A 219,136-nucleotide genomic window follows, 5' to 3' on the forward strand; every position below is an offset into this window, starting at 1 on the left:
GGGATGGGGCTGCGAGGTGCATCTGACCCAGGCCGGCGCGCCGCCCTGGGATGTGCCGGCGCATAATCCCTTTGGCGTCTATCTGCGCACGCCGGATGTGGCGGCGATCGCGGCGCGGGTCGATGACCTGGTCATCCGGCCGGGCGGCATTTTGCGCCATCGCGAATGGGGGCTGTATGAGGTCGGGATCAACGGGCCGGATGGACTGCTGGTGCGCATCGGCTGGCCGTCCGAACTGATCGAGGGCGCCTGACGCTATAATAGTCCCTGCGCGCGCAGGCTGCTATGCCCCTGCGCGCCAATGATGATATGGTCATGGACGCCGATGCCCAGCCGCTTGCCGGCCTCGACGATCTGGCGGGTGATCTCGATATCCTGCTTGCTGGGCGATGGATCGCCCGACGGGTGATTATGCACCAGGATCAGGGCTGCCGATCCCAGTTCCATGGCCCGCTTGATAACCTCACGCGTATATATGGCCGCCTGGTCGATCGATCCGTCGCCCATATTCTCGTCGCGGATCAGCATGTTGCGGCTGTTGAGGTGCAGCACCCGCACGCGTTCGACATGGAGATAGGCCATGTCGGCGCGCAGATAGTCGAGCAGCGCCTGCCAACTGCCCAGCACAGGTCGTTCCGCCACATCGTTGCGCAGCATGCGCAGCGCCGTTGCCTGGACGATCTTGATCGCGGCGACGCTGGTGTCGCCCATGCCGGGCACCCGTGCGATCGCCTGCCAGTCGGCCGCCATCAATCCGCCGATCCCGCCAAATTCGCGCAGCAGCAGCCGGGCCAGCGGTTTGGTGTCGCGGCGGGGGATGGCGAGGGCGAGCAGATATTCGATCAGTTCATGGTCGAGCAGCCCGTCGCCGCCTTCGGCCAGGCGCTGGCGCAGGCGGGCGCGATGACCGGCGCCATCCTGGCTCGCGCGTTCGTCCTTTTCGGTCATGCTGGCGATCCCCCATTCCCCGGCAAATGAAGGCTAGGCTTTGCGGATTTCGTGGGCAAGGCTATTTCAGGGGTGGATATTTCCAATGGGTCGGACGTTATGGATGCGTTACGGACCTGAAGTGCGAGCGAAAGTCGGGGTTGGCCAGGCAGATGGAAGACGAGAACGGCGAAGCCGAAATTCGCCGGGGCTGGCTGCGCTGGCTGGGTGTCGGGACGGGTTCGCTCGGCCTGGTGCTGGTTGCGCTGTGGACGCAACGCGCGCCGATCGCGGAGAATTTCGTCAATCGCGAACTGAACCGGCGCGGGGTCCAGGCCAATTATGACCTGACGCAGGTGGGCCTGCGCACCCAGCGGATCGAGAATGTCGTGCTGGGCGATCCGGCGCGGCCGGACCTGACCGCCCGCTGGGTGGAGGTCGACATCGCCTTTTCCGGGGTGACGCCACAGGTGGCAGCGGTTCGCGCCGGTGGCGTGCGGATGCGCGGCGCCTATCGCGAAGGCGTGCTGACGCTAGGCGAGCTGGACAAGTTTCGCGATCCCGATTCGACCGCCCCCTTCGCCATGCCCGACCTGCTGCTTCATCTGCGCGACGCGCAGTTGCGGCTGGATACCGATGCGGGGGCAGTCGGCATGCAGATCGATGGTAACGGCAATCTGAAATCGGGTTTCCGCGGCAAGTTGGCCGCTGCCATGCCCGGGGCACGGATGGCCGGCTGTGGCGTGGCCAAGGCCAGTGCCTGGCTGGATGTGGCGATGGTGGACGGCCGGCCGCACCTGCGCGGGCCGATCAAGGGCGATGCGCTCGCCTGCGCGGATATGGCGATGGCTGCGCCGACGGCCGAGATCGATCTGTGGCTGGGGCAGGGGCTGGACCGCTGGAACGGATCGGCCAAGCTGGCGGGCGAGGCGCTCAAGGCGCAGGGCATGTTGCTGGCCGCCCCCGTCGGTCGGATCGAGTTCGACGGTTCGGCCATGGCCATGGCGGGACGAGCGCGGATCGGCGCGCGCGCCTTTTCCGGTGCCGGGGTGCTGGCGGGGCCAACCGAACTGGCCGGTGACTGGACGCTGCGCGGCGGTGATGCGACCTTCAGTGGCGATCTGACCGCCCGGAACGGGCGGATGGCCGGGCGCGATCCGCTGGCGGCATTGCGGACCTCGACGGCGGGCACGCCGGTGGCGCCTTTGGCCCTGCGGTTGGCGGATGCGGCACGGCGGGCCGGGGAGGATAATCTGCTGCGGGCGCGGGTGGCACTGGCGCAGAAGGGCGATGCCGGCAGTCTGGTGCTGACCGATACCGAATTTGCAGCGCGCAGCGGCGCGCAGGTGGCCGTGGCGCGGGACGGCCGGGTGACGCTGGCCTGGCCGGGCAAGGGCGGCGCGGCGATCGACTGGGCGCTGGACGGTGCGATCACGTCGCAGGGCGGCGGCTTGCCCAAGGCGGCGCTCCGGCTGGCCCGCCGCGCCGGCGGCGGTTTTGGCGGGCAGTTGTTCATCGATCCCTATACGGCCGACGGCGCCCGACTGGCGTTCGAGCCCGTCCGATTCGTTGCCGGGCCGAAGGGCGATACGCGCTTCACGACCGCGTTGCGGCTGGATGGGCCGCTGCCTGATGGGGCTGTTCGCGGTCTTGGCCTACCGATCGATGGCCGGCTGGCGTCTAATGGCGCGATCGCGATCAACGAACATTGCGCGCCACTGACATTGCTGGAAGCGCGCTATGGCAGCTTCGCGCTGGGGCAGACCCGGCAGACGCTCTGCCCCCTGCCCAATTCGGCGCTCTTCGCGATGGGGCCGGGCGGCATGAAGGGCGGTGCGGAGCTTCGCAATGTCGCGCTGAACGGGCGAAGCGGTGACAGCCCGATGCGGCTCAAGGCGGACAATGCCCGGCTGATATTGGGCCAGACCGGCTTCACCCTGGGCAACGCCGATTTCGCCATTGGCCCGGAGGATGCGCCGGTGCGCCTGTCGGCGACGAGCGTCACCGGTGCGGCGACGAAGGATGGCTTTGCCGGCGACATCAAGGGCGCGGGCGGACGGATCGGCACCGTGCCGCTGATCGTTGAGCAGGGGGCGGGCGGCTGGGCCTTTGCCAAGGGGGCACTGTCGCTCAAGGCGGGGATGCAGGTGCGCGATGCGCAGCCTTCGGTGCGCTTCAACCCGCTGACTGTGCCTGACTTCGCCTTGTCGATGAAGGATGGCCGAATCACCGCGACCGGCACGCTGCAGGTGCCGGGCAAGGGGGCCACGGTGGCGCGCGCCGATATTGCGCATGACCTGGGCAGCGGGAAGGGACGTGCCGACCTGACCGTGCCGGACCTTGGCTTCGGGCCTGGATTGCAGCCGGAAGAACTGACGCCGTTGACGCTTGGCGTGATCGCCAATGTCGCTGGCCGCGTGACCGGCGAGGGGCATATCCGCTGGACCGGTTCCGATGTCAGCAGCGATGGCGTCTTCCGGACCGATCGGCTGGATCTGGCGGCGGCCTTCGGCCCGGTCGAGGGACTGTCTGGCGAGATCCGCTTCTCCGACCTGCTCAACATGGTGACGCCGACCGGACAGGAGGCGCGAATCGCGCTGGTCAATCCGGGCGTCGAGGCACGCAATGGTACGGTGCGTTATCGCCTGGGTGCCGGCCAGGAGGTGCATATAGAGGGTGGCGGCTTTCCCTTTTCGGGCGGTGAACTGGTGCTTCTGCCCACGACCATGGACTTTGGTGCCGATGTCGACCGCTATCTGACCTTCCGGGTCATCGGCCTCGACGCTGGTGCCTTCATCCAGGCGATGGACCTCAAGAACGTGTCGGCCACCGGCACGTTTGACGGCATCATGCCGCTAATCTTCAATGCGCAGGGCGGGCGGGTTGCCGGCGGCGTACTGGTCGCGCGACAGCAGGGCATGGCGCCGCTGATCATGCCCGAGGGCGTGCTGCCGAGCATCCCCTGCGATCCCACGCGCCAGTCCGGCGTGCTGTCCTATGTGGGGCCGGTGTCGAACGAACAAGTCGGAGTTATGGGCAAGGTCGCCTTCGATGCGCTGAAGGATCTGCAATATAAATGCCTCACCATCCTGATGGATGGCGCGCTGGATGGAGAGATGGTGACCAATGTGGTGTTCAACGGCGTCAACCGGGGGCAATTGGGCGGTGCGCCGCAGGGGATAGCGAAAAGCTTCGTCGGCCTGCCCTTCATCTTCAACGTGCGGATTTCCGCGCCGTTCCGCGGCCTGATGAAATCCGCCCAATCCTATGTCGACCCGTCGCAGGTGATCCGCGACCAGATTGGCGAGGATGCCCAGCAGAAGATGCGCGCACAAAGCGCGGCCGATCTGCAATCTGGTCTTGCGGTTCAGCCTGCGGCAAGCGAGACTGTGTCAAATACGGAGCCGAAATGAAGATAGCAGCAATCATGATGGCCGGTCTGGCCGCTTCGGCCCTGGGGGGCTGCATCCAGGTCAAGGCCCCGGACAAGCCGATCGAGATCAACCTGAACGTGAAGGTCCAGCAGGAGGTCGTCGTCCGTCTGGAGAAGGACGCCAAGGATCTGATCAACAATAACCCGGAGTTGTTCCCGCAATGACACGCAAGTTCATGCTGGCCGCCGCTGTGCTGGGCGGCCTGGTTCTGGCCGGTGCCGCGCAGGCCCAGGGTGGTGCGGCCGCCGCGATCGCCGCCGGCACGGTGGGCGAGCAGGCCGATGGCTATCTGGGCATCGCCGGCACGGTGGGCGCGGATGTGCGGGCCGAGGTCGAATCGATCAACATCAAGCGTCGGGCCGTCTATACCGATCTGGCCGGCAAGCGCGGCGTGACGGTGCAGGATGTGGCGGCCGCAACCGGCTGCCAGACGCTCAGCAGCCGGGTGAAGCCGGGGCAGGTCTATCGCGTCGGCGGTGGTGCCTGGCAGACCAAGGGCGCCGGGGCGATCTCTTTGCCGGCCTATTGCGCAACCGCAGGCCAGTAAAACGCGCGTGGCTGGCGGACTTTGACCGCCAGTTCGTCTGGGCAGGATAATCTCCTGCCCAAGTATAGTTGACTATCCGTCATCCCCTTTCTAAACGGGCCGCGCCTTGACGGGTGCAGCCGCAAGCGCCATGCCGCCTGCCATTGGGTTTCAGCCTGATGGAAGGATTGGCAATGGTTGCGGGTGAATCCGGGCAGGACCCGGCGGGGGAAGATGCGCGGATCGCTTCACTGGAAGCGAGAATTGCGCAGGCGGAACATGCCGAGCAGGTCAGACAGGGGACGAAGGTGCAGCAGGCGGACGATGGTTCGCGTCTGGGCAACAGGGTTCTCGCAGAGCTGATCGGTGGTCTTGTCGGTGGTGCGTTGATCGGCTGGGTTCTCGACCGGCTGCTTGGCACATCCCCATGGCTCCTGCTTGTCTTCCTCGGTCTCGGGATCGTGGCGGCGTTCAGGAACATCATCAGATTGACGAAGACGAAGCGTTCCGATCAATAGGGGCGCTTTTGTCTTAGTCCGAATATTAGACGGTACAGGGGTCCAAGTGGCAGAATCCGGCAAAATCGATCCGATGCATCAGTTTGCGATCGAACCGCTGTTCGGTACCGATCACCTGTCCATCGGCGGCTTCAACATCGCCTTCACCAACAGTGCGCTCTATATGGTCGCTGCTGCGGTGGTGCTGTGGATCTTCGTGATCGGCGGCATGAAGCGTGAACTGGTGCCCGGTCGTTGGCAGATGGCGGTCGAATATTTCACCGGCTTCATCAAGAACCTGCTGATCTCGAACGTGGGCGAGGGCGGCAAGAAGTACATTCCCTATGTCTTCTCGCTCTTCATGTTCATCCTGATGGCCAACCTTCTGGGTCTGCTGCCGCTGGGTCTGGTCGGGGTCCACCCCTTCACCTTCACCAGCCACTTCACCGCCACCGGCGTGCTGGCGATCATGAGCTTCTCGATCGTGCTGATCGTGGGCTTCTGGAAGCATGGGCTGCACTTCTTCTCCCTGTTCGTGCCGCACGGCACGCCCCTGCCGATGATCCCGGTCATTTTCCCGATCGAGCTGATCTCGTTCATGGTGCGTCCGTTCAGCCTGGGCCTGCGACTGTTCGTGGCGATGACCGCCGGACACGTGCTGCTCAAGGTGCTGGCCGGCTTCGTCATCAACAGCTCGAATGCTGGCCCCGGTTTCGGTCTGACCGTCGGTGCCGCCAGCTTCGTGCTGATGGTCGGTATCAGCGCACTCGAAGTGCTGGTCGCCGTGATCCAGGCCTATGTGTTTGCGCTGCTGACCTCGGTCTACATCAACGACGCCGAAAACCTGCACTGAGTTTTCGTACATTCTTCAACGCTTAATTGGTTTAGAAAAAGGAGTTTAGAACATGGACGCAGAAGCCGCAAAGCTGCTCGGTGCTGGCCTGGCCGCGATCGGTGCGGGCATTGCCGCCCTCGGTGTGGGCAACGTCTTCAGCTCGTTCCTCGAAGGCGCGCTGCGCAATCCGGGTGCCGCTGACGGCCAGCAGGGTCGCCTGTTCATCGGCTTCGCCGCCGCCGAACTTCTGGGTCTGCTGGCGTTCGTTATCGCCATGATCCTGGTCTTCGTGGCCTAAAGATCGACGGGGCGGGCAGCCTGGCTGCCTGCCCCTTGACGACCGCCCCCTTTTCGGACGGAAAAAAATGCCTCAAATCGCGCAAATCGCCGATACCTATGCTTCCCAGATCTTCTGGCTGCTGCTGACGTTCGGCTTCGTCTTCTTCGTCATCGGCCGCGGCATGGTGCCCAAGGTGCAGGCGACGGCCGACGCGCGCGACGCGAAGATTTCGGGTGATCTCGATGCTGCCAAGGCAGCCTTCGCCCGCGCCGATGAAGCGGAAGCGGACTATCGCGTCCGTGATGCCGAAAGCCGTACCGCCGCCCAGGCGACGCTGGCCAAGGCGAAGGCGGATGCCGCCAAGGCTTCGGAAGCGAAGCTGGCCGCCGCCGATGCGGAGATCCAGGACAAGATCGGCGCTGCCGAAGCCCGGATCAAGACCGCCACGGATGCCGCCATGGCACAGATTGAAACCGTCGCCGCCGATGCGGCGCGCGACATGGTCGTCCGGATTTCCGGCGTGGAAGCGTCGGACGAAGCGGCCCGCAACGCAGTAAAGGCGGCACTGGCTCATGGCTGAGGCAGCAGTAGAGCATAGCGAGGCGCAGGCCCCGCACCTCAATCAGGCAATCCACGCCGAAGGCATGGAGCCGGTTGGCACCGTGGCGCATGAAGGCGTCGCGCCGCATACCGATCCCAAGGCGGTCGGCATGGACGCGACTGCCTGGGTCAGCCTGGCGATGGCGGTGTTCATCGTCATTCTGCTGATCAAGAAGGTGCCCAGCCTGATCGGCGGCGTGCTGGATGGCCGGATTGCCCAGATCAAGGAACAGCTGGCCGAAGCATCGAAGCTTCGTGCCGAAGCCGAAGCGCTCAAGGGCGAATATGAAGCCAAGCTGGCCGCTGCGGCCGGCGAAGCCGACGCCATGCGCAAGTCGGCCGAGCATGAAGCCGAAACGCTTCTGTCCGATGCCAAGGTGCAGGCTGCCGATCTGGTCGCCCGTCGCCAGAAGATGGCGGAAGACAAGATCGGTGCGGCTGAGCGCAGCGCACTGGCCGACATTCGTGCCAAGGCGGTGAAGGCCGCTACCGGCGCTGCCGTCGCCCTGATTGCCGAAGGCCATGATGCCAAGGCGGACAAGGCGCTGGTCGATGATGCGATCAAGGGTCTTGGCCCGGTCGCCTGATCGAAACAGGCAGAATTAGCAAAAGGGTCGGCACCGCAAGGCGCCGGCCCTTTTTGTTTGGTTTCAGGCTGGCGTGCCGTCGGTCCATTCGGATCGCAGCATCCGCATGATCGCGGTATCCCATCGCGCATCGCCGACCCGGACGGAGGACAGGCGGATGCCTTCGGTCACGAAGCCCAGCCGCTCATAGCTGCGGATGGCGGGCCGGTTCCAGGCATAGACATTGAGTTCCAGCCGCTCGATCGCATCGAAGGCAAAGGCGCTGGCGAGCGCAAGGCGCAACATCGGCACCGCTAGGCCCCGGCCCCTCGCATCGGGCGCAATCGCGACCCGGCCCAGCGTGGCATTGCCGTTGCGCCAGTCGAAGGCGATCTGGACATGGCCGACCAGTCGATCGCCGTCCTGCGCCATCCAGCACAGGCGCGCGGGCGGATCGCTGCGTCCTTCGTCCAGCATCCCAGCCATCTGTTCGTCGGACAGTGGGAAATGGACATAGGGCCCGCCCCACTGAACGACGTCCGCGTCGCTGCCGAACCAGCCGGACAGGGTGGAGTAATGATCGGGGGTGAAGGGAAGGAGATGGAGCATGGGGCGGTCATAGGCGCGCCAGCCTGGGGAGCGCCACGGCCGGTTGTTTGAAGGTGGCGCGGTCCGCGGATCAGACGAAGATGCTGTTCCAGTCCTGTTTCATGCTGACCAGGGTAAGGCCATAATCCACGGCCTTGTCCAGCGCCTCGGCTAGGGGGCTCAGGAAGAAATCCCGATCATAGGCAAATTCCCGAACGGCATCGTCATGATGCAGCAGCAGAGCCAGTCGTGGCCCCGGTCCGGTCTTCACATAGCGGAGCATGGCCAGGTCGCCGTCCGAATTGCCGAAGGCAAGGATCGGGCGACGGCCGATGTGAAGGGCGATATTCTGCGGTTTGGCCTCGCGGTCGTCGAAACAGTGGAGTTCGGGCAGCTTGACAAGCTGCGCGACGCCATCACCGTCGATTTCGAACCGCGTGCGAAGGCTGGAGCCGATCACCTGTTCGGGCGGAATGCCATAAACCTCTTCGGCGAAGGCGCGCATCAGGTCGAGCCCGCCGCCCGAGACGATATAGGTCTTGAAATCATGGGCGCGTAGAAAATCGAGCAATTCGATCTGCGGGCGATAGACGCATCGGGTGAAGAGGCGGTCGAGCAGGGGGTGATGTGCGGTGGCGAGCCAGTCGCGTGCGATCCTGTCAAATTCGTCTTCGGTCGCACCCGCATGCTCACGGGCGGCAACCTCCAGCAGCCCTAGCTTCCCGAATGCCTTCATCGCCGGCATGTTCTGCTCGACATAGGCCTTGAAAGGCTGTTGCTGCGCCAGTTCCGGTTCCTGTGCGATCAGCTTTGCGCGCAGCATGCGGCTGAACAGGAACTGGGTCTGAAGTGGCTGTTCGGCCCAGAGCGTGCCGTCATTGTCGAAGGTGGCGATGCGCTGCGGGGCGGGGACGTGCTCCGGTCCCGAGCCGGTCACGCGGGCGACGAAATCCAGGATCGCAGCCTTGGCAGGTCCGTCATTCCAGGACGGCAGGGGATCGGGCATGACTGGCTCCTTCGCGCTTGGACGTCCGGTGATTGGACCGGGACGGCAGAGCGGGAGCAATCGGGGTTTCCCCCGGAAAGAGACGGGCATGGCCCGCAGTCGGGGCGAATGGCGGCTGGCCATTCGCCCCTTTGCCTGACGATCAGGCGGCCAGCGTGGCGTTGTCGATCACGAAACGATATTTGACGTCGCTCTTCTGCATGCGAGCGTAGGCGTCTTCGATGTCCTGGATGCGGATCATCTCGATATCGGCGACGATGCCCTTTTCAGCACAGAAGTCGAGCATCTCCTGCGTTTCGGCGATACCACCGATCAGCGAGCCGGCAATGCTGCGGCGCTTGAAGATCAGCGCGCCGACATTGGGCGAGGGGTGGGCATGCTCGGGCACGCCGACCAGCGTCATCGTCCCGTTGCGCTTCAGCAGGGTGGTGAAGGCGTCGAGATTATGGCTTGCCGCGACCGTATTCAGGATGAAGTCGAAGCTGTTGGCATGGGCCTGCATCTCTTCGGCATTGCGCGAGACGACGACTTCGTCGGCGCCCAGGTCCAGCGCATCCTGGCGCTTGGATTCCGAGGTGGTGAAGGCGACCACCTTGGCGCCCATGGCATGGGCCAGCTTGATGCCCATATGGCCCAGGCCGCCAATGCCGACGATGCCGACCTTCTGGCCTGGCCCGACCTTCCAGTGGCGCAGCGGTGAGTAGGTAGTGATGCCGGCGCACAGCAGCGGCGCCACGGCGGCGAGTTGATCGGCGGGGTGGCTGATCTTCAGGACGAACTTGTCCTTCACCACGATATTCTGCGAATAGCCGCCCAGCGTGTGGCCCGGCGCATCATCAGTCTTGCCGTTATAGGTGCCGACAAAGCCGCTCTCGCAATATTGCTCCAGCCCCTCGTCGCAGGAGGCGCAGCCCTGGCAGCTATCGACCATGCAGCCGACGCCGACCGTGTCGCCTACCTTGAAGGCGCTGACATGATCGCCGACCGCAGTCACATGGCCGACGATCTCATGGCCGGGAACGCAGGGATAGAGGGTGCCGTCCCATTCGGAACGGACCTGGTGCAGGTCCGAATGGCAGACGCCGCAATAGGCGATATCGATCGCGACATCATGCGGGCCGACGGCGCGGCGTTCGATGTCGAGGGCTTCGAGCGGCTTGTCGGCGGCGTTGGCGCCATAGGCTTTGGTGGCCATGGGGATGTCCCTTTGCTTGAGGTTCGCGGTGTGCAGGGCAGATATGCCCCTCCGCTGCTATTCTTGGATGGGCGCGAGCCAGGGGATGACCTGCGCCTGTCCCATGTAGGAAGTCGACAGGCTGTTGATTAGGCCGGCTTTCGGTAACACAGCCATGAATGGCAATCATGAATGGCGATGTTGGCCGCCCTTTGTTCCACACCGCCATTGCGATCCGCGCCGGTGCCGCTATCTCTGCGGCCATGTCGCAGCCGCAATCCCCCGACCGTTTCAACGAAGACAAGGCGACCTATACCGTCACCGGTAGCCAGCCCGACATCGATGCGGGCGTGGAGGCGATCCGCACGACGCTGAAGACGCTGCCGACCCGGCCCGGCGTCTATCGGATGCAGGATGCGCGCGGCGATGTTCTTTATGTCGGCAAGGCGCGGGCGCTGAAGAACCGGGTGGCCAACTATACCCAGGTCGACCGGCTGCCGAACCGGCTGCGGCGCATGGTGGCGCAGACGCGCAGCATGACGATCGTCACCACCAACAGCGAGGCCGAAGCGCTGCTGCTGGAGGCGCAGCTCATCAAGCGCTACCGCCCGCCCTATAATGTCCTGCTGCGCGACGACAAAAGCTTCCCCTTCATCCTGTTGCGCGAGGATCATGATTTTCCCCGCGTGCAGAAGCATCGCGGCGCGCGCAAATATAAGGGGCGCTATTATGGCCCCTTCGCCAGCGCCGGATCGGTGACGCGGACGATCAACGCACTCCAGAAGCTGTTCCTGCTGCGGTCCTGTACCGACAGCTTCTTCGCCAATCGTTCGCGGCCCTGCCTGTTGTATCAGATCAAGCGCTGTTCGGCGCCCTGCGTCGATCGCATTGATACGGCCGGCTATGCCGAACTGGTGCAGGACGCGCAGGATTTCCTGGGTGGCAAGTCGACCGCGGTGCAGCAGAAGCTGGGCGCGGCGATGGAGGCCGCCGCCGAGGCGCTGGATTTCGAACAGGCGGCGATGATCCGCGACCGACTGAAGGCGCTGACCTTCATCCAGGGATCGCAGGCGATCAATGCGGAGGGGCTGGGCGATGCCGACATCTTCGCATTGGCGGAGAAGGGCGGATCGATGTGCATCCAGGCCTTCTTCATCCGCGGTGGCCAGAATTGGGGACATCGCAGCTTCTTCCCGGTCCACACCAATGACGTGGCGACCGAAGAGGTGCTGGAAAGCTTCATGGCGCAATTCTACGAGGAAGTGCCGCCGCCCAAGCTGATCCTGACGGACCGTGAACCGGCCGAGTGCGAGCTGATGGCGCTGGCGCTGAGCGAAAGGCTGGGCAGCAAGGTGCGGATCGAGGTGCCCCAGCGCGGCGAGCGCACGCGCCTGATCAAGCAGGCGCAGCGCAATGCCGTGGAGGCGCTCGACCGGCGTCTGGCCGAGACCACGACCCAGGCCAAGATATTGGACGAGATGGTCGAGGCTTTCGGGCTGGACGGCGTGCCCGATCGGATCGAGATTTACGACAACAGCCATATCCAGGGCGCCCATGCACTGGGGGCGATGGTGGTCGCCGGTCCGGAGGGCTTCCGCAAAAACGCCTATCGCAAGTTCAACATGAAGAACCCGGACATCTCGAACGACGATTTCGCGATGATGCGCGAGATGTTCGAGCGGCGCTTCGGCCGGGCGGCGCGTGAAGACCCTGATCGCGACGGCGGAGAATGGCCCGATCTGGTGCTGATCGACGGCGGCAAGGGGCAATTGTCGGCGGCGCGGGCGATGCTGGAGGATATGGGCATCGAGGATGTCTGCATGATCGGCATCGCCAAGGGGCCGCATCATGGCCGCGACGGGCGCGAGGTCTTCCACCTGATGGATGGTCGGGAAGTCAGTTTTCCGATCAACCATCCGCTGCTCTTCTACATGCAGCGCCTGCGCGATGAAGCGCACCGCTTTGCCATCGGCGCGCATCGGGCGAAGCGCAGCAAGGCGATCACCGTTTCGTCGCTGGACGAGGTGCCTGGCATCGGCCCGGCCCGGAAAAAGGCGCTTTTGATGCATTTCGGTACGGCGCGGGCGGTGCGTGACGCCGCGCTGGAGGATTTGCAACGGGCACCGGGCGTGTCGAAAGCGGTCGCCCAACAGGTCTATGATTATTTCCATGGTTAAAAATGTGACGTTTCCGCAATGATTTTTGCTGGCTCATAAGTGTCGCGTTAACAATTGGTGGTGATGTTTCCCCAGCCGATGGGCGGGGGAGACAAAAGTGGGGAACAAGTGGGGGCTTGCGGCTGCGCAACTGGCGACGGTCGCTTTTCTGATGATGGCGGGCGTTCTGGCGCCGCCGGCGCGGGGCGACATGCTCGCCATTCCCCTGACGACGGCTAGTGGCCATGGATTGGCGGCGGGGTTGATTGCGGTCGGCGCGATCCCGGTCGGCAAGGGGCAGTTGGAGGGGGCATTGGTGGTGCGCGGCGATCGCGATCGCCTGGCCTGGCCGATGCTGGCCCGCGGCGTATTGCTGCTGGCGGCGCCCGATTTCCTCTGTGCTGGCAAGGAAGGGCGGGCATGAACGTCGAACGCCCGATGGAAAGCATTCGCCTTGCCGGTGCGCGCATGCTGATGTGGCTATTCTGGCTGAATGTGCCGGCGCTGATGCTGATCGGTTGGCTGCTCAAGTCTCCTGACGCGGAAGTCGGCGCGCTGGCGGCCGCGCTGCTGGCGTTGCTGCCGACCCATATGGTGCGGCGACGCGATATTTCGGCGCCGGCGCGCATGACCCTGGCCGTCACATCGGTGGCGATCCCGGCGCTCTATGTCTTCCTGCTGCGCGGTCATGGCTGGCAGATGGACATGCATATGGGCTTCTTTGCGGCGCTGGCAGCGCAGACCGTGCTGCTCGATCGGCGGGCGTTGCTGGTCGCGGCCGGCGTGACCGCGCTCCATCATCTGATCCTCAACTATAGCTATCCCGCCTGGGTGTTCGCCAGCGAGGGCGATCTGCCGCGGGTGCTGGTGCATGCGCTGATCGTGGTGATCCAGACCTTGATGCTGTGGTGGATCGTGACGCTGCTGACCCAGACTATCCGTCTGCAGACCGAGGAGCGACAGCGGAGCGAAGGTCTGCGCAAGGAAGCCGACGCGGCGAAGGAGCGGGCCGAGGTCGCGCTGGCCGAACTGGAACGGGCGCAGGCGATCGCGACGCGGCAGCGCGGGATCGAGGAAGCGGCGCGACGGGCCGAAGAGGCAAGCGAGCGGCGTCGACTGGTGGCCGATGCGCTGGAGGCGCGGTTGGGTGCGGTGGTCGGCGATCTGGCGCAGCTGGCCGGGCAATTGTCGGCCAGCAAGCAATGGCTGTTCGATCTGCTCGACCGCACGACCCAGCGTTCGGCCGAATTGCGCAAGGCCCATGCCCGCGCCGATGGCGACGTTCGTGCCGTGGCGCAGGATACCGAGAGGCTGGCGACGTCGATCAGTGGGGTGGGCGGCAGCGCCAGCCATACCCGCGACAATGCGCTGCGCGGCGCGATGGCGACCCGCGCACTGACGCCGGAGGTCGACATATTGTCGGCGACGGTCGATTCCGCCAGTTCGATCGTCGCGCTGATTTCCCAGATCGCGGCGCAGAGCCGGACCCTGTCGCTCAATGCCGGGATCGAGGCGGCACGGAGCGGTAACGAGGTGCGCGGCTTTGCCGTCGTGGCATCGGAGATGAAGAGCCTCGCCGCGCAGACGGCCGAGGCGACCCGCCAGATCGATATATATCTGCAGGATATTCGCCGTGCTGCCGACAGCGTGTCGGGCGCGATCGATGTCGCGACCCAATCGGCCGATACGATCGACCGATCGACTGCCGGCATCGTCGATGAAGTGGCGGAACAAATCCGTGCTACCGGCGAGATCGCGGCGGCGACCGAGGAGATGGCCCGCCATATCGCCGAAGCGGCGTCCCAGGCCGAAGCGCTCAGCCTGGCGCTGGCAGAGGCGCAATCGGCCATGGGCGAGACCGACGCGGCGGCCACCGCTTTGTCCAGTCGCTCGCAGGAATTGCAGGAAACGGTGCGTAACGTGCTGGAAGAACTGCGCGCCGCTTAGCGCTGGGGCGGGTCGCCGGGAAAATTCGCCTTCAGGAAATCGAGCACCAGCCTGGCGCGGGCGGGCAGGCGCTTCAGCGCGGGATGCACCGCCAAAATGTCGATCGGGTCGATCTGGCTGGCGGGAAGGACGCGCACGAGGCGCCCCGCCTCCAGATCGTCGGCCACCCGCACGGCGGGCAGCATCGCGATGCCGAGGCCGGCGAGCGCGGCGCGATGCACAGCCTCGCTATTGTCGCTGCGGAACGGGCCGCTGATCAACTGGTCGCGGCCGTCCACGGTCCATTTGGCGGGCAGGTCGCCATAGCCATAGGCGATGCAGCGATGGCTCGGCAGATCGTCCGCGCTGGTTGGCAGGCCATGGCGGGCGACATAGTCGGGATGGGCGACCAGCATGCGGGGCAGGGCACCGAGCCGATGGACGACCAGCATATCGTCCCCGACCGGGCCGACGCGCAGGGCCAGATCGAGCCGGTCCTGGACCAGATCGCGTTGCCAGTCGGTCATCGCCATGTCGATCCGCAGGCCGGGATGCTGATCGCTCAGCAGGCTCAGCAGGCCCAGATAATAGAGGCCCAGCGCGGTCGTGACGCCGATCCGCACCGTGCCACTGACATCGCCCTGGACCGGCCGCAATTCCTGTTCGGCCACTTCCAGTGCATCGACCAGCGTGCGGGCGTGGACCAGCAACTGGTCGGCTTCGGGCGTCGGGACCAGCCGGCGCGTGGTGCGATGAAACAGCACGGTACCAAAATGGGCTTCCACCTGATCGAGCCGTCGCGCTATGGTGGTGTGGCTCGCATGCATCTCGGCAGCGACGCGCGTGAAGCTGGGCTTTTCGCATAGCCGTATGAAGGTGCGGATCGAAAGAAGCAGGTCGCTCATTTGAACATGTCCTGCACAGATATTGTGCCGGGAATCCCTATTGTGCGGAGAACGGAAAAGCCAGACCTAAGCGCCGGCGCAAGGACGTCAGCCAGACATTTAATGGAGACGAGAGGATGGCATCGGATCGTATCGGTCATGCAGGTTTCGCGGCAAAGAGGCGGAGCGCGCAGGACGCGGCTGACCTGATTGCCGACGGCATGACCGTGGGCATGAGTGGCTTTACCGGATCAGGCTATCCCAAGGCGGTCCCGTTGGCGCTGGCCGACCGGATCACCGCCGCCCATTCCGCTGGTGATCCGTTCCGGGTCAAGGTGTGGACCGGCGCGTCGACCGGGCCGGAACTGGACGGTGCCTTGGCCAAGGCCGACGGCATCGAATTTCGCCTGCCCTATAATAGCGATCCGATTGCCCGCGAGCGGATCAACCGCGGTGAGATGCAATATTTCGACATGCATCTGAGTCAGGTCGCGCCGATGGCGTGGCAGGGCTTCCTGGGCGAACTGGATGTCGCCGTGGTCCAAGTGACCGGCATCACACCCGACGGCCTGCTGATCCCGTCCGCCTCGGTCGGCAACAACAAGACCTGGCTCGATCGCGCCAAGGGTGTGATCCTGGAGGTCAATAGCTGGCAGAATGCCGCGCTCGAAGGGATGCACGATATTTATTACGGCACGGCATTGCCGCCCAGCCGCGTGCCGATCCCGCTGACCCGCGCGGACGATCGCATCGGCGAACCCTATTTCCGGGTTGATCCCGACAAGGTCATCGCCGTGGTCGAAACCGACTCGCCGGATCGCAATGCGCCCTTCACCCCGCCCGATGACAGTGCGCGGTCGATTGCCGGCCATCTGCTCGAATTCCTCGGCCATGAAGTGAAGATGGGCCGCATCCCGGCGTCGCTGCTGCCGCTCCAATCGGGCGTCGGCAATATCGCCAATGCCGTGCTGACCGGCCTGATCGACGCGCCGTTCGACAATATGGTCTCCTATACGGAGGTCATTCAGGACGGCATGCTCGACCTGCTGGAATCCGGCAAGCTGCGCATGGCGAGCGCCACCGCCTTTTCGCTCAGCCCCGAGGCAGCGGCGCGGCTCAATGCCGACATGGCCCGCTTCCGCAACAAGATGATCCTGCGCCCGCAGGAAATCAGTAACCATCCCGAACTGGTCCGCCGCCTGGGCTGCATCGCCATGAACGGCCTCATCGAGGCGGATATTTACGGCAATGTGAACTCCACCCATGTCATGGGATCGCGCATCCAGAACGGCATCGGCGGATCGGGTGACTTTGCCCGCAACGCCTATCTGTCGATCTTCATGACGCCCTCGACCGCCAAGCAGGGCAAGATTTCGGCGATCGTGCCGCACGCGAGTCATGTCGACCATATCAATCAGGACGTGCAGGTGATCGTCACCGAACAGGGGTTGGCCGACCTGCGCGGGCTGGCGCCGCGCCAGCGGGCGGAACTGATCATCAACAATTGCGCCCATCCCGATTATCGTCCGATGCTGAAGGATTATTTCAGGCGGGCGATGCAGGGCAGCTATGGCCTGCAGTCGCCGATGCTGCCGGCCGAGGCCTTCGCCTGGCACCAGCGCTTCATCGATACCGGCACGATGATGCCGGGCTGATCATAAATGGCCCGGCGCAGCCTGACCTGCGCCGGGCCATAGATCATTGCTGTTCGATTGCCGCTTTCCGACATATTCCCGCTGAGGGAACCGGGAGCCATGCCGTCCGCTTGACCTGCATCTTTGCAGCACGGACCCATCATGGATTTCCTGACGACCGACTTTCTCGACAAGCCCATCTGGATGTGGGCGCTCTTCCTGACGATCATCATCGCGCTGCTGGCGCTGGATCTGGGCGTGCTGCATCGCAAGCAGCGCGAGATCGGCGTGCGCGAGAGCGTGAAGCTGGCCGGCTTCTACGTCGCCATTGGTCTGGCCTTTGGCGGCTGGATCGCCTGGCAGATGGGGCAGGAGGCGGCGGTCGCCTATCTGACCGGTTTCGTCGTCGAAAAATCGCTGGCGCTCGACAATGTCTTCGTCATCGCGATGATCTTCTCCTTCTTCCATGTGCCGCGCCGCTATCAGCATGAGGTGCTGTTCTGGGGCATCATCGGCGTCATCGTCCTGCGCGCGATCATGATCGGGCTGGGCGCGGCGCTGGTCCAGAATGTCTCCTGGGCGCTCTATGTCTTCGCGGCGATCCTGATCTTCACCGGCATCCGCATGCTGTGGACGGTGGGCAAGGAACAGACGATGGAGGGGAACCGGCTGCTCGGTTTCCTGCGCCGTCACATGCGCGTGACCGAGCGGGTGGAGGGCGATCATTTCTTCGTGCGCCAGCCGGCCGAACCGGGCGGCAAGCCGCTGCTCCATGCGACGCCGCTGTTCCTGGCGCTGGTGATGATCGAGATTGCCGACGTCATCTTCGCGGTGGATTCTGTGCCGGCGATCTTCGCCATCACCACCGATCCCTATCTGGTCTATACCTCCAATATCTTCGCGATCCTGGGCCTGCGCGCGCTCTATTTCGCGCTGGCGGCGGCGGTCCACCGATTCCATTATCTCAAATATGCGCTGTCGGTGGTGCTGATCTTCATCGGCGCCAAGATCTTCCTGGCCGATGCGCTGGGGCTGGAGAAGATCCCGCCGGCCTTTTCCCTGCTGGTGACGGCCGGGGTATTGGGCGCGGGCATCGGCCTGTCGCTGTGGCGCACCCGTGGCGAGGCGCAGCCGCAACATTAGATTTGGCACGAATGCCGGATCGTCGATAGGAAGGCGCCATGCCCGTCCTCATCACATCCGGCATCGTCTGCGCGCTGCGCGCCCATGGCGAACATGGCGCGCTCGCGCGGCTGCTGACGCCCGACCATGGGCTGGTCGCCGGCTATGTGCGCGGCGGGCGGTCGCGGGCGCTGCGTCCGGTGCTGCTGCCGGGCAATGCGGTGAAGGCCGAGTTTCGCGCTCGCACCGAGGATCAACTGGCCAGCCTGACCGTCGAACTGGAGCATAGCCGCGCACCCCTGCTGGGCGAGCCATTGCCGGCGGCAGCGATCGACTGGGCCTGCGCGTTGACGGCGGCTGCTTTGCCGGAGGGCACGCCCTATCCAACGCTCTACGAAGCGCTCGATGGCGTGCTCGGCGCAGTCGAGGCGGCGCCGGCGGCGCGGGGCTGGGCGGCGGCTTTGGTCCGCTACGAATTGCTGTTGCTGGCGGAACTGGGCTTTGGCCTCGACCTCAGCCGTTGCGCCGCGACCGGCACAGCCGACGACCTGGCCTTTGTCAGCCCGCGCAGCGCGGCGGCGGTCAGTCGGGCCGGGGCGGAGGGCTATGAGGCGCGCCTGCTGCCGCTGCCGCCTTTCCTGTTACAGGGTGGGGCCGGAGACTGGCCGCAGATCATGGATGGATTGCGCCTGACCGGCTTCTTCCTGGAGCGGTCCGTGCTGACCGAAAGGCGGGCCGATGTGCTGGCCGCGCGCGAAAGACTGGTCGATCGGCTGAAAAGAGCGGTTGCGTAACGCGCGCAGTTTTTGCAAGGGCGGGCGCGCCGTTTCCGCATTCTCCGTTCGCCCGCCGGGCAGCGGCGGCCATTTTCTTTCGCGGAACCGTGCCGGCAGAGATTTAGAAAGAGGTTTCCCATGTTGATCGCCCTGTTCCCTGGAGATGGTATCGGCCCCGAGATCGTCGCGCAGGCGAAGCGCGTGCTTGATGCGCTGGCGATCGACGGCCTCACCTATGAAGAGGGTCTGGTCGGCGGTTCGGCCTATAAGGCGGTCGGCCATCCGCTGCCGCCCGAGACGCTGGATATCGCCAAGCGCGCCGAGGCCATCCTGTTCGGCGCGGTCGGCGACCCCGACTGCGACTCGCTGGAACGCCATCTGCGCCCGGAACAGGCGATCTTGGGCCTGCGCAAGGAACTGGGTCTCTTCTCCAACCTGCGCCCGGCCAAGGTCTTCCCCGAACTTGCGCATGAAAGCGCGCTGAAGCCCGAAGTGGCCGGCTCGATCGACCTGCTGATCGTGCGCGAAACCAATGGCGACGTCTATTTCGGCGAGAAGGGCATGCGCACCACCGCCGATGGCCTGCGCGAAGGCTATGACATCATGTCCTATAACGAGGCCGAGGTGCGCCGCATCGCCCATACCGGCTTCCAGGCGGCGCGTGCCCGTCGCGGGAAGCTCTGCTCGGTCGACAAGGCCAATGTGCTGGAAACCAGCCAGTTGTGGCGTGACGTGGTGATCGAGGTGTCGGCCGAATATCCCGACGTCGCGTTGACCCACATGTATGTCGATAATGCCGCGATGCAGCTGGTCCGCAACCCCGGTCAGTTCGACGTGATCGTCACCGGCAACATGTTCGGCGATATCCTGTCGGATCAGGCGAGCATGTGCGTGGGCTCGATCGGCATGCTGGCATCGGCGACGCTCAACGGTAGCGGCCAGGGCCTCTATGAACCGATCCATGGTTCGGCGCCCGACATTGCTGGCCAGGGCAAGGCCAATCCGCTGGCGACCATCCTGTCGGCGGCGATGATGCTGCGTTACTCGCTGAACCTGCCCGAACCGGCCGACCGGATCGAGGCGGCGGTGGCCAAGGCTCTCGCCGACGGCGCCCGTTCGCCGGATCTGGGCGGCACGATGAACACGGTGGAGATGGGCGACGCGGTTCTTGCTGCGCTTTAATTCCGCTTCGGTTCGTCGCATTTGCATGACGCGAACGTAAAGTTTCTTCGTTTCCGGTCGATATGATCGGAGAATGGGGACGCAAATGCCGACTGAACTGATTGAAGACCATCATGCCCTGCGGGGCATGATGCGGGATTTTGCCAGCATGATGGACGATGACGTCCGCGACATGGCACTTCTGACCCGCTGGCGCATCCGCTTCGCCCAGTTGTTCCGCGACCATATGGGGCGTGAGGATATGCTGGCGCGGGGCTTGCGCCAGGGGCCGCTGGCGATGGAAGCCGAGCCGATCGTGCATCAGCATGGCCGCACCATGGTGGCCCTGTTCCTGCGCTACAGCGATCATATCAAGCAATGGACCCCGGCCCAGATCATGGCTGACTGGGATGGCTATCGCCGGGGCACCTTGGGGCTGCAGGACATGCTCTACGACCATATGGAGTGGGAAGAGGCGCATCTGCATCCGCTGATCGAGGGCAGGGTGCGCAGGGCCGCCTAGACCTTGATCGCTTCAGGCTGAATCTGCCTGAAGCGTGAATCAAGGTCTAGCATCCAAGAATAGAGCCTGATTCACGCTATCGGTGGAAGCGCAAGGCGCTTCCGCCTCAAACGATCAGGCTCTAGGGGGCCAATTCGCGCATATCGGTCCTGTCGGCTGTTCCACGCGCCGGCTAGGCAGCGGCATGGACGACTTTTCCCTGCCCAGCCTTCGTGCCGCCGCCGCCATGGTTCATGACCAGGTGCCGCCGACCCCGCAATATGCCTGGCCGCTGCTGGCCGGGCGGATCGGCGTTGAAACCTGGGTCAAGCATGAGAACCACACGCCGACCGGCGCTTTCAAGGTGCGCGGCGCCATCACCTATATCGACTGGCTGCGCCGCACCCATCCCGAGGTGACGGGCATCATCACCGCGACCCGCGGCAATCATGGCCAGGCGCAGGTGCGCGCGGCCCGCGCCGCCGGTCTTCAGGCGACGATCGTCGTTCCCCACGGCAATGCGCTGGAAAAGAATGCGGCGATGCGCGCATTCGGCGCGACCCTGATCGAACATGGCCATGATTTCGACAGCGCCAAGGCGGAGGCGGTGCGCCTGGCCGCCGAGCAGGGACTGTTCATGGTCCCGGCCTATCATGAACAACTGGTGCGCGGTGTCGCCAGCTATGGGCTGGAACTGTTCGATGCGGTGCCGGACCTCGACACTGTCTATGTCCCCGTCGGTTGCGGATCGGGCCTGTGCGCCACGATCGCGGCAAGGGATGCGCTGGGCCTCAAGACCAAGGTCGTCGGCGTCGTGTCCGCCCATGTCGATGCCGCCAAGCGCTCGTTCGAGGCAGGGCAATTGCTGACCAGCCCGACCGCCTATACCTTTGCCGATGGCGTTGCCGTCTGCACCCCGGTCCAGGCCGCGCTCGACTATTTCGGGCCGCGCGCCGATCGCTTCGTCGGCGTCACCGATGACGAGGTGGCCGACGCCATCCGCATCTATTGGCAGGACACCCATAATCTGGCCGAGGGCGCCGGTGCGGTGGCGCTGGCCGCGCTGATCCAGGAAAAGGAGCAGATGCGCGGCAAGAAGGTTGCGGTTATCCTCTCGGGCGGTAATGGCGACATGAGCCAGATGGCACAGATATTGGGCGGCGAAACGCCGCGCGTCACGACGGATATGCGGAAGGCGATATGAAGCGGAAGAGCGGGCAGAACCCTGAGATCACCAAGAACTGGAAGCCGGCGACACTGGCCATCCGGGGCGGCACCGCGCGCACCGAATATGGCGAGACGTCCGAGGCCCTGTTCCTGTCCAGCGGCTATTGCTATGACCGGGCCGAGGATGCCGCCGCGCGCTTCGCCGGTGAACAGCAGGGCATGACCTATAGCCGGCTGCAGAACCCGACTGTCGAGATGCTGGAGCAGCGGATCGCCCTGCTGGAAGGCGCCGAAGCCTGTCGCGCGACTGCGACCGGCATGGCGGCGATGACCGCCGCCCTGCTGTGCCAGCTGTCGGCCGGCGACCATGTCGTCGCGGCCAAGGCGGCCTTTGGCTCGTGCCGCTGGCTGGTCGACACGCTGCTGCCCAAGTTCGGCATCGCGACGACGACGATCGACGGCAGCGACGTTGCGGCCTGGGAAGCGGCGGCACAGGCCAATACCAAGGTCTTCTTCTTCGAGACGCCGGCCAACCCGACCATGGACGTGGTCGACATCGCCGCCGTCTGCGCGATCGCCAAGGCCCGCGGCATCACCACCGTCGTCGACAACGCCTTCGCCTCGCCCGCGCTGCAGCGGCCGATGGAGTTCGGCGCCGATGTCGTCGCCTATAGCGCGACCAAGATGATGGACGGGCAGGGCCGCGTGCTGGCCGGCGCCATCTGTGGCAGCCGCGACTGGATCGACAATGTGCTGCTGCCCTTCCACCGCAACACCGGCCCGACGCTCAGCGCGTTCAACGCCTGGGTGGTGCTGAAGGGGCTGGAGACGCTGGACCTGCGCATCCGCCGCCAGAGCGAGAATGCGCTCAAGGTCGCCCAGTTCCTGGAAACCCGCCTGCCCAAGGTCAATTATCCGGGGCTGGAGAGCCACCCGCAGCACGCGCTGGCGATGCAGCAGATGGATGCGGCCGGGCCGATCTTCTCGCTCTATGTCGGTGGCGGCCGGGCGGAGGCGCATGGCCTGCTCAATGCGCTGGAACTGGTCGATATCAGCAACAATATCGGCGATTCACGCTCGCTGATGACCCACCCGGCATCGACCACCCATTTCGGCATGGCCGAAGAGGCGCGGCTGGAAGTCGGCATCACCGAGGATATGCTGCGCCTGAACGTCGGCCTGGAAGATCCGGACGATGTGATCGCGGACTTCGACCAGGCGCTCAAGACGATAGGGCGTTGACGGAACCGGGCAGGGAGGCGCATGCGGGAGATATGAACGCATTGTTCCCCCTGCACGCGACGACACGGGACATCATTGTCCATGTCGCCGTGACCTTTCTGCCCGAACAGTCGGAGCCGGACCGGGGGCGCTGGTTCTGGGCCTATCATATCCGGATTGAAAATCAGGGCGAACAGCCGGTGCAACTGCTGAGCCGCCACTGGATCATCACCGATGGGCGGGGCATTCAGCAGGAATTGGAGGGTGAAGGCGTGATCGGGGAGCAACCGGTGGTGCAACCGGGCAAAAGCTATGACTATGTGTCGGGCTGCCCGCTCAACACGGCGACGGGGTCGATGCGCGGCGCCTATACGATGATCGGTTCCAATGGCGAGACGTTTGAAGTGACCATCCCCCATTTCGCGCTGATCGCGCCGGCGGTGGCCGAATGAAGCGGACCCATTTGCCGCTCAACGGCCTGCGCGTGCTGGATGCAGCGGCACGCCACCTGTCCTTCACCCGTGCGGCCGACGAACTGGCGGTGACGCCGGCGGCGGTCGGCCAGCAGATCCGCGCGCTGGAGGATATGTTGGGCGTGGTGCTGTTTCGCCGCACGCCCAAGGGGCTGGAACTGACGCCCGAGACCGAGGCGGGGCTGGAAGCGCTACGGGCTGGTTTCCTGGAGTTCGAGGAAGCGGTGCGGGCGATGCAGGCTGGCCAGTCCAGTTCGTCGCTGACGATCGCCGCGCCGCGCGATATCACCGCCAAATGGCTGCAATCGCGTCTGGCCGCCTATGCTGCGGGCCAGCCCGGCCTGACCTTCTCGCTGGTTGCTGCCGACGAGGCGCTGGACTTTACCGAGGCCAATCTGGATCTGGCGCTGCGCCTGACCGATGGCGCGGGCGAGCATGAGGGGATCAAGATCGGCGAAACCGCCTTCGTCACCGTGGAAGCGGCGGCGGGCGGGCCGGAACAGCGGATCGAATGGCCGGGCTGCCCCTCGGGCGACCTGCCCGCCGCGATCCGGGTGGCGGATGCGGGCCTTGCGATCGAGGCGGCGGCGAACGGCTTTGGCCGGGCGAGCGTGCCGCTGCTGCTGGCGCAGGCGGATATCGAGAATGGACGGGTGCGCAAGGTGGGCGATGCCCTGCCGACGATGCTCAGCTACTGGCTGATCGCGCCGCTGCCGCAATGGCGCCAGAAGAAGGTCAAGGCGCTGGTCGAGGCGCTCACAGCCTGATCCGGCGGGGCCGGGAAAATAGGATTTCGGCCGCTTAACTGCGCATATTTCCCGCACATTTCGACATTAAATGTCCAACTGGTGATGGATTGTTACGCGCTCCGTTCATGTCCCTTCGGGCATGTATAGAGGATCGGCGGCGTGTAGGACAGGCACCGGACCGGGCGATCAGTCGGCCAGCAGGTTGAGCGCGCGCGTCATCAGCATGACGAAGCGGCCTTCGTCGACGCGGGCGACCGGATCGTTCCAGGCGCCGCTGACCGCGTAATATTGGCCGTCCTGCGCCTGCACCAGGAAGTTCATGGCAATGACGCCGGGTTCGCTGCCGCCCTTATAGCCGAAATAGCGCCAGCGTTTCGCGTTGGCGGGGGCGATGCCCGGATTGACCGCCATGATCGACAGGGCGTCGCCGCCGTTGCGGCGCAGCCAGTCAAGCTGGGCGATTTCCTCCAGCGGGCTGGCGAACCATTCGAGCGTGTCGATCGCCACCGGATTTTCCGACACGGTGCCGACATCCACATGGGTCGCGGTCAGCCGGGCGGCGGCCTCCCGCAACAGGGCGCGGCGATCGGCGATGGTTCCGCCCTCATAACGGCGGCGCAATTCGGCATTGGCCGGCATCTTGAGGGCAAAGGCCTCGGCCGTGGTCAGCATAGGCAGGCTGCGGGGATCGGCGATGCCGAAGCGCTGGCGCATGGCATCGACCTTGTCGCGGCCCAGGCCCAGCAGCAACGTGTCCGACGCGCTATTGTCGCTTTCGGCGATCATCGCGGTCGCCAGGCTGTGCAGCGTCATCGGCGCGTGATCGGGCCATGCCATCAGCCGGCCGGAAAAGCTTTTCGGACCGAGCGGCATGACGTCGCTCCAGCGCCGCTCGCCGGCCTGCACCGCACGCGCCAGTTCGGCCAGCACGGTCAGCTTGAAGGAGGAGCCGGTCGCCATCGGCTGGTCGGGATGGTGCGACTGGAGCAGGACGGGACCGGCATCGGTCAGCCGGGCGATGGCGAAGCTGCTGCGGCCGGGCAGGGCGGCGATGTCGCGCAGCACCGCAGCCATGCTGTCATCGGCCTGGCGGCTGCCGATGATGCGTAGGCCGACGACGCGATTGGGCGGATCGGGGGCGATCACCAGCGTGATCGCGACGATCGCCCGTTCGTAGCGGACCTCCATCTGCCCGGCGGTTGCGCTCTGCTGGGTGACGGCGCCAAGCGCGACCGGGCGGCCATGCTGGCGGCGCAGGTCGGCGGCGAGTGTACGCCAGCGGTCGACCGGGATCGCGTCGATGAAAACGGGGGAGAAGAAGTCGGCTTCGTTACCGGGGCCGGCGAGGATGGTCACCAGTTGCGTGGCGCGCGCGCGAAAGGCGGGGCTGGGGTCAGCCATGGCGCGGGCGGGCAGCAGCGCCATCCCGATGAGGACAAGCGCGGCCGCCAGCAGCCTCATGCGTCAATCGCTTCCTCATCGACCGCTGCTGCATTTTCCTGGATGAAGGCGAAACGATGGGCCGGGTTGGTGCCCATCAGCCGCTCGACCAGATCGCGCACCTGCTGCCGATCCTCGATATCGTCGGGCAGGGTGATGCGGATGAGGCTGCGGGTCTTGGGGTCCATGGTGGTCTCGCGCAGCTGCATCGGGTTCATTTCGCCCAGCCCCTTGAAGCGGCTGATCTCGACCTTCTTGCCCTTGAACTCCTTGGCCAGCATCGCCTCGCGCTGGGCATCGTCCATCGCATAGAGGCTCTTGCCGCCGGCGGTCAGGCGATAGAGCGGCGGCTGGGCAAGGAAGAGATGGCCGCGGCGCACCAGTTCGGGCATTTCCTGAAAGAAGAAGGTCATCAGCAGGGTGGCGATATGGGCGCCATCGACATCGGCGTCGGTCATGATGACGATGCGTTCGTAGCGCAGATTGTCGGGGTTGCAATCCTTGCGTGTGCCGCAGCCCAGCGCCAGGATCATGTCGGCAATTTCCTGGTTTGCCAATATCTTGGCGGTGTTTGCTGAGGCGACGTTGAGGATCTTGCCGCGCAGGGGCAGGATCGCCTGCGTCTTGCGGTCGCGGGCCTGCTTGGCCGATCCGCCGGCCGAGTCGCCTTCGACCAGAAAGATTTCAGCGCCTTCCGGGTCATCATTCGAACAATCTGTGAGCTTGCCGGGCAGGCGCAGCTTGCGCGCGCTGGTGGCGGTCTTGCGCTTGACCTCCTTTTCCTGCTTGCGCTTCAGGCGCTCGTCCATGCGGTCGATGACATAGGCGAGCAGCGCCTTGCCCCGGTCCATATGGTCGGTCAGGAAATGGTCGAAATGGTCGCGCACGGCATTTTCGACCAGGCGCGCGGCGTCCGGGCTGGTCAGGCGATCCTTGGTCTGGCTCTGGAACTGGGGATCGCGAATGAAGACCGACAGCATGATTTCCGATGACGTCATGATGTCGTCGGCGGTGATGTCCTTCGCCTTCTTCTGCCCCACCAGTTCGCCAAAGGCGCGGATGCCCTTCACCAGCGCGGCGCGCAGGCCGTTTTCATGGGTGCCGCCATCGGGCGTGGGAATGGTGTTGCAATACCAGCTATAGCTGCCGTCGGACCAGAGCGGCCAGGCGACCGCCCATTCGACCCGGCCGGCTTCGCCCGGAAAATCCTGATTGCCCGAGAAGAATTGGGTGGTGGCGCATTCGCGGTCGCCCAGTTGCTCCTTCAGATGGTCGGCCAGGCCGCCGGGGAACTGGAACACCGCTTCGGGCGGGGTGTCGTCACCGATCAGTTCGGGCGCGCATTTCCAGCGTATCTCGACCCCGGCGAACAGATAGGCCTTGGACCGGGCGAGACGATAGAGCTTGGCCGGCTTGAATTTCTGCTCGCCGAAAATTTCGCTGTCAGGGATGAAACTAACCGCGGTGCCGCGCCGGTTGGGGGCGGCGCCGACCTTTTCCAGCCCGCTGGTGGGCAGGCCCTGGCTGAAGCTCTGGCGGAACAGCTCCTTGTTGCGTGCTACCTCGACCACCGTCTTGATCGACAGGGCGTTGACGACGCTGATGCCCACGCCATGCAGGCCGCCCGAGGTGGCATAGGCCTTGCCCTCGAACTTGCCGCCCGAATGGAGCGTGGTGAGGATGACTTCCAGCGCCGACTTGCCGGGGAATTTCGGGTGGTCGTCCACCGGAATGCCGCGACCATTGTCGGTGATGGTCAGCTTGTTGCCCGGTTCCAGGCTGATCTCGATCCGGGTGGCATGGCCGGCGACGGCTTCGTCCATGCTGTTGTCGAGCACTTCGGAGGCGAGATGGTGAAAGGCGCGCTCGTCAATGCCGCCAATATACATGCCCGGACGGCGCCGGACCGGCTCCAGCCCTTCGAGCACTTCGATGGTGGAGGCGTCATAGCCCGGCGAGGTGGTGGACTGGGCGGAGGCGAACAGGTCTTCGGACATTCCGCCAAGCTATAGGCAGCCGGGCGTCGGGCGCAAGCGCTGCGCGCACGTGATCGTCAGCAATCAATTGTTACAAGCCGTGGTGCAACAAATCGGCCGTCCGGTCGGTTACCTCCATCAGGGTATATTCCCAAGGTCAGGCTGGAGAAATTCATGACATTCAAGCATTTTGCGCCGATCGGCGCCACGCTGGCGCTCGCCCTGGCGACGCCGGCAATGGCGCAGCAGGATAGCGGCAAGGTCGACTGGACCGGCCCCTATGTCGGCGGCTCCTTTGGCTATAACTGGTCGAAAGGTGATGGTGGCGAACATCTGCGCTTCGACACGGACGGGGACGGCAATTATGATAATGTCGTCACCACGGCGGCCGGGGCCAATGCCTTTTCGCCCGGCACCTGCGGCGGTTCGGCACGGGGCGCGACGCCGGCCAGCGGCTGCAATGGCGACAAGGATGCGATCGGCTGGATGGGCCATGTCGGCTATGACCGGCAGTTCGGCAATATCGTCGCGGGCATCGTCGGCGAAGCGGGCAAGGCCTATGTCAGCGACAGCGTGACCGAATATTCGACCACGCCGGCCAGCTATACCATGACCCGGCGGATCGGCTGGAACGCCAATCTGCGCGCGCGGCTGGGCTATACCACCGATGGCGGCGTCATGCCCTACATCACCGGCGGCCTGGCCTATGCCAAGGTGAAGAATCATTTCGACACCAGCAACACCGCCAACAGCTTCACCGAATATGATCGCAAGGAAGATGCCTGGGGCTACACGATGGGCGGCGGTGTCGAGGCCAAGGTCGCGCAGAATTTCTCGATCGGCGCGCGCTATCTTTGGACCCGTTACAATACCGGCGACTATCGCGTCGATGTGGGGCAGGGCGGCGCGCCCGCGACCAACCCCTTCATCATTACGCCATCCGGCGGCACCAGCATCAACCGTGGCGACAAGTTCGACAATCAGAGCCTGATGGCGACCGCCAGCTTCCGCTTCTGATCCGCCGCAATGAAGGGGCCGGGGCGATGTTCCGGCCCTTTCCTGTTGTGATCTTTACCTGATCCCGCGCCCGACATAGCTTCCCGCCGACAGGATATGGCGGGAGGTCGAGAATATGGCGGCAGGTTTCAACCCCGATGCGGCGACCGCCGCCTATCTGGCGACGCTGTCGCCGGCCCAGCATGAACGGGCGATCGCCTATACCCAGGGCGGCCACTGGCTGTTGCTGTGGGGCATGGTGGTGACACTGGTCGCCATGGCGCTGATCTGGCGCAGCGGCCTGCTGGTGCGGCTCGGTCGGCGGGTGCATGTGCGGCGCCCCAATCTGGCGGTGTTTCTGTCCGCCTTGCTCTTCTTCCTGCTCGACTGGTTGATCGAACTGCCCTGGTCCATCTACGCCAATTGGGGACGCGAGCGCAGCTATGGGCTGACCAGCCAGGGTTTTGACGGCTGGCTGGGTGAGGACATATTGTCGACTGCAATCAGCCTGCCGTTGCTGGCGCTGCTGGCGGTCGCCATCTGTGCGCTGATGCGGCGGACGCCGCGCTGGTGGTGGGCCTGGTCGGGGCTGGTGGTGGTGCTGGGCATCATCCTGATGGTGGTGATTGCGCCGGTGGCGATCGAGCCGCTGTTCAATACATATACGCCAGCGCCCGCCGGGCCGACCCGCGATGCGGTGGTCGAACTGGCCCATCGTGCCGGCGTGCCGGGCGACAAAATCTATATCTATGACGGGTCGAAGCAGTCGGAACGCTATACCGCCAATGTCTCCGGCCTGCTCGGCACGGCGCGGGTGGCGATGAGTGATGTCATGTTCAAGCGCGGCGCCGACCTGGCCGAGGTGCGCGGTGTGGTGGGCCATGAAATGGGCCATTATGCCGAACATCATGTGCTGTGGCTGGCGGGCGGCATGAGCCTGCTGGCGATGCTGCTTTTCTTCCTGGTCGACCGGCTCTATCCGGTGGCGGCGCGCTGGTTCGGCGCCGGTAGCGCGATCAGCGATCCGGCACATATGCCGGTGGCCTGGGCGGTGGCGGCGGTGGTCGGGATAGTCCTGGTGCCGCTGATGAACAGCATTAGCCGCTATGACGAGAATGCCGCCGACCGTTTCTCGCTCAAGGTCGCGCATGAACCCGATGGCTTGGCCAAGGCGCTGGTCAAGACGATCGAATACCGCGCCTCATCCCCCTCGCGACTGGAGGAAATCCTGTTCTACGATCATCCCAGCGTCGAGCGGCGCGTCCATGCCGCGATGGTCTGGAAGGCGGAAAATCCGCAACTGGTCGGCAAATAGGGACAAAAGAAAAGGCCGCCCGGTGGGGCGGCCTTCCTTGTCTCGTTGCGCTCAGCGCACCCGCGGGCCGCCAAAAGGCAGCGGCGGGGGCGGGCGGCGCGTGCCGCGCGGCAGCTGCGCCTGATAGGCGCGGCCGCAATGCTCGACGCAATAGGGGAAGCCGGGGTTCACCGCTTCACCGCAGAAATGGAAGTCCGGCTCGCCCGGATGGCCCATCGGCCACTTGCAGATCCGTTCGGTCAGGTCGAGCAGGCTCGTCTTGCCGGCAATTTCGGCGCTCGGCTTGGCCGGCACCAGACGGCGCGGCGGCGCCGGCGGGATCGGTGCCTGCTGGTCACCGGGGCCCTGACGCAGGAAGCCGCCCGGGCCGACCGATACGATGCGCGGCTGGGGCGGCGCGGCGGGCGCGTCGCTGGGCGCAGCGGCGGCAGCCGGCGCGGCAGGCGCAGCCGGTGCGGCGACCGGGGCCGGACGCGGCGGCGGCGGCGGGGCGGCCACGGGCGCGGCGGCGCGGGGCGCTTCGGCTTCCGGGGCAAGGGCTGCCGGCTTGCGGGCGGGCGCGGCCTTCTTGGGCGCCTCGTTGGCCTTCACCGGGGACGGGCGCGACTGCAGGCCAAGGCGATGCGCCTTACCGATTACCGCGTTACGGCTGACGCCGCCCAGTTCGTCCGCGATCTGGCTCGCGGTCAGGCCCTTTTCCCACATCGCCTTGAGCTGGTCGATACGTTCGTCGGTCCAGGACAATGAAAACTCCTCACAATCTGTGCTATGCGCCCTATATGGGGCATGCAGGCGCGACTTCCAACCGCGCAGAACGCCCTTGCGGCATAACGGACCAGCCGATAGTCGATCCCATCATGAACGACCAGCCCAAAATTGCAGCCGCCCATCCCGCACCCGTTCCCTTCCATGAACCGGGGGAGTTGGTGATCCGCAACGTCAACTGGGCCGGCATGCGCGCGCTCTACCGCAAGGAGGTGCGGCGCTTCATGAAGGTGCAGCTCCAGACGATCTGGGCGCCGGCCGTTACCACGCTAATGTTCCTGGTGATTTTTGCCATCGCGCTGGGCGGTGCGAACCGTCAGGTGCTGGGCGTGCCCTTTGCCGATTTCATCGCGCCGGGCCTGATGATGATGGGCATGATGAACAATGCCTTCGCCAACAGCAGCTTCTCGCTGCTGGCGGGCAAGATGCAGGGGACGCTGATCGACTATCTGATGCCGCCGCTGTCGGTGGGCGAATTGCTGCTGGCGCTGGTCGGCGCGGCGGTGACGCGTGCGGTCGCGGTCGGTCTGGCGCTGTGGGGGGCAATGGCGCTGTGGCCGGGCGTGCATGTGACGCCGACGCATCTGTGGGCGGTGATCTGGTTCGGCCTGATGGGCGCCAGCCTGACCGCGTTCATCGGCGTGATGACGTCGATCTGGGCGGAAAAATTCGATCATGCCGCCGCCATCACCAATTTCGTGATCGGGCCGATGACCCTGTTGTCGGGCACCTTCTATTCGATCGACCGCCTGTCGCCGCTCTTCCGGGCGATCAGCCACGCCAACCCCTTCTTCTACGCCATTTCCGGTTTCCGCTATGGCTTCGTCGCGGCGGCGGACGGCAATGTGCTGGTCGGCAGCGTCGTGCTGCTGGCGCTCAATGCCGGGCTGGCGCTGCTCTGCTATGTGCTGCTGCGCAAGGGCTGGAAGCTCAAGGCCTGACGGCGTCAGGTGAGCGCGGCGAAGATCGGCACGGCCAGCATCGCGCCGAGGATCAGTATGGCCGCCAGCAGCCAGTGGCGCAGCGGAGGAAGGTGCTCAGGCCCTTCCTCTTGCCAGGGCCACATCATGGCGCGTTCCATTTGATGGCTGTCATGCTGGCGATCCATAGCGTCGGGTAGGGGAGGCCCTGCCGATAGCATCAACGGCGCGGGCAGGAAAAGCGCTGCGCGTTCAGGCGATGGTTACGAATTTCTGCGATGGGGCGGAAACCGCAGCAGGATGGGGCGAAGATGAAGGTAGCGCTGGTATTTGGGACAAGGCCGGAAGCGATCAAGCTGTTCCCGGTGATCCATGCGCTCAAGGCGCGTGCCGATATCGACACCCGCGTGATCGTGACGGCGCAGCATCGCGGCCTGCTGGACCAGGTGCTGGAGATTGCCGGCATCGTGCCCGACATCGATCTGGACGTCATGACGCCCAACCAGACGCTGGACGGGCTGACCGCCAAGTTGATCGTCGCACTGGGCGAGGCGTTCGACGAGGAGAAGCCCGACCGGGTGGTGGTGCACGGCGACACGCTGACGACGATGGTGGCGAGCCTGGCGGCCTATTATCGCAAGATCCCGGTCGCCCATGTCGAGGCCGGCCTGCGCAGCGGCGACATCCATCATCCCTGGCCCGAGGAGGTCAATCGCCGCGTCGTCGCCTGTATCGCCGACATGAATTTTGCGCCAACCCACGCCGCCGCAGATGCGCTGCTGCGGGAAAATCGCGACGCGGCCGGCATTCATATCACGGGAAATACCGTGATCGACGCGCTGCTGGCGACGGTCGATCGGGTCCATGGCGAACCGGCGCTGGCCAGCGGCCTTGATGATCTGGCGGCGCGTTTCGCCGGCAAGCGGATCGTGGCCGTCACCAGCCACCGGCGCGAGAATTTCGGCGACGGGATGGAGGCGATCGCGCGTTCCATCGCCGATATCGCTGCGCGGCCCGATGTCGCGGTGATCTTCCCCGTCCATCCCAATCCCAATGTCCGTCCGGTGATGGATGCGGTGCTGGGCGACCTGCCCAATGTCGCGATGATCAAACCGCTCGACTATCCCCATTTCGTCCGTCTGCTCGACCTGTGCCATCTGGTGCTGACCGACAGCGGCGGCGTGCAGGAAGAGGCGCCCTCGCTCGGCAAGCCGGTGCTGGTGATGCGCGAGACCACCGAACGGCCCGAAGGGGTGCAGGCCGGCACGGCGAAGCTGGTCGGCGCGGACCGGGACCGGATCGTGCGCGAGGTACTGGCGCTGCTCGACGATGATGCCGCCTATCAGGCGATGGCCCGGGCCCATAACCCGTTCGGCGACGGGAAGGCGGCTGAGCGGATCGCGGAGATTATTGCAGGAACGGCCGGCGCGGCGCATCTTGCCGCCTGACATTACCCAAATCTTCAACATTTCCGGGCAATGTCGCTCCGAATTTTGGTGAATGAAGGATTATCTCCCCCATGCCCGTCGACAGCAAGCAGAAGGTTTCCGTCATTGGCCTGGGCTATATCGGCCTGCCGACTGCGGCGCTGATCGCGCGCGGCGGGGCGCAGGTCGTCGGTGTCGATGTCAGCGCCCATGTGGTCGAGACGGTCAATTCGGGTCGGGTTCATATCGAGGAAGTCGATCTGGACGGCCTGGTGCAGGGCGTGGTGGCACGCGGCAATCTGCGCGCCTCGCTTAGCGTCGAGGCCAGCGACGTCTTCATCATCGCGGTGCCGACCCCGGTGGCCGAGGACCGCGCGCCCGACATCTCCTATGTGCTGCAGGCGGCGCGGACCGTCGCGCCGGTGCTGAAGGCCGGCGATACGGTGATCCTGGAATCCACCTCGCCGGTCGGCACGACCGAGGCGATGCGCGACCTGATTGCCGAACTGCGCCCCGACCTCAAGATGCCGGCGCCCGGCGTCGCGGGCGACATCGCCATCGCCTATTGCCCCGAGCGGGTGCTGCCCGGCCGCATCCTGGTCGAGCTGATCGACAATGATCGCTGCATCGGCGGCATCACGCCGCGCTGTGCGCGCAAGGCGCTGGGCTTCTATCGCCAGTTCGTGCGTGGCGCCTGCATCACCACCACGGCGCGGGCGGCCGAGATGGTGAAGCTGGTGGAAAACAGCTTCCGTGACGTCAACATCGCCTTCGCCAATGAATTGTCGGTGATCGCCGACCGCATGGACATCGACGTGTGGGAGGTGATCCGCCTCGCCAACCGCCATCCGCGCGTCAACATATTGCAGCCGGGGCCGGGCGTTGGCGGCCATTGCATCGCCGTCGATCCCTGGTTCATCGTCCATGGCGACCCGGAAAATGCCCGCATCATCCGCACCGCGCGCGAGGTGAACGACGGCAAGACCGATTATGTCGTGGCCAAGTCGTCCGACATGATCGACGCCTTTGCCGGCGAGGATGTCGCCTGCCTCGGCCTCGCCTTCAAGCCGAACATCGACGATTTCCGCGAAAGCCCGGCGGTCAAGGTCGCCAGCCGCCTCGCCCGCCGCTACGGCAAGCGGGTCAAGCTGGTCGAACCCTATGCCCAGGATCTACCGATGGAGTTCGCCGGCACCGGCGCCGAACTGATCGATCTCGATACGGCTCTGGAACAATGCGGTGTGTTCATCATTCTTGTCGATCATGACATGTTCAAATCCGTTCCCGTCGACGAACGTGCCGGCAAGGCCGTCTATGATACGCGCGGCATCTGGCCCGACCAGCCGCGTCGTCAGCCCGAGCCTGCCGCGCAGCGCATCGCGGTCTGATCGTCGGCCGGGCGGTTCGTCCTGCCCCCCGCGCGGTTGCCATGACGGTGCCGCGTCGCTAACCCCCGAGCCGAGCGGCCCTTTTGCGGGCCGCACCCGGTTCGCAATGGGGTGTTGATGCGCATGAAGCGCCAGATTTTGGGGCACTATGGCAAGGGCATGAAGGGCAGCGCCGTCGCGGCAGCGGCGATGCTGCTGGCCGGCTGCTCGACTGTGGAGGATGCCCCGCGCGGCGAGGCCGCCTATGCGTTGATGCCCGCGCCCGCCGCGGTGGGCCGCGACTATGTCATCAGTTCCGACGATGTGCTGCGCATCCAGGTCTATCATGAGCCCGACCTGTCGCTGGAGGATGCGCGGGTCAGCGCGGCCGGCATGGTCCGCATGCCGCTGGTCGGCGATGTGTCGATCGGCGGACTGACTGCCGGCGAGGCGTCGGACGTGATCGCCGGACGGCTGGGCGAGCGTTATCTGGTGTCGCCGCAGGTCACGGTGTTCGTGAAGCAGGCGGTCGGCCGCCGCATCACCGTCGATGGCGAGGTGCGCGAGCCCGGCCTGTTCCCGATCGAGGGACGGATCGGCCTCATCCAGGCGGTGGCGCTGGCCCATGGCCCGACCCGGCTGGCGAGCCTGGGGCAGGTAGTGGTGGTCCGCACCGTCGAGGGGCAGCGCCAGGCGGCGACCTTCGACCTGGGCGCCATCCGCAAGGGCGAGGCGCCCGATCCTGAAATTCTTCCCGGCGATCTGGTGATCGTCGGCCTGTCGCGCGCCAAGGCTCTCCTTGGCGGCGCGCTGATCGCCATTCCCGCCGTCGCGACCGGCTTCATCGCCATAGACGGAGGCAATTGATGGTGTCCCGGATCATCGAACTGGAACAGCGTCAGGCCGGGGAGGAGGATCGCACCACCCGCTTTGTCGAGAGCGCGCGCGGCACATGGACCGTGGTGCGGCGGCACAGGGTGATCCTGTTCGTCACCATGGCGCTCTGCGTGCTGGCGGGCGTCATCTATATCCTGCTGTCGACGCCGGACTATCGCGCGACCGCCTCGGTCGAGGTGGAGGATGTGCCGGCGGGGGCCGCCGGCGCCGGCGCGATGCAGAAGCCGGTCAGCGCGGCCGATACCGAAAGCATGATGCAGACCGAGCTGGAAGTGCTGCGCAGTCGGGCATTGGCCGAGGATGTCGCGCGCGATCTGGCGCTGGTCGGCAGCCCGGTCTTCTTCCAGGGCATGGATGCGCGCCGGCCGGCACAGGGGCAGGGCAGCCTGACCCAGCGCCAGGTTGAGCATGAGCAGGTCATCAAGCTGCTGCGCGACAATCTGCAGGTCGAACTGCCGGGCAAGTCGCGGGTATTGCGCATCAGCTTCGTCAGCGCCGATCCGGCCTTGTCGGCGCGGGTGGCGAACAGCTATGCCGACAGCCTGATCCGGGCGGACCTGAAGCGCGGCTTTGAGTCTGGCGTGCAGGCGCGTCGTTTCCTGCTGGGCGAGCTGGATGGCGCGCGTAAGGATCTGGAACGGGCCGAGCGCGATCTGGCGGTCTACGCCTCGCGCACCGGCGCGGTGCCGGTCGAGGCGGCCACGGACGAGGACAAGAAGAGCGACGGCAAGGATGCAAAGCCCGACGCCGCGCCGGTGCCGGAAGGGTCGACCGCAGCGCGCTTGGCGCAGCTCAACGCCTTCCGTGCGCAGGCGGTCGCCGACCGTATCGCCGCGCAGAAGCGCTGGGAAAGCGCCAAGGCCGCGAGCGCGGAGACGCTGCCCGAGGTGCTGGGCAACGGCGCCATGCAGCAGTTGATGGCGGAACGGGCGCAGGCGCGCGCGGCGCTGGTCGAGGAACGGCAGTTCCGCAAGGATGCCCACCCCGAAATGCGCGAGGCGCGGGCGCGGCTGGCGGCGCTTGACGATCAGGCCGAGGCCATGGCCAACACCATCCGCGCGTCGCTGCGTCAGGAATATGAGGTGGCGGCGCATGGCGAGAAGCAGATCGCTTCGGAAATCGCCGCGCTGGAAGGCGATGCACGGGTCGAGCGCGGCCGCGACATGCAGATGAGCATGATGAGCCGGTCGGTCGAAACCTATCGCCTGCTGCATGACAGCCTGTTGCAGCGTTATCGCGACATGGCGTCGCAGGCGGGCTTCCAGGCCGGCCGCATCCAGCCGCTCGACCGGGCGGCGGTGCCGACCACGCCCTTTGCCCCCCATGCCGGCCAGATCATGCTGGTCGCGCTGCTCGGCGGCATGCTGCTGGGCCTGCTGCTGATCGCGGCGCGGCACATGTTCGACGATGCGGTGACCTCGGCCGATACGCTGGCGGAGCGGGTCGACCTGCCGTTGCTGGGCGCAGTGCCGACCACCGGCGACCAGCCGAGCGCGCCCGACATCTTCGCGCCGATCGCGGCGTCGCTGCAATTGGCATCGGTTGCCGGCCTGCCGCGCTCCATCCTGGTCACCAGCGCGCAGGAGGAGGAAGGCAAGTCGCTGACCGTCAACGCGCTGGCCCGCGCGCTGGCGCGGCTGGACAAGAAGGTGCTGGTGATCGACGCCGACATGCGCCGGCCGGTGCAGCACAGCCTGTTCCGGGTGACCGCGACGCGCGGCATCAGTGAGGTGCTGACCGGCCAGGGCAAGGTCGAGGATCTGATCCTCGACAGCGGTGTCGCCGGCGTATCACTGCTGCCCTGTGGCGCGGTGCCGCCCAATCCGGCTGAATTGCTCTCCACTCCGGCGCTCGATGCGCTGCTGGGCGCGGTGCGCGACCGCTATGACACGGTGCTGATCGACGCGCCGCCGATCCTGGGCATGTCCGACGCACAACTGCTCGCCGCCAAGGTGCAGGTCACGCTGCTGGTGGTCGAATGGGGTCGCAACCATCATGGCGGTCTGCGGGTGGCGGTGGAACGGCTGCGCCGGGCCGGCGGCTCGATTGTCGGCGCCGTGCTGACCAAGGCGCATGGCCGGGCCTATGATTATGACTATCACCGGGGCGGTTAGAGCCTGATTGTTTAGCGCGCCTTGACGGGCGCGCATGCAACCTTGCGGAGGCTGTAGCTGGCGAGGGGCTTTTCGGCATTTGCCTCGTCCCGCGCGACGATGCTCCATGTCAGTTGCGCGCCTTTGATGCGCCAACGGTTGACGAAGGTCGCGTCGGGATAGGCATAGTCGATGTCGAAGCCATCGGGCTGGCTTTCGCCTTCGCCAAGGGCAGTGAAGGCGCCGCCGAAACTGTCGGCCCAGAAACCGATGATCGGATGGGATTTTCCGGTGCCGCCGAAGATCAGATGCGCGGCATAGCGATCCTTGGGATCGGCCAAGGCGCTGCTTTCCACATCGAGCGCGAGCATCGCGTCGAGCGTTATGGGCTGGCTGCGGATGGACACGCTGACCGGCTTGCCCATCACGCTGCCTTCGCCTTCCCAGCAGCCATTTAGCGCAAGGACCGCTGTGGGAACGGCGATCGTGCCGGGTTCGGCGGCTTGAGCGGCCATCGGCAACAGCAGTAAGGCCATCAGGTGCGCGCGCGATTTGCTGATCATTGATCCCCCTTAACCATTGTCCATCTCGTGAAGAACAAAGGGGAGTGATGCAAGTCAGGACCGATGCCGGCATCGCCGCAGCCGGACATAAAAAAAGCCCGCCGCGCTGATGCGTGGCGGGCTTTTTTGTGATTACGATCCGGTGGATCAGGCGCGGGCGAGCAGGCCTTCCACCAGGCCGGCGAACAGGCGCTGGCCATCGGTGCTGCCATGAGCCGGCTCAATCACGCGCTCGGGGTGGGGCATCATGCCCAGCACATTGCCCGCTTCGTTGAGGACGCCGGCGATGTTGCGGGCCGAGCCGTTGACGCTTTCGGCGTAGCGCAGGGCGACGCGGCCTTCGCCTTCGAGGCGATCGAGAGTGGCGTCGTCAGCGAAATAATTGCCGTCATGATGGGCCACGGGGAAGCTGATCGCTTCGCCAGCGGCATAGCGGCTGGTGAAGGCACTCTGGGCGTTCTCGACGGTCAGGGCTACATCGCGGCAGACGAAATGACCGCCGGCGTTGCGCAGCAGTGCGCCGGGCAGCAGACCGCTTTCGGTCAGCACCTGGAAGCCGTTGCAGATGCCCAGGACAAAGGCGCCCCGGTCGGCGGCACGGGCGACGGCCTGCATCACCGGCGAGCGGGCGGCCATCGCGCCGGAACGCAGATAGTCGCCATAGGAGAAGCCGCCGGGCACGCCGATCAGGTCGATGTCGTCGGGCAGTTCGGTATCGCGATGCCACACCATGGCGGGCTTGGAACCGGTCGCAGCCTCGAACGCCACCGCCAGGTCGCGATCGCAATTGCTGCCCGGAAAGACGATGACGGCGCTCTTCATGGCTCAGGCCACCTTTTCGATGCGATAATTTTCGATGACCGTGTTGGCCAGCAGCTTGCGGCACATGGCGTCGATATCCTCGTCGCTGGTGCCATCAGCCAGATCCAGTTCAATGAGCTTGCCGGCGCGCACGTCGTTGACGCCGCCAAAGCCCAGACCTTCGAGCGCGTGATGGATCGCGCGGCCCTGCGGATCGAGGACGCCGCCCTTGAGAGTGACGAAGATGCGGGCTTTCATGAGGTGCAAACTCCTTGGCATGCCGCCCGCCGATGCGGGGGGATGAACTTTGCCGCTCCCCCTAGGCGCGGCGCGGCGCGCAGGCAAGAGATTATGACTTTCTTAGGAAGCTGAGGATAATCTGATCGCCGGGTTTTTTGCGGGGATATGGGGCATGTCCGGTCTGGCACTGGCGATGTTTGTGGGACTTTTTGCCTGGGGGCAGCAAATTGTCGGCTATGACGACCCGCATGGACGAGTTCAGCTGGCGCTGCTGGCGACGTTCTGCTTCGGCTTGCTGATCGGTTATCGGGCCAAGTCCGCTTGATCCTTCAGGGGCAGTAGCGGCTGGGCGAGACTCCCAGCGCGCGCTTGAACATGGTCGAAAAATTGGCCGGCCCGTCATAGCCCAGGTCCAGCGCGATAGTCGTGATCGGTTCGCCCGCCGCCAGCCGGGGCAGGGCGGCCGACAGGCAGGCCTGTTGCCGCCATTGCGCGAAGCTCATCCCCGTTTCCTGCCGGAACAGCCGGGTAAAGCGGCGCCGGTTCATCGCCAGCGCGTCGGCCCATTGGTCGATCGTCACATGGGCATCGGGCCGTTCGACAAAGGCGTGGCAGCGGGCGGCAAGCGCGGCATGGCGCGGGAAGGGGACGGCGAGCGGGATCAGCGGCGCCCGCTGTATCTCCGCTACCAGCAGCCGCATGACGAGGCCGTCGCGCGCCGCTTCCTCATATTCCACTGGCACATGGGCGGCCTCCACCAGCAACTGGCGCAACAGCGGCGACACGCCGAGCACCCGACAGGACCGGGCCAGGCCGGGATAGACGGCATGGTCGACCAGCACGCTGCGCGTCTGCACTGCGCCGACCATCCGCACCGCATGGGGCGTGCCGCCGGGAATCCAGACGGCCCGTTCGGGCGGCGCGACCCAGGCGCCCTGCGGGGTGCTGACCGCGACCACGCCGGACGCCGCATAGAGCAACTGCCCGCGCCGATGCTGATGCTCGGCCAGTTCGAAGGAGGGCGGATAATCATTGCCGATGCCGACCACCGGCCGGGGCACATGCTCATGATCGTCCGGGTGCCGCTGGTCCATGATTGTCCTGATCGCAAAAGAGATTGGCCCATATGCGGAAGCGGGACGAGAAGGGAAGCGCTAATCGGTCCGGCCTCAGAAAGGAACCGACAATGAAAGAGATAAGGATAGAAAAGGCAGGCGCACAATTGGCAGCGGGCGGCACGGCATTTGGCGTGATCGTGGCGATCAGCTTCTGCCATCTGCTCAACGACATGATGCAGTCGCTGCTTCCCGCCATCTATCCGGGCCTCAAGAGCGAGCTACATCTGAGCTTCGGCCAGATCGGCATGGTGACCCTGGTCTATCAGATCACGGCATCGATCCTGCAGCCAATGATCGGCCTCTATGCCGACAAGCGGCCGACGCCGATGGCGCTGCCGGGCGGCACGTTCTTCTCGCTGGCGGGGCTGACCGTGCTGTCGATCGCGCACAGCTACGGCCTCGTGCTGGTCGGCGCGGCGCTGCTGGGCGTCGGTTCCTCGGTCTTCCATCCCGAATCCTCGCGGGTGGCGCGGATGGCGGCCGGCGGTCGCCATGGGCTGGCCCAGTCACTGTTCCAGGTCGGCGGCAATGCCGGGCAGGCGCTGGGGCCGCTGGCGGCGGCGCTGGTCGTGGTGCGCTGGGGCCAGTCGAGCCTGGCCTTCTTCGCGCTGCTGGCGCTGCTGTCGGGCGCGGTGCTGTGGAATGTCGCCAACTGGTATCGCCATCATGGCCTCAGCCGTCTGCAGGTCGGTGGCGCCGGCGCGCTGCACATCGAACTGCCGCGCGGTCATGCGGCGCGGGGCATTGCCATCCTGCTGGCGCTGATCTTCTCCAAATATGTCTATCTCGCCAGTCTGACCAGCTATTACACCTTCTACCTGATCCAGCGGTTCGACCTGTCGGTGCAGAATGCGCAGCTCCATCTGTTCGCCTTCCTGGCAGCGGTGGCGGTCGGCACGGTCGCGGGCGGGCCACTGGGCGACCGTTTCGGGCGCAAATATGTGATCTGGTTCTCGATCCTGGGGGCGCTGCCCTTCACCCTGGCGCTGCCCTATGCCGGGCTGTTCTGGAGCGGGCCGCTGACCGTCATCATCGGCCTGATCCTCGCCTCCGCCTTTCCCGCGATCGTCGTCTTCGCGCAGGAACTGGTGCCCGGCAAGGTCGGCATGATCTCGGGCCTGTTCTTCGGCTTCTCCTTCGGCATGGGTGGGCTGGGCGCGGCCGGGCTGGGCTGGCTGGCGGACCATAGCAGCATCGAGATGGTGTTCCGGGTCTGTGCCTTCCTGCCGGCGATCGGCCTGCTCACCGCCTTCCTGCCCAATCTGGGACGCGAGCGGAACTGAATGTCACGGGCGGGGTGGCCCAGGTCGCCCCGCTTATTCTCTTTGCAGGCAACTGCTTATAAGGCAGGGGCATGAGTCCCGACCTTCTCTATTTCGCCTGTGCCATCATCGCCGTCATCATATCGGGGCTCGCCAAGGGCGGCTTTGCCGGTGTCGGGGCGCTGGCCATGCCGATCATGGCGCTGGGCGTCGACCCGGTGCGCGGCGCGGCGATCCTGTTGCCGATCCTGATCCTGCAGGATGCGGTCAGCGTCTGGGCCTTCCGCCGCAGCTGGGACGGGCATATCCTGGCGGTGATGCTGCCCGGCATGGCGATCGGCGTCGGACTGGGCTACTGGTTCGCGGCGCAAGTCTCCGAAACGGCGGTGTTGGGTGCGCTCGGCGCCATTTCCACCTTGTTCGGGTTACAGCGGCTCTGGGTCGAGCGGGGCGGGGCGATCGTCCTGCCCTCGACCTCGCCGGGCTGGGTCGGCACGCTGTTCGGCGTCGCCAGCGGCTTCACCAGCCAGATCGCGCATGCCGGATCGCCGCCCTTCCAGATGTGGGTGCTGCCCAAGAAGCTGCCGCGCGACATGCTGGTCGGCACCACGGCTGTCGCCTTCGCTGTCATGAACTGGATGAAGGTGCCGGCCTATGCCGCGCTGGGCCAGTTCACCCATGCCAATCTGATGGCGACGGCGCTGCTGGTGCCGGTGGCGGTGGTCTCGACCTTCGCCGGCGTCTGGCTAGTCCGGCGGGTCGACGCCGCGCGCTTCTACACGCTCATCTATGCGCTGATGGTGCTGCTGGGGCTCAAGCTGATGGCGGATGCCATCCTCGCCTAAGAGCTGAAAGAAAAAGGCCGGCGCTGCGGCCAGCCTTTTCGTAGATCAGTCCTTCTCGCGCTTCTTGCGATGCGTGTCGAGGTCGAGGACGGTGGTGTCCAGCCCTTCGGGCAGCAGGCCCAGGCGGCGCGCCACTTCCTGATAGGCTTCGACTTCACCGCCGAGGTCGCGACGGAAGCGATCCTTGTCCAGCTTCTCGTTGGTCGCCATGTCCCACAGGCGGCAGCCATCGGGGCTGATCTCGTCGGCCAGGATGATGCGGCTGTAATCGCCGTCATAGAGGCGGCCGAATTCCAGCTTGAAGTCGATCAGGCGGATGCCGATGCCGGCGAACAGGCCGCACATGAAGTCGTTGATGCGGATCGCCATGTCGGCGATGTCGTGCATCTCTTCCTGCGTGGCCCAGCCGAAGCAGGCGATATGCTCTTCGGAGATCAGCGGGTCGCCCAGCGCATCATCCTTGTAGCAATATTCGATCAGCGTGCGCGGCAGCTGGGTGCCTTCCTCGATGCCGAGCTTCTTCGACAGCGAACCGGCGGCGACGTTGCGCACCACGACCTCGATCGGCACGATCTCGACCTGGCGGACGAGCTGTTCGCGCATGTTGAGGCGGCGGATGAAGTGGGTTGGCACGCCGATCTGGCCGAGCAGGGTGAAGATGTGCTCGGAAATCCGGTTGTTGAGCACGCCCTTGCCCGAAATCGTGCCCTTCTTCTGGGCATTGAAGGCGGTCGCATCATCCTTGAAATATTGGATGATCGTGCCGGGCTCGGGGCCTTCGTAAAGGATCTTTGCCTTGCCTTCGTAGATCTGGCGGCGACGGGCCATGCGCGTTCCTGTCTTTTTCTTACAAAAGATTTTGCCCCGGCAAACGCGAATCGGAAAGGATCAGCGGGTGCCGGGGCTGCTTGGGCAGGCCCATAGAGCAATATAGGCGGGGGTGCAATTGTGGCAGCTATGCCCCCTTCATCTTCCGATATTCGTCGAACAGGCCGAGGAAGCGGTCAATGTCCGCCCTGCTCAGGAAATAGGGGGTGGCAAGGCGCAGCTTGCTGGGGTTGCCGCCGCGAATGCGCACCTTGTGATTTTCCCAGAGCCAGTCCTGCAATTCCATCCGCTGCACCGATGGAACGTTGACGGTCGCGATCGCGCAGCGCAGCGCCGGATCGGGCGAGGTCCAGTCCTGCGCGCCGCGCTTCACCATCTCGGCATGGATATAGTCGGCGAGCATGCGGTTGCGCGCCTCGATCCGCTCCATGCCGATGCTGTCGGCGAAGCTGATCGCGGCGTTGAGGCCCATCAAGGTCGGGATGCAGGAGGAGCCGATCTGCATGTAACGGTCCGCCATGCGGGTCGGGTCGTCATAGCCGCCGGTCGCGATCGTGTTCCAGACCCGGTCCATCACGCTCTTGTCGCGCAGATAGAGGAAGCCGGTGCCCTTGGTCGCGAACAGCCATTTGTGCATCGACCCGGTATAGAGGTCGCAGCCGATATCGTTGAGGTCGACCTTCATCATGCCCGGCGCATGGGCGCCGTCGAAGGCGGAGATGATCCCCTTCGACCGGGCGAGCGCGGCAATCTCCTTGGCCGGCAGCACTACGCCGGTCGAGGTGCTGATATGGCTGACAAAGATGATCCGCGTCTTCGGCGTGATTGCGTCGTTGATGCGGTCGAGGATTTCGGCGGCGTTCTTCGGCGGCTTGGGCATGGCGAATTTCTTGACCACCACGCCATAGCGGCGCGACCGCAGCATCCAGGGCATTTCGCCCGATCCATGTTCCTCGTCGGATATCAGCACTTCGTCGCCCGGCTTCATGTCGAAGCCATTGGCGATATAGCTGTTGGCCTCCGTGCAGTTGCGCAGGATCGCCATCTGCTCGACCTTCGCGCCCATGAAGTCGGCGAAGGGCTTGCGATACTGGTCCCAGGCGCCATAGCCCCAGATCGGATAATCCTCCGACCCTTTTTGGGTCATCTGCTTAGTCGTCTCGAACCCGTCGAAGATCGCCTTCAATACCGGGCGCGGCGAGGAACCGACCGTGCCGACATTGAGATTCACGACATCGGCCGGGATCAGGAACTGTTTGCGCAGCGCCGCCCAATAGGCATCTTCATTCTTCGCATGGAGATCGGCGGCCGGTAGCGGCACGCTGGTCAATGCTTGCGCCCCGATCGGCGCGGCGAGCGAGGCGGCAGCGGCGCTGCCCAGGAAGGAACGGCGATCGAGCATGGACATCCCCTATTTGGCGCTCCCGAAGCCGGAGCGGCATCATGTCTGCCGCTGGTTCAACGAGGCGCAAGGGGAAATCCGCAGGGGCACGCTACAGCACGTCGCCGAACATGAACCAGATCAGCGCCAGCCAGGCGATCAGGCCGATGCTGCCAATGATCAGGCCGGATTTGGCGCTGATGGCGGCCCACAGGCCGCGCGGTTCGTCATCATCTTCGCTATGCATGGCACCGGCCTAGCGGGACCGGTGCCTGATCTCAATCATTCGGTGGCCGGTTCCGGTTCGGCCTCCGGCTCTTCCTGCCGGGTCGCTGCCAGTCGATCGGTGAAGGCCCTGCGCCACCAGCTGATGTCCTGCTGCTCGACGCTGTCCATCATTGCCCGCCAGCGCCGCTTGCGCTCGTCGAGCGGCATGGCCAGCGCCCGGTCGATCGCGTCGGACATCTCTTCGGGGCTATAGGGGTTGATGAGCAGAGCGTCCTTGAGTTGCATCGCCGCACCGGCAAAGCGGGACAGGATCAGGACACCGGGATCGTCCGGGTTCTGGGCCGCGACATATTCCTTGGCAACTAGGTTCATGCCGTCGCGCAGCGGCGTCACCAGCCCGATCCGGGCGGAGCGATAGATGCCGGCCAGCTTGTCGCGCGGATAGCCCTGGTTGACATAGCGGATCGGCGTCCAGTCGACATCGCTATATTCGCCGTTGATCCGCCCGGCGAGCGAATCCAGCGTGGCGCGGATCTGCTGATAGCTTTCCACCTCGCCACGCGAGGGCGGGGCGATCTGGGCCAGCACGACGCGGCGATGATGTTCAGGATGATCCTTCAGGAAGCGGGCATAGCCGTTGAACCGCTCTTCGAGGCCCTTGCTATAGTCGAGCCGGTCGACGCCGACGATCAGCGAGCGATCCTGCAGCGAGGCGCGGACCTGACGGTGCATTTCGACCGCTGCGTCGCTGGTCGCAGCCTGCTTGAACTCCTCGGCATTGATGCCGATCGGGCAGGCGACGGCCTGGATGGTGCGATCGCCGACGGTGACGAAATCGCCGTCGACGGTGCCGCCCATCTCGCGCTCGACATAATGGCGGAAGGATTCCAGCCATTCCTCGGTATGGAAGCCGATGACGTCGTAGGCGAAGAGGGTGCTGACCAGCTTGGTATGATGGGGCAGGGATACCAGCAGGCGGGTCGGCGGCCAGGGAATGTGCAGGAAGAAGCCCATGCGGTTCTTCAGTCCCTTGTCGCGCAGCATCTGGCCGAGCGGGATCATGTGATAATCCTGTACCCAGATGACGTCCTCGGGCTCGATCAGAGGCGTGGCGGTGTCGGCGAAGCGCTGGTTGACGCGGTTGTATCCGCCCTCGAAATCACGGGCATATTCGGCCAGGTCGATGCGATAATGGAACAGCGGCCACAGCGTCTTGTTGGCATAGCCATTATAATATTCGTCGACGTCCTGTTCTTCCAGGTCGATCGTCGCGGTCTTGACCCCCTCATCCTCGGCAAAGCCGATATGACCGGTGAAATTGTCGGTCGTGCCGCCTGACCAGCCGACCCATATGCCCCGGCTTTCGCGCAGCGCCTGGGCCAGTGCGACGGCCAGCCCACCCTGGTTGGCGGCGCCATTGGGGCGACTGACCCGGTTGGAAATGACTATCAGACGGCTCATCGCATCACGCTCCACGGTTTGCTTAGCAAGACGGCGCAGTTGATGATGCCGACCAACGAATAGGTTTGCGGGTAATTTCCCCAGAGTTCCCCATTTTGGGGATCGATATCTTCGGACAGCAGGCCGGCGGCGGTGCGGCGGGACAACATCTCCTCGAACAGTTCGCGTGCCTCCTCGGTCCGGCCGGTGCGGTGTAGCGCCTCGATCAGCCAGAAGGTGCAGACATTGAAGGCGGTGACCGGCTCGCCGAAATCATCGGGTGCGCTGTAGCGCAGCATGTCGTTGCCGCGACGCAGATCCTTTTCCAGCGCTTCGAGCGTGCCGACGAACATCGGATCGTCGGCGGTCAGGAAGCGCAGGTCGAGCAGTTGCAGCAGCGACGCGTCGCGCGCGTCATCCTCGAAATTGGCGGAGATCGCCTTGCTGTCGGCGCGCCAGGCGGATTCTATGATGCGGGCGCGCATGGTTTCGGCGCGGTTTTCCCAATGGGCGGCGCGCAGCGGAAGGTCGAGCGCGGTGGCGGCATGGGCCAGACGATCGCAGGCGGCCCAGCACATCACCGCGCTATAGCTGTGGACATGGGCGCGGGTGCGCAATTCCCACAGGCCTGCGTCCGGCTGGTCATAAACCTGCCAGGCGCGCTCGCCCACTGCCTCCAGCGCCTCGAAATCGGCATGGCCGGCCATGCGCAGCAGGCGCCGGTCGATGAAGCCCTGGACCGAGGACAGGACGATCTGGCCATAGGCGTCATGCTGGATCTGTTCATAGGCGGCATTGCCGACCCGCACCGGCCCCATGCCGCGATAGCCGGGCAGATGCGCGGCCTCCCATTCATGCAGCGTGGCATTGCCGCGCACGTCGTAGAGCGGCTGGATATGGCCGCCCTTGGCGCCGTCGACGATGTTGCGCAGATAGACGAGATAGGTTTCCAGCACGTCGAGGGCGCCGAGCCGGTTCAATGCCTCGACCGTATAATAGGCGTCGCGCACCCAGCAGTAGCGATAGTCCCAGTTGCGGCCGCTGTCGGCATGTTCGGGGATGGAGGTGGTGAGCGCGGCGACGATCGCGCCGGTTTCCTCATGCTGGCAGAGCTTGAGTGTGATGGCGGAGCGGATCACCGCCTCCTGCCATTCGGGCGGGATGGCGAGGCCGCGCACCCAGAGCTGCCATTCCAGGATGGTGTCGTCCAGCATCCGCTCGATCGCCGGGCGCAGCGCGTCGGAAAAACCTTCATCCGGCCCCATGAAGAAATGCATGTCGGATTCCAGCCGGAACCAGCTTTCCTGGGAAATGAGGCCGATCGGCGCATTGGTCGATATCCGCATCGCCATGTAAGACAGGACCATGCGGATATGGTTGGAGCCGTAGGTGACCGGGACATTTTCCTTGCCCCAACTGGTCGTGGGGCGCAGGCGGACGCGGATGCGCGGGCTGCCGGCGACGGGGCGCACGATGCGCGCGAAGGCGACCGGGCGATACATGCGGCCCTTATGCTTGTGGCGCGGGCAGAAATCGAAAATCTCGATCGCATTGCCCTGGCCGTCGCTCTGGCGGGTGACCAGGATCGGTGTATTGCGGATATAATGCTGTTCGACCGCGACGCAATTTTCCAGCTCGATCGCCCAGAAGCCGCGGGCTTCCTTGCTGTCCCAATGCTTGTTGTCGAGCAGGGCTGAGAAGACAGGGTCGCCGTCGACCCGCGGCACGCAGGCCCAGATCATGCGCCCGGCGCGGTCGATCAGGGCGGAAGCCTGGCAGTTTCCGATTGGCCAGAGGTCGAGATCACGCTCGTTTCCGGCCAGGATATGGTCGCTGGTATCGATGATGTTCGGCCCCCTTCGTTCATGCGAATGGTGGCCGCCGGTCAGATGATCGCGGCGACCCCCTGCGCCAGATAATGCCTGACGGCGGCAACCTGTTCCAAGCCGAAGGCCGCGTGCGTGTGCCGCACCGGCCCGACCAATATGCCATGGCCGCCCAATTGCGCGGCGGCGGCGAAACCTTCCTCGTCCGTGACATCGTCGCCGATGAAGATCGGCGTGCCGCCGGCCATCGGTGCCTGCTGCATCAGGCGGGTGAGCGCGCTGCCCTTGTCGGCGCCACCGGGGCGCAGTTCGAACAGCATCTTGCCCGCCTGCACGGCCAGGCCATGTTCCTCGGCAAGCTGATGGGCGAGCAGGCCGGCGGCCTCGCCACAGTCGGGCGCGCCGCGGAAATGGAGGCCGACGCTGATCGACTTGCGTTCGACCAGCACGCCGGGACGGGTGTCGGCAAAGATATGGAAGGCTTGTTCGACCATATCGATGGCGGGCAGGCGGGGCGGCGCATCCGGCGCTTCGCCGGGCGCGGCAAATTCAAGGCCGTGGGTGCCGGCGAGCAGGAAATCCTCAAAGCCGAAATCGCGCAGCGTGGCGATCGACCGGCCGCTGACGATGGCGAGCCGCCCGCCCAGCTTTCGTCGTAGCGCCGCCAGCAGGGCTAGCAGGTCATCATCGACATGCACCCCGTCGGGCGTGTCCGCGATCGGCGCCAATGTCCCGTCGAAATCGAGGAACAGGGCGGCGCCAGTCAGCAGCGCGGGCGGGGGAGCGGGAAGATCGGGCAGAGGGGGAAGAGCGGTTTCGGGCACGGCCTAAAGGTGGCGCCTGTACCGGAAACCGCAACCCCTGTTTTGCCCCTTGCCGGCATTTTCACGATTGGCAGGGGCGCTTGCATTGGCGCTCCTCAGCCCAGGGTGCGCTCCATTCGATGCGGTGAAGCACGCGAAATGCCTGCATCACGCGATGCAGGAAATGATCGGCACTCTTGCTGATTTCTTCATGGCTGTCGTTCCACAGCCGGGCGTCATATTGATCGCGCATCACGGTTCCTTCCGTCCATGATCATCGCCGTGCGCGGAGGGCCGCCGGCGCCGCTGTCTCTGCCCGAACGGCCCCTCTGGCGCCAACAAAAGCATGGACAGCATAGATAAGCCTGGCTTATCGAATGGCGGATGTACCCGCTGCCACCCCTGTCCGCCATTCGCGTGTTCGAGGCCGCTGCGCGGCTGGAGAATTTCACGGCCGCCGCGCAGGAACTGGGGATGACCCAGGCAGCGGTCAGCTATCAGGTGAAATTGCTGGAGGAGCGGCTGGGCATCAGCCTGTTCCAGCGAACCGGGCGCAAGGTGGCGCTGACCGGGAAGGGGCGGGAGATCGCGCCGATCCTGACCCGCGCCTTCGACCAGATGCGGCAGGGCTTTGCCGCACTGACCCAGGATCATTCGGCGGTACTGAGCATAAGCTGTACCAACAGTTTCGCGCATCTCTGGTTGGCGCCGCGCATCGGCGCCTTCCAGATGCGCCACCCGAACCTCGCCGTGCGGATCATGGCGGATGACGCGGTGGTCGATCTGGCGCGCGACGGCATCGATCTGGCGGTGCGCGGCGGCAAGGGGGAATGGCCGGGGCTGGAGGCGAAGCTGCTGACCCATAACCGGCTGGTGCCGATGTGCAGTCCGGCCTGGCGCGACCGGCACGGGCCGATCGCCGATGCGCAGGCGCTCCATGCCCTGCCGCGCCTGTCGCCCGACGATATGTGGTGGCATGAATGGTTCGCGGCGATGGGCGTGGAGGCCGACCCGGCCGATGGCCCGCCCGGCATCGCGCTCGACAGCCAGGTGATGGAAGGCCGCGCCGCGATCGCCGGGCAGGGGGTCGCCATCCTCAACCATTTCCTCTGGAAGGCGGAGGTGGAGGCCGGGCAACTGGTGGAGGCGGTGCCCTCCTATGTCCGCGAGATTGCCAGCTACTGGCTGGTCTATCCGCCCCACGCCCGCAACACGCCCAAGATCAAGGCCTTCCGCGACTGGATCGGCGCCGAGTTCGCCACCGCCATCGCCGCCGATACGGAGGCGCGTTTCTTGCCGCGTTGAAAAGCATGGAATTTCGCTTGATACATGTCGGACTTTCTGATCGAGCTGAACTGGCGATCAATGGGCATAATTCTCGTTTCCGTTCACGTTCCGTCCTGCTAAGCCACTCCCGATGACCGATTTTCGCGACCCGTTCGACGCTATCAAGGACCATCCTTTCGATGCGGCGCTCTCGCAGCGCTATCTGGTCTATGCGCTCTCCACCATCACCGCGCGTTCGCTGCCGGACCTGCGCGACGGGCTGAAGCCGGTGCATCGGCGCCTGCTCTGGGCAATGCGGCTGCTGCGGATGGAGCCGGGCGGTGCGAACCCGGACGTGCTGGTCGCCAATCCGGCGCGCAACACCACCAGCTACAAGAAATGCGCCCGCGTCGTCGGCGACGTCATCGGTAAATATCATCCGCATGGCGACGCGTCGGTCTATGATGCGATGGTCCGCCTGGCTCAGGATTTCTCGCTGCGCACGCCGCTGGTCGATGGCCAGGGCAATTTCGGCAATATCGACGGCGATAATGCGGCGGCCATGCGCTATACAGAGGCGCGGCTGACCCAGGCGGCCGCCGACCTGATGGCGGGGCTCGACGAGGGCACGGTCGATTTTCGCCCGACCTATAATGGCGAGGATGAGGAGCCGGAGGTTTTTCCCGGCCTCTTCCCCAATCTGCTGGCCAATGGCGCGAGCGGCATTGCGGTCGGCATGGCAACCAGCATCCCGCCGCACAATGTTGGCGAATTGCTGGATGCCGCCACGCTGCTGATCGACAGCCCGGAGGCGGACGACGCCGCGTTGATGGAGATCGTCAAGGGACCGGACTTCCCGACCGGCGGCGTGCTGGTGGATAATCAGGCGATCATTTCCGAAGCCTATCGCACCGGGCGCGGCTCCTTCCGCACCCGTGCCCGCTTCTCGACCGGCCGCAACGAGGATGGCAGCTGGGAAGCGGAAGGGATCGAGAAACTGGCCGGTGGTACCTGGCAGCTGGTGATTTCCGAAATACCCTATCAGGTGCAGAAGTCGAAGCTGATCGAGCAGATCGCGGCGCTGATCAACGACAAGAAGCTGCCGATCCTGGAAGATGTGCGCGATGAGAGCGATGAGGCGATCCGCATCGTCATCGTCCCTAAGAGCCGCAACGTCCCGGTCGATGTGCTGAAAGACAGCCTGTTCCGGCTGACCGACCTGGAAAATCGTTTTCCGCTCAACCTCAACGTACTCGACGCCAGCCATACGCCGCGCGTGCTGGGGCTGCGCGCGGTGCTGGTCGAATGGCTCAAGCACCAGATCGAGGTGCTGGTCCGCCGGGCGCAGCACCGGCTGGAGAAGATCGCCGCACGGCTGGAACTGCTCGACGGCTATATCATCGCCTATCTCAACCTCGACCGGGTGATCGAGATCATCCGCACCGAGGATGAACCCAAGCAGGTGATGATGGCCGAATTCAGTCTGACCGATCGGCAGGCCGAGGCGATCCTCAACATGCGGCTGCGCAGCTTGCGCAAGCTGGAGGAAATGGAGCTGCGGCGCGAGCATGCCGAGCTGGTCAAGGAACAGGCGGAGCTGGAAAAGCTGGTCGAGAGCCCGGCCCGGCAGCGCACCCGGCTGAAGCGCGACATCGCTGACCTGCGCAAGCGCTATGGCCCAGACACGGTGATCGGCCGGCGTCGCACGCTGGTCGAGGAAGCCGGTCCGGCGCGTGAGATCCCGCTGGAGGTGATGATCGAGCGCGAGCCGGTGACGGTGATCCTGTCCGAACGCGGCTGGATCCGCGCGATGAGCGGGCATCGCGACCTGGCCGCAGCCGATACGCTGAAGTTCAAGGAAGGCGACGGGCCGCAATTCGCCTTCCATGCCTATACGACCGACAAGCTGCTGATGGCGACGTCGAGCGGGCGCATCTATACGCTGGGGGCGGACAAGCTGCCGGGCGGGCGCGGCTTTGGTGATCCGGTGCGGATGATGGTCGACATGGATGACCAGGGCGGCATCGTCGCGTTGATGCCGGCCAGGACGGGCGGGCAGCTGCTGCTGGCTTCGTCCGACGGACGCGGATTCCTTGCCGATGTGGCGGATATCCTGGCGGAAACGCGCAAGGGCAAGCAGGTGGTCAATGTCCGCACGGGCGCGAAGCTTGCCGTGGTGCATGCAGTCGATCCGGAGGCGGACAGCATTGCCGTCATCGGCGAGAACCGGAAGCTGCTGGTCTATTCGATCATCGAAATGCCCAAGATGGCGCGCGGGCAGGGTGTGCAGATGCAGCGCTATCGCGACGGGGGGCTGTCCGATGCGATCGCCTTCCGCCTGAGCGACGGGATTAGCTGGGCAATGGGTGGCGAGACTGGTCGGACCCGGACGGAGGCCGACATGACGCCATGGCGGGTAGCCCGCGGTGCCGCAGGTCGCATGCCACCGACAGGCTTCCCGCGCGACAACAAGTTCTGACGCAAATTCAGCACCATCGGCAGATGTTCGTTTCCCGAATATTTACCCTTGGCGGATAAGGCAGAGGCATGAAAGCCATGTCGGTGCGTAGCTGGCCCCCTGAACAGACCAGTGGCCTCCCCTTGCCCGGGGGCGATGACACGCATCTGCCGCACATGATCGGCGCTAGCGAATGGCTCTCCGCCCTGTCGCAAGCTGCGGCAATTTTATCATGTGAAAACAATGTAATAGACATTGTTGAGGCGAATGAGCCGTTCCTGAAGGCCTTCCGGGAACATCGGGAACGGACGGCTGCGACCGCCCAGGCATCGGCCGAATGGCGCGCGCGCGTCACCGGTTTTGCCCAGTCGGATCGCGATTCGGAAAGTTTCGAAATTCGCCGCGACGGCAAGCTTGGTCCGGAATATTTTCTCTGCACGCTCGGACGGCTGCGGGCCGCCGGTGCGCGCGCCGAACAATTTCTCTTCACCGCGATCGATCGCACCAGCGAGCGGACGATGGAGAAGAATTTGCGGCGCGAACTGCTCTCCGACGGCCTGACCGCGCTGCCCAACCGCACCGGCTTCGGCGAGGAGATTGACGATCGTCTCGCCAATGGCAGCTGGCCGGACAATGCCCAGTTCGGCATCATCGCGATCGACCTCAGCCGATTTAGCCGGGTGAATGAATCACTGGGTCCGATGGCTGGTGACGAACTGTTGATCACGGTTGCCAAGCGGCTCAAATCCTGTCTGCGTCAGGGCGATGTGCTGGCCCGCATCGGCGGCAATGACTTTGCCATTTTTGCGCGCTTGAACAATGGCTTGTCCGATTCTCTTCAGATCGTTCAGAGGATCAGGGAGGCGCTGAGTTCGCCGATCCGCCTGTCCGACCTGCAGATCCGCGTCGATTGCGCCATCGGCTGCGCCCTGTCGACGCATCTGGAGGACGACCCGGACGATGTCGTCCGCAAGGCGCAGGCGGCGGTCAAGATCGCCAAGCGCACCGGCAAGGTCGAGATTTACCGCAATGGCGTGCTCAAGGAAGCGCAGCGCCGCTTCTCGATCGAGAGCCGGCTGCGTGATGCGCTCGCCCATGGTGGCCTGACCCTGGCCTATCAGCCGCTGATCCATCTTCAGACCGGCGAAATTACCGGTTTCGAGGCGCTGGCGCGTTGGGATGACCCGGAACTGGGCCATGTCTCGCCGGTGGAGTTCGTGCCGGTCGCGGAAGAGAGCGGTCTCATCACCCCGCTCGGCCGCTGGGCCGCCTATGAAGCGGCGCAGGCGCTGAGCCGCTGGGATGCGAAATTCGGCCAGGCCCTGCCGGTCGGCGTCAACGTCAACCTGTCGCCGATCCAGATGGCGCGCGACGATGTCGCGTCGATGTTCGAGGAAGCGCTGCGCTATTCGGGCATTGGCGGCCATCGCCTGACCGCCGAACTGACCGAAAGTGCGATCATCGCCGATCCGGACAAGGCGCGCAAATTGCTGTTCGCGCTCAAGGATCTGCAGATGCCGATCGCGATGGACGATTTCGGCACCGGCTTCTCCAACTTGGCGAGCCTGCACAGCCTGCCGATCGATATCCTCAAAATCGATCGAAGTTTCGTTTCTAACATGCTGGAAGACCACGATAAAGCTGTGATCGTCCGGACCATATTGTCACTGGCGGAATCGCTCAACCTGCGGGTCACTGCCGAGGGTATCGAAACCCAGGAACTGGCCGACATGCTGCAGAAGATGGGCTGCTGGCAGGGGCAGGGCTATTATTTCGCCCGCCCGATGAGCGAAGCCGATGCCTTCGACTATTGGCGCGTGCGCTGGAATTTCGAGACGATCTGATCTGCGATTTCGCCGACCCGGTCGGCGTCGGGGAAATCCTCCGCCACCCATGATTTCTGGACTTCCTGCAAGGCACGGGCGACGTCCGGGCCGGGCTGAAGGCCGCGCGCGATCAGCGCGCCGCCGCCGATCGGCAGGCTGGGCGGCGTCCAGCCGTCGAGCGGGACCAGTGCCGACAGGGGTACTGCGGGATCGAGCAGGATGCGGTCGATCGCGCCTTCCACGCCGACCCGGTGCGCCAGCGCGCGCGGCCCTTCGGGTGCGGAGGCGGTTTCGAGCGCGGTGATCAGCCGCTTGCGCGCCTTGTTGGACAGTTTGAGCCGTGCGCCGATCTGGTCCGCCAGCGCCGCGTCGGCCGGCACCAGCGCGGCCAATCGGCGCAGCGCCGATGGCGCCATGTTCGCCTCATTCTCCCGTGCGATCAGCTTCGTCAGCCGGTCGATGCCTTCGTGTGTGATTTCGGGCAGCACCGGCAGCCAGATCCCGCCGTCCACCATCAGCCGCAGCGCCGGCACGGGATCGCGCACCACCAGCAATTTGAGCAGTTCGTCGGCGATCCGCTCGCGCGACAGGGCCATCAGGCTGTTGGCTGCGGCGACGCACGCATCATAGGCGGATGCGTCAACTTCGTTGTCACCATAGCGGGCCAGGAAACGGAAATAGCGCAGGATGCGCAGATGATCCTCGGCGATCCGGGCGCTGGCATCGCCGATGAAACGCAGGTGCCGGGCGTCGAGATCGGCCACGCCGCCGAAATAGTCGCTGATCGCGCCGGTCAGGGGATCGGCATAGAGGGCGTTGAAGGTGAAATCGCGCCGGGCGGCATCCTGCTGCCAGTCGTCGGTATAGGCGATGGTGGCGCGGCGGCCGTCGGTGCTGACATCGCGGCGCAGCGTGGTGATCTCGACTGGCCCGTCGGGCAGCACGGCGGTGATCGTGCCATGCTCGATCCCGGTCGGCACCGCCTTGATCCCGGCTCCCTTCAGCCGAGCGACCACATCCTGCGGCATCAGGCTGGTGGCGATGTCGAGATCATTGACCGGCAGGCCAAGCAGCCCGTCGCGCACCGCGCCACCGACATAGCGGGCACGGCCCTGGTCGGCGTCGAGTGCGGCGAGAAGGCCGGAAAGGCCGGAACGGTGGCGCCACGGGGCGTCAGGAAGAATGCGGGTCATGACCGAGCCTGCGGGAAAGATTGGCGAGGATGGCAGCGGTCACGCCCCAGATGCGGCGGCCCTGCCAGTCGATTTCATAATATTGCCGCTCGACGCCTTCGAACATCAGGCTGCGGCGCACCCGATTGGCCGGATCGAGCGCATAGTCAAGCGGCAGTTCGAACCAATCGGCCACTTCCCCCGGCTGGGGGCGCAGCGGCAGGTCGGGCGGGATCACGCCCAGCACCGGCACGATGTCGAAGCCGGTGAAGGTATGGTAGCGATCGGAGGTACCGATGATGTCGACGCTGTCGGAAGGGAGATCGATCTCCTCCCGCGCCTCGCGCAGGGCGCCCGCAATCTCGTCGGCATCGTCGGGGTCGACCCGGCCGCCGGGGAAGGCGATCTGGCCGGCATGCTTGCGCAGCGTCTCGGAACGCTGGGTCAGGATCAGGCCGGGATTGGCCCGGTCGGTGATCGCGACCAGCACGGCGGCGGGGGCCAGCGCCATGTCGCCGACGATGCGGGGATCGCGGGTTTCGGACGGAAGTAACTGGATGTCGCGGCTATGCCCGTCGATCAGCGCGGCGCGCAGCCGCTCGGCCAGCGTCATGCCGCGCCGTCCAGCGGAAAGAAACGGCCTTCGCTCCACAGGCCGACCCGCTCGCCTTCTTCATCCAGGGCCAGGTTCATCAGTTCATAATAGACGCTGCGCACGATCAGCGCGTCGAGCCCGGCACGGACGTGGAGATAGGGATGGGGGCCATCCTCCTTCTCGCACAGGGTCAGTGCATGGTCGGGGCCGGCCGGCACCAGTTCGCCGGTGTTGAGCCGGAAGGCGAGGTTCCGGCTGGCGCCTTCGCCCTCGCTCTTGAGTTCGACCGCAACGAAGGGGGCATCCTCGACCGCGATGCTCAGCTTCTCGACTGGCGTGACCAGTACATAGGCGCCGTCGCCCTCACGCCGCAATATGGTGGAAAAGAGCCGCACCATCGCTTCGCGCCCGATCGGCGATCCCTGATGGAACCAGGTGCCGTCGCGCGCGATCCGCATCTCGCTGTCGCCGCAATGGTCGGGATTCCATTTCTCGACCGGCGGCAGGCGCTTTTCGGCGGCAAGGCGGGCGATGTCGGCGAGCGACAGGTCGGCGAGGTCGGGTAGGGGCTCCATCGGCATGGAAAGCAGATAGGAGCGGCCGGCCCGCTTGGCAAAGGTCTTTAGGCTGTGGTCAGGCCGTAACGGTGATTCGCGGCGACAGCATGCCGGTTCCGCCGACCGGGCGGCCATCGACCGACAAGGCGAGCAGGCGCCGGGGCTCGAACGGGCCGGGGCAATCCCAGCCGGCGGTGCCGTCGGCGGTGAAGCCCCAGAAGCGGCCATAATATTCCGGATCGCCGATCATCATCAGCGGTTCGCAGGCCTGGGCGCGGGCAGCGGCGACCACTGCGTCCATCATCGCGCGGCCGTGGCCGCCCTTCTGATGCGCGGGCGCAACCGCGACCGGGCCGACCATGATCAGCGGCAATTGGCTGCCATCCTGGTGGGTTAGCGCCACCGGCCAGCTTTGCAGCGATCCGATCAGGTCGCCCTTTTCGTCCAGCACCGCAAAGGAGAGGGCAGGCAGCCAGGGCATGCCATTGCGGATCAGATAGGCGGTGCGGCCGTGCCGGTCGGGACCGAAGGCGGCGTCCAGCAGGCCCTCGATCGCGTCGGCGGGCTGGCTGTCGAGGGGAAGAATTGCTGACATGTCTTGCCGATCCGCCATCAATGGCGCATGGACCGCGCCGGAAGCGGCGGGCCTATAGCGCCCATGCCGCAAAAGGAAAGATTAAACTGGAACCGCGCCTTTCAGGCGTGGCCGGACTTGGCGAGCTATGGACAGCATTTTTGACGATTATCTGACGCTGGAGGTCAACGATCTGCACGTCGACGTATTGACCGGCATCTATTCGGAAGAGACGCACCTGCCCCAGCCGTTGCGGATCTCGATTCGGGCCAAGTTGCGGATCGCGGATCATTATGATCCCGACACGCCGCTCAGCCAGTCGAAAAATTATATGGACTTGAAGCATGCCGCGTCGACCGCGCTGCCCGAGGGGCTGCACTTCACCTTGATCGAGGGTGTGGCCGACCATATCATTCAGACCATCTTCCTGCAGGACGACAAGGTCCGGCATGTAGAGGTGAAGATCGTCAAGCTGGCGCTGAGCGAGCGGGGCGAGGAGATCGGCATCACCCTGGGCCGCGGCCGGAAATAAGCGCCGCTTGCGCTGAGAATGAAAGGCCCGCCGCTGCTGGATGCAGGGGCGGGCCTTTTCTTATGCCTTTTTGATGAGGCCGATCTCGATCAGCCGCTCGGTCAGATAGTCATGCGCGCTGATCGGTTCCTGGCGGCGCGGATTGTCCGGCGTCACGCACTGCGGCAGCGCGTCGATCATGAAGTCCGGGCGCAGATGCAGGAAGAAGGGCATGGAATAGCGCGAATGGCCGCGCCGTTCCGGCGGCGGATTGACGACGCGGTGGCTGGTCGAGGGCAGCACATGGTTGGTCAGCCGCTGCAACATGTCGCCGACATTGATGGCGAGTGCGCCCGGCGGGGGCACTACCGGCAGCCAGTTGCCGTCGCGGTCTTTCAACTCCAGCCCGCCTTCCTCGGCACCCAGCAGCAGGGTGATGAGGTTGATATCCTCATGCGCGCCGGCGCGGATGCCCGGCGCCTCGGGCGAGACCGGGGGATAATGGAGCAGGCGCAGGATCGAGTTGCCGTCCTTGATCGGGCCGTCGAACCAGCGTTCGGGCAGGCCCAGATAGATGGCAATGGCCGACAGCAGTTCGGCGCCGACCCGGTCGAATTCGGCATAGAGCGGCGCGAATATGTCGCGAAACGCCGGCATCTCGGTCGGCCAGACATTGGGCGGCATGGTTTCGGCGAGTGGATCGCCCGGCGCCAGGTCGCGGCCGACATGCCAGAATTCCTTGAGGTCATTCTCGCTCGCGCCCTTGGCGATCTCAACGCCGAAAGCGGTGTAGCCGCGCTGGCCGCCATTGAACTTGGCATCATAGGTGCGCTTCATCTCGATCGGCTGGGCGAAGAATTCGCGCGCCAGCGCCCATCCCTTGTCGACCAGCGCCTGGTCCATGCCATGGTCCTTGACCATGGCGAAGCCGAAGCGTTGGAAGGAGCCGCCGAAGGCGGCGGCGAAATCGTCCTTGCTCATTTCTGCCATGGACAGGACAGGCACCTGTTCCAGCACGGATTGCGACACGTATATTCTCCAGATCGGTAAGGCGTACGGACAATATAGCGATCGCCCGTGATCTTCCCATCCTTGATCGTCCTTGGCGCCTGATGCAAGGAGGCGGCATGAACTACTGGCTGATGAAATCGGAACCCGATGTCTTTTCCTATGACGACCTGGTCGAAAAGGGGAAGGCGGAATGGGACGGCGTGCGCAACCATGCGGCGCAGGGGCACATGAAGGCGATGCGCAAGGGCGACCTGTCGATCTTCTATCACAGCAATATCGGCGTCGAAGCGGTCGGCATCATGGAGATTGTCGAGGAGGCGGCGCCCGACAGCACCGACGATACCGGTAAGTGGATCGCGGTGCATGTTGCGCCGCACAAGAAGCTTGATCGTTCGGTGACGCTGAAGGTGATGAAGGCAGACTCGGCGCTGGCCGATATGGTGATGTTGCGCCAATCGCGCCTTTCCGTGTCGCCGCTGACCCAGCAGCAGTTCGAGCATATCGTCGCCTTGTCAAAGGCTTAGAAAAACGAGAGTGCCTCGATTGCGTTTCGCGCAACTGGAACGCCCTTTTTTGCGATTGTATGAGTTTTTGCGCTGCAACATATGGGTGTCAACAGAACAGAATGTCCAAGAGGTGTTTGAGGGCATTCACAAGGAGCACACCCATGCGAATGCTGTCCAAGTTTGTTGTCGCCGGCGCCCTGAGCGCCATCGTTGCCGTCGCTGCCCCCGCCAATGCGCAGGACGCCGCCAAGCAGCGCTTCACCCACGAAGGTTACACCTACGTCTATGACGTCAAGGATACCAAGACCGGCAAGGTGATCTCGGGCCGTCGTTATCCCGACGCCGTCGCCTTCAACCTGCAGGTCAAGGGTGACAAGGTCTCGGGCGTTTCGGGCGGCCAGTCGGTGTCGTTCAAGGTCGATGATGCACGTGGCGCGGCTTCGGGCGCAGCCAACTAAGCAGTCTGGCCTCGGCCATTAAAAAGGGCGGCTTCCCATCGGGAGGCCGCCCTTTTTCGTTGTCTTTGACGACGGGATCAGCGGCAGCGGCGCTTGCTGTCGATTTCCTTGCCGAGCAACGCACCACCGGCGGCGCCCAGGATCGTGCCGGTCGCACGGTCGCCACGGGTGTCGATCGCGCGGCCTACCAGGGCGCCGCCGACGCCGCCGACGATCAGGCCGGTCGTACCATTGGACTTGCGGCAATAGGTGCGGCCATCGCGACCGCGCCACTCCTTATAGCGATAATGTTTGCGGGCCTGGGCGCCGTCCGTGGGAACGGCCATCGAAACCGGAATGGCCAGCGACAGGGCGGCCATGGCCATAAGGGCGTTACGCATAATATCTCCTCCGAATTGCGTTGTCAGCCGATTGAACCCCTGCCTATTGACCTGGGTTGCATGAACCTTGGACAACGGCATAAGTTTTTGTTTCCGTGGGAATTAAATTTGAGGTGAAGCGATGAATGCAGGCGACGGGCAGGATCCGGTTGCGCTGATCCAGGCACTTAATCTGGCGCCGCATCCCGAAGGCGGATGGTATCGCGAGACCTGGCGGGCGCCAGCGGCTGCGGGCCAGAGGGCGGCAGGCACGGCGATCTTGTTCCTGCTGGAGGCGCATCAGCGTTCGCACTGGCATCGGGTCGATGCCGACGAGATGTGGTTCTGGCATGCGGGGGCGCCGATCATCCTGGGCCTCGCTCCGCCGCAGGGATCGTCAATCGACCATCATCTGGGGCCGAATGTTGCCGCGGGCCAGATGCCGCAGCTTCTGGTGCCGGCGCATCACTGGCAGGCTGCACGGCCAGTTGGCGGATGGGCGCTGGTCAGTTGCGCAGTCACGCCTGGATTTGATTTTGCCGGCTTTACGCTGGCGCCACCCGATTGGTCGCCCGCCTGAAGCGCGCAGATTTCTGCCGTTTTTCAGACTTATCCAAAGTTATCCACAGATTTGTGGTTTGGCCTGTCGTCAAATTGTCGAAATCCGCTTTGTGCGACTCGCAGATCGTGACAGCATCCTATTATCGGGACAGTCGACAAGGAGCGATCCAAAGCCGAAAAATCCAAGAGAAATCAAGGATTTTTGTTCTGATGGTTCGATGGGAGCTGCCATGCGCGAGGATGGCAGGGAAGATCGGATCCAAGCCTTTCAGGATGATGCCGGGTACGCGCGAAAGTGAACGTCGGGCTTCAAACGGAAGGTAAGCAAAGGTGAACAGACCTCCGGGCTCGTTCTCCCGCGCGAAGATGTGGCAACACATCACATCGCCGGACCGGAAGGCGCAACCCGCAAGGGCATGTGGCCGAAAGGAACCGACGTTAGTGGGGACCGACAGCAATGTCGGCCCCCATTTTGTTTCGGGCGAACGAATTTGCGGTGCCATCCCGATAGCGTTGTGACGCTTGTCACCCTTCCGATCGGCTGGCAGGATCGCCTCGGGCCGATCGAGGAGGCATGCAAATATGGCCGAACCCTTCATTGTCGAACCATGCCAGGCGAAATGGGCGCAATTTGTCGAGAGCGACCGCATCAGCATCGCGCCCGAGCCATTTCTGAGCCCGAACGATCGTATCTTTGCGATTGGTAGCTGTTTTGCGGAGGAAATTCGCAAGGCGTTGGCACAATTGAACATGGCGATGCTGCCTGATTATGCGTCCGTGGCGATCGACCGGAAACATAATCTGGTCGATACGCTGCCAGAGCGCCCCCATCTGAATTATTATAACAGCTTCACCATCCGTCAGGAATTTGAACGGATTGTCGGTGAATGGGAACAGGCGCCCGATGATCATTGGCGCGTTCGACACAAGCGCTGGACAGAGCGCAAGGCATTCCAAGACCCCTATCGGCGACTGGTGTTCGCGCGCACTGCTTCGGACCTGAATGCGACGATCGCCAATCTCAACGCCGTGATGCGGGCAGGGTTTGAACAGGCCAATGTTTTTCTGATGACCTTTGGCATGATCGAGGTCTTCGTCAACAGGCGCAACGGCCGCGTTGTTGGGCAAAAACCGCTCTATGGTGGTGGCGGTGGCGCGGAGGAGAGCGATTTTCTACAGAGCGGGTTCGAGGATAATCTGTCCAACGTCCGGCGGATTTGCGATATTATCTTGTCTCGCAAGCCCGAAGCCAGGATCATCATGACGGTTTCGCCGGTGGGCCTTGAACGCACCTTTTCGGGCAAGGATATCTATGTCGCGAATATGGAGGGCAAGTCGGTCCTGCGCGCCGTTTTGGGGCAGGTTGAGCGGGAATATTCGCAGGTCCGCTATTTCCCTGCCTATGAACTGGTCATGTCGAACGGCATGGCCGGCTTCAAGGAGGATGGCCGGCACGTTCGCGATGATGTGGTGCGGGCCATCATGCAGGCCTTCGTCCGCGCCCATGTACAAGAGGGGGCAGCGGCTGTCGAAAATCTTGAGAGAAATATCTGAAATGGCAACAATGCTACGGAGGTAAGCATCGCTTTTTCCATGGCCCGTCGGTGCCGGCTGAGGGGATCGAACCCCCGACCTTCGGTTTACAAAACCGCTGCACTACCGCTGTGCTAAGCCGGCGCACCCGACGGGTCGGACGCCCTTACTATCAGATCACGCCGAACGTCCAGCCCTCAGTGCGTGCAATTTCGTCGGACATGGCTGCTGGTGCCCAAAGTGCCGGATTTCCGGTCGTCTCGCGCATCCAGGTTGCGGTCAGCAGGGCGTCGGCCTGATGGTCGGCGATGATCGGGCCGGCATAGGGGGCGGTCGCGAACGCTGGCAGCGCGTCGTTCAGGGCGGCAAGATCGCGCATCTTCGTGCGCCCCCTGGGGCGGCCGGCGGCACGCGCGGCGATGCTGGTGTAGATTTCGACGATCAATGATCCGGTTTCGGGCAGCGGATCAAAGGGCCAGATTGGCACAAAGGGGCGGGTGTGATGGAGCAGGCGCATGCCGGCAAAGCTGGCCTTGGCCACCTGCGCGGCGCCGATTGCGTCATAGATGGTCGAGGGCTTGCCGCCGCCCAAGGCTTTATAATGGGATTCGCAGGCGCGGTTGTGCAGGAAGTCGGCCTTTATTCCATCGGCCTTGCCGAAATAGAAATGGCGGCGATGCGTGCTTTCCAGCAGGCTGGCGGCCCCCAGGTCCGGATCGTCGCAGACCGTATCGACATAGGCCCAGAAAGCGGGGCCATCCGTAGGTGTTGGATCGCCGGGCAGATAGGCGCCGCGCGCCACGAAGGGTGGGGCGAAGCTGAAGTCGAAACCGAACAGGGTCGGTGCCTCGTGCGCCGTTGCGATCAGCCAGTCGGCGACCGCCTGGCGCGACCAGATGCCGCCGGGCGGCTCGACCAGTTCCGGCGCATCCTGACCGATACCGCAGATGGCGACCGCTATCCCCTTGTGCCGCGTGCCCTTGGCGCCCGACCAGTCGATCGCCGCGAAGCGTGCGAAACGCGGCGTCACGCCGCGCCGCGCTCGGCGCGCAGCTTGTTCCAATAGGCGATGCGTTCGGCGATCCTGGCCTCGAACCCACGCTCGGTCGGCGTGTAGAAGGTCTGCGGGCGCATCTCCTCCGGCCAGTAATTGGCGCCGGAAAAACCGCCCTCGGCATCATGGTCATATTGATAATTCTTGCCATAACCAACCTGCTTCATCAGCTTGGTGGGGGCATTGACGATGTTCATCGGCGGCATCAGAGACCCGGTTTCGCGCGCGGTGCGGAAGGCCGTCTTCATCGCCATATAGCCGGCGTTCGACTTGGGCGCGGTAGCGCAATAGATGCAGGCCTGAACGATCGCGAGTTCGCCTTCGGGCGAACCGAGAAATTCATAGGCATCCTTGGCTGCGAGGCACTGAACCACTGCCTGCGGGTCGGCCAGGCCGATATCCTCAGTCGCGAAGCGGACGAGTCGGCGCAGGACGTAGAGGGGTTCTTCGCCAGCGGTCAGCATCCGCGCCATATAATAAAGCGCCGCCTGTGGATCGGAGCCGCGCAGTGATTTGTGCAGCGCGGATATGAGATTGTAATGGCCCTCGCGATCCTTGTCATAGACCGCTACGCGGCGGTGGAGCAGGGCGGAGAGCGCCGCCGGGTCGAGCGGTGCAGGGATGTCGATCGAATAGAGCGTTTCGACCTGATTGAGCAGGAAGCGGCCGTCGCCGTCCGCGCTGGCCAGCAGGGCCTCGCGGGCGGCAATGTCGAGCGGCAACGGGCGCCCCATCAGCGCTTCGGCCCGGTCCAGCAATTGTTCGAGCGCAGCGGCATCGAGCCGGCGCAGGATCAGCACCTGCGCGCGGGACAGGAGCGCAGCGTTCAGTTCGAAGCTGGGATTTTCCGTTGTCGCGCCGACCAGCGTGACCGTGCCATCCTCGACGAAGGGCAGGAAACTGTCCTGTTGGGCGCGGTTGAAGCGGTGGATTTCATCCACGAACAGCAGGGTCTTCTCGCCGCGCCGACCATGTTCCTTTGCGGCGGCGAAGACCTTCTTGAGGTCGGCGACACCGGAGAAAACGGCGGAGATCGGTTCGAAACGCATGCCGACGGCGTCGGCGAGCAGGCGCGATATCGTCGTCTTGCCCGTGCCTGGCGGCCCCCAGAAGAGGATGGACGACAGGCGGCCAGCCGCCACCATTCGGCCGATCGCCCCGTCAGGCCCGGTCAGATGTTCCTGGCCGACGACATCGGCCAGGACCGCCGGGCGCAATCGATCGGCGAGGGGAGCGTGAACCGAGCCATTTGCAGGGAGGTCGTCGGAAGCGAAAAGATCAGCCATCATTGCCAATATAGGGGCGCTTTGGCGATCAGGGAACCGGGCTGGACCGGATCGTTGCCCCTTGGGCGCGCTGGCGGAGAATGCGCAGATAGGTGTCGACCAGTGCCTGGTTCACCCGATCCCAGCCGAAATGCTCGGCCTGGGCCTCGGCCGCTGCCCCGGCGCTTTCGCGCGCAGCATGGTCGGTACAGTAGATTTGCAGCGCATCGGCGAACTTGCCGATTGCGCCGGGGCGGATCAGCCGCCCCGTTATGCCCTCGCGCACCAGGCTTTCGCTGCCGGTGGCGCGTGCCGCGACGGTCGGTAGGCGGCAGGCCATAGCCTCCAGCGTGACATTGCCAAAGGTTTCCGTGACCGACGGATTGAACAGCATATCCATGCTGGCGACCGCGCGGCCCAGATCGGCCCCGCCTTGGAAGCCGGTGAAGACGGCGGCGGGCAGGCGGTTCTGGAACCATTCACGCGCCGGCCCTTCGCCAACCACCAGTACCCTATGTGGCACCTTGCGCGCGGTCAGTTGATCAATCGTGTCGGAAAAGACGTCCAGCCCCTTTTCCATCACCTGGCGGCCGACAAAGCCGATCACCGGGACATCGTCGGCAAAGCCGAGCGACCGACGCCAGTCGAGGTCACGTCGCTCCGGATTGAAGATTTCGCGATCAATGCCACGGGTCCAGATGCCCACGTCATAGCTCATCCGCTGTTCGCGCAGCAATTGCGCCATCGATTCTGACGGCGCGACGATGGCGTCGCAACGGCGATAGAAACGGCGCAAAATCCCTTCGATCGCCGGTTCCAGGAAGGCGAGGCCATAATAGCGCGGGTAGGTTTCGAAGCGGGTATGGACAGATGCCACGGCTGGCAGCTTGCGGTCGCGCGCCCAGGTGAGTGCGCGGTGCCCGAGCGGATCGGGGCTCGACAGGTGGATCATGTTGGGCGCGAAAATTTTCAGGTCGCGTCGGGCAGAGCGCGACAGGCGGGTCGGGATCCGATATTCCGGGCGGCCGGGCACAGGGATGGATGGCGTGCTGACCAGGTCGCCGGTCGGCGGAAAGGCCGGGGTGTCGGTGGTCGGGGCATAGACGCGCACCGCCGCGCCCTGGCGCAACAGATAGCCGACGAAACGGTTGAGCGCCTGGTTCGCGCCATCGCGCACATAATTATAATTGCCGCTGAACAGCGCGACACGAAGTCCGGTAACATCCATCGCGGCCCCTTAACCCAGACCGGCGAAAAACCCAAGGAACCAGAGCATGTCTCGGGAATTTTGCTGAGGCTGACCGGGAAAGCCGGCCGGCATGATTGCCCCCGAAGGAGAGGATGTCTGCTGATGGCCGAGAGATTCCGCAAGGGAACACGGGTCAGGTGGAATTGGGGGCAGGGTGTCGGCCGGGGACGTATAGCTGAGCGGTTCGAGCGGCAAGTGGAGCGGATGATCGCCGGCTCCCTGATCCGTCGCAACGGGTCCACCCGCGATCCCGCCTATCTGGTCCATACCGACAAGGGTGACATGGTGCTCAAGCTTGGGTCCGAACTGAGCGTCGCCTGATCTAAGGCGGGCGGACGGGGCAAGCAGACCGCAACTGGCCATCGTCATTGCGCTGCAACCATGGCATGGAGCGGCATGACCCAGCCTTTCATGACCATCGATGCGCTGCTGATCGGTATGCCCCGGCCCTTTCGCGATGACGAGCATAGTGCCATTGGCAAGCTGCCGGTCGCTGGCCCGATCCGCATCAACTGGCTGGGGTTCGCGGGCGACGGGGTGGCCGATACGGTCCATCACGGCGGCTGGGACAAGGCGATCCATCTCTATCCGCAGGACCATTATGACTGGTGGCGGGATCGCAAGCCGGATCATCCACTGCTCGAAGCGCCCGGCGCCTTTGGCGAGAATATCGCCAGCCGCGGCATGACAGAAAGCGAGATCTGTCTGGGTGACCGGTTCAGTCTGGGCAGCGCGGTGGTGGAGGTGAGCCATGGCCGCCAGCCTTGCTGGAAGCTTGACCATCGTTTCGGCGCCCGCGACGTGATGGCGACGATCGTCAAGACCGCGCGCTGCGGCATCTATTTCCGGGTGATCCGCGAAGGCGAGGCGGAGGCCGGCACACAGATGGGGTTGCTGGAGCGGCCCTTGCCCGACTGGAGCATCGAGCGGGTCTTTCGCCTGCTGATCGGCGGCGGGCACAAGGCCGATCCTGATGCGGTGCGCGCGCTGGCGGAGATGCCGCAACTGGCCGAAGCCTGGCGCGAACGGGCGCGCAAGCTGGCGGCCTGATCGGCAGAGCCCGGATCAGGGCACAGATCATTTTGTCTACATGTCAAAGAGCGGGAAGGCTAGGCCGGCAGAGGCGTTGTAGGACAGCGAAAAATGCGGTCGGGCATCGTCGCGCTGACGCTCGGCCGACACGACAATGGATTTCCTACGAAGTTCACAGTGTCGTCGGGCGATTAGGCCTCTGATGCGCTCGTGACGCATCGATAACGCGCCACTCACGCGTCCATGACGCGACAGTCAGGCAGAAATTCGGGTCACCGCCGCGCGCCATCGACGCGACAGCCGGGCGACACCGAAGCGACTGTATGGAGAGCGAGAGACAGCGTGCGGGGAAGCTTTCCATCATCGGAGTAGATCATGCCTGGCCCGAATAGGAAAGGTCGGCTCTTTATGACCAGAAGCTGACGTTCCGAGTTCCTCCCCAAGCTTGCTTGGGGAGTTCAATGGAGACACGTGTCTCCATTGGACAGCGCGAAGCGCTGACGGAGGGGCAATGGCGCGACCTCATCTACTTGCCCCTCCACCGCCTTCGGCGGCCCTCCCTCTCCAAGCAAGCTTGGGAAGGATCTCGGACGTTCCGCAAACCACCCAATATCGCCATCGAAGCAAAAGGTTGCGCGCATAAGAGGAAGCGCTGGCATGCTCAAGGCACCCGCCTTCAGGCTGTCGACAACAACGTAGGAAAAGGAAGAGACCCTCAGGCCTCTTCCGCTTCCAGCTCCTGTTCGACCGGCGGGTGGAGCCGCAGGCGGGTGACGCGGCGGCCGTCGCTGGCCAGGATTTCCAGTTTCCAGCCGCTTTGTTCGTGCGGGATGATCTCGCCCGGTTCGGGGACGCGGCCGGCGAGCACGAAGGCGAGGCCGCCCAGCGTGTCGACATCTTCCTCGATCTCGCCCAGACGCGGGTCGATTTCCTCGGCCACATCGTCCAGTTCGGCGCGGGCATCGGCATCCCACATGCCGCCTTCCAACGGCACCAACATCGCTTCGGGCGCGTCGTCATGCTCGTCCTCGACCTCGCCGACGATTTCCTCGACCAGATCCTCGAAGGTCAGAAGCCCTTCGGTGCCCGAATATTCGTCCAGCACGATGGCCAGATGGGTGCGCTTTGCGCGCATTTCGGCGAGCAGGTCGAGCGCGCCCATGCTTTCGGGCACATAGAGCGGCTGGCGGATCAGCGGCGCCAGCGTGTCGGGCACGGGCGCCTTGCCGGCGAGGATCGCGAAGGCATCGCGGATATGGACCATGCCGACAATCGTATCGAGCGTCTCGCGATAGACCGGGATGCGGCTGTGACCGGCCTCGGCGAACAGTTCGGCCAGTTCGGCAAAGCTCGCCTGTTCCTCGATCGCGACGATGTCGGCGCGGGGCAGAGCGACGTCGTCGACCGTATGTTCGGAAAAATGCAGCAGGTTGCGGACCATCTGCCGCTCGATCGCGGACAGATCGCCCTTGGCAGGCGGGGCCGCGCCCTCTTCCTGCTCTTCCTCATCATATTCGTCGAGCGCCTCTTCCAGTTCCTTGCGGAGGCTGGGGGCTTCATTCTCGCCGAACAGGAGCGACTTCAGGCCGCTCCATAAACCGCCCTCGTTACTACTGTCCGCTTCCTTCGAACCGGCGCTATCCTTCGGGCTGCCTTCAGCCATCTTTCTTCCTATTCCCCTGTTTCAGAACATTGTCGAAGCCGGTGACAGACCGGATCCGAATAAGCATGATCAACCATTGTCCCGATCCCCATAAGGATCGGCCAGACCAAGGCTGAGGAGCGCGCGGATTTCCAGCGCTTCCATCGCCTCGGCTTCATTGTCGTCCATATGGTCATATCCAAGCAAATGAAAAGTCCCGTGGACGATCAGATGCGTGGCATGATCGGCGACCGATATGCCCTTTTCCGCGGCTTCGGCGGCACAGACCCCCTCGGCCAGCACGATATCGCCCAGCAGAACCTCGCCATCGTCGGTGTTCGCCGTCACTTCCAGCAGGTCTTCCTGCACCATCGGGAAGGACAGGACGTTGGTCGGCTTGTCCTTCTCGCGATAGGCGCGGTTGAGCTGATGGACCTCATTATCGTCGGTCAGCTTGACCGCAACTTCATAGAGGGTGGATTCGGTCGCGAAGGCGGCATAGGGACTGTGCGCAATGGCGGCCGAAACCGCCTGTTGCGCGAGAAATTCCCAGTCCGTACCGGGCCAGCCTTCTTCATGAAGGACAGCGACTTCGATCATAATGTTGAGATCCATTGTGAAGATTTAGGCATCCGGCCCCTCATAGGCCTGGACGATGCGGCCGACCACCGGATGGCGCACGACGTCGCCAATGCCGAAGGGGACCATGGCGATGCCCTCGACCCCGTCCAGCCGCGCGACCGCGTCGGCCAGGCCGGAAATGCCGGGTTGCGGCAGGTCGACCTGCTTGGGATCGCCGCAGATGACCATGCGGCTACCTTCGCCAAAGCGGGTCAGGAACATCTTCATCTGGGCGATGGTGGTATTCTGCGCCTCGTCCAGCACGATGAAGGCATTGGCCAGCGTTCGGCCGCGCATGAAGGCGAGCGGCGCGATCTCGATCTCACCGCTGGCGATCCGCCGTTCAACCTGTTCGGCCGGCAGCGTATCGTGCAACGCGTCGTAGATCGGCCGCAGATAGGGATCGACCTTTTCCTTCATGTCGCCGGGCAGGAAGCCGAGTTTCTCGCCAGCCTCGACAGCCGGGCGGGAGAGGATAAGGCGGTCGACGCTGCCGGTGATGAGCTGGCTGACCGCCTGGGCGACCGCCAGATAGGTCTTGCCGGTGCCCGCCGGGCCAAGTGCGAAGATGATGTCGTTCCGGGTCAGCGCCTCCATATAGGCGACCTGTGTGGCGGAACGGGGGACGATCGTCTTCTTGCGGGTGCGGATCATCACCTTGGGCGGTTCGGCGACGTCATGGCGGATGATGCCATCCAGCGTCGGTTCGGCCGACATGGCGATCACGGCTTCCACCGCGCCATTGTCGATTTCCTGCCCGGCGACGATGCGGTTGTAGAGGCCGGTCATCACGTCGCGGGCGCGGGCGGCGGCTTCGGCCTCGCCCTCGATCTGCAGCTTGTTGCCGCGCGCGGCGATATAGACGCCGAGCCGGTTCTCGATCGCGACCAGATTCTGGTCATATTGGCCGAACAGCGCACCCAGAAGATGCGGCTTTTCGAACGTCACTTCCAGGCGCGCACGCTCGGCAATGTCGGTGCGGGGATGGTGCGGTTTCTTGCCCATTCAAAAGCCTCCCTGGCTCGTCATGCATCTCGTAAGGACCGGCAGGCGCCGTGGGTCGGGGAGATGGCTTCCCGGCTGTGCGGGAATGACGAGGCTTTGGTTCAAGCGGCTTTCCTCCTGCTGATTTCGCCGGCCAGGCTGTTTGGGCCGGCGCTGATGATATCGACATCGACCATGTCGCCAATGCCATATTCGGGCGCGGTGACATGGACGGATTGCAGCCAGGGCGTCTTGCCGATCAGCTGGCCGGGATAGCGGCCCTTGCGTTCGAGCAGGATGCTGGTGGTGCGGCCCACCGTGGCGCTGTTGAAATCGACCTGATGGCGGTTGATCGCGGCCTGCAGCCGGGCCAGCCGTTCGTCCATCACCGCCGCCGGAATCTGATGATCCATGTCCGCCGCCGGGGTGCCGGGGCGGGGGCTGTATTTGAAGGAATAGCATTGCGCATAGCGCACTTGCTCGACGATCTTCAGAGTGTCCTCGAACTCCGCGTCGGTTTCACCGGGGAAGCCGACGATGAAATCGCCCGACAGGGCGATGTCCGGTCGGGCCTCGCGCACGCGCTCGATGATGCGCAGATAGCTGTCGACCGTGTGGCTGCGGTTCATGGCCTTCAAAATGCGGTCATTGCCCGACTGCACCGGCAGGTGGAGGAAGGGCATCAGCTTGGGCTCGTCGCCATGGGCGGCAATCAGGCCGTCGCTCATGTCATTGGGGTGGCTGGTGGTGTAGCGGATACGCTCCAGCGCGCCCAGCTTCGCCAGCTCGCGGGCCAGGCCATCCATGCCCTGCATCCGACCCCGATCATCTTCGCCGGTCCAGGCATTGACGTTCTGACCCAGCAGGGTGATCTCGCGCACGCCGCCATCGACCAGTGCCCTGGCCTCGTCCAGGATCGCGGACCAGCTGCGGCTGATCTCCGCGCCGCGGGTATAGGGCACAACGCAATAGGTGCAGAATTTGTCGCAGCCTTCCATGATTGTCAGGAAGGCGGTCGGCCGGGCCTGCTTGGTGCGGCCGGGCAGGGCGGCGAACTTGGAATTGGCCGGCATGTCGGTGTCGACCGCCTCCTCGCCGCGCTGCGCCTTGCCAATGAGGTCGGGCAGGCGGTGATAGGCCTGCGGGCCGACGACGATGTCGACATTGCGGGCGCGGCGCTGGATTTCTCCGCCTTCGGCCTGGGCAACGCAGCCGGCGACGGCGATCATCGGGCGCGTACCATCCTCGCGGGTCAGGCGGCCAATGTCGGAATAGACCTTGTCCACCGCCTTTTCGCGGATGTGGCAGGTGTTGAGGATGACGAGGTCGGCTTCGGCGCCATCGGCAGCAGCGGTCATGCCGCGCTCGCCCAGCATTTCGGCCATGCGCTCGCCATCATAGACGTTCATCTGGCAGCCGAAGGATTTGACCTGGAAGGTGGCCGGGCCCTTGCCGGCTTTATGTTCGGGGGCGTCGTTACGATTCATGCCGTCCAGCTATACAGGCGCTTGGCCCGAAGAGGAAGGTGGCAGCTGCGCGGCAATGCTTGCGGCGATCCGCTGGTGCGCGGTGGCGGCCAATATCTTGCGATCGGCGCAACTGGCCGGGTCGAACGGCTCCAGGAAACGGATGGTGACGGGCAGGCGGCCCTTGCGCTCCAGCAGCCGTTTGGCGTTGGCGCCGGCCGGCTCGTCACCATGCCAGGCGATCTCGGCGGTGGCGGCGCCATAATCGATATGGACCGGCTGGATCATCACCGCGCGCGGCGGCGGCATTAGCACGGCGAGCAGCGAGGGCTTGAAGGGCAGCAGGCCACCGCCGTCGCTGGTCGTGCCTTCCGGAAAAAGCGCGACCGGCTGGTGGCCGGCGAGCGCGGCACGCAGCGCATCGAGCTGGCCCGACAGGCTGCCGCGCTTCTCGCGCGAGACGAACAACGTGTTGTTCTGGGCCGCGAGCCAGCCGATCACCGGCCAGCTGGCAATGCCGTCATGCGCGACGAAAGCGGCTCCGGTGGCGTCAGCCAGGGCAAGGATATCGACCCAGCTGACATGATTGGCGACCAGGAACATGTCGCTGTCGACCGGGCGACCTTCCACCCGGACGCGCGCGCCGACCGAGCGGGCCGCCATCCCCAGGAAGCGGCGCGGCCAGGGAGATGGACGGCGAAACAGGCGCCACAAGAGGTGCGGGGGCAGGCAGAGCAGCAGGCTGCCCAGCAGGGCGCCGATGCGGCCTGCCCGACGCAGTGGCGCCAAGGCGTCAGTCCTTGCGGTCGAGGGCGACGCCGTACAGTTCCATGCGGTGGTCGACCAGGCGGAAGCCGAGCTTTTCGGCGATCTGCTTCTGCAGCAGTTCCAGTTCGGGATCGACGAATTCGATGACGTTGCCGGTTTCGACGTCGATCAGATGGTCATGATGCGATTCCGGGGCCGCTTCGTAGCGGGCACGGCCGTCGCCAAAATCGTGGCGCTCCAGAATGCCGGCTTCCTCGAACAGGCGCACGGTGCGGTAGACGGTGGCGATCGAGATGCCCGGATCGATGGTGGACGCGCGCTTGTGCAGTTCCTCGACATCGGGATGATCGGTCGCGTCGCTCAGCACCTGGGCGATGACCCGGCGCTGTTCGGTGATGCGCAGGCCCTTTTCGTGGCAAAGGGCTTCGACGTCGATCTTGCGGTTCATGCGGGGGGCTGGCTCGCTTCAAAAATGGAAAAGTCGGACATTGCCTAGCCGCTTTTGTTCCAACGGAAAAGGGGCGCATCGTCGATGCGCCCCTTTCGCAATAGGTAAATACCGAAGTTGTGGGGCTTATTTGCCGCCACGGGTCCGGCGGCGCTTGGTGCCGAGGCCGATCTTCTTGGCCAGCGAGCGGCGCTGTTCGGCATAATTGGGGGCGACCATCGGGTAATCGGCCGGCAGGCCCCACTTGGCGCGATAATCTTCGGGGGTCATCTGATAATGGGTCATCAGGTGACGCTTGAGCATCTTCAGCTTCTTACCGTCTTCCAGACAGATGATGTAATCCGGCTTGATCGATGCGCGCACCGAAACAGCCGGTTCCGGCTTGACTTCGGGGGCGGGCGCCGGGGTCGAAAGACCGGTCAGCGCGGCATGAACATTCTGGATCAGGGTTGCGACGTCGGAAACAGCAACACTGTTGTTCGAAACGTGCGCAGCGACAATGTCGGAGGTCAGAGTGACGAGCAGTTCGCTCTGTGCCGATTCGTTTTCCATTTTTCTTGTTTCCTGCAAAGGCTTCTATTGTGCGACCCGCCTGAGGAAATGGATTCAGAGCGGTATATCTTGGCTAGACCCTGTGGCCTGCCTTCGCAAGAGAAGATTGCCTTAAACAAGCATGTCTATGCGAAAGCTCAATGCATCATGAAGCTTTCCGTCATTGCCGCGATAGTAACCGGGGCGACGATGTACATATTCGAAACCAATAGTCTCATAAAGTTTGACCGCCATGTTCGATGCGCGAACTTCCAGGTTCATCGACGTGATGCCACGGCGACGCGCCAGCGTCAGGCTGTGGCCCAGCAGGGACCGGCCAATGCCACGGCCACGCCATAGCGGATCGACCGCCAGCAGCAGTAGTTCGCATTCGTCCAGCACCGAACGGACCAGGGCGAAGCCGAGCGGGGCCGCATCGACATGGGCGATGGTCAGCCAGGTGCCGGGCATGGTCATGACGCCCGACAATTGGGGCAGGGTCCAGGCCTCGCCGAACAGCGGGTCGAAGGCGCGGGTCATCACTTCCATGGCGTCGGCGAGCGCATTGCGCTCGCCCTCATCATAGGTGTCGAGCGTCAGGCCGGCGGGGATCATGAAGCGGCGCGCTCCGCGATCGTCTTGGCGTCGGCCTCGCGGCCATAGAGCGGGGAGGGGGCAAGCGGCGGCAGCTCTGCAATCAGGCTGTAGCGCGCAGCTTCGGGATAAAGGGCTATCGCGGTGCCGTCGCCGCGTGCGGTGACCAGCGCCTCGGCCCCGGTGCCGTAAAATTGCGTCATGTCCAGTTGGGTCGCGAGCGTGGCGATCGGCGTGGAGGCGGGCTGGGTCGTGGCGGTGCGGCCATCGGCCTCGAACAATTGCCAGAAGAGTTCGCCATGGCCGCCGGTGATGGTGACGGCGATCGGACCTTCCTGATGGTCGGCGGCCGCCATCGCGGCGATCAGGCAAAAGGCGCTATAGCCATGGAGCGGCACCGACCAGGCGAGCGCCAAGGCGCGGGCGGCGGCGATGCCGATGCGCACGCCGGTAAAGCTGCCCGGCCCGACATCGACCGCGATCGCATCGGCGCGCCCGCCATCGGGCAGCGCGGCGATCGCGGGCAGCAGCGCTTCGGCATGGCCGCGGCCGACGATTTCATGAAAATGGCCGATTGGCTGGCCGTCTTCCAGCAGCGCAACGGACAGCGCCTGCGTGGCGGTGTCGATGACCAATATGCGCAAATTCACTCCCCCGAAGCCGCGGTGCCGATATGGATATGGCTGCGGTTAATCGATCCGGCGCGATTTGCCAAATCCGGTCATCGCAGCGTCAGACCGCGCGGACTTCCGTCACTTCCGGCACATAATGTTTGAGCAACTGCTCGATGCCGTTCTTGAGCGTGGCGGAGGAGGAGGGGCAGCCGGCACAGGCGCCCTGCATGCGCAGATAGACGGTGCCCTTGTCGAAGCCGCGATAGATGATGTCGCCGCCGTCATTGGCTACGGCCGGGCGCACGCGGGTTTCGATCAGATCCTTGATCTGGTCGACGATCTCGGCATCTTCTGGATCGTCGGTAAAAGCCTCTTCCTCGGCCGGGACGCTGAAGCCCGCAGCGGTGCCGGCGGCGAACAGCGGCATGTTGGCCGAGAAATGGTCAAGCAGGATCGAGAGGATTTCCGGCTTCACGTCGCTCCATTCGGCGCCTGGCGCGATCGTCACCGAAATGAAGTCGGCGCCGAAGAAGACGCCGGTCACGTCACCCAGGCCGAACAGCGCATCGGCCAACGGCGAGGCTTCCGCCTCTTCAGGGCTGGCGAAGTCGCGGGTTCCTGCAGCGCCCATGACGGCCTGGCCGGGGAGGAATTTGACGGTCGCCGGATTGGGCGTGAGTTCAGTCTCGATCAGCATGGCCGCTATGTGGCGACGTGCGCGCGCGAGATCAAGCGGTCAAACGGAACTTCGGCGGCGTCGGGCCATTTCCTTTGGTGAAGCCCCAGATAAGGAGATGGAAAGATGAGCGACGACAAGGATATTCGCGAACGTTTCTGGACGGACCTGTCGAGCAGCCCGTTCCTGATGGTGGGGTTGCAGGGTGCCCATGCGCACAGCGTGCCGATGACCGCGCAATTGGACAAAGATGCCGATCATTGCTTCTGGTTCTATACCAGTCGCGACAATCGGCTGGCGACGGGCGGCCCGGCGATGGCGCAGTTCGCGGCGAAGGATCATTATCTGTTCGCCTGCATCAACGGCACGCTGGTCCCCGAGACCGACGAGGCGGTGATCGACCGTTATTGGTCGAAGCAGGTCGAGGCCTGGTATCCGGGCGGACGGCAGGATCCCAACCTGCTGATGCTGCGCTTTGACCTTGGCACGGCGGAGATCTGGCGCGCTGATCTGTCGATCGGCGGGGTGTTCAAGATGATGTTCGGCGGCGATGTCCGGGCGGAGTTGCGCGACAAGCATGCCGAGGTCAGCCTCTAAAGGACTGACATGATGTTGGGCGGCCGCGGGCGAAATCCCGTGGCCGCTTGCTTTTCGGCGGCATTTACCCCATATGTGCGGCAGCGCAGCATGGCCCTTGGGGCCCGATAGCGATTGGCAGCGTGATCGTTCCCGGCTCTGACAGGCCCTGGGGACCGGCCAATGACAGTCTGCGCCAAGCTTGAGGCTTCCCTATTCACGCGGGTCGTTTCCTAACCCGCCTTGCGCCCTTGCTGCGTCCGCAGACAGGTTGGCGCCCGGCCGACTTGTGAGTTTCTCATGCATTTCAATGAACTTGGTCTTTCCGAGCCGATCATCAAGGCGCTTACCGCCAAGAAATATGCCGAGCCGACGCCGATCCAGCAAAAGGCCATTCCGGTCCTGCTGGAAGGCCGCGACCTGTGCGGCATCGCCCAGACCGGCACCGGCAAGACCGCAGCCTTCGCGCTGCCCAGCCTCGACTATTTCGCGCGCAATCCCAAGCCGACGCCGATCAAGGGCTGTCGCATGCTGGTGCTGTCGCCGACCCGCGAGCTGGCCGCCCAGATCGCCCAGAGTTTCCGCGACTATGGCCGTTTCCTGCGCCTGTCGGTGGAAACCGTGTTCGGCGGCGTGCCGGTCAACAAGCAGATCCGTGCCCTGTCGGCCGGCGTCGACATCGTCGTCGCCACCCCCGGCCGCCTGCTCGACCTGATCGACCAGCGCGCCTTCACCATCAAGGATACGGAAATCTTCGTCCTCGACGAAGCCGATCAGATGATGGACATGGGCTTCATCCACCCCCTGAAGCGTATTGCCAAGCTGTTGCCGCGCGATCGCCAGAACCTGTTCTTCTCGGCCACGATGCCCAAGGAGATCGAGGCGCTGGCCGGCCAGTTCCTCAATGATCCGGTCAAGGTCAGCGTCGCGCCGCAGTCGACCACGGCCGAGCGTGTCCGCCAGCAGCTGACCTTCGTCAACCAGGCGGAGAAGCAGGCGCTGCTGCATATCGTGCTGAAGACCGAGGAGATCGACCGCGCGCTGATCTTTACCCGTACCAAGCATGGCGCCGACCGCGTCGTGCGTTTCCTGGAGGGCGCGGGCATCCAGGCCTTCGCGATCCATGGCAACAAGAGCCAGGCGCAGCGCACCACCGCGTTGCAGGCGTTCCGCCATGGCCATTGCAAGCTGCTGGTCGCGACCGACATTGCCGCGCGCGGCATCGACGTGTCGGGCGTGTCCCACGTCATCAACTTCGAGATCCCGAACGTGCCGGAACAATATGTCCACCGGATCGGGCGCACGGCGCGTGCCGGCGCGGACGGCATCGCCATCAGCTTCGTGGCGGATGATGAACGGCCTTATCTGAAGGCGATCGAGCGGGCGACCAAGGTGAAGCCCGAGATCGTGCCCCTGCCGGAGAATTTCCTGGAGGCCGTGCGCAACCTTCCCAAGCCCGCTCCGCAGCGCAAGGGGCCGAGCCAGAGCCCTGCCCAGCAGGCCAAGCGCGCCGAAGGCCAGCGTCGTTATCAGGATGGACAGAAGGCCCAGCGCGGCGCGCCCGACAAGGCTCGCCGGGGTGAAGGGGCCCATCGTGGCGAGGGTGCGCATCGTGGCGAAGGCGATGGTGCCGGCGCCAAGAAGAATTTCCGTCGTCGTCGTGGTGGCGGCGGTGGCGCCGTCGGCACGCACAAGGGCGCGGTCCAGCGCACCGGCGCACCGCGCGGCTAATAGCTGAGGCGTTCCGGGCGCTCCCCATGGGGCGTCCGGGACGAACCGGTCTGGCGCACGCCATTTTGCTTCCGCGCCATATCTTCATTGTCGCATCGCGTGGGGCGCAAGAGCGGTTCCCCCTTCTGTGCGCGATGCTCCGAAGCCTCGGCGTGACCATCTTTGTCAGTGGTCATTCAGGAAAATGCCGTTAGGCTCCCATGCCTATGCGTTTGACCTCTCGCCGTTCGGCCGCTTCGCTCACCATTCTTGCCCTGCTTCTGTCGGGCTCTCCCCTGCCGCTGGCGGCCAGAACCGATCCTTCGGTTGCCGGAGCAAAGGCTGCGCCGGGCGGTAGCCAGGCGGATATCCGCCCCTGGCTCTACGAAAATAGCGATGTGCCGATCGACACGGCGTGGCGGTTCGGTACGCTGTCCAACGGGCTGCGCTATGCCATCCGCCGCAACGGTGTGCCGCCGGGGCAGGTGTCGATCCGCCTGCGTATCGATGCCGGATCGCTGATGGAGCGTCCCGATGAACAGGGCTATGCCCATTTCATGGAACATCTGTCCATGCGCGGGTCGCGCCATGTGCCCGATGGCGAATCGAAGCGCATCTGGCAGCGGCTGGGCGTAACCTTCGGCAGCGACAGCAATGCCGCGACCACGCCGACCGGCACCACCTATGCGCTCGACCTGCCCCAGGCCAATCAGACGAGCCTTGGCGAAAGCCTGAAAATTCTGGCCGGCATGATGACCGACCCCAATATCGTCGACAGCGCGGTCGATGCCGAGCGGGCGGTGGTGCTGGCCGAACGGCGCGAGAGCGACGGTCCGCAGATGCGCATTTCCGACGCAAGTCGCCAGCATTTCTTCGCCGGCCAGCCCTTGGCCGACCATGCACCGATCGGCACGGTCGCGACGCTCAACGCGGCGACCGCGGCCAAGGCCGAAGCCTTCCACCAGCGCTGGTATCGCCCGGAAAACACGGTGATCGCGATTGCCGGCGATATCGACCCGGCGCTGGCCGAACAGTTGCTCAAGGATAATTTCGCCAGTTGGCAGGATAGCGGCAAGGGCGCCGAGCAGCCCGATTTCGGAGAACCGGACGCCAAGGCGCCGGCTACCCGCGTCGTGGTGGAACCGGGCTCGCCGACGGGCCTCACCATGGCCTGGCTGCGTCCGTGGAAGCCCCATGCCGACACGATCGTCTATAATCAGGACAAGCTGACCGACATGCTGGCGCTGCAGATCGTCAGTCGGCGGCTGGAGCAGGCGGCACGGGCAGGGGGCAGCTTCCTGGCGGCGGGCGTCGATCAGCAGGATATCAGCCGGTCGGCCGACGGCACCTTCATCACCATCACGCCCACCGGCGAGAATTGGGAGAAGGCGCTGGCCGATGTGCGCGCGATCATCGAGGATGCCAAGGCCGCGCCGCCGACCCAGCAGGAAATCGACCGCGAATATGCGCAGCTCGACACGGCGCTGGCGATCCAGGTCGAAAATGCCGACACGGAAGCCGGGGCCAAGCAGGCGAGCGATCTGGTGAGCGCGGTGGATATTCGCGAAACCACGGTCAGCCCGCAGGCGGCGCTCGACATCTTCCGCTCCGGCAAGCCGGCGATGACGCCGCAGAAGATACTGGATTGCACCCGCCGGCTCTTTTCCGCCGGGGTGTTCCGGGCGATGCTGATCACTGGCAAGGTCGAGGCGGGGCAGGACCAGAAGCTGGCCGCTGCGCTCGCCACGCCGGTCAAGGCGGCGACCAATGCCCGGCTGGCCGACAAGGCGGTGACGATGGACGACCTGCCCAAATTCGGTGCGCCCGCGACCGTCGTGTCGCGCACGCCGGTCGGGTTGCAGGGGATGGAGAGCATCACCTTTTCCAACGGCGTCAAGCTGACGCTATTCGCCAATGATGCGGAGACCGAGAAGGTACGCATCAATGTCCGCTTCGGTCATGGCCAGCAGGCCTTCTCACCCACCAAGCCGGTGGCAAGCTGGGCCGGCGATTATGCGCTGGTGGCGAGCGGCATCGGCAAGCTTGGCCAGCGGGAACTGGACGACCTGACCAATGGCCGGCGCATGGGCATGCAGTTTTCGACCGACGATGACGCGTTCGAATTGCAGGCAGTTACCCGTCCGGCCGATTACAAGGACCAGCTGCGCCTGTTCGCCGCCAAGCTGTATCAGCCGGGCTGGGATCCGGCGCCGATCGCGCGGGTGAAGACCGGCGCCTCGGTCGCCTATGACGCGATGTCGCGCGCGCCCGATGGCGTGCTGGGGCGCGACCTCAACTGGCTGCTGCATGACAAGGATGTGCGGTTCCGCACCCCGTCCAAGGCGGAAATCAACGCGCTGACGCCTGAAAGCTTCCGCCAGACCTGGGAGCCGATCCTGGCTTCGGGACCGATCGAGATCCAGATTTTCGGCCAGGTAAAGGCCGAAGAAGCGATCCAGGCCGTGGCGGCGACCTTTGGCGCGATGCCGGCTCGCCCGGACGTGCCGGTGCCGGCCGCGAACAAGGTGCAGCGTTTCCCCGCCCATGTCGAACAGCCGGTCATCCTGCGCCATGACGGCGACAAGGAGCAGGCGGCCGCCGTCATGGCCTGGCCGACGTCCGGCGGTTTTACAATGACCAAGGAGGCGCGCCAGCTCGAAATCCTGACCCAGATCTTCAATGACCGGTTGTTCGACAAGCTGCGCTCGACCGAGGGCGCTGCCTATTCGCCCAGCGTGCAGAATAGCTGGCCCTTCTCCTATGATAGTGGCGGCTATATCTTGGTGACGAGCCAGGTGCGGCCGGACCGGGTCAATTATTTCTACAGCGTCGTGAAGGAAACGGCCGCCGATCTGGCGAAGACGCCGATCAGCGCCGACGAACTGCAACGGGCCGTGGCGCCGATGCGGCAATTGCTGATGCGCGCCAGCACCGGCAATGCCTTCTGGATGAGCCAGATGGAAGGGGCGACCCACGACCCGCGCTATGTGCAGGCGATGCAGACCATGAGCCAGGATCTGCTCAACGTCACGCCGGCCGACATCCAGGCGCTGGCCACCAAATATCTGGTGCCGGGCAAGAGCTGGTCGGCAGTGGTGCTGCCACAGGGCGTCGCCGCCAAATAGACGGCTGGATCAGGCGGAGGCTGCTTGCGCGTCCTCTGCCTGCAGCAATTGCTCGTAGAGCCGCGCATATTCCAGATGCATGTTGCGGAGCGCCGGTGTGGCCGATCGCGCGGCCAACTGGCGATTGCGGTCCCGTCGCTGCTCGAAATAGGCGCGGCCGAAATTTGCTTCCAGATCCATGAAATACCTCCCTCGATTGATCCTCCAATGGGCGAGGCGCCAACAGGTTGCGGGCAGGGCAGGGGCTTGCGGTGGACGGGGACGAAACAGGGGCGGGCGGCACGATGCGACCATCCATCTTTGCCCTTGATGCTGGCCGGCTTTGGTCGCTAGGTCAGGGGCGTGGGGCAATGATGATCCGGCCATACGCGGCCCGGACATCGATCGCCCAGGGGGATTTGCATCGCATGTTGAAGACTGTCCGGGCATCGGCCATGGCCACCACCATCCTGTTGTCGCTGGCTGCCGCGCCGGCGCTTGCCGAGCAGGTGGTCGTCACCGCGGATCATATGGTCGATGTGCTGGCCGGCAAGACGGTCGATCATCCGGCTATCTTCATCACCGATGGTCGCATTACCGGCATCGCCGACGCGCGCACCGTGCGCTGGGGCAGCGACGTCAAGCATATCGATCTGTCGGGCAAGACCATCCTGCCGGGCCTCATCGACATGCACGTCCACCTGACCAGCCTGGCGGAAGTCGGCGGCTATCAGGGGCTGCGCTACACCGACAGTTTCTGGACCGCTGTGGGCGTCAAGAATGCGCGGATCACGCTGAAGGCCGGTTTTACCACCGTGCGCAATGTCGGGTCGGCGGATTTCGCCGATGTGGGCCTCAAGCAGGCGATCGAGGAGGGGCAGATTGTCGGGCCGCGGATCATCCCGGCCGGCTATGCAATCGGCGCGACCGGCGGCCATTGCGATGGCGGTGGCCTGCCGCCCTCAATGGACCGCAAGGAGCCTTCGGTGGTCGACAGCCCGCAGGAGGGCCGCGCCAAGGTGCGCTGGCTGCACAAATATGGCGCCCGCGTGATCAAGATCTGTGCGACCGGTGGTGTCTTCTCGCTGGGCGACGCGGTCGGCGCGCAGCAGCTGAGCTTTGACGAGATGAAGGCGATCGTCGACGAGGCGCATATGCTGGGACTCAAGGTCGCGGCCCATGCCCATGGCAATGACGGTATCCGCACCGCGATCGAGGCGGGGATCGACACGATCGAACATTGCAGCCTGGCCGATGACGAGACGATCAAGCTGGCGGCCAGCAAGAAGACCTGGTTCGACATGGATATCTATAATGACGATTATATCCTGGCGACCGGCACGGCCAATGGCACCGAGCAGGAAAGCCTGGACAAGGAAAAGCTGATCGGGCGGTTGCAGCGCGAAACCTTCCGCAAGGCGGTGAAGGCGGGCGTGCCGATGCTGTTCGGGACCGATGCCGGCGTCTATCCCCATGGCGACAATGGCAAGCAGTTCGCCAAGATGGTCGAATGGGGCATGACGCCGATGCAGGCGATCCAGGCGGCGACCGTCAGCGGCGCCAAGGCGCTGGGTTGGGAAGCCGATGTCGGTGCGATCGCGGTCGGCCGCTATGGGGACATCGTTGCGGTGCAGGGCGATCCGCTCAAGGACGTCACCTTGCTGCAGCATGTCAGCGACGTGGTGAAGGGCGGCGAACTGGTCGAATGAGCGTGAAGGTCATATTGTCGGTGGAGGCGCTGGAGCCGCGTCTCTCGGGTATTGGTCGCTATAGTTGGGAACTGGCGCAACGCATTGGTGCAGCGCCCGAGGTGGATGGCGTTCGTTTCTATCGCAATGGCGAGTGGATCGCGGATCCGGCGAAGCTGCTGGATGAGCCTGTGACGCCTAAGCAGCGTCACAAGGTTCATCGCTGGCTGCGCAAGCGCACCACCGGATTGCGCAAGTGGGGCAGGGACGTGCGCGATGCTGCGGTCATGCGGTCGCACCTGTTCCATGGTCCCAATTATTTCCTGCCGGCAGCGACTGAGGGCGGGGTCATCACCGTTCACGACCTGTCGGTATTCCGCTATCCCGAAACCCATCCCGAGGCGCGGTTGCGCCAGTTCGAGCGGAATTTTGAAGCGTCGGTTGCCCGCGCCGCCCATATCATCACCGACAGTGCGACCACGCGGAGCGAGGTGATCGATTTTCTTTCGCTTTCGCCCGAGCAGGTTACGGCAGTGCCATTGGCGGCCAGCCCGGCTTTCATGCCACGGGATCGCGATCAATTGCGCCCCGCATTGTCGCGCTATGATCTGGCGCCGCGGGGCTATGCGCTGTGCGTGTCGACGGTGGAGCCGCGCAAGCGCATCCCGCAACTGCTGCAGGCATGGGAAATGCTGCCGCCGGCTGTGCGAAGCCGCTGGCCGTTGATGGTGACAGGCGGGGCCGGCTGGCTGAGTGATGACATCCAGGCATTGATGGATCGCGGCGCACGAGAGGGCTGGGTGCGCTATCTGGGGTTCGTGCCGGAGGAAGATCTGCCGCTGCTCTATGCCGGTGCAGCGCTGTTCGTCTATCCGTCGGTTTATGAGGGCTTTGGCCTGCCGCCGGTCGAGGCGATGGCGAGCGGCGTGCCGACCGTCGTCGCCAATGCCTCCTGCCTCCCGGAAGTTACAGGCGGCGCGGCCATGCTGGTCGAACCCGAAGATATCGACGATTTTGCGCATCGACTGGAGCAGGCGCTGGTGGATGGTGAATGGCGGGAGACAGCGCGCGCTGCCGGACTGGCCATCGCCGGTGGCTATAGCTGGGACCGGTGCGCGCGCGAAACTGTGGCGCTTTATGACCAGGTGGCAGGCCGTTAACGCACGGCCTTCAGGCCTGCCACGATCATCTGGGCGGCGCGTCGGGCCGACGCCTCCGGGCTGAGATTGGGGCGCGACAGGCTGCGATGGCCCAGGCCGAACATGCAGGCCAGGATCATCTCCTCCGCGCCGTCCAGCGCTTCGCCTGAAAGCTCCGGATTGGCGGCGCAGGCAAAGTCGCGAATATCGTCGCGGAAACGGCCGCACATGGTCCCGATCATCTCGCCGACCGTCGGATTGCGGAAGCTTTCGGCCAAGATGTCGAACGACAGCGCCTCATCCTTTTCGTCAATGACGTGCAGCATCAGTTGCTCGAACGTATCGTCGATGCTCAACTCGCCACTGTCGAGTCGTTTGCGCAGGATATCGACGTCCTCCGCCCACTGATCGGCGTCGGCATGGACGATAGCCTCGATGATATCTTCCTTTCCTTTGAAAAGCCGATATATTTGCCCCACTGATACCTGTGCGGCGGAAGCGAGTTCGGCCATGGACGTCTGGTGGAAACCATGGCTGTTGAACAGGTCTCGCGCCGCTGCAAGAACACGGTCGCGACTGCTTTTTTCATGCTGCGCTGCAACCATTTTACCCTCGGAAAATTGTTTTTCTCTTGAATTCCCTCTGACAGCTTCTTAGGTGCGCGGCAAGCGGAATGAACGTTCATTCCGGTCCTGCGATATTTATCGGATTGGGAAAATTGATGCAAAAGGGGAACTTCTTCGGATTGCTGGCCTGTGTTTCGGCCCTTGCGCTGAGCGCTTGCGGTCAGGAAGCGCCGCCCGCACCGCCGCCGCCGAGCGTGGGCGTGGTGACGCTCAAGACCGAGTCGGCACCGTTGCTGAACGAACTGCCGGGCCGCATTTCAGCCTTTGAAACGGCCGAAGTCCGGCCGCAGATCAGCGGCATCATTCGTCGCCGTCTGTTTACCGAGGGCGGTAACGTCCAGGCCGGACAAGTGCTGTACGAGATCGATGACGCGCCCTACCGGGCCGCGCTCGCCCAGGCGCAGGGTTCGCTCGCCAACGCGCAAGCGGCGATCCGCTCGACCGGGCTTCAGGCTCAGCGCTACAAGGATCTGGTCGGCATCAATGCGGTGTCGAAGCAGGAATATGACGATGCCGATGCAGCGGCCCAGCAGGCGCGCGCCAATGTTGCGGCGCAGCAGGGCGCAGTGCAGGCGGCACAGGTGAACCAGAATTTCACCCGTATTCGTGCGCCCATCTCGGGCCGTATCAGCCGTTCGCTGCTGACCCCGGGTGCGCTGGTCCAGACCGGTCAGGCCGATCCGCTGACCACCATCCAGCGCACCGACCGCGTCTATGTCGACGTGACCCAGTCCGCCGCGCAGATCATCGACCTCAAGCAGGCGATGAAGGCCGGCGGCATCAGCGAGGCGCAGGGCGCCCGCATCCAGCTGATCCTGCCCAATGGCAGTGTCTATCCGGGTGAAGGCCGCTTGCAATTTGCCGATGTGACGGTGGATTCCAGCTCGGGCGCGGTCACGCTACGCGCAATCTTCCCCAACGCTGACGGGCTGTTGCTGCCGGGCATGTATGTCCGCGCCAAGCTGATCGAGGGTGAGCGCACCCAGGCGATCCTGGCCCCGCAACAGGGCATTTCGCGCGACGCGCGCGGCCGGGCGACGGCGATGGTCGTGGGCAAAGACAACAAGGTCGAGGTCCGCCAAGTCGAGGTCGATCGCGCGATCGGCGACAAGTGGATCGTCACCAGCGGCCTGAAGCCGGGCGACAAGCTGATCGTCGAGGGGCTGGTCAATCTGCGTCCCGGCACGGTGGTCAAGCCCGGCGCGCCGCAGCAGGTGACCGCCCCCGAAGCTGGTGTGGCAGCCCAGGGCGGGGCGCACTAAGCCATGGCCCGCTATTTTATCGACAGGCCCATCTTCGCATGGGTCATCGCCATCGTCATCATGCTGGCAGGCCTGCTCGCGATCCGGTCGCTGCCGGTCGCGCAGTTCCCGGAAATCGCCCCGCCGGCGGTGACGATCCAGACCACCTATCCCGGTGCCAACGCCCAGACGCTGGAAAGCACGACGACGCAGATCATCGAGCAGCAGCTCAAGGGTATCGACAATCTGCGTTATTTTGCTTCCACCAGCGACGGTTCGGGCAATCTGAGCATCACCCTGACCTTTGAGCAGGGCACCGATCCTGACATCGCGCAGGTGCAGGTGCAGAACAAGCTGTCGCAGGCGACCCCGCTGCTGCCGCAGGAAGTGCAGCAGCAGGGCCTGCGCGTGGGCAAGTCCACGTCCAGCTTCCTGCTGATCATGGCGGCCTATTCGGACGATGGCATTCATGACCAGGAGGACGCGGCGGACTTCATCGCGTCCAGCCTGCAGGATCCGCTGAGCCGTGTGACCGGCGTCGGCGATACCCAGCTGTTCGGTTCGCAATATGCGATGCGCATCTGGCTCGATCCGTACAAGATGGCCAATCTGGGTGTGACCACCGGCGACGTGAAGTCGGCGATCACCGCGCAGAATGCCCAGGTGTCGGCCGGCCAGATCGGTGGTTCGCCCTCGCCCAAGGGGCAAGCGCTCAACGCCACCGTCACCGCCCAGTCGCGCCTGCGCACGCCGGAGGAATTCGAGAATATCCGTCTGCGCAGCAACAGCGACGGTTCGGTCGTGCTGATGAAGGATGTCGCCAAAGTCGAGCTGGGCGCGGAAACCTATGGTTTTGGCGTGAAGTTCAACGGCCATCCGGCGTCGGGCTTCGGCATCAAGCTGGCACCGGGCGCCAACGCGCTCGACACTGTGGAAGCCGTCAAGGCGCGCGTCGACCAGCTGTCGAAGAATTTTCCGAGCTGGGTCAAATATGACTTCCCGGTCGACAACTCGACCTTCGTCAAGCTGTCGGTGGAGCAGGTGGTCCATACCCTGTTCGAAGCCGTGCTGCTGGTGTTCGTCGTCATGTTCCTGTTCCTGCAGAACTGGCGCGCCACGCTGATCCCGACGATCGCGGTGCCGGTGGTTCTGCTGGGCGCGCTGGCGATCCTCAGCGCAGCCGGCTTCACCATCAACACCCTGACCCTGTTCGGCATGGTGCTGGCGATCGGCCTGCTGGTCGATGACGCGATCGTCGTCGTCGAGAATGTCGAACGTCTGATCCAGGATGAAGGGCTCAGCCCCAAGGAAGCAGCCAAGAAGTCGATGGACGAGATCAGCGGCGCGCTGATCGGCATCGGCCTGGTGCTGTCTGCGGTTTTCCTGCCGATGGCCTTCTTCGGCGGGTCCACCGGCGTCATCTTCCGGCAATTCTCGATCACCATCGTGTCGTCGATGATCCTGTCGGTGCTGGTCGCGTTGATCTTGACCCCGGCGCTGTGCGCCACCATCCTCAAGCCTGCATCGCACGGGCATAGCTGGAACGGGCCGATCGGCTCGATCCTTGGCCGGTTCTTCGACTGGTTCAACCGGACCTTCGACAAGGGCGTGGTGCGCTATGGCGCGGGCGTCGAGAAGGTCGAGCGCAGCTGGGTGCGGACCATGCTGGTCTATGGCCTGGTCGTGGTCGGCATGGCGTTCATATTCCTGCGCCTGCCGAGCGGCTTCCTGCCGGATGAGGACCAGGGCATCATCATCAACCAGGTGTCGCTGCCCGCGGGCACGACGCTGGAAGAAACCGAACGTGCGCTGGCGCGGATGCGCGACCATTATCTGGTCGACGAGAAGAAGAATGTCTCGGCAGTGTTCACGGTCGCCGGCTTCGGCTTCGTGGGCCAGGGCCAAAATGTCGGCATCGTCTTTGCCCGCATGAAGGATTGGCATGAACGCAAGGGCGCCGACAGCCGCGTCCCCGCGATCGCTCTGCGCGCCAATATGGCGTTCCAGAAGATCTCGTCGGGCATGGCCTTCGCCTTCGTGCCGCCGGCCGTGCAGGAACTGGGTAACGCCTCCGGTTTCGACTTCCAACTGCTCGATCAGGCCAATCTGGGCCATGACAAGCTGCTGGCGGCGCGCAACCAGTTGCTGGGCATGGCGATGGGCGACAAGCGCCTGGCGCAGGTCCGTCCCAATGGCCTGGAAGATACGCCGCAATTGAAGCTGAACGTCGATCAGGCTGCGGCCGGTGCGCTGGGTATCGCCCAGGCGGACGTCAACGACACGATCAGCACCAATCTGGGCGGTACCTATGTCAACGACTTCATCGACCGTGACCGCGTGAAGCGCGTGTTCGTCCAGGCCGATGCACCGTTCCGGACTTCGCCCGATGCAATCAATGCCTTCCATGTCCGTGGCAGCACGGGCGTGATGGCACCGCTCTCGGCCTTCTCCACCACGGAATGGGTCCAGGGTCCGGCCCGTCTGGAACGCTATAATGGCGTGCCGTCGATGAACATTCAGGGTGCCCCGGCACCTGGCGTGTCCAGCGGCACCGCGATGCAGGCGATGGAGGAGTTTGCCGCCAAGCTGCCGGCCGGCATCGGCTTTGCCTGGAACGGCATTTCCTATGAGGAACAGACCTCCGGTGGTCAGGCGCCCTATGTCTATGCGCTCTCGATGCTGATCGTCTTCCTCTGCCTGGCTGCGCTCTATGAGAGCTGGTCGGTGCCGATCGCGGTCATGCTGGTCGTGCCGCTGGGCGTGCTCGGTGCGGTGATCGCGGCGACGCTGGCGGGCCTCAACAACGACATCTATCTGCAGGTGGGGCTGATCACGACCATCGGCGTGTCGGCGAAGAACGCGATCCTGATCGTGGAATTTGCCGAAGAGAAGATGCGTGAGGGGCTGCCGCCCGCCAAGGCGGCGCTGGAAGCGGGCAAGCTGCGTCTGCGGCCGATCCTGATGACCAGCTTCGCCTTCATCTTCGGCGTGCTGCCGCTGGCCGTGTCCAAGGGCGCGGGTGCGGGTGGCCAGAACGCCATCGGCTGGGCCGTGGTCGGCGGCATGCTGTCCGCCACCGTCCTCGCCATCTTCTTCGTGCCGGTCTTCTTCACCGTGGTGAAGCGGTTGTTCCGCGAACATCATGAAGGGGAAGAACAGCGTAACGCCGACGGCGAAACGCCGAACGCACCGCAGGAGGCATAAGAATGTTGCGTAATATCAAAGCAATGTCGGTCGCCTCTCTGGCGCTGACGCTGGCCGCCTGTGACATGGCGCCCAAATATGCCCGCCCCGAACTGCCGGTGCCGCAGGCCAGCCCCCAGGGGCCGGCCTATGCGACCGCGGCGGACGGTGGCGCGGCGATCGTGCCGGCCGATACCGCCTGGCGCGATTTCTTCACCGACCCGCGCCTCGTGCGGGTGATCGAGACGAGCCTCGCCAACAATCGCGATCTGCGCATTGCGGTCGCCAATGTCGAACAGGCGCGGGCACAATATAAGGTGCAGCGGGCCGATCTGTTGCCGACCGTCGGTGCCACCGGCACGGCGACCTATTCGGAACAGCCGCTGGTCCAGTTCGGCCAGAGCCAGCGCCTCAACACCGACGTCTATCAGGCACAGGTCGGCATCTCGTCCTGGGAAATCGACCTGTTCGGCCGGGTGCGCAACCTGACCAAGGCGGCGCAGGAGCAATATTTCGCCTCGGTCGAAAACCGCAATGCGGCGCAGACCGCACTGGTGGCGGAAGTGGCGACAGCCTGGGTGAACATGGCCGCCGATCAGGAATTGCTGTCGATCTCGCGCACGCTGGCGACCGCGTTCAAGGAGACGCTGGACCTCAATAAGGCCCGCTTCGACAAGGGGATCGCGTCCGAACTGGAAGTGCGCGAGGCACAGACCAGCTATGATCAGGCGCGCGCCGCCATCGCCAGCGCCACCACGCTGGTCGCGCAGGACCAGAATGCGTTGAACCTGCTGGCGGGCACGACGCTCGGCAGCGAGGATCTGCCCTCGGCCCTGCCGGAAGGCCATGTCACGCTCGACAATCTGCCGGCGGAACTGCCCTCGACCCTGTTGCTGCGCCGGCCCGACATCGCGTCGGCCGAGCATCAGCTGATCGCGGCCAACGCCAATATCGGTGCGGCGCGGGCGGCCTTCTTCCCGCAGCTGTCGCTGACGGCGGCGCTGGGTACGGTCAGTCTCGGCCTGTCCGGCCTGTTCGCGTCGGGCAGCGATAGCTGGTCGGTGGCGCCCAGCGCGACCCTGCCGATTTTCGACTTCGGCAGGAATAAGGGTAATCTGCGTTACGCCAGGGCGACCTATGACGCGATGCTCGCCACCTATGAAAAGAGCGTGCAGACCGGCTTCCGCGAAGTCGCCGATGCGCTCGCCCGACGCGGCACGATGACCGATCAGGTCGAGGCGCAGACCTCGCAGCGCGATGCAGCGCGCAAGGCCTATGACCTGACGCAGGCCCGCTTCCGCGCGGGTGTCGACGGCTTCCTGCCGACCCTGGTGTCGCAGCGGACCCTGTCGAGTGCGGAGCAGAGCCTGGTGACGACGCGCCTGGCGCGGCTCACCAACATGATCGAGCTGTATCGCGCCATGGGCGGTGGCCTGAAATGAAGCGGCCTGCCGCTTGCGGATTTTGACCGCAAGCGGCAGGAAGCGGGGGCGGGGATCATCGCCTATCTCCAGCGATGACGCATGGAGGATGACGATGACCCTGGCCTGTATGACGATGACGTCGCCGGTGGGCGACCTGACGCTGGTCGCAAGCGACGAAGGGTTGAGGGCAGTACTGTGGCCCGACGATGATCCCGCCCGCGTCCACCTGGGCGCCCGGTCCGAAGCGACCGACCATCCGGTCCTGCGCGACGCGGCCTCCCAGCTATCAGAATATTTCGCCGGCCAGCGGCAGCATTTCTCCGTCCTGCTGCATTTTCAGGGCACGGATTTCCAGCGCCAGGTCTGGGCCGCGCTGCTCGACATCCCGTTCGGTGAGACGCGCAGCTACGCCGACATCGCGCGCGCTATCGGTCGCCCGACCGCGACCCGTGCCGTCGGCGCCGCCAATGGCCGCAACCCGATCTCGATCATTGCGCCCTGCCACCGGGTAGTGGGCAGCAACGGCGCGCTCACCGGCTTTGCCGGCGGGGTGGAAACCAAGAAATATCTGCTCGATCTGGAGCGGGGTGGGGATGACCTTTTTTCGTTCGCACCAGCGCCGCTTGTCGATGCCGGAGCGGGGTAGCGCCAGACTAGGCCGTGAACTCATAAATGGCGGGATGGCTAACGTTCGCCTATAGCTCATGCTCGTTCGTGATTTGGGCGTGGAATGGGCTTTCACATAACGCATCGGCTGGGGAATATGGAGAAGGCGTCGCATTCGGCGTTTCCCGACCTGCTGCATGAGCTTGATGCCGACCCCGAAGACGAAGAGCACACGTCGGTCAGTGTGACCCACGAGAGCGAATGGTGCCTTGGCGCCTACCGAGGCGGGTACGTCGTCTTTGAGAATCTGGAAGAGGGTGATCCTCGACATATGACCGACGTACCGCCTGAGAGGATCGTAGCGCTATGGCGGCTTTTGGCTGATGGCGATCTTGTTTCGCTCGAAAACGAGCCGTGGAAGCCGGGATATTGATCGAACGCCGCAGATCTGATTCAGCGTTGGCATGAGCCGATATGACCTGACCGACTTCGAGTGGCGCGTGATTGAACCGCTGCTGCCCAACAACCCCAGAGGCGTGCCGCGGGTCGATGACCGGCGCGTGCTGAACGGTATCTTCTGGGTACTGCGCTCCGGTGCACCATGGCGCGATCTGCCGGAGCGCTATGGGCCGCGCACCACCTGCTACAACCGCTTCGTGCGATGGCGGAAGGCGGGCGTCTGGGATCGAATGATGGATGCCATCACCGCCACGTATGACGGTAACATACAGATGATCGACAGCACTTCCGTTCGCGCTCATCAGCAAGCTGCGACGGCAAAAAGGGGGATCGAGATCATTGTCTCGGTCGCTCCCGAGGCGGGCTCACGACAAAAATCCACGCGGTAGTTGACGCGCATGGGCTCCCCATCCGGCTCGGGCTGACGGCAGGACAGGCGCACGACGGCCGGGTCGCAGACACGCTACTCGACCATCTCGGCCCGCACACCATCGTGCTTGCCGACAAAGCCTACGACGCTGACCGCATCCGTGAACTGATCGAGCAGCAAGGAGCCACACCGAACATCCCCGCCAAATCCAATCGGAAGTGGAAACCCTGCTTCGGCAAACGGCTCTACCGCGAGCGCAATCTGATCGAGCGCTTCTTCTCCAAATTGAAGCACTTCCGCCGTGTCGCCATGCGTTACGACAAGCTGGCCGAAAACTTCCTCGCTATGGTCCAACTCGCCTCAATGCGGCTGTGGCTTCGCGCTTATGAGTCTACGGCCTAGCCTCATGTCATTGCTCATCACCCCCCCCATTGATGCTCGGCGTCAGTGCATCATGCCGAAGCTAGCCTTCAAAAAGAGGCCGAGAATCAGATCATCCTTGTCGGACGCATAGCCGATCTTGAAACCGGGCAGCACGGGTGATTTGGCAGATGGCAGGAAGTAGACAGGCAGTTCCGCACCGAAATCATCGTTCAGACTGTCATAGGTGAATTTGGGCGACGTCGCGATATTCGCTCCAAAAATATTGAGGCCCGTCGCATAGCGATACTCCAAGGACAGGTTCAGTGAATCGTCGCGATCGGGGCCTTTCGGAGCCGCCTTAGCGCAATCCTTGTCCGGATCGGTCGCTACGGGTTTGCACAGGATCTGCTCTTCTGCCGCTTCATAGCTGGACTGATAGTCGATGCCGAAACTCATCATGGTCCTGCGATCGCCGGGGTAGAAGGCGAGGAAGCCGCCAATGCCCAGTTGCGGCTTCCAATCGCTATGCTTCGCCAAGCTGACGGGATCGCGATAATTAAATTGGTTCATGCCGATCGAAACTTCGCCGCCGAATTGCCATGCGTGGCTTTGGAGGCCCGTCGGCGCATCGCGCTTGGTTGCGCTGTAGCGGGAGAGGCTGAAAGACAAGGAGGGTCCGTCCGACAGCCCGTCGAGCAATTGCGGATCGATGAGGTCGGTGTCGTTGGCCAGCGGGACCGACAATGTCAGGCCATAGCTGGTCTGACGGAAGCGGACGGCGCCATCGGCGTCCGATGGACAAATGCGGGGCGGCAGCTTGCCGCCATAACTGAGGCTGGTTCGGGCCTCGCCATTATTGACTTCCATCTCGCCGCCCAGACCCTGCAGCAGCGACGCGGTTCGGGCGGTAGGCGCTGCCATCTGTTGCAAGGACGGCGCCAGCCTTTGAGCTGTTGCCTTTTCATCCAGTGTCATTCCCGGCGCGCCTGGGCAGGAGGGCAAATCGGTTTGCGCGGCCGCGATGGCGGGAAAGGTCACTAGAGAAAGGCCTAGCAGGAGGTGGGCGCTCCGTTTCATACGGAGAACTTGGCGACGAGATGTTGGCCGGTCCGGTTGCCGGGAACTTCCAGCGTCAGCGGCCAGGTCGAGCCTTCGGGTAGCAACGTGGCCCCATCGATGGTGACAGTCACCGTCGCCCCGCTGCCATCGGCGTCGATCACCAGGCGGTGCTCGCCTTCTGCCAGCGTTACCAGCGATTCGAAGTCGCGATTGAAGTTGGTGATCGGCCGGCGGTCGATGAAAATTGCCCATGCCAAGACATCGTCGCTGGGTTCGACATGCAACAAATTCGCCATGCGTGCCTCCAAAACAGCAAATGTTTCGGATGGCGAACGTACAGGGGGAGGGGATATGCGCCAGTCGAACTGGATCGGAAATGGACCAATCAGTTCCAGCGTTACGCAACACTAAAATAGGGGGCATGCTGCGCGCCAGCCGATCTATGCGGCGTTTTGGTGCACCCAAGTGGAGCGTAAGATTGGGGCCAGCCATAGGGTTGGTTTGTCTAACGCGCGCGAAATCGCGATGTAAAACCCCAGAAAACCCGACCTTCATGGCTAACCGAAATCGGGCCGAAATGCTGCGCCAACAGCACTCCGGCCCTGACCAAGGCGCATGGAGGTGCGACATGGCTGCCACTGCCACTATTCGGATTTTGCCACAGATCCAAAGCCCGCGTGGTGCGGGTATTATCGAACGCTTCCACAGCCATGTGGATCGGCGCGGGCCGGATGAGTGCTGGCCTTGGACAGCCTCCTGCAAAGAGGGGTATGGCCGGTTCAAGATTTGCTCATACGAAGCGGTAGTGGCGAGCCGGTTTGCGCTCGTCCTGGCTGAGCGCGTCGAGCATATGGACCTCCATGTCCTGCATAGCTGCGACAATCCGCCATGTTGCAACCCGGCTCATCTGCGGTGGGGCACGCCTGCCGACAATGCCGCTGACAAGGTGGAGCGCGACCGCTGGCGGGGAGGCGATCAGGCCGGCGCGTCGAATGGCGCTGCCAAGCTGGATCAGGACGGGCTGGCAAAGGTTATCGCCGGCCTAAAGCGCGGGCTGAATAACAAGCAGATCGCGCGCGACCTACCGATCGGTCACGCCATGGTCAGCAAGATTCGCCTTGGCCACATGTGGAAGCAGGAGGCCGCTGCGCTCGGATGGGTTCCGGCTCAGCGCTATAGCAGTATCCGCGCCACCCGCCCCGCCGATCTGATGGGGAGGGGGATGTGAGCGAAGAGAACAGCCCAGGGATGCGCGCGCGTGCGTTGTTTCCTAACCAAGGGATGCACCGCAATGCCGAGTTCATCGCAAATCTTCACCCATTGGCGATCGACTATCTAGAGCAGGCGCCAGTGCTAGCCGCTTCGTTTGGCGTGAAGGTCAATAGTCGTGCGGATCGCTTATACATCGCAAGCCGGATCGGCGGCCCTATCGAGCGTGGCGAAAAGATCAAGACGGTCATGGCCGCTGTTGGCATAGCGACGCCGCTCCGAAAGCTGAAAGCGTATGCGATCCAGCCATATATGTCGGATTTCGTCCGTGAGTTGAACGACCTTTCGCCATCAACCCTATCGCAGGTGATACCAGATCGGCCTCATGCGCAGCGAAAGTGGCTTGGCGCGCTGAAGACGTATCGTCGGCGAATGCGGCTTAACCACTCTTCGCCAAAGGCTGGATTTGCCTGGATCGCGCAGCACGCCCACCGGTGCGCTGAAGGAGAGGCTAGCGACTTCGCGGATTTCGTGTCGCGGAACAAATCTGTCGATATCTCGCGGTGGTCATTTGAGCGCATGGCGAACGAGGTCCAGCTTTGGCACGACCGGCTCGCTGCCGACAATTCGCTGGGCAAGATAGGGATTGGCATTACTCCAACGACAGTCATCGACCTGAGCGACTGGCCGGATCACATAGAGCATGGCGGCTTTGAGTTCTTCAAGCTGTCCACCCCTTCGATGTTGATCGAAGAAGGGCGTCGAATGCGGCACTGCGTCGCCAGCTACATTCCCCGCGTCATGAATGGTGGATGCCATATCTACTCGATCCGGGTGGATATGCGGCGAATGGCTACCCTCGAAATCGTTGGCCAGCGCGCCGCCCAGATCAAAGCGTTTGCCAACAAGTGGCCAGCGAAGGGCGTGATCGATGCCGCCGACACCTTTGTCAGGATCCATCAGCCTGGAGCCGCCGCATGACCCACCCCCAAGAAAAAGCGCTGGCGGGCGGGGAGGGGAGGCGGTGCCTTCGCTGCGACAACTCAGTCGGATCGGGGAGGCTTTGCGACGGCTGCCTAGCTGATGAACTGGCCGACCGGGATTGCGACGAAGAGTATGCCGAGCCTGAGTTTGAGTGCGCCGGCTACAACGATGGGACGGGCTTTTACTGTCCGCTCTGGGGCAGCGAGGAATGTGACTGGGAATGTCCGAGAGGAGGTATGGGATGACCCCCGCCCACCAGATAGCCGAGAAGCTAACAGAGGCGCAGCGCGTGATTCCGGCTCGGCAATACACCCCAGACGGTCGCGGCTTTTTCTGCGCCAACTGCGGCAGGACTTCGATCAGGCACATCCCTTGGCACGGCAAGCGGCTGTGCGACCTTCCGAAAGGCCAAGAACATGACCACTGACGGCGTTCTTATTTCCCGCGATATGCTGGCGTTCCTGTGCGGCGATGGCCCGCTGGAAGGCTATTATTTCGGGGAGAAGCCCGAGCATGAGCGCGGCAATTTCTGGTGGCGCAAGCATCTGCGCGAAGCCGAGAAGGTCGCCCTTGAGCAGGCCGGGGAGCCGTCAACTGTCAAGGAATGCTTGACGACTGCGGCCTATGCTGGCGTGACGCAGGGGGATATCGACCATCTGGACGGCCTGTTGGATTGCGCTGGCGACTGCGAGAAGATGCTGGCAGCCATTTCCGCCCACCGCCTCCAGTCCGTCGCCGCTGCAACCGCCGCGAAGGATGCGGAGGTTGCGCGGCTGCGGGAGGCGCTGGCGGCGGTCCAGCCGGTCGCTTGTGGCGATTGGTGCCGGGACGACAAGCATATTCCAGAATGCGAGAAGGCACGCGCCGCCCTCTCCGAATCGCGGGAGGCGGGGCCAGACGAGCTAACATGTATCCTTACACTTGGTCCGTCGCTCAGTATCGGCTCCGACCTATCCGAAGCGCGGGAGGCGGGGGATTCCCTTGCCGCCGGGGATCGGGTATAAGGGATTGCCGCTTTGGACTGGGGGTTCCCGGTCGGCGGCACGGGTGACGGAGGTTCCGGGTTCAAGTCCCGGCTTCGGGGTGTAAGAGACTCCGGGTTAGCTCAACTGGATAGAGCGCCGTCACCTAACTATTCGGAATTCCCGAAAGGTTCGCGTCGGTCGCTGGGGTTGCGATGGGGATCGCTGGCCTCGTCTCCAGATGACCGCCGCCTGACCACATCGGCGAGGATATCGGGGCCATATTCCTCGGCCGCCGGCTTGACGATCTTCTTCAGCGCAAACTTGGCGATCGAGAGGATGGCTTTGCCGAGGCTCATCCGCGGATGTCCTTCAAGATCGCCACAGCCGCGACGGTCAGCAGCGTGAAGGGCACCAGCGCGCCGATGAACAGACAGGCCCCGATGAGCGCACCGAGTTCGCCGTAGGTCATGGTCATTGAGGCTCCACGGGAACGGGCTTCTCGGGCGGCTGATCGATCGTCACCGGCTGCGGCCCGGAGACCGATGCCTTGCCACCGCTGGACGAACCCAGCCAGAAGCCGAAAGCGAGGACGGCGAAGCTCTTCCACGTCCCTATGACATCGCCCTTGAGCGCGACATCGTTCGACCAGAGAACGACCCAGACGGAGAAGCCGAGATAGCCGAGAACCGCGGCGACGCAGGCCGCGACCACTATGCGGAGGTGGGGGACGGTGGGGTTCATCGCGCCCACTCCCCGGTCTTCTTCTGCAACCACGCGAGGAACTCACCCACCGTCTTGTTCTGCAGGATCGACGGGTTGGCCTTGGTCGCTGCCTCGCCGGCAATCAGATCGGCCCGCGCCTTGGTATCCGCGCCGATCACCGCCGCAGCCGTCACCGGGCCGAAGAAGTGGGCCGCATAGAGCGAGGCCTTGTTGATCGGGATGCCCTTGCCGCGCAGATAGGCCGCGTTCTTGGCGGTGAACGTCTTGGCGCGGGCAAGCTGCTCATCGGCCGATGGCATCAGGCCGCCGAAGGCCTTGGACATGTCGGCGCCCCATTTGCCACCTTCGCCGATCCAGGTCGACTTGATGAACTGGTAGAGACCCGAAGCACTGGAGGTGCTGGCCTTGATGTAAGGCCGGTCACCGCTCTCTATCTTGGACAGCATCGGCCAATAGTCATCGGGCAAGCCGGTTGCTGGCGCGGGCTTGGGCGGTGCCAGCTTGTCCAGCATCGCAATCGTGTCGCGCCCCGCCCATCCGTCGATCGGCGAAAGGCCGGTGCGTTCCTGAAACAGCCGCACGAATTCGTCATCGGAAATGGTGGTCATCAATGCCCCCTCTCAAATAGCAGCTTCACCAAGAACAGGATGATTGTGACCGAGATCGTGAACACCGCAGCGACGCCGCCATAAAAGCCGACGCTCTTCTCCTGCTTGAGGTTGACGGCGTTCAGGCTGTCCTTGAGCGCGTCCACCTTGTCACTGATGACCTTGTGGTTCTCCTCGATTTTGCCGGCCAGCTTCTCTTCCAGCTTCTCGATGCGCTCATCGAACTTGTCCTGCTTCTTTTCCATGCGCTCCAGGTGTCGTTCGAAGTTGATCTGGGCTTGCCGGTCGTTGTTGAGGTCATGCTTGACGACGCGGATCAGCTCGTGCGCCTTCGCAACTTCCATGCGCAGTTCGGCGATTTCGTCAGGCATGGAGATGGGCCGCCTCACCCCATGGCGTCATCGCCGCTGCTCCTTGGTTTGTTGTTATAGACATCACGCAATTTCCACCGTCACCATCCCTGCCGCCGACTGTATGCCTGCGATATGCTCGTCTGCGGTCATGGGATGGTCCTTGTCAGGTTACGGGGTCGGGATGGAGTAGCGCGCCCGGATCACGCCCTCGACCAGATCGCGCAGCGCGGTGTCGAAGTGCAGGGCGATGTCGAAGATCATGACGAGGCTGAGGTCGCCGCCAATCAGCGCGCCGCTTGCCGCCGAGCCAAATGGGTTGACTGCGCCGACATGGAATTCGCGGTGGACGTTCGGGAGCGCGCCGTTCGCGGTGTCGCCCTGCGTCTCACTGATGACGCCGGTGTCGACCCGCATCGTGCGGATGCACATGTTGTTGCCTAGCGCGCCGACTTCCTGCGGCTTGTTGGCGATCCACTGCATTGCCGGGCCGTCTGCATATTTCAGAACGGCGGTGTCGGTCAGCGATCCGCCCAGCGTCACGCCGTCATTGACGCGAAGGCCCTGGCTGCCTGGCCCAGCGTCCTGATCATTATTCTGGATATAGGTTCTGTCCGTGCGGCCGACCGTTGCGGCGCCCGCGATGAATGTGTTCTGGTTCGGGCCGCTGCGTCCGACCACCAGCAGCGTGAACTCGCCCGCGGGAAACAGGTTCTGGCCATTGTCCCAGAGCTGGTTATTAGCGCTTGCGAAGAATAGCGACGGGATGCTGCGATAGGCGGCGATATTCTGGAGGGTCGGCAGAGCGGTGCGCTCCTTGACCAGCATTTTGCGGTCCTTGCGGCAGCGCCAGCCATCCTTGTCGAAGCCATGGCCCGCGTCCCACCAGTGCAGCAGGCGCGGATGACGAACCAGCAGACGTTCGTCGGCGGTCGGGGAAATGATCGGCGTGCCGGCGCTGGCCGGATTTGCGTAGGCGGTCTTGGTTTCGCGACTGGTCATGCGCTGATCCTTCAGGAAAGCACGGGGAGGATGACGACCTGCTTGCAGGCCCAATGATAGAGGACAGCGCTATCCTGCGGGTCTGTCCCATAGCTGGCGGCCGAGCGGATACCGCTACGGCCACCAGCAAGGCGACCAACGCCGGTCGCCGTTCCACGATTGGCGATCAGGAGGCGCTGGCGCAGGCCGGTCGGCGCCGCGGCAAGGGTGATCTCGATCGTGTCGGTGGTGCCAGCGACCAGCGCAATCCCGGTGATGGCCGGCGGCGATCCCGAACCGTCATCGAAGTTGACCCCCTTGGCCGCGCCCAGGCTGGTGATCTCGACCAGCGTGTCGGTCGTCTCGATCGCGATCGGCATGGTGAATTGGGCGCGGACTTTGGTGGTGCTGAACCACCATGCATCCTTGACCTTGAGCGGGATAAAGCCGCGTCCGAACTGGTCTTCGCAGATTGCATGACCGAACATCTGGCCGATGCGGCGATAGGCGCGGCATGACGGATGCACGTTGTCGCCGCTGTCATCGGTCCAGTAGATCGGCCCGACCGTGCGGACATACTGGTTGTCGTCGGGCACCAGCTGGCCCATGGCGATGGGGATCTCGGTGGTGATCGTGCCCACATCCTTGGGTCGATCGGTCTGGCTCAGGAAGAAGAGAGGCGTGCGAGCCTGATCCGGGTTGAGGCGGCGCACGATGTCCACGAATGCGGTGTGCCACTGCGACATATCGCGGCGGTAAACCTCGGCTGATGTCCCGTAGGTCGTGTCCTGCTCACCCAGCAGGATCGGCGCGCAAAGCACTTCCAGACGCGCGCCAGCCTTGGCCACGGTCAGGCGCGAGTTGACGATGAGATTTTGCAGATAGCGCCAGGGGATGCCGCCTTCCTTCAGGCCCGTCCCGCCCGGATTGCCTGCATAGGAGGTGCCGCCCCACGCGCAATTGGCGAAGATGATCTTCGGCTTGAAGCCAAGGTCCGCCTGCATCCGGCGCATGATGGCGTCGGCCATGCCAGAACAGATCGATTCCTTGTTGTGATCGTCGTCCTTCTTCACCTCGATCAGGTCGGAGAAGGACGTGAAAACGGTGTCTTCGGGCCATGGCGTGGTGCCCGGCATCAGCGCATAGCCGGCATGCTCGGCAACCGTCGTGACCGGGTTGTCCGCCGCGTTGGAGTTGAACCCGCCGGCGAGGCTCTGGCCCATGACGACGACGAGATAGATGACATTGGCTTCGTTCGGGAAGGTCAACGCGGTGGTGGCGTTATAGCCATAGGTCAGCGCAGCCTTGGCCGTGATGGAGCCTCCGACTGTGACGATCGCGCCATCCGCCGCCGCCTTGGTCGCGCCGGTGATTTCCTTGCCTTCGATCAGGCGCCCGGTGCTGTCGCAGGAGTAGCGATCCAACATGCCGACGAGCGGGACGATTTCCTCTGTCGGCGCCTTCAGCTTCTCGACCAATATCCCGCTCTGATATTCATATTCCTTGTCGCCTATCCAGCCGGAGACAAGTCGCCCATCTGGATCGGAGGTGAAACTGTCGAACAGCCCGGTGAGGGGTACGATATCCTCAACCACGACCGGCTCTTCGGCTTCCGCAGCCAGGCGCTCCAGCTCAGCATCGACATCCTCAAGGGCAGCTTCTTCGTAAAGCCCTGGCTTGGTATAGCTCATCGTCATCCCCCTCAGATGGCCAGGCCGATGGTGGCGAAATGCGCCTTGAGACGCGCGTAGAGGTCATCGACATCTGCGTTACCGAGGAAGCCGGAGATCATCCCGGCGCCTGCGATTGCCAGATTGGCAGGCGTGCTCACCGTGTGGTCGTTGTTGTTGCCGATCGTGAGCGGCACGGAGCCGTAGACACCCGAGGCAGTGAACGAGGCTGTGACATCGGCCGAGGTGGTTAGGCTGCGCCGATGCAGCGCGCAGCCATTGGGCTGGACGCAGCCGACCAGAAGATCCCAGCCGACGCCAGTGCCAGCGGTCAGCGGCAGTGCAGGCGAAGCGATGAAGCCGGAGCCAGCGCCATTGCTGAGTAGCATCTTGTAATAGCCCGGCGCAGTCGGATCGATGAGCAGGTCAACAAAGCGCTGGTTGGTCCCGCCGGACGAACCGAGGAAGGTTTCAGCGACCGGCGAACCGGAGGTGCTATGCGTCTTCACCAGCGCCCAGACGGTAAAGGCGTCGCCCAGATCGCGCGGCGCAACCGGCGTGTCGATCCAGCCGCCGTTGAACCAGCCCGAGCCGAAGGTGACTCCCTCGGGGGAAGTGTCGCGGCCATTCAGGCTATAGTCCCATCCCGGTGCATTTGGCTGGTCGATGCCAGGCAGATAGGTAGCATATTCGCCGTCCCAATCGACCGGGCGGCCATACCAGCCAAGTCCCAGCCCGGAGGCGTCTGCGCTATCGGATAGGATGATTTGCGGGACGGTCATGTCAGGCCCTCAGACTTTGATCGGAATGCGGAAGTGGAGGCAGTAATTGCGCAGCCGGCGGTTGATCCCGGCGGGGTCAAAGACATGATCCTCGCTGTCTGCCAGGTTGCCTCGGGCGCCCTTGATGCGACCGGTTTCCCAATTCTCGCCCACGACCTGACTATCGCGCAGGCCGTAGCAAAGCATGTCGCCGGCCTTCAGATCGAAGCTTGAATTGATGCGAACGCGGTTGCGCGCGTGGATGACGGGAGCGCCGGATAGTGCGATATCGCCGGCACCTGGACGCTCGATGTAGAAGCCGTAATTCGTCGCCGCAGCAATCCATGACGTGTCCCAGACCAGCGGCGGCTTAGGCACGTGGAACAGCACATCAACGACGCGCGGCCCCTGGCGCTTGGCCCTGATTGGCTGGAGCGGCCGGAACTTGCGATCGGGGTCGAAGGCCAGCGTCCCATCCGCATTCTCGTAGACGGACTGGAGATAGGCCCGGCTGATATATGCTCCCAGCACCTTGGAAGAAGTGGCGGTCAGATGCAGGCCTGAAACCGTCACCCCATCGCCGGGGATATAGTCCAGCATGTACATCGGGCAGGCCATGACGAACCACGGACTTTGCTCGCACAGCTCAGCCTGCGCGAACGTGATCCCGGTGGGATCGGGCAGGCCGTATCCCGCCAGGTTGAAGCTGGAGGTCTGCGTGTGGACGCAGATGACGGGGCGCTGCTCGCCAACCGCGCCAGCGACATCACGCTCGTAGTCGCGGCGCTCCTTCGCCACGATACCGCGCCATGTCGCGCCCGGCGTCTGGAGCGAGATATCCGCCTCGCCCTGCACCCGTGCATAATAGGGCACGCTGACGGTCTGGCTCAGCGAGCGCGCATATTGGACGCCGAAGCGCATCTGACTGGTCAGGCGGTTGTAATAGCCGCTGCCCCGCGCCAGCCGGATTGCTTCGGTTCCCGCCTCGCCCGCCGAGTGGAAGAGTTGAACCGAACCCATATCATCCAGCGTGACGCCAAAGCGATCAGGCATCGTTTCCAGCGTGGCAAGGCCGGCGCCAGAGGCAGGCGTTTCGCCGCGGATGCCTGATGCCGTTTCGTGGAGCGGAACGACGCTGGCATAGTCCGCGCCGGTGGTGCCATCGTCCTGAGGCCTCACGCCGCCGACGAACATCACCAGCCGGGGCGAGAACGCAACCGGGGTGATGATGGGCAGGCTTTCATAGCCCTCGCTCAGCGATTGTCCGTAGAAGGAGACGATCCCTACTTCGGTGTCGAGCGCGTTGATCGGGGATACGACATGCTCGATGCCGTTCGCATCGGTGCGGCGCGGCGCGGTGAGCGCATAGCCGTTGCGGTCAGTCTCGACATGCGAATAGATGCCGCGCGTGTGGCGGGCCGGTTCGCGAACCATCGACCGCCTGGCGTGGCCGTCCGCCTCGATGACGAGCGCAGCATATCTATCCTTGTCGGTGATGACGGCGAGAGGGGCAACGCTGCGCTTGCCGATCGTGCTGGCGACTTCGGCCACGGTGTCAGCCGCCTCTTCGGCGCTATCCGCTGCGGCATCCGCCGCCGCTTCAGCAGCATCCACCAAAGGCTGGAGAATGGCGACCGCCTCCTCAAGGTCGCCCATGCCAGCCGCCGCGATGTCGATGGCGAGAGCATCCAGACCGTCCCGGATTTCCTGCTTTACCGGCTCGTTTTCGCCGGTTCCAGGAACGCCATTGGTGACATAATCACGCCAGGCCAGCTTGAGTGCGTCAGTGCCGAGGGTCATTCGTAGCTCCCGGTCATATCTTCCACCAGCGTGAGGGAACCAGTGGCAAAGCGCGGGCCGTTGAGCGGCGCCGACATGTCACCGGACAACCGCATCACACAGCGAGGATCGGAGAAATTGAGATTGGTCCCAGCCGGGACTGCTTCACGAAGCGGCGGCCGAAACGTGATTTCGTTGCCAATGACGGTCGCGATCTCATAGAGACGATGGCGCCATGTCGGATGATCGATGCTGAACCGCTCGCCGCCGATCAGGGGTTTGCCGAGCGTCACGATGGTCAGGGTCATCGAAGTGGCGCGCAGCGGGGCATCGGCGGCGGCCTCAACCTCGCAATCGCCAGCGGTGTAAAGCGTCCCATCACTGAACGGCGTGCCATCGCTATGCGGGACATGCTGGCGCGATGCGACGGGCTGGTGGCGTGCATCGCAAATTGGGAAGATGATTGCCCGAGTGCCGCTGTTCAGCAGCGCCCGCAGCGCGCGCCAGGACAAGACCTTCTCACGGCGGTTGAGTGGCGCGTTCTGGTAATCGGCAACCCAACGGCCGCCGCCATCGGTGACGATCGCGCTTTCATCGCCGTTGATCGCAACCCCGCCCGAAATCACGTTGGCGCGCACCATCATTTCGCGCGAAGCGAAGCTGAACTGGCACGTCGGAAAGGTCGCGAGCATGTGCGCAAGCGTGGCCATAGCCAGGGTGCCAAGCTACGGACGGGACAGTTAAGCGACCGTCACCGCGCCTGTCCCGACTGCACCAGATTGTGCGCCAGATGCGCTAAACGCGCGAACGAAATAATAATATGTCCCGGCAGCGATCGTATCGACATAGCTTTGTGTGGCACCAGGCGCTGACGGTAGATCCCCGCTCGCAAGAGACGCGCCGACGATGGTGTTCGTGCTGTTGCGATAGACCCGGCTATAGGACAGGTTGGCCGAGCTGGAGTTTGTCCATTGGATCGTCGCTTGGCCGGTTCCGGCACTGGCGGAAACAGACGCCGGCGGCGATGGTGCGAGGGCTGCGGTGGAGGTGCTGACCGATTCAATGGCGGACCATTCCGAGCGCCGGCCATCGCCAACGCCATAGGCGACCGCCACATCTATGCTGACATCGATCGGCACCAGACTGGAGAGCAGGACCGCCGCCGGGCCGGGATCGATGTCGGTATATTCCTGTTCGTTCCATGTCGTGTCGGTAGTGATCCGCCAGCGCGCATACCAAGTCACATCATCCCGGTCGAAGCCATCAACGGTGATCCGCACCCGCGCATCGGCACCGCCTTCGCCAAGTTCCGCTTCGGCGTCGGTGATCGTCGGAGTGGGTAGGGGCACAACCGCAGGCCGCGCGCCGACTGGGGCCGGCTCGCCTTCCTCGGTTGCTGCGTTCCATGCGTCCACGTTCGGGTTGGCGCGCACCCAATCGAACTGGACACCGGTCTGTGTCCGCCGGATGCGCACGATCTCGGCCGGGCCGGAATAGAAAACGGTCCCCGCTTCCTCGATATGGAGCGGAATGAAGCGCTTGCCCCTGATCTTGCGGCCCTTGGGATTGGTCGCGATCGTGCCGCGCTTCGGCGCCATCGTCTTGTCGAGCAGGCGCTTTGCCAGCCGCGCCGCCTGCGCATGGCTTGGCACCGCGTTCTCCAGCGAAGTCGGCTTCTCGCCAACCTCATCAATGCTGTCCTCGTCGCGCCAATCGCTGGTCGGCACAGTCGTGAAATCGTGATCGGCAGACAGATAGGTCAGCGCGACGACGTTGGCCTGATCCTCATCAACGATCCCGTCGTCCATCGACCAAGTGACGATCTCGCCGGGGCCAATCAGGTCATCAGGATCAGGATCGACATAGCGGCCAGACCACGGGACCAGCGCGCCGTCAGCGCGCGTCGTCACCATGCCATCGCAAGCCGCCAGCAGGTTGCCCAGCGTCACCTTATGCGCATCGGTGTGCTTGTGTGCGAGGGCGACGCGATAGCGCGGTTCAGTCCCGCCGCCGATCCAGCGAAGGACCGTGCCGGCCTTGTAATCGTCGCCCAGCGATGTCGTCAGCGTGACGGTGTTGCCCACCACGCTACCCACCACCTTGTCGATGCCATAGGCCGCCAAGGTGACGGTCTTGCCCGGCGCCAGCCCTTCAACACTGGTCAGTTCAAAGCTGGTGTCGCCGGAATCCGCATCATCCACGAACACACCAGCGCCGTGATAGACCTCCATGGGCGCATCGCAGTCATCGGCGAAGGCGGTCCAGTAGGAGATGGTGGGCGCGAAATGCGTGTCCCAATCCTTGTTGTTTCGGATGAGGTAATAGTGAGCGATGGCAAGGGCCGCGTTGTCCGACCATTTCCATGTCGTCGGATCATTGATGTCCTGCGCCGGATCGCGCCAGTCGAAGACCATCTGAGCACGTGCGACGATCGACATGACGTTCGCATCCGGCCCGCCGGTCGGATAGACCTCGTTATAGTTCTTGGCCTTCACCGGCTTGGAGATCATGCATCCGGTCGCCACGCCATCGCCTCGGTGGTTGCTGGTCCAGATGCCGGGCAGACGCGCGATGACCTCTGCAAATGCGGTTTCTGTCGGCAGGCCGAGCCGCGTCCCGATCTTGATGGTGTCGCCGTCGCCGAACTCGCCATCATTCTGCTTGATGACGAAGCCGCCGCCGTTCAGCTTGACCTGCTTGTCGCCCAGATAGATGCGCTCAATGAAGTCGAGCTGGCCGTCATGGAAAGCCCAGACATCGACCGCATAGCCGTCATCGTTCGTGACATAGAGGATATAGGCGCCGAACAACCGGACACGGCCATAGGCCGACACGCGAGGCGGAACTGCCGTCTTGATAGACCGCTCCTGCTGCTCAGGCTTTGGCCCCTTCGGCCTGTAGAGGACGGCAAGGGCCAGCGCTGCTGCTGCGGCGAATGGCTGTCCTCCAGGGATGAAATTGCCAGCAACTGCCACGATCTGGAGGGAGAGACGGCCCAGACCCTTATCAATGATGCTGAGCGGCGAGACGATCGCCCTTGCAACACCGCCCATCAGACCCTCCAGATCATCAAAGGATCGCCCGGCGCGCAGATAAGGCCGTGACGATGGACGCTGGCCCAGCGCTGCCCGGTCCAGATTCCGGTTGTTCGGTTGTGGCCGTCGTCGGTTGGCGCGCTTAGGATCGCAGCGTCCCCCATCTGCGGCTCATCGACCACGGCCAGCCCGATCGCCTCCATGCCGCGCTGCCAGAGCGAGAGAAGTCCGCCTCCGCGCACAATGACGCGCGCCGCCGAACGCTCGCTATCATAGGCAATGCCGGTCGCCTCCATGGCGCTGGCGTGGCCACGAAGGACCAGCCACCGGTCGAGCCAGCGGGAGCAGTCATGCGTCTGCCAGTCCCATGCCGGCCGCCGGGCGCGGAGATATTCGCCAAGCTCCATCATTTCGGCCCGAACCGGCGCAGCACGCCCTGGTAGATTTGGGCGACATGGCTGAATATCGCGTCGGCGGGCGACTTGCGCCGCTGGTCAGCATCGGTCCAATATGCCTGCGGCGAGCGATTGCGATCCGTGTCTTCGGTGGCGATCGAGAGGGTCAGCACCCGCGACCGGCCTTCGTCAGTTTCCTCGCTGCTGAAGGTCAGCTTGTCGGCGATGAAGGCGTTGTCATATTCGACATCTTCAAGCTGCCAGTCCTCATTGAAGTAGAAGCGTACGAAGTGGACCTTGGCGCCCTTCACGGAGGCCGCTTCGCCGATCGCGATGGCCAGCACTTCGGCGCTGACACCGGACAGGCGGATATCGATGCGCTCGGCCTGGCCGTTGATCGGGATTTCGAAGTCGGGCGCGTTGAGCAGTTCGCCGCCGCCGAGGTAGACAGCCGGTTCGCTCTCCACGATGTCCGCAGGGATTTCGAGGTCGCCGAAGCCGCCCCAGAGCCGGGCCGGGGGATCGGAGGCTATGCGGATGCCGAAGGACTCGTTCATCAGCCGCCCTTCAACTGCGTGAACTTGTTGAGGGTGCCGGGCATCGACTGCTGACTTTGCGCATATGCCGCACCTGCCGCCCTCGCGGAACTGTCGCGGGAAATGCGCTCCATGTCGGCATAGAGTTCGGCGGTGACGACCGCGCCGGCCAGGTTGAACTGCGGCGCATAGACGGTGGGCTGGCTGCCGCCGCCGGCGCGGATCGCCTTGCTGCCCACGCTCAAGGTCTCGCCGCGCGTCACGTTCGCGATCGGCCGCCCGTTCAGCGACAGGGTGTTGCGATCGGTGCCGCCGCGACCGCCGAGCGTCGCCGTGCCGCCGGATGCGAAGCCGACGCCGGTGCCGGTTTCGCCGCCGCCTGCGGAGCCTTGGAAGAAGGTGCTGATGGAGGTCAGGATATTGCCGAACGTGCCGCCCGATTCACCCGTGCGGCGCATGGAGTTCAGGAACGGCTCGATGATATTCTTGTTGATGAAGATATCGATCAGCCCAGCCAGGAACGGGTCTTTCACCCCGAGCCGCTTGGTGATGCTGTCCCGGATTCCGTCACGCACATAGTCCAGTTCCTGCGTGATCAGCTCCTCGACCTGATCCTGCGTGCTGGTTTCGTCCATGCGGCGGCGATAGCGGGCCAGGGGGCCTTCATTGTCGCGCTCGATCGACGCACGGTCGTTGGCCATCTGCCCGCCGAGCGCGTCAATGCGCGCCTGGAAGGCGTCGCGTTCAGCCTGAGACGTGGCGTTCTTCTGCTGAAATTCGAGCTGGCGGCGGCGCTCTTCATACTCAAGGTTGAGCAGTTCAAGCTGGACCTTCTGGCGCTCCTCGCGGGTGCCGGCCATGCGTTCCTGCCATGCCAAGGCGTCGTGGGCGATATCATACTGCGCCTCCGCCTGCATGTTGGCGGCATCCTCAAGGCGCTTCTGGAGGTCGCGCATGACGGCGCGTGGCAGCAGGCCGCCGCCGTCGACAATGATCTCGTCGCCCTGGCCGGCTGAGCCGTAGAGCTTGTTGATCGCCGCCATGCGGGCCTTGCGCTGCTCGGCAGACAATTCCTTATTCTGCGCCAACTCCGCGATGCGCTGCTGGCGTTCAATCTCCAGCATTTCTCGCTCGAATTGGGCCTTCGCTTCGATGTTGTCGGTGAGATCAGACTGAGCGCGCAGCACCTCGATTTGGATTTGCCGATCTTCTTGGGCGTTTTGATATGCCTCGCGAGCGCGCTGCTCCGCCTCGCGCGCCGCCTTCTTCTCGGCTGCTAGACGCTTCTTTTTGTCTGCATCGGATTCGCCTGTTGAACCGGACGCTGTTGCGGGCGAACTCGCCAAGGGCTTGCCATTGTTGGCAGACGCCCCGAACGATTCGAGCCTTTGACGAAATGCGGCTACGCTGGGATTGTTGGCTAGCTCCAGTTCTCGCTCAAGTGCCTGCCTGTTCCGTTGGGCTTGGGCCTTGTCGGCGGACGAAGTGAGAAACCCATTCTCCACGCTCTGTTGCTGACGAATGCCAACCTCAAGCCGCCATTTGCGCCACGCCAGCGCGAGATCGCCAATCACACTGGCCGCACCAGCGCCGAGGCGGATAACGGTCCCGAGGAACGAGCCGACAGCCTCAAGGGCGCCGCTCGCCTGCATGTCTTTCAGCACCTTGGTCAGGTCGTCAGTGGCGTCACCCAACTGGCGCATGAACCCATCGGCCGTGCTATTCGCGATGTCATCGAGAGCTGTCTGGAAACGCTGGAACGATGCGTCTGCTGTCTGCAGGGCGTTGGGCAATTCTTTCCCCAACTGCGCCGCGAACTTGGGTAGAAAGACATCGGCCGCGACATCGCCCTTTTCGAGCATTTTATCCAGTTCGGCGGTTGTGACGCCCATCGCGCGCGCTGCGATCTGGAATGCGCCTGGCAGTCGCTCTCCGAGTTGTCCGCGCAACTCCTCTGCCTGGACATTGCCCTTCGACACCATCTGCTGGACAGCAAGTAGGGCGCCGTTCAACTGCTCGGTCGATCCGCCGGTAGCAACGATCGCTTTCGTGATCGCCTCGAAAATGTCGCGGGCCTTTTCGCCCTCAAGATTGGTGCCGCGCGCCGCCGCAGCGAAACCAGTGAAGTTTTCGGCCAGATCAACAAAGCGGAGGCCGAGGCTATCCGCGAGATCGCGAAGAAAGCGGATTTCCTCGCCGGCTTTTTCGGTCGATCCGACTGCGATAGCCAGACCCTGCTCAAAGCGCCGGAAGCGCAAGGCGGTATCAACGGCGGCCTTGCCCAGCGCGATGAAGCCGATAGACCCGATGGCGGTCGCCATACCGAGCGCTGCGCGTGACACGACTTGCTCTGTGACCTTGGCGCTGCGCTGGATGCCACTCATCGCTTTGTCGAAACGGGTTTCCGCGCGCGCGACATTGGCCTCGTATCGATCAAGCCGGGCCTCAAGCTCGACAACGACGCGATCGGCAGTAATCCCGGACATCAGTGGATCTTCCCGATACCAGCGCGCTCCATACGCAGGAACATGCTGCTCACGTCATCGGCCGAAGGCGGCGCTTCCTCGCCGTCCTCATTGGCCAGTTCATGATGATGGATCAGCGCGGCATATTCCGGCATGGTGATGGCCTCCGCATCGCTCAGGCTAAGCCCGAGGGTTCGGCAGTTGTGGAGGACGAGGCCCCAGTCGATTTTCGACGGCTCGGCCGCTTCACCGGGGCTTTTTTTTTTAGCCTCCTGCGCGGGCGCATAGCCGACATAGAGCGCGGCAATGACGGCCTTGGCAGTCAGGTGGTGTTCGGCCAGGGCGTGGCCGTCGACATAGTTCTCGATCAGGCTGTTCGCGCGAAGGGAGGTTACGTCGATCGCCTTGCCGTTCACTTCACCCTTGGCGCCGCCGATCAGGCCCTGCCGCAGCGTCTCGACCACATCATGGATCGACCAGCCACCATGCATCAGCCGATGCTTCACAAGGTCGATCGGGCCGGCCTTTTCCTCGATTTCGATGATGCGCTTGATGGGCAACCGGAACAGATAAGTCCCGTCAGCGAAGGGCAGGGCGATCTCGGTTTGCATGGGGGAACGCTATGTGCGAGGCATGGCGCGGTGCTACGGACGGGAGAGGTGCCAAGTGAAGAGGGCTTTTGTAGCTTTGGCCATGGTAGCATCGAGCTGCCAAGCGCCACCCGATATCGCTGATAACTCAGCGAGCAATATTTCGGCGCAGCGGGTAGGCGCTGCCCCGATAGATCCAGGCGTCTATTCGCCGTATGTTCGTGAAAACGGTTGGCAGAAGACATTCGCAAAGTGGGGCGACGCAGGCGTTAGGCGCATCCAGAAGCTGCGAGAGGCGGCTGCAGAAACGGTTGCTCAAAATCCCAAATGTGACGCGGTCGAACTGTCAGAAATCTCCGATCAGCGTTCCGCTCCGCCGGACAGCCCGGTTGTCTATGTCGACTGCCGAAACTCTGAGCGCTTCTATTTAAGCGAAGCGGATGTGGGCGGCCAACTTTCGTCGGAGAAAGAAAAGGGATCTCGCTTCTCAAGCGCAGAATTAATCAGCCGCTGCACAAGCGAGGTTAAATCGAGGCTGAACCTCCCATCAACGTTTGATAGGGATTTTTTCAGTGTTTCCGATAGGCAGGGGACATCAGGGAATAGAGTTGTCGAATTTACGTTTGAGGCGAAGAACGCCCTTGGCCTGACTTTGCCAGCCTCGGCTCGCTGCGTAATGACCACGCAAGGCCAGTTTGAGGTGGAGATCAATGAAAGGTAGGCGGCCCGAAGGCCGCCCCATTAGGCCGCGAGCCGTCGAGCGTCACGCCAGAGGCCAATCATGATCTTATCACCCGTAAGATCGCGGTCGTCGCAGAGGACAAGGAACTTCTGCATGAATTGCTCTGGGGTTTGCGGCTTCCATGCTATTACGGAGTCGAGAGCGGCGAGGTATTCAGTCTCCTCCACCGTTCCCCCATTAAGGCCGTGGTGAGCGCTCCAATAGGCGGAGATGGGGCTGGACGATGCTACCGCAGGCGCCGAGATAGCGACGGGCGCCACCAGCGCGGCGGTGAGGAATGCGCGACGATCGGTCATCAGTGCGCTCCGTTCTGGCTGGGTTGGGCGCGATAGGTGAGGCCGGCGTGGCGCATGGTGTCTCCTGCCTCCAGAAGCTCACGTTTGACCTTGGCCTCTTCCAGCATTTCCTGCCACATTTCGATCATAGGCGGCGCAACGGCGGCCCTGATCTGCATGTCGACATTCGACGGGAAGCGGCCGGCATCCTCGATATGGCCTAGAAGCTTGGCAATCATCCGTTCGGCTTCGCGGACTTTCTGGTCAGCAACCACTTGGGGCGGGAACGCAATGATGTTATTGGGGCGGGTAGCCATGGCGCATGGTCCTTTCATGCGTTCAGGGGTTAGGAGCGGCGCTGGGAGGGCAATCCCGGCGCCGTTCTGTTATTCAGCTCGGAATGAACAGGTCAGATTGCGTCGGGCCAGCCAACATTGCCGGGACGATCGGCAGGCCCATACGAACCCACATCTGCTTGGCGGCGGGCTTTCCCCATGTGAACCGGGTTTCCCGAACGGCGCTCAAGCCGTCCGCCAGTGAAGGCTGGTCGGAAATCTGGTTGTACGGCGAATACTGACCGGTCTTGCGGATTGACGGGATCACCTCGCCGGTAACCCAGCGCGTGAACCGGTAGGCAGTTGTCCCCGGCTTGATCGCGTCATCGCTGCGCAGGACGATCAGATACAGACCAGATTCGCTGACGATGATCGCGTCCGATCCCGACCCTAAGTTAAACTTAGCCTTCTGGTCGCCCGCCAGAACCTTGGACGCTTCGGAAGGGTTTTTCAGGGTCAGCGTTTTGCAGACATCAGCCAGCACGAACCATGGTTCGCCATCCTGATCGATCACGCGGATGGATTGGCTTTCAAACGTAAATGGGATAAGATGTTTCATAGCTCATTCCTTTTGGGTGAGGCGTCGAACCGGGTTTCTCAGGCCGGATGGTTCGACGCCGCTTTCTCTGCGGCGAGGCCGCGTTCGATCAGCATCGCTGCTTCATTGCTGATAGAGCGATAATTCTCTTTGGCCCGCGCCCTAAGCAAGTTACCCACAGCTGCGGGGACGCTAACCAGCACGCGGCCAGCTTCTTTGGCTGGCATAATTACCTCCTTTTCAGAGCAACATCATTGTTGCGTCCGAAACAACGGTTGCCACTGTTTACGGGCGATGGCAAGAGAAAAATAAATTTGCGCTGGAAAGGTGAAAAGTGGATTTTAGCCTGCCTCGATCCGGAATGATCGACCTCCTAGCTGAATCGATGGAGGTGCCTGAGAATCGGCGATCAGCCATGCTCGGACGCTTTCAACACCTTCAGCGCCTTTCTTTGATTGATGGTATCAATCCCGGCCGTGGCCGTGCGGCTGAGTATCGCGCTCATCAGGTACTCGTTGTCGCCGTGGCGTTTGAAATGCTTCAATTGGGCCTGTCGCCCGAGCGCGTCGTCCAAACAATCAAAGCTAACCAAGACGCCATTCGTTTGGCTATCGGCCTTGCCGTTGGAAAGAAAGGTGAGATCCAACCTTCTGTGATCTGGTTCGATCCAGCCATCGTAAATGGGGCAGCAGATGGGTTTGATCCAGCAGAAGCGACGTTTGATTATGGCGGAGAGGGATCCGCTGTCGATCGCTTTAAATGGTTCGTATCAAATTCGTGGGTGGAGCGTATGGCTGTCATCAGCATCAGTGGCACGCTGTGGCACATTATCGCCGCGGCCGAGGGCCATAGCGGTTCAAGCCGCCCGCCAATCGGCCCGACCAGTTTGGCATTCCTTGACGCTCTGCATGACTGGTATAGGGGATCAGCGCCGGATAGCTTAACCTAAAGTCCTGCGGGCTTTTCATTGAGGCTGTAACCACGCAGCTTAAGGAGGCGCAAATAAGGGCGGCCTTTCGACCGCCCCTCAAGGTTCGCTGGCAGATGGAGAGGGTTAGGGGTTGGCGACGAACGCGACCGGGCCTGCGCCGCTGATCGTGATGCTGATGTTGACATATTCGCCATTCGTGCCGGTGATGTTGAAGTCGGTGACGATGCCTGGCCCCTGATAATAGCCGTCGATCACCTCGTTTCCGGTGGCTTCATCGAACACGAAGCGGAAATTGGTCGGGTTGCCGCTGTCGAACGCGGCCTGGAGATCGGCCAGAAGCGAACGGTGCAGCAGGCCCGAGCCGGTGATGGTCCAGTCTTTCGCGCCGATATCGCGAACCGTGATCGGCGAAGCATCGGGATCGGCGCAATCCCAATCAACGGTGTCGTTCGTCGCGCGGGTCTGCTGGAAGCCTTTGGTGTTGATTCCGCACATCGGCGCGAAGACTTCGGTCGGGGTCGCGCCATCGCCCATCGCGATATAGACGCGCGTCGATTTCAGCTTGTCGGTATAGGCCATTCCGCAACTCCAGCGAGGATTTGCGGGCAGGCTATGGGGGAGGGGGCTGGCGCTCTACGGACGCTAGGTGGCAGTAGCGCGAACTGTGACCATGCCGTGATATGCATCAGCCTCGGCGCCGTCCTCGATCACCTGCGTCTGGGTGGTATGAACTCCCAGAGATTCCCCGTCGCCAAGGTCCACATCATCGATGCCGCTGACGATGCGGACGATGTGGCGGTTGATGGTCGCGGCCTGCGCTTCGGGATCTTTGATGTCTTCAGGGGCAGGAGGCTTGCTCAACTTTAGCTTGGTGAAGCAATGGATCACGCCCGACTGCTCCGACCCGCTGCCTCCGTCCAACTCAGCCACTGTGCCGATCAGCATGGGCACGCGAATGAAGGGGAAGACGGGAGAGGCGGGTGGCTTGCCAGGATAGATCCGCGCCGCCGGCACGATCGCGGTCAGTTGCCCGTCAGCCTTGAGGCTCGCTATGATCTTGCCCCTGACCGATAGGGATGGGTCCAACGTCGTCATCGTTATCCGGCCCCATCCACCTGCGGATCGAGAACGACGGCCCCCACATCAGGAGCATCGTTTGATCCAGCCACTCGTCCACCTCGTCGGCTGTCGGAAATCGCGGGGGTTTCGCCATTGGCCGCAGCCTTACCACGGCGCTTGACCTCTGTCGCCCTGCCTTTCGCGATGGCGCGTTCTCCGACCTCGCGGCGCACTGTGCCCTCGTAGCCGGCGGGGAAGAACGTCATGGCGCGCGACGGCCACTTGTGGTCGTAGTCGGCGGTGAACTTTACCCTCATAGCGTGCCTCCTTTGACCACCCGCTTGACCGCTTCTTGGACGAGGCGCTGGGCTTTGGGTCGGGTCTTGTTGGCCGCTGGCTGCATGAATGGGCGAGCGGCTGTCTTCGAATCGCCGAACTCCATCTTAACCGGCCCCTGCTTCGCCCGGCTTGGCCCGTAATCAGTGATATTGGAGGCGAATGAACGGGCCGCCTTGCCCGCCTTGCGTTCGGACCCTTGCTCCAGTGCTGCGGCATATGGGGCGTCCGCGACGGATAGCGCCATCAACTGGCTTTCGCGCTGAGTGTGGATGGAGCGATCGAGCATGTGCGTGTCAGCGTTGGGCGGGTCACCTGGGTCACTGGCGACATGGTTCTTGCCGCTAACGGCGCCGTTCGTGATCGACAGGGCGGCTTCGGTGCTGAGATAGTCGGCCGCAACGTAGATCGCCTTGCCGACCTCCGCGCGCATCGCTGCGCCACGGATGCGCTTGAGGCGGGCCTTGTGGGCTTTCTGGCCGGTGATGGCGACCATCAGCCTGCCGCCCGCCCCCGGCAAACCCAATGCGAGCTGGCCGCGTCCAGATCGGCGCTCCCGACCATCCACCGCTTGCCGCTGACGGTGATCTGGCAGTCAGTCGTCACCTCAGCGCCAAGCCCGGCGGTCAGGATGATGATCCGCACATCGCCTTCGGAATAGCCCTCGCTCTGGCGCATGGCATAGGTCGCGGCGTCCATCTGCGCGCGGCACGGGACGTCGGTTCCGGGGCCATAGGAGATATTGCCCTCTTCGTCGTCGGTGCGCGTGCCTGGCACATGCAGGGTGGCCGGCAGGTATAGCCCGCCCAGCGCCGCGCCGAAGATGCTGGCGATGCCGCCATCCAACAAACCCATCACCACCCCCCATAAGGCAGCGGCCCGGCGAACCCGTTGAAGCCGCAGCCACCGATGACGGGACCAGTGCCGGTTACGCGCGGGCCAGCCAAGCAAGCCTTGAGCATCGGATAGGCCTGCTGGCCATAGCTGGTCGTGCCATATTCGCCCATGTCGGCACCACTGGACGCCGCGTCGCCGCGCTCCAGTTCGATCGTGCCCGACTTGATGCGCTTGAACCCGCTGGCGCCCTGTGCGGCCATTTCCGCCTCTGTGCCGGTGCCGATGCCCTGGAGCGTCAGATAGTGCGCCGTGAGCAGCATGGCGGCCAGATCGGCGTCCTCGCCAAGGCACGCCTGCATTGGGTCCACGATCCGCCCGGCGCGCGCAGACCAGAACGCATAGCCCTCGTCCGTCACTGCGGCGAAGGCGGGGAAGATCGCAATGAACGTCGCCTTGTTGGGCGGGGTGTAGGCCATGGGTCAGTCCTTACGAATAGGGCCGCCGCCCGGTTGAGCAGCGGCCCCGTTTGCCCCCGGAGGTGGCGGTTACTTCTTCGTGTCGGCGGGCTTGGTCAGGGCCTCGACCTGCTTGGTGAGGTCTTCCTTGTCCTTCGCCAGGCCGTCACGCTCGGTGGTCAGGGCCTCGACCTGCTTGGTGAGGTCAGCGACCTGCGCGGCGAGGGCTTCGACAGCGCCATCATCGGCATTTGCCGAAGCGTCGGCAGCCTTGCCCAGATCGGGCACCTTGCCGTCGATCGTCTTCGGGTCGATCTCGACCGTCTGGCCGGGATCTATCCATACTGTCGCCCCGCCGGTGATGTTGATGCCCTTGGGGCCTGCGGTGTGGTTGGTGAACGACTTCATGGCTTAGATCCCATCCCGGTAGCTGATGCCCTTTGGGCGATAGATTTCGGTCTGGCCGACGTTCATGATCCCGTCGACGCGCCAGGACATGGACGACAGCGGATGCAGCGGCAGGAAGGTGAAGGCGCCGGGCAGGAAGAATTCGAGGATGCCCGGATTGCGCGCATAGGCGACCATGCGCTTGGTGCCGCCCGCGCCCGCGGTTTCCAGCTCGCGCGCCGGCATGATGTTCAGCGGCAGGCCGGTGATCGCGGTATAGGCGTTGTTCTGCTGCAGGAACGCCAGAACCGTCATGCCCGTGTCACCCATGCGGGTGGTCGAGGCATCGAGGAAGCTGGAGGTCGGCAGGAGCAGGGTGTCCGCGAGTTCCGTTTCCTTGGTCGCGGTGTACACGTCAGTCAGCGCAAGATTGATGTCTCGCGCCTTCTGGTCCGCATTTTTCGCCGACCAACTGGTGACGGAACCCGTGCCGTCCGCAGGAACGTTGGCTACCGGGACGGTGGCGTTGTTCAGCAGGCCGGTGAAGCCCTTTTCGGTCGAGCCGGTCATGGCACGATCATAGATGAACTTTTCGGCGATCTTGCGTGCGTCCGAAGCGTCGCGGGTGTTAATGTCGACACCCATCTTGGAGGCGCGATTGACCTCCTGCAGCGACAGTTCGTAGCCGCAGCCCGCCAGGTAGAAGTTGCTGACGCCCTGCGACATCTGGGCCGACACGTTGGGAATGTCGAAACCCTTGCCCGAGAGATATTCGGCGCGGCCAGCGGGACCGTTCAGCGAGGTCACGACGGTGCCGACATCCCACATGTCGCCGTCTTCGTTGGTGGGGATGTACTTGGCATATTGGAATGCCGGGTACTTTTCCTCCATGACGGTGGAGTGAGTGCGATAGAGCGCGGGGCGGGCGAAGCCGATTGCCTGCTGCGCGTCGGTGAAGATCAGGCCAGTCATTTGGGTCATTCCCCCCTTAGCGGCGCACGATACGGCAGATGCCGTTCGTCACGGTTTCGTCCGCGACCCACCCGGTCGCGATGTGGGTTGCGTCGGCAGCAGTTCCGCCAATGCCATCGGCGGCGCCCGCACCGGTGCCGACCGTGATCGCCGCGCCATCCGCCACCGAACCGGTGATGGTGACGTAGATTGCGCCATCGGTGAGGATGCCGGCGGTCGAATATTGCGGGTAGGTGTCCACCGCGCCGGTCACCACAGTCGGGACGATGCCGCGATCGGCAATGGCCCAGCCCAGGAAGGTGGCCAGCGTTCCAACGGTGGTGACACAGCCGTGATCGCCTGCGCCACGATAGAGCGGCGCACCGAACGCAGCGCCCGCAGCGGTTTCGACCGTGCGGCTGATGCGGTTGGAGGTTTCGCCATTGGCGACCATGCCGGGGTAACCCTTGGCATAGTCCTCGGCGTAAGTGGTCTGGATGGTGATTGCCATGTCGCGGTTTCCTTACGCTGCGGCCGAGGTGGCGGGGGTCTTCCAGGCGTTGCGGCGCTCTTCGCTGGCCTTGCGCTGGGCGTCGGCGAAGGCGGCTTCAGCATCGCCGAAACTCTGCACGCCATCCGAAATCACCTGCCGCAGCGGGTCTGCCGGCTTGGCGTCCTTGGTCAGCACGGCGAACGAGGCGGCGATCGATTCATCCGACCAGTCCTTGGCCTTCTCGCCCATGTGCTTGTCGACGGTGGCGCGCATGATCTGCGCTTCGTCCATCGCGTCGGTGACGGCGATGCCGAGGGTCTTGGCCTTGTCGGCGGTCTGCATCAGCGACTTGCCGGCTTCACGAAGCTGCGCGGGCGTCGGCTTGGCGTCCTTCACCTGCTGTTCGAGCGTGCTGATCTGCGCGTCCTTGGTCTGGCCGGCAGCGGTCAGGGTCGCCACCTGCGTTTCGAGGCCGGCAACCTTCGCTCCGGCCGCATCACGCGAGGCGATGAGGGTCTTGATCGTGGCCTCGGCCGTATCGGCGTTGGACACGTCGACGGTCAGCCCGTCGATCAACATGGTCTTCACAGGCTTCTCCTGTTCAAGGATGTGGAAGGGGTAAACGTCCATCTTCATGCCGGTCTCGCCGGACTTGGCGTCGCCGCCCCCAAGTTCGGCCAGCGCGTTCTTCATCTGCTCCATCATGAGCATCTGACTCTTCTCGCCCTCTTTGCCGGTAGTCGGGGCAGAGCCGTTCATGTGTTTCTCGTGGAGCGCTATGGCCTTCTTGAGCCATGCGGCGGCCTCTTTCGCTCCATCCTGCAACGCGATAGGCAACGCGTCGCAGATCGCGGCATCGCCGATGCGGCACGACGGACCGGCCCTGCCACGGTCCACGATTGCGACATGGTTTCCGACGATTGCGGCCTGCCGCGCTTGGCACTTCTCGCCAGCGGGGCCAGCGAAGTCGCCGAACTCAAGTGTGGCGGCATAGCCATTGGAGAGCTCGGCCTTGCCCGCCTCAACCTTTGAGATCGTGCCCGCATCCATCAGAACGAGGTCAAATGCGAGGTAGTCGCCGTCCCGTACGGCGCCCATGACGATGCCACGGCCATGATCGCGCCAGTTGCTCGCGTTCACCGCCTCGCGGGGATGGTCGTCGGTGATCGGCTTGGCGATGAAGCTGCGAACCGCGCGCTCGTCGAACACAGCGGCCTCGTCACGCAGCACGTTAACGATGGCTTGGTCGCGCAGCCCGTGCTCGTTGTTCGGGTCTACTTCGCGACCGGTATACTGGTAGACGCCGGTGCGAGCCGCCTTCGCCCGCACGGCCATGTAGCCGTCACTGGTCCGGCGGGGCGCGTCAAGGGTCAGGGCGTCGGAGAATAGCACCATGGGGCTTGTCTGCCGCATGGTCTTGGCTAGGCTCTACGGACGGGAGTTATTCAATATCTGACAGGATCGGTATCCACGCTTGGGCGCGGCAACCACAAAATGGTTTCATGCCGGGCCTATCATCTGCAGCAACCTGTCCAGACCCGTCGCGTTCTTTGCCCGTCCGCAGGTTATAAATCTTTCCGTCTCTGGCAAGGTGATCCTGCCTCGGGAAGCGCTTGGCTGAATGGCGCCACTTAAAGAAATCCAATCCAGCTTCTGCTTGCCGTTCCGTGTCCAGCGCCGCTGACAGGGATGAATTTTGATGGCTGGCGATGCGGATCGCCCGGGCCCGACTGCCGCCGACGCTCTCCCTGATCTCCTTCGCCACATCCCTGACAGGCGTTCGGTTCTGGTATCCACGGAACACCGCGTCTGCGATTTTACTTTGCGTTACGTCCGACACGTTGCGCACGAGTGCAGCGTTTCGCCCGATCCAGGAACCCAGCGTCTCCTCCACCGGCTGCGCGGAAAGGATCAGGTCGAGATCGACGCCCACGCCTGCCTTGATCGCCGCCGACCATTTCGACCGGTGCGTCCTCTCTGCTTTTACCACCCATTGCCGCAACCCCGGCGCGATCCGTGCGGTGAGGATTGTCAGGAACTCCTGCGCCACGCTGCTGATGGCGGCCTGAACCTGATCCACGGTGTCGATCGTCAGCGTGTCGGCGGTGGAAAGCGGCTGCGGATCATACCCGGCGAGGATGCGGTCGATGTTGTCGGCCCATATCTGCCAGGCGGGCGCGTAGATCGCGGCGAGGTCCGTTGCGGCAGCTTGGGTCGGGATGATGGGGCGCAGGGTGATGTCGCGCCGCTTGCCTGCTTGGCGGGCCATGCGGGGGAGGGAATAGGGCACCGTCAGGCCTCCGCTATCTTCGACTTCCAATCCAGATCGAGCGCCTCGAAAATCTCAGGCCCGAACCGCAGCGCACCGTTGAACGGCTTGAGCGAGTCAAGGTCGATACCCTCGGGCGCGGTGTAGCTGATCGTCACATGCGGCGCATATTCCGGCCAGTCATGCGACCCGCCGGCTTCGATCATGTCCTTGTGCCGCCAGTCGAGATCGGGACAAGCGAAGCGCAGCACAACGGCATTCTCGCCCAGCTTCTCGATGGCCCGCGGGCCACCGGGGCGAACGATGATCTGGCCCTTCTCGTCCTCACGCCAGTCTCGGCCCATCTTCATGGGATCGACCGGACTGCGGGAGTAGAGAACTGTGACGTGCATGTCGCTGGCGGGCAGGGTGGTGGCAAAGCCGTTATCCTTGGCCCACGCGATCAGGTCGGCGGCGTTCAGCAGCTTGCGCTGGACATAGAGCGGGCGCGGCGTGGCGTCTGACAGCCAGGTCGCAGCATCATTCACAGCACGGCGGGCGGGATTGGGGTCAGCATTCCCGCCGCTACCGGCAGATCCCTGACCACCTCCTTTCTCTCCGAGGGGCACGATCCCCAGTTCGGATTCGTCAACCTTTTTGGGAAGCTCTTTGCCAGCGGCCTCCGCGTCCTCGATCGCCTTCTTCAGGCCCGGCCAGCGTCCGCTCTCGATCAGGCGGTTCTGGACGGTCTTGGCCATCGCGGTTTCGGGCACCAAGGCGAGGCTCACGATCTTTTCGAGGGCTTGGGCTTCCTTCAGTTCGATGTCGGCCGCCTGCTGCTCCGTCAGCACCATGAGCGTCGAGAAGGTCCACGGCAGATCGGCGGGCACGCCGGCGGACGGGAGCATGACCGCATCGATCTGCTGCATGGGCGGGCGAAGCTGCATGTCCTGCTTGGCGCCGACGCCCTGGAAATAGTTGGCAAGGTCGCTTTCGCCGGTGGCGTTCATACCATCGGGGGATTTGCCGAACAGGCGCACCGCCGGCATGTCAGCGGCGCCGGCACATCGGCCGTCGTAGGTGGTGATGACATCGCGCACACCAGCCAGCGAAAGCTGGCGCTGCTCCCACTCGTCTTCCTTGTCGAGAATGACCGCGCGATGGACGCTCTTGCCCGTATTGGTCAGCTTCACGCGCTTCATCAGCTTCTCTTCGCCATCGGGCTGGCTGAGCTGGTCGACCGTTCCGTTGAACCGGAACACGTCGATCTTGGCCTCATCGATCAGCGCGGAGAAGCCGGCGCAGGCGGTGGTGGCCTGCTGAACAGCTTCGTCGCAGGCTTCCACGACGGACATGCCCCAGAAGTTATCCTCCCACAATGTCATGCGGATCGCGGGGATGGGCAACCCCTTGAATACGGCGACGCGCGAGGGGTGGATATCGACTTGGCGCCCTGTGCCCGACAGGCGGAAATGGCGCCCTGTGCTCGACAGGCGGAAATAGCGGGGCTGGCCGAAGTTGTTGCTCTCCGGGTCCGTCTCCATTTCGCCAAGCGACAACTGCCAGCGCGAGAGGACGGACAGGTAGCGGATCTGGCCAGGCCGGATCGAGGCAGGCAGGGGCTTGGTCGGATCGTCGCCAAGGCCGATCAGGATAGCGCCGCCGCCGAGGCGTCCGAGGGTCAGCGCCTCATACAGCTTGGGCCAGTAGCCTAGGCGCTTTTCCTCTTTCTCGATGGCGCTGATCTGGTCGTCCGACGCGTCCCAATCGCGGCCGGCGCGGGTCATGTCCTGCGCGGGGATGTCCACGATCTTGCGATGCAGCCAGGAGCCGAGATAGGCGCTCTCGATCTGCTCGGGGGTGGTGAACCGGCGCATCCAGAAGTTGTGCGCTGAGCGGTCGACTGTCGTGCCGCGCCCGGTCAAAACGTTGGCCAGGCCATCCCAGAGGCGCGTCACGGTTCCCATGCTTGCGACGGTGCGGGGAGGGGCCGCTTATCGCTACGGACGTTAAAGCACGTCGAATGCGCTGCCCTTGCCGTTCAGCATCAGCTCAGTGAGCGCCCACACCATAGCATCAGCCCGGTCAGGCGATCCCTCTCCGACGAACCCCGACGCGGTGAAGTTGCACATCTGGTCCTCAAGGTCTGGGAAATCGCCAACATGGCTGACCTTCCCCTGCTCGTAGAGCGCTGATATCGGCTCTGCGCGGACGACCTTGCCGCGCGTCGCGTTCGCCTCCTTGTAAGGGACCGAATTGTCGGCCGTCTTCACCACAAACTCGACCATGGCGCCGCCAAAGTTGCGTTCGCCAACGACGCGATCGGCACCCCACCGACGATACATCTCGACCGAGCGCCGGCCCCACCCATCAGGCGATAGCTGGCAGGTCGCATCCTGCAGCACATAGCCGCGGCCATCAATACCCTTTGCCGCGACCACGATGCCAATATCGTCGCCGCCGCCGTCTCCTTTTGTGCCGCTCGGATCGACCGCGACCACGATGCGCTGGAGGTCGATCACTGCCCCGGCATATCGAACCTGAGGCCTGCCGTCGTCTGGGCTGCGCTCCAGCGTCGCCCGGTGTACGTCAATGCCAGGTATCGTTCCGCCCTCGGTCTGGCGGTCCTCCAACGCCCACAGCGCCCCGTTGACCTCGCTCGCCCATTCGCCAGCCTCGAAACGGAGCCGTTTGGCCGCCGACATGGACGCCAGCACCTCGAAATATTCCGCCGGCAGATTGTCCGCATTGTCGGACGGGTTGACCTTCATTTCGGCATAGTCGTCAGGGTTCGGCAGCGGCTCCTTTGTGCCCGGCTTCACCTTGGCGCGGAACATCTGGAACGACCAGTGCAGCTTACTCGGCGGGTTGCAGTTATGGCTGACAAACCCATTGGCGAGATAATGCCGAGAAAAAGGCACATCCACTGTGTAAAATGCAACGGTGGTTGGTTGACTAATATCAACCACTGTTTCATATTCATGCCCTGCGACGACAGGGGTATCAGATGCCAGCGAGAGACTTTTCCGCCCTTCACGACCGGGGCCATTCGGATCAAGAGATAGCCGCGCTAGAAGGTTGCAGCGTAGCCACTGTCTGCCGATGGCGGCAGCGTCACGGGCTGTCCGCCAATACCAAGCGAGAGTTAGTCGAGGGCGAGCAATGGCAGGAGGTTCGCCGCCTGATTGAGCAAGGCGAACCGCTGTCAGAGGTGTCGCGTCAGACCGGGATTTTCGTTGAGACGATCCGCAAATTTGCTGCGCGGCGTGGGCTGGAATACGCCCGCGCTGATCGCCGGACGCCTGCGAAAGAGGTTCACGGGACGATTGGCTATGGAGGCTATGTCGAGCTTCGGGTTGATCGAGACGGCCCATACGGGAACCTGATCCGTCATGGAGGCAAGCACACCGGCTATGCTGCCCTGCATCGGATGCGGATGCAGGACAAACTTGGTCGCCATCTACTGCCGGGCGAAGTTGTCCATCACATTGATGGAGACATCTACAACAATTCTCCGGCCAATCTGGCGGTGTTTGCGTCTGAGCGGGATCACCTTGACCATCATGCGGAAACTGGGATTGAGCGCTGCAAAGAAGCTCGTGACCGATGGCGATAGCATCTAGCCGCTTCCACCCGTCTCGCGTCCAGAACCGATGCGAGGCGGTGGCGCGAATTGTGCGGCCTGCCGAGGTCGTGACAGTGAACACTTCACCGTAGCCGTTCAGCCACGGCGCAGACGAAAGGCGCGGGCCGTGCGTGGTCATCACCGTGATTGGCTCACCAGTCTCCGCAAGCTCCGCAATGGTCTTTGTGTGGCCGTCCAGCACCGTTTCGCCTGCAACGCAGTCGTAGTAGGCCTTGAGCGGCAGATGGGTTCGCCCGGTGGCCGCCGCGATCTTGGGTGCCAGCTCGCACTTCTGCGCGAGACGAGACATGGCGATTTCCACCGATCCCCAAGGAATCTGGCTGCTCTCGTTGAAGTAGAGCGTGCAATATTCCGCGCCAAGGATCTTCTCGACCCGCTCCTTGTCGTCCAGGCCAGCGATCCAGATTTGCGACCCGTTGGGCAGTTCGACATAGAAATCCGTCTTGTCGAACCGGACGCGAAGGGCAGGGAAGCATAGCTTCAGCACCTTGGGGAGCGTGTCGGCCCAGATGCTTGTTTTCGCGTGATTGAAGCGGAAGCGGAATATCGCGTGCCGGCTGCCTGGGGCGTTGATGGCGCGCTGGACGATCGCGCGGCACAGCAGGAAGGTCTTTCCCGAGCGCGAGCCGCCGCGGAGCATGATGTTGCGAGCAGGGGAGGCAAGGAGGTCGCGCGCCTCTTCCTGCCTCGGGGTCAGCTTGGCGATCGGCGGGCCGCCGTTATGGCCTATGCCAACCGGCCGCTCGGCAGTGATTTCATCAGCAAATCCAGTTTCTGGACTCAAAGCGCAGCGTCCTTAGGATCAATCACCAGCGTCATCGCCGCAGCGACCTCCAGCTTCTCCTTGAAGGCCTGCACGTCGACATGCTTGCCGATCAGTTCGACCCGCTTGATCCGCTCGCTAATCTTGACCTTCGTGACCTGGCCAGCGCCTGCGCCGATCGTCTCGACCTCGATGCCCGCGACAAGGCCTTGGCGCCAAACCAATGGCCAATCCTTCACCGGTTTCACCCGGCCATGTTCATCATACAGATCAGCAAGGTCAGCGAAGGCTTCGGCGGCGAGCCGGCTCAATACCCATGCGGCATCAATTCCCGTTTCCTTCGACCGCTTGGCCTTGGCCTCTGAGACGGCATTACGGACGCTAACATTCGCTAACAGTCGCGCCCCTTGCTCGTTTGCCGTCTTCGCGCTGTAGCCTGCCCGAATGGCCGCCTGAGTGGCATTCAGGTCGATCAGGTATTCATCCACGAAGCGCTGTTGCTTCGGAGTCATCCCTTCCGCCTCCCAGCCATATACTCGCGCCGCAGCCGCTTAAGCTCGCGCTCCCCGCCGGCCATGGCGATCCACTTGCGCACCAAATCGTTCCGCGCCCCATAGACCCGCTCGATGCGCCGCCATCCGCCTTCCACGAACTGCTGCGCGAACTCGGGCGGCAGGGGCGGGATCAGCTTGGATGATGGGCGACGATGGGCACCCCGTGATCCGTGATTAAGCATCGATGCACCTCATGTGGCTTTGGGATACGAGTTCAGCGATGTCTTCCCGAGCGGCTACGCTGGCGCGGTTCCAGACATGCAGGAATTGCATCCGGGAAAGGTCGTCCCATTCCTCCTGGCTCAACATCGCCGCGCGCCCCGTCTCCACCTTGCGCGTGATTGTCTGCTTGCGCAGGTCGTCCGCGTTCCAGTGCTGATCCTTGGCCATGCCGAGCAGTTCAAACTGTTCGTCGCGTGGGAGGTCAGCGACCTGAATGTGATGCTCGACCGTCAGCGCGGAATCGCGAAGGTGCGGCGGGAATGCCTTGGAGGCACGGTGAACCTCGCGGATGCGCTTCGGGGAAAGGCCCAACTCTCCCCCCAGAAGCTCGAACTTGCCCTGATCGCACCAACCCTCCTGCTCGCCTCTATTTGCCCAATCGCCAAGTTCCCATGTGGCGGCGGTGATGCGGCCAGCGATCGCGCGGCCTTCATTCACCCAAGCGTTCAGCGGCGTCACCGCCGCCTCAATCACAGCAACAGCGTTCATCCCATCACCTCCCTCAAATCGACCCCACAAGTGGTAAGCACGCGCTCCATGCGCTCGACGCGGTGCTGCGTTGGGGCGCGGGCGTATCGGCTGCTCGGCTGCTCCCATCTCTTGGTCGTCAGCACGGACACCCCCATGGCCCTTGCCCATTCGTTGCGGGTCATGCCGCTGGCCTGGCGGGCGGCGCGGGGGTTCATGATTCAAACCCCTTGCGCCAGGCGCCGCATTCTCTCGCGCATGTTTCTATCGGTGGCAGCCTCCGGCGTTTCGGCAGATAGGGATGGGGAACGTGCCAACGATGCAGCCCAATGAGGCAAAGCAACCTCCCCATCACTTCCTCCCCTCAACCTTGGCGATCTCATCCCGAACGAGGGAGCCGGCGTCCCACTGGCCGGAGAGGATCGCGCGCTGGTGATACGGCTGCGCATACCGGGCCGCGACGTTCTCGCGGGCTTGCTGGAGGGTGTCCTTGCTCATCGGTCAAACCTCCCCCGCTGGCCAAACCAGCTCGTAGTCCTTGCCCTCGGCGGGCTGCCACGAAACGATGTCCATGCTGTCGTCGCGACCGGGCCAGCGAACCCAGCGGCGCTTGTTCGGATCGACAGCGCGAGCGACGAGGCCACAGCGGTATCGGATATCGACAAGCGGCGGGCTGTCGTTGCCCTCGAAGGGGTTGCGGCCGGGATTTGCGGGCATGGCATCAGATCCGCCCCTCGGCCGCGACCTTGGCCTGCATTTCCTTGACCAGATCGCCCATGCCCTTGACGACGCCGCGTCGATCCTCAGGGTTCTCTTCCGCTTCGGCCAAGCGCGGAGCGCCAATGTTCGCCAGCTTGGCGCGCTCGATGCGGAGGCGATTGCTCAGGAATCCCTCGGAAATATAATGACCGGGCTGATAGCGCAGGATGGCCGGAACGATCTTCGACGGATGATCGCAGGTCCGGCGAGCCTCGGCGCAAGCCTCATCGAAAATGCACGACGGCACGGCCAGCAATTCCATCGCGGCAACGGTCAGCCATTCAACGCGATCGTCCTGGGACATGCCGGAGGGCGCCGTCAGGGTCAGGCAGCGCGAGAGTTCCGCCATGATCTCTTCCATGGAGCGCGGCGCCAGCATGCCCTCCAGCCTGTCGATTTCCGCCGACAGCGATGCGAGCAAGAGCTGCGCGGCCCGCTGCTTCTGTTCGTCCCATGCTGCGTCCGTCCGGGGTTGCCTGAACTGGTCGTGGTGCTGATCCATGCTTCGCGATCCTTTCGTCGGCTGAGATCAGCCAGTTGGTCCATGTGCGCTGCCATTCTGTTTTCACAGCGTCCTTGCCTGGCTTGGCGAGCCAGTAGTTTCGGAACTTGGCGAGTTCCCGCTCAACAGCGCCCGGCGGCCATATCGCCACCATTTCGGCGGCCTTCCCGGACAGTGGCTGCGGCTCCCAATCCTCATCCAAGCGGGTTCCCTTACGCGCGGGCGTGGTGTTCGCGGGGGTGTGGGTGGGGGCGGGGGGTTGTTGGGGGTCTGGGGGGAAGAAGGGGGGAGGGGGCGGGAGAGGGGGTATTGTCACGCTCAGTCACGCTACATCCCGTGATGTCACGTGACGTCACGTTATCCCGCTGACGTTTTGCAGCCTGACGCTCCCTATCTTTCGCCCGGCGCTCGGTGATTGCCTCCTGCGCCGCCTGCGAGCGAGCAAGCTCCAGCGCGACCTCTGCAACGAGATCAGCGGGAGTGCCGGCGGCGATCAGGCGGGCCAGGAGGTTGCTCACAGCGGAAGCACCTCCACCTCAACCCGCCCCGGCGCCTCGGGCGCGGCGAACTCATAGGCCGGCACGAACCGGCTATCGTTCACGCCCAGCGCATCAGCGATGCCGTCGAAATACGGCTTCATCCGATTGGGATAGTTCACCCGATCGCCGCGCCGGTTCGCGGGCACAAAGCGGACGCGCACGGTGATATCGCCCGTGGCCGGCATGGCGGCGCGAACGGCAAGCGCGGCATTGCGCGCCCACTCGCGGTGCTTCTTGGTGTCCTCGATCTTCTTCCACTGGCCGTTGCCCTTGGCGTGGCCAGCGAGAGAGGATGCGGGAAAGGGCAGGTCGAATTTCATATCGCGTCCACTGGTTTCATCCTCGCCCCGGATTTCCATCTATATTCTCCGTGGCGTAGAAAAGGGCCGTGTCTCGCTTTCCTCGGGGCGCGGCCCATCCCGCCCCGGCGAATGGTCAGCCGCTCGGGCGAACTCCTGTTTCAATGATGGTGCGGATGCGGGCCTGACGTTCGGCCGGAAGCTGGGCGCGGCGCTTGGCGGCCCATGGGGCGTTGGCGGCGCGGGTGGTGGCGACCAGAGCGTCCAGCGACAGGGCCGGGCGACGGCGCGCGAAGATGCGGCGCCAGTTCATGCCGCCCTCCGATGCACGCCGCGCAGCAGCAGAGCCTTGATCGACCAGCAGTGGCGGCAAAGACCCGTCTTGGGAGCGCGACGGCGTATGGGGAATGCCTTGCCGCATTGCTCGCAGCAGGGGCCGGCTTCCTGGGGGCCGGTCATGCTGCGGCCTCCGTGAAGAAGTCGCCTTGGCGCTGGGCATCCTCGATGCGGCGGCAGGCGATGTCGAAATACTTCGGGTCGCGCTCGATTCCGATGAACTGGCGGCCCATCTGGACGGCGGCGACGCCGGTTGTGCCTGAACCCATGAAGGGATCGCAGATGCTGGCACCGGTCACATTGCCGATGATCTTGAGCATCACCTTGAGGGGCTTCACCGTAGGGTGGTCGATATCGCCGTCTTGCCCGTTCGGCGCGAGGATGAAGCGTTGCTTCTGCGGCAACTCCCCCGCCGGGTGATAGCCGGGCTTCCAGGCATGGACGTAGATCTCGGTGTCGGGCTGATAATGCTTGTTCGCCACCGGCATCGGGTTCGTCTTGTGCCACTGGCAAATGGCATAGCGCGGAAACTCGGCGGCGAGGTGGGGCAGCAGGCCAGCCCACTGGTCGTTATGCGCGAACACGACCGCGCAGCCGAATTGCGCGGCCGACAGCAGCGAATAGTCGAAGCCCTTGTCCAGCCCAGCGGCTGCGATCTGGTCCATGTTCTCCCGGCCCCGGCGGAAGATGCCGCCGCCGCTCGTTTCGAACTCATAGGGTGGGTCGGTAACCACCGCGTCGACATTGCCGAGCGTCGGCAGGATGTCCCGGCAGTCGCCCAGATACAGCGTGGCGCGCCCGATGGTTTCGACGCGGCTCATGCCGCCACCGCCCGAAGGCGCGCAGCCCTCGCATCCAGAGCGTCATCTTCACACGAACTAATCTCGCGCCCATCAGGGCTATCGGGATGGTGTGCCTTGCCCTTGGCCGCCAGATAGTCGCGGCAGGCGGCTTCCATCTCGTCGTGGTCGATTTCCTCGGGGGCGCGGACGATCTGGAACCCAGCAGGCAGCAGCATCGACAGGAGGTCAGCAGGCAGCGCTCCCGTCTCCAGCAGACGGAACAGCGAGGCGACCGACATGGTGGCCGGCTGCTTGCCTTCGTCGGCGGGGAAATAGGACAGGACGGTAGAGGGGGATTCCCACTGGCCGTCATACTGCACCTGCTTGATGGAAATCCGGCGCACGTCCATCTGGCGGCGAATGGTCGCCTGCCGATCCCGCACGATCTTGTCGTAGTCAGCCATGATCCTGTTGCGCCTTTCCGTTAGCGGTTGCAGCATGATCGAGAGTGGAAACATTGGCGCCGAGAGCCGGAGAGAGGGAACGACCCTCGGCGCCGTCCTGGGTGCGACCCTCAGGAACAGAATTGGTGGCGGACGAACGATCGCAGGGAGACGCGGGTACGACCGGACGCCCGCCGACGCCGCCGTTAGTCACGGTGGCGATGGCAAAGAACACCGCCCCGAAGCCGAAGCTATGGCCGCCGATGCGAACCGCGCAGGGGGCATGGATCGGCGTGGGGGACAGGTGATCGGTGAGGTGGTGGGGCATGTGCTGTCAGGCCTCATTCGGGAAATTGAGGATGGCGGCAGATCCGTGGAACTGGACAGCGAGGGCATCGTATGCCCTGGCGGCATCCTCCGCGGAGGAGAAGCCATGCAGCTGGCGCCTTTCACCCTTCATGGTGATCGCGACAGAAAAGCTGGATTGATGATTCCGTCGCACGCCTCGATAGCCGCAGCTATTGGCGTATCTGCGGTTGATGTTGTTGAGCGACAGGTCACCCGCGCGAAGGTTCGATTTACGGCAGTCAAGGCCATTGCCGTTGATATGATCGACAATTTGCCCCGGCTGTGCGCCGATGACAAAACGGTGCAGGTATATGCGTCCACCGGGGGTCGGGTTGCTTCCGCCGCGGCCATGCACCGCATATCGGTGCGCACGATACCACCGCAAAGCAAGGACGCGATCGGCATCTTCATCGTCGATGATAGCTGCGTATCCGCCCGCAAGTTCGATCTGCGCCATTACGCCGCCGCGCTCGCGGGCTTGGTGGGGCGCCAGAACGGATGTTCGTATGCGGCTTCAATCTGCTTGAGGAAGCTATGACCGCGAACCAATTTCAGGAAACGGCTGCTCCAAAAACCTTCCACACCAAGCGGGTGGCGAACCTCTTGAAGGGTAAGGCCGCAGTTCAACATATGCGCCAGCACCTTCACCGTCTCGACGGTGTATATCCGACCAGCAACGAGCATGGCGGCGCTCCCTCCCGCGTTGACGCAGTATGCGAGGTCGCCAGGATGCCAGCCATCAGCAGGTTCAACGGGGCGGAAGCGGATCATGCGGCCACCTGCTTGGTGGGGCGGGTCGAAGCCTTGAGCCACACTTCAGTCGGCACCTTCCCGCCGGTCGCGTCTTCGATCCTGTGAGCGAGATCCAGCGCGGGGCGCAGGGTGCCGGCGACGAGGCGCGAAACGGTGGCGGGCGTGGTCTTCGCCTTCTCAGCAAATTCGGCTTGCCGAACGTTCGCGGTTTCGAGATAGGTTTTAAGGTCCATGGCCGCTGATATTACGCAATACGAAAGTTTGCGCAAGGCGGAATTTTCGTATCACGGCATGGTTCGGCGTTGCGCGCTGCGTAATATCGCAACGATGGAACCCAATGGACTGAAAGCCGCCCGTAAGCGATTGAAGGTAGGGCAGGCTGTTATCGCCGAACGTTTGGGCGTTTCGGTGCCTCAGGTGTCGCGATGGGAAAATGGTATCGACAATGTGCCGAGCGCGCGGCTCACCGCATTCGCTGATGCTTATGAGGCGGGGCTAGGCGAGCTGTTTGGCGGCGACCAGCCTGAAGAGCCGTCCGACATCCCCGAAGGCGCGATCCCGGTAATGCCGATCCCGATGCTGGGCGATGTACCCGCCGGCCCGTGGCAAGAAGCGGTGCGCCGCTCGCATCACTACATCCCGGCGCCGCAGCCGGGCATGCCGTCATCAGCCTATGCGCTCAAGGTGTCGGGCAATTCGATGGACCGCGTTGTGCGGGATGGAGCCACGATCATCATCGATCCAGAGGACCGCGACCTGTTCGACCGCTGGTTCTATGTCGTGCGCAACGACGAATACGAGGTGACGTTCAAGCAGTATCGCGAGAACCCGGCGCGCCTGGTGCCATGTTCGACCGACCCGTCGCACACCACGATCCCTATCACCGATCGGGATTTCGAGATCGTCGGCCGCGTCATCAAGATCATCCTAGATCCAAGTCAGGCCGCCCTAGACTGATGGGCCACATATTCCCATTCCATGTCGCCCGGCACGACGATGTAGAATCGGCCCCATTCGTCATAGGCGCCAAGGTCAAGAGCAATCAGATCGCGGCGCGCCAGATCGCGGCTTGTGCGCCAAGGGCCAACCGGACGCCGAAGGCAAATGGCCCTGTATCTGTATTGCATACCGCCTCCCGAATCGATGGCGGCAGGATGGAACAAAAAAAGAACATTGATCAAGTGGGCGCGCGAATTTAGCTGTGGATAAGTGGGGGCGAATTTTGACCGATAACCAAAACGTAGCACCTGAGACGGCATATGACGGCGAACTGCATGTCGTCGGCCGCGTCGTGGCTATCGTGCGGAAGATGTGAGGGGCGGATGAGCGATTTAGTGGGGGCGGCGCAGCTCGGCAATAGCATCGTCATTAGATACGACGGATTGGATGCCGACCGTCATGTCGTTGAGATTGGAGACCTGTCTGTTTCCCTTCGCGGGCTGGGGCGCATCATCACTGTGGCGGGCACGTTTGCGGCGCAACAGCGGCTCATGGAGAGGTCGTCCGCACGCCCAGTGCGTGTGCTGGTCGGTCCACCTAGGGATGGCAGTTTAACCGTTGAGGCAGCCATGATGTGGCTGGATCAACATGCTTTCGCGGCAAGTACTGTTAGCGGCCTGACTGTTCTTCTGATAGGATACGTGTTCAAAAGCGCTGCTGGACAACGGGAAGAAATGAAGCATCTCCGGGCCTCACTAGAGACTGCAATTAAGGAGTTGGGGCACCGCGATCAGCCAGTGGTCGAGCGGCTGTTGGACACCATTGATCGAATGGCAGACATTTTGAAGCCTGCCGCGAGGCAGGCGGTTGCGCCGATCGGGCGTAGCGCCGGGACGTTGGAAATCGGCGAACAGGGTGCCCATGGCGGTGGCATTACATTGGGCAAAGTTGAGCGCGATGCCATAGATGCGTCTGAGCCGATCGAGATAGGGGCCGAGGTTTCTATAGGCGTCAGATTCAGTGAAATGAATTGGGATGCCCGCACTTGCAAGGTTGAGTTGGTTTCCGAGCCAGAGCTTCGATACCCTGCCGAAATAACTGATCCTGAAGTGCTGGTGCCCAACAATGCCTATGCGGATGCTTTTGCCGGCCAAACCGTCTTGGAGGTTCGCGCCAAGCCAACAATGCGGAATGGAGTGATTGAGCGCTGGTACATCAGCAATCATAGTTGAAGGTGCCAGACCTACCCCGGCCTTCACCGGATCAGACTGGCTTATGCACAATGCATCACAATGCGATTCGTTGCAACCTGAGGTTAGTTCCTGGCGCCCGACCAGCTCACGGCGGGGTTTTTCGTGCGCGCGATTCCCGGCGAACCAAAATAAATTGCGCATCACGTAATTTTTCCTCTTGCGCTTAAATTGCGCAATGCGTAATTATCACTCCATCGCCGGTCGCACCACCGCAGACCCGGCACCAGCGGGAAACCGCGAGATGGAGGAAGCCTTGTCGAAGATCACGAAACTCACGCCAGAGCAGGAGGTCGAGCTTCCGGCGTTCCGTCAGAAGTATCTGGACATCGCTTGCGGCGGGTCGCGCATCAATCGCGACATCCTCCAGAGTCATCTGAATGACGCATATGCGCTGATCGGAAAGCCGGCCCCGGCGCTGTTTATCTTCGATAGCCCGGCAGCTTGCATGCTGGCGATCAAGATCTTCAAGATGGGCGGCGATAAGCTGAGCCAGCTCGACAGCCAGCTCTACAGCCAGCTCGACAGCCAGCTCGACAGCCAGCTCTACAGCCAGCTCCGCAGCCAGCTCTACAGCCAGCTCTACAGCCAGCTCGAAAGCCAGCTCCGCAGCCAGCTCTACAGCCAGCTCCGCAGCCAGCTCTACAGCCAGCTCTACAGCCAGCTCTACAGCCAGCTCCGCAGCCAGCTCGACAGCCAGCTCGACAGCCAGCTCTACAGCCAGCTCTACAGCCAGCTCCGCAGCCAGCTCGAAAGCCAGCTCTACAGCCAGCTCTACAGCCAGCTCTACAGCCAGCTCTACAGCCAGCTCTACAGCCAGCTCCGCAGCCAGCTCGAAAGCCAGAACCTCTATGAAAGCGGGTTCCTGTGGGGTTCGATGGATCTCTACTGGCTCGCCTTTTGCCGCTTCGGACAGAAGATCGGCGTCAAATACGATGCGGAGAGTGCGCGTCGCTTCGACATCATGGAAGGTATCTCGCAGCAGTGCGGATACTGGTGGCCTTTCGATGGTATTGTCATCGCATCCGAGAAGCCGCGCCATGTTCGCTGGGACGACAACCGGCTGTTGCATGGCGAGACCGGCCCGTCTGTCGAGTTCTCGGACGGATATTCTCTGCATACGTGGCACGGTCAGTCGATCCCAGCAGAATGGGTCACCGGTAATCCGCCGTCGCCCGCCGAATGCCTGACCTGGCGCAATCTCGACCAGCGCGCGGCTGCCTGTGAAATTGTTGGCTGGCATCGCATCCTCGATGAGGTCGGCGCCCGCACGATCGATGACAGTGGTGATCCCGTCTGGGGCAAGCTGGTCGAGGTCGATCTGCCCGACAACGGGCCTCAGCGGATGCTTGACGCTATGTGCGGCACCGGCCGCCGGTTCGCGCTTCTCACCACCATGAACGTCAACACTGTCGATGAGGCTCAGAGCGAGCTTCACGGCGGCATCCCCGCGCACATCCTGCGCAATTCTGTCGAAAGGACGTAATGTCATGAAGTTCGAATTTGATGCGTCGCGCAAAGCCATCCCGCAGGGCGATGTCTACCTTGTGCCGATCATCGCCGTGCCGGCGGAAGCCATGGACAAGGCTGTGGCAGCGGAAAACGGCAAGTTCATCGTCACCCACTCGGAAACGGGCCACCACCATGTCGTGCTGGAACGGCCGAACGTGAAGATGTTCAGCGCCATGGATACCTTCCGCGACTTTCTGCTGATCGAGGGCGAACCGGCTACTCTGGAGCATTTGCGCGACCATCACACCCATGCCCCGCAGGAAATCCCTGCCGGCGCCTGGCTGATCCAGCGCCAACGCCAACCGTCCCCCGAAGGCTGGCAGCGCGCCGCCGACTGACGTGACCGGACCCCGGCTTCGCGCCGGGGCGAGGATGACATCAGTTCACCGATGGAGCGTCCCATGAGACACGAAATCATCACGAAGGCAGCGGAACGGGGCGAACCCACTGATCCCGCCTCGTATCGCAACATGCTCAACGACCTTAACGCGAAGGGCGCTGCGAAGGCTGCCCGCGCGATCGAGGCTGCCATGCAGTCCCAGATGAAGGGGCGCCGGGCATGATCGGCGCCACCCTCATCGACGCAACGTCGCACACCGCCCTTGAAGCCGCTGCCGAGAAGGCTGGCAACTGGCTGGTGACCGCCAAGCCCGTGATCCGCGCCATGATCGCGCTGTTCGACATGGATGCGAACGAGCTGTCTGGCTGCGATCCGCGCACCTTCGACGCCGCCTGGCCGCATATCGAGAAGGCCGCCAACCGCCTGCACCAGCAGATCGAGGATATCCGCGAGGAAGCCATCTGCGACCACAGCGTGAGCGGCACCAGTGAAATGACCGAAGCCGAATGGGATGCGGTCGAGGAGTTCAACGATGCGCTGCGCCGGGACGTGGTTTCCGTGGCGATGGCCATCCGGATTGTGAGGATCGAAGCGTGACCCACTACCTCAACGGCTTCGTGCCCGAAGTCGAATGCACCACCTGCAACGGAAATGGCGAAGTGTGCGGGGTCAACCCCAACCGCCGTTCGCGCTTCGTCGGCATGGACGATCTTTCGCCTGACGATTTCACGGTCGAGTGCGCCGACTGCGCTGGCCATGGATGGCGCCCGATGACGCAGGACGAAATGGACGACGCCGCGGCCGATGCCTTTTCCGACATGTGCGAGGGTGAACCGCCGGTCAGCATGGATGAAATGCACCAGCGCGCCCACCGCGAGAAGATGGAGAGCAGGTCATGATCAGCAAAATCCGCGCCGCCCTGACCAACCGCGACGCCCGCATCGGCCTCCACCCTCCCTATGCCGAGCTGATCGGGGCGGGGGCTGTGGTGTTCATGATGGGGTTGTTGATGGGGAGTCACATATGAACGCCGTGACCAACATCATGGCCGGGGATGGCGACGACGCTTTCCGCGCATCGGTGGTCGGAGCTTCCGAGGTCGCCGCTCTGTTCGGCCAGCATCCCTGGCTGACCGAGTTCGAGCTTTGGCACCGGAAGGCCGGCAATGTCGCCACGCCAGACTTCACTGGCAATGAGCGCGCGGAATGGGGCGTTCGCCTTGAGCCGGTCATTATCGAAGGCGCCTGCGATCGCTTTGGCTACCAGAAGATGGAAACGCCCAAGCGGCTGACGAACGAAGCCGGCCTGGGCGGCCACCCTGACCAGATGGTGATGTGCCCGCAGAGCGGGCGCGGCATCCTTGAGGTGAAGACGGCAGACTGGATCGTGGCCAAGGGCTGGGGCGATGAGCCGCCGCTGAATTATTTGCTGCAGGTCATGTCCTACATGGGGCTGGCCGGATGCGATTGGGGCGATGTCATCGTGCTGGTCGGCGGCAATGAACTGCGCCGGTTCCAGTATCAGTTCCGCCCGGTCATCTGGGCCGACATAGAGGCGCGGGTTGCAGCGTTCTGGCGCTCCATCGCTGCGGGCGATCCGCCGGCTGCAGACTATACCCGCGACCTGCCGACGATCAGCGCGCTCTATCCCGAGGACAACGGCGACCTGATCGACCTGCGGACGGACAATCTGGCTGTGGACGCTGCAGACCGCTGGCTGACCGGCAAGGCGCTGGAGAAGCAGGGCAAGGCGCAGGCCGATGCGGCGCAGGCTGAACTGCTCGACAAGCTGGGCACCGCTGGCGTGGCGCTGCTCGATGGGATGACCGTCAAATGCCCGACCACGAAGGCCCAGCCGGATCGCGAAATCACTGCCGACGACATCGGCACAATTATCAAGGGGCGCAAATCTTACCGGCGCTTCAGCATCGTGGAGAAGCGCGGATGAGGCTCGCAGACACCTTTTATCTCGTCTGGAATCCAGAAGGGATGAACCCCCGTGTCCGTCACGACACTTTCGGACGAGCAGCGGAAGAGGCCAAGCGTCTAGCTGTGGCTAACCCCGGCAAAGAGTTCTTCGTCATGCAGGCTCACCGTCGCGTGACCATCCACAATCCGCTGGTGATCGAGGACTTCGATACCAGCCTAGAAGTTCCGTTCTAAGGAGAAATTGATTGGCAACCCAGCTTCAGGAGCGCCGGGCCGACCCGGCAGTAGCGTTGCGGCAAAGCCTGGCGCAGATGAGCGACCAGCTCAAGATGGCGCTGCCGGCGCATATTGCGGTCGACAAGTTCCAGCGCGTCACCATGACGGCGATCCAGAGCAACCCAGATCTGCTCAACGCTGATCGCCGCTCGCTGTTCGGCGCCGTGGTCAAGGCGGCCCAGGACGGCCTTCTTCCGGACGGTCGCGAAGGTGCGCTGGTGATCTTCAACACGAAGAATCGGCAATCGGGCGGGTGGGACAAGAAGGTCCAGTGGATGCCCATGATTGCCGGCGTCCTCAAGAAGATCCGGCAGTCGGGCGAGATTGCCAGCGTCGATGTCCATGTCGTTCATGAGCATGACAAATTCACCTATCGGCCCGGCCTCGATGCTGTCCCGGTGTTCGAGCCTGACTGGTTCGCCGATCGCGGCAATCCCATCGGCGCCTATGCGATCGCCACCCTCAAGAGCGGCGAGGTCGTCCCGCCCGAAATCATGAACGTCGCCCAGATCGAGGCGGTGCGGAAGGTTTCGCGCGCTTCCGACAAGGGGCCGTGGGTGGACTGGTGGGGAGAAATGGCGCGCAAGACCGTCATGCGGCGCTTCGCCAAGCGGCTGCCGAGTTCCACCGACATCGAAGCCGAGTTCGAGCGCGATGACACGATGGTCGCCAAGTCGGCGGCGCTTGCCATGGCCGCCGAGGGCGAGATTGCGCAGATCGAAACCGAGCAGCCCGCCGGCCGCCTCGATGCCCTGGAGCATCAGATCCAGTCGGAGCAGGCCGCGGATGGCGGCGAAGGCCCGGACGACAACGAGCGCGGCGAACGCCTGACGCTGGATCAGGCCATGGCGGAAATCGACCAGTGCGGCACGGTGATCGATGTGGACACCAAGCTGGAATCGCTGCTCCCCGATCTGTCGGAGGCTGATGGCGATGACCTGTTCGTCCATGCCGGCGTGCGCAAGACCGAGCTGGGGCCGGCAAGTGACCGAATGCACCCACCCGCGCAGCAAGGGCGCCAAGCGGTGCAAGCCCTGTTCGGCGAAGCACATGGCAACCGACCCGGAAATCCAGCGCCGGCGGCGTGAGGGAATCCAGCGCTATCATCAGAAGCCCGGCGTGAAGCTCGAATATCGCGAGCGGATGCGCAAGGCTTTGGCGGCGAGCATGGCTGATCCCGAGCAGTTGGAGCGGCGGCGCGAACATGGCCGCTGGCTCCGCGCCAACGTGCTGACCCGGCCCGATGTGGTGGCCAAGACCGTTTCGCCCGAAGTGAACGCCAAGCGCGCCGCGTCCCTGTCTGCCACCCGGATGCGAGACATCCCGGCAGCCATGCGCGACGAATACCGGCGCCTGGTGGTGACCAAGAAGGTGCCTGCCGCCGAAGCGAAGGCGATCATTCTCGACCAGTGGAAGAAGCAAATCGCCGCACGCGCGGCCTAGAGGAGAACAAGCATGTTCGGACTTATGAGCGTGAAGAAGCACAAGGCGGTGGTGGACGATATCACGGCTGACCGCGATGCGATCCACAAGAGCTATGGCGCCAAGCATGATGCTTTGCTGGAGGCGCGTGACGAACTCCGCTTTCAGAAAGGGCAGGTGGCAACGCTTTCCCGCCGGAAAGATGAGGAAACCGTTCGCGCTGACCTGGCCGAACAGCGCGTCAATTCGCTGCTGGACGAACTGGCCAACTGGCGCGCCAACGGCCAGCTTCGCGACCCCAAGACCGGTCGGCTGATCCCGCGCGCGAAGACCGCCGATCCGGCCGCCGCCTAACCATTTCCAAGGGACTGGCCGGTGCCCAACAAGCCCGGCCAGAGTTTTCGATGAGCATCGAACTGACATGCTACGGAACCGAGGACTGCGAGCCGTGGGGCGTGTTCGCTCATGGCCACGTAGATCCGGCGCTGATCACGGTCGAAGCGATCAACGTCGCTCTCGATGCCGGCGGATTTGAGACGATCGACCATGCCGATATCGAGCATCTTTGGATGGCGCGCGACGAAGAAGATGCTGGCGAAGACGGCATGTTTCCGTGGCACTGGTGCCAGGCCGACACCGAAGGCGCAGTGGCCATCACCGGTATCAAGTTCTGATGACCCCGCGCCCCCGCCACCCTCAACCCCGCCCGCGCCCAATCCAGCGCACCACGAAGAAGCCCGGCGAGTGGGTTCAGACCCGCGACGGCTTTGTGAGGATCGAAGCATGACCCAGGAAAACACCGCGCTGCTGGAGGCGCTGGATACTCGCCTATGGTGCCTGCATCATATCGGACCAGATGAAGTCCACCCTGCGCCAGACTTCGACACGGCGTGGAAGTGGGCCGAATGGGGCAACAAGACGTTCGCTCAACATGCAGACATCAGCCGGTTTGTCGTTGCAGTGTGGCCGCATGCTCCAGAAGCGCACGCTGCCGATCTTCCCAAGAGCGTCGCGGAGTGGACCCTGCCGGCGACCAGCCCCACGGATAGCTTGACGGCTGATGCGGCGGCGGTGCGGGAGGCGGATTTCATTGCGGCCGATCCGGTGATGAGCGCAGATGATTGCAACGAGGACGGTGACCCTCTGTGGTATGCCGAAGTGCAAGACATCGGCGGGTGGAGCGTCATAGCCACAGTCTGGGGCGCATCAGCGGAACAAGCTACATCGCGAGCAAATGCGATCGTCGCCGCCCTCGCCGGATCGGAGGGCGGGCGATGAGAGACCGTCTGGAAACCCTGAAGGCCGCGATCAAAGCGCATGGCGAAGCGGTTGTGTCCATCATTCCGAACCATAACCCTTGCGGCGTGGTCCATGCTGACGCCGATCAGTGGGATATGCTGGTATCTGCTGGCGACGCTGAGAAGCGGGCACGCGCCGATCTGATGCCGACTGAGCAGGATGCCATTGATCTGATGCATCAAGCGCACCTCCGGCTTCGTGAGCTTGGTTGGCGGGAGGCGATCTATTGCCCGAAGGACGGCACCGAGTTCGACGCTATTGAGGCTGGCAGCACCGGCATTCAACGCGCGCACTATCTCGGGACTTGGCCGACTGGTGGCTGGATGGTCGCCAGCGATGGTGATCTGTGGCCTTCGCATCCGTGCCTGTATCGCCCGACTGCGGCTGAACTAGCGGCCAAGGAAGAGCGCGCCAAGCGGTTCCAGCAGCTCGCCAACGACAACCGCCCCCGGACCATCTTCTCCGATGATGTCGATCCGGCTGCGAGGGAGGAGGCGGGGCATGACGCTCTACGTTGAGGATTACGAGATCGGCCAGCGTTGCCCGCTAACTGCGGCCGACAACGAGGCGGATCAATGCGGTGGCGTCCTTATGCTGAGCGCGGCCGTCGATTGTTCCTGTCATATCGCCGCCCCTTGCGCGGGCTGCACGGAAGCGCCGCTGGTCTGCACGGTCTGTGGCTGGGAAGCAGAGGATTTGGACCATGACTGATCGCGATACCCTGCTGGCTTTGGCGGAGCGGGTGGAGGGGCTTCCTGCTGAATGGTGCGTGGACTACCGATCAGCTGGCAAGGAAATTCACCGCTCCATCTTTGGCGCGCCAGAAGTGGCCGAGCATTCCGGTTATGGATGGCGTGAGGATGACAGCGGATGGTGGATGCTGACCGGCGAGGATGGACGCATCCCCCCGCAGCGCATCGACCCCGCCAAGTGGCTGACCTCGATCGACACGGCCATGACGCTGCTTCCAGAAAAATGGAAGCTGCGTGGGATGCAGTTCTCTGCCCCGTGCGCCGACGACCGCAAGTGGCATCTGAACTTGCACGGAGGCCGGGAAGGGCAGGACAGGTTTGTCGGCCGTGGCGCCACGCCTGCGTTGGCCATGACCGCCGCAGCCCTGCGCGCGCGGGCGGGAGGTTTGTGATGGCGATCGATCTGCACCGGACGGCCAAGATCGAGGCGGTTGAACGCCAACGCTGCATTCCGTGGCAGCATTTCAGCATGACCCGCGCCGGCCGCATGTCGTGGGCAAATTGGTTTCGGAAAGGACGCCGCACATGACTGACATCATCCAGGAACTGCGCGGGCTGATCGCGAAGGCGACGCCGGGGCCGTATCTGATACGCACGCTCGAAAACTTCGGCTTCAATGTTGTCCATTATCAAGATGGAGACAAGTTCAACATCGTGCGGGTCGGGAAGTGCGCTGACGAAGCAAACGCCGACCTCATCGTTGCCGCCATCAACCACCTCCCGGCCCTGCTGGATCGGTTGGAGGCGGCTGAGGCCGACAACGCGAAAATCCGCAAGATGCTGGTGCCGCAATGGTTCTATGCCGACGGCTATAGCAGCGAGGACTGCTGCGACAGCCCGGCCGAGGCGCTGTGCGAATTTGATCTGGAGCCTGGGAAACATATCAGGCAGGTGGATTGCGCTGGCCCAATGCCGTCAATCTGGTGCGTTGTTCACGTCCTGACCGATGAGGAGAAGGACGCGCTAGACACCGATGACGACGAAATCATCACCGAATTTGCCAGCAAGGAGGAGGCAGAGGCCGCCATCCGGGAGGTGAAGCCGTGAGCGAGATGATCGAACGTGTGGCCAAAGCCATCTACGAGGAGGACGACCCGTGGCATAAGGCGTGGCCTTGGCCTGACCTGAACGAAAAGCAGGGAACGGCAGATGCGTATCGACGGATCGCCGCCGCAGCCATCAAGGCTATGCGCGAGCCGACTTTTCCTATGGTCAAGGCCATGTTCAACACCAAGGACGACGGCGGCGGCAGTCTGCATGAGCGCAAGTGGCAGTCCGCCATCGACGCCGCTCTTGTGGGGGAGGTGGGGTAGAATGGGGAAGGTTGCGCGCTTCACCAAAGCCGACATAAAGCGCGCCGCGTCGGGCATGGCGGCGGCGGGCTTCCGTAATATGCGGGTCGAGATAGACCCCAATGGCAAAATCGTCATCCTGACCGAGCAGCCGAATCAGCGCAGGGATGGCGAAGGATGGGAAGACCTAGAGTGACGAAGGGGCTTCCCCCATATGTGACCGAGTTTCGCGACCGGCATGGCAAGATGCGCCTCCGATTCCGCCGCACTGGCTTCCCATCCAAATACATCAACCACCCGGTTGGCAGCGATGATTTCTGGAAGGAATATCTGGCGCTCAAGAATGGCGAGAAGCTGGCCGTTGGCACCGATCGGCTGGAGCCTGGCACATTCAACGATCTGATCGCCCAATATTACCGCAGCACCACATGGGCTAACATCCCGAAGGAAAGCACCAAGCGCGTCTACCGCGGCACCTATGAGAGGTTCCGCGCGCAGTATGGCGATCGCCAGGTTGCCACGATGTCGGCCAAGAACGTCGCGCGGCTCATGGAGAAGATGCACGAAACGCCCACCGCCGGCGCTATCCTGCTCAAGCGCCTGCGCCAGTTGTTCGACTATGCGATCCTGATGGGGATGCGGAAGGACAACCCGGCCAAGGCGGTCAAGCCGCCGAAGTCGAAGGGGACCGGCTTCCACACATGGGATGAGGAAGAGATCGACGCGTTCGTGGCCCGGCATCCGGTTGGCACGAAGGCGCATCTGGCCCTTTGCCTCCTGCTCTACACCGCGCAACGCCGGTCTGATGTCGTCACGATGGGGCCGCAGCATGTGAAGAACGGTCGCATCCGCGTGAAGCAGATGAAGACAGGGAAGGAGCTTTTTATCCCGATCCATCCGCGCCTGGCATCCGCGATCGCTGCGTGCCCATCGGGCCAGCTCGCATATCTGGTGACGGAGTTTGGCAAGCCATTCACAGCGAATGGCTTCGGCAACTGGTTCCGCAAGCGCTGCGACGAAGCCGGGCTGGAGAAATGCGCCGCGCATGGCCTGCGCAAGGCCGCGTCTCGCCGCATGGCGGAGATCGGCATGTCGAACCAGTCGATCAAATCCATCACCGGCCACACGACCGATTCGGAGATTTCGCGATACACGCGCGATGCCGATCAGATGCTGATGGCTGACCAGACCATGGCGGCGATGATCCGCGCTGATTTGTCTACCTCAGAAACCGGGTTAGACAAAAACGCCTCGAAAACGCCGGAAAATAAGGGCTAAAAATGGCTTGTGGTGCACCCAAGTGGATTCGAACCACTGGCCTTTGCCTTCGGAGGGCAACGCTCTATCCAGCTGAGCTATGGGTGCATGACGCTGGTCAGAAGGGGCGCTTAGCAAAGGGCTTCGAACCGCGCCAGCCACAAAATCACCTGTTCCCGAAACTTATTTCGGGGCCTTCACCATTGGCTGGAATTTGCCCAGGCCACAGCTGGCACCCGGTTGCAGGCCCGGCCCGGCGTTGAACAGCACGGTGATGATGTCGACCGAACAGAGTTGGGACATGCTGGTGCGATAGGAAAAGCGCCGTTCGAAGCCCAGGCTGGGGCAGCTGTTGGGCAGGGTGTTGCGGTAGATCTTCTTGCCGCTCACCTCGAAATCGATGGTGCGATCGTCACGCACATTGCTCGACCGAATCTGGCTGATCGAAATGCAGTCGACCGGATCGCCGCTGGGCACATAGGGATCCGGCTTGTCCTTGGTCTTGGCGAAAGCAGGCGTCAGGCCACAGGCCAGCAGCAGGCCGGCGGTGAGAATGGGGCGGATGGACATTGTCTCTCTCCTTCGTGCTGACAAGACGATTCGCGGAGCTGATTTCCGTACCGATCCTAGCACCGCCGTCGGGCGCGATCAGGCGGCTTTCGCGACGCTGCCGGGTTCCGGCGTCTTCGGCTTGAAGCGGCACAGATCCGACACGATGCAGCGCCAGCATTCGGGCTTGCGCGCCTTGCAGACATAGCGGCCATGCAGGATCAGCCAATGATGCGCATCGCGGCGGAAGGGCTGGGGCACGCGCCTTTCCAGCTTGTCCTCGACTGCCAGCACCGTCTTGCCCGGCGCAAGGCCGGTGCGGTTGCCGACGCGGAAGATATGGGTGTCGACCGCGAAGGTCTCCTGCCCGAAGGCGGTGTTGAGCACGACATTGGCGGTCTTGCGGCCGACGCCGGGCAGGGTGGTCAGCGCGTCGCGATCCTGCGGCACCTCGCCGCCGAAATCGCGCACCAATATCTCGGACAGGGCGATGACATTCTTCGCCTTGGTGTTGAACAGGCCGATCGTCTTGATGTGCTGCTTCAGCGCATCCTCGCCTAGGTCGACCATCTGCTGCGGCGTTTCGACTTCGCGGAACAGGGCGCGGGTCGCCTTGTTGACGCCGACATCGGTGGCCTGCGCCGACAGGGTGACCGCGACCAGCAGCTGATAGGCATTGCCATATTCCAGCTCCGTCACCGGCGCGGGATTGGCCTCTGCCAGGCGGCTGAAAAAGTCGAAGATCTGGCCCTTGTTCATGGCATCAGAGCCCCAGCACGCCCTTCATGTCATAGCGACCGACCGGCTGGCCGGCGAGCCAGCTTGCGCCCTTGATCGCGCCGCGCGCGAAGATGCTGCGGTTCTCGGCGCGATGGCCGAGTTCGATCCGCTCGCCCTCGGTCGCCAATATGACCTGATGGTCGCCCGCGACCGATCCGCCGCGCAGCGCGGCAAAGCCGATCGCGCCCTTCGCCCGCGCGCCGGTGATGCCGTCACGGCCGCGCTCGCTATGGTCGGCGAGGGTGATGCCGCGCCCCTTCGCCGCTGCTTCGCCCAGTAGCAGCGCAGTGCCCGACGGTGCGTCCACCTTGTGGCGATGATGCATCTCGACGATCTCGATATCCCAATCGTCGCCCAGGCTGGCGGCGGCCTTCTCCACCAGCGCGGCGAGCAGGTTGACGCCCAGCGAGGTATTGCCGGTCTGCAGCACCGGGATGCGGGCGGCCGCCTGATCGATCAGCGCATGATGCTCGCCCTCCAGTCCGGTCGTGCCGATCAGGATCGGCTTGTTCGCGGCGATGCAGGCGTCGAGATTGGCGGAAAGCGCGGCTGGCACGGAAAAGTCGATCAGCACGTCGGCCGCCTGTGCCAATGCCAGCGGATCGCTGGTGATGGCGACGCCGGGCGCCAGTTCGCCGCTGCCGTCGCGATCGGTGCCGCCCGCCACGGTCAGTCCCGCTTCCGCCGCGGCCTGCGCGATGGCGCGGCCCATGCGCCCGGCGGCGCCGAAAATCCCGATGCTGGTCATGCCCTGATCCGTTCCTTGAAGATAAGTGAGCGGGCGATGCCAGAGCGGCGGCCCTTTGTCATCCGGCACCATGAATTTCTTGGGAACGGCGACCGGCCATGGCCAGGGGTTCGTTCGAGAAAGCCGGTACCAGCCCGCTCCCCCGCCCAACCACCCGAAAGGATGACACTGGATCGGGTGGTTGGGCGGGGGAGCGGGCGGGTACCGTACCGAAAAAATCGCTCTTTCGCGATTTTTCGAACTGGCTCTAAGAGAGGGCCATGCTCGATCTTCCCCGACTCTCCGTTCCGACCCTGCCGATCGACGGCAGCGCCGATCGCTTTCCCGTCCGTCGCATCTTCTGCGTCGGGCAGAATTATGCCGAACATGCGCGCGAAATGGGCGGCGATCCCGATCGTGCGCCGCCCTTCTTCTTTACCAAGCCGGCCGATGCCGTGGTCGAGAATGGCGCGTCGCTGCCTTTCCCCTCGCGCACGCAGGATCTGCATCATGAGGTCGAACTGGTGGTCGCGCTCGGCGCGGGCGGTACGGATGTCGCGGTCGAGGATGCGCTGGCGCTGATCTACGGCTGGGCGGTCGGCATCGACCTCACCCGCCGCGACATGCAGGCGGTCGCGAAGAAGGCCGGTCGTCCCTGGGACATGGCCAAGGGCTTTGATCGCTCCGCGCCGATCGGCCCGATCCATCCCGGCACGCCGCCGGCCAGCGGCGCCATCGCGCTCAGCATCGATGGCGACCCGCGCCAGTCGGGCGACCTGGCCGACATGATCTGGTCGGTGCCAGAAATCATCGCCAATCTCTCCACCTATGTGCAACTGGCGCCCGGCGACCTGATCTTCACCGGCACGCCTGCCGGCGTCGGTCCGATCGCGCCCGGCCAGGCAGTGCAGGCGACCATCGCCGGCCTGCCGCCGCTCGACATCGCCTTTCAGAACTGACCATCGGAACAAGGATAAACAGGATGGACATCGACATTCCCCATGATCTCGGCCGGGACGAAGCCAAGCGCCGGGTGGAGCAGGGCCTGCCCAAGCTGGAACAGCATATCCCCGGCGGCGGCACCATGACCGCGACCTGGCCGTCCGATTATGCGCTGGATATGGAAATCTCGGCCATGGCCCAGACCATCCCGGTCAAGCTGCTGATCGAGGAGGACAAGGTGCGCGGCACCGTGTCGATCCCGATGTTCCTCAAGATGATGTCCGGCCCGATCTCCGACTTCATCAAGACCAGCGCCCAGAAGATGCTGACCAAGGCGTAAGCCTGCCTGCCGAGGTGCCCGCCATGCCGATCGACATCGAAAACATCGTCATCCTCACCGGCGCGGGCATTTCGGCCGAGAGCGGGCTTGCCACCTTTCGCGGGCCGGATGGCATGTGGGAGGGGCATCGGGTGGAGGATGTCTGCACGCCACAGGCGCTGGCGCGTAATCCGGCCTTGGTGCATCGCTTCTATGACGAGCGGCGCGCGAAGCTGGCGGAGGTGGCGCCCAATCCCGCGCATGAGGCATTGGCCGCGCTCGATCGCGCCTGGTCGGGCGATCTGCTGATCGTCACCCAGAATGTCGATGACCTGCATGAGCGGGCAGGGGCGAGCCGGCTGCTCCACATGCATGGGGAATTGAAGTCTGCCCTTTGTGCCGCCTGCGGCAAGGCGGTGGCCTGGGCCGATCCGCTGCCGCCCGGCAGCGCCTGTACGGGCTGTGGAGCGCCCAGCCTGCGGCCCGACATCGTCTTCTTCGGCGAAATGCCCTATGATATGGAGCGGATCGAGGAAGCGCTGGCGCAGGCCGATCTGTTCGTGTCGATCGGCACGTCGGGCGCGGTCTATCCGGCCGCCGGTTTCGTCCAGATGGCGCGCCATTATGGCGCCCGCACGCTGGAGCTCAATCTCGATCCGTCGGCGGGCAGCAGCTATTTCGAGGAAAGCCGGCTTGGCCCGGCAAGCGAACTGGTGCCCGAACTGGTCCACGACCTGCTCGGCTGACCGGCCTTATTCGCCGGGTGCCGCCATGATGTCGGCACCAGCGGGTTCATCGCGATAGAGCAGCATCACCGATCCATCCTCGCCATTCACCGCGCGGATCGGCAGGCTCAGTTGCAGGGCGGAGAGGAATTCCTTGCTGTCGCTGACGCGGAATCGCCCGCCGACCCGCAACGAGGAGACGCGCGCGTCGCCGATCAGGATCGGCGCACGGCGATAGCGGTTGAACTCGCTCGCCGCCTGCTCGATCGTTTCCCCGTCCAGCTCGACCATCTGGTCGCGCCAGGCGGTGCGCTGGTCGATCAGCTTGGGGCTGAGATGGGTGAGGTCGATGCTGCGCGACTGGATCACGGCGCCGCTGCCTGCGCTGACCTTTTCCAGCCCGCTATTGCCCGAATGGACCGTCACCGTGCCTTGCGTGACGGTCAGTTCCACCACCGACGGGCGCATGCGGACGTTGAAGGCAGTGCCGACGGCGCGGATCTGGGCCGATCGCACCTCCACGTCGAAGGGCCGGCCCTTGTCATGGGCCACGTCGAAGGAGGCTTCGCCCTTGAGCACGCGCACCTTGCGGCCGATGTCGGTGAAGCGGACCTCCGCCTCGCTATTGCTGTTGAGGTGCAGGATGGAGCCGTCGGCCAGCGCGACGTCGCGGATCTGGCCGACCGCCGTCTCATAACGATCCACGCCGCTGAAGGTGCGGATGGTGACGATCGCGGCGACGATGAAGAAGGCGATGGCGATGCCGGCGGCGATCATGATGTTGCGCGACAGGCGGCGCTGCTGTTCCTCGCTGACGATCGCTTCGAGCGGGGGCAGATTGACTTCGGCGGCGGCGCTCTTCAGCCGCTCGGCCGCATCCCAGGCGGCTTCGGCGCGGGCAAAGGCCACGCCATGGCGCGGATCGGCCTCGATCCACGCACATATCTCGTCTTCGTCCTGGGGAGTAGGGTCGCTGTTAAGCCTGGCCAGCAGGCGCGCGGCTTCCAACGCGATCGCGTCCCTGTCCCCGCTGTTTGAACCTGGTCCCGACGCCTGCACGTTCGAAATCCGTTTCCTCACGTTCTGCCCAGGCCCGCATAACTATGCCGATCGCTTTGGCCAGATGTTTTTCAACAGTAGAAACGGACAGAGACATTTCCTCCGCTATTTCCAGCATCGATTTTTCGTGAATACGGCGAAGAATGAAGACGCGGCGGCACTGGGTGGGCAACGAATCGACGATCGCCTCAACCTGGCGGAGCGCTTCGCGGGCGTGGAGCTGTGCCTCGATGGTGTTTTCGCCCCCCAGCAATTCCAGATCGGCGATTGTCTCGAAGCTCACCACCTTGTTGCGGCGTGCTGTGTCGATAACAAGGTTGCGGGCGATGGTGAAGAGATAGGCGCGCCCGGTGGTGACATTTTCCCAGTTCTCCGTGGCATAGGCACGGGCGAGAACTTCGGCGACCATATCCTCCAGTTCATGGGTAGAGGGGAGAATGCGACGCAGACGGCCTCGTAAGGCAGCTTCCTGCGGCAAAATCACGGTCTTGAACCATTCTAATTTGGCGCGAACCCTATGCACGTCGACCCCCTTTTATGTCAGCGCGCCTCTCCTGAATTTCTTTTTGTTGTCACATTTCAATCATGGATTTCGGGGGGTGTCCAGCACGTGATTACGCATATTCCGTAATCCGCCATAAAAAGTTCCACCCTGTTGCAAAAAAGTTTTCAGGGGCCTTCTTTTGTTGCGTGGTTACGAAATTATGTCAGGCGGAACCTCGTCCGGCGCGCGATCGGGCTGGTCATAGTCGGGTTCGCCAGGGATGATTTCGGGCGGCTCTTGGATCGGAGTCTCATCCGGAGTCGCGGGCGGCGGCGTTTCGGGCGGCGACTGCGGTTCGATCCGGTCGGGCGGGGGCAGGGTGTCGGGCGCTGGATCGGGCTGGGTGGCCATGCTATGCTCTCCTGCAAAGAAGAAGCTACGCGCGGGCAAGGATGCCGGTTCCATCAATGCATCCATATCCCTTGCTCTCGCCAATGCTTTTCTCTATGCCGCGCCGACCGGCGACCGATGCGGGCGTGGCGAAACTGGTAGACGCGCCAGATTTAGGTTCTGGTATCGCAAGATGTGGGGGTTCGAGTCCCTTCGCCCGCACCAGTGTCAGGCTTGGCTTGATCCGGCGCCAACGAGATTCAGCTAAGAAAGCGTTTGAGAGAAGAGATGCAGACTGTCGAGACGTTGAACGAGGGCCTGAAGCGCGCCTACACCGTGACCATCACGTCGAAGGATATCGACGCCCGCGTTGAGAAGGAAGTGCTGGCGATTGCGCCGCAGGTGCGCATGCCCGGCTTCCGCCCCGGCAAGGTGCCGGCGAACCTCGTCAAGAAGATGCATGGTGAAAGCCTGCAGCGTGACGCGCTCAACAATTCCATCCAGGAAAGCGTTCAGAAGCTGATCGCCGACCAAAAGCTGCGTCCCGCGATGCAGCCTTCGGTCGAGCTGGACGAAGGCTTCGAGTTCGGCAAGGACGCGCAGGTCAAGGTGGAACTGGAAGTTCTGCCCGTGATCGAAGCCCCGAGCATCGACGGTCTGAAGCTGGAACGCCTGACCGCCGAAGTCAGCGACGCGCAGGTCGAGGAACAGGCCGGCCGCATCGCCACCCAGCAGGGCGCGCTGGAAGAATATGCCGCCAGCCACAAGGCGAAGGACGGCGACACGCTGGTCATCGACTTCGTCGGCAAGGTCGACGGTGAAGCGTTCGAGGGCGGTTCGGCCGAAGGCGTGAAGCTGAAGATCGGTTCGGGCCAGTTCATCCCCGGCTTTGAAGAGCAGCTCGGCGGCGTGAAGAAGGGCGAAGAAAAGACCATCGAAGTCACCTTCCCCGAAGATTATGGCGCCGCGCACCTCGCCGGCAAGGCCGCGACCTTCGACGTGACCGTGCAGTCGGTGCTGAACGCCGACAAGCCCAAGCTCGATGACGATTTCGCCAAGTCGCTGGGCCTGGAAGGTCTCGACCAGCTCAAGGATCTGCTCAAGGGCCAGATCGAGCAGGAGCATAACGGCCTGACCCGCACCTACATGAAGCGCAAGCTGCTCGACCAGCTCGCCGCTTCGCACGACTTCGACGTTCCGCCGAGCATGGTGGAAGCCGAATTCAACCAGATCTGGCAGCAGCTTCAGCATGAAGCGAGCCATGAAGCCGATCCGGAAGCGGCTCTGGCCGAAATGGAAGCCGAGAAGGAAGATTATCGCGGCATCGCCGTGCGCCGCGTGCGCCTGGGCCTGCTGCTGTCGGAAATCGGCCAGGCCAACAATGTCGTCGTTTCGGACAATGAAATGAACCGTCTCATCATGCAGGCTGCCCAGCAGTACAGCCCGCAGGATCGTGAGCGTTTCGTGCAGTATGTCCGCCAGGATCCGATGGCCGCCGCCCAGCTGCGCGCGCCGCTCTATGAGGACAAGGTCGTCGACTTCCTGTTCGAAAAGGCGGAAGTCAGCGACCGCGCTGTCAGCCGTGAGGAACTGGAAGCTGCGATCGAAGCCGAAGATGGCGATCTGAAGCCCCACGTCCACGGTCCGGGCTGCGGCCATGACCACGATCATGACGACAAGCCCAAGGCGAAGAAGGCCGCTGCCAAGAAGAAGGCCGAGCCCGCCGAGGCCGAAGCCGTAGCCGAGGAAGCGCCCGCCAAGAAGGCCCCGGCCAAGAAGGCTGCCGCCAAGAAGGACGAAGCCCCGGCTGAGGACGCTGCCGCCGAGGAAAAGCCCAAGGCGAAGAAGGCTCCCGCCAAGAAGGCCGCTGCCAAGGCTGAATAAGCTGGCAGGCTAGAGACGAGAAGGGCGCCCGGCTTCCAAATGGAGGTCCGGGCGCCTTTTCTTTATATCGTCGCCCGCATTCTTGGGGCAGGGCGGTCGAAATATTAACCATGGCTGGGCCATGGCAGGGGCAAGAGAGGCGCAGGAGCGTGCGGCAGATGAAGGAATTTCCGGCGGTGGCGAATGGCGAGGGCGTTGCGACCCCGCATATCGCGGTGATCCTGCCCTGCTATAATGAAGCGGGCGCGATCGTGCAGACGGTGCAGGATTTCCGCCGTGCGCTGCCCGATGCCGACATCTATGTCTTCGACAATAACAGCACGGACGGCAGCCGCGAACTGGCTGCTGGGGCAGGGGCGATCGTCCGGCGCGTGACCCAGCAGGGCAAGGGCCATGTCGTGCGCCGCATGTTCGCCGATGTGGATGCCGATATCTACATCATGGCCGATGGTGACGCGACCTATGAGGCTGCTGCCGCACCGGCGATGGTCGCAGCGATGCTGGAGGATAATCTCGACATGGTGGTGGGCTGTCGTCGCGACCAGGTGGAGGAAGCCTATCGCCGCGGCCACCGCTTCGGCAACTGGGCGCTCACCAGCCTGTTGAAGCAACTTTTCGGGCGCAGCTTCACCGATATCCTGTCGGGCTATCGCGTCTTCTCGCGTCGGTTCGTCAAGAGCTTCCCGGTGCTGTCCGCCGGCTTCGAGATCGAAACCGAGATCAGCGTTCATGCCCTCGAACTGGCGATGCCGGTGTCCGAAGTGATGACTGCCTATGGCGCGCGGCCCGAAGGGTCGGTCAGCAAGCTGTCCACCTATCGCGACGGCTGGCGCATCCTGCGCACGATCATCACCCTCTATCGCATCGAGCGGCCGATCCTGTTCTTCGGCATCATCGCGGCGTTCCTCGCGGCGCTGGGCCTTGGCCTCGCGGCGCCGTTGATCGTTACCTATGCCCATACCGGGCTGGTCCCGCGCTTTCCGACCGCGATCCTGGTCACCGGCCTCATGATCCTGGCGACCTTGAGCGGCATGTGCGGCCTCATCCTCGACACGGTGGTGCGTGGCCGCCGCGAAGTGCGGCGGCTCGCCTATCTCGCCTTCCGCGCGCCCAGCGACTACGCCTTGAAGGACTGAACCCGGCGGCGCAGCCGCATCGCCAGGATCAGCAGGGTGACGCCCGTCACCAGCGCGTAGAAGCCGATGCCCCAGCCCAGCATCGCCACCGACACATGCGGGTTGGCAAGGGCCAGGTAGAGGACGAACAGGCCCAGCAGCAGCGAGAGCAGCCCGCTCAGCGCCAGCAGCCATTCTCCCTCTATCTCCTTGCGCAGCCGGATCGCGGCGATGATTTCCAGGCCGCCGGCGATGATCGCCCAGCCGGCAATCATGAATACGGTCAGCAGCGCATAGGTGATCGTCATCGCGATCGGGGTGACGATGAAGATGATGCCGACGGCAATGCCCAGCAGGCCGCGCAGCAGCATCGCGCCCCAATGGCGGCCATGCCCCACCCGGCGAAAGGCGCTGATCGCCGAGAATATGCCGTCGACCAGTGCATAGACCGCGAAGATCAGCGTGAGCGCGAACAGCGCGCTGAACGGGTAGAAGAGCGCGATGAGGCCCAGGATGATCGAGACCACGCCACGCAGCGCCAGCGCCTTCCAACCGAAGGAGAAGGCGGCGATCAGCCCCGGTCCGGCCCGGCCGTCATGGGGCGGAATATCGGATTGCACGTCGGAAACCATCGGCTTGTTCCCCCTGTCGCGATTTGAAACGATTGTGGAGCGAGAGGGGTGACACATGGTTCCCCCTTGAACCAGTCGGGTTTTGTGCCGATGTAGGGGGCCGGGCAAAAGCACCTGACTGAAAGAGCACAATGACCAACATCATGCATGATCCCATGGCCGCGCTGGTTCCCATCGTCATCGAGCAATCGAACCGTGGCGAGCGCAGCTTCGATATTTACTCGCGTCTTCTGCGCGAGCGGATCATCTTCGTGACCGGCCAGGTCGAGGACCATATGGCCTCGCTGATCGTCGCCCAGCTTCTGTTCCTCGAATCGGAAAATCCGAAGAAGGACATCTGGATGTACATCAACTCGCCGGGCGGCGTCGTCACGGCGGGCATGGCGATCCACGACACGATGAAATATATCCGTCCCCAGGTCGGCACCGTCTGCATCGGCCAGGCCGCCTCGATGGGCAGTTTCCTGCTGGCCGCCGGCGAGCCGGGCAAGCGCATCGCGCTCAGCAATGCCCGCATCATGGTGCATCAGCCGTCAGGCGGCGCGCAGGGCATGGCGTCGGATATCGAGATCCAGGCCAAGGAAATCCTTCGGATTCGCCGCCGCCTGAACGATCTCTATGTGAAATATACCGGCCAGACGCTGGAAGCGGTGGAGCGGGCAATGGACCGCGACACCTTCCTGGAGGCTGACGAAGCCAAGGCGTTCGGTCTGGTCGACGAAGTGTTCGATCGCCGCCCGGCCGCTGCGGAATCCGCGGACGCCTAAAGGCGATCTTTACCGGGGCGCGGTACATCACCTCTTGTGAAACCGCCGTGCCCCGGTCTAGGATGGCCTTTGGACCAGAATATCCCCGGCCAGATCCGGCATGGTGCCGACGGCGGGGAGGAAAGATTGGCGAATGACTAAGCTTACGGGCTCCGATTCTAAAAGCACGCTTTACTGCTCCTTCTGCGGCAAGTCGCAGCATGAGGTGCGCAAGCTGATCGCGGGGCCGACCGTCTTCATCTGCGATGAATGCGTGGAACTGTGCAACGACATCATCCGCGAGGAGACCAAGGGCGGTCTCGTCGGCAAGAAGGATGGCGGCGTGCCGACCCCGCAGGAAATCTGCGATGTGCTTGACGATTATGTGATCGGCCAGAAGCGCGCCAAGCGTGTCCTGTCGGTCGCGGTCCACAATCATTACAAGCGCCTCAACCATGGTTCCAAGCCAGGCGAGGTGGAACTGGCCAAGTCGAACATCCTGCTCGTCGGCCCGACCGGCTGCGGCAAGACGCTGCTGGCGCAGACGCTTGCCAAGACCTTCGATGTGCCCTTCACCATGGCCGATGCCACCACGCTGACCGAAGCCGGCTATGTCGGCGAGGACGTGGAGAACATCATCCTCAAGCTGCTCCAGGCGTCCGACTATAATGTCGAGAAGGCGCAGCGCGGCATCGTCTATATCGACGAGATCGACAAGATCAGCCGCAAGGCCGAAAACCCGTCGATCACGCGCGACGTGTCGGGCGAGGGCGTGCAGCAGGCGCTGCTCAAGCTGATGGAAGGCACGACCGCCTCGGTTCCGCCGCAGGGTGGGCGCAAGCATCCGCAGCAGGAATTCCTGCAGGTCGACACGACCAACATCCTGTTCATCTGCGGCGGCGCGTTCGCGGGCCTGGAAAAGATCATCGGCGACCGTCTGGAAGCCAAGTCGATCGGCTTCGGCGCTCATGTCGCGGCCCCAGAGGAGCGCAAGACCGGCGAACTGCTGCGTCAAAGCGAACCGGAAGATCTGCTCAAGTTCGGTCTGATCCCCGAATTCGTCGGCCGTCTGCCGGTGATCGCGACGCTGGAAGATCTGGACGTGACCGCACTGGTCAAGATCCTGGTCGAGCCCAAGAACGCGCTGGTCAAGCAATATGGCAAGCTGTTCGACATGGAGAATGTCGAGTTGAGCTTCACCGACGATGCTCTGACTGCGATCGCGAAGAAGGCGATCGAGCGCAAGACCGGTGCCCGCGGCCTGCGTTCGATCCTGGAAGCGATCCTGCTCGACACCATGTTCGACCTGCCCTCGATGGAGGGCGTCGGCGAAGTGGTGGTCGACAAGGATGTCGTCGCCGGGACCAAGGAACCGATTCGCGTGTTCAGCGAGAAGGACAAGCGCGCGGAAGACGCCGCCTAGTTCATTCGCCGTTCAGGCTGGAACAAAAGGGGCCGGTGGACCATCCACCGGCCCCTTTTTCGTGCAAGTCTTTCGCACTGCACAAAATTTCCTGCGCCGTTGCATAATTGCACCAGTGTTGGCGTGGTGTAAAATTTCGACATATTATGCAATGAAATCAATATGATAGTTTGAGGTTTCGGCCTGTTTTTCAGTGCCTTGTCCAGATGTCCGTCCAATTGTGACAGTCTCGCACCTGCATTGTAACATAATTGCAATCATAGCATCACAGGGGCGTCGCCAGTGGCCGCCAGATGCGGCGCCGGCTCGAAGAGCAAAATGGTTATGGCGCCGTGGGGCGCACTCTTGAAAAAGGGACAAGGGTCAATGAAGCAGTTTCTCAAGTGCAGCGCCGCGATTCTCGCCGTCGCTGCCCCGGCTGTCGCTCTCGCGCAGTCGACCGGTTCGGACGATTTCGATTCGATCATCGTGACGGGCGCCGTCGTCAACCAGGGCGTTGGCGGCGTGAAGATCCCGGATTCGCCCAAGGCGAAGGTCGTTCTGGGCCAGGAAATCATCCAGGCACAGCGTCCGGGCCAGTCGGTCAACGAAATCATCAACCTGGTGCCGGGCGTCAGCTTCACCAACAACGATCCCTGGGGTTCGTCGGGCGGCAGCTTCACCATCCGCGGCTTCAGCTCGGACCGTATCTCGCAGACCTTTGACGGTATCCCGCTCAATGACTCGGGCAACTATGCGATCTACACCAACCAGCAGGTTGACGCCGAACTGATCGAGAACGTCAACGTCAACCTCGGTTCGACCGACGTCGACAGCCCGACCGCCGCTGCGGTTGGCGGCACCGTCAACATCAAGACCCTTGAGCCGAGCGACGATTATGGCGTTCTGGCCAGCGTCAGCTACGGCAACATCGCCGCCGACGGTGCGGGCGATCGTCCCTATTTCCGCATGTTCGGCGTGGTGAACACCGGTGACCTCACCGGTCACGGCACCAAGGCCTGGATCTCGGCCTCGCGCATTCGCAACGACGCGGCCTTCGCCAATTATGGCAAGGTGTCGAAGCAGCAGTATAACGCCAAGATCTGGCAGGATATCGGCAGCAACGGCGACTTCATCTCGGTCGCTGCCCATTATAACCAGAACCGCAACAACTTCGGTGGTTCGCCCTTCCGCGCCAGTGCCTTCACCGGCGACAAGAGCGATCGTTTCTACGACATCGCTGGCGGCTACCCCTGTAAGGTCAGCCAGACCAGCACCCCCAACGCTTGCGGCACCGATTTCGAGCGTCGTTTCAACCCTTCGAATACCGGCAACGTCCGTGCGAACTCGAAGTTCACCCTGGCTGAGCGTCTGACCCTGTCGGTCGACGGCGCCTATCAGTGGGTGAAGGCCAATGGCGGCGGCACCACCAGCGCCAACGAAACCTTCTTCACGGACTCGACCGGTTTCCGTGGCACCGGCAACTATGGCGGCAGCTTCTACTTCGGTCGCGACCTGAACGGTGACGGCGTGCTGGGTCGCGTGACCCTGCTCCAGCCGAGCCAGACCAACACCCGTCGCTGGGTCGGCATTGCCAACCTCGCTTACGAGATCAGCGATGGCCAGCGTATCCGTCTGTCGTACAGCTATGACCGTGCGCGTCACCGCCAGACCGGCTATGCTGGCTTCCTGGATCAGGGCGGCACGCCGTTCGACGTGTTCCCGATCAACGATCCGGTTCTGGATGCTGCCGGCAATGCCCTGCAGAAGCGCGACCGCAAGTCGATCGCCGAACTGAACCAGATCGCCGGTGAATATCGCGGCCAGTTCTTCGAGGACAAGCTGTCGGTGCTGATCGGTGGCCGCCTGCCCTTCTTCAAGCGCGAACTGAACCAGTATTGCTTCACCACCAGCTCGGGTGGTTTCGTGAACTGCGTGCCGGAAGACCAGCAGGCTGCTTACATCGCGACCCATCCTTACAGCTTCAACGAGACGACCGGCCGTGCGACCGGTTCGGCTCTGCCGCAGGCGCGCAAGCTGAAGTATGACAAGTTCCTGCCGAACGTCGGCGCGACCTTCAAGATCACGCCGGAAATCAGCATCGCGGGCAGCTATGCCAAGAACCTGTCGGTGCCCAGCACCGATGCGCTCTACAACGCGTTCATCTTCCCGGTCGATAGCGACTCCGCTTATCGTGCGCCGGAAACCTCGGACAGCTTCGACGCCAGCCTCCGCTACACCTCGTCGAAGGTGCAGGCTGCTGTCACCGGCTGGTACTCGAAGTACAAGAACCGTCTGGTCACTGCCTATGACATCGATGGCAACGGCACCGACACCAACCTGGGTCCGGTGAAGAAATATGGCGTCGACGCCAATATTTCCTACAGCCCGATCAAGGAAATCACCGCCTATCTGTTCGGTTCCTACATCAAGTCGGAAATCCAGAACGACGCCGTGACCGGCAGCTGTGCCGCGACCAGCGACATCGCTCTGGCGGGCCTGTGCTATGTGCAGGATGGCGTTGCCTATCTCCGCACCTCGGGCAAGCGTGAACGCAGCGCACCGAAATATCTGTTCGGTGGCCGTCTGCAGGGCAATCTGGGCGACTTCACCCTGGGCGTCCAGGCGAAGAAGACCAGCTCGCGCTATCTGAACGACATCAACGGTGAAATTCAGAGCGTGACGCTCACCGATGGCACCAGCAAGATGATCTTCCCGGGTGCGAAGTTCGGTGCTTACACCGTCGTCGACCTCGACCTGCGCTACTCGCTGGCCAGCGTCGGCATGGAGAAGGGCGCGATCCAGCTGAACGTCAGCAACCTGTTCGACAAATATTATGTCGGCTCGTTCAGCGGCGGTCTGGATACGCTCGCCAGCTCGTCCTCGGCCTTCGTGAACTTCGGTTCGCCGCGCGCGATCAGCGCCTCGCTGATCATCGGCTTCTAAGCCAGGCGCCGACAGGCAAAAAGGAAGGGAGGTGCGGAGCGATCCGCGCCTCCCTTTTTCATGTCCTATTCGCCGCCGCTCGATTATGATCGGGGACCGGGCAGTGTGCGCTTTCCGATAGGATCAGGGCAGCGCAATAAAATGTCGAAATGTGCGGGAAATATGGGAAGTTAAGCGCCCGATTTCCTATTTTTGGGCGCTCAGTCGCGGCCTCAGTTCAGGCAGTCGTCCAGCCCGTCGCGTTGCACCACGGGGATGCGGGCGGAGATGCTGTTGCCATAGCGGCGGGTGAAGCCATGCGGGTCGATCGCTTCGCGCTTCTTGGGCAGCGGCAATACCGCCGCCAGCCGCGCCGCCTCGGCCCGGCTCAGCTTGCCGGCGCCATGGCCGAAATAGCGGATCGATCCGGCCTGCACGCCATAGGTGCCGATGCCGGTCTCCGCGACGTTCAGATAGACTTCCATGATCCGCCGCTTGCCCCAGATCGCCTCGATCAGCACGGTGAACCAGGCCTCGAACCCCTTGCGGACGAAGCCGCCACCCTGCCACAGGAAGATATTCTTCGCCGTCTGCTGGCTGATCGTGGAGCCGCCGCGAATGCGCCCGCCGCTGGCATTGTGGCGCATCGCCTGGGCAATTGCGACCGCGTCGAAGCCATGATGGCTGCAGAAGCGACTATCCTCCGCCGCGATCGCCGCGCGCGGCATGTCCGGGTCGATCGCGTCCAGGCCCTTCCATTCCTTGGTGATGCCATTGGGATCGAGCAGCATGGTGATCGTCACCGGTGGCGGCACGAAGCGATAAATGACCACGGTGCCGACCGACAGGCCGACAAAGCCGATGGCGACCTTGAGCGGGATACTGATCCAGCGGGAGCGACGTTTCTGGGCGGAGGCAGGCTTGGGCGCGGCTTTGGCTTTTTTCATGGGCCGCAAACTAGCGTCCCCGCGCGCCGTCGTCATCGATTCCTTCAGGCTGTCGCCAGGCTCGGCGTGCGGCCCCGGTTGATCAGCAGCACCAGCGCCGCACCGATCAGGCACAATATACCTGCCGCGATGAAGGCGGGCATATAGCTTTGCCAGGCGGTGCGCGACAGGCCACCGGCCAGCGCCGCGCTCGCCGCGCCCAATTGATGCCCGGCAAAGATCCAGCCGAACACGATATTCGCCTTTTCCGGACCGAAGCGCTGCGCCGTCAGCTTCACTGTTGGCGGCACCGTCGCCACCCAGTCGAGGCCATAGAAGATGGCGAACAGCGACAGGCTGTAGATCGAGAAGTCGCTGAACGGCAGATAGAGCAGCGACAGGCCGCGCAGCCCATAATAGAAGAAGAGTAGCCAGCGATTGTCATAGCGATCGCTGAGCCAGCCCGATGCCAACGTGCCAGCAAAGTCGAACAGCCCCATCATCGCCAGCATCGACGCCGCGCCCACCGCCGCCAGCCCATAATCGCCGCACAGGGAGATGAAATGGGTCTGGACCAGGCCATTGGTGCTGGCACCGCAAATGTAGAAGGAAAAGAAGAGAATCCAGAAGGTCGGCACCTTTGCCACGTCGCGCAGCACGATCAGCGGCGTCGCCAGCAGCGCGCCCAGGCTGGCCGGCTGGGTGGGGACGGGCTGGATCGCCTGTTCGCCATAGGGGGCAAGGTTCAGGTCCGATGGCCGGTCGCGCATCAGCAGCATGACCGCGACGGCCGCGACCAGGATCGCGCCACACACTAGCAGCATCGCCACGCGCCAGCCATAGCTGTCGGTCATGCTGGCCAGCAGCGGCAGGAAGGCGAGCTGGCCGGTCGCGGTGCTGGCCGACAGCAGCCCCATCACCAGTCCCCGCCGCTCGCTGAACCAGCGGGTGGCGACGGTCGCGCCCAGCACCATGGCGGTGAGGCCGGTGCCGACGCCGATTACCACGCCCCAGAGAAGGACGAGCTGCCACAATTGCGTCATGCCGAGCGACAGCAGCAGGCCACCAATCACGATTGACAGCGAAATCAACATCATCCGCCGCACGCCGAAGCGGTTCATGAAGGCGGCGGCAAACGGCCCTATGCCGCCGAACAGCAGGAAACGGATAGCCAGCGCACCGGAAATATCGGCCGCGCTCCAGCCAAATTCCTTCTGCAGTGGCACGATGAACACGCCCGGCGCGCCGACCGCGCCGGCCACCACCAGCATGGTGAGGAAGGTCGTGCCCGCGACTGCCCAGCCATAATGGACATTGCGCGCGGCCAGGCGGCGGGCGAACATGGTGGACAGCATCGACTTCCCCTCGGATTGGCGCTTCGACCGGAAAACGGACTGGCGTTAAATGATGGGTATCATATATAAGGTCAAGAGGCCAATTGGAGTGTCGGAATCATGAAAGTCAGCCGCGAACAGGCCGAGCGTAATCGCGAGAAGGTGGTGGATGCGGCGTCGCGCCTGTTTCGTGCCCGTGGCGTCGAGGGCGTCGGCATTGGCGAGGTGATGCGCGAATGCGGCCTTACCCATGGCGGCTTCTACAATCAGTTCGAATCGAAAGAGGCGCTGGCGGCCGAAGCCTGCGCCACGTCGCTTGCGAGGGGCGCGGCCAAGTGGCGTCGTCTGTCGGCCGAGGATGGGCCGGATGCGATCACCGCCGATTATCTGAGCGCCCGTAATCGCGACTTGCCCGAAACCGGCTGCGCCCTGATCGCGCTTGGCCCGGACGCTGCGCGCAAGGGTGGACCGCTCGCCACCGCCTTTCGCGAAGGGTTTGAGGATCTGACCGCCACGTTGCAAAATGCCGGTATCGCCGATCGCGACGCGGCGCTGGCACGCATGGCGCAATTGGTCGGCACGATGGTGCTGGCTCGCGCGGTCGACGATCCTGCGCTGTCTGAGGAATTGCTGGCGGCCAATCGCCGTGCCCTAGGTGTCGAGGCATGAGCGGCAGCGCCCGGTGGAGACCGATGGGGCAGGGGGATGTGGACGCTGCGGCGGCCATTTCCGATCGAGTCCACGGCGCCTATACGGAGAAGCCTGCCATCTATGCCGAACGGCTGCACCTCTATCCGGCGGGTTGCTTCCTACTGGAGCGGGACGGGCAGGCGCTCGGCTATCTCGTAACCCATCCCTGGGCAGGCGACCGGCCGCCGGCGCTCGACCAGTTGATCGGCGCGCTGCCGGGCGCGCCTGACCGCTATTATCTTCACGACCTGGCGCTACTGCCCGAAGCGCGCGGCACCGGCGCTGCTGCGGCGGCCGTGGATCTGACCGTCGCGCAGGCCCGCGCCGCCGGCTTCGATCGCATCACCCTGACCGCCGTCAACGGTGCGGATGCCTTCTGGCGCCGACAGGGTTTCGTCGACGCGCCGGTTGCCGCCGGTAGCTATGGCGCGGACAGCGTCTCGATGGTGCGGATGCTCTAAGACGAAAAAAAGCCCCGGATCGCTCCGGGGCTTCTTCTTTTTTCCTGTGTGGCCGGATCAGGCGGCGGCGAAACGCGCCATCTTTTCCAGCTTGCCGCCGGCGATGCGCATCATCGCCTTCTGCAGCTTCTCGAAGGCACGAACCTCGATCTGGCGGACGCGCTCGCGCGATACGCCATAGACTTGGCTCAGTTCTTCAAGCGTCTTGGGCTCCTCGGCCAGGCGACGCTCGGCCAAAATGTGCTTCTCGCGGTCGTTGAGGTCGGTCATCGCCTCGACCAGCATCTCGTGACGCTGGGTGCGTTCCTGCTCCTCGGCGACGCGTTCGTCCTGCAGCGGATCGGTGTCTTGCAGCCAATCCTGCCACTGGCCGTCGCCATCCTCGCGCATCGGCACGTTGAGCGAGGTATCGCCGCCCATCGCCATGCGACGGTTCATCGACACCACATCATCTTCCGACACGCCTAGATCGGTCGCGATCTTGGTCACGTCCTCGGGGCGCAGATCGCCATCCTCGAACGCCTCGATATTGTTCTTCATCCGGCGCAGGTTGAAGAACAGCTTCTTCTGCGACGCGGTGGTGCCCATCTTGACCAGGCTCCAGCTGCGCAGGATGAATTCCTGGATCGACGCGCGGATCCACCACATGGCGTAGGTCGCCAGGCGGAAGCCACGTTCGGCCTCGAACTTCTTCACGCCCTGCATCAGGCCGATATTGCCTTCGCTGATCAGTTCGCTGACCGGCAGGCCATAGCCGCGATAGCCCATGGCGATCTTCGCCACGAGGCGCAGGTGAGAGGTGACGAGCTGGGCCGCCGCCTCGGGATCCTGATGTTCCTCGTAGCGCTTCGCGAGCATATATTCCTGCTCGGGGGTCAGCAGCGGAAACTTGCGAATTTCCGACAGATAGCGGTTGAGGCTGGCTTCACCGCCCAGCGCCGGAACCGCGGGGACATTGCTCCGATTGGCCATGTCACAATTCCTTCCCTTTACATGCGCGCCAGGCGAACCCGAAAGTGGCATCCGCTGGCCGCGCAAACTTGTCAGAACCTATACGTGAAGCTCGCTTAACAGTTCCTGCATATCTGCAGGCAGGGGACTGTCGAAAGCCAGGGGTTCCTCCGTCACAGGATGTATGAACCCCAGCCGTTTCGCGTGCAATGCCTGCCTTTTGAAACCCAGCGTTTCCAGTATTGATTTGAAACCTTTTCTGTCTCTACCGTAAACCGGGTCACCGATCAAGGGGTGACCCAGATGCGCCATATGCACACGAACCTGATGGGTGCGGCCGGTTTCGAGCCGGCATTCCACCATCGCCGCGCCGCGCAGGCGCTCCATCACGCGGTAATGGGTGACGGCATGCTTGCCGCGCCCTTCCCGATGAACCGCCATCTTCTTTCGATCAGCGTCGGATCGCCCGATCCAGGCATCGACCGTGCCGGACCCCGGCGTTGGAATGCCATAGACGATCGCGGCATAGAGCCGGTCGATACTGTGATCCTTGAACTGCCGGGCGAGGCCCTCATGGGCTTTGTCCGACTTGGCAACGACCAACAGACCGGAAGTATCCTTGTCGATGCGATGAACGATGCCGGGACGCGCCACGCCGCCAATACCGGATAACTGGCCATCGCAATGATGCAGCAGCGCATTGACCAGCGTGCCGTCCAGATTGCCGGCCGCCGGGTGGACCACCAGGCCCGCAGGCTTGTCGACCACGATCAGGTCGGCATCCTCATGCACGATGTCGAGCGGAATATCCTGTGCCACGGCGTCGAGCGCGACCGGGGCGGGCAGGGTGATGCTGTAATCCTGCCCCACCGTTACCTTCATCGACGGGTTGAGCGATCGACCGCCAGAGACGATCTGTCCCTCGACGATCAACGCCTTGATCCGCTCGCGCGACAGGTCGGGCAGCAGTTCGGCCAGCGCGCGATCGAGGCGCAAACCCGCCTGGGCTTCGCCTATCGTCGTTTCAATGATGGAAACCCCCGGAACCATTGCCTAGGGATGTAGGAATGAAGGCCGAAATTTCAAGGGTGCTGCTGGAACAAATCATGGCCCTGGCCGCGGCCGAGCCGGGGGAGGTCTGCGGCCTGTTGCTGGGGCAGGGCGCGCGCATCGACGCGATCCTGCCAGCGGCCAATGTCGCGCCTGACCCGGCTCGTCATTTCGAACTGGCGCCGGCGACCTTGCTGGCCGCGCATCGGGCCGCGCGCCGGGGCGGGCCGGCGGTGCTTGGTCATTATCATTCCCACCCATCGGGCGTGCCGATTCCGTCGGAAACGGACCGGGCCTGTGCTGTGCCGGACGGCGCCTTGTGGCTGATAGTCGGCGGGGGAGCGGTGCGGGCGTGGCTGGCCGCGCCAGACGGGGAGGGGGGCGTGGCCTTCGTGGAGGCGTTGCTCGATATAAGGTGATGCAAAGGGGGTGAGCCGGGCTTGCATCATCGGCTGGGGAAGCCTAGCCGGGAAGGTGTCTTTTCCCGTAAATCCGGCGGCCTCCATCTCCATGACCCATCCGATCGACAGCATCGAATTTGCCAGCCTTCTCTGCTCGCGCCTCTGCCATGACCTGTTGAGCCCCGTCGGGGCGCTCAACAATGGTCTGGAACTGATGGCCGACGAAACCGATCCGGACATGCGCCAGCGTTGCCTGGACCTGCTGGCCGACAGCGCGCGCACCTCGGCCAACAAGCTGAAATTTTTCCGCCTGGCCTTCGGTTCGGCGGGCGGTTTTGGCGATGCGGTGCCGCCGCATGAGGCGAAAGTCGCGATCGAGGGCATGTTCGCCTCGGGCCGGGTGAAGCTCGGCTGGATGGTCGAGGAGCAGATGCTGGCCAAGCTCGCGGTCAAGGTGCTGCTTAATCTCGCGCTGATCGCCGGCGATGCGCTGGTGCGCGGTGGGCAGCTCGACATTGGTGCGGAGAAGCGGCCGGGCGTGACGGAGATCGTGGTGCGGGGCGAGGGCCCCAAGGTCATTCTCGATCCCGAACTGCGCGCAGCGCTGGCGGGAACCTTGCCGGCCGGTGGCCTGGCGTCGCGCACGGCGGCCGCCTGGATGGTGCGGGCGCTGGTGATGGAGGCTGGCGGCGAGATCGTGCTGTCGCCGCCGGGCGATTCGGTGCTGCTGTTCGGCGCCGCCATTCCCGATCGCGCGGAATAATTCAGGTCGGAAAATTCAGGGCAGCAGGGCGCGCAGGGCTGCGTCGTCCTGCCCCTCCAGTTCCAGCACCGCGGTATAGGGATCGCCCGTCAGGCCCAGCAGCGCGGCAAAGGCGGGCTCGGTCTTCAGGCCGCGATGCCGCAAAGCCATGATCGCCTGCGCCAAAGCAGAGCCGCCCAGATCGAGCAGGCGTCGCTCGACACAGAAATGGCGCCAGCCATGTTGCTGCGCGATCGGCAAGGCCTGGCCGAAAATCTCGAATGGCCAGTCCCACGCGCGGAAGCGGACGATCATGGCATCAAGGTCGGGGCGCGCATGAACCACAAAATCGGGGCGATCGCCGAAATGCTCGGTCATCAAGGCGGCAAAGGCATCGAAATCCCGCACCTCGCAGACGATATCGATGTCGCTGTCCGGCAGGTCGAGGCTAAGCGGCGGCGTGCCCGCAACATGCGGATCATGGGGCGCCAATAACGTTAGGACGCCGGTTCGTTTCAGCGCGACGTCATGCGCGACGCGGCTCATGTTTCGCGCATTTCCGCCGCGATTGCCGCAATCAGGTCTGCCGCCGGCAGAACACGGGCGAGGGGCGCACCCTGGCCCGCCCATTGTGCGCCATAGCCGCCTTCGCCTTGGATCTTGGCGGCCGCGTTGAGCGCCTTCCCGGCGGCATAGGCGCGCGGATAGTCGGGGACGTCGCTACCATTTTCAGTGCCCCATCGGGTGAAATGATTGGCAAGGCAGCGGGCCGGGCGGCCGGAAATGGCGCGGGTCATGACCGTGTGCTGGGCGGCCGGGCTGGCAAGGGCTGCGCGATAGGCGGCGTCAGCACTGCTTTCCGGGCAGGCGATGAACGCCGTGCCCAGTTGTGCCGCCACCGCGCCGAGGTCGAGCGCTGCGCGCACGCTCCGTCCGTCCATGATGCCGCCGGCGGCGATCACCGGCAAGCCGGCCTTCGCCACCAGCAGGCGGGTCAGCGCGAAGGTGCCGAGCATTGCATCGGGCGCATCGGGATCGAACATGCCGCGATGGCCGCCGGCTTCGAATCCCTGGGCCACCAGCGCGTCGATCCCGGCGGCGTGCGCGGCGCCTGCCTCGTCCAAATTGGTGACGGATGCCAGCAACAGGCAACCCGCCTGCTTGAGCGCCGCGATCTGCTCAGCGCCGGGCAGCCCGAAATGGAAGCTGACCACGCGTGGGCGCGCTTCGACCAGCAGGTCGAGCATCGCTGGGTCGTCAACAAAGCTGCGATAGATGGTGTCCAGGCTGGCGGGTGGCGCCGCATCCTGCCCGGCAAAGAGCGGCGTCAGCGCCGCCAGCCACGCCTGCTCCTCGGCCGGGCGAACGCTGGGCGGCGCATGGACGAACAGATTGACGTTGAACGGCCGGTCAGTGCGCGCGCGTGTTGCCGCAATCATGGCGCGCGCACCCGCTGCGTCGGTTGCCCCCACGGCGATCGATCCCAGCGCCCCGGCATTGCTGACGGCGGCGGCCATCGCCGGCGTCGATACGCCAGCCATCGGCGCCTGGATCAGGGGAAGGGAAAGGTCTAGCGCGTCGATCGGGTTCATGCCGTTCATGTGGGCGGTGGCGATCGATCCTGCAACAGCCGGATCAGACGTCGTCGGTACCCACCGGGCCGCCTTCGCCTTCCATGCGGTTGATTGCGCGCACGTCGCGTGCGGTGAATTTCAGGCGAACGCCAGCGCCCTGTTCGCCATTCTCCGGCAGGAAGACGGCGCCCCCCTGTTCCAGTGCCAGGCGCAGTCGTGCCTTGGCATCGTCACCCGGATCGGCGCGCCCGGCTTCGAAATCGGCCAGCATCGGCGTATCGATCCCCGCAAGGCGCGCGACATGATCACGCGGCCATTCCACCAGGGCGCGGGCGGCGCGGGCAAGCTTTCCGCTGATCTGCAAGGCGAGTCTCCCTTCGTCGATGCGTGGTGCCGGAATAGAACAGCACGCCTGCCGCACCGCAACGGAAAAGGCCCGGCCGCTTGCGCGACCGGGCCCGTCCTCCAGCAACCTGTGAAAGGATCAGGCGCTGTAATACATGTCGAATTCGACCGGCGAGGGCGCCATTTCCCAGCGATACACTTCGGGCCACTTCAGTTCGATATAGGCATCGATCTGGTCCTTGGTGAACACGTCGCCCTTGAGCAGGAACTCATAGTCGGCTTCGAGGCTGTTCAGCGCTTCACGCAGCGAACCGCAGACGGTCGGCACCTGGCTCAGCTCTTCGGGCGGCAGGTCATAGAGATTCTTGTCCATCGCGGCGCCCGGATGGATCTTGTTCTCGATGCCGTCGAGGCCGGCCATCAGCAGCGCGGCGTAGCAGAGATAGGGGTTGGCCATCGCGTCGGGGAAGCGGAATTCCACGCGCTTCGCCTTGGCACCGGCGCCGTAGGGAATACGGCAGGAGGCCGAACGGTTGCGGGCCGAATAGGCCAGCAGAACCGGGGCTTCGAAGCCCGGCACCAGGCGCTTGTAGCTGTTGGTGGTCGGGTTGGTGAAGGCGTTGAGGGCCTTGGCGTGCTTGATGACGCCGCCGATGAAGTAGAGGCAGGTGTCGGACAGGCCGGCATAGCCTTCGCCCGCGAACAGCGGCTTGCCGCCTTCCCAGATCGACATGTGGGTGTGCATGCCCGAACCATTGTCCTGCGCGATCGGCTTCGGCATGAAGGTCGCGGTCTTGCCATAGGCTTGGGCGACCATCTGCACGACATACTTATAGATCTGCATGCGGTCGGCGGTCTGGACCAGCGTACCGAAGGTCAGGCCCAGTTCGTGCTGCGCAGCGGCGACTTCATGGTGATGCTTGTCGCAGGGCAGGCCCATTTCGAGCATGGTCGACACCATTTCGGCGCGGATGTCGGTGCAGGGATCGACCGGCGCGACGGGGAAATAGCCGCCCTTGGCGCGCGGACGGTGGCCCAGGTTGCCGCCTTCATATTCCTTGCCGGTGTTGGTCGGCAGTTCGATGTCGTCGATCTTGTAGTAGCTCTGCGAGTAATCATTCTCGAAGCGCACATCGTCGAACATGAAGAATTCGGCTTCCGGGCCGACATAGATGGTGTCGCCGAAGCCGGCCGACTTGACGAACGCCTCGGCGCGCTTGGCGCACGAACGCGGGTCACGGGCATAGAGTTCGCCGGTGTCGGGCTCGACGATGTCGCAGAAGATGATCAGCATCGGGGTCGCGCTGAACGGATCGACATAGACGGCGTCCAGGTCGGGCTTCAGGATCATGTCCGACTCGTTGATCGCCTTCCAGCCTTCGATCGACGAACCGTCGAACATCAGGCCCTGGGTCAGCTCATCTTCGCCGAGAACCGAAGACACCATGGTCAGGTGCTGCCACTTGCCCTTGGGATCGGTGAAACGGACATCGACCCACTCGATTTCCTTTTCCTCGATCATCTTCAGGATGTCTTTTGGCGTGTTGGCCATGTGCAGTTGCCCTTCTCTATGGATACCCCCCCGAAGGGGTCGTTGAAGCCTGTGTCCGCCGGACCCCTGTCCGCCGGCTAGAACCTGTCGAAAATCAGATGGCGTCGCTGTCGCGTTCGCCGGTGCGGATGCGCACCGCGCCCTCGATGGCGGAAATGAAGATCTTGCCGTCGCCGATCCGGCCGGTCTGGGCGGCGCTGCAGATCGCTTCGACGACCCGGTCGGCCAGAGCGTCGTCGACGACGACCTCCAGCTTCACCTTGGGCAGGAAGTCGACGACATATTCGGCGCCGCGATACAGTTCGGTATGGCCCTTCTGGCGGCCGAAGCCCTTCGCCTCGGTGACGGTAATGCCGGACACGCCCACTTCGTGCAGCGCTTCCTTCACCTCGTCCAGCTTGAACGGCTTGATGATCGCCTCGATCTTTTTCATCACTTAATCCCAACCCATGACGCACGACCGGATGCGGGCGCGACCCGCATCCAAACCTTCAAGTGACGATCATCATGCCCCCCGAGGCAAGCGCCGTCTCCCTTAACAATCAATTACCGTGCCAAATGGCGAATCGCTAGGCCTGCTTTCGGCGATGCAGCAATCTTTGTCCATATTGCCCGGATTCCGGGCAATATCATGTCATTCTGCCTGTTTTTTGGGCAGTGGTTGGACGGCCCGTCATGCAAAAGGCCCGCCCCGTCGACGCCGGTCAGGAATGATCCCGATAGCATGAACGGAGCGGGCCTTTGGGACCGCCATGGGCAGGCAGAAATCAGCGCGCGTAGGGCGGGCAGTCGAGACCCGTCGGGCTCTTGGTGAAGATTTCGCAGCCGGTTTCGGTGATGCCGATGCTGTGCTCAAACTGAGCCGACAGGGTGCGGTCGCGCGTCACCGCCGTCCAGCCATCGTCGAGCATCTTCACGCCGGGCTTGCCGATATTGATCATCGGCTCGATCGTGAAGAACATGCCGGGCTTCAGCTCCGGGCCGGTGCCGGGACGGCCGACATGGACCACTTCGGGGCTGTCATGGAAGACGCGGCCCAGGCCATGGCCACAGAAATCGCGGACCACGCCGTAACGATGCTTTTCGGCATGACGCTGGATGGCATGGCCGATGTCGCCCAGATGATTGCCGGGCTTGGCCTGCTCGATGCCCAGCATCAGACATTCATAGGTGATCTCGACCAGCCGCTTCGCCTTAATCGGCGCATCGCCGGCAATGAACATGCGGCTGGTGTCGCCGTGCCAGCCATCGACCAGCGGGGTGACGTCGATATTCAGGATATCGCCGTCCTTGAGCTTATAGTCGCCCGGAATGCCATGGCAGATGACATTGTTGAGCGAGATGCAGCAGCTATGGGTGTAGCCGCGATAGCCCAAAGTCGCCGGCACGCCGCCGCCGTCCAGCGTCATGCGGCGAACGATGTCGTCCAGTTCGCCGGTGGTTACGCCCGGCACCACATGGGGCACCAGCGCGTCGAGGATCTCGGCGGCCAGCCGGCCGGCCTTGCGCATGCCTTCAAAACCGGCCGCGTCGTAGAGCTTGATCGCGGTCGAGCGGGAAACCGGCGCGTCGGCCGTCATCGTCATATATTCGGTCATGTGGTTGATATAGACCCTGCGATCCGGCATTGCGAGTGTCTTCGCTCAGCCCCGCGGTCGCTATCAGGAAAAGAGAAACGGACATGGTGATGGAAGGCGGATGCGCCTGTGGTGAGGTGCGCTATCGGGTCGATGCCGATCCCATCTTCGTCAACAACTGCCATTGCAGCCTGTGCCAGCGGCAGAGCGGCGCGGCGTCTGCGGTCAATGCCTTTGTCGAGGTCGATCATCTTCACCTCCTGTCGGGACAATTGAGCGAACATGTCGTCCCCACCGGCAGCGGCAAGACCCAGGTGATCGTGCGCTGCGCCAACTGCGGCACTGCGGTCTGGAGCTTCTATCCTCGTCTCGGCCGGGCCGGCGCGGCGATCCGCGTCGGCACGCTGGACGATCGTTCGGCGATCCGGCCCGATGCGGCGATCTTCGTGGCCGACCGGTCGGACTGGACCGCCTTGCCCGCCGACGTGCCGGTCTTCGAGGCCAGCTACAAGCCGGCGGACATATTGCCACCCGATCGGCTGGCCCGGTTGATGGCGCTTGCCGCCCGTGCGGAGCCGCTGGCATGAGTGACCGTATCTGGACCGCCGCTGTGATCGTGATCGGCGATGAAATCCTGTCCGGCCGCATCCAGGACAAGAACGTCGCGCAGATCGCCACCTGGCTTAATGTCCAGGGCATTCGCCTGCGCGAGGTACGGGTGGTGCCCGATGTGCAGGACGCGATCGTCGAGGCGGTGAACACGCTGCGTGCCCGCAACGACTATCTCTTCACCACCGGCGGTATTGGGCCGACCCATGACGACATCACGGTCGATGCGATCGCGGCGGCGCTGGGCGTCGGCGTCGAAATCCATCCCGAAGCGCGGGCGATATTGGAGCGCTATTATGTCACGCGCGGGGGCCTGACCGACGCGCGGCTGCGTATGGCGCGGGTGCCGGCGGGCGCCGACCTCATCGAAAACCGGATGTCGGGCGCGCCGGGCATTCGCCACGGCAATATCTTCATCATGGCCGGCGTGCCGCACATCACCGCCGGCATGCTCGACAGCCTTACCGGCACGCTGGAAGGCGGATTGCCTGTCCTGTCGGCGACGATTGGCTGCTGGGTCGCGGAAAGCGAGATCGCCGACCTGCTCGGAACCACCGAGCGCGCCCATGACGGCGTCCAGATCGGCAGCTATCCCTTCTTCCGCGAAGGGCGCACCGGCGCCAATTTCGTCATCCGCTCGACCGACCAGGCGGTGCTGGACGCCTGTGTCGCCGATTTGGGCGCTGCCCTGGCATTAGGGGGCTGGACCCCGGTGCCGGGCGGCATTTGAGCGCAATTCCCGGGGCGAACCGGCCCGGTCCTGTTATGATTCGGCTATGCCGCTCTCCTGATTTCAAGGCTTTATCGGGCAGACTTTGGAAGTTTGCGCGTGTGCGCCATGGGAGATTTTAGTCGGGCCTAGAAAAATATAACGAATATAATGGGTTGGCCATTTCGAGGGGCCGACCGGAAGTTTACATGATGTCGGGCCTGTAGGACAGGCCCGGCCAGTCTTCCTCAATAGCCCATGGCATAGCCCATGCGGCGGGGATCGGCGCCGGCCATGCGGGCACCCGATGGGTCGGCCAATATGCCCTGCACGCTGCCGATCGCATAGGGGCCGACCAGTTCGATCTTGTGCCCCATCGCGGTCAGGCGTTGGATCGTGGCGTCGGGGAAGCGTCGCTCCGCCTGCACGGTGATCGCCGCGCCTGGCCTGTAGAAATTGGGATCGGCGTCGAGCGCGAAGCGCGGCGCTTCGATCGCGGCCTGGATCGGCAGGCCGCGATCGACGATATTGACCAGGAACTGGAACTGGGTCTGGCCGATCGTCTCGCCGCCGGGCGAACCGAAGACCAGTTTCAGCCGGCCCTTGTCGAGGACGATAGTGGGGCCATTGCCGAGCAGGGCGATCTTGCCCGGCGCGACCTTGTTGGGATGGCCGGCATAGGGGGCGGACGAGCCGAGGCGCAGGCCGTTGTTGAACAATATGCCGGTATTGCCCATCACCAGGAAGGTGCCGAAGCCGCCGCCGACGGTGGTCGTGACCGCGATGGCATTGCCGTCGGCATCGACCGCCGACAGGCTGGTGGTGTCGCCGCCGCGCGTATGGTCGTCGCCCTGATACGCGAAATCCTGCCGTGCCCGCTCCAGCGCCGCCCGGTCGAAGGCGGCGGCATTACCGCCCTGCGGATAGAGGCCCGCGCGGGCTGCATCGATCAGTTGGCGCCGCTCGGCGGCGAAGCGCTTGGACAGCAGTCCTTCGACCGGCGTCTGCGCGAATTTGGGATCGGCGGCATATTTGTAGACATCGGCCTTCGCGACCTTGATCGCCTCGATCAGATAATGGGTGAAGAGCGGATCGTCGGCCGGCAGCGCAGCAAGGTCGAACCCCTCGACCAGATTGAGCTGCTCGCACAATTCCAGCCCCGTGCGCGAGGTCAGCGGGCTGCAATAGACGTCGAGCCCGCGATAATTGGTCGTCACCGGATCGTCCCAGCGCGGCTGATAGGCCTTGAGGTCATCGAGCCGCAACCAGCCGCCTGTCTGTGTCGAAAAGCGGGCAAATTCCTGCGCGATCGGGCCGGTATAGAAATAGTCATGCGCCGCCTGCAGCGCGCGATCGCGATCGGCGCCGCCCTTGAGCGCCTGGCTTTCCGCGTCGGCAAGGGCCTGAAAGCTGCGGGCCAGATCGGGATTGCGGAAGATGGATCGCGGGACGGGCGGCTGGCCACCGGGCAGGAAGATCGCCGCGCTGGTCGGGTAGAGCGCCAATGTCTTTTGCGCCCGCGTGATGAACATCGCGATGGAGGCATCGAGCGGGTGGCCGTCGCGGGCATAGCCGATCGCCGGTTCGAGCAGGGTCGAGAGCGGCAATTTGCCGAACCGGCGGGCCAGCGCGATCCAGCCGCCAAAGGCGCCCGGCACGGTCAATGCCTTGGGGCCATGGTCCAGCGCCTTGGGATCGCCATCGGGATCGAGCAGGCGCGGCGCGCCTCCGGTGAAGGCCAGTGACTGGACCTTGCCCGTTTTGCGATCGAGGCAGGTGGCAAAGCCGTTGCCGCCCGCGCTGGATGCCCAGGGTTCGACCACGTTCATGACCGCCATCGCCGCGACCACGGCGTCGGCCGCGGTGCCGCCCTGCATCAGCATGCGGGCGCCGGCCATGGCGGCCAGCGGATGGCCGGCGGTCACGCCGCCATGCGGCATGGGCACTTCGACCCGGTGCGCGGCGACGCTGGCGCTGCCGGTGCGGGGTGCGTCGGGCGCGCGTGCGCCCGATTGGGCGAGGGCACGGGCGGGCAGGGTGGTGAGCGCCATGCCGGCAAGGCCGGCGGCCAGCATTTCGCGGCGATCCAGGAAGGATGGGGGCGTATCGGACATGGCGGGGCGACCTTGCAGAGGAAAGGAAAAGGAGGAATGGGCACGGCAGCATCGCGCCGTGCCCATGTTTTGCAAGCCTTTAGAAGACCTTCTTCAGGCTGGTATACCAGTAGCGCGCCTGCGGCTGGTAGAGGCTCGACAGATAGCCGCCCGATGCCAGCGGCGGATCCTTGTCGAAGATGTTGCGCGCGCCGATCTGAACGGTGGTGCCGTTCAACGGTCCGTCATTCTTGAACGTATATTGGCCGTAGAGATTGACCGTCGTCTGGCCCTTCACCGTCCAGGGATTGGCGGACGCATCGCGCACGCCATTTTCATAGACGCTGTCGATATATTGGGTGAAGGCGCCGAACTTCCACGGGCCGAGCGACCAGTCGAAGGTTGCCGAAAGCCGCCAGCGCGGCTGGCCATCGCGGCCGATCACATCGCCGCCGCCCTGGATCGGCACGCCGGCATTGATCTCGCCAGCGGCCTGCCCTGCGATCACCTGCTGCACGCCCGCCGGGGCATCGACATAATAGCTGATCAGGCGCGAGGCATTCACGTTGAGCGAGAAGGTGCCGACCGAGGTCGTGGGCAGGAAATAGTCCAGATTGAAGTCGATGCCCTGAACGGTGACCGGCAGCAGATTCTGGAAATTGGCGACGACGTAGAGGAGTTCGCCGACCGGTGCGAGCCCGGTGCCGGCGACGCGGGCGATATCATCCGCGGTCGGATCGCGGCGGATGACGTTGGGATTGCTGCTGCCCTGGGTGCGCAGCAGATAGTCGAGGTTGAGCGCATTCTGATAGTCGAGCAGGCCCACGACATTCTTCTGCTGGATCTTCCAGCGGTCGACGGTGAAGGTGACCTTGCCCAGGCCATCGCCCAGTTTCGGCGACAGCACGGCGCCGAAGCTCCAGCTGGTCGATTCTTCCGGCTTCAGGTTCGGGTTGCCGCCGCTGCGACGCAGCACCGACACGTTGCAGACCGCGCTGGAGAAGTTCGTCGCGCGCCCGGAGCGGACATCGGCGTCGCACAGCACATAGTCGAAGCCGCCATTGACGCGATCGAGCGTGGAGGTGTTGATGACCTCCAGGTTCGGCGCACGGAAGCCCTGCGACCAGGAGCCGCGCAGCATCATGCCCTCCAGCAATTCCCACGATCCCGCGATCTTGGGCTTCGCCACAGACCCGACGTCGCTATAATCCTCGTAACGGCCCGCGACCTGGAAATTCAGGCGACGGAACATGGGGATTTCCATTTCCGGGCTGAAGATCGGGATGGCGAGTTCGGCATAGGCGGACTTCACGTTGCGCTTGCCGCGCACGTCCGGGCTGGGGCTGGCGCCGCCAAGGTCGGAGCCATAGAAGACGCCGGTGACCGCGTCGGTATAGGTGGTATCGACCCCGGCAATGCCGCCCTGATAGGTGGAGCGATTGTCATGATAGGTCTCGCGCCGCCATTCGATTCCGGCCGCGACGCCGATGCTGTTGTCGGCCCACAGGCCCAGCAGATTGGCGTTTGACACCTTGAAGTCCCACAGCGCCAACGAGGTGCGGGTCTTGCGGGTTGCCTCGATCATGAAACTGTCGATGGTTGACTGGCTGTTGGGCGTGCAGTCGCCGATCGAGGGCGTGTCGACGCAGCCGCCGTTAAACGGATTATAGGCGTCGGGCGTGGTCTTGTTGATCGCCTGTTGCAGCAGCGTGTTGGAGAAATTCTCCTGCGTGTCCTTGGCCGTGGCCCAGGTGTAGAGGCCGGCCGATTCCCAGTCGAAGTCGCCGATACTGCCGCGCAGGCCGCCCAGGAAACGATATTGGTAATTGGTCACGTCGACCTTGCGCGATCCGACATCGACATAGCTGAGCGAGGTGATCTGGACCGGCAGGCCCTCGGCTGGCACCACCGAAAGGTCGAGGCCGGGCAGGCGGTTGGGCGATCCGACCGGGCCGAGCGGGTTCCAATAGGCATTGGCCGCCACGGTGATCGGGATGTTGGCGAGCGAGCCGGGCGCGCCGATCGTCGAACTGGTCTTGCCGCGATAGAAGCCGACCTCGCCGAAGAAGGAGAGGGCGTCCGACAGTTCATAGTTGATGTAGGAGAAGATATTGATGCGCTTGACCGAGGGCTGGGCGGTCAGGTCGTCGAAGGTCGCCGGCGAATTGAAGCGCAGGTTGGAATCCGCACCCGACATTTCGGTCGCGCCATTGCCGTCATCATAGCAGGTGTCGGGCGTGCCCGACGCGATGCGGCAACCGGCATTGGTGCTGGGCTGAATGTGGAACTGGCCCGAGCTGTTGGTGAAGGCGGTGCCGTTGCTGGTGAGAGTGCGGTTGAGGAAATTCGCGCCACCGCCGGGGCGGACAACGCGGAAGGTGCCCCAGGGCGTGCTGGTGCTGGTGCCGTTCCACGCCGCCACATTGGCGAAGGAGGTGCCGGCGACATAGTCGCGCCGGTCGACGCTGGCGGTATAATCCTGGTCGCTGAGATAGAGTTTCGACTTCTGCGCATAGCCGCCGAAGATCGAGATATTGCCGCGGCCTTCGGCGAAATCGAAGCCGACCAGGCCATTGGCGGCAAATTCGCGCAGATTGGTGCCTTCCGCGCCGCCATATTGGACGTCGAACTTGGCGCCCTTGTAATCGGACTGGAGGACATTGTTGACGACGCCGGCGACCGCATCCGAACCATAGAGGGCGGCTGCGCCGTCGCGCAGCACTTCGACGCGCGCAATATTGCCGACGGGAATGGTGTTGGCGTTATAGCCAAAGGTCGGGACGCCGGAATCGACCACGCCGGTGATCGCCTGCGATGTCGGGTGCAGCACGGTGCGGCGGCCGTTGATCAGCAGCAGCGTATTGCCTTGGCCCAGGCCGCGCAGCGAAACGGTCGATACGTCGCCGCGTGCGGCGTTGGCATTGCCGCCGCCCAGCACCTGTTCGTTGAAGGTGACGCCGCCCAGTTGCGGGATGGAGCGATAGAGATCGGCGCCCGAAACGGCGGCCACGGCCTCGATCTGCTCTTCGCCGACCAGGCTGACCGGCAGCGCGCCGGCGGTATTGGCGCCCTTGATCTGGGAACCGATGACGACAATTTCCGCAGCGGCCGGTTCATCGGCCTGCGGGGCGGCTTCTGTGCTGGATTGGGCCTGGGCCATGCCGGCCGTCAACGCCCAGAGACTGGCACTGGTTAGGGCGGTGGTTAAGGCGAAAAGCGTCTTTCCTCTTTCTTTCGTCATTATTGTTCCCCTGTGATGAAGCCTGAAGCTTCGCGCCGTTGGGCAAAGGTGCCTTTCCGGTTCAGAGATTGGGGAGGTCGGCAAATGTCGGCGCCGCACAACGCGTGCAGCGACCCATGTTTATTGATGACCGTTCAGATAGTGCATTTGCAGGCCCTCCCGAAAAACTGGAGTTCCGGCATCATCCCTTGCGTGGGAAATCGTTGCTGCTGTCGCCCTCACGACGGCAAGGCTTTTTCCGGGCACAACACCCACCATTGTGCGCGTTCATTGCGCTAGAACTGATGGGCGTGAAATTTCCACCATATGTTTCGAAATATTTTTGAAATAAAATCGGATTTACCGGCATATAGCGGAAAAATCGGGTTGGCTCGTTGTTTCGCGTATCGGCCGGCAAACGCCTTCCCTCGGGCGGTGCCGGACAGGCCGAAAACAGGGGATTCCATCAATGAGCGATAACGCAAAGCAGGGGGTGACCCGGCGGGAGTTCGCGGCGTCGGCCATGGCCGGTGCGGCCTTGGTCACGAGCGCCGGGCCGGCCTCCGCCCAGGCGGGTAATGCGCCGGCAACGCCCGGCAAGGCAGCGATCGAGCCAACCAGATTGGTTAGCGCAGGCGAGACTCTGCGGCCGGAAATCGTCGGCCAGTTCGGCATCGTCGCGGCCGGGCGCCATTATGCGGTGGCGGCGGGGACGCGCATCCTGCTGGCCGGCGGCAATGCGACCGATGCGGGCGTGGCGGCGGTCTTTGCCGCAGCCGTGACCGAGATTTCGCATTTCGGCTTTGGCGGCGAAGCGCCGACCATCATCTATGACGGCAAGACGAAGAAAGTGTCGCTGATCAGCGGCCAGGGCGTCGCGCCGGGCCTGGCCACGCCGGACAAGTTCGCCGATGCCGGCGTCATTCCGGGCAATGGTCCCAATGGCGGCACGGTGCCGGCAATGGTCGATGCGATGGCGCTCGCGCTCCAGCTCAACGGCACGATGGGCCTGCATGAAGTGATGCAACCGGCGATCGAATTGGCCGACGGTTTCGTCATGTATAATTTCCTGGCCGAAGTGTTCGTCAGCCAGCAGAAGGCGACGTCCAAATATAAGGACGCCTACGACGCCTATTATCCCGGCGGCCAATTGCCCAGGACCGGGGAGATTTTCCGCCAGCCCAATCTCGCCCGCACGATGCGGATCATTGCCGACGCGGATGCTGCGGCGTTCAAGAAGACCAAGGATCGCAAGGCCGCGATCCAGGCCGGACGCGATGCCTTCTACAAGGGCGACATCGCCCGCCGGATCGGCGCCGCGATGGAGCGGGACGGCGGCCTGATGCGCTATGAGGATCTCGCCAAATATAAGGGCAAGGTCGAGGCGCCGGCGATGACCAGCGTCTTTGGCTATCAGGTCTGCAAGGCGGGGTTCTGGAGCCAGGGGCCGGCCATGCTGATGGCGCTCAACATTGCCGAGGCGGCCGGGATCGCGACGATGGAGCCGGGCTCGGCGCCCTATCTCCACACCGTTGCCGAGGCGATCAAGCTCGCCTTCGACGATCGCAACATGTATTTTGGCGACCCCGATTTCGCGACGGTGCCGATGATGGGGCTGTTGTCGAAGGACTATGCGGCGCAGCGGGCCAGGCAGATCGGCCCGCGCGCTTCACTGGAGCATCGCTTCGGCAATCCCTGGGCATTCGAGGGCAAGGCGCGGACCACGCCGCAATTCACGCCGCATATGTTGAAGGCTCCGCCCAAGCCGACCGCCGACACGACCGCGATCGAAGTGGTGGACAAGGACGGCAACCTCTTTTCCTGCACGCCCAGTTCCGGCTGGATGCTGGGTGGCGCCTATATTGCGGGCGACACCGGCGTGCCGATGAGCAACCGCCTGACCGTGTTCGATCTTGATCCGGAAAGCCCCAATGTCCTGGTGCCGGGCAAGCGGCCGCGCACGACCCTGTCGCCCTCGATGGTGCTCAAGGACGGCCAGCCCTATCTGGCGATCGGGACGCCGGGCGGCGACAATCAGGATCAGCAGATCATGAATGTGCTGCTGCGGGTGCTGGCGTTCGACCAGCCACTCCAGGCCGCGATCGAGGCACCGCGCATCAATTCCAATCATTTCCATGGCTCCTTCGGCATCAAGAAGGATGAGCCGGGCGTGCTGGAAATCGAGGATCGCGTGCCCCAGGCGGTGCGCGACGATCTGACCGCGCGCGGTCACAAGCTGGACGTGCTGGGGCCGTTCGCGGTGTCGACCGGCATCGTCGCGGCCGGCGTGGTGCCGGGCAGCGGCACGCTGCGCGGTGGCGCGGATGTGCGCCGCGAGCGCTATATATTTGGTTGGTAAGGGGATCGATCCGATGAAATCTGCCTTCAAGCTTCTGTCGCTGGCCCTGTTGTCGGCCGGCGCCGTCCAGGCCTATGCCCAGCCCGCCAATCTGCCCCCGCCCGGCGGCGAGACCCCCGTCGCTTTCGATGTGCATGAAGGCACGTCGATGGCGGTGTCGGTATCGCCCGACGGCAAATGGCTGGCGGTCGACCTGCAGGGCAGCCTGTGGATCATCCCGACCAGCGGCGGCAAGGCGAAGCGGATCACCGACTATTTCAACGATGCCCGCCAGCCGGTCTGGTCGCCCGATGGCTCGCGCCTCGCCTATTTTTCCTATCGCGACGGCAATTATGATCTCTGGACGATCAAGCCGGATGGCAGCGAGATGCGCAAGCTGACCGAGGGCGCCTATGACGATCGCGAGCCGGCCTGGTCGCCCGATGGCCGGACAATCGCCTTCTCGTCCGATCGCAGCGGTAATTACGACATCTGGACGCTGGACATCGCCAGCGGCGCGATGAAGCAGGTCAGCAGTAACGAACGCGAAGATCGCATGCCCAGTTGGTCGCCGGACGGCGCGCGCATCGCCTATTCCGGGACGGATGGCGCCAAGACCGCCCTCTATGTCACGGCCCTCGCCGATGGGCAGGAAAGCCTGTTGAAGCAGGTGCAGGGCAAGATCGATGCGCCGTCCTTCGGCCCCGGCGGCGAGCTTGCCTATGTGGTGCAGGACGCCCAGGGCAGCCGCCTGGAAGTTGATGGCAAGGCCGTCGGCGGTGCCGAGAATGTCTTCCCCTTCCGTGTGTCCTGGGGGAAGGGCGGTTACTATTATGTGTCCGACGGCAAGATCCGCAGCCGTAAGGGCACCAGCCTGTCGACCGTCAACTTCGCTGCCACGCTGGAGGTGGTGAAGCCCAGCTACACCCGCGCCAAGCGCGACTGGGATTCGACCGCGCCGCGCAAGGCGCTGGGCATCGTCCATCCGACCCTGTCGCCCGACGGCAGCCGCATCGCCTTTGCTGCGCTCGGCGACCTCTATGTCATGTCGTCCAAGGGCGGGGTGCCGGAGAATTTGACCAAAGATGGCGCGCTCGACACCGATCCGGCCTGGTCGCCCGATGGCCAGAGCCTGGTCTACACCTCCGACAAGGGCGGCGGCCTGCCGCAGCTGTGGATCCGCGACATGAAGACCGGCAAGGATCGCCGGCTGACCGATATCGACACCCAGCCGCTGGGTGCCGCCTGGTCGCATGACGGCACGCGGATCGCCTATATCGATGTCGACGGGCGCTGGGGCGTCGCTGGCCTGTGCGTGGTCGATGTCGCGACCGGCAAGATCACCCGCCTTCAGGGATCGCTGGGCCAGCCCGGCAGCCCCAGTTGGTCGCCCGACGGCAAATATGTCGCCATCCCGCTATCCTACAAATATTCCAACAGCTTCCGTGAGGGCACCAACCAGGTCTACATGGTGCCGACCGATGGCGTGGGCAAAGCCTTCTGGCATCTGCCCGAACCCAATATGTCGATGGACACCCGCGCCGGTGGCGGCCCCGCCTGGTCGCCCGACGGAACGAAGATGGCCGCCATCTATGAGGGACTGCTGAAGATCTGGCCGGTGGCCGCCGACGGCAAGCCGCTGGGGCCGCCGCGCTCCTACACCTCCGACATCTCCTATTTCCCGAGCTGGGCCGGCGACAACAAGACGATCCTGTTCCAGTCGGCCGACAAGCTGAAGTCGCTCGACACCGAAACCGGCGCTATCACCGATATCCCGCTGGACCTGACCTATCGCATCGCCAACCCGAACGGGCGCACGGTCATCCATGTCAGCAACCTGGTGGATTCCGTCCATGACGTGACCCAGCATGACAAGGACATCATCGTCGACGGCCACCGCATCGCCGAAATTCGCGATCATGATCCCGCGCTGCATCAGGCGGAGCATTTCGTCGACGGCACGGGCCTCACCGCCATTCCCGGCCTGATCGAGCATCATTCCCACGCCCAGAAGGATTTCGGCTCCAATCTGGAACGGGCCTGGCTCGCCTATGGCATCACCACGGTGCGCGATCCGGGTACGCAAATCTATGATGCGGTGGAGGATCGCGAGGCGGCGGAATCGGGTGTGCGGCTGTCACCGCGCCTCTATGTCGCCGGGCCGCTGCTCGAATGGCAGCGCGTCTATTACAAGATGGGCGTGGCGGTCTCCAGCCCCGCTCATCTGGAGCGGGAATTCAGCCGCATGCGCGCGCTCCATTATGACATGATCAAAAGCTATGTGCGCATGCCCGACCTGTTCCAGCGGCAGATCGTGCGCGCCGCCCATGAAATGGGCATTCCGGTCAGCGGTCATGAAATCTTCCCGGCGGCCTTTTCCGGCGTGGATGGCACCGAGCATATGGGCGCGACCAGCCGGCGCGGCTATTCGCCCAAGCAGGGACCGCAGGGCATGGCCTATGAGGATGTGATCCAGCTTTTCGGCCGCAGCGGCCGGACGCTGACGCCGACCCATTTCGGCGCGATGACGCCTTATCTCGCCAAGCATCCCGGCTACAAGGACGACCCGCGTCTCAATCTCTATCCGGTCTGGGCACGGGAAACGATCACCGAAGCCGATCCGATGGCGAGCATGCTGCGCCCGCTGCTGGAGGGCCAATATAAGAGCCTGAAGAAAATGTATGACGCCGGCACGCTGGTGACGGCGGGCACCGACACGATGATCGCCAACAATCTCCATGCGGAGATTTCCTCCTATGTCGACGCCGGCCTGACGCCGTTCCAGGCGCTCCAGACCGCAACCGTCAACTCGGCGAAGGATCTGAACCTGGATGCGGGCACGCTGGAGGCCGGCAAGCTGGCCGACATCGTGCTGGTCGACGGCGATCCGCGCGCCGACATCGCCAACACCTTCAAGGTAAAGAAGGTGATGATGAACGGCGTCATCCATGACGTGGACGACATCGTCGCCGGCGGCATGCGGAAAAACTAGCGGAGCCGGAACGGGCGGCCCGCCGGTGAGGCGGGCGGGCAGTCTGGTCCTGCCTGGGTCGCGTGGATAAATTCGGATGATCTGGAAGCGACCATCTCCCGTCATTGCGAGCGTAGCGAAGCAATCCATCTCGCGCCGGTGGATTGCTTCGCTACGCTCGCAATGACGATGTCGGATTTTAGCGGCTAACGACCATTTGCCGCCGCCAGAATCCGCCGCTAGCCTCCCCATAAGCGGACGGAGATGGCCGGGTGCATTTGATTGAATTGCTGAAAAGCGCGCAGGAGTGGAGTGACGACGATGGCACGATTTACGCTGCCAAGCCTTGGGGGTGTTTTGCAGACGCTATCGTTATCACCCCTGCGCCAGACGCGACCGATGACATCGAACGATCAGGGATAGTTTACAGCTATTTTCTCGAAACGTTTATCGCGCGTGATCTCTTGGAAGATTTCGCGGGGTTAGCAGAGGGCGAAGAAACTGCGGAGCGCGTTAGATGCGAACGCCTTATCAAGTATGCCATCGATGACGCATGACGATCGCGACAATGAGACATGGCTGCTTGACGCAACCGACGAAATCATGAACGCGAAGGCGGAGATCGGCTTCGCAGCTATGACCTCGATCCAGCGCGTGACCTATTGCTTGTGGGTTGCGGATTACGGAATGCGAAATGCAGGCGATTTAACCACGGCGATTGATCTGTTTGCATCGTTTATGAGTGATGGCCACGTCGCTGCCAAGGAAGCTGGCCTGCCTCATTCGACACACATGTTTTCGCTTTCTATCGCGGATTTGGAAGCGAGATACCTTGGCTTGTTCGACGGCGTCGTTAACGAGATCAGGGCCGTGTAGGTTTAGCAGAAGGCGATCATGTGTCTGCTCTGGCCGATTAGGGCCATAAGCCGACTGTCGCCTAACCACCCAACTCCGTCATTCCCGCGCAGGCGGGAATCCATCTCCTGACCTCGCATCTGGTCCGAAGCTGGTGAGATGGATCCCCGCCTGCGCGGGGATGACGCTGTGAAACAGGTAGCCATCTTCCCACCCATCCCGGCCATTTGGCGGGCGCGGAATTTGTTCACGCCGCCTAGCGTTCCACCGCCATGCGCACGGCGAGGCCACCCAGCACCGTGCCCATCAGCCAGCGCTGGATCGTCAGCCAGCGCGGCCGGGTGCCAAGGAACCCCGCGATCGATCCGGCGAGGCAGGCGATGATCGCGTTGACCGACAGGCTGATCGCGATCTGGGTCGCGCCCAGGATCAGCGACTGGCCCAGCACATGGCCACGCGCCGGATCGACAAACTGGGGCAGCAGCGAGAGATAGATCATCGCCACCTTGGGATTGAGCAGATTGGTCAGCAGACCCATGGCGAACAGCTTGCGCGGGCCATCGAGCGGCAATTGCTTCACTTGAAAGGGCGAACGGCCGCCGGGCCGCACCGCATTCCAGGCGAGCCACAGCAGATAGAGCGCGCCGCCCAGGCGCAGCACGTCATAGGCGAAGGGCACTGCCATCAACAGCGCGGTGATACCGAAGGCGGCGGCCACCATGTAGAAGAGGAAGCCGCAGGCGACGCCGAGCAGCGAGACCATGCCGGCGGCGCGGCCCTGGCTGATCGAGCGCGAGATGAGGTAGATCATGTTCGGCCCCGGCGTCAGTACCATGCCGAGCGAGATGAGGGCGAAGGCGGCAAGATGCGCGGCGCTGGGCATGGCTGGGTTCCCCGGATGAGCGTTCGGTATCGCCTAGGAGGGAAGGGGCCGCGCCGACAGGTCCGGGGGGCAGCAATTGGCCACCCCCGGATATCGGCGCAGGTCAGGCCGGGCGGGTGCGCCACATGGCGATCGGGCACATGGTCAGCACCGGTTCGTCCTTCTGGTTGTAGAGCGTCACCTTGTTGCGGACGATGCCCATTTCAGGTCGACTCTGCGAAATCTTCTTGTCGATCACTTCATTGGTGCCGCGCAGCGTGTCGCCGGGGCGGACCGGGCGCAGCCAGCGCAATTCGTCGACGCCCATCGCGCCCAGACTGGCGGCCTGGCGGCCCGGTTGCTTCTGCATTTCGGCGACGAACATCTTCATGAACAGGGCGGTGGTGTGCCAGCCGCTGGCCGAGAGGGTGCGGAAATGGGTGGTGGCCGCTGCCTCGTCCGACAGATGGAAGGGTTGGGGATCGAACTCCGCGGCAAAGGCGATCGTTTCCTCGCGCGACAGGGTCAGCGGCCCGAACGCCACGCTGTCGCCCACCACGATATCCTCGAAATAGAGAATCTCGTCCATTTGATCCGTCTCCTCGAAGCGATTTCGAGGCAGATGGGACATCTGCCGGCTCGGAAATCGCGACATCATATTTACCGGAGATGGTGTAGGGTTGCTTTCCGTTTACGTCAACTGCTGGATGCACTCGGTCTTGGGCGGCGCGGGACCATGACGCGCCGCCTCACGACAGGGTCAGGGCTTGACCAGCCCCTGTAGCACCGCGGGGTTGCCGTCGCTCGTCACCGGCGTCACGCCGATCAGCCGGGCGAGCAGCGGATAGACATCGACATTGGTGAAATCGGCCGAGGGGCGGAAGCCGCTGACGAAGGCCGGGCCGTTGGCGATGAACAAAGCCTGCATTTCGGGCGCCCGATCGTCCCAGCCATGGTCGCCGCCGGTCACGGGCTTGGTCGGGGTCGTATTCTGGAATACCCAGCCGGTTTCGGCCAGGCAGAAATAGGGCGGGATGCGGCGATGGGTGCCATAATGGAAGCGCGCCGGGATGTCGCTCTTGCGCCAGCACTGCATATGATCGCGCGGCTTGAACAGCGCGGCCTCCAGCGCCTTTTCGCGGCCGGGGTTGGCGACCAGGCTGGCATAGGGGCCGGCCTCCACCACCCGATAGTCGGCCGGGTCGGCGATCTTGTCGATCGGCAGCACCCGGTCGTTGGCCTTGGCGGCCATGCCATGGTCGGAGACGATGACGATATTGGCCGGCTGGCCCAGCGCCTTGAGGCCGGCGAGCAGGTCGCCGATATGGGCATCGACATCGGCGACCGCCTGCGTCGTTTCCGGCGCGGCCGGGCCGTTCACATGGCCAGCGGTGTCGACCTCATCGAAATAGAGGGTGACGAAGCGGGGGCGGATGTCGGCCGGGCGGCGCAGCACGTCCAGCACGCCGTTGACGCGCTGGGTCGGGCTGATCGCCTCGTTGAACTGGGCCCAGTCGCTCGGGCGCGACCCGCCGCTGATCTTGTAGGGCCACTCGGCCGCCTTGTTGCCGCCCCAGGCAACGTTGGAACCGGGCCAGAACATGGTCGCGGTGCGCACGCCCTGCTTTTCGGCGGTGATCCAGATCGGCTCGGCCTCGTTCCACCAATAGGGATCGTCGCTGGCCATGGTGAACTTGTCCTTGGGCCGGCTGTCATCTTCCATATTGTTGGCGACGATGCCGCTGCGGTCCGGCCGATCGCCGGTCACGATCGCCCAATGATTGGGGAAGGTCTTGGTCGGGAAGGAGGGCCGCATCGATGCCTCGGTGCCGCCGGCCGCCAGCGCGTTGAGATGGGGCGAGACGCCGCCGGTCAGATAATCGGGGCGGAAGCCGTCGATCGACACTAGGATCGTCACCGGCGCGCGCTGCTCGGCCGGGGCGGCGGCGACGCTCTCGGGATGCTGCTGTACCGGGGCGCAGGCACCGAGCAGGGTGGAAACGGACAGGGCAAGCATAAGCGAAAGGCGACGGGGGGACATCATGGCCTCATGGCAAAAGGAAGATTTGACCGCTGCTTAGCAGTCCAAGCATGTCGGTAAAGTGACGAATGGTTCATGTCGGATCGACATAGGGCGCCAGCGCGCTCCAGGCTTGGCGCTTGGCATCACGCGACAGGCTGGCATAGGCGCCGCTGGAGGAGGGCAGATCGATCATCACCAGATCGGACCTTTCCCCCAATTGTCGGCGGCCATGTAGGGCGGCGGTCTTGCCGTTGAAGGCGATCGCGCGGAGATTGGGCAGGCGGGACAGGAAGGCGCTGAGGTCGCGCAGTTCCGCACCCCGGATGCTGCTGTCCAGGCTGCCGTCGCGATCGGCGCTCTCGATCACGTCCCACAGGCCGACGCCCCGTGCGCGCAGCCGCTTGAGCTTCATCGCATAGGGGGCGCTGCGGACATCCTCACCCAGAACGTCACTCATCAATGCCCAGAAGGCATTGCCGCGATGGGCATAATATTCGCCCTGCTTGATCGACGCGTCGCCGGGCAGGCTGCCCAGGATCAGCAGCCGTGTGCCCGCATCCACGCTGGGTGGAAAGGCGACCTTGCGGCGGACGGACATGATGCGGGGCGGTTGGGTCATTGCCTTCCAAGCTTTTGTTTCTAAAAGATTGCGCGTCACAAGGGGGATCTGATGAAGAAGATGTGGAGCGCCATTGGCGCCATGTTGCTGCTCGGCGCCATGCCGGTAGCGGTTTTTGCCCAGTCGGACCAGCCTGCCGGTCAGGCGGCGAGCGCGGAACAGCGCGCCTATGAGGCCAAGGTGAAGGCGGTGCTGGCGAAGCAGCGTCCGCAAAATGGCGATATCGCGCTACCCGGAGCCAAGGCCGTGCTGCATCTGGGCCAGGATTATTATTATCTCGATGCGGCGCAGGCGCGCGAGGTGATCGTTGACATGTGGGGCAATCCGTCGGCCCAGGCCGATGGTGTGCTGGGCCTGGTCTTTCCGGCCGGCAAGACCTTTGTCGATGAGGATGCCTGGGGGGCGGTCATCACCTATGAGCAGAGCGGCTATGTGAAGGATGATGACGCCGCCTCGACCGATTATGATGCGTTGATGGCCGACATGAAGTCGGGCGAGGAAGAGAATAACAAGGAGCGCGCTGACGCCGGATATCCTGCTATCCAGCTGGTCGGCTGGGCCGAGCGCCCGGCCTATGACAAGGCGCATCACAGCGTCATCTGGGCGCGCGACATGCGCTTTGGCAATGCGCGGGAAGATACGCTCAACTATGACGTCCGCCTGCTCGGCCGCTATGGCGTGCTCAGCCTCAACATGGTGTCGACCATGTCGCAGCTGCCGTCGGTGAAGACGGCGGCAGCCAAGTTCGGCGCTTCGGTCAGCTATGATGCAGGCGCGCGCTATGCCGATTATGTGCCCAATGTCGACAAGGTTGCCGAATATGGCATTGGCGGGATGATCGCGGCGGGTGCCGGCCTGCTGGCGGCCAAGAAGCTGGGCCTGATCGCGCTGATCCTGGCCTTCGGCAAGAAACTGCTGATCCCGATCATCCTGGTCTTTGGTGGCGGCTGGCGCTGGATCAAGCGCCGCCTGGGCAAGGGCGAGGAGGAGGTCGCTCCGCTGGAACAGGAGCCGGCCGCTGCCGAGGCACCGGAAGAGGAAAGCGCCCCGCGCTGAACGAAGAAGGGCCGGGGGATCGCTCCTCCGGCCCTTTCCATGTCAGTGTATCTTTTGCTGTCAGACGTTGAAGCGGAACAGCATGATGTCGCCGTCCTGCGTCACATAATCCTTGCCTTCCGAGCGCCACTTGCCCGCTTCCTTGGCGCCGGCTTCGCCGTTGAACTGGACATAGTCGGCATAGGCCATGGTTTCGGCGCGGATGAAGCCCTTTTCAAAGTCCGAGTGGATCGCGCCGGCGGCCTGCGGGGCCTTGCTGCCCTTGGCCACGGTCCAGGCGCGGGCTTCCTTGGGGCCGACGGTGAAGAAGGTGATGAGGCCCAGCAGTTCATAGCCGGCGCGGATGATGCGGGCGAGGCCGGCTTCGGTCAGGCCCAGCGCTTCGAGATATTCGCCGCGTTCCTCGACGGGCATGGTGATGAGTTCGGCTTCGATCGCGGCCGACACGATGACCGCGCTGGCATTTTCGGCCGCCGCCTTCTCGAACACGCGGGCGGAAAATGCGTTGCCCTCGGCCGCGGCGCCTTCCTCGACATTGCAGACGTAGAGGACGGGCTTGGCGGTCAGCAGTTGCGCCTGGGCGAACAGGCGGGCCTCTTCCTCGTCGCGCGGCTGGGTCAGGCGGGCGGGCTTGCCGTCGCGCAGCAGTTCCAGCGTCTGGCCCAGCACCGATGCGGCGGCCTTGGCTTCCTTGTCGCCCTGCGCGCCCTTCTTGAGCAGGTTGGGAACGCGCTTTTCCAGGCTTTCGAGGTCGGCGAGCATCAGTTCGGTCTCGACCGTCTCGGCGTCGGCGATCGGATCGACCTTGCCCTCGACATGGGTGATGTCGTCATCCTCGAAACAGCGCAGGACGTGGACGATGGCGTCGGTCTCGCGGATGTTCGCCAGGAACTGGTTGCCCAGCCCTTCGCCCTTCGACGCGCCGCGCACCAGGCCGGCAATGTCGACGAAGGCGAGCTGCGTCTCGATGATCTTGGCGCTGCCGCCGATCCTGGCGATGGTCTGCAACCGGTCGTCGGGCACGGCGACGCGGCCCTCGTTGGGCTCGATCGTGCAGAAGGGATAATTCGCCGCCTGCGCTGCCTGCGTCTCGGTCAGCGCATTGAACAGGGTGGACTTGCCCACATTGGGAAGCCCGACGATACCGCAACGAAAACCCATTATCGAAACCTTTGAAGACGCAGATTGATGCTCTGCCCGCTAGCGCCTTCCCGCCTGCAAGGCCAGCATTTCCGCGATGCGGGGGCGGAAAACAATGGGTGCGGGCGTCGTTTCGGGGGTTCCTCCGGGTTGCCCCCTATTCTGGGGAATCGGGCTTTTTCTACTATGGCCGAAAAATAAGCGGGTCGCGCTGGCAATCGGGAGACGATTATGACCATCGCGACAAGGCTTGATGCTTCTCTTGGCAAGAATATCAACAAGATATGCGAAAATAAATTTCACGATCTGGCTGCGAATCACTGTGCGCATTTCGTTTCGCATATATGCGATTTGACATTTTCCTTTAACTGCAAACAGTTCTCCGGCGGAAACAAGCCTGGCGCCAATATTCGTGTGCATGAGGTGTTCGCGCAATGCCCGCGCGTGGGACTCTGGGCCGATGCCGATCTCGCCAAGACCCAGCTGATTTTCGTGACGCTGGCCAGCAATGTCGATCTTGCCCGCAAGGAGATGATCAACATCCCGCAAAAGCATATCGGCGTCTATCATGGCGGGAAGGTCTATCATTACAGCAACACCGCCGATCAGGTGACGTCGGAATCTCCTGACAGCTTCCTTGCCAAGTTTCAGGCGCTCTATGCCGGCAATCAGGGCCTTTTCTTTGGCTGGATACCGGGCGAAAATCTGCTGCTCGACGTGCAGGCCGAGCCGCGATCGGTCAGCGCCGACAAGAAGTTCGAGCTGCCTGATCCGGTCGATGGTCGCTGGAAGGCGCGGCTGGTGGGCGAACCCGATTTCTTCCTGGTGGGGAAGGAGGTCAATGACGCCGCCCGCAAATATCACGGCATCTTCATGCCGGGCGCCAGCTATTGGGGCGAAATTTATCGGGCGGAGGAGTATCGGCCCAGCTTGCGGACCTGGGCGACGCTGCTGGAAGTGACGGGGGCTTGCGAGAGCGAAAATCACTTCAATCTGGTCAACACCTATGACCGGGCGAAATTCACCTTCGGCTTCTATCAGCTGGCTGCGCATACGCCGCAGGACAATCTGATCCTGATGTTCCACCGGCTGGCCGAATTGCCGGATTTCAAGGGCTATTTTCCCGAGCTGGAACTGCGGGGCGGGCGCCTGTTCCGGGTCGATTCCGATGGCGGAGCGACGGATTTGGAGCAGGAATTCACCGCCAGCAACGGCGAACGGCAGATCATGTTGTTCATGAACTATCTAAACCCCCAGCGGGTGCCGATCGACCGCCAGGAAGTCTTGCAGGCGGCGCGGCTGATCCACTGGACACAGCATGATCCGGCTGCCCGGCTGGCTCAGGTGCGGACCGCCGCCGATATCCTGCAGCGCAAGATGTCCGCGCGCTACGCCCGGAAACTGCCGCTGGACGGACAGTCCGACATCGTCTGCGCAATCGTGGCGGATATTTTCCATCAGGGGCGATCGACCTTCGCGGCCGTCAAGCCGCTGCTGAGCAGCGCCGACCCGGTCGAGGCGCTGCTGAAGGTCAATGATGCCGCCTGGAGCGGGCGTAACAATCGGCTGCGCGCGGCAATCAAGGTCGCCAAGGACGATGGGCGGCTGGGGCAGAAACATTATTCCGCCGCCACCAACGAATTTGTCTGACCCGGAGGATCAGTGGCGGAAGAACAGCGTCACCGATGCGACATGGTTGACGCGCTGGCGGCTGCCGCCCTGGTCGATCAGCTGGTTGAGATAGCCGACTTCCATGGTCGATGCGCCCGGCAGGCCGATTTCGACCCCGGCGAAGCTGCGGAGTTGGTCGAAGCCCTTGCGGGCGCCCCAGTCGGTATCGTTGAGGGCGAAGAAGACCTCGCCATAGGCAAGCGCATTGATGGCGTCGCTGCCGGGTTTGAGCGCATGTTCCACCCGCAGCATTTCGCGCAGGCGCCAGCCCGTGTCGTTGCCGTTCGAGCGCCAGCGCTGCTCCAGCCGGGTGCGCGAGGAAATCTCGGCATCCTTTGGCCGCGCCAGCGTCCAGCTCAGCTGCTGGAAGGTGCGTTCCTCATTGACGTCCTTGCCGCCCTCGATCGGGACGACGACATGGGCGTAGCCCTGGTAGAGGGTGATGTCGCGCGACAATTTGACGCCCAATGCGCCGCGAAACAGGGCCTGGTCGATCCGCGATATGCCGTCGCCGACGCGCGGCTGGATTTCCGCAAAATAGACCAGTTCGTCCTTGATCGACCCCATCGCCGTCAGATTGACCCAAAGCTGCTCGTCTTCGCTTGTTGCAGCTTGAGCGGGCAGGGCGAGGGCGGCAAGGGGCAGGGCTGCAGCAAGGGACGGGAAACGCATGAAACCTCTGGCGGTGGAAAGCGACATTCCCACCGCCTTTAGGTTGCTGTCATTGCTGTCCCGTTGCTGCGGGGTAAGTGATGGTGAACCGGCTCAGGTGATGACGCTGGGCTGGTCCATGCCGGTGTAGCCGGCGATGTCGGCCAGTTCCTGCGCCGCGGCGACCAGCGGCGCCAGTGCGTCGCCGGTGGCCAGCGCCAGATCGCCGTCCGGCCCGACATAGCGTTCGATATAGACGCGCAAGGTGGCCCCTTCGGTGCCGGTGCCCGACAGGCGGAACACCACGCGCGATCCATCCTCGAACAATATGCGCACGCCCTGGTTCCGGCTCACCGACTGGTCGGTCGGGTCGGTATAGGCGAAATCGTCCGCCGCCTTCACTGTGCCGCCGCTGTTGCCGGTGCCGGGCAGGCTGGCGAGCGTGTCACGCAGGGCCGCCATCAGCGCGTCGGCCTTGTCCTTCGCGATCGCTTCATAATCATGGCGGGCATAATAGTTGCGGCCATAGGTCGCCCAATGACCGGCCATGATGTCCGCCACGCTCTGCCGGCGCGCGGCCAGGATGTTGAGCCACAGCAGCACCGCCCAGATGCCGTCCTTCTCGCGCACATGGTCGGACCCGGTGCCGGCGCTTTCCTCGCCGCAGATCGTCGCCATGCCGGCGTCGAGCAGATTGCCGAAGAATTTCCAGCCGGTCGGCGTCTCGTAGAGCGGGACGCCGAGCTTCTCTGCGACGCGGTCGGCCGCGCCGCTGGTCGGCATGGAGCGGGCAATGCCTTTCAGGCCACCGGCATAGCCCGGTGCCAGATGGGCATTGGCAGCCAGCACGGCGAGCGAATCCGACGGCGTCACATAGCAATGGCGGCCGATGATCAGGTTGCGATCGCCGTCGCCGTCCGATGCTGCGCCGAAATCGGGCGCGTCGGCGGCCATCATCCGGTCATAGAGCAGCTTGGCATGGACCAGATTGGGGTCGGGATGGTGATGGCCGAAGTCGGGCAGGGGGGTGCCGTTCATCACCGTGCCGGCCGGTGCGCCCAGCCGCTTCTCGAAAATCTCGGTCGCATAGGGGCCGGTCACGGCGCTCATCGAGTCGAAGGCAAGGGTGAAGCCGCCGCCGATCATCGCCTTGATTGCGGGGAAATCGAATAGCTCCTCCATCAGCGCGGCGTAGCCGGCGACCGGATCGACCACTTCCACCGTCATGGCGCCCAATTGGCTGGTGCCGAGCTTGTCGATATCGACGTCAGCGGCGTCGAGGATGCGATAGCTGTCGATGGTCAGGGTCCGCGCGTGGATCGCGTCGGTCACCTTTTCGGGCGCGGGACCGCCGTTCGACACATTATATTTGATGCCGAAATCTTCGTCCGGCCCGCCGGGGTTATGACTAGCGGACAGAACAAGGCCGCCAAAGGCGCCGGACGAGCGGATCAGGTGCGACGCGGCCGGGGTGGACAAGATGCCGCCCTGGCCGACCAGAACCCGGCCAAAGCCATTGGCCGCCGCCATCCTGAGCGCGATCTGGATCACTTCGCGGTTGAGATAGCGGCCATCGCCGCCGATCACCAAGGTCTGGCCCGCATAGCCGTCCAGGCTGTCGAACACCGATTGGATGAAATTTTCCGCATAATGGGGCTGCTGGAAGACCCGGACCTTCTTGCGCAGGCCCGATGTGCCGGGCTTCTGGTCGTCGAAAGGCGTGGTCGCGACGGTCTGGATCACCTCTGTCCCCTGCTTTGCCTAATAAGTCGTTACGCCTCTATGGCTTGTTCATGCTGCACTGCGCAATGCGCTTTGTCGCGCCGAAGGTGCGGGCGACCGTGATCAGGGTCCATTACTGCGCGAAAGAATGGTCGGGCAAAGCGGTCATGCGGGTTATCACCCATGGCAACTATTCAGAAAATCGGCATTTTCAGGGGCAGTATCGCGACCATATCGGGAGGTTCCATGTCTCGTCTGCCCGCTTTCCTGTCCGGACTTGCGCTGCTGACGGCGCAACTGGCTTCGGCGTCGGCCGATGCCTGCACGCGCCTCGTCTATCATGGTGCCAATGACGATGTGATCACCGCCCGGTCGATGGACTGGAAGATCGATGTCGGCACCAACCTCTGGATCTTTCCGCGCGGCATCGCGCGCAGCGGGCAGGCCGGCCCCAATTCGGTCAAATGGACGTCCCGCTATGGCAGTGTGATTGCCACCGGCTACGACATTTCCACCACGGACGGGATGAACGAGGCGGGGCTGACCGCCAATCTCCTGTGGCTGGTCGAGTCCGAATATCCGCATTTCGACGGCAAGCAGCCGGGGATGAGCATCGCGATCTGGAGCCAATATGTGCTCGACAATTTCGCTACCGTGAAGGCGGCGGTCGACGAACTGTCCAAAGAAAGCTTCGTCGTCGTCACCGACAATATTCCGGGCGAGGAACGGCTCGGCACGCTCCACCTCGCAATTTCGGACGCATCGGGTGACAGCGCCATCTTCGAATATATCAAGGGCAAGCTGGTGATCCATCACGGCCCGCAATATCCGGTGATGACCAATTCGCCGATCTTCGACGAGCAACTGGCGCTCAACGCCTATTGGAAGGAGATTGGCGGAACGACCATGTTGCCGGGCACCAACCGCTCGGCCGATCGCTTCGCCCGCGCCTCCTTCTATGTGAAGGCCATTCCCAAGAGCGAAGACCCGGTGACGGCGCTGGCGAGCGTGTTCAGCGTGATCCGCAATGTCTCGGTGCCATTCGGCATCTCGACCCCCGACCAGCCCAATATCTCTTCGACGCGCTGGCGCACGGTCGCGGACCACAAGCGCAAGCTCTATTTCTTCGAATCCGCGATGACGCCCAACAGCTTCTGGGTTGACCTCAAGACGATCGACTTCGCCCCGTCCGCGAAGGTGAGGAAGCTCGATCTTGGCCCGAACCAGACCAAAACATATTCGGGCGAGGTCAGCGGCCAGTTCAGGGATGCGCCGGCCTTCAAGTTCCTGGGCCTCTGAACCGGCTCAGTCGGCCAGCCGCAGCGCCACCTCGTTCATGAAGCGGGCGTCGTCATTCTTGGCCAGCCATTCCGTCTCGGCGCCGACCGCGCCCAGCATGTCGGCCAGCGCGTCCATCTCGCTCTTGTGGTAATTGCCCAGCACATAGCCATGGACCTTGTCCTTGTGGCCGGGATGGCCGATGCCCAGCCGCACGCGGCGGAAATCATTGCCGATATGGGCGTCGGTCGACCGCAGGCCATTATGGCCGGCATTGCCGCCGCCGCGCTTCACCTTGACCTTCATCGGCGCAAGGTCGAGTTCGTCGTGGAAGACGGTCACGTCCTGCGGCGTCAGCTTGTAGAAGCGCATCGCCTCGCCGATCGCGCGGCCGCTTTCGTTCATGAAGGTGGCGGGCTTCAGCAGGATGATCTTCTCCGGGCCGATCCGCCCTTCCTGCACCCAGCCCTGGAACTGCTTCTTGGGCGGCGAGAAGCGATACATGTCGGCGATCAGGTCCACGGCCATGAAGCCGACATTGTGCCGGTGCATCGCATATTGCTGCCCCGGATTGCCGAGGCCGGCCCAGATCTGCATCGTCTATCCCGCATAAAAAGAAAATCCCGCCCGCCGAGTAGGCGGACGGGATCGGAATTTCCAGCCTGCAAGCAAGCTGTAAGGCGATTACTCGCCTTCGCCCTCGGCGGCTTCGCCTTCGGCGCTCTTGAGAGCCGAGGGAGCGACGATGGTGGCGATGGTGAAGTCGCGGTCTTCGATCGCAGCCTTCGCGCCCTTGGGCAGGGTCACGGCGCTGATGTGGATCGAATCGCCGACTTCGAAGCCCTTGAGGTCGACGACGACGTCATCGGGGATCTCGGCGGCATCGACGACCAGTTCGACGTCGTGACGGACGACGTTCAGCACGCCACCCTTCTTGAGGCCGGGCGAGGCGTCTTCATTCTCGAAGCGCACCGGGACAGCGACGGTCACGGTGGCATGTTCCGAAACGCGCAGGAAGTCGGCGTGCAGCGGACGATCGGTCACGGGGTGGAAGGCCACATCCTTGGCGAGGGTGCGGACGGTCTTGCCGCCGACTTCGACCATGATGACCGAATTGAAGAAGTGACCGGTGCCGAGCTGCTTGTTGAGGAGCTTTTCCTCGACGTGGATCGACAGGGGTTCTTCGTTCATACCATAGATGACGGCGGGTACGCGGCCCTCACGGCGGAGGGCGCGGGAGGCTCCCTTGCCTGCCCGATCGCGTGCCTCGGCCGACAGCGTAAGCTGCTCGCTCATTGCGTGTCTCCAAAAGCAAATTTGATACATTTTCCCGCCACGCCTCCAGGGATGACCATCGCGGGAAGGCGGCCCTGTAGCAGAAAGCGGCGATAAAGCAAGTTTAGCGTTGGCTTATTGCACGCGCGTGACCTTGTAGCCTTTGGCCTTGAGCAGATCGATGAGATTGTCCTTGCCGGTCAGGTGGCCGGCGCCCACCGCGATGAAGGGGCGGCCCTTCAACTTGTCGACCGCGCCGACCCAGTCGCGGTTGCGCGCGGTCAGGATCGCATCCTCGACCACCGGATCGGGCTGCTCGCCATTCTGGTCCTCTTTCGCGATCGCCTCCATGTCGCCCTTGGCCCAGGCGGTCAGGATGCGATTATAGAGCGCCTTCATATCCTTGGCTTCATGGATGGTCTGGATCAGCAGCTTGCGCTGCGCCGCTTCGGGCAGGCCGTCAAAGGCGCCGAACTGGCGCTCGACGGTTTCGAGGCCGCCGATCGGCCGGCCCTTGAAGGCGGCGATCAGCACCGGCTCGACGCCATTGGCCTGGCTGACGTTCAGGCTTTCCTGCGACGCGGCCGACAGCAGCATGGCCGCCGCCCAGCTTTCATAGCCCGACAGCGCCTGCGCGCTGGTGCCGCCTTCCTTGACGATCCGGTCGAGTTCGGGGCGCTCGCCCGCCGGCACGCGCGCGTCGAGCGCGGGCAGGTTGGGGCTGCGGCCCATGCTCTCGAACAGGCCCAGCGTCTTCTGCTGGTCCTGCAGGTCGGCGGCCTCCAGCACCAGCTGGTCGGCATCCTTCCAGGCCTGCTTGATCGTCGGCGTCTGCCAGTCGACCCCTTCGGGCAGGACATGGATGGTGCCAAAGATCCAGCCGTCCAGCCCGGCGCGCTCGACCCGCCACAGTGCCGGGCCTTGGCCGGCCTCGACCTTGGGGGCAGGGGCCTTCTGCTCGCCGCCGCAGGCGGCGATGAGGGCAAGGCCGCAAAGGGCCAGAAAACGGATCATCCAGCTTTTCACGGCCTTATTCCCCCTGCTTCACGCGCGCGCTGGCGATGCCCAGCGTCTTCAACTGGTCCTGCACGCTGCCCTTGCCGGCCAGATGGCCCGCGCCGACCGCGACGAAGACGGTGCCGGGCTGATCCAGCCGCGCCTTGATCCACTTGGCCCAATTGGCGTTGCGATTGATCAGCAGCACCTGTGCCAGTTCCGGCGTCGCCTTGAGCGAATCATTCATCTCGTCCGCCAGCTTTTCCGGCTGGCCGGTCTGCCAGTGATTGAGCAGGGCGGCGAACTCGCCTTCCATGCCGTCCATGCCGTCGACCGTGGCGTTGAGGAACTGGACCTGCTGCGCCATCGGCAGGTCGGCGAAGAAATTGAGCTGCTGCTCCACCGTTTCCAGCGCGCCGACCTTCTTGTCGGCCTTCTCGGCGGCGGCGCGCAATATCTTTTCCGCGCCGATGTCGGACTGGTAGCCCAGCTTCTGCAGCGGCGCGACCGACAGGATCATGCCGGCCATCCAGGGATTGAATGCCTCGAACGACTGCCAGGGCACCCCGGCCGCCACCATCGCCGCGCGATATTTCTGCGCGGCGTCGGGCGCGAGGCGGGTGGACAGGGCGACCCGGTCGGTCGCCATCGCCTTGCCCGCCATCATCTGCGCCATTTCGCCGGGATTTTCCGGCTCGATGATTTCCAGCACCAGTTCGTCCGATGCGTCGAACGCCTGCTTCACCCCGCCCTTGAACCAGTCGATCCCCGGTTTCAGCACATGGACCGTGCCGAACAGATAGATGGTCGTGTCGGCGTCCTTCACCTGCCACAGGGCAGGGGCGACGTTGACAGCGATGTTGACGGGTTCGCGGGCGGCGAGGGGCTGGGCCTGGCCCCAGGCGCCGAGCAGCAAAAGTCCCGCGGCGAGCCAGCGGGACGGGAAGGCGGTCAGTCTCATATCCCTTCCATGCGGGCGCCGGGCGCGCAGGGCAAGCGGCTTAACCCTGTTCGACGCGGCTTTTCCTTGACCCTTGGCCCGCGCTGCGCCAAGGCGCGGCCGACCATAATCTGTCATTATTGCAAGGACCACCGGTGGCCGAGGGCAAAGCGCTTTCCTTCCAGGACCTCATTCTCACCCTGCACGCCTATTGGGGCAAGCAGGGTTGTGTCATTCTTCAGCCCTACGACATGGAAGTGGGGGCGGGGACATTCCACCCGGCAACCACGCTGCGCAGCCTGGGCCCCAAGCCCTGGAACGCGGCCTATGTCCAGCCCAGCCGCCGTCCGACCGACGGCCGCTATGGCGAGAACCCGAACCGGCTGCAGCATTATTACCAGTATCAGGTGATCATGAAGCCCAGCCCTGCGAACCTGCAGGAGCTGTATCTGGGCAGCCTCAAGGAAATCGGCATCGATCCGCTGGTCCACGACATACGCTTTGTCGAGGATGACTGGGAAAGCCCGACGCTGGGCGCCTGGGGGCTGGGCTGGGAAGTCTGGTGCGACGGCATGGAAGTCACCCAGTTCACCTATTTCCAGCAAATGGGCGGCTATGACTGCAAGCCGGTCGCGGGCGAGCTGACCTACGGCCTCGAACGCCTGGCCATGTATATTCAGGGCGTCGACAGCGTCTATGACCTGAAGTTCAACGACCAGGGCGTCACCTATGGCGACGTGTTTCTGGAAAATGAGCGGCAGATGTCGAAATGGAATTTCGAGGTCGCCGACACCGAAAAACTGTTCCGCTGGTTTAAGGACTGCAAGGCTGAATATGACCAGTGCATCGCCAATGATGTGCCGCTCGCGGCCTTCGAGCAGGCGATCAAGGCCAGCCACACCTTCAATCTGCTTCAGGCGCGCGGCGTGATCTCCGTGCAGGAGCGCGCCAGCTATATGGGCCAGGTCCGCGACATGGCGAAGGGTAGCTGCGAAGCGTGGATGAAGACCAACGGATGGACCGCCTGATGACCGATTTCCTCCTTGAACTGCGCTGCGAGGAAATCCCCGCGCGCATGCAATTGAAGGCGTCCGATGATCTGGCCCGCCTCTTCACCGAAGAACTGGCCAAGGCCGGGCTCAAGCCCGCGTCGATCGACAGCTTCGTCACGCCGCGCCGCCTGGCGCTGATCGCCCGCGACCTGCCGCTGGAAACCGCGGCGGTCAGCGAGGAGTTCAAGGGCCCCCGCACCAGCGCCCCGGCGCAGGCGCTTGAAGGCTTCCTGCGCAAGACCTGCCTGATCCAGGAGCAACTGGAGGATCGCGACGGCGTCTGGTTCGCCGTGGTGAACAAGCCCGGCCGCGCCACCACCGACGTGCTGGCCGAAGCCGTGCCGGCAGTCATCCGCGCCTTCCCCTGGCCCAAGTCGATGCGTTGGGGTGCGGCCAGCGCCACCACCGAAAGCCTGCGCTGGGTCCGCCCGCTGCAGGGCATCATCGCGCTGCTGGGCGGGGAAATCGTGCCGCTGTCGATCGAAGGGATCGAGGCAGGCCGCGAGACGATGGGGCATCGCTTCCATTCGACCGGCACCATCAGCATCGACGGCGCCGACGACTATGCCGACAAGTTGCGCGCCGCCTATGTCATCGTTTCGCATCAGGAGCGTCAGGCGATCATCGAGGCGAGGGCCGGCGAGGCCGCTGCGGCCAAGGGCTATAGCGTGATCGAGGACAAGGGCCTGGTTGCGGAAAATGCCGGCCTCACCGAATGGCCGGTGCCCTTGCTGGGCGATTTCGATCCGGAATTTCTTGAGGTTCCGCCTGAAGTCATTCAGCTAACCCTGCGTATAAACCAGAAATATTTCGTTCTGCGTGACGCGACGGACAAGCTCGCCCCGGCCTTCATCTGCACCGCCAATATCCAGGCGAAGGATGGCGGCGTGGCGATCGTCGCCGGCAACCGCAAGGTGCTGGCCGCGCGCCTCAGCGACGCCCGCTTCTTCTGGCAGCAGGACCGCAAGACCCCGCTCGCCGATCAGGCGAAGAAGCTCGGTCGCATCACCTTCCATGAGAAGCTGGGCACCGTGGCCGACAAGGTCGAGCGCGTCGCCAAGCTGGCCGAATGGCTGGCGCGCGAAGGCATCGTGCCGAACTGCGACCCGGCGCTGGCGCGCCAGGCGGCGGAACTGTGCAAGGCGGACCTCGTCACTGAAATGGTCGGCGAATTCCCGGAATTGCAGGGGGTTATGGGCGGCTATTATGCCCGCGCCGAAGGCCTGCCCGACGCCGTCGCCGATGCGATCCGCGACCATTATAAGCCGGTCGGGCAGGGCGATGACGTCCCCACTGCGCCGGTGACGGTGGCGGTCAGCCTGGCGGACAAGCTGGATACGCTGCGCTCCTTCTTCGGCATCGATGAAAAGCCGACCGGTTCGCGCGACCCGTTTGCGCTGCGCCGCGCAGCACTGGGCGTGATCCAGATCGTGACCGCCAATAGTCTGCGTATGCCGGTTGCAGAGGGCGACCTGCTCGACTTCTTCGCCGACCGCCTCAAGGTCCAGCAGAAGGAAGCCGGCGTTCGTCATGACCTGATCGACGCGGTGTTCGCGCTGGGCGGCGAGGACGACCTTGTTCGCCTGCTCGCCCGCGTGAAGGCGCTCCAGTCCTTCGTCGCGACCGATGATGGTGCCAATCTGCTCGCGGGCTACAAGCGCGCCGCCAATATCCTCAAGAAGGAAGGCGTGGAGCAGGCGGAGGCGATTTCGCTTTCCTATGAACCCGAAAAGGCGGAAGCTGATCTGATCGCTGCGCTCGATGCGGCGGAACCGCAGGCGGCACAGGCTGTCGCGGCCGAGGAGTTCGAGGGCGCCATGGCTGCGCTCGCGACGCTCCGTGCGCCGATCGACGCCTTCTTTGAGACCGTGACGGTGAATGATGCTGATCCGGCGAAGCGCACGACTCGCCTCGAGCTGCTGGCGCGGGTCCGTGATGCAGTGCACAATGTCGCCGACTTTTCGAAGATTACAGGATAAGGAAACGAAATTCCAAAATCTGCGGGAAATATGCGAAGTTAAGCGGGATAAGTCCTATCCCCTAATGGCTTGAGCCGCTAATTGCGGCATTATTATTGCAACGCACAACTCGGCAATCAGTGCAGGGAGAGCCGGTATATGGTTATGACGGAAGAGGCCCAGATGAGCACCACTTCGACGCGCTATGTTTATCGTTTCGGCGGTGGCGTGAACGACGGGGGCAAGGGCGACAAGAATCTGCTGGGCGGCAAGGGCGCGAACCTTGACGGCATGGCCGCGATCGGCCTGCCGGTGCCGCCGGGCTTCACCATCACCACCGAAATGTGCACCCGCTATTATACCGATGGCGGCGTCTATCCCGAAAGCCTGAAGGCGGAAGTCGCCAATGGCATCGCCCATATCGAGGCGGTCACCGGCAAGAAGTTCGGCGACGCTGCCGATCCGCTGCTGGTCTCGGTCCGCTCGGGCGCGCGCATCTCGATGCCGGGCATGATGGACACGGTCCTCAACCTCGGCCTCAATGACGAGACCGTGCTGGGCCTGGCCGCCGCATCGGGCGACGAGCGTTTCGCCTGGGACAGCTATCGCCGCTTCATCCAGATGTATTCGGACGTGGTGCTCGAACTCGATCATGGCGCATTCGAGGAAGCCCTTGAAATCGCCAAGGAAGATCAGGGCTACACGCTCGACACCGAAATGACCGCCGACGACTGGAAGGCGCTGGTTTCGGAATATAAGGCGCTGGTCGCCAAGCTCTGGAACAAGCCCTTCCCGCAGGATGTCGCCGACCAGCTCTGGGGCGCGATCTCGGCCGTGTTCGGCAGCTGGCAGGCGGACCGTGCCAAGGTCTATCGCCGCCTGAATTCGATCCCCGGCGACTGGGGCACTGCCGTCAATGTGCAGGCGATGGTGTTCGGCAATATGGGCGACACCTCGGCCACTGGCGTCGCCTTCACCCGCGATCCCGCGACCGGCGAGAATGCCTATTATGGCGAATATCTGATCAATGCCCAGGGCGAGGACGTCGTTGCCGGCATCCGCACCCCGCAATATCTCACCAAGCAGGCGCGCGAGCGGGCAGGGGCCAAGCCGCTGTCGATGGAAGAGGCGATGCCTGAAACCTATGCCGAACTGGCACGGGTGTTCGACATCCTCGAAACCCATTATCGCGACATGCAGGACATCGAGTTCACGGTGCAGCAGGGCAAGCTCTGGATGCTCCAGACCCGCTCGGGCAAGCGCACCGCCAAGGCTGCACTCAAGATCGCGGTCGAAATGGCCAGCGAAGGCCTGATTAGCGAAGAAGAAGCCGTCGCCCGCGTCGATCCCGCCGCGCTCGACCAGCTTCTGCACCCGACCCTCGATCCCAAGGCGCCGCGCGATGTGCTGACCAAGGGCCTGCCGGCCTCGCCGGGCGCGGCCAGCGGTGCGATCGTGTTCGATGCCGACACCGCCGAGCGTCGCAACGAACTGGGCGACGCCGTCATCCTGGTTCGCGTTGAAACCAGTCCGGAAGATATTCACGGCATGCACGCGGCCAAGGGCATCCTGACCGCGCGTGGCGGCATGACCAGCCACGCCGCCGTGGTGGCGCGCGGCATGGGCCGTCCCTGCGTCTCGGGCGCGGGCAGCCTGTCGATCGACAACGCCAACAAGATCCTGCGCATCGGCAGCCGCGAGTTGAAGGAAGGCGATATCCTGACCATCGACGGCGCCACCGGCGAAGTCATGGCGGGTGAGGTGCCGACCGTGCAGCCCGAACTGGCCGGCGACTTCGGCATCCTGATGGCCTGGGCCGACAAGGTCCGTCGCCTGAAGGTGCGCGCCAATGCGGAAACCCCGCTCGACTGCCAGACCGCACGCGACTTCGGGGCCGAAGGCGTGGGCCTGTGCCGGACCGAGCATATGTTCTTCGACGCGGCCCGCATCACCGCCGTGCGCGAAATGATTCTGGCCGACAGCGAGAAGGGCCGCCGCGTCGCGCTCGACAAGCTGCTGCCTGAACAGCGGGACGATTTCGCCCAGATCTTCATGGTGATGGCCGGACTGCCCGTGACCATCCGCCTGCTCGATCCGCCGCTCCACGAATTCCTGCCGCATGGCGAAGCGGAGTTCGAGGAAGTGGCCAAGGCGGCGGGCGTCGGGGTCGAGGCGCTCAAGCGTCGCGCCGCCGAACTGCATGAATTCAACCCGATGCTGGGCCATCGTGGTTGCCGTCTGGGCGTCACCTATCCCGAAATCTACGAGATGCAGGCCCGCGCCATCTTCGAAGCCGCGCTGATCGTGAAGGAACGGAGCGGCGAAGCGCCGATCCCCGAAGTCATGATCCCGCTCGTCGCGACGAAGAAGGAGCTGGAACTGATGAAGGCGATCGTCGATCAGGTCGCCAAGGATGTGTTCGCCGAGCAGGGCGCGTCGGTCGACTATCTGGTCGGCACGATGATCGAACTGCCGCGCGCCGCGCTGAAGGCTGGCGAGATCGCCGAAGTGGGCGAATTCTTCTCCTTCGGCACCAACGACCTGACCCAGACGACGATCGGCATCAGCCGTGACGACGCCGGCCGCTTCCTGACGCAATATGTCGACAAGGGCATCTTCGCCCGCGATCCGTTCGTCAGCATCGATGTGGAGGGCGTAGGCCAGCTCATCGAACTGGCGGCCGAACGCGGCCGGGCGACCCGCCCTGGCATCAAGCTGGGCATCTGCGGCGAACATGGCGGCGATCCGGCATCGATCGCCTTCTGCGAGCAGACCGGTCTCGATTATGTCTCGGCATCGCCCTATCGCGTGCCGATCGCCCGCCTTGCTGCGGCGCAGGCCGCTCTGGCGAAGAAGTAAGAGGAAAGGGCGGGAGGCAACTCCCGCCCTTCTTCGTTACAAGGGGTCAGGCTTGGCCGGTGAGGCGGCTCAGTAGGCCAGGTTTTTCGCCCCGATCCAGATCATGCGCCTGGCCGCGCCAGTCCTCATGCGCGATCGTGCCGGGCTTGAGCCCCAAGCGGGCTTCCAGCGTCGCCTCCTGTTCGCCATTCAGCGCCGCGATCTGGCCATAGCGATGATAGCCCGCCTCGTTGAGCGCGACCTCCTGCGTCTGGCTGATGCCGTTGATCCGGCTGAGGTCATCGCGGCCATGCACGCCGCCGGCTACGGCGGTGGCCGTGCCGGGGCCGATCGGCGCGGACTGGCGCTCCAACTCGGCGATCCGTTCATTGGCGGCATTCAGCCGCGCATCGCGATCCCGGATGGCATGATGGTGGGCGCTCTGCTCCTCGCGCCACAGGCGCTTATATTTGCCCCGGCCGCTCATCATCAGGCCAAGAACCAGTCCGGCCAGCAGCGCCACCAGCAGCAGCGCAATTTCATTGGGTGTGAAGCTCATGTCGGCATCCTTTCCAGCGTCGAAACGATCAGCCCGCCGGGAAGTTGCCGAAAACGCCCGTCGTTCGGGCATTGTCGAAAAAAGTGAAAGAAAGTGCTTGCCAGCACCGCCGGACGCTTCTAACAGCGCCACTCCAACGCACCCGTAGCTCAGCTGGATAGAGCATCAGACTACGAATCTGAGGGTCGGACGTTCGAATCGTTCCGGGTGCACCATTTTCCTTCATCGCTGAACGATCGAACGCAACTCACTGTAGTTGCTTTAGATTTTGCTGCGTCAATCGGCATTGACGCCGGGCGCGATCTGGCGAAGCATTCCATCATGCGTACGACATTGGGCATCTGCACCCGCAAGGCACGCTATGCCACGGAGGAGGAGGCATGGGCTGTCGTCCATCGTGCATCCATCGTCCTGCGGCCTTATCGCTGTGCGCTGTGTCGCCAATATCATCTGACCAGCCGGACCAAGGGCATGCGGCTGCGGCCACCCTATCGGGAATGACCGATCGGAGGCCAAAGTGGCTTCCAGAATATTTTCCCTGCCGAAGTCAGCATGCTAGGATCGGTGCATCGTTCGACATGCGGGGAATATCCATGGTCTGGATCGCACGCCTCCTTCTGTTCATTCCGTCGCTGATTGCGGGCTGGTTCGTGTCGCAGGAAGATCCGCGCTATTGGGTGATTGCGCTGGCGATCGGCCTCACTTTCCTCGCGCTGGGCATCATTGCCGCCATCTACATCCCGATTCTCCATCCCTGGCCGCGTCGCAAGCAATAGGCGGCGAAGGACAAGTCCCGGAAATACGGGCTTTTGTCGGCGGTTTTCGCATAAATTTCACATTGATGATTTTAGGGGTTGCCAGATCAGCCGGGCCCTTATATCTGCGCCTCCACAACGCACCCGTAGCTCAGCTGGATAGAGCATCAGACTACGAATCTGAGGGTCGGACGTTCGAATCGTTCCGGGTGCACCATTCCTTCACAGGAATAAAATGGACCGGAAACCGCAAGGTTTCCGGCCCATTTGGCGTTCTGGAGCTGGGCGCTCAGCCGAGTGCCAAGGCGACGATCGCGTCGATATCCAGATGCTCTTCCAATTGCGCGGCGATCGCATCCAGCGCCATGTCGACCGACTGGTCATAATCCGCCACGCCGCCATCAGCGCCCAGCCGGGCAAGCAGGGCAGCGCGCAGCGGGCTGCTGGCGAGCAGGCCATGGACATAGGTGCCCATCACCCGGCCGTCGGCGCTGATCGCGCCGTCTGCATTGCCGCCAAGGCGTGCGAAGGGCCGGTCGCTGTCGGGGCCGGCCGTTTCGCCGATATGCATCTCATAGCCGCCAAAGACGGCGCCCAGCGCCACGCCCTCGACCCGTTCCAGCCGTTTGCCCGCCGACAGTCGCGTCTCGACGTCGAGCAGGCCCAGGCCCTCGACCGTGCCGGCCGGTCCCTCGATGCCGTCGGGATCGGCGATATGGTGCCCCAGCATCTGATATCCGCCGCAAATGCCGAGGATCGCGCCGCCGCGGCGATGATGCGCCAATATGTCGATGTCCCAGCCTTGTGCGCGCATGGCCGCCATGTCGGCGATCGTCGCCTTGGAGCCGGGCAGGACGATCAGCGCGGCCTCGGCGGGTATCGGCTGGCCGGGCGGCACCATGCGCAATTCCACGCCGGGATCGAGCTTGAACGGGTCGAGATCGTCGAAATTGGAAATGCGCGGCAGGATGGGGCAGGCGATGATGGTGCGCTCGGTTCCGGATTGTGCTGTCCGCTCCAGCACCACCGCATCCTCGCTGGGCAGGCGGGCGGTCGCCTCCAGCCAGGGTATAACACCAAAGCCGCGCCAGCCCGACAGCGCTTCGATCTGGCGATAGCCGTCTTCGAACAGCGCGGGGTCGCCCCGGAACTTGTTGATCAGAAAGCCGCGGATCATCGCGGCATCCTCCGGGTCGATCACGGCCCTGGTGCCGACGATCGCGGCGATCACGCCGCCCCGGTCGATATCGCCGACCAGCAGAACCGGCACGTCGGCGGCACGGGCAAAGCCCATGTTCGCAATGTCGCCAGCGCGCAGGTTGATTTCGGCCGGTGATCCGGCGCCTTCAACCACGACGATATCGCATTGCGCCTTCAGTCGCTCATAGCTTTCCAGCACGGCACCCAATAATTGCCCGCGCGCACTGCGGAAATTTCCGCTACCCAGCGTTCCGCGTACCTGGCCATGGACGATCAACTGGGATGTCCGGTCGGCCTGGGGCTTCATCAGCACTGGGTTCATGTCGGTATGCGCCTCGACCCCGCAGGCGATCGCCTGCAGCGCCTGCGCGCGGCCGATCTCACCACCGTCGACCGTGACGGCGGCATTGTTCGACATATTTTGTGGCTTGAACGGCCGGACGCGATAGCCCCGGCGGAGCAGGGCGCGGCATAGCCCCGCCACCAGCACCGATTTGCCGACGTCCGATCCGGTTCCTTGCAGCATGATTGCGCCCATGGCCTGTTCCTGCAAGCCGGCGGCAATGATGGCAAGGGCTTAGCGCATCAGGCGACCAGGGTCGGCATCCCGCAGCGCATCTGGTGGACCTTGACCGTCGCGGTGCCCAGCTTCACGCCGAGGATGGCGGTGAGGTTGCTGAGCAGGTCGTCCAGGATGGGCGCGGTCGTACCGAGCAGGCCCGCAACCGGCGAAATCAGGGGGCTGAGAGGTAGCGGCAGGCCTGCCAGCGTCACCGTGACCTTGGTCTGGTTGGCCAGGCTGGAGGCGACGCCCTGGGTCAGATCCTGGGTGCTGACCGTCTTGCTCTGCTGCCCGGAAATATCGCTGGGCGTGAACAGCACATTCTGCTGTGTCACGCCGCCCAGCGCGATATTGGCATAGGCATGGACCTGGGTCAGCGATCCAAGGACGGAAGCGAGCGTTGCGGTGCGCGGATTGGCGGGCGTCGAGAAATCGGTGAGCGCGGTTTCATCGACGTCACCGATCACCGCCGTGCCGATCGACGGCTTGACCGCCAGCGTCACGCCGTTGTTGATGGCACCCTGATCGCAGACGATGTTCGACAATTGCGCTTCGGCCGATGCCAGTTCGACGTAGAGCGGGATGCGGATCGTCGCGATCCCGGTCAGCAGGGTGGCGACCCGACTTTCCAGGAAGATGCGTGTCTGCGCCGTGCGCAAAATGAAATTCTTGTCGTTGGTGATGCTGATCAGGGGGGTGCTGGCCTGGCCGGTGCCGGTGATGAGCTTCAGCCGCGTGCTGGTGAGGCCGGGCACATTCAGGGTCAGGTCGAGCGGCACGGCGGTTGAGGATGGCGGGCTCAACACCATGCGCAGCATCGAAAAGGAGTCGAGCAGCAGGCTGGGCTGGCCGGTCGAGCTGCCGGTGCCCTTCATTGGTCCCAAGTCGATGACGTCGCTCAACTTCACGTTCTTGCCCGGCACCTTGGCGCCGATATTGCGGAGCAAGGCGGCCGTGCCGCTATTGTCCGCAGTGTCGGCGATGGCGCCGATGACATCGGACAAGGGAATATTGGCACCGAATAGCTCGCCATAGGCGGCGTCATTGCGTCCGGTGCGAACCTTGAGCGCGTCCGCGAAATGGAGCAGGTCGACGTTCAGGCTGGCCAGGCCCTGATAGTCCATGACAGACAGATTGAGTTCCGTCCCGGCAAGAGCCGACAGCAGCATGTTCGGCAGGCCGCCACTGAGTGACGCGAGACCCGTGCCGATGGAGAAGGCGGCGGCGTCCGAACGCGCAGCCGTGGCGTGCGCGCGCACATCGACACCATCCTTGCCGACCAGCAGGCGGCCGAAGAACAGGGGGGTGCGTCGCTGGACCTCGACCTGGATCGCGCTGGCACGCGGGTCGCCCGATACGAAACGATTGCCGACCGCGACTGCGCTGTTCTGGTCATAATAGCCGGTCTGAACGGCGACCAGCGACACGCCTGAAACGCCGCTCTTGGTCAGCAGGGCTTCGGCGGCCGATCGCCCGCCGCTGCTGGCCGCTAGTGCGGCGGCATCGGCTACGCCCTGCAACTGGCGCTTGGCAAGATAGACCGAACCCAGGTCGACAGCGACTGTGGCGGCGCCGGCAAGCATGAATAGCGATCCCGCCAGCAGAACGCTGATGCCACCGCGCTTGTCGGTGAGTAGGCGACGGATGCGATAGCCCGGCCGGCTCATGATGCGATCCGCACGACGGCGCTCCGCTGGATCTGGGTTGCGGGCAGCGGGAAGATGGCGGCGGAGAAGAAGGGGGCGTTGCTGAGATTATAAGTCAGTGTGACCGTATAATAGCCGCTATTCGAATTGGCCGCGACACCGATCGTCTGCGCCCCCGGCAGAGGAAAGGATGGACGGCTGGCATTGACGCTTTCGTCGACCAGCGCCCTACGCTCGGTCGCGGTCATGCCGGCCACGGCCGCGCGTGCCGCGTCATTGGCCGCCTGCTGCAGGCTATGGGCCGTCATCAACCAGCCGCCATAGAGCAGGACGCCGAGCAACAGGACGATCATCAGGGGAAGGGCGAAGGCGGCTTCGACAAGCACGCTGCCACGCTCATGACGGGAAATGGCCTGGCCTAGTGGGGCGAGGCGAAGCACCGCATGGAGAGGATGGTTCCGCATAACACCCCAATACGGGCGCAACATTCAAAAAGCGGTATGCGAAATTCGCGCACGTTTTGTGCGAATTATGTAAATCCGAAGCAGCGTTTTCGGGGCTTTTCGGACATTTCGGGAAAATACTGAACGGTCTACACGGACAAATCCGCTTTGACCGCTGGATTTTACATCATTGGGGTCCGGCTTGGTCATTTTCGCTCAAGCAGGGCGGGGTCATCACCAACACGACACCCTCCGTTCCGTAGGTGCCGCGCAACTGAACCAGCGCGCCCTCCATGGGCAGCAAGGCGCCGCCATTGGTGAGCAGATTTGCCTGGACCCGGCGGTCGCCCTCGCCGCGCAGCACGGCTTCCAGCTCCTGACGGAAATGCGCCCGCTGTGGCAGGGCGATGAGGTCGGTCATATAGGCGTTGATCAGGCGGGCTTCGGGCAGCCCGACCAGGGTGCAGATGGTGGCATCGACATATTCGATGAAACCCCTGTTGGAGAGGCGGGCATAGCCGACGCCGCCATGGATGCCCATCGCCTTTAGAATGGCCGATTTGACGTCGGCCAGGCGATGGCGCTGCACGTCCGACGTGATGTCGCGCAGCAGCAGGCCGATCCCGTCGGCGAAGGGAAAGGTTTCGACGTGGAGCCAGCTATCGTCGCGGAAGGGAGATGGAATATCCGCAGCGCTGATTTCGCCGGACACCTGGCTATGCCGGGCATGCGCCTCGGTCAGCGTGCCGACCAGTTCGGGCAGCGCATCCCACAGCATCTGGCCTTCCAATCGGCGGTCCCAGCGCCGTGCCATGGCCAGCGCGACCGGATTGATCAGGTCGATGCGAAAATCGGCGCGGCACAGGATCAGTCCCTGGGCCATGCGCACGGCCAGTTCGCGTAATCGATCCGGATTCTGGTCGAACTCGTCCTGGCTGGCCAGCGCCTTGAACCGGTCAAGGCCCATGAACACATGGGTTTCTCGGCCATGATGGGTTATCAGCAGGGGGTGTCGCGCACCGATCTCGCGCCAATGAGCGAAGTTGCGGACCAGTTCCGCTGCGGTGACACTTCGATCGCTTATGTCGTCCGGCATGGTTTGACCCTCTCCCAAATCTGGGCCTCAGGGAAACAGACGCTGGCCAACGGGCGGCGGCTACGTAATATCCCTTATGTGCGGCAAACCGGTGCTACTTTGCGAGCAATGGTGTTCAGGCAGTATCAAGAGCCGTAACTGCGCTGAAGTTCCAGGGCATCGAGCATTTTTCCGCCCGCCATGAAGACGGCGCCGGAGCAGGCGAGGGCGAGCAACTGGCCGCCGACGCCGGGATATTGATGCATATAGACGACCCCGCGCTCGCTGGCGCCCAGCGCAAGCGCGTAGATCACGAGAAAAGCCTCGAACTTGGTCTTGATCGTGAAGAGGCGTTTGATCCGTTCCATCAGACTCATCCGAGGCTTTCGTCCATCTTCTAAGGCATTAAGTCGCCCGAAAGTTGCAAATGGTCAACAAGGCTTAACCATGATTGTTCGATCCGGGCAATAAGGCGTGTGTCGGACAAGTCGTCGGGCGCAATGGTTTCGGGCCAATAGTCCGAAACGATGCGGGCGATTTCATCCAGGCGTGCCTCATCGACCAGGAAACGCGGGTCGATGTCCTTTGTATCCGCGACCACGCGCAACCGCAGGCAGGCGGGGCCGCCGCCATTGGCCATGGACTGACGCACATCGACGGGGATCAGGCGGCGGATCGGGCCATTGCCGGCAATCATCTGCTCCAGCCAGGTCCACACGGCCGGAACCGCCTGCGCCTCGCTTGGCAGGATCAGCGCCATGGTGCCGTCGGGCAGGGTGACGAGCTGCGCGTTGAACAAATAGCTCTTTATTGCGTCGGCCAGGCTGACGGCGCTGGCAGGCACTTCGACGATCTCGACCGATGGCAACAGCCTGCGCAGCGAGGCGTAGAAGGCCTGCTTGTCGGCAAAGGCCTGTTCATGGGTGAAGAGGACGCGTTCATTGGCGACGGCGACGACGTCATTGTGGAAGGCGCCGGCGGCAATCGCCTCCTGTGACTGCTGCACGAACAGGGTACGGGCCGGATCGAGGCCGTGGATGCGGGCTACGGCCTTGCTGGCCTCGACATGCTGGCGGGCGGGGAAGGGGCCGCCCGACTGGCCATAGACGAAGACCTCGACGCCCGGTGCGCCATGGCTGTCGCACAGGCGCATATGATTGGCTGCGCCTTCGTCGCCAAAGGGGGCGGGGATGGGGCCATGCACCGCAAAGGCGCGGGTGTCGGAAAAAGCGAGGCGCAGTTGCGCCAGCGTCTGGGGCCATTCATGGCTGCGATGCGCCATGGTGACGAGATTGGCGACGGTCAGGTGGGTGCGCCCGTCGGCCGTGTCTGCGGCGGGTGAGACGGTCGCGGCATTGGCGGCCCACATGGACGAGGCCGACATGGCGGCGGCGCGGATATGCGGATCGGCATTGCTGATGTCGGTGCCAAGGGTCGCGAGCCAGGCGCCGTCAGGACGCCATTGCGGCAGGAAAATACCCTGGGCAAGGCCGAGGCGCAGGTTGCCGCGCATCTTCTCTATCCCTTGCAGGGCCGCTGCACGGGGGTGCGATACGGCGCCGGCATTGCGGGACGAGGCCAGATTGCCAAGGCTGAGACCGGCATAATTATGGCTGGGGCCGACCAGCCCGTCGAAATTGATCTCGCGCACGCTCATGCCCGCCCCGCCATGGTGAATGCCTGTCCGACGTCCAGTTGCAGCAGCACGGCGCTGGCTGCGTCGAGCGAGATGCTGCCATCCTCGCCCTCCTGCACATAGCCATAGGTGCAGCGATAATCGGCCAGCAGGCCGGTCGATACCAGCATCTTGTCGCCGCCCTTGTCGTGGGTGGCCGCCAGCGTCACGTCGCGTGCCTGGGCTACGGTGCGGAGCTGGTCGATCTGGCCCACCATGGTCGGGCCGCCATCGAAAATGTCGACATAGCCGGCATTGGTGAAGCCCTCGGTCTCCAGCATCCGCATCGCCGCGCGGCCATTGGGGTGGGGCAGGCCGATCACGGCACGGGCGCTGTCGGTCAGCATCGCGGTGTAGATCGGCGTCTTGGGCATCAGGTCGGCGATGAACTGGTTGCCGTTGACGGCGTTGAACTCGTCAGCCTCCTGGAAATTCATGCCGAAGAAACGGCCGGCCAGACCATCCCAGAAGGGCGAGCCGCCCGCTTCGTCGATCACGCCGCGCAATTCGGCAATCACCCGGTCGCCGAAGCGATCGCGATGGTTGCGGATGTAGAGATAGCGGCTGCGCGCGAGCAGCAGGCCAAGTCCCTCGGCCCGTTCGCGCGGGTGGAGGAAAAGGCCGCCGACTTCGGTCGATCCTTCCAGATCGGTCGTGAGCGAGAGCATCTGCGCGCGGAAAGTGCGGGCCAGTTCCCGGCTATGCTGGGTCAGCACGCCCAGGCGATAGGAGTAAAAGGGCCAGCTTTGCCCCACCGTGCTGAAGATCTGGCAGGTGCCACGCACCTGGCCGGTCTGCGCATTGACCAGCACCAAGACGATCAGATCATCCTTGATCCCGCCATTCTGCCGGCTGAGCGCTTGTTCGGTGCGCTCCAGCTTGGCGGTCAGGGCAGCGCGATCGGGCGGCAGGTTGGTGAAGCCACCGCCGGTCAGCTTCGCCATTTCATATAGGGTCTGAAGGTCGTCCGCTCGCGCGGTGCGCATGTAGAAACTCAAAAGGCGGTCCTCTCTCTCAATATTGTCCTTGGGCGATCCGCAGCAGCGCCAGCGCGGACAGTTGCGCGCGCTCGGCCAGGCTGTCGCTGATCAGAAATTCGGCGTCGCTGTGGATGCTGCCGCCGCGCACGCCCATGGTGTCGACCACCGGGACGCCACAGGCCGCGATGTTGTTGCCGTCGCACACGCCGCCGGTGTCACGCCAGCCAATGTCGAGGCCGAGTTCCGCGCCGCAACGCCTGACCAGGCCGAACAGCCGCTCGGCCTTGGCATCCATGGGCTTGGGCGGGCGACCAAAGCCGCCATGGAGATGCAGGCTGACACCATGGTCGCGGGCGACATCGGCCATGGCCCGATCCAGCAGGGCGCGGGCCGCGATTTCATCGTCCGGCGTGCGCGGGCGGAAATTGACCCGCAGCACGGCATGGTCGGGCACGACATTATTGGGGCTGCCGCCGTCGATCTTGGCGGGGTTGCAGGAAAAGCCTGTGCCGCTGCCGGCCTTCAGCCGCAAAGCAAGGTCGGCGGCCGCGAGCAGGGCATTGCGGCCATCGTCCGGATTGCGACCGGCATGGGCGCTGAGGCCGGTGACGATGATCGAGAAATTGCCGCTGCCCGCCCGCGCGCCGGCCAGTGTGCCATCGGGCAGGGCCGGTTCATAGGTGAAGGCGGCGCGCTTGCCGGCTGCGGCCTGACGGAGCAGGGCGGCGGAGGAGGGGCTGCCGACTTCCTCGTCGCTGTTGATCACGACTTGATAGCCGAGCGTCCGGGTTGCCACGCTATGCTCGATGGCCGTCAGGGCGGCGAGCATGACGGCGATGCCGCCCTTCATATCGGCGACGCCGGGGCCGTTGAGAATGCCGGGTTCCAGCCAGCGGAGCGCCTGGAAAGCATGATCGGCCGGGAAGACCGTATCCATATGGCCCGTCAGCAGCAACTGGACCGGCGCATCGGGGCGGACGGTCAGGCGAAGATGCTGACCATGGCGGATCACCGATATCCGGCCGTCGGGCGCCACGGTTTCGACCGGATCGGGGTCGATCAGGTCGATCGCGCCCGGCAGCACCGAAAAGGCATCGGCGAGCGTGGTGGCCATGGTGGCGAGCCCGGTCAGGTTGCGCGATCCGCTGTTGATGCTGGCCCATGTCTCGACCTGTGCCAGCATCGGCGCGGCGGCGGCCTGCTCCAGCAGGGCGGTTTCAGGGGCTGTTACGGGCGGGTGGATGCCGTTCATCCCGGAGGTCTATCAGAGCGCGGGCGCCTGCTCCACCCCGATCAGAAATCGTAGCTGAGGGTCAGGCGGCTGAGCGTGTCGAAATCGCGCGCGGACAGCAGGGTCTCCGACTCATACTGCACCGTGTAGGACAGGCCAGCGGACAGGCGTGTGCTCACCTTGGTTTGCAACTGTGTCAGGGAATTGACTGAAAACACGTCGGTTTCCGCGTATCCTGCGGCAGTCTGCTTGAAGGTGACATTGGGTGCCAGACGCCAGGCCAGGTCCATGGATGCACGCGCGCCCAGCTTGGTTTCGCGTGGTCCGATCACATATTTGGCATGACGGACGGACGGGCCAACATCGAGCGACAGGTCGATCGGTTTGCTGACGATCACCTTGTAACCGATGCCGGCCGAGGCGGTGTAGCGTTCGTCATAGCCGATCGAGGGGTCGCGTTCGAACTGGGTCAGGCCATAGGCGAAGCCGCGCGGATCAAACTGGTAGCGCGGTTCATAGCTGGCGGTGTAGCGTTCGCGCGAGGTGACGCCATTGGCACGGCGATAATCGACCGTGGCGCTGAGCTTATGGCTCCATTCCAGCCCTTCGCGCTTGACCTGCGCCGCGGCGCTGATGCCGATTTCACTGGTTGAACCGGTCGAGCGGAAGCCGCCGGCCTCCAACTTGCCGGTCCATAATTCGGTGAAGCGCGCCTCGCGAATCACCGTGTCATGGGTCGCCTTGGTCCGTTCCTTCCAGCTGTTGACCATCTGCTGGATCTGGTCGGCCGATTGCGGATTGGTCTGCTTGGCGATCTTGGCGACGGTCGCGATTTCCGTCTCATTGCCATTGGCAATCGCCGCCTCCAGCATTTCGCGGACGGACGGCGGCAGCAGCGCAGGCGCATTGGCCCAGGCCTGGGTGGCAAAGAGGAAGGGCAGGATAGCCAGACAGTGACGCATGCCGCTGTCATAGCGAACCGACAGGGGATTTTAAGCCCCCATCAGATCAAGTCGTGGAATTCCTGCAATATGTCGCGGTAAAGCTTGCGCTTGAACGGCACGATCAGTTCCGGCAGCGTTTCGGGCGCGGCCCATTTCCATTCGCGAAATTCGGGATGCTTGGTCTGGATATCGATGTGACTGTCCTTGCCCAGAAAACGGGCGAGGAACCAGATCTGGCGCTGGCCACGATATTTGCCGCCCCACAGCTTGCCGATCAGTTCGGGCGGCAGGTCGTAGAAATGCTCGTCGCGGCTCTTCGCGATGATGTCGACATGTTCGGGCGTGATGCCGGTCTCTTCGCCCAGTTCGCGCAGCGCCGCCGTCTTGGCGTCTTCGCCGTCGTCGATCCCGCCCTGCGGCATCTGCCAGGCTTCCACCACATTATCGAGGCGCTGGCCGACGAAGACCTTGCCCGCCATGTTGACCAGCATGATCCCGACGCACGGCCGGTAGTTCAGTTCTGCATCATTCGGCATCGACGCCATGTCTTCCCCTGCATCGCTGCAGCCATGGCCGGTTGGCGGCGCATGGCATAGTGTTTCGGCCGCAGAATAAGCGGCGCAGATGTCCGCGTCCATTGGCAGAATCGACATTCGTCGGATTTGTCGGGCATCTTCCGAAAGGGGACGCAAAAATCATTTGGAACCGGGGAACTGGGCAGGCATTGGGCGATCATGCCATCCCCCACCATAATCTGGTTCCGGCAGGATCTGCGCCTTTCGGATCAGGCGGCGCTTGCCGCCGCCGCGCAGGCCGGCCCGGTCATTCCGCTCTATATCCTTGATGATGAAAGCCCGCGCCAATGGGCGATGGGCGGCGCATCCCGCTGGTGGCTGCATCACAGCCTTGCCAGCTTGGACGAGCGACTGAGGGCCAAGGGATCGCGGTTGATCCTGCGGCGCGGCCGCTGCGCCGATGTGCTGGCGCAGATGGCACAGGAAAGCGGCGCGCAGGTCGTGCATGCGATCCGCCATCATGAACCCTGGTGGCGCAACGCCGAAAAGGCGGTGGCAAGGCAGATCGACCTGCGGCTTCATGACGGCGGACTGTTATTGCCGGTGGAGGCGGTGCGGACGGGTGGCGGGACGCCCTATCGCATCTACACGCCCTTTTCCCGTGCGGTGATGCTGCACATGCCGCCCGCACCACCGCAGCCCGCGCCGCAGCGGATCGAAGCGCCATCGCACTGGCCGACGAGCGACCGGCTGGAGGATTGGAAGCTGCTGCCGTGCGACCCGGACTGGGCCAGCGGCTTCCCTGCCGACTGGTCACCGGGCGAAGAGGGAGCAAAGCGCTATCTTGACAGTTTTCTGGGGGAGGTCGGCGACTATGCCGTCGCGCGCGATCTGCCGTCGCAGGAGGGAACGTCCCGCCTGTCCCCGCATCTCCATTTCGGGGAGATTTCGCCAGCCAAGGTCTGGCATCGGGTGGCGCAGGCGCCGGGGGACGCGACCGTCTATCTCAAGGAACTGATCTGGCGCGACTATGCGCATAATCAGGTCTGGGCCTTGCCGACCTATGGATCGGAAAATGCCCAGCCGGCCTTCGATGTCATGCGCTGGCGCGATCTGCGCGAGGCGCGGGGTGACTGGGCGGCGTGGAAACGGGGGCAAACCGGCTATCCGATCGTCGATGCCGGCATGCGCCAGCTCTGGCAGACGGGCTGGATGCACAATCGGGTGCGGATGATCGCGGCCAGCTTCCTCATCAAGCATCTGCTGATCGACTGGCGCCATGGCGCGCGCTGGTTCTGGGACACGCTGGTCGACGCGGATTATGCCAATAACAGCGTCAACTGGCAGTGGGTGGCGGGCAGCGGCGTCGATGCCAATCTCTTCACCCGGATCATGGCGCCGCTGACCCAGTCGGACAAATTCGATGCCGCCGATTATATCCGCCAATGGGTGCCGGAACTGGCGGATCTGGACGATCGCGTCATCCATGATCCGGATTCTCATGGGGTTAGGCCAGCATCCTATCCCGAAAAGCGGATCGGCCATCGCGAGGGTCGCGAGCGCGCGCTAGCGGCCTATCGCCAGATGAAGGGGTGATTGCAGCGGCGCGCGGCATGGGGCAGAAAGAGGCCCGATGAATGCAGTCGATCCCCGTCGCGGCAAGGCCGCATTGTCGATCCGGCGCCCGCCGGCAGACCGGACGCCGGGATGGCGGGCGCGCCTGTTCGCGCCGCTCTTCCATCGCCTGCTCGATCGTATCGACCAGGGATTGGAGCAGGGCTCGCTGGATGCGGCTTTGCCGGACGGCACGCGCCGGCTATTGGGCGGACGGTCGCCGGGGTTCGACTGTGTTGTGGACCTAGTCGACTGGCGCGCCTTGGTGCGACTGGCGATGGGTGGCTCGGCGGGCTGGTATCGCGCCTGGGCGGCGGGCGAGTGGCGCAGTGCCGATCCGGTGCCGCTGTTCGCATTGTTCATGGCCAACGCCGTATCGTTGGGGCGCGTCGCGCGACCCCATGGACCGGCCCGTTGGGCAGGACAAGTGCTGCACTGGGCGCGCCGCAACAACCGTAACGGCTCGCGCCGGAACATCGCCTTCCATTATGATCTGGGCAATGACTTCTACAGCCTATGGCTGGACAAGAATATGCACTACTCCAGTGCCTTGTTTCTCAATCCTGAGGATCGGATCGAAAGTCTGGAGCGGGCGCAGCAGCGCAAGGTGGACGCCCTGCTGGAGCGGCTGGACCTTCGTGACGGGCAGGCGCTGTTGGAAATCGGATGCGGCTGGGGCGGCCTTGCCGAACAGGCGATGGAGCGCTGTTCCATCCAATATGACGGGCTGACCCTGTCCGTCGAGCAGGCCGATTATGCGCGCGATCGACTGGGATCGGGCGCGCAGATCCATCTGACCGACTATCGCGACGCGCAGGGGCAGTATGAGGCCATCGCCAGCGTGGAAATGGTGGAGGCGGTCGGCCAGCATTATTGGCCCGATTATCTAGATGCGGTCGCGCGCCTGCTGAAGCCCGGCGGCCGCGCCGCGATCCAATATATTTTGATCGACGATGCAATCTTCGATCATTATGCGCGCGGCGCGGATTTCATCCAGACCTATATTTTCCCCGGCGGCATGCTGTTATCCGAAAGTCGCTTTCGGACGTTGGCGCAGGAGCGCGGGCTGGAATGGCGCGATGCGCGTCACTTTGGCGGCCATTATGCCGAAACGCTGCGCCGCTGGCGCGAGCGGTTCGATCGGGCGATCGACGAAGGACGATTGCCGGCCAGTTTCGACCAGCATTTCGTCGGCTTGTGGCGCTATTATCTGATGTATTGCGAAGGCGGTTTCCGGGGCGGCACCATTGATGTCGCCCAGGTCACGCTGGCAAAGCCGGCCGCTTAACCCTCGACGCGCAGGCGGTGGCCGTTCGGCGCATCGCTCAACACCAGATCATGGATGGCCCTGGCGACCGTCTCCGGCCCCTTGAGCGTTGCCGGATCCTCGCCGGGGAAGGCGCGCGCGCGCATCGCGGTGCGGGTGGCGCCGGGATCGACGATATGGGTGCGGATGGCGGAGATGTTCTTCATCTCCTCGCCATAGGCGCCGACCAGCGTTTCGAGCGCCGCCTTGGACGCGCCATAGGCGCCCCAATAGGCGCGCGGCGTGGCGCCGACCGAGGATGTCAGCGCGATCACCCGTGCATCGGTGCTCGCCCGCAGCATCGGGTCGAAGGCCGCGATCAGCGCCTGGGGCGCAGCGATGTTGAGCATCAGCAGCCGGGCAAATTCCTTGGCATCGATCGCCGGAACCGATGCCAGAGAGCCAAGTGTGGCGGCGTTGAGGACGAGGATGTCGAGTGCCTTCCAGCGGCCCGAAATGGCCTGGGCCAGGCGGCCGATGCTTTCGCCGTCGATCAGATCGAGCGGCGCGATGGTCGCGCTGCCGCCGGCCTGATGAATGCGGTCTTCCACCTCTTCCAGTCCGCCGCCGGTGCGCGCGGTCAGGATCACATGGGCACCGGCTGCGGCAAGTGCCTCCGCCGTCGCGGCGCCGATCCCACGGCTGGCGCCGGTGACGAGCGCAAGTTTTCCGAACAGCGGCAAGGTATCAGACATCGGCTCTCCGTTCGCCCCGACCGATGCCGGGTGTCGTAGTGGGAAAAGGAAGGGGCGGGGTCGTGCGACCCCGCCCGGTCGGGCCTTGCCCGTGGATCAGGAGACCCGTTCTGCCAGCAGTTCGAACTGGTTTTCGACCACGGCTTCATCCTGGTCGGTGAGCTTGGTCGGATAGTCGCCGGTGAAGCAGGCGTCGCAATATTGCGGACGAATGTCGGCCCGCTTCGCCTCGCCCAGCGCCTTGTACAGGCCGTCGATCGAGATGAAGGCCAGGCTGTCGGCGTGGATGAAGTCCTGCATGCCGCCAATGTCCAGCTTGTGCGCCAGCAGCTTGGTGCGCTCGGGCGTATCGACGCCATAGAAGCAGCTATGCTTGGTCGGCGGCGAGGCGATGCGCATATGCACTTCGGCCGCGCCCGCTTCGCGCATCATCTGCACGATCTTCAGCGAGGTGGTGCCGCGCACGATCGAGTCGTCGATCAGCACGATGCGCTTGCCCTGGATGAGGGCGCGGTTGGCATTATGCTTCAGCTTGACGCCGAGATGGCGGACCTTGTCGCCCGGCTGGATGAAGGTGCGGCCGATATAGTGCGAACGGATGATGCCCAGTTCGAACGGAATGCCCGATTCCTGCGCATAGCCGATCGCTGCCGGCACACCACTGTCGGGCACCGGGATGACATAGTCGGCCTCGACCGGATTTTCGATCGCCAGCTGCGCGCCGATCGCCTTGCGGACCGAATAGACGCTGGAATTGTCGATGATCGAATCGGGGCGGCTGAAATAGACATGCTCGAAGATGCAGGGGCGCGGATGCACTTCGCCGAACGGGCGGATCGAGCGCATTTCGCCATCCTTGGTGACGATGACGAGTTCGCCCGGATCGATCGAGCGGACATAGTCGGCGCCAACCACGTCGAGCGCGACGGTTTCCGAAGCGAAGATGATCGAATCGCCCAGCTTGCCCATGACCAGCGGGCGGATGCCCAGCGGATCGCGGCAGGCGATCATACCCTCTGGCGTCATAACGATCAGCGAATAGGCGCCTTCGATCTGCTTCAGCGCGTCGATGAACTTGTCGAGCAGGGTACGATAATTGGACGTCGCGACCAGATGAATGATGACTTCGGTGTCCGAGGTCGACTGGAAAATGGAGCCGCGGCGGATCAGTTCGCGGCGAACCTTCATCGCGTTCGAGATGTTGCCGTTATGGGCAACCGCGAAACCGCCGGAATTGAGTTCGGCATAAAGCGGCTGGACGTTGCGTAGCGAGGTTTCGCCGGTGGTCGAGTAACGGACATGGCCGCAGGCCGTGTCGCCGGGCAGGCCCCGAATCACCTCGTCGCGGTCGAAATTGCCGGCGACATGGCCCATGGCACGATGGGTATGGAAATCATGCCCGTCCCAGCTGGTGATGCCTGCCGCTTCCTGCCCGCGATGCTGCAGGGCGTGAAGGCCGAGCGCTACCATCGCGGACGCGGTTTCTGCGCCAGATACGCCAAAAATGCCGCATTCTTCGCGCAACTTGTCGTCGTCGAAAGGATTCGTCGTAATCATGGGTGTGAGCGGGTCCATTGCCGTTCCTGACCACCCCTCTGGGGCGACCTTTCGCGCGCATATAGTCCCTCCCGCTCGATTTGTCGCCTGCCTGTAACAAAAAAGCGTGGTCAATCGTGGCAACGCTGCGTTTTGCTGGCTTTTCCATGGGCTAAACGGCCACTGGCGTTGGCGTTCGGGTGTCGCTAAGAAACCTGTACTCATGCACCGTTTTGCCAATCCCGCCCGCTTCCTGAAGATCGCTCGTCCGATGACGAGCTGGCTGTTCTGGCCCGGCCTTGTGCTGCTGCTGGCCGGCTGCGCTTCGGGCCTGTTCCTGACGCCAGCAGATTATCTGCAGGGCGATACGGTGCGCATACTCTATATACATGTGCCGGCCGCGTGGCTGGGCATGGCGGGCTGGACCGGCATTGCCGTGTCCGGGCTGATGCAACTGGTGTGGCGCCATCCACTGGCTTCCGTGGCCGGACGCGCGATCGCGGCGCCGGGCGCGCTGTTCACCGCCATCTGCCTGATGACCGGTTCGATCTGGGGGCGACCGACCTGGGGCACCTGGTGGGAATGGGACGGGCGCATGACATCCATGCTGGTCCTGCTCTTTCTCTATCTGGGCTATATTGCCCTGGCCAGCGCCTCGGCGCGGCAGGGGCAGGGCGGGGTTAGCCCGGTGACCGCGATCTTCGGCCTAGTCGGCGCGATCAACATCCCGATCATCAATCGGTCGGTGGTCTGGTGGAACAGCCTGCACCAGGGGCCGAGCATCACGATGCGCGGATCGAGCATCGACGGATCTATGCTCTGGCCGCTGGGCCTGACATTATTGGGTTTCACCTTGTTGTTCGCCGCGATCGTACTGATGCGGATGCGGGCAATATTGGCACAAAATAAGGTCGAGGCGCGGATGCAGCGCCTGACGAGAGGGTAGAGATGAACCAATGGGCTTTCGTGATCGCCGCCTATGCCGTGACGGCGGTGGGTACGGCGATCGTCACCATCGCCAGCTGGCGCGCGATGCGATCGGCGGAACGTCAGGCCGAACGACTGTCTGACCGGACATGAAGGCCAAGCATCAACGGCTGATCCTGGCGCTCGCGGCGCTGGTGGCGATCATCGGTGCCGGGTTGCTTGCCGTCTCGGCGCTGAAGGACGAGGCGGCCTATTTCTACGCGCCCAACGACGTGAAGACCAAGGGTGTGGAGCCCGGCAAGGCGATCCGTCTGGGCGGCATGGTGGTGAAGGGCAGCCTCAAGCGTGCGGCCGATGGGGTGACGATCAATTTCGACGTGAC

General features: G+C 63.7%; 243 protein-coding genes, 5 tRNA genes and 3 pseudogenes (2 of these 251 cut by a window edge). 115 read left to right on the forward strand and 136 right to left on the reverse strand.

Going from position 1 to position 219,136, the window contains the following annotated elements:
* Positions 1-253 carry the 3' portion of a VOC family protein gene (locus N6H05_RS14105; protein WP_284110062.1) on the forward strand. It extends 128 nt beyond the left edge of the window, so the window shows 253 of its 381 coding nt (coding positions 129-381); its start codon lies off the left edge, out of view; the stop codon is at positions 251-253.
* Between the two features lie 2 nt (positions 254-255).
* On the opposite strand, the gene radC is transcribed toward N6H05_RS14105, so the two are convergent.
* Entirely contained in the window at positions 256-948 is a 693-nt protein-coding gene (gene radC / locus N6H05_RS14110; protein WP_004207398.1) for a RadC family protein, read from the reverse strand.
* Positions 949-1,100: 152 nt separating this feature from the next.
* Between radC and N6H05_RS14115 the strand changes: the two genes are divergently transcribed.
* The 8 genes from N6H05_RS14115 to N6H05_RS14150 all read left to right on the forward strand — a co-directional run bounded on the left by N6H05_RS14115 (position 1,101) and on the right by N6H05_RS14150 (position 7,686).
* Positions 1,101-4,340: an intermembrane phospholipid transport protein YdbH family protein gene (locus N6H05_RS14115; protein ID WP_284110064.1), complete on the forward strand. Its 3,240-nt coding sequence runs from the start codon at positions 1,101-1,103 to the stop codon at positions 4,338-4,340.
* The gene (locus N6H05_RS14120; protein ID WP_004207396.1) at positions 4,337-4,525 is read left to right on the forward strand and encodes a YnbE family lipoprotein; all 189 of its coding nucleotides are present in this window, start codon (positions 4,337-4,339) and stop codon (positions 4,523-4,525) included. The genes N6H05_RS14115 and N6H05_RS14120 overlap by 4 nt, the downstream gene beginning before the upstream one ends.
* Entirely contained in the window at positions 4,522-4,908 is a 387-nt protein-coding gene (locus N6H05_RS14125; protein WP_004207395.1) for a YdbL family probable chaperone protein, read from the forward strand. Before N6H05_RS14120 ends, N6H05_RS14125 begins: the two co-directional genes overlap by 4 nt.
* 173 nt (positions 4,909-5,081) lie before the next feature.
* Complete coding sequence (locus N6H05_RS14130) at positions 5,082-5,405, forward strand: AtpZ/AtpI family protein (protein WP_284114236.1); 324 nt, start codon at positions 5,082-5,084, stop codon at positions 5,403-5,405.
* A 46-nt stretch (positions 5,406-5,451) separates the two neighbouring features.
* Entirely contained in the window at positions 5,452-6,237 is a 786-nt protein-coding gene (locus tag N6H05_RS14135) for a F0F1 ATP synthase subunit A (RefSeq protein WP_017503282.1), read from the forward strand.
* A 52-nt stretch (positions 6,238-6,289) separates the two neighbouring features.
* On the forward strand, positions 6,290-6,517 hold the full coding sequence (locus tag N6H05_RS14140; RefSeq protein ID WP_004207392.1) for a F0F1 ATP synthase subunit C: 228 nt from the start codon (positions 6,290-6,292) through the stop codon (positions 6,515-6,517).
* Positions 6,518-6,584: 67 nt separating this feature from the next.
* Positions 6,585-7,079, forward strand: coding sequence for a F0F1 ATP synthase subunit B family protein (locus N6H05_RS14145; protein ID WP_004207391.1), 495 nt, complete (start codon positions 6,585-6,587; stop codon positions 7,077-7,079).
* The gene (locus tag N6H05_RS14150; protein WP_284110068.1) at positions 7,072-7,686 is read left to right on the forward strand and encodes a F0F1 ATP synthase subunit B family protein; all 615 of its coding nucleotides are present in this window, start codon (positions 7,072-7,074) and stop codon (positions 7,684-7,686) included. Before N6H05_RS14145 ends, N6H05_RS14150 begins: the two co-directional genes overlap by 8 nt.
* Before the next feature lie 63 nt (positions 7,687-7,749).
* On the opposite strand, the gene N6H05_RS14155 is transcribed toward N6H05_RS14150, so the two are convergent.
* The 3 genes from N6H05_RS14155 to N6H05_RS14165 all read right to left on the reverse strand — a co-directional run bounded on the left by N6H05_RS14155 (position 7,750) and on the right by N6H05_RS14165 (position 10,454).
* Complete coding sequence (locus N6H05_RS14155; RefSeq protein WP_284110069.1) at positions 7,750-8,274, reverse strand: GNAT family N-acetyltransferase; 525 nt, start codon at positions 8,272-8,274, stop codon at positions 7,750-7,752.
* Positions 8,275-8,344: 70 nt separating this feature from the next.
* Positions 8,345-9,259, reverse strand: a complete 915-nt coding sequence (locus N6H05_RS14160; protein WP_284110071.1) for an HAD family hydrolase — start codon at positions 9,257-9,259, stop codon at positions 8,345-8,347.
* 142 nt (positions 9,260-9,401) lie between these two features.
* Complete coding sequence (locus N6H05_RS14165; protein ID WP_284110072.1) at positions 9,402-10,454, reverse strand: NAD(P)-dependent alcohol dehydrogenase; 1,053 nt, start codon at positions 10,452-10,454, stop codon at positions 9,402-9,404.
* Between the two features lie 242 nt (positions 10,455-10,696).
* Between N6H05_RS14165 and uvrC the strand changes: the two genes are divergently transcribed.
* From uvrC to N6H05_RS14180, 3 genes are all read left to right on the forward strand, one after another.
* Positions 10,697-12,610 carry an excinuclease ABC subunit UvrC gene (gene uvrC / locus N6H05_RS14170; protein ID WP_037512030.1) on the forward strand — a complete coding sequence of 638 codons (1,914 nt, stop codon included), beginning with the start codon at positions 10,697-10,699 and terminating at the stop codon, positions 12,608-12,610.
* A gap of 97 nt (positions 12,611-12,707) precedes the next feature.
* A complete protein-coding gene (locus N6H05_RS14175; protein ID WP_284110073.1) occupies positions 12,708-13,013 on the forward strand; it encodes a hypothetical protein in 306 nt (101 codons plus the stop codon).
* Positions 13,010-14,536: a methyl-accepting chemotaxis protein gene (locus N6H05_RS14180; RefSeq protein WP_284110074.1), complete on the forward strand. Its 1,527-nt coding sequence runs from the start codon at positions 13,010-13,012 to the stop codon at positions 14,534-14,536. The genes N6H05_RS14175 and N6H05_RS14180 overlap by 4 nt, the downstream gene beginning before the upstream one ends.
* On the opposite strand, the gene N6H05_RS14185 is transcribed toward N6H05_RS14180, so the two are convergent.
* Positions 14,533-15,420, reverse strand: a complete 888-nt coding sequence (locus tag N6H05_RS14185) for a LysR family transcriptional regulator (protein WP_159366142.1) — start codon at positions 15,418-15,420, stop codon at positions 14,533-14,535. The genes N6H05_RS14180 and N6H05_RS14185 overlap by 4 nt on opposite strands.
* A 116-nt stretch (positions 15,421-15,536) precedes the next feature.
* Here N6H05_RS14185 and scpC point away from each other — a divergent pair, with 116 nt between their 5' ends.
* The 9 genes from scpC (at position 15,537) to N6H05_RS14230 (ending at position 24,222) form a co-directional block, all read left to right on the forward strand.
* Positions 15,537-17,054 (forward strand): succinyl-CoA:acetate CoA-transferase ScpC, encoded by a 1,518-nt coding sequence (gene scpC / locus N6H05_RS14190; RefSeq protein WP_284110076.1) that lies wholly within the window; start codon positions 15,537-15,539, stop codon positions 17,052-17,054.
* Positions 17,055-17,195: 141 nt separating this feature from the next.
* Positions 17,196-18,176, forward strand: a complete 981-nt coding sequence (locus N6H05_RS14195; RefSeq protein WP_284110077.1) for a TerC family protein — start codon at positions 17,196-17,198, stop codon at positions 18,174-18,176.
* 38 nt (positions 18,177-18,214) lie between these two features.
* Positions 18,215-18,949 (forward strand): DNA repair protein RecO, encoded by a 735-nt coding sequence (gene recO / locus N6H05_RS14200; RefSeq protein WP_284110078.1) that lies wholly within the window; start codon positions 18,215-18,217, stop codon positions 18,947-18,949.
* A 120-nt stretch (positions 18,950-19,069) separates the two neighbouring features.
* Positions 19,070-20,113 carry a 3-isopropylmalate dehydrogenase gene (gene leuB / locus N6H05_RS14205; RefSeq protein WP_284110079.1) on the forward strand — a complete coding sequence of 348 codons (1,044 nt, stop codon included), beginning with the start codon at positions 19,070-19,072 and terminating at the stop codon, positions 20,111-20,113.
* A gap of 85 nt (positions 20,114-20,198) precedes the next feature.
* Positions 20,199-20,615: a hypothetical protein gene (locus N6H05_RS14210; protein WP_284110080.1), complete on the forward strand. Its 417-nt coding sequence runs from the start codon at positions 20,199-20,201 to the stop codon at positions 20,613-20,615.
* A 184-nt stretch (positions 20,616-20,799) separates the two neighbouring features.
* Positions 20,800-21,798 carry a threonine dehydratase gene (locus N6H05_RS14215; protein WP_017502835.1) on the forward strand — a complete coding sequence of 333 codons (999 nt, stop codon included), beginning with the start codon at positions 20,800-20,802 and terminating at the stop codon, positions 21,796-21,798.
* On the forward strand, positions 21,795-23,003 hold the full coding sequence (locus tag N6H05_RS14220) for a trans-sulfuration enzyme family protein (RefSeq protein WP_284110081.1): 1,209 nt from the start codon (positions 21,795-21,797) through the stop codon (positions 23,001-23,003). The genes N6H05_RS14215 and N6H05_RS14220 overlap by 4 nt, the downstream gene beginning before the upstream one ends.
* A 32-nt stretch (positions 23,004-23,035) precedes the next feature.
* Positions 23,036-23,434 carry a Co2+/Mg2+ efflux facilitator ApaG/CorD gene (gene apaG / locus N6H05_RS14225; RefSeq protein WP_284110083.1) on the forward strand — a complete coding sequence of 133 codons (399 nt, stop codon included), beginning with the start codon at positions 23,036-23,038 and terminating at the stop codon, positions 23,432-23,434.
* A complete protein-coding gene (locus N6H05_RS14230) occupies positions 23,431-24,222 on the forward strand; it encodes a LysR family transcriptional regulator (protein WP_284110084.1) in 792 nt (263 codons plus the stop codon). Before apaG ends, N6H05_RS14230 begins: the two co-directional genes overlap by 4 nt.
* A gap of 168 nt (positions 24,223-24,390) precedes the next feature.
* Here the strand turns inward: N6H05_RS14230 and N6H05_RS14235 are convergent, their stop codons facing one another.
* Together N6H05_RS14235 and parE are read right to left on the reverse strand one after the other, a co-directional pair.
* Positions 24,391-25,665, reverse strand: a complete 1,275-nt coding sequence (locus N6H05_RS14235; RefSeq protein WP_284110085.1) for a serine hydrolase — start codon at positions 25,663-25,665, stop codon at positions 24,391-24,393.
* Positions 25,662-27,641, reverse strand: coding sequence for a DNA topoisomerase IV subunit B (gene parE, locus N6H05_RS14240; protein ID WP_284110086.1), 1,980 nt, complete (start codon positions 27,639-27,641; stop codon positions 25,662-25,664). The genes N6H05_RS14235 and parE overlap by 4 nt, the downstream gene beginning before the upstream one ends.
* Before the next feature lie 153 nt (positions 27,642-27,794).
* On the opposite strand from parE, the gene N6H05_RS14245 reads away from it, so the two are divergent.
* Positions 27,795-28,637, forward strand: a complete 843-nt coding sequence (locus N6H05_RS14245; RefSeq protein ID WP_284110087.1) for an outer membrane protein — start codon at positions 27,795-27,797, stop codon at positions 28,635-28,637.
* Positions 28,638-28,752: 115 nt separating this feature from the next.
* Positions 28,753-29,931, forward strand: coding sequence for a M48 family metalloprotease (locus N6H05_RS14250; protein WP_284110088.1), 1,179 nt, complete (start codon positions 28,753-28,755; stop codon positions 29,929-29,931).
* A 51-nt stretch (positions 29,932-29,982) separates the two neighbouring features.
* Here N6H05_RS14250 and N6H05_RS14255 read toward each other — a convergent pair whose 3' ends face one another.
* Positions 29,983-30,675: a GcrA family cell cycle regulator gene (locus N6H05_RS14255; RefSeq protein ID WP_284110089.1), complete on the reverse strand. Its 693-nt coding sequence runs from the start codon at positions 30,673-30,675 to the stop codon at positions 29,983-29,985.
* 113 nt (positions 30,676-30,788) lie between these two features.
* On the opposite strand from N6H05_RS14255, the gene N6H05_RS14260 reads away from it, so the two are divergent.
* Positions 30,789-31,637, forward strand: coding sequence for an ABC transporter permease (locus N6H05_RS14260; RefSeq protein ID WP_284110090.1), 849 nt, complete (start codon positions 30,789-30,791; stop codon positions 31,635-31,637).
* Positions 31,638-31,642: 5 nt separating this feature from the next.
* Here N6H05_RS14260 and N6H05_RS14265 read toward each other — a convergent pair whose 3' ends face one another.
* Positions 31,643-31,777: a hypothetical protein gene (locus N6H05_RS14265; RefSeq protein ID WP_284110091.1), complete on the reverse strand. Its 135-nt coding sequence runs from the start codon at positions 31,775-31,777 to the stop codon at positions 31,643-31,645.
* A 150-nt stretch (positions 31,778-31,927) separates the two neighbouring features.
* Here N6H05_RS14265 and wecB point away from each other — a divergent pair, with 150 nt between their 5' ends.
* The 4 genes from wecB (at position 31,928) to N6H05_RS14285 (ending at position 37,421) form a co-directional block, all read left to right on the forward strand.
* Positions 31,928-33,064, forward strand: a complete 1,137-nt coding sequence (wecB, locus tag N6H05_RS14270; RefSeq protein WP_284110092.1) for a non-hydrolyzing UDP-N-acetylglucosamine 2-epimerase — start codon at positions 31,928-31,930, stop codon at positions 33,062-33,064.
* Positions 33,065-33,135: 71 nt separating this feature from the next.
* Positions 33,136-34,431, forward strand: a complete 1,296-nt coding sequence (gene wecC, locus N6H05_RS14275; protein ID WP_284110094.1) for a UDP-N-acetyl-D-mannosamine dehydrogenase — start codon at positions 33,136-33,138, stop codon at positions 34,429-34,431.
* Positions 34,432-34,548: 117 nt separating this feature from the next.
* Positions 34,549-35,277: a polysaccharide biosynthesis/export family protein gene (locus N6H05_RS14280; protein ID WP_284110095.1), complete on the forward strand. Its 729-nt coding sequence runs from the start codon at positions 34,549-34,551 to the stop codon at positions 35,275-35,277.
* Positions 35,277-37,421: a GumC family protein gene (locus tag N6H05_RS14285; protein WP_284110097.1), complete on the forward strand. Its 2,145-nt coding sequence runs from the start codon at positions 35,277-35,279 to the stop codon at positions 37,419-37,421. The genes N6H05_RS14280 and N6H05_RS14285 overlap by 1 nt, the downstream gene beginning before the upstream one ends.
* Before the next feature lie 11 nt (positions 37,422-37,432).
* On the opposite strand, the gene N6H05_RS14290 is transcribed toward N6H05_RS14285, so the two are convergent.
* From N6H05_RS14290 to purS, 3 genes are all read right to left on the reverse strand, one after another.
* A complete protein-coding gene (locus tag N6H05_RS14290) occupies positions 37,433-37,963 on the reverse strand; it encodes a hypothetical protein (protein ID WP_284110098.1) in 531 nt (176 codons plus the stop codon).
* A 147-nt stretch (positions 37,964-38,110) separates the two neighbouring features.
* Complete coding sequence (gene purQ, locus N6H05_RS14295) at positions 38,111-38,785, reverse strand: phosphoribosylformylglycinamidine synthase subunit PurQ (protein ID WP_284110100.1); 675 nt, start codon at positions 38,783-38,785, stop codon at positions 38,111-38,113.
* A gap of 3 nt (positions 38,786-38,788) precedes the next feature.
* Positions 38,789-39,022 carry a phosphoribosylformylglycinamidine synthase subunit PurS gene (gene purS, locus N6H05_RS14300; RefSeq protein ID WP_004207358.1) on the reverse strand — a complete coding sequence of 78 codons (234 nt, stop codon included), beginning with the start codon at positions 39,020-39,022 and terminating at the stop codon, positions 38,789-38,791.
* Positions 39,023-39,176: 154 nt separating this feature from the next.
* On the opposite strand from purS, the gene N6H05_RS14305 reads away from it, so the two are divergent.
* Entirely contained in the window at positions 39,177-39,329 is a 153-nt protein-coding gene (locus N6H05_RS14305; protein ID WP_017499503.1) for a hypothetical protein, read from the forward strand.
* A gap of 4 nt (positions 39,330-39,333) precedes the next feature.
* Here the strand turns inward: N6H05_RS14305 and N6H05_RS14310 are convergent, their stop codons facing one another.
* Positions 39,334-40,098, reverse strand: a complete 765-nt coding sequence (locus N6H05_RS14310) for an AraC family transcriptional regulator (RefSeq protein WP_284110102.1) — start codon at positions 40,096-40,098, stop codon at positions 39,334-39,336.
* A gap of 92 nt (positions 40,099-40,190) precedes the next feature.
* Here N6H05_RS14310 and N6H05_RS14315 point away from each other — a divergent pair, with 92 nt between their 5' ends.
* Complete coding sequence (locus N6H05_RS14315; protein ID WP_284110103.1) at positions 40,191-41,405, forward strand: MFS transporter; 1,215 nt, start codon at positions 40,191-40,193, stop codon at positions 41,403-41,405.
* Between the two features lie 71 nt (positions 41,406-41,476).
* Entirely contained in the window at positions 41,477-42,229 is a 753-nt protein-coding gene (locus N6H05_RS14320; protein WP_284110104.1) for a sulfite exporter TauE/SafE family protein, read from the forward strand.
* Between the two features lie 45 nt (positions 42,230-42,274).
* On the opposite strand, the gene purC is transcribed toward N6H05_RS14320, so the two are convergent.
* The 7 genes from purC to N6H05_RS14355 all read right to left on the reverse strand — a co-directional run bounded on the left by purC (position 42,275) and on the right by N6H05_RS14355 (position 48,988).
* A complete protein-coding gene (gene purC / locus N6H05_RS14325; RefSeq protein WP_004207352.1) occupies positions 42,275-43,057 on the reverse strand; it encodes a phosphoribosylaminoimidazolesuccinocarboxamide synthase in 783 nt (260 codons plus the stop codon).
* Between the two features lie 127 nt (positions 43,058-43,184).
* A complete protein-coding gene (locus N6H05_RS14330; protein WP_284110106.1) occupies positions 43,185-44,459 on the reverse strand; it encodes an aminotransferase class V-fold PLP-dependent enzyme in 1,275 nt (424 codons plus the stop codon).
* Between the two features lie 91 nt (positions 44,460-44,550).
* Positions 44,551-44,685: a hypothetical protein gene (locus tag N6H05_RS14335; protein WP_284110107.1), complete on the reverse strand. Its 135-nt coding sequence runs from the start codon at positions 44,683-44,685 to the stop codon at positions 44,551-44,553.
* A gap of 35 nt (positions 44,686-44,720) precedes the next feature.
* Positions 44,721-46,127: an alpha,alpha-trehalose-phosphate synthase (UDP-forming) gene (gene otsA / locus N6H05_RS14340; protein ID WP_284110108.1), complete on the reverse strand. Its 1,407-nt coding sequence runs from the start codon at positions 46,125-46,127 to the stop codon at positions 44,721-44,723.
* Positions 46,124-47,848, reverse strand: coding sequence for a glycoside hydrolase family 15 protein (locus tag N6H05_RS14345; RefSeq protein WP_284110109.1), 1,725 nt, complete (start codon positions 47,846-47,848; stop codon positions 46,124-46,126). The genes otsA and N6H05_RS14345 overlap by 4 nt, the downstream gene beginning before the upstream one ends.
* 143 nt (positions 47,849-47,991) lie before the next feature.
* Complete coding sequence (otsB, locus tag N6H05_RS14350) at positions 47,992-48,756, reverse strand: trehalose-phosphatase (RefSeq protein WP_284110110.1); 765 nt, start codon at positions 48,754-48,756, stop codon at positions 47,992-47,994.
* A 61-nt stretch (positions 48,757-48,817) separates the two neighbouring features.
* A complete protein-coding gene (locus N6H05_RS14355; protein ID WP_284110111.1) occupies positions 48,818-48,988 on the reverse strand; it encodes a hypothetical protein in 171 nt (56 codons plus the stop codon).
* 131 nt (positions 48,989-49,119) lie between these two features.
* On the opposite strand from N6H05_RS14355, the gene N6H05_RS14360 reads away from it, so the two are divergent.
* From N6H05_RS14360 to N6H05_RS14370, 3 genes are all read left to right on the forward strand, one after another.
* Complete coding sequence (locus N6H05_RS14360; protein ID WP_284110112.1) at positions 49,120-50,040, forward strand: LysR substrate-binding domain-containing protein; 921 nt, start codon at positions 49,120-49,122, stop codon at positions 50,038-50,040.
* 112 nt (positions 50,041-50,152) lie between these two features.
* Entirely contained in the window at positions 50,153-52,480 is a 2,328-nt protein-coding gene (gene parC, locus N6H05_RS14365; protein WP_284110114.1) for a DNA topoisomerase IV subunit A, read from the forward strand.
* 68 nt (positions 52,481-52,548) lie between these two features.
* Entirely contained in the window at positions 52,549-54,303 is a 1,755-nt protein-coding gene (locus N6H05_RS14370) for a putative bifunctional diguanylate cyclase/phosphodiesterase (RefSeq protein WP_284110115.1), read from the forward strand.
* Here the strand turns inward: N6H05_RS14370 and N6H05_RS14375 are convergent.
* From N6H05_RS14375 to N6H05_RS14390, 4 genes are read right to left on the reverse strand one after another with little or no spacing between them, the layout of a single operon-like run.
* Positions 54,267-55,478 carry a CCA tRNA nucleotidyltransferase gene (locus N6H05_RS14375; RefSeq protein ID WP_284110117.1) on the reverse strand — a complete coding sequence of 404 codons (1,212 nt, stop codon included), beginning with the start codon at positions 55,476-55,478 and terminating at the stop codon, positions 54,267-54,269. The genes N6H05_RS14370 and N6H05_RS14375 overlap by 37 nt on opposite strands.
* A complete protein-coding gene (locus N6H05_RS14380; RefSeq protein ID WP_284110118.1) occupies positions 55,459-56,070 on the reverse strand; it encodes a CoA pyrophosphatase in 612 nt (203 codons plus the stop codon). The genes N6H05_RS14375 and N6H05_RS14380 overlap by 20 nt, the downstream gene beginning before the upstream one ends.
* Positions 56,067-56,633 (reverse strand): DUF1285 domain-containing protein, encoded by a 567-nt coding sequence (locus N6H05_RS14385; protein WP_284110119.1) that lies wholly within the window; start codon positions 56,631-56,633, stop codon positions 56,067-56,069. The genes N6H05_RS14380 and N6H05_RS14385 overlap by 4 nt, the downstream gene beginning before the upstream one ends.
* Positions 56,634-56,685: 52 nt before the next feature.
* Complete coding sequence (locus N6H05_RS14390) at positions 56,686-57,204, reverse strand: GNAT family N-acetyltransferase (RefSeq protein WP_284110120.1); 519 nt, start codon at positions 57,202-57,204, stop codon at positions 56,686-56,688.
* A gap of 127 nt (positions 57,205-57,331) precedes the next feature.
* Between N6H05_RS14390 and N6H05_RS14395 the strand changes: the two genes are divergently transcribed.
* A complete protein-coding gene (locus N6H05_RS14395; protein ID WP_284110121.1) occupies positions 57,332-57,715 on the forward strand; it encodes a dihydroneopterin aldolase in 384 nt (127 codons plus the stop codon).
* A gap of 60 nt (positions 57,716-57,775) precedes the next feature.
* Here the strand turns inward: N6H05_RS14395 and N6H05_RS14400 are convergent, their stop codons facing one another.
* A complete protein-coding gene (locus tag N6H05_RS14400; RefSeq protein ID WP_284110122.1) occupies positions 57,776-58,723 on the reverse strand; it encodes an isopenicillin N synthase family dioxygenase in 948 nt (315 codons plus the stop codon).
* A gap of 98 nt (positions 58,724-58,821) precedes the next feature.
* On the opposite strand from N6H05_RS14400, the gene N6H05_RS14405 reads away from it, so the two are divergent.
* Positions 58,822-59,229 (forward strand): EVE domain-containing protein, encoded by a 408-nt coding sequence (locus N6H05_RS14405; RefSeq protein ID WP_284110124.1) that lies wholly within the window; start codon positions 58,822-58,824, stop codon positions 59,227-59,229.
* A gap of 149 nt (positions 59,230-59,378) precedes the next feature.
* Entirely contained in the window at positions 59,379-59,669 is a 291-nt protein-coding gene (locus N6H05_RS14410; protein WP_284114237.1) for a hypothetical protein, read from the forward strand.
* Between the two features lie 77 nt (positions 59,670-59,746).
* On the opposite strand, the gene N6H05_RS14415 is transcribed toward N6H05_RS14410, so the two are convergent.
* On the reverse strand, positions 59,747-60,049 hold the full coding sequence (locus N6H05_RS14415; RefSeq protein ID WP_010337759.1) for a glycine zipper 2TM domain-containing protein: 303 nt from the start codon (positions 60,047-60,049) through the stop codon (positions 59,747-59,749).
* Positions 60,050-60,170: 121 nt separating this feature from the next.
* Between N6H05_RS14415 and N6H05_RS14420 the strand changes: the two genes are divergently transcribed.
* On the forward strand, positions 60,171-60,608 hold the full coding sequence (locus N6H05_RS14420) for a cupin domain-containing protein (protein WP_284110126.1): 438 nt from the start codon (positions 60,171-60,173) through the stop codon (positions 60,606-60,608).
* 563 nt (positions 60,609-61,171) lie between these two features.
* On the forward strand, positions 61,172-62,143 hold the full coding sequence (locus N6H05_RS14425; protein WP_284110127.1) for a GSCFA domain-containing protein: 972 nt from the start codon (positions 61,172-61,174) through the stop codon (positions 62,141-62,143).
* Positions 62,144-62,194: 51 nt separating this feature from the next.
* Here N6H05_RS14425 and N6H05_RS14430 read toward each other — a convergent pair.
* From N6H05_RS14430 to N6H05_RS14445, 4 genes are all read right to left on the reverse strand, one after another.
* A tRNA-Thr gene (locus N6H05_RS14430) sits at positions 62,195-62,266 on the reverse strand.
* A 28-nt stretch (positions 62,267-62,294) separates the two neighbouring features.
* Positions 62,295-63,152 carry a hypothetical protein gene (locus tag N6H05_RS14435; protein ID WP_284110128.1) on the reverse strand — a complete coding sequence of 286 codons (858 nt, stop codon included), beginning with the start codon at positions 63,150-63,152 and terminating at the stop codon, positions 62,295-62,297.
* Entirely contained in the window at positions 63,149-64,462 is a 1,314-nt protein-coding gene (locus N6H05_RS14440; RefSeq protein WP_284114238.1) for a replication-associated recombination protein A, read from the reverse strand. The genes N6H05_RS14435 and N6H05_RS14440 overlap by 4 nt, the downstream gene beginning before the upstream one ends.
* Positions 64,463-64,490: 28 nt before the next feature.
* Positions 64,491-65,669 (reverse strand): glycosyltransferase family 4 protein, encoded by a 1,179-nt coding sequence (locus N6H05_RS14445; RefSeq protein ID WP_284110129.1) that lies wholly within the window; start codon positions 65,667-65,669, stop codon positions 64,491-64,493.
* Between the two features lie 123 nt (positions 65,670-65,792).
* Here N6H05_RS14445 and N6H05_RS14450 point away from each other — a divergent pair, with 123 nt between their 5' ends.
* Positions 65,793-66,011, forward strand: a complete 219-nt coding sequence (locus tag N6H05_RS14450) for a hypervirulence associated TUDOR domain-containing protein (protein ID WP_284110130.1) — start codon at positions 65,793-65,795, stop codon at positions 66,009-66,011.
* Between the two features lie 75 nt (positions 66,012-66,086).
* Positions 66,087-66,740, forward strand: coding sequence for an MOSC domain-containing protein (locus N6H05_RS14455; protein WP_284110131.1), 654 nt, complete (start codon positions 66,087-66,089; stop codon positions 66,738-66,740).
* 697 nt (positions 66,741-67,437) lie between these two features.
* Here N6H05_RS14455 and N6H05_RS14460 read toward each other — a convergent pair.
* From N6H05_RS14460 to N6H05_RS14505, 10 genes are all read right to left on the reverse strand, one after another.
* Positions 67,438-68,385: a hemolysin family protein gene (locus N6H05_RS14460; RefSeq protein WP_284110132.1), complete on the reverse strand. Its 948-nt coding sequence runs from the start codon at positions 68,383-68,385 to the stop codon at positions 67,438-67,440.
* A gap of 69 nt (positions 68,386-68,454) precedes the next feature.
* On the reverse strand, positions 68,455-68,964 hold the full coding sequence (gene ybeY / locus N6H05_RS14465; RefSeq protein WP_284110133.1) for an rRNA maturation RNase YbeY: 510 nt from the start codon (positions 68,962-68,964) through the stop codon (positions 68,455-68,457).
* Positions 68,965-68,988: 24 nt separating this feature from the next.
* Positions 68,989-69,990 carry a PhoH family protein gene (locus tag N6H05_RS14470; RefSeq protein WP_010336027.1) on the reverse strand — a complete coding sequence of 334 codons (1,002 nt, stop codon included), beginning with the start codon at positions 69,988-69,990 and terminating at the stop codon, positions 68,989-68,991.
* Between the two features lie 101 nt (positions 69,991-70,091).
* The gene (miaB, locus tag N6H05_RS14475; protein ID WP_284110136.1) at positions 70,092-71,456 is read right to left on the reverse strand and encodes a tRNA (N6-isopentenyl adenosine(37)-C2)-methylthiotransferase MiaB; all 1,365 of its coding nucleotides are present in this window, start codon (positions 71,454-71,456) and stop codon (positions 70,092-70,094) included.
* A gap of 9 nt (positions 71,457-71,465) precedes the next feature.
* Complete coding sequence (locus N6H05_RS14480) at positions 71,466-72,224, reverse strand: lysophospholipid acyltransferase family protein (protein WP_284110137.1); 759 nt, start codon at positions 72,222-72,224, stop codon at positions 71,466-71,468.
* A 4-nt stretch (positions 72,225-72,228) separates the two neighbouring features.
* Positions 72,229-72,651 (reverse strand): Fur family transcriptional regulator, encoded by a 423-nt coding sequence (locus tag N6H05_RS14485; RefSeq protein WP_004207596.1) that lies wholly within the window; start codon positions 72,649-72,651, stop codon positions 72,229-72,231.
* 126 nt (positions 72,652-72,777) lie between these two features.
* Entirely contained in the window at positions 72,778-73,203 is a 426-nt protein-coding gene (locus N6H05_RS14490) for a Ros/MucR family transcriptional regulator (protein WP_004207595.1), read from the reverse strand.
* 111 nt (positions 73,204-73,314) lie between these two features.
* Positions 73,315-73,797, reverse strand: coding sequence for a GNAT family N-acetyltransferase (locus tag N6H05_RS14495; RefSeq protein WP_037511585.1), 483 nt, complete (start codon positions 73,795-73,797; stop codon positions 73,315-73,317).
* Entirely contained in the window at positions 73,794-74,420 is a 627-nt protein-coding gene (tsaB, locus tag N6H05_RS14500; RefSeq protein WP_284110138.1) for a tRNA (adenosine(37)-N6)-threonylcarbamoyltransferase complex dimerization subunit type 1 TsaB, read from the reverse strand. Before tsaB ends, N6H05_RS14495 begins: the two co-directional genes overlap by 4 nt.
* An 88-nt stretch (positions 74,421-74,508) precedes the next feature.
* Positions 74,509-75,087, reverse strand: coding sequence for a NifU family protein (locus tag N6H05_RS14505; RefSeq protein ID WP_004207592.1), 579 nt, complete (start codon positions 75,085-75,087; stop codon positions 74,509-74,511).
* A gap of 105 nt (positions 75,088-75,192) precedes the next feature.
* Here N6H05_RS14505 and N6H05_RS14510 point away from each other — a divergent pair, with 105 nt between their 5' ends.
* The 3 genes from N6H05_RS14510 (at position 75,193) to N6H05_RS14520 (ending at position 80,477) form a co-directional block, all read left to right on the forward strand.
* Positions 75,193-75,663 (forward strand): pyridoxamine 5'-phosphate oxidase family protein, encoded by a 471-nt coding sequence (locus N6H05_RS14510; protein ID WP_284110139.1) that lies wholly within the window; start codon positions 75,193-75,195, stop codon positions 75,661-75,663.
* 279 nt (positions 75,664-75,942) lie between these two features.
* On the forward strand, positions 75,943-77,373 hold the full coding sequence (locus N6H05_RS14515) for a DEAD/DEAH box helicase (protein WP_284110140.1): 1,431 nt from the start codon (positions 75,943-75,945) through the stop codon (positions 77,371-77,373).
* 206 nt (positions 77,374-77,579) lie between these two features.
* Entirely contained in the window at positions 77,580-80,477 is a 2,898-nt protein-coding gene (locus tag N6H05_RS14520) for a M16 family metallopeptidase (protein WP_284110142.1), read from the forward strand.
* Positions 80,478-80,486: 9 nt separating this feature from the next.
* Here the strand turns inward: N6H05_RS14520 and N6H05_RS14525 are convergent, their stop codons facing one another.
* Positions 80,487-80,657, reverse strand: a complete 171-nt coding sequence (locus N6H05_RS14525) for a hypothetical protein (RefSeq protein ID WP_010336034.1) — start codon at positions 80,655-80,657, stop codon at positions 80,487-80,489.
* Between the two features lie 227 nt (positions 80,658-80,884).
* On the opposite strand from N6H05_RS14525, the gene N6H05_RS14530 reads away from it, so the two are divergent.
* Positions 80,885-82,165, forward strand: a complete 1,281-nt coding sequence (locus N6H05_RS14530; RefSeq protein ID WP_284110143.1) for a Xaa-Pro dipeptidase — start codon at positions 80,885-80,887, stop codon at positions 82,163-82,165.
* Entirely contained in the window at positions 82,162-83,304 is a 1,143-nt protein-coding gene (locus tag N6H05_RS14535) for a glycosyltransferase family 4 protein (protein WP_284110144.1), read from the forward strand. Before N6H05_RS14530 ends, N6H05_RS14535 begins: the two co-directional genes overlap by 4 nt.
* Here N6H05_RS14535 and N6H05_RS14540 read toward each other — a convergent pair.
* On the reverse strand, positions 83,301-83,888 hold the full coding sequence (locus N6H05_RS14540; protein WP_004207585.1) for a TetR/AcrR family transcriptional regulator: 588 nt from the start codon (positions 83,886-83,888) through the stop codon (positions 83,301-83,303). The two genes, N6H05_RS14535 and N6H05_RS14540, sit on opposite strands and share 4 nt — an antisense overlap.
* Before the next feature lie 116 nt (positions 83,889-84,004).
* Here N6H05_RS14540 and N6H05_RS14545 point away from each other — a divergent pair, with 116 nt between their 5' ends.
* From N6H05_RS14545 to N6H05_RS14570, 6 genes and pseudogenes are all read left to right on the forward strand, one after another.
* A complete protein-coding gene (locus tag N6H05_RS14545; protein WP_284110146.1) occupies positions 84,005-85,171 on the forward strand; it encodes an efflux RND transporter periplasmic adaptor subunit in 1,167 nt (388 codons plus the stop codon).
* 3 nt (positions 85,172-85,174) lie between these two features.
* Complete coding sequence (locus N6H05_RS14550) at positions 85,175-88,354, forward strand: efflux RND transporter permease subunit (RefSeq protein WP_284110147.1); 3,180 nt, start codon at positions 85,175-85,177, stop codon at positions 88,352-88,354.
* 2 nt (positions 88,355-88,356) lie between these two features.
* Positions 88,357-89,775: an efflux transporter outer membrane subunit gene (locus N6H05_RS14555; protein ID WP_284110148.1), complete on the forward strand. Its 1,419-nt coding sequence runs from the start codon at positions 88,357-88,359 to the stop codon at positions 89,773-89,775.
* Between the two features lie 94 nt (positions 89,776-89,869).
* Complete coding sequence (locus N6H05_RS14560) at positions 89,870-90,403, forward strand: methylated-DNA--[protein]-cysteine S-methyltransferase (RefSeq protein WP_284110149.1); 534 nt, start codon at positions 89,870-89,872, stop codon at positions 90,401-90,403.
* A gap of 117 nt (positions 90,404-90,520) precedes the next feature.
* A complete protein-coding gene (locus N6H05_RS14565; RefSeq protein WP_284110150.1) occupies positions 90,521-90,796 on the forward strand; it encodes a hypothetical protein in 276 nt (91 codons plus the stop codon).
* 31 nt (positions 90,797-90,827) lie between these two features.
* Positions 90,828-91,594, forward strand: a pseudogene (locus N6H05_RS14570) (IS5 family transposase).
* A 42-nt stretch (positions 91,595-91,636) separates the two neighbouring features.
* On the opposite strand, the gene N6H05_RS14575 reads toward N6H05_RS14570, so the two are convergent.
* A complete protein-coding gene (locus N6H05_RS14575; protein ID WP_284110151.1) occupies positions 91,637-92,530 on the reverse strand; it encodes a hypothetical protein in 894 nt (297 codons plus the stop codon).
* Positions 92,531-92,628: 98 nt separating this feature from the next.
* Positions 92,629-92,910, reverse strand: coding sequence for a hypothetical protein (locus tag N6H05_RS14580; RefSeq protein WP_284110152.1), 282 nt, complete (start codon positions 92,908-92,910; stop codon positions 92,629-92,631).
* 332 nt (positions 92,911-93,242) lie between these two features.
* On the opposite strand from N6H05_RS14580, the gene N6H05_RS14585 reads away from it, so the two are divergent.
* From N6H05_RS14585 to N6H05_RS14595, 3 genes are all read left to right on the forward strand, one after another.
* Positions 93,243-93,842: an HNH endonuclease family protein gene (locus tag N6H05_RS14585; RefSeq protein ID WP_284110153.1), complete on the forward strand. Its 600-nt coding sequence runs from the start codon at positions 93,243-93,245 to the stop codon at positions 93,840-93,842.
* Positions 93,839-94,804, forward strand: coding sequence for a PcfJ domain-containing protein (locus N6H05_RS14590; protein WP_284110155.1), 966 nt, complete (start codon positions 93,839-93,841; stop codon positions 94,802-94,804). The genes N6H05_RS14585 and N6H05_RS14590 overlap by 4 nt, the downstream gene beginning before the upstream one ends.
* Positions 94,805-95,223: 419 nt before the next feature.
* Entirely contained in the window at positions 95,224-95,811 is a 588-nt protein-coding gene (locus N6H05_RS14595; RefSeq protein ID WP_284110156.1) for a hypothetical protein, read from the forward strand.
* A 128-nt stretch (positions 95,812-95,939) separates the two neighbouring features.
* Here the strand turns inward: N6H05_RS14595 and N6H05_RS14600 are convergent, their stop codons facing one another.
* The 15 genes from N6H05_RS14600 to N6H05_RS14670 all read right to left on the reverse strand — a co-directional run bounded on the left by N6H05_RS14600 (position 95,940) and on the right by N6H05_RS14670 (position 109,686).
* Complete coding sequence (locus N6H05_RS14600) at positions 95,940-96,128, reverse strand: hypothetical protein (RefSeq protein WP_284110158.1); 189 nt, start codon at positions 96,126-96,128, stop codon at positions 95,940-95,942.
* Positions 96,125-96,247 carry a hypothetical protein gene (locus N6H05_RS14605; RefSeq protein WP_284110159.1) on the reverse strand — a complete coding sequence of 41 codons (123 nt, stop codon included), beginning with the start codon at positions 96,245-96,247 and terminating at the stop codon, positions 96,125-96,127. Before N6H05_RS14605 ends, N6H05_RS14600 begins: the two co-directional genes overlap by 4 nt.
* The gene (locus tag N6H05_RS14610) at positions 96,244-96,513 is read right to left on the reverse strand and encodes a hypothetical protein (protein WP_284110160.1); all 270 of its coding nucleotides are present in this window, start codon (positions 96,511-96,513) and stop codon (positions 96,244-96,246) included. The genes N6H05_RS14605 and N6H05_RS14610 overlap by 4 nt, the downstream gene beginning before the upstream one ends.
* Positions 96,510-97,103 (reverse strand): hypothetical protein, encoded by a 594-nt coding sequence (locus N6H05_RS14615; RefSeq protein WP_284110162.1) that lies wholly within the window; start codon positions 97,101-97,103, stop codon positions 96,510-96,512. Before N6H05_RS14615 ends, N6H05_RS14610 begins: the two co-directional genes overlap by 4 nt.
* Positions 97,103-97,474 carry a hypothetical protein gene (locus N6H05_RS14620; RefSeq protein ID WP_284110163.1) on the reverse strand — a complete coding sequence of 124 codons (372 nt, stop codon included), beginning with the start codon at positions 97,472-97,474 and terminating at the stop codon, positions 97,103-97,105. Before N6H05_RS14620 ends, N6H05_RS14615 begins: the two co-directional genes overlap by 1 nt.
* 150 nt (positions 97,475-97,624) lie before the next feature.
* Positions 97,625-98,455: a hypothetical protein gene (locus N6H05_RS14625; protein ID WP_284110165.1), complete on the reverse strand. Its 831-nt coding sequence runs from the start codon at positions 98,453-98,455 to the stop codon at positions 97,625-97,627.
* Positions 98,456-98,466: 11 nt separating this feature from the next.
* A complete protein-coding gene (locus N6H05_RS14630; RefSeq protein WP_284110166.1) occupies positions 98,467-100,125 on the reverse strand; it encodes a hypothetical protein in 1,659 nt (552 codons plus the stop codon).
* 11 nt (positions 100,126-100,136) lie between these two features.
* Positions 100,137-100,886, reverse strand: a complete 750-nt coding sequence (locus tag N6H05_RS14635) for a hypothetical protein (RefSeq protein WP_284110168.1) — start codon at positions 100,884-100,886, stop codon at positions 100,137-100,139.
* Positions 100,887-100,895: 9 nt separating this feature from the next.
* The gene (locus tag N6H05_RS14640; protein WP_284110170.1) at positions 100,896-102,665 is read right to left on the reverse strand and encodes a hypothetical protein; all 1,770 of its coding nucleotides are present in this window, start codon (positions 102,663-102,665) and stop codon (positions 100,896-100,898) included.
* Positions 102,662-103,354: a hypothetical protein gene (locus tag N6H05_RS14645; RefSeq protein ID WP_284110171.1), complete on the reverse strand. Its 693-nt coding sequence runs from the start codon at positions 103,352-103,354 to the stop codon at positions 102,662-102,664. Before N6H05_RS14645 ends, N6H05_RS14640 begins: the two co-directional genes overlap by 4 nt.
* Before the next feature lie 30 nt (positions 103,355-103,384).
* Positions 103,385-105,697: a phage tail protein gene (locus tag N6H05_RS14650; protein ID WP_284110172.1), complete on the reverse strand. Its 2,313-nt coding sequence runs from the start codon at positions 105,695-105,697 to the stop codon at positions 103,385-103,387.
* Positions 105,697-106,089, reverse strand: a complete 393-nt coding sequence (locus N6H05_RS14655) for a DUF6950 family protein (protein WP_284110173.1) — start codon at positions 106,087-106,089, stop codon at positions 105,697-105,699. Before N6H05_RS14655 ends, N6H05_RS14650 begins: the two co-directional genes overlap by 1 nt.
* Positions 106,086-106,631, reverse strand: a complete 546-nt coding sequence (locus tag N6H05_RS14660; RefSeq protein ID WP_284110174.1) for a hypothetical protein — start codon at positions 106,629-106,631, stop codon at positions 106,086-106,088. The genes N6H05_RS14655 and N6H05_RS14660 overlap by 4 nt, the downstream gene beginning before the upstream one ends.
* Positions 106,631-109,096 carry a tape measure protein gene (locus tag N6H05_RS14665; RefSeq protein ID WP_284110175.1) on the reverse strand — a complete coding sequence of 822 codons (2,466 nt, stop codon included), beginning with the start codon at positions 109,094-109,096 and terminating at the stop codon, positions 106,631-106,633. Before N6H05_RS14665 ends, N6H05_RS14660 begins: the two co-directional genes overlap by 1 nt.
* On the reverse strand, positions 109,096-109,686 hold the full coding sequence (locus N6H05_RS14670) for a gene transfer agent family protein (RefSeq protein WP_284110176.1): 591 nt from the start codon (positions 109,684-109,686) through the stop codon (positions 109,096-109,098). The genes N6H05_RS14665 and N6H05_RS14670 overlap by 1 nt, the downstream gene beginning before the upstream one ends.
* Before the next feature lie 55 nt (positions 109,687-109,741).
* Between N6H05_RS14670 and N6H05_RS14675 the strand changes: the two genes are divergently transcribed.
* A complete protein-coding gene (locus tag N6H05_RS14675; RefSeq protein WP_284110177.1) occupies positions 109,742-110,386 on the forward strand; it encodes a hypothetical protein in 645 nt (214 codons plus the stop codon).
* 20 nt (positions 110,387-110,406) lie between these two features.
* On the opposite strand, the gene N6H05_RS14680 is transcribed toward N6H05_RS14675, so the two are convergent.
* The 4 genes from N6H05_RS14680 to N6H05_RS14695 all read right to left on the reverse strand — a co-directional run bounded on the left by N6H05_RS14680 (position 110,407) and on the right by N6H05_RS14695 (position 111,782).
* Positions 110,407-110,703, reverse strand: a complete 297-nt coding sequence (locus N6H05_RS14680) for a hypothetical protein (protein WP_284110178.1) — start codon at positions 110,701-110,703, stop codon at positions 110,407-110,409.
* On the reverse strand, positions 110,703-110,999 hold the full coding sequence (locus N6H05_RS14685; protein ID WP_284110179.1) for a hypothetical protein: 297 nt from the start codon (positions 110,997-110,999) through the stop codon (positions 110,703-110,705). Before N6H05_RS14685 ends, N6H05_RS14680 begins: the two co-directional genes overlap by 1 nt.
* A 73-nt stretch (positions 111,000-111,072) precedes the next feature.
* Complete coding sequence (locus N6H05_RS14690; RefSeq protein WP_284110180.1) at positions 111,073-111,576, reverse strand: BRO-N domain-containing protein; 504 nt, start codon at positions 111,574-111,576, stop codon at positions 111,073-111,075.
* Positions 111,577-111,614: 38 nt separating this feature from the next.
* The gene (locus N6H05_RS14695) at positions 111,615-111,782 is read right to left on the reverse strand and encodes a ribbon-helix-helix domain-containing protein (RefSeq protein WP_284110181.1); all 168 of its coding nucleotides are present in this window, start codon (positions 111,780-111,782) and stop codon (positions 111,615-111,617) included.
* A gap of 134 nt (positions 111,783-111,916) precedes the next feature.
* On the opposite strand from N6H05_RS14695, the gene N6H05_RS14700 reads away from it, so the two are divergent.
* The gene (locus N6H05_RS14700; RefSeq protein WP_284110182.1) at positions 111,917-112,504 is read left to right on the forward strand and encodes a hypothetical protein; all 588 of its coding nucleotides are present in this window, start codon (positions 111,917-111,919) and stop codon (positions 112,502-112,504) included.
* Positions 112,505-112,609: 105 nt separating this feature from the next.
* On the opposite strand, the gene N6H05_RS14705 is transcribed toward N6H05_RS14700, so the two are convergent.
* The 13 genes from N6H05_RS14705 to N6H05_RS28280 form a co-directional block, all read right to left on the reverse strand.
* Entirely contained in the window at positions 112,610-113,065 is a 456-nt protein-coding gene (locus N6H05_RS14705; RefSeq protein ID WP_284110183.1) for a phage tail tube protein, read from the reverse strand.
* Between the two features lie 63 nt (positions 113,066-113,128).
* Positions 113,129-113,581 (reverse strand): tail completion protein gp17, encoded by a 453-nt coding sequence (gene gp17, locus N6H05_RS14710; RefSeq protein ID WP_284110185.1) that lies wholly within the window; start codon positions 113,579-113,581, stop codon positions 113,129-113,131.
* Positions 113,582-113,583: 2 nt separating this feature from the next.
* Positions 113,584-113,862 carry a hypothetical protein gene (locus N6H05_RS14715; protein ID WP_284110187.1) on the reverse strand — a complete coding sequence of 93 codons (279 nt, stop codon included), beginning with the start codon at positions 113,860-113,862 and terminating at the stop codon, positions 113,584-113,586.
* Positions 113,859-114,377 (reverse strand): hypothetical protein, encoded by a 519-nt coding sequence (locus tag N6H05_RS14720; RefSeq protein WP_284110188.1) that lies wholly within the window; start codon positions 114,375-114,377, stop codon positions 113,859-113,861. The genes N6H05_RS14715 and N6H05_RS14720 overlap by 4 nt, the downstream gene beginning before the upstream one ends.
* Positions 114,377-114,736 carry a hypothetical protein gene (locus N6H05_RS14725; RefSeq protein ID WP_284110189.1) on the reverse strand — a complete coding sequence of 120 codons (360 nt, stop codon included), beginning with the start codon at positions 114,734-114,736 and terminating at the stop codon, positions 114,377-114,379. The genes N6H05_RS14720 and N6H05_RS14725 overlap by 1 nt, the downstream gene beginning before the upstream one ends.
* A complete protein-coding gene (locus N6H05_RS14730) occupies positions 114,736-115,194 on the reverse strand; it encodes a DUF4054 domain-containing protein (protein ID WP_284110190.1) in 459 nt (152 codons plus the stop codon). Before N6H05_RS14730 ends, N6H05_RS14725 begins: the two co-directional genes overlap by 1 nt.
* Positions 115,195-115,263: 69 nt before the next feature.
* Positions 115,264-115,581 carry an FtsB/FtsL family cell division protein gene (locus tag N6H05_RS14735; protein WP_284110191.1) on the reverse strand — a complete coding sequence of 106 codons (318 nt, stop codon included), beginning with the start codon at positions 115,579-115,581 and terminating at the stop codon, positions 115,264-115,266.
* Positions 115,582-115,584: 3 nt separating this feature from the next.
* Positions 115,585-116,541, reverse strand: coding sequence for a DUF2184 domain-containing protein (locus N6H05_RS14740; protein ID WP_252365025.1), 957 nt, complete (start codon positions 116,539-116,541; stop codon positions 115,585-115,587).
* A gap of 7 nt (positions 116,542-116,548) precedes the next feature.
* Entirely contained in the window at positions 116,549-117,022 is a 474-nt protein-coding gene (locus N6H05_RS14745; protein WP_037521406.1) for a structural cement protein Gp24, read from the reverse strand.
* A gap of 12 nt (positions 117,023-117,034) precedes the next feature.
* The gene (locus N6H05_RS14750) at positions 117,035-118,399 is read right to left on the reverse strand and encodes a DUF2213 domain-containing protein (protein ID WP_284110195.1); all 1,365 of its coding nucleotides are present in this window, start codon (positions 118,397-118,399) and stop codon (positions 117,035-117,037) included.
* A gap of 46 nt (positions 118,400-118,445) precedes the next feature.
* Positions 118,446-119,324, reverse strand: coding sequence for a phage minor head protein (locus N6H05_RS14755; RefSeq protein ID WP_284110196.1), 879 nt, complete (start codon positions 119,322-119,324; stop codon positions 118,446-118,448).
* Positions 119,297-121,210 (reverse strand): phage portal protein, encoded by a 1,914-nt coding sequence (locus tag N6H05_RS14760; protein WP_284110198.1) that lies wholly within the window; start codon positions 121,208-121,210, stop codon positions 119,297-119,299. Before N6H05_RS14760 ends, N6H05_RS14755 begins: the two co-directional genes overlap by 28 nt.
* Before the next feature lie 51 nt (positions 121,211-121,261).
* Complete coding sequence (locus tag N6H05_RS28280; protein ID WP_502958976.1) at positions 121,262-122,221, reverse strand: phage terminase large subunit family protein; 960 nt, start codon at positions 122,219-122,221, stop codon at positions 121,262-121,264.
* 38 nt (positions 122,222-122,259) lie between these two features.
* Here N6H05_RS28280 and N6H05_RS28285 point away from each other — a divergent pair, with 38 nt between their 5' ends.
* Positions 122,260-122,868 carry a helix-turn-helix domain-containing protein gene (locus N6H05_RS28285; protein WP_502958977.1) on the forward strand — a complete coding sequence of 203 codons (609 nt, stop codon included), beginning with the start codon at positions 122,260-122,262 and terminating at the stop codon, positions 122,866-122,868.
* A 262-nt stretch (positions 122,869-123,130) separates the two neighbouring features.
* On the opposite strand, the pseudogene N6H05_RS28290 reads toward N6H05_RS28285, so the two are convergent.
* From N6H05_RS28290 to N6H05_RS14830, 15 genes and pseudogenes are all read right to left on the reverse strand, one after another.
* Positions 123,131-123,538, reverse strand: a pseudogene (locus N6H05_RS28290) (phage terminase large subunit); the annotation flags it as partial.
* Positions 123,539-123,678: 140 nt separating this feature from the next.
* Positions 123,679-124,173: a terminase small subunit gene (locus N6H05_RS14770; RefSeq protein WP_284110202.1), complete on the reverse strand. Its 495-nt coding sequence runs from the start codon at positions 124,171-124,173 to the stop codon at positions 123,679-123,681.
* 216 nt (positions 124,174-124,389) lie between these two features.
* Positions 124,390-124,926 carry a hypothetical protein gene (locus N6H05_RS14775; RefSeq protein ID WP_284110204.1) on the reverse strand — a complete coding sequence of 179 codons (537 nt, stop codon included), beginning with the start codon at positions 124,924-124,926 and terminating at the stop codon, positions 124,390-124,392.
* A gap of 330 nt (positions 124,927-125,256) precedes the next feature.
* The gene (locus N6H05_RS14780) at positions 125,257-125,403 is read right to left on the reverse strand and encodes a hypothetical protein (RefSeq protein ID WP_159078599.1); all 147 of its coding nucleotides are present in this window, start codon (positions 125,401-125,403) and stop codon (positions 125,257-125,259) included.
* A 3-nt stretch (positions 125,404-125,406) separates the two neighbouring features.
* Entirely contained in the window at positions 125,407-125,622 is a 216-nt protein-coding gene (locus N6H05_RS14785; RefSeq protein ID WP_284110206.1) for a hypothetical protein, read from the reverse strand.
* A 4-nt stretch (positions 125,623-125,626) separates the two neighbouring features.
* Positions 125,627-126,166, reverse strand: a complete 540-nt coding sequence (locus N6H05_RS14790; protein WP_284110207.1) for a hypothetical protein — start codon at positions 126,164-126,166, stop codon at positions 125,627-125,629.
* Between the two features lie 82 nt (positions 126,167-126,248).
* A pseudogene (locus tag N6H05_RS28295) lies at positions 126,249-126,320 on the reverse strand (hypothetical protein); the annotation flags it as partial.
* A 360-nt stretch (positions 126,321-126,680) separates the two neighbouring features.
* The gene (locus N6H05_RS14795; RefSeq protein ID WP_284110208.1) at positions 126,681-127,025 is read right to left on the reverse strand and encodes a hypothetical protein; all 345 of its coding nucleotides are present in this window, start codon (positions 127,023-127,025) and stop codon (positions 126,681-126,683) included.
* Between the two features lie 115 nt (positions 127,026-127,140).
* Entirely contained in the window at positions 127,141-127,317 is a 177-nt protein-coding gene (locus N6H05_RS14800; protein WP_284110209.1) for a hypothetical protein, read from the reverse strand.
* Between the two features lie 142 nt (positions 127,318-127,459).
* Positions 127,460-128,161 carry a DNA-methyltransferase gene (locus N6H05_RS14805; protein WP_284110210.1) on the reverse strand — a complete coding sequence of 234 codons (702 nt, stop codon included), beginning with the start codon at positions 128,159-128,161 and terminating at the stop codon, positions 127,460-127,462.
* Positions 128,158-128,586, reverse strand: a complete 429-nt coding sequence (locus tag N6H05_RS14810; RefSeq protein ID WP_284110211.1) for a hypothetical protein — start codon at positions 128,584-128,586, stop codon at positions 128,158-128,160. Before N6H05_RS14810 ends, N6H05_RS14805 begins: the two co-directional genes overlap by 4 nt.
* Positions 128,579-128,893 carry a hypothetical protein gene (locus N6H05_RS14815; RefSeq protein WP_284110212.1) on the reverse strand — a complete coding sequence of 105 codons (315 nt, stop codon included), beginning with the start codon at positions 128,891-128,893 and terminating at the stop codon, positions 128,579-128,581. The genes N6H05_RS14810 and N6H05_RS14815 overlap by 8 nt, the downstream gene beginning before the upstream one ends.
* A 6-nt stretch (positions 128,894-128,899) precedes the next feature.
* Complete coding sequence (locus N6H05_RS14820; RefSeq protein WP_284110213.1) at positions 128,900-129,370, reverse strand: AP2/ERF family transcription factor; 471 nt, start codon at positions 129,368-129,370, stop codon at positions 128,900-128,902.
* Positions 129,370-129,684, reverse strand: coding sequence for a hypothetical protein (locus tag N6H05_RS14825; RefSeq protein WP_284110214.1), 315 nt, complete (start codon positions 129,682-129,684; stop codon positions 129,370-129,372). Before N6H05_RS14825 ends, N6H05_RS14820 begins: the two co-directional genes overlap by 1 nt.
* Entirely contained in the window at positions 129,681-129,899 is a 219-nt protein-coding gene (locus tag N6H05_RS14830) for a helix-turn-helix domain-containing protein (RefSeq protein WP_284110215.1), read from the reverse strand. Before N6H05_RS14830 ends, N6H05_RS14825 begins: the two co-directional genes overlap by 4 nt.
* Here N6H05_RS14830 and N6H05_RS14835 point away from each other — a divergent pair.
* The 23 genes from N6H05_RS14835 to N6H05_RS14945 all read left to right on the forward strand — a co-directional run bounded on the left by N6H05_RS14835 (position 129,898) and on the right by N6H05_RS14945 (position 141,954).
* Positions 129,898-130,623 carry a LexA family protein gene (locus N6H05_RS14835; protein WP_284110216.1) on the forward strand — a complete coding sequence of 242 codons (726 nt, stop codon included), beginning with the start codon at positions 129,898-129,900 and terminating at the stop codon, positions 130,621-130,623. The genes N6H05_RS14830 and N6H05_RS14835 overlap by 2 nt on opposite strands.
* Before the next feature lie 365 nt (positions 130,624-130,988).
* Positions 130,989-131,837 (forward strand): DUF7946 domain-containing protein, encoded by an 849-nt coding sequence (locus N6H05_RS14840; protein ID WP_284110217.1) that lies wholly within the window; start codon positions 130,989-130,991, stop codon positions 131,835-131,837.
* Positions 131,838-132,111: 274 nt separating this feature from the next.
* Positions 132,112-133,341: a DUF6745 domain-containing protein gene (locus N6H05_RS14845; protein ID WP_284110218.1), complete on the forward strand. Its 1,230-nt coding sequence runs from the start codon at positions 132,112-132,114 to the stop codon at positions 133,339-133,341.
* A 4-nt stretch (positions 133,342-133,345) separates the two neighbouring features.
* Positions 133,346-133,705: a DUF8820 family protein gene (locus tag N6H05_RS14850; RefSeq protein WP_284110219.1), complete on the forward strand. Its 360-nt coding sequence runs from the start codon at positions 133,346-133,348 to the stop codon at positions 133,703-133,705.
* A gap of 63 nt (positions 133,706-133,768) precedes the next feature.
* Positions 133,769-133,930, forward strand: coding sequence for a hypothetical protein (locus N6H05_RS14855; RefSeq protein WP_284110221.1), 162 nt, complete (start codon positions 133,769-133,771; stop codon positions 133,928-133,930).
* Positions 133,927-134,304: a hypothetical protein gene (locus N6H05_RS14860; protein ID WP_284110222.1), complete on the forward strand. Its 378-nt coding sequence runs from the start codon at positions 133,927-133,929 to the stop codon at positions 134,302-134,304. Before N6H05_RS14855 ends, N6H05_RS14860 begins: the two co-directional genes overlap by 4 nt.
* Positions 134,301-134,606: a hypothetical protein gene (locus tag N6H05_RS14865; RefSeq protein WP_284110223.1), complete on the forward strand. Its 306-nt coding sequence runs from the start codon at positions 134,301-134,303 to the stop codon at positions 134,604-134,606. The genes N6H05_RS14860 and N6H05_RS14865 overlap by 4 nt, the downstream gene beginning before the upstream one ends.
* A complete protein-coding gene (locus tag N6H05_RS14870; protein WP_284110224.1) occupies positions 134,603-134,734 on the forward strand; it encodes a hypothetical protein in 132 nt (43 codons plus the stop codon). The genes N6H05_RS14865 and N6H05_RS14870 overlap by 4 nt, the downstream gene beginning before the upstream one ends.
* Positions 134,731-135,654, forward strand: a complete 924-nt coding sequence (locus N6H05_RS14875; protein WP_284110226.1) for a YqaJ viral recombinase family nuclease — start codon at positions 134,731-134,733, stop codon at positions 135,652-135,654. The genes N6H05_RS14870 and N6H05_RS14875 overlap by 4 nt, the downstream gene beginning before the upstream one ends.
* Entirely contained in the window at positions 135,651-135,869 is a 219-nt protein-coding gene (locus tag N6H05_RS14880; RefSeq protein WP_037521438.1) for a hypothetical protein, read from the forward strand. Before N6H05_RS14875 ends, N6H05_RS14880 begins: the two co-directional genes overlap by 4 nt.
* 11 nt (positions 135,870-135,880) lie before the next feature.
* Positions 135,881-136,999, forward strand: coding sequence for a recombinase RecT (locus N6H05_RS14885; RefSeq protein ID WP_284110229.1), 1,119 nt, complete (start codon positions 135,881-135,883; stop codon positions 136,997-136,999).
* The gene (locus tag N6H05_RS14890) at positions 136,962-137,354 is read left to right on the forward strand and encodes a hypothetical protein (RefSeq protein ID WP_284110230.1); all 393 of its coding nucleotides are present in this window, start codon (positions 136,962-136,964) and stop codon (positions 137,352-137,354) included. The genes N6H05_RS14885 and N6H05_RS14890 overlap by 38 nt, the downstream gene beginning before the upstream one ends.
* Positions 137,355-137,366: 12 nt before the next feature.
* Positions 137,367-137,687 (forward strand): hypothetical protein, encoded by a 321-nt coding sequence (locus N6H05_RS14895; RefSeq protein ID WP_284110231.1) that lies wholly within the window; start codon positions 137,367-137,369, stop codon positions 137,685-137,687.
* A gap of 50 nt (positions 137,688-137,737) precedes the next feature.
* Positions 137,738-138,007: a hypothetical protein gene (locus N6H05_RS14900; RefSeq protein WP_284110233.1), complete on the forward strand. Its 270-nt coding sequence runs from the start codon at positions 137,738-137,740 to the stop codon at positions 138,005-138,007.
* Positions 138,008-138,116: 109 nt separating this feature from the next.
* Positions 138,117-138,611, forward strand: coding sequence for a hypothetical protein (locus N6H05_RS14905; protein WP_284110235.1), 495 nt, complete (start codon positions 138,117-138,119; stop codon positions 138,609-138,611).
* Positions 138,608-139,150: a hypothetical protein gene (locus tag N6H05_RS14910; protein ID WP_284110237.1), complete on the forward strand. Its 543-nt coding sequence runs from the start codon at positions 138,608-138,610 to the stop codon at positions 139,148-139,150. The genes N6H05_RS14905 and N6H05_RS14910 overlap by 4 nt, the downstream gene beginning before the upstream one ends.
* Positions 139,134-139,343: a hypothetical protein gene (locus N6H05_RS14915; RefSeq protein ID WP_284110238.1), complete on the forward strand. Its 210-nt coding sequence runs from the start codon at positions 139,134-139,136 to the stop codon at positions 139,341-139,343. Before N6H05_RS14910 ends, N6H05_RS14915 begins: the two co-directional genes overlap by 17 nt.
* A complete protein-coding gene (locus N6H05_RS14920; protein WP_284110240.1) occupies positions 139,336-139,776 on the forward strand; it encodes a hypothetical protein in 441 nt (146 codons plus the stop codon). Before N6H05_RS14915 ends, N6H05_RS14920 begins: the two co-directional genes overlap by 8 nt.
* The gene (locus tag N6H05_RS14925) at positions 139,776-139,913 is read left to right on the forward strand and encodes a hypothetical protein (RefSeq protein WP_284110242.1); all 138 of its coding nucleotides are present in this window, start codon (positions 139,776-139,778) and stop codon (positions 139,911-139,913) included. Before N6H05_RS14920 ends, N6H05_RS14925 begins: the two co-directional genes overlap by 1 nt.
* Positions 139,910-140,431, forward strand: coding sequence for a hypothetical protein (locus N6H05_RS14930; protein WP_284110244.1), 522 nt, complete (start codon positions 139,910-139,912; stop codon positions 140,429-140,431). The genes N6H05_RS14925 and N6H05_RS14930 overlap by 4 nt, the downstream gene beginning before the upstream one ends.
* A complete protein-coding gene (locus N6H05_RS14935) occupies positions 140,428-140,697 on the forward strand; it encodes a hypothetical protein (protein WP_284110246.1) in 270 nt (89 codons plus the stop codon). Before N6H05_RS14930 ends, N6H05_RS14935 begins: the two co-directional genes overlap by 4 nt.
* A 1-nt stretch (position 140,698) precedes the next feature.
* Entirely contained in the window at positions 140,699-140,872 is a 174-nt protein-coding gene (locus tag N6H05_RS14940; protein WP_284110248.1) for a hypothetical protein, read from the forward strand.
* Between the two features lie 326 nt (positions 140,873-141,198).
* A complete protein-coding gene (locus N6H05_RS14945; protein WP_284110250.1) occupies positions 141,199-141,954 on the forward strand; it encodes a tyrosine-type recombinase/integrase in 756 nt (251 codons plus the stop codon).
* Between the two features lie 10 nt (positions 141,955-141,964).
* On the opposite strand, the gene N6H05_RS14950 is transcribed toward N6H05_RS14945, so the two are convergent.
* The 4 genes from N6H05_RS14950 to dapB form a co-directional block, all read right to left on the reverse strand.
* A tRNA-Arg gene (locus N6H05_RS14950) sits at positions 141,965-142,041 on the reverse strand.
* A 75-nt stretch (positions 142,042-142,116) separates the two neighbouring features.
* A complete protein-coding gene (locus N6H05_RS14955) occupies positions 142,117-142,503 on the reverse strand; it encodes a hypothetical protein (RefSeq protein ID WP_284110252.1) in 387 nt (128 codons plus the stop codon).
* Positions 142,504-142,581: 78 nt separating this feature from the next.
* On the reverse strand, positions 142,582-143,241 hold the full coding sequence (gene nth, locus N6H05_RS14960; RefSeq protein ID WP_284110254.1) for an endonuclease III: 660 nt from the start codon (positions 143,239-143,241) through the stop codon (positions 142,582-142,584).
* Between the two features lie 4 nt (positions 143,242-143,245).
* On the reverse strand, positions 143,246-144,010 hold the full coding sequence (gene dapB, locus N6H05_RS14965; protein WP_284110255.1) for a 4-hydroxy-tetrahydrodipicolinate reductase: 765 nt from the start codon (positions 144,008-144,010) through the stop codon (positions 143,246-143,248).
* A 260-nt stretch (positions 144,011-144,270) separates the two neighbouring features.
* Here dapB and N6H05_RS14970 point away from each other — a divergent pair, with 260 nt between their 5' ends.
* From N6H05_RS14970 to N6H05_RS14980, 3 genes are read left to right on the forward strand one after another with little or no spacing between them, the layout of a single operon-like run.
* A complete protein-coding gene (locus tag N6H05_RS14970; RefSeq protein ID WP_284110257.1) occupies positions 144,271-144,948 on the forward strand; it encodes a fumarylacetoacetate hydrolase family protein in 678 nt (225 codons plus the stop codon).
* Positions 144,949-144,971: 23 nt separating this feature from the next.
* Positions 144,972-145,271 (forward strand): polyhydroxyalkanoic acid system family protein, encoded by a 300-nt coding sequence (locus N6H05_RS14975; protein WP_004207574.1) that lies wholly within the window; start codon positions 144,972-144,974, stop codon positions 145,269-145,271.
* A 23-nt stretch (positions 145,272-145,294) separates the two neighbouring features.
* The gene (locus N6H05_RS14980; protein ID WP_284110259.1) at positions 145,295-145,996 is read left to right on the forward strand and encodes an NAD-dependent deacylase; all 702 of its coding nucleotides are present in this window, start codon (positions 145,295-145,297) and stop codon (positions 145,994-145,996) included.
* A gap of 6 nt (positions 145,997-146,002) precedes the next feature.
* On the opposite strand, the gene N6H05_RS14985 is transcribed toward N6H05_RS14980, so the two are convergent.
* From N6H05_RS14985 to N6H05_RS14995, 3 genes are all read right to left on the reverse strand, one after another.
* Positions 146,003-146,983: a FecR family protein gene (locus tag N6H05_RS14985; RefSeq protein WP_284110261.1), complete on the reverse strand. Its 981-nt coding sequence runs from the start codon at positions 146,981-146,983 to the stop codon at positions 146,003-146,005.
* Positions 146,952-147,557 carry an RNA polymerase sigma factor gene (locus N6H05_RS14990; RefSeq protein WP_004207570.1) on the reverse strand — a complete coding sequence of 202 codons (606 nt, stop codon included), beginning with the start codon at positions 147,555-147,557 and terminating at the stop codon, positions 146,952-146,954. Before N6H05_RS14990 ends, N6H05_RS14985 begins: the two co-directional genes overlap by 32 nt.
* 171 nt (positions 147,558-147,728) lie before the next feature.
* The gene (locus N6H05_RS14995) at positions 147,729-147,929 is read right to left on the reverse strand and encodes a hypothetical protein (RefSeq protein ID WP_284110263.1); all 201 of its coding nucleotides are present in this window, start codon (positions 147,927-147,929) and stop codon (positions 147,729-147,731) included.
* Positions 147,930-148,048: 119 nt separating this feature from the next.
* Between N6H05_RS14995 and N6H05_RS15000 the strand changes: the two genes are divergently transcribed.
* The 3 genes from N6H05_RS15000 (at position 148,049) to N6H05_RS15010 (ending at position 150,928) form a co-directional block, all read left to right on the forward strand.
* Positions 148,049-148,133, forward strand: a tRNA-Leu gene (locus N6H05_RS15000).
* Positions 148,134-148,196: 63 nt separating this feature from the next.
* Positions 148,197-149,792, forward strand: coding sequence for a trigger factor (gene tig / locus N6H05_RS15005; protein ID WP_284110264.1), 1,596 nt, complete (start codon positions 148,197-148,199; stop codon positions 149,790-149,792).
* Positions 149,793-149,950: 158 nt separating this feature from the next.
* Positions 149,951-150,928, forward strand: a complete 978-nt coding sequence (locus tag N6H05_RS15010; RefSeq protein ID WP_284110266.1) for a glycosyltransferase family 2 protein — start codon at positions 149,951-149,953, stop codon at positions 150,926-150,928.
* Here the strand turns inward: N6H05_RS15010 and N6H05_RS15015 are convergent.
* Positions 150,910-151,539, reverse strand: coding sequence for an HdeD family acid-resistance protein (locus N6H05_RS15015; protein WP_284110267.1), 630 nt, complete (start codon positions 151,537-151,539; stop codon positions 150,910-150,912). The two genes, N6H05_RS15010 and N6H05_RS15015, sit on opposite strands and share 19 nt — an antisense overlap.
* Positions 151,540-151,670: 131 nt before the next feature.
* Here N6H05_RS15015 and clpP point away from each other — a divergent pair, with 131 nt between their 5' ends.
* The 3 genes from clpP (at position 151,671) to N6H05_RS15030 (ending at position 156,633) form a co-directional block, all read left to right on the forward strand.
* Complete coding sequence (gene clpP, locus N6H05_RS15020; RefSeq protein ID WP_284110268.1) at positions 151,671-152,306, forward strand: ATP-dependent Clp endopeptidase proteolytic subunit ClpP; 636 nt, start codon at positions 151,671-151,673, stop codon at positions 152,304-152,306.
* Between the two features lie 133 nt (positions 152,307-152,439).
* Positions 152,440-153,708, forward strand: coding sequence for an ATP-dependent Clp protease ATP-binding subunit ClpX (clpX, locus tag N6H05_RS15025; RefSeq protein ID WP_004207563.1), 1,269 nt, complete (start codon positions 152,440-152,442; stop codon positions 153,706-153,708).
* A 366-nt stretch (positions 153,709-154,074) separates the two neighbouring features.
* The gene (locus N6H05_RS15030; protein WP_284110270.1) at positions 154,075-156,633 is read left to right on the forward strand and encodes a TonB-dependent receptor; all 2,559 of its coding nucleotides are present in this window, start codon (positions 154,075-154,077) and stop codon (positions 156,631-156,633) included.
* Positions 156,634-156,845: 212 nt separating this feature from the next.
* Here N6H05_RS15030 and mtgA read toward each other — a convergent pair whose 3' ends face one another.
* Together mtgA and N6H05_RS15040 are read right to left on the reverse strand one after the other, a co-directional pair.
* Complete coding sequence (mtgA, locus tag N6H05_RS15035) at positions 156,846-157,559, reverse strand: monofunctional biosynthetic peptidoglycan transglycosylase (protein ID WP_284110271.1); 714 nt, start codon at positions 157,557-157,559, stop codon at positions 156,846-156,848.
* 44 nt (positions 157,560-157,603) lie between these two features.
* Positions 157,604-158,893 carry an MFS transporter gene (locus N6H05_RS15040; protein ID WP_284110272.1) on the reverse strand — a complete coding sequence of 430 codons (1,290 nt, stop codon included), beginning with the start codon at positions 158,891-158,893 and terminating at the stop codon, positions 157,604-157,606.
* 99 nt (positions 158,894-158,992) lie between these two features.
* Between N6H05_RS15040 and N6H05_RS15045 the strand changes: the two genes are divergently transcribed.
* Together N6H05_RS15045 and N6H05_RS15050 are read left to right on the forward strand one after the other, a co-directional pair.
* A complete protein-coding gene (locus tag N6H05_RS15045) occupies positions 158,993-159,541 on the forward strand; it encodes a TetR/AcrR family transcriptional regulator (RefSeq protein ID WP_284110273.1) in 549 nt (182 codons plus the stop codon).
* A 23-nt stretch (positions 159,542-159,564) separates the two neighbouring features.
* Positions 159,565-160,023 (forward strand): GNAT family N-acetyltransferase, encoded by a 459-nt coding sequence (locus tag N6H05_RS15050; RefSeq protein ID WP_284110274.1) that lies wholly within the window; start codon positions 159,565-159,567, stop codon positions 160,021-160,023.
* A gap of 57 nt (positions 160,024-160,080) precedes the next feature.
* On the opposite strand, the gene rpoH is transcribed toward N6H05_RS15050, so the two are convergent.
* A complete protein-coding gene (gene rpoH / locus N6H05_RS15055) occupies positions 160,081-160,995 on the reverse strand; it encodes an RNA polymerase sigma factor RpoH (protein ID WP_004207557.1) in 915 nt (304 codons plus the stop codon).
* Positions 160,996-161,073: 78 nt separating this feature from the next.
* Positions 161,074-162,024, reverse strand: a complete 951-nt coding sequence (locus tag N6H05_RS15060) for an RluA family pseudouridine synthase (protein ID WP_284110276.1) — start codon at positions 162,022-162,024, stop codon at positions 161,074-161,076.
* Between the two features lie 17 nt (positions 162,025-162,041).
* Here N6H05_RS15060 and N6H05_RS15065 point away from each other — a divergent pair, with 17 nt between their 5' ends.
* Together N6H05_RS15065 and N6H05_RS15070 are read left to right on the forward strand one after the other, a co-directional pair.
* The gene (locus N6H05_RS15065; RefSeq protein WP_284110277.1) at positions 162,042-162,443 is read left to right on the forward strand and encodes a M67 family metallopeptidase; all 402 of its coding nucleotides are present in this window, start codon (positions 162,042-162,044) and stop codon (positions 162,441-162,443) included.
* 91 nt (positions 162,444-162,534) lie between these two features.
* The gene (locus N6H05_RS15070) at positions 162,535-163,188 is read left to right on the forward strand and encodes a histidine phosphotransferase family protein (protein ID WP_010336062.1); all 654 of its coding nucleotides are present in this window, start codon (positions 162,535-162,537) and stop codon (positions 163,186-163,188) included.
* Between the two features lie 15 nt (positions 163,189-163,203).
* Here N6H05_RS15070 and N6H05_RS15075 read toward each other — a convergent pair whose 3' ends face one another.
* From N6H05_RS15075 to map, 6 genes are all read right to left on the reverse strand, one after another.
* Entirely contained in the window at positions 163,204-163,713 is a 510-nt protein-coding gene (locus N6H05_RS15075; RefSeq protein ID WP_284110278.1) for a DUF4269 domain-containing protein, read from the reverse strand.
* A complete protein-coding gene (locus N6H05_RS15080; protein WP_502958936.1) occupies positions 163,710-164,768 on the reverse strand; it encodes an NAD(P)H-dependent flavin oxidoreductase in 1,059 nt (352 codons plus the stop codon). Before N6H05_RS15080 ends, N6H05_RS15075 begins: the two co-directional genes overlap by 4 nt.
* A 34-nt stretch (positions 164,769-164,802) precedes the next feature.
* Positions 164,803-165,105 carry a helix-turn-helix domain-containing protein gene (locus tag N6H05_RS15085; protein ID WP_284110282.1) on the reverse strand — a complete coding sequence of 101 codons (303 nt, stop codon included), beginning with the start codon at positions 165,103-165,105 and terminating at the stop codon, positions 164,803-164,805.
* Between the two features lie 120 nt (positions 165,106-165,225).
* Positions 165,226-166,638 carry a type I glutamate--ammonia ligase gene (glnA, locus tag N6H05_RS15090; RefSeq protein WP_004207550.1) on the reverse strand — a complete coding sequence of 471 codons (1,413 nt, stop codon included), beginning with the start codon at positions 166,636-166,638 and terminating at the stop codon, positions 165,226-165,228.
* A 94-nt stretch (positions 166,639-166,732) separates the two neighbouring features.
* The gene (locus N6H05_RS15095) at positions 166,733-167,071 is read right to left on the reverse strand and encodes a P-II family nitrogen regulator (RefSeq protein ID WP_004207549.1); all 339 of its coding nucleotides are present in this window, start codon (positions 167,069-167,071) and stop codon (positions 166,733-166,735) included.
* Between the two features lie 334 nt (positions 167,072-167,405).
* Positions 167,406-168,236: a type I methionyl aminopeptidase gene (gene map / locus N6H05_RS15100; RefSeq protein ID WP_284114239.1), complete on the reverse strand. Its 831-nt coding sequence runs from the start codon at positions 168,234-168,236 to the stop codon at positions 167,406-167,408.
* Between the two features lie 83 nt (positions 168,237-168,319).
* On the opposite strand from map, the gene N6H05_RS15105 reads away from it, so the two are divergent.
* Positions 168,320-168,802, forward strand: a complete 483-nt coding sequence (locus N6H05_RS15105; protein ID WP_097383556.1) for a GFA family protein — start codon at positions 168,320-168,322, stop codon at positions 168,800-168,802.
* Positions 168,799-169,554: a competence/damage-inducible protein A gene (locus N6H05_RS15110; protein WP_284110284.1), complete on the forward strand. Its 756-nt coding sequence runs from the start codon at positions 168,799-168,801 to the stop codon at positions 169,552-169,554. The genes N6H05_RS15105 and N6H05_RS15110 overlap by 4 nt, the downstream gene beginning before the upstream one ends.
* A gap of 227 nt (positions 169,555-169,781) precedes the next feature.
* Here N6H05_RS15110 and N6H05_RS15115 read toward each other — a convergent pair whose 3' ends face one another.
* Together N6H05_RS15115 and N6H05_RS15120 are read right to left on the reverse strand one after the other, a co-directional pair.
* The gene (locus tag N6H05_RS15115; protein WP_284110286.1) at positions 169,782-171,647 is read right to left on the reverse strand and encodes a gamma-glutamyltransferase family protein; all 1,866 of its coding nucleotides are present in this window, start codon (positions 171,645-171,647) and stop codon (positions 169,782-169,784) included.
* A 79-nt stretch (positions 171,648-171,726) separates the two neighbouring features.
* On the reverse strand, positions 171,727-174,786 hold the full coding sequence (locus N6H05_RS15120) for a TonB-dependent receptor domain-containing protein (protein WP_284114240.1): 3,060 nt from the start codon (positions 174,784-174,786) through the stop codon (positions 171,727-171,729).
* Positions 174,787-175,315: 529 nt separating this feature from the next.
* On the opposite strand from N6H05_RS15120, the gene N6H05_RS15125 reads away from it, so the two are divergent.
* The 4 genes from N6H05_RS15125 to N6H05_RS15140 all read left to right on the forward strand — a co-directional run bounded on the left by N6H05_RS15125 (position 175,316) and on the right by N6H05_RS15140 (position 181,031).
* A complete protein-coding gene (locus N6H05_RS15125) occupies positions 175,316-177,205 on the forward strand; it encodes a gamma-glutamyltransferase family protein (RefSeq protein WP_284110287.1) in 1,890 nt (629 codons plus the stop codon).
* Between the two features lie 13 nt (positions 177,206-177,218).
* Positions 177,219-180,176, forward strand: coding sequence for an amidohydrolase family protein (locus N6H05_RS15130; RefSeq protein WP_284110289.1), 2,958 nt, complete (start codon positions 177,219-177,221; stop codon positions 180,174-180,176).
* A gap of 251 nt (positions 180,177-180,427) precedes the next feature.
* Positions 180,428-180,712 carry a hypothetical protein gene (locus N6H05_RS15135; protein WP_284110290.1) on the forward strand — a complete coding sequence of 95 codons (285 nt, stop codon included), beginning with the start codon at positions 180,428-180,430 and terminating at the stop codon, positions 180,710-180,712.
* Complete coding sequence (locus tag N6H05_RS15140; protein WP_284110291.1) at positions 180,702-181,031, forward strand: hypothetical protein; 330 nt, start codon at positions 180,702-180,704, stop codon at positions 181,029-181,031. The genes N6H05_RS15135 and N6H05_RS15140 overlap by 11 nt, the downstream gene beginning before the upstream one ends.
* A 235-nt stretch (positions 181,032-181,266) precedes the next feature.
* Here the strand turns inward: N6H05_RS15140 and N6H05_RS15145 are convergent, their stop codons facing one another.
* The 4 genes from N6H05_RS15145 to N6H05_RS15160 form a co-directional block, all read right to left on the reverse strand.
* Entirely contained in the window at positions 181,267-181,893 is a 627-nt protein-coding gene (locus N6H05_RS15145; protein WP_284110292.1) for a LysE family translocator, read from the reverse strand.
* Between the two features lie 103 nt (positions 181,894-181,996).
* Positions 181,997-182,461: a MaoC family dehydratase gene (locus N6H05_RS15150; protein WP_284110294.1), complete on the reverse strand. Its 465-nt coding sequence runs from the start codon at positions 182,459-182,461 to the stop codon at positions 181,997-181,999.
* 171 nt (positions 182,462-182,632) lie between these two features.
* The gene (locus tag N6H05_RS15155; protein ID WP_284114242.1) at positions 182,633-183,913 is read right to left on the reverse strand and encodes an alkaline phosphatase family protein; all 1,281 of its coding nucleotides are present in this window, start codon (positions 183,911-183,913) and stop codon (positions 182,633-182,635) included.
* A 73-nt stretch (positions 183,914-183,986) separates the two neighbouring features.
* Entirely contained in the window at positions 183,987-184,514 is a 528-nt protein-coding gene (locus N6H05_RS15160; protein WP_284110296.1) for a DNA-deoxyinosine glycosylase, read from the reverse strand.
* Between the two features lie 51 nt (positions 184,515-184,565).
* On the opposite strand from N6H05_RS15160, the gene N6H05_RS15165 reads away from it, so the two are divergent.
* Positions 184,566-185,570 carry a DUF2167 domain-containing protein gene (locus N6H05_RS15165; protein WP_284110298.1) on the forward strand — a complete coding sequence of 335 codons (1,005 nt, stop codon included), beginning with the start codon at positions 184,566-184,568 and terminating at the stop codon, positions 185,568-185,570.
* Positions 185,571-185,630: 60 nt separating this feature from the next.
* Here the strand turns inward: N6H05_RS15165 and ychF are convergent, their stop codons facing one another.
* Positions 185,631-186,731, reverse strand: a complete 1,101-nt coding sequence (gene ychF, locus N6H05_RS15170) for a redox-regulated ATPase YchF (RefSeq protein ID WP_004207317.1) — start codon at positions 186,729-186,731, stop codon at positions 185,631-185,633.
* 39 nt (positions 186,732-186,770) lie between these two features.
* Complete coding sequence (locus N6H05_RS15175; RefSeq protein WP_284110299.1) at positions 186,771-187,130, reverse strand: hypothetical protein; 360 nt, start codon at positions 187,128-187,130, stop codon at positions 186,771-186,773.
* Positions 187,131-187,154: 24 nt separating this feature from the next.
* Between N6H05_RS15175 and N6H05_RS15180 the strand changes: the two genes are divergently transcribed.
* Positions 187,155-188,360 (forward strand): hypothetical protein, encoded by a 1,206-nt coding sequence (locus tag N6H05_RS15180; protein ID WP_284110300.1) that lies wholly within the window; start codon positions 187,155-187,157, stop codon positions 188,358-188,360.
* Between the two features lie 9 nt (positions 188,361-188,369).
* Here the strand turns inward: N6H05_RS15180 and N6H05_RS15185 are convergent, their stop codons facing one another.
* Positions 188,370-189,053 (reverse strand): DUF2490 domain-containing protein, encoded by a 684-nt coding sequence (locus N6H05_RS15185; protein ID WP_284110301.1) that lies wholly within the window; start codon positions 189,051-189,053, stop codon positions 188,370-188,372.
* A gap of 93 nt (positions 189,054-189,146) precedes the next feature.
* A complete protein-coding gene (locus tag N6H05_RS15190; protein ID WP_284110303.1) occupies positions 189,147-190,775 on the reverse strand; it encodes an alpha-D-glucose phosphate-specific phosphoglucomutase in 1,629 nt (542 codons plus the stop codon).
* Positions 190,776-191,000: 225 nt separating this feature from the next.
* Between N6H05_RS15190 and N6H05_RS15195 the strand changes: the two genes are divergently transcribed.
* Positions 191,001-192,053: a linear amide C-N hydrolase gene (locus tag N6H05_RS15195; protein WP_284110305.1), complete on the forward strand. Its 1,053-nt coding sequence runs from the start codon at positions 191,001-191,003 to the stop codon at positions 192,051-192,053.
* A gap of 6 nt (positions 192,054-192,059) precedes the next feature.
* On the opposite strand, the gene pth is transcribed toward N6H05_RS15195, so the two are convergent.
* From pth to N6H05_RS15215, 4 genes are all read right to left on the reverse strand, one after another.
* The gene (gene pth, locus N6H05_RS15200) at positions 192,060-192,629 is read right to left on the reverse strand and encodes an aminoacyl-tRNA hydrolase (RefSeq protein ID WP_284110306.1); all 570 of its coding nucleotides are present in this window, start codon (positions 192,627-192,629) and stop codon (positions 192,060-192,062) included.
* Between the two features lie 87 nt (positions 192,630-192,716).
* Positions 192,717-193,328 (reverse strand): 50S ribosomal protein L25/general stress protein Ctc, encoded by a 612-nt coding sequence (locus N6H05_RS15205; RefSeq protein ID WP_004207310.1) that lies wholly within the window; start codon positions 193,326-193,328, stop codon positions 192,717-192,719.
* 114 nt (positions 193,329-193,442) lie between these two features.
* Entirely contained in the window at positions 193,443-194,333 is an 891-nt protein-coding gene (locus tag N6H05_RS15210) for a TraB/GumN family protein (protein WP_284110310.1), read from the reverse strand.
* Between the two features lie 4 nt (positions 194,334-194,337).
* Positions 194,338-195,264, reverse strand: a complete 927-nt coding sequence (locus N6H05_RS15215; protein ID WP_284110312.1) for a TraB/GumN family protein — start codon at positions 195,262-195,264, stop codon at positions 194,338-194,340.
* 134 nt (positions 195,265-195,398) lie between these two features.
* Here N6H05_RS15215 and N6H05_RS15220 point away from each other — a divergent pair, with 134 nt between their 5' ends.
* The 3 genes from N6H05_RS15220 (at position 195,399) to ppdK (ending at position 201,112) form a co-directional block, all read left to right on the forward strand.
* On the forward strand, positions 195,399-196,271 hold the full coding sequence (locus tag N6H05_RS15220) for a glycine--tRNA ligase subunit alpha (RefSeq protein WP_284110313.1): 873 nt from the start codon (positions 195,399-195,401) through the stop codon (positions 196,269-196,271).
* Positions 196,271-198,274 (forward strand): glycine--tRNA ligase subunit beta, encoded by a 2,004-nt coding sequence (gene glyS / locus N6H05_RS15225; protein WP_284110315.1) that lies wholly within the window; start codon positions 196,271-196,273, stop codon positions 198,272-198,274. The genes N6H05_RS15220 and glyS overlap by 1 nt, the downstream gene beginning before the upstream one ends.
* 138 nt (positions 198,275-198,412) lie before the next feature.
* Positions 198,413-201,112, forward strand: coding sequence for a pyruvate, phosphate dikinase (gene ppdK / locus N6H05_RS15230; RefSeq protein ID WP_136187349.1), 2,700 nt, complete (start codon positions 198,413-198,415; stop codon positions 201,110-201,112).
* Positions 201,113-201,158: 46 nt separating this feature from the next.
* On the opposite strand, the gene N6H05_RS15235 is transcribed toward ppdK, so the two are convergent.
* Positions 201,159-201,650: a helix-hairpin-helix domain-containing protein gene (locus N6H05_RS15235; protein WP_284110318.1), complete on the reverse strand. Its 492-nt coding sequence runs from the start codon at positions 201,648-201,650 to the stop codon at positions 201,159-201,161.
* Between the two features lie 138 nt (positions 201,651-201,788).
* Between N6H05_RS15235 and N6H05_RS15240 the strand changes: the two genes are divergently transcribed.
* From N6H05_RS15240 to N6H05_RS15255, 4 genes are all read left to right on the forward strand, one after another.
* Positions 201,789-201,865: transfer RNA gene (locus tag N6H05_RS15240), tRNA-Arg, on the forward strand.
* A 106-nt stretch (positions 201,866-201,971) separates the two neighbouring features.
* Entirely contained in the window at positions 201,972-202,151 is a 180-nt protein-coding gene (locus N6H05_RS15245; RefSeq protein WP_069336950.1) for a hypothetical protein, read from the forward strand.
* 92 nt (positions 202,152-202,243) lie between these two features.
* Positions 202,244-202,426 (forward strand): hypothetical protein, encoded by a 183-nt coding sequence (locus N6H05_RS15250; protein ID WP_004207302.1) that lies wholly within the window; start codon positions 202,244-202,246, stop codon positions 202,424-202,426.
* Positions 202,427-202,545: 119 nt separating this feature from the next.
* Positions 202,546-202,622, forward strand: a tRNA-Arg gene (locus tag N6H05_RS15255).
* Between the two features lie 72 nt (positions 202,623-202,694).
* Here the strand turns inward: N6H05_RS15255 and N6H05_RS15260 are convergent.
* The 10 genes from N6H05_RS15260 to N6H05_RS15305 form a co-directional block, all read right to left on the reverse strand.
* Positions 202,695-204,143, reverse strand: coding sequence for a cobyric acid synthase (locus tag N6H05_RS15260; protein WP_284110320.1), 1,449 nt, complete (start codon positions 204,141-204,143; stop codon positions 202,695-202,697).
* A gap of 47 nt (positions 204,144-204,190) precedes the next feature.
* Positions 204,191-205,834, reverse strand: a complete 1,644-nt coding sequence (locus tag N6H05_RS15265) for a TadG family pilus assembly protein (RefSeq protein ID WP_284110321.1) — start codon at positions 205,832-205,834, stop codon at positions 204,191-204,193.
* Complete coding sequence (locus tag N6H05_RS15270) at positions 205,831-206,199, reverse strand: TadE/TadG family type IV pilus assembly protein (protein WP_284110323.1); 369 nt, start codon at positions 206,197-206,199, stop codon at positions 205,831-205,833. Before N6H05_RS15270 ends, N6H05_RS15265 begins: the two co-directional genes overlap by 4 nt.
* A 244-nt stretch (positions 206,200-206,443) precedes the next feature.
* Positions 206,444-207,352, reverse strand: coding sequence for a type II toxin-antitoxin system Phd/YefM family antitoxin (locus tag N6H05_RS15275; protein ID WP_284110325.1), 909 nt, complete (start codon positions 207,350-207,352; stop codon positions 206,444-206,446).
* A 125-nt stretch (positions 207,353-207,477) separates the two neighbouring features.
* The gene (locus tag N6H05_RS15280; protein ID WP_029547748.1) at positions 207,478-207,699 is read right to left on the reverse strand and encodes a hypothetical protein; all 222 of its coding nucleotides are present in this window, start codon (positions 207,697-207,699) and stop codon (positions 207,478-207,480) included.
* A gap of 29 nt (positions 207,700-207,728) precedes the next feature.
* A complete protein-coding gene (locus tag N6H05_RS15285) occupies positions 207,729-208,988 on the reverse strand; it encodes an N-succinylarginine dihydrolase (protein WP_284110326.1) in 1,260 nt (419 codons plus the stop codon).
* On the reverse strand, positions 208,985-210,004 hold the full coding sequence (locus N6H05_RS15290) for an arginine N-succinyltransferase (RefSeq protein ID WP_284110327.1): 1,020 nt from the start codon (positions 210,002-210,004) through the stop codon (positions 208,985-208,987). Before N6H05_RS15290 ends, N6H05_RS15285 begins: the two co-directional genes overlap by 4 nt.
* Positions 210,005-210,020: 16 nt before the next feature.
* Positions 210,021-211,238: a hydrolase gene (locus tag N6H05_RS15295; protein ID WP_284110328.1), complete on the reverse strand. Its 1,218-nt coding sequence runs from the start codon at positions 211,236-211,238 to the stop codon at positions 210,021-210,023.
* Between the two features lie 41 nt (positions 211,239-211,279).
* Positions 211,280-212,179 (reverse strand): DUF481 domain-containing protein, encoded by a 900-nt coding sequence (locus tag N6H05_RS15300; RefSeq protein WP_004207293.1) that lies wholly within the window; start codon positions 212,177-212,179, stop codon positions 211,280-211,282.
* Between the two features lie 41 nt (positions 212,180-212,220).
* Positions 212,221-212,706 carry an RNA pyrophosphohydrolase gene (locus tag N6H05_RS15305; protein ID WP_284110330.1) on the reverse strand — a complete coding sequence of 162 codons (486 nt, stop codon included), beginning with the start codon at positions 212,704-212,706 and terminating at the stop codon, positions 212,221-212,223.
* Positions 212,707-212,895: 189 nt separating this feature from the next.
* Here N6H05_RS15305 and N6H05_RS15310 point away from each other — a divergent pair, with 189 nt between their 5' ends.
* Positions 212,896-214,272, forward strand: coding sequence for a cryptochrome/photolyase family protein (locus tag N6H05_RS15310; RefSeq protein WP_284110331.1), 1,377 nt, complete (start codon positions 212,896-212,898; stop codon positions 214,270-214,272).
* A gap of 37 nt (positions 214,273-214,309) precedes the next feature.
* Positions 214,310-215,578 (forward strand): SAM-dependent methyltransferase, encoded by a 1,269-nt coding sequence (locus N6H05_RS15315; RefSeq protein WP_284110332.1) that lies wholly within the window; start codon positions 214,310-214,312, stop codon positions 215,576-215,578.
* Here the strand turns inward: N6H05_RS15315 and N6H05_RS15320 are convergent.
* Together N6H05_RS15320 and purF are read right to left on the reverse strand one after the other, a co-directional pair.
* Positions 215,575-216,291, reverse strand: coding sequence for an SDR family NAD(P)-dependent oxidoreductase (locus N6H05_RS15320; protein WP_284110333.1), 717 nt, complete (start codon positions 216,289-216,291; stop codon positions 215,575-215,577). The genes N6H05_RS15315 and N6H05_RS15320 overlap by 4 nt on opposite strands.
* Positions 216,292-216,387: 96 nt before the next feature.
* Positions 216,388-217,848, reverse strand: a complete 1,461-nt coding sequence (gene purF, locus N6H05_RS15325; RefSeq protein ID WP_284110334.1) for an amidophosphoribosyltransferase — start codon at positions 217,846-217,848, stop codon at positions 216,388-216,390.
* Positions 217,849-218,050: 202 nt separating this feature from the next.
* Here purF and ccmC point away from each other — a divergent pair, with 202 nt between their 5' ends.
* The 3 genes in view from ccmC to ccmE are tightly spaced (at most 2 nt apart) and all read left to right on the forward strand, a layout consistent with a single transcriptional unit that may run on beyond the window.
* Positions 218,051-218,773, forward strand: coding sequence for a heme ABC transporter permease CcmC (ccmC, locus tag N6H05_RS15330; protein WP_284110335.1), 723 nt, complete (start codon positions 218,051-218,053; stop codon positions 218,771-218,773).
* A gap of 2 nt (positions 218,774-218,775) precedes the next feature.
* A complete protein-coding gene (ccmD, locus tag N6H05_RS15335) occupies positions 218,776-218,907 on the forward strand; it encodes a heme exporter protein CcmD (protein WP_004207286.1) in 132 nt (43 codons plus the stop codon).
* On the forward strand, positions 218,904-219,136 hold the 5' portion of the coding sequence (gene ccmE, locus N6H05_RS15340) for a cytochrome c maturation protein CcmE (RefSeq protein ID WP_004207285.1). 214 nt of this gene lie beyond the right edge of the window; 233 of the gene's 447 nt are visible here — the first part of the coding sequence; its start codon is at positions 218,904-218,906; its stop codon lies beyond the right edge, outside the window. The genes ccmD and ccmE overlap by 4 nt, the downstream gene beginning before the upstream one ends.

It is taken from the genome of Sphingobium sp. WTD-1 (assembly GCF_030128825.1).
Classification (GTDB): domain Bacteria; phylum Pseudomonadota; class Alphaproteobacteria; order Sphingomonadales; family Sphingomonadaceae; genus Sphingobium.

Bases quoted from the DNA above. Each gene is read 5' to 3' on its own strand.
- glnA (WP_004207550.1), bottom strand. From the start codon at position 166,638: ATGGCCAACACGCCAAAAGACATCCTGAAGATGATCGAGGAAAAGGAA.
- N6H05_RS14620 (WP_284110163.1), bottom strand. From the start codon at position 97,474: ATGCCTGACGAAATCGCCGAACTGCGCATGGAAGTTGCGAAGGCGCAC.
- N6H05_RS15160 (WP_284110296.1), bottom strand. From the start codon at position 184,514: ATGACCCAACCGCCCCGCATCATGTCCGTCCGCCGCAAGGTCGCCTTT.
- N6H05_RS14610 (WP_284110160.1), bottom strand. From the start codon at position 96,513: ATGAACCCCACCGTCCCCCACCTCCGCATAGTGGTCGCGGCCTGCGTC.
- N6H05_RS14785 (WP_284110206.1), bottom strand. From the start codon at position 125,622: ATGCCCGCAAATCCCGGCCGCAACCCCTTCGAGGGCAACGACAGCCCG.
- N6H05_RS14830 (WP_284110215.1), bottom strand. From the start codon at position 129,899: ATGGACCTTAAAACCTATCTCGAAACCGCGAACGTTCGGCAAGCCGAA.
- N6H05_RS14305 (WP_017499503.1), top strand. From the start codon at position 39,177: ATGTCCGGTCTGGCACTGGCGATGTTTGTGGGACTTTTTGCCTGGGGG.
- N6H05_RS14920 (WP_284110240.1), top strand. From the start codon at position 139,336: ATGACTGATCGCGATACCCTGCTGGCTTTGGCGGAGCGGGTGGAGGGG.
- N6H05_RS14115 (WP_284110064.1), top strand. From the start codon at position 1,101: ATGGAAGACGAGAACGGCGAAGCCGAAATTCGCCGGGGCTGGCTGCGC.
- N6H05_RS14425 (WP_284110127.1), top strand. From the start codon at position 61,172: ATGGCCGAACCCTTCATTGTCGAACCATGCCAGGCGAAATGGGCGCAA.
- N6H05_RS15155 (WP_284114242.1), bottom strand. From the start codon at position 183,913: ATGTCCCCCCGTCGCCTTTCGCTTATGCTTGCCCTGTCCGTTTCCACC.
- N6H05_RS14995 (WP_284110263.1), bottom strand. From the start codon at position 147,929: ATGGCCACCCAGCCCGATCCAGCGCCCGACACCCTGCCCCCGCCCGAC.
- N6H05_RS14680 (WP_284110178.1), bottom strand. From the start codon at position 110,703: ATGACCGATCGTCGCGCATTCCTCACCGCCGCGCTGGTGGCGCCCGTC.
- N6H05_RS14745 (WP_037521406.1), bottom strand. From the start codon at position 117,022: ATGGCAATCACCATCCAGACCACTTACGCCGAGGACTATGCCAAGGGT.
- N6H05_RS14450 (WP_284110130.1), top strand. From the start codon at position 65,793: ATGGCCGAGAGATTCCGCAAGGGAACACGGGTCAGGTGGAATTGGGGG.
- N6H05_RS15305 (WP_284110330.1), bottom strand. From the start codon at position 212,706: ATGGCGTCGATGCCGAATGATGCAGAACTGAACTACCGGCCGTGCGTC.
- N6H05_RS14550 (WP_284110147.1), top strand. From the start codon at position 85,175: ATGGCCCGCTATTTTATCGACAGGCCCATCTTCGCATGGGTCATCGCC.
- N6H05_RS14930 (WP_284110244.1), top strand. From the start codon at position 139,910: ATGACTGACATCATCCAGGAACTGCGCGGGCTGATCGCGAAGGCGACG.
- N6H05_RS15265 (WP_284110321.1), bottom strand. From the start codon at position 205,834: ATGAGCCGGCCGGGCTATCGCATCCGTCGCCTACTCACCGACAAGCGC.
- N6H05_RS14615 (WP_284110162.1), bottom strand. From the start codon at position 97,103: ATGACCACCATTTCCGATGACGAATTCGTGCGGCTGTTTCAGGAACGC.
- N6H05_RS14565 (WP_284110150.1), top strand. From the start codon at position 90,521: ATGGAGAAGGCGTCGCATTCGGCGTTTCCCGACCTGCTGCATGAGCTT.
- N6H05_RS15175 (WP_284110299.1), bottom strand. From the start codon at position 187,130: ATGCACACGAATATTGGCGCCAGGCTTGTTTCCGCCGGAGAACTGTTT.
- N6H05_RS14485 (WP_004207596.1), bottom strand. From the start codon at position 72,651: ATGAACCGCAAGATCGACGTCGAAGCCCTTTGCCACGAAAAGGGCCTG.
- N6H05_RS14955 (WP_284110252.1), bottom strand. From the start codon at position 142,503: ATGTCCATCCGCCCCATTCTCACCGCCGGCCTGCTGCTGGCCTGTGGC.
- N6H05_RS14230 (WP_284110084.1), top strand. From the start codon at position 23,431: ATGAAGCGGACCCATTTGCCGCTCAACGGCCTGCGCGTGCTGGATGCA.
- N6H05_RS14285 (WP_284110097.1), top strand. From the start codon at position 35,277: ATGGTGTCCCGGATCATCGAACTGGAACAGCGTCAGGCCGGGGAGGAG.
- N6H05_RS14790 (WP_284110207.1), bottom strand. From the start codon at position 126,166: ATGGATCAGCACCACGACCAGTTCAGGCAACCCCGGACGGACGCAGCA.
- tig (WP_284110264.1), top strand. From the start codon at position 148,197: ATGCAGACTGTCGAGACGTTGAACGAGGGCCTGAAGCGCGCCTACACC.
- N6H05_RS14215 (WP_017502835.1), top strand. From the start codon at position 20,800: ATGGACGACTTTTCCCTGCCCAGCCTTCGTGCCGCCGCCGCCATGGTT.
- N6H05_RS15165 (WP_284110298.1), top strand. From the start codon at position 184,566: ATGAAGAAGATGTGGAGCGCCATTGGCGCCATGTTGCTGCTCGGCGCC.
- N6H05_RS14120 (WP_004207396.1), top strand. From the start codon at position 4,337: ATGAAGATAGCAGCAATCATGATGGCCGGTCTGGCCGCTTCGGCCCTG.
- N6H05_RS14385 (WP_284110119.1), bottom strand. From the start codon at position 56,633: ATGCCGATGGAGCCCCTACCCGACCTCGCCGACCTGTCGCTCGCCGAC.
- N6H05_RS14490 (WP_004207595.1), bottom strand. From the start codon at position 73,203: ATGGAAAACGAATCGGCACAGAGCGAACTGCTCGTCACTCTGACCTCC.
- N6H05_RS14165 (WP_284110072.1), bottom strand. From the start codon at position 10,454: ATGGCCACCAAAGCCTATGGCGCCAACGCCGCCGACAAGCCGCTCGAA.
- N6H05_RS14405 (WP_284110124.1), top strand. From the start codon at position 58,822: ATGAACTACTGGCTGATGAAATCGGAACCCGATGTCTTTTCCTATGAC.
- N6H05_RS14725 (WP_284110189.1), bottom strand. From the start codon at position 114,736: ATGGGTTTGTTGGATGGCGGCATCGCCAGCATCTTCGGCGCGGCGCTG.
- N6H05_RS15095 (WP_004207549.1), bottom strand. From the start codon at position 167,071: ATGAAAAAGATCGAGGCGATCATCAAGCCGTTCAAGCTGGACGAGGTG.
- leuB (WP_284110079.1), top strand. From the start codon at position 19,070: ATGTTGATCGCCCTGTTCCCTGGAGATGGTATCGGCCCCGAGATCGTC.
- N6H05_RS14945 (WP_284110250.1), top strand. From the start codon at position 141,199: ATGTCGGCCAAGAACGTCGCGCGGCTCATGGAGAAGATGCACGAAACG.
- N6H05_RS14470 (WP_010336027.1), bottom strand. From the start codon at position 69,990: ATGGGCAAGAAACCGCACCATCCCCGCACCGACATTGCCGAGCGTGCG.
- N6H05_RS14770 (WP_284110202.1), bottom strand. From the start codon at position 124,173: ATGACTCCGAAGCAACAGCGCTTCGTGGATGAATACCTGATCGACCTG.
- N6H05_RS14605 (WP_284110159.1), bottom strand. From the start codon at position 96,247: ATGACCATGACCTACGGCGAACTCGGTGCGCTCATCGGGGCCTGTCTG.
- parC (WP_284110114.1), top strand. From the start codon at position 50,153: ATGACCGATTTTCGCGACCCGTTCGACGCTATCAAGGACCATCCTTTC.
- N6H05_RS15235 (WP_284110318.1), bottom strand. From the start codon at position 201,650: ATGAGCTTCACACCCAATGAAATTGCGCTGCTGCTGGTGGCGCTGCTG.
- N6H05_RS14840 (WP_284110217.1), top strand. From the start codon at position 130,989: ATGAGCGATTTAGTGGGGGCGGCGCAGCTCGGCAATAGCATCGTCATT.
- N6H05_RS14390 (WP_284110120.1), bottom strand. From the start codon at position 57,204: ATGTCAGCAATTCTTCCCCTCGACAGCCAGCCCGCCGACGCGATCGAG.
- N6H05_RS14145 (WP_004207391.1), top strand. From the start codon at position 6,585: ATGCCTCAAATCGCGCAAATCGCCGATACCTATGCTTCCCAGATCTTC.
- N6H05_RS15215 (WP_284110312.1), bottom strand. From the start codon at position 195,264: ATGAGACTGACCGCCTTCCCGTCCCGCTGGCTCGCCGCGGGACTTTTG.
- N6H05_RS15115 (WP_284110286.1), bottom strand. From the start codon at position 171,647: ATGTCCGATACGCCCCCATCCTTCCTGGATCGCCGCGAAATGCTGGCC.
- clpX (WP_004207563.1), top strand. From the start codon at position 152,440: ATGACTAAGCTTACGGGCTCCGATTCTAAAAGCACGCTTTACTGCTCC.
- N6H05_RS14750 (WP_284110195.1), bottom strand. From the start codon at position 118,399: ATGGTGCTATTCTCCGACGCCCTGACCCTTGACGCGCCCCGCCGGACC.
- N6H05_RS15030 (WP_284110270.1), top strand. From the start codon at position 154,075: ATGAAGCAGTTTCTCAAGTGCAGCGCCGCGATTCTCGCCGTCGCTGCC.
- N6H05_RS15285 (WP_284110326.1), bottom strand. From the start codon at position 208,988: ATGAGCGTGCGCGAGATCAATTTCGACGGGCTGGTCGGCCCCAGCCAT.
- N6H05_RS15250 (WP_004207302.1), top strand. From the start codon at position 202,244: ATGGTCTGGATCGCACGCCTCCTTCTGTTCATTCCGTCGCTGATTGCG.
- N6H05_RS14585 (WP_284110153.1), top strand. From the start codon at position 93,243: ATGGCTGCCACTGCCACTATTCGGATTTTGCCACAGATCCAAAGCCCG.
- N6H05_RS15295 (WP_284110328.1), bottom strand. From the start codon at position 211,238: ATGAACGGCATCCACCCGCCCGTAACAGCCCCTGAAACCGCCCTGCTG.
- N6H05_RS14685 (WP_284110179.1), bottom strand. From the start codon at position 110,999: ATGGCTACCCGCCCCAATAACATCATTGCGTTCCCGCCCCAAGTGGTT.
- N6H05_RS14900 (WP_284110233.1), top strand. From the start codon at position 137,738: ATGAGCATCGAACTGACATGCTACGGAACCGAGGACTGCGAGCCGTGG.
- otsA (WP_284110108.1), bottom strand. From the start codon at position 46,127: ATGAGCCGTCTGATAGTCATTTCCAACCGGGTCAGTCGCCCCAATGGC.
- N6H05_RS15125 (WP_284110287.1), top strand. From the start codon at position 175,316: ATGAGCGATAACGCAAAGCAGGGGGTGACCCGGCGGGAGTTCGCGGCG.
- N6H05_RS14375 (WP_284110117.1), bottom strand. From the start codon at position 55,478: ATGACCCGCATTCTTCCTGACGCCCCGTGGCGCCACCGTTCCGGCCTT.
- N6H05_RS14705 (WP_284110183.1), bottom strand. From the start codon at position 113,065: ATGGCCTATACCGACAAGCTGAAATCGACGCGCGTCTATATCGCGATG.
- N6H05_RS15260 (WP_284110320.1), bottom strand. From the start codon at position 204,143: ATGGGCGCAATCATGCTGCAAGGAACCGGATCGGACGTCGGCAAATCG.
- N6H05_RS14890 (WP_284110230.1), top strand. From the start codon at position 136,962: ATGGCAACCGACCCGGAAATCCAGCGCCGGCGGCGTGAGGGAATCCAG.
- N6H05_RS14355 (WP_284110111.1), bottom strand. From the start codon at position 48,988: ATGCGCGATCAATATGACGCCCGGCTGTGGAACGACAGCCATGAAGAA.
- N6H05_RS14395 (WP_284110121.1), top strand. From the start codon at position 57,332: ATGGACAGCATTTTTGACGATTATCTGACGCTGGAGGTCAACGATCTG.
- N6H05_RS14895 (WP_284110231.1), top strand. From the start codon at position 137,367: ATGTTCGGACTTATGAGCGTGAAGAAGCACAAGGCGGTGGTGGACGAT.
- N6H05_RS14630 (WP_284110166.1), bottom strand. From the start codon at position 100,125: ATGAGCTATACCAAGCCAGGGCTTTACGAAGAAGCTGCCCTTGAGGAT.
- N6H05_RS15300 (WP_004207293.1), bottom strand. From the start codon at position 212,179: ATGCGTCACTGTCTGGCTATCCTGCCCTTCCTCTTTGCCACCCAGGCC.
- mtgA (WP_284110271.1), bottom strand. From the start codon at position 157,559: ATGAAAAAAGCCAAAGCCGCGCCCAAGCCTGCCTCCGCCCAGAAACGT.
- ppdK (WP_136187349.1), top strand. From the start codon at position 198,413: ATGGTTATGACGGAAGAGGCCCAGATGAGCACCACTTCGACGCGCTAT.
- N6H05_RS14410 (WP_284114237.1), top strand. From the start codon at position 59,379: ATGCTGTCCAAGTTTGTTGTCGCCGGCGCCCTGAGCGCCATCGTTGCC.
- N6H05_RS14150 (WP_284110068.1), top strand. From the start codon at position 7,072: ATGGCTGAGGCAGCAGTAGAGCATAGCGAGGCGCAGGCCCCGCACCTC.
- N6H05_RS28285 (WP_502958977.1), top strand. From the start codon at position 122,260: ATGCCAGCGAGAGACTTTTCCGCCCTTCACGACCGGGGCCATTCGGAT.
- N6H05_RS14445 (WP_284110129.1), bottom strand. From the start codon at position 65,669: ATGGATGTTACCGGACTTCGTGTCGCGCTGTTCAGCGGCAATTATAAT.
- ybeY (WP_284110133.1), bottom strand. From the start codon at position 68,964: ATGATCGAAGTCGCTGTCCTTCATGAAGAAGGCTGGCCCGGTACGGAC.
- N6H05_RS14775 (WP_284110204.1), bottom strand. From the start codon at position 124,926: ATGAACGCTGTTGCTGTGATTGAGGCGGCGGTGACGCCGCTGAACGCT.
- N6H05_RS14280 (WP_284110095.1), top strand. From the start codon at position 34,549: ATGCGCATGAAGCGCCAGATTTTGGGGCACTATGGCAAGGGCATGAAG.
- N6H05_RS14635 (WP_284110168.1), bottom strand. From the start codon at position 100,886: ATGACCGTCCCGCAAATCATCCTATCCGATAGCGCAGACGCCTCCGGG.
- N6H05_RS14195 (WP_284110077.1), top strand. From the start codon at position 17,196: ATGGATTTCCTGACGACCGACTTTCTCGACAAGCCCATCTGGATGTGG.
- N6H05_RS15070 (WP_010336062.1), top strand. From the start codon at position 162,535: ATGACCCATCCGATCGACAGCATCGAATTTGCCAGCCTTCTCTGCTCG.
- N6H05_RS14700 (WP_284110182.1), top strand. From the start codon at position 111,917: ATGATCGACCTCCTAGCTGAATCGATGGAGGTGCCTGAGAATCGGCGA.
- N6H05_RS14540 (WP_004207585.1), bottom strand. From the start codon at position 83,888: ATGGTTGCAGCGCAGCATGAAAAAAGCAGTCGCGACCGTGTTCTTGCA.
- wecC (WP_284110094.1), top strand. From the start codon at position 33,136: ATGCCCGTCGACAGCAAGCAGAAGGTTTCCGTCATTGGCCTGGGCTAT.
- N6H05_RS14495 (WP_037511585.1), bottom strand. From the start codon at position 73,797: ATGATCCCCGCCGGCCTGACGCTCGACACCTATGATGAGGGCGAGCGC.
- N6H05_RS14265 (WP_284110091.1), bottom strand. From the start codon at position 31,777: ATGGAACGCGCCATGATGTGGCCCTGGCAAGAGGAAGGGCCTGAGCAC.
- N6H05_RS15040 (WP_284110272.1), bottom strand. From the start codon at position 158,893: ATGCTGTCCACCATGTTCGCCCGCCGCCTGGCCGCGCGCAATGTCCAT.
- N6H05_RS15320 (WP_284110333.1), bottom strand. From the start codon at position 216,291: ATGTCTGATACCTTGCCGCTGTTCGGAAAACTTGCGCTCGTCACCGGC.
- N6H05_RS14560 (WP_284110149.1), top strand. From the start codon at position 89,870: ATGACCCTGGCCTGTATGACGATGACGTCGCCGGTGGGCGACCTGACG.
- map (WP_284114239.1), bottom strand. From the start codon at position 168,236: ATGACCGAATATATGACGATGACGGCCGACGCGCCGGTTTCCCGCTCG.
- pth (WP_284110306.1), bottom strand. From the start codon at position 192,629: ATGCAGATCTGGGCCGGCCTCGGCAATCCGGGGCAGCAATATGCGATG.
- N6H05_RS15185 (WP_284110301.1), bottom strand. From the start codon at position 189,053: ATGCGTTTCCCGTCCCTTGCTGCAGCCCTGCCCCTTGCCGCCCTCGCC.
- N6H05_RS15195 (WP_284110305.1), top strand. From the start codon at position 191,001: ATGTCTCGTCTGCCCGCTTTCCTGTCCGGACTTGCGCTGCTGACGGCG.
- N6H05_RS14455 (WP_284110131.1), top strand. From the start codon at position 66,087: ATGACCCAGCCTTTCATGACCATCGATGCGCTGCTGATCGGTATGCCC.
- N6H05_RS14580 (WP_284110152.1), bottom strand. From the start codon at position 92,910: ATGGCGAATTTGTTGCATGTCGAACCCAGCGACGATGTCTTGGCATGG.
- N6H05_RS14130 (WP_284114236.1), top strand. From the start codon at position 5,082: ATGGTTGCGGGTGAATCCGGGCAGGACCCGGCGGGGGAAGATGCGCGG.
- N6H05_RS14260 (WP_284110090.1), top strand. From the start codon at position 30,789: ATGAACGACCAGCCCAAAATTGCAGCCGCCCATCCCGCACCCGTTCCC.
- N6H05_RS14535 (WP_284110144.1), top strand. From the start codon at position 82,162: ATGAGCGTGAAGGTCATATTGTCGGTGGAGGCGCTGGAGCCGCGTCTC.
- N6H05_RS14525 (WP_010336034.1), bottom strand. From the start codon at position 80,657: ATGGATCTGGAAGCAAATTTCGGCCGCGCCTATTTCGAGCAGCGACGG.
- N6H05_RS14545 (WP_284110146.1), top strand. From the start codon at position 84,005: ATGCAAAAGGGGAACTTCTTCGGATTGCTGGCCTGTGTTTCGGCCCTT.
- ychF (WP_004207317.1), bottom strand. From the start codon at position 186,731: ATGGGTTTTCGTTGCGGTATCGTCGGGCTTCCCAATGTGGGCAAGTCC.
- N6H05_RS14720 (WP_284110188.1), bottom strand. From the start codon at position 114,377: ATGGTCGCCATCACCGGCCAGAAAGCCCACAAGGCCCGCCTCAAGCGC.
- N6H05_RS15245 (WP_069336950.1), top strand. From the start codon at position 201,972: ATGCGTACGACATTGGGCATCTGCACCCGCAAGGCACGCTATGCCACG.
- N6H05_RS14330 (WP_284110106.1), bottom strand. From the start codon at position 44,459: ATGCTCGATCGCCGTTCCTTCCTGGGCAGCGCCGCTGCCGCCTCGCTC.
- N6H05_RS14880 (WP_037521438.1), top strand. From the start codon at position 135,651: ATGAGGCTCGCAGACACCTTTTATCTCGTCTGGAATCCAGAAGGGATG.
- N6H05_RS14290 (WP_284110098.1), bottom strand. From the start codon at position 37,963: ATGATCAGCAAATCGCGCGCGCACCTGATGGCCTTACTGCTGTTGCCG.
- N6H05_RS14870 (WP_284110224.1), top strand. From the start codon at position 134,603: ATGATCAGCAAAATCCGCGCCGCCCTGACCAACCGCGACGCCCGCATC.
- gp17 (WP_284110185.1), bottom strand. From the start codon at position 113,581: ATGACGACGTTGGACCCATCCCTATCGGTCAGGGGCAAGATCATAGCG.
- N6H05_RS15065 (WP_284110277.1), top strand. From the start codon at position 162,042: ATGAAGGCCGAAATTTCAAGGGTGCTGCTGGAACAAATCATGGCCCTG.
- N6H05_RS15140 (WP_284110291.1), top strand. From the start codon at position 180,702: ATGACGCATGACGATCGCGACAATGAGACATGGCTGCTTGACGCAACC.
- N6H05_RS15310 (WP_284110331.1), top strand. From the start codon at position 212,896: ATGCCATCCCCCACCATAATCTGGTTCCGGCAGGATCTGCGCCTTTCG.
- purF (WP_284110334.1), bottom strand. From the start codon at position 217,848: ATGATTACGACGAATCCTTTCGACGACGACAAGTTGCGCGAAGAATGC.
- ccmC (WP_284110335.1), top strand. From the start codon at position 218,051: ATGCACCGTTTTGCCAATCCCGCCCGCTTCCTGAAGATCGCTCGTCCG.
- purS (WP_004207358.1), bottom strand. From the start codon at position 39,022: ATGAAAGCCCGCATCTTCGTCACTCTCAAGGGCGGCGTCCTCGATCCG.
- N6H05_RS14875 (WP_284110226.1), top strand. From the start codon at position 134,731: ATGAACGCCGTGACCAACATCATGGCCGGGGATGGCGACGACGCTTTC.
- N6H05_RS14905 (WP_284110235.1), top strand. From the start codon at position 138,117: ATGACCCAGGAAAACACCGCGCTGCTGGAGGCGCTGGATACTCGCCTA.
- N6H05_RS14655 (WP_284110173.1), bottom strand. From the start codon at position 106,089: ATGATGGAGCTTGGCGAATATCTCCGCGCCCGGCGGCCGGCATGGGAC.
- N6H05_RS14360 (WP_284110112.1), top strand. From the start codon at position 49,120: ATGTACCCGCTGCCACCCCTGTCCGCCATTCGCGTGTTCGAGGCCGCT.
- N6H05_RS14645 (WP_284110171.1), bottom strand. From the start codon at position 103,354: ATGGCCACGCTTGCGCACATGCTCGCGACCTTTCCGACGTGCCAGTTC.
- N6H05_RS14910 (WP_284110237.1), top strand. From the start codon at position 138,608: ATGAGAGACCGTCTGGAAACCCTGAAGGCCGCGATCAAAGCGCATGGC.
- dapB (WP_284110255.1), bottom strand. From the start codon at position 144,010: ATGACCAGCATCGGGATTTTCGGCGCCGCCGGGCGCATGGGCCGCGCC.
- N6H05_RS14250 (WP_284110088.1), top strand. From the start codon at position 28,753: ATGGCGGCAGGTTTCAACCCCGATGCGGCGACCGCCGCCTATCTGGCG.
- N6H05_RS14640 (WP_284110170.1), bottom strand. From the start codon at position 102,665: ATGACCCTCGGCACTGACGCACTCAAGCTGGCCTGGCGTGATTATGTC.
- N6H05_RS14555 (WP_284110148.1), top strand. From the start codon at position 88,357: ATGTTGCGTAATATCAAAGCAATGTCGGTCGCCTCTCTGGCGCTGACG.
- nth (WP_284110254.1), bottom strand. From the start codon at position 143,241: ATGAACAAGGGCCAGATCTTCGACTTTTTCAGCCGCCTGGCAGAGGCC.
- scpC (WP_284110076.1), top strand. From the start codon at position 15,537: ATGGCATCGGATCGTATCGGTCATGCAGGTTTCGCGGCAAAGAGGCGG.
- N6H05_RS14370 (WP_284110115.1), top strand. From the start codon at position 52,549: ATGAAAGCCATGTCGGTGCGTAGCTGGCCCCCTGAACAGACCAGTGGC.
- rpoH (WP_004207557.1), bottom strand. From the start codon at position 160,995: ATGGCCAATCGGAGCAATGTCCCCGCGGTTCCGGCGCTGGGCGGTGAA.
- N6H05_RS14345 (WP_284110109.1), bottom strand. From the start codon at position 47,848: ATGATCTGGGCCTGCGTGCCGCGGGTCGACGGCGACCCTGTCTTCTCA.
- N6H05_RS14220 (WP_284110081.1), top strand. From the start codon at position 21,795: ATGAAGCGGAAGAGCGGGCAGAACCCTGAGATCACCAAGAACTGGAAG.
- N6H05_RS14520 (WP_284110142.1), top strand. From the start codon at position 77,580: ATGCGTTTGACCTCTCGCCGTTCGGCCGCTTCGCTCACCATTCTTGCC.
- radC (WP_004207398.1), bottom strand. From the start codon at position 948: ATGACCGAAAAGGACGAACGCGCGAGCCAGGATGGCGCCGGTCATCGC.
- N6H05_RS14670 (WP_284110176.1), bottom strand. From the start codon at position 109,686: ATGCAAACCGAGATCGCCCTGCCCTTCGCTGACGGGACTTATCTGTTC.
- N6H05_RS14310 (WP_284110102.1), bottom strand. From the start codon at position 40,098: ATGGACCAGCGGCACCCGGACGATCATGAGCATGTGCCCCGGCCGGTG.
- N6H05_RS14915 (WP_284110238.1), top strand. From the start codon at position 139,134: ATGACGCTCTACGTTGAGGATTACGAGATCGGCCAGCGTTGCCCGCTA.
- N6H05_RS14805 (WP_284110210.1), bottom strand. From the start codon at position 128,161: ATGAGCCGCGTCGAAACCATCGGGCGCGCCACGCTGTATCTGGGCGAC.
- N6H05_RS15275 (WP_284110325.1), bottom strand. From the start codon at position 207,352: ATGCCGGACGACATAAGCGATCGAAGTGTCACCGCAGCGGAACTGGTC.
- miaB (WP_284110136.1), bottom strand. From the start codon at position 71,456: ATGAATCGTAACGACGCCCCCGAACATAAAGCCGGCAAGGGCCCGGCC.
- N6H05_RS15315 (WP_284110332.1), top strand. From the start codon at position 214,310: ATGAATGCAGTCGATCCCCGTCGCGGCAAGGCCGCATTGTCGATCCGG.
- N6H05_RS14735 (WP_284110191.1), bottom strand. From the start codon at position 115,581: ATGAAGTCGTTCACCAACCACACCGCAGGCCCCAAGGGCATCAACATC.
- N6H05_RS14185 (WP_159366142.1), bottom strand. From the start codon at position 15,420: ATGAGCGACCTGCTTCTTTCGATCCGCACCTTCATACGGCTATGCGAA.
- N6H05_RS14715 (WP_284110187.1), bottom strand. From the start codon at position 113,862: ATGAGGGTAAAGTTCACCGCCGACTACGACCACAAGTGGCCGTCGCGC.
- N6H05_RS14740 (WP_252365025.1), bottom strand. From the start codon at position 116,541: ATGACCCAAATGACTGGCCTGATCTTCACCGACGCGCAGCAGGCAATC.
- N6H05_RS14730 (WP_284110190.1), bottom strand. From the start codon at position 115,194: ATGGCCTACACCCCGCCCAACAAGGCGACGTTCATTGCGATCTTCCCC.
- N6H05_RS14780 (WP_159078599.1), bottom strand. From the start codon at position 125,403: ATGAGCAAGGACACCCTCCAGCAAGCCCGCGAGAACGTCGCGGCCCGG.
- N6H05_RS14825 (WP_284110214.1), bottom strand. From the start codon at position 129,684: ATGATCCGCTTCCGCCCCGTTGAACCTGCTGATGGCTGGCATCCTGGC.
- N6H05_RS15130 (WP_284110289.1), top strand. From the start codon at position 177,219: ATGAAATCTGCCTTCAAGCTTCTGTCGCTGGCCCTGTTGTCGGCCGGC.
- N6H05_RS15280 (WP_029547748.1), bottom strand. From the start codon at position 207,699: ATGGAACGGATCAAACGCCTCTTCACGATCAAGACCAAGTTCGAGGCT.
- N6H05_RS15080 (WP_502958936.1), bottom strand. From the start codon at position 164,768: ATGAACGGCATGAACCCGATCGACGCGCTAGACCTTTCCCTTCCCCTG.
- ccmD (WP_004207286.1), top strand. From the start codon at position 218,776: ATGAACCAATGGGCTTTCGTGATCGCCGCCTATGCCGTGACGGCGGTG.
- N6H05_RS14695 (WP_284110181.1), bottom strand. From the start codon at position 111,782: ATGCCAGCCAAAGAAGCTGGCCGCGTGCTGGTTAGCGTCCCCGCAGCT.
- N6H05_RS14160 (WP_284110071.1), bottom strand. From the start codon at position 9,259: ATGCCCGATCCCCTGCCGTCCTGGAATGACGGACCTGCCAAGGCTGCG.
- N6H05_RS14815 (WP_284110212.1), bottom strand. From the start codon at position 128,893: ATGCCCCACCACCTCACCGATCACCTGTCCCCCACGCCGATCCATGCC.
- N6H05_RS14595 (WP_284110156.1), top strand. From the start codon at position 95,224: ATGACCACTGACGGCGTTCTTATTTCCCGCGATATGCTGGCGTTCCTG.
- N6H05_RS14925 (WP_284110242.1), top strand. From the start codon at position 139,776: ATGGCGATCGATCTGCACCGGACGGCCAAGATCGAGGCGGTTGAACGC.
- N6H05_RS14625 (WP_284110165.1), bottom strand. From the start codon at position 98,455: ATGACCAGTCGCGAAACCAAGACCGCCTACGCAAATCCGGCCAGCGCC.
- N6H05_RS14335 (WP_284110107.1), bottom strand. From the start codon at position 44,685: ATGCATAGCGAAGATGATGACGAACCGCGCGGCCTGTGGGCCGCCATC.
- N6H05_RS14440 (WP_284114238.1), bottom strand. From the start codon at position 64,462: ATGGCTGATCTTTTCGCTTCCGACGACCTCCCTGCAAATGGCTCGGTT.
- parE (WP_284110086.1), bottom strand. From the start codon at position 27,641: ATGTCCGAAGACCTGTTCGCCTCCGCCCAGTCCACCACCTCGCCGGGC.
- N6H05_RS15075 (WP_284110278.1), bottom strand. From the start codon at position 163,713: ATGAGCCGCGTCGCGCATGACGTCGCGCTGAAACGAACCGGCGTCCTA.
- N6H05_RS14975 (WP_004207574.1), top strand. From the start codon at position 144,972: ATGGACATCGACATTCCCCATGATCTCGGCCGGGACGAAGCCAAGCGC.
- N6H05_RS14850 (WP_284110219.1), top strand. From the start codon at position 133,346: ATGAAGTTCGAATTTGATGCGTCGCGCAAAGCCATCCCGCAGGGCGAT.
- N6H05_RS14530 (WP_284110143.1), top strand. From the start codon at position 80,885: ATGTTGAAGACTGTCCGGGCATCGGCCATGGCCACCACCATCCTGTTG.
- N6H05_RS14125 (WP_004207395.1), top strand. From the start codon at position 4,522: ATGACACGCAAGTTCATGCTGGCCGCCGCTGTGCTGGGCGGCCTGGTT.
- N6H05_RS15145 (WP_284110292.1), bottom strand. From the start codon at position 181,893: ATGCCCAGCGCCGCGCATCTTGCCGCCTTCGCCCTCATCTCGCTCGGC.
- N6H05_RS14515 (WP_284110140.1), top strand. From the start codon at position 75,943: ATGCATTTCAATGAACTTGGTCTTTCCGAGCCGATCATCAAGGCGCTT.
- glyS (WP_284110315.1), top strand. From the start codon at position 196,271: ATGACCGATTTCCTCCTTGAACTGCGCTGCGAGGAAATCCCCGCGCGC.
- N6H05_RS14600 (WP_284110158.1), bottom strand. From the start codon at position 96,128: ATGAGCCTCGGCAAAGCCATCCTCTCGATCGCCAAGTTTGCGCTGAAG.
- clpP (WP_284110268.1), top strand. From the start codon at position 151,671: ATGACCAACATCATGCATGATCCCATGGCCGCGCTGGTTCCCATCGTC.
- uvrC (WP_037512030.1), top strand. From the start codon at position 10,697: ATGTCGCAGCCGCAATCCCCCGACCGTTTCAACGAAGACAAGGCGACC.
- N6H05_RS14860 (WP_284110222.1), top strand. From the start codon at position 133,927: ATGATCGGCGCCACCCTCATCGACGCAACGTCGCACACCGCCCTTGAA.
- N6H05_RS14140 (WP_004207392.1), top strand. From the start codon at position 6,290: ATGGACGCAGAAGCCGCAAAGCTGCTCGGTGCTGGCCTGGCCGCGATC.
- N6H05_RS14420 (WP_284110126.1), top strand. From the start codon at position 60,171: ATGAATGCAGGCGACGGGCAGGATCCGGTTGCGCTGATCCAGGCACTT.
- N6H05_RS15120 (WP_284114240.1), bottom strand. From the start codon at position 174,786: ATGGCCCAGGCCCAATCCAGCACAGAAGCCGCCCCGCAGGCCGATGAA.
- N6H05_RS15105 (WP_097383556.1), top strand. From the start codon at position 168,320: ATGGTGATGGAAGGCGGATGCGCCTGTGGTGAGGTGCGCTATCGGGTC.
- N6H05_RS14245 (WP_284110087.1), top strand. From the start codon at position 27,795: ATGACATTCAAGCATTTTGCGCCGATCGGCGCCACGCTGGCGCTCGCC.
- N6H05_RS14180 (WP_284110074.1), top strand. From the start codon at position 13,010: ATGAACGTCGAACGCCCGATGGAAAGCATTCGCCTTGCCGGTGCGCGC.
- N6H05_RS14795 (WP_284110208.1), bottom strand. From the start codon at position 127,025: ATGAAATTCGACCTGCCCTTTCCCGCATCCTCTCTCGCTGGCCACGCC.
- apaG (WP_284110083.1), top strand. From the start codon at position 23,036: ATGAACGCATTGTTCCCCCTGCACGCGACGACACGGGACATCATTGTC.
- N6H05_RS14460 (WP_284110132.1), bottom strand. From the start codon at position 68,385: ATGGCTGAAGGCAGCCCGAAGGATAGCGCCGGTTCGAAGGAAGCGGAC.
- N6H05_RS14155 (WP_284110069.1), bottom strand. From the start codon at position 8,274: ATGCTCCATCTCCTTCCCTTCACCCCCGATCATTACTCCACCCTGTCC.
- N6H05_RS14315 (WP_284110103.1), top strand. From the start codon at position 40,191: ATGAAAGAGATAAGGATAGAAAAGGCAGGCGCACAATTGGCAGCGGGC.
- N6H05_RS14810 (WP_284110211.1), bottom strand. From the start codon at position 128,586: ATGGCTGACTACGACAAGATCGTGCGGGATCGGCAGGCGACCATTCGC.
- N6H05_RS14820 (WP_284110213.1), bottom strand. From the start codon at position 129,370: ATGGCGCAGATCGAACTTGCGGGCGGATACGCAGCTATCATCGACGAT.
- N6H05_RS14665 (WP_284110175.1), bottom strand. From the start codon at position 109,096: ATGTCCGGGATTACTGCCGATCGCGTCGTTGTCGAGCTTGAGGCCCGG.
- purQ (WP_284110100.1), bottom strand. From the start codon at position 38,785: ATGAAGAGCGCCGTCATCGTCTTTCCGGGCAGCAATTGCGATCGCGAC.
- purC (WP_004207352.1), bottom strand. From the start codon at position 43,057: ATGGCCCGTCGCCGCCAGATCTACGAAGGCAAGGCAAAGATCCTTTAC.
- N6H05_RS14415 (WP_010337759.1), bottom strand. From the start codon at position 60,049: ATGCGTAACGCCCTTATGGCCATGGCCGCCCTGTCGCTGGCCATTCCG.
- N6H05_RS15060 (WP_284110276.1), bottom strand. From the start codon at position 162,024: ATGGTTCCGGGGGTTTCCATCATTGAAACGACGATAGGCGAAGCCCAG.
- N6H05_RS15050 (WP_284110274.1), top strand. From the start codon at position 159,565: ATGGGGCAGGGGGATGTGGACGCTGCGGCGGCCATTTCCGATCGAGTC.
- N6H05_RS14690 (WP_284110180.1), bottom strand. From the start codon at position 111,576: ATGAAACATCTTATCCCATTTACGTTTGAAAGCCAATCCATCCGCGTG.
- N6H05_RS14235 (WP_284110085.1), bottom strand. From the start codon at position 25,665: ATGAGGCTGCTGGCGGCCGCGCTTGTCCTCATCGGGATGGCGCTGCTG.
- N6H05_RS14980 (WP_284110259.1), top strand. From the start codon at position 145,295: ATGCCGATCGACATCGAAAACATCGTCATCCTCACCGGCGCGGGCATT.
- N6H05_RS14855 (WP_284110221.1), top strand. From the start codon at position 133,769: ATGAGACACGAAATCATCACGAAGGCAGCGGAACGGGGCGAACCCACT.
- N6H05_RS14575 (WP_284110151.1), bottom strand. From the start codon at position 92,530: ATGACACTGGATGAAAAGGCAACAGCTCAAAGGCTGGCGCCGTCCTTG.
- recO (WP_284110078.1), top strand. From the start codon at position 18,215: ATGCCCGTCCTCATCACATCCGGCATCGTCTGCGCGCTGCGCGCCCAT.
- N6H05_RS14510 (WP_284110139.1), top strand. From the start codon at position 75,193: ATGAGCGACGACAAGGATATTCGCGAACGTTTCTGGACGGACCTGTCG.
- N6H05_RS14800 (WP_284110209.1), bottom strand. From the start codon at position 127,317: ATGAACTGGCGCCGCATCTTCGCGCGCCGTCGCCCGGCCCTGTCGCTG.
- wecB (WP_284110092.1), top strand. From the start codon at position 31,928: ATGAAGGTAGCGCTGGTATTTGGGACAAGGCCGGAAGCGATCAAGCTG.
- N6H05_RS14210 (WP_284110080.1), top strand. From the start codon at position 20,199: ATGCCGACTGAACTGATTGAAGACCATCATGCCCTGCGGGGCATGATG.
- N6H05_RS15045 (WP_284110273.1), top strand. From the start codon at position 158,993: ATGAAAGTCAGCCGCGAACAGGCCGAGCGTAATCGCGAGAAGGTGGTG.
- N6H05_RS14505 (WP_004207592.1), bottom strand. From the start codon at position 75,087: ATGCTGATCGAGACTGAACTCACGCCCAATCCGGCGACCGTCAAATTC.
- N6H05_RS15010 (WP_284110266.1), top strand. From the start codon at position 149,951: ATGAAGGAATTTCCGGCGGTGGCGAATGGCGAGGGCGTTGCGACCCCG.
- N6H05_RS14650 (WP_284110172.1), bottom strand. From the start codon at position 105,697: ATGGGCGGTGTTGCAAGGGCGATCGTCTCGCCGCTCAGCATCATTGAT.
- N6H05_RS15015 (WP_284110267.1), bottom strand. From the start codon at position 151,539: ATGGTTTCCGACGTGCAATCCGATATTCCGCCCCATGACGGCCGGGCC.
- N6H05_RS14970 (WP_284110257.1), top strand. From the start codon at position 144,271: ATGCTCGATCTTCCCCGACTCTCCGTTCCGACCCTGCCGATCGACGGC.
- N6H05_RS14940 (WP_284110248.1), top strand. From the start codon at position 140,699: ATGGGGAAGGTTGCGCGCTTCACCAAAGCCGACATAAAGCGCGCCGCG.
- N6H05_RS14320 (WP_284110104.1), top strand. From the start codon at position 41,477: ATGAGTCCCGACCTTCTCTATTTCGCCTGTGCCATCATCGCCGTCATC.
- N6H05_RS14835 (WP_284110216.1), top strand. From the start codon at position 129,898: ATGGCCGCTGATATTACGCAATACGAAAGTTTGCGCAAGGCGGAATTT.
- N6H05_RS15110 (WP_284110284.1), top strand. From the start codon at position 168,799: ATGAGTGACCGTATCTGGACCGCCGCTGTGATCGTGATCGGCGATGAA.
- N6H05_RS14380 (WP_284110118.1), bottom strand. From the start codon at position 56,070: ATGACGCTGGCCGAGCGGCTGCGCGCCGCGCTGATCGACGGGCATAGC.
- N6H05_RS15205 (WP_004207310.1), bottom strand. From the start codon at position 193,328: ATGAGCGAGCAGCTTACGCTGTCGGCCGAGGCACGCGATCGGGCAGGC.
- N6H05_RS15150 (WP_284110294.1), bottom strand. From the start codon at position 182,461: ATGGACGAGATTCTCTATTTCGAGGATATCGTGGTGGGCGACAGCGTG.
- N6H05_RS14660 (WP_284110174.1), bottom strand. From the start codon at position 106,631: ATGAACGAGTCCTTCGGCATCCGCATAGCCTCCGATCCCCCGGCCCGG.